At 61.3% G+C, this 222,279-nt stretch carries 238 protein-coding genes, 8 tRNA genes, 1 other RNA gene and 3 pseudogenes (1 of these 250 only partly in view); 125 read left to right on the top strand and 125 right to left on the bottom strand.

Features of this window, described 5'->3' with window-relative positions:
* From CWE17_RS09115 to CWE17_RS09100, 4 genes are all read left to right on the top strand, one after another.
* Positions 1-890, top strand: the 3' portion of a protein-coding gene (locus tag CWE17_RS09115; RefSeq protein ID WP_131456406.1) for a glucosidase. It extends 1,768 nt beyond the left edge of the window; the window shows 890 of its 2,658 coding nt (coding positions 1,769-2,658); the start codon falls outside the window, past its left edge; the stop codon is at positions 888-890.
* Positions 891-992: 102 nt separating this feature from the next.
* A complete protein-coding gene (locus tag CWE17_RS09110) occupies positions 993-2,594 on the top strand; it encodes a GMC family oxidoreductase (protein ID WP_131456404.1) in 1,602 nt (533 codons plus the stop codon).
* Positions 2,591-3,445 carry a DMT family transporter gene (locus CWE17_RS09105; protein ID WP_131456402.1) on the top strand — a complete coding sequence of 285 codons (855 nt, stop codon included), beginning with the start codon at positions 2,591-2,593 and terminating at the stop codon, positions 3,443-3,445. The genes CWE17_RS09110 and CWE17_RS09105 overlap by 4 nt, the downstream gene beginning before the upstream one ends.
* 5 nt (positions 3,446-3,450) lie before the next feature.
* Complete coding sequence (locus tag CWE17_RS09100; RefSeq protein ID WP_131456400.1) at positions 3,451-4,398, top strand: VOC family protein; 948 nt, start codon at positions 3,451-3,453, stop codon at positions 4,396-4,398.
* A 2-nt stretch (positions 4,399-4,400) separates the two neighbouring features.
* Here the strand turns inward: CWE17_RS09100 and CWE17_RS09095 are convergent, their stop codons facing one another.
* Positions 4,401-4,892, bottom strand: a complete 492-nt coding sequence (locus CWE17_RS09095) for a DoxX family protein (RefSeq protein ID WP_131456398.1) — start codon at positions 4,890-4,892, stop codon at positions 4,401-4,403.
* Positions 4,893-5,057: 165 nt separating this feature from the next.
* Here CWE17_RS09095 and CWE17_RS09090 point away from each other — a divergent pair, with 165 nt between their 5' ends.
* Positions 5,058-5,834, top strand: a complete 777-nt coding sequence (locus CWE17_RS09090; RefSeq protein WP_131456564.1) for an SDR family NAD(P)-dependent oxidoreductase — start codon at positions 5,058-5,060, stop codon at positions 5,832-5,834.
* Here CWE17_RS09090 and pyrC read toward each other — a convergent pair.
* Both pyrC and CWE17_RS09080 read right to left on the bottom strand, forming a co-directional pair.
* Positions 5,831-6,919, bottom strand: coding sequence for a dihydroorotase (gene pyrC / locus CWE17_RS09085; protein WP_131456396.1), 1,089 nt, complete (start codon positions 6,917-6,919; stop codon positions 5,831-5,833). The two genes, CWE17_RS09090 and pyrC, sit on opposite strands and share 4 nt — an antisense overlap.
* Before the next feature lie 10 nt (positions 6,920-6,929).
* Positions 6,930-8,579 carry a SulP family inorganic anion transporter gene (locus CWE17_RS09080; protein WP_131456394.1) on the bottom strand — a complete coding sequence of 550 codons (1,650 nt, stop codon included), beginning with the start codon at positions 8,577-8,579 and terminating at the stop codon, positions 6,930-6,932.
* A 126-nt stretch (positions 8,580-8,705) separates the two neighbouring features.
* Between CWE17_RS09080 and CWE17_RS09075 the strand changes: the two genes are divergently transcribed.
* The 7 genes from CWE17_RS09075 to CWE17_RS09045 all read left to right on the top strand — a co-directional run bounded on the left by CWE17_RS09075 (position 8,706) and on the right by CWE17_RS09045 (position 15,942).
* The gene (locus CWE17_RS09075) at positions 8,706-9,821 is read left to right on the top strand and encodes a calcium/sodium antiporter (protein WP_131456392.1); all 1,116 of its coding nucleotides are present in this window, start codon (positions 8,706-8,708) and stop codon (positions 9,819-9,821) included.
* A gap of 114 nt (positions 9,822-9,935) precedes the next feature.
* A complete protein-coding gene (locus tag CWE17_RS09070; RefSeq protein ID WP_131456390.1) occupies positions 9,936-10,436 on the top strand; it encodes a DUF2231 domain-containing protein in 501 nt (166 codons plus the stop codon).
* Positions 10,433-11,068 (top strand): DUF2231 domain-containing protein, encoded by a 636-nt coding sequence (locus tag CWE17_RS09065; protein ID WP_131456388.1) that lies wholly within the window; start codon positions 10,433-10,435, stop codon positions 11,066-11,068. The genes CWE17_RS09070 and CWE17_RS09065 overlap by 4 nt, the downstream gene beginning before the upstream one ends.
* The gene (locus CWE17_RS09060; RefSeq protein ID WP_131456386.1) at positions 11,065-12,012 is read left to right on the top strand and encodes a cytochrome c oxidase subunit II; all 948 of its coding nucleotides are present in this window, start codon (positions 11,065-11,067) and stop codon (positions 12,010-12,012) included. Before CWE17_RS09065 ends, CWE17_RS09060 begins: the two co-directional genes overlap by 4 nt.
* A gap of 5 nt (positions 12,013-12,017) precedes the next feature.
* A complete protein-coding gene (locus CWE17_RS09055) occupies positions 12,018-13,706 on the top strand; it encodes a cbb3-type cytochrome c oxidase subunit I (RefSeq protein WP_131456384.1) in 1,689 nt (562 codons plus the stop codon).
* 5 nt (positions 13,707-13,711) lie between these two features.
* Entirely contained in the window at positions 13,712-14,317 is a 606-nt protein-coding gene (locus CWE17_RS09050) for a heme-copper oxidase subunit III (RefSeq protein WP_131456382.1), read from the top strand.
* A 104-nt stretch (positions 14,318-14,421) separates the two neighbouring features.
* Positions 14,422-15,942 carry a GMC oxidoreductase gene (locus CWE17_RS09045; protein WP_131456380.1) on the top strand — a complete coding sequence of 507 codons (1,521 nt, stop codon included), beginning with the start codon at positions 14,422-14,424 and terminating at the stop codon, positions 15,940-15,942.
* Here CWE17_RS09045 and CWE17_RS09040 read toward each other — a convergent pair.
* The 9 genes from CWE17_RS09040 to CWE17_RS09000 form a co-directional block, all read right to left on the bottom strand.
* A complete protein-coding gene (locus CWE17_RS09040) occupies positions 15,924-16,391 on the bottom strand; it encodes a hypothetical protein (RefSeq protein ID WP_131456378.1) in 468 nt (155 codons plus the stop codon). The genes CWE17_RS09045 and CWE17_RS09040 overlap by 19 nt on opposite strands.
* A gap of 86 nt (positions 16,392-16,477) precedes the next feature.
* Positions 16,478-17,137: a hypothetical protein gene (locus CWE17_RS09035; protein ID WP_131456376.1), complete on the bottom strand. Its 660-nt coding sequence runs from the start codon at positions 17,135-17,137 to the stop codon at positions 16,478-16,480.
* On the bottom strand, positions 17,109-17,468 hold the full coding sequence (locus CWE17_RS09030) for a hypothetical protein (protein WP_131456562.1): 360 nt from the start codon (positions 17,466-17,468) through the stop codon (positions 17,109-17,111). The genes CWE17_RS09035 and CWE17_RS09030 overlap by 29 nt, the downstream gene beginning before the upstream one ends.
* Positions 17,465-17,827: a hypothetical protein gene (locus CWE17_RS09025; protein WP_131456374.1), complete on the bottom strand. Its 363-nt coding sequence runs from the start codon at positions 17,825-17,827 to the stop codon at positions 17,465-17,467. The genes CWE17_RS09030 and CWE17_RS09025 overlap by 4 nt, the downstream gene beginning before the upstream one ends.
* Positions 17,827-18,357 carry a MotA/TolQ/ExbB proton channel family protein gene (locus CWE17_RS09020; protein ID WP_240789345.1) on the bottom strand — a complete coding sequence of 177 codons (531 nt, stop codon included), beginning with the start codon at positions 18,355-18,357 and terminating at the stop codon, positions 17,827-17,829. The genes CWE17_RS09025 and CWE17_RS09020 overlap by 1 nt, the downstream gene beginning before the upstream one ends.
* 10 nt (positions 18,358-18,367) lie before the next feature.
* Complete coding sequence (locus tag CWE17_RS09015; protein WP_131456372.1) at positions 18,368-19,201, bottom strand: sulfite exporter TauE/SafE family protein; 834 nt, start codon at positions 19,199-19,201, stop codon at positions 18,368-18,370.
* Positions 19,198-19,725 carry a rhodanese-like domain-containing protein gene (locus tag CWE17_RS09010; protein WP_131456371.1) on the bottom strand — a complete coding sequence of 176 codons (528 nt, stop codon included), beginning with the start codon at positions 19,723-19,725 and terminating at the stop codon, positions 19,198-19,200. Before CWE17_RS09010 ends, CWE17_RS09015 begins: the two co-directional genes overlap by 4 nt.
* A 75-nt stretch (positions 19,726-19,800) precedes the next feature.
* Positions 19,801-20,913: a rhodanese-like domain-containing protein gene (locus CWE17_RS09005; RefSeq protein ID WP_131456369.1), complete on the bottom strand. Its 1,113-nt coding sequence runs from the start codon at positions 20,911-20,913 to the stop codon at positions 19,801-19,803.
* Between the two features lie 47 nt (positions 20,914-20,960).
* Positions 20,961-21,584 carry a class I SAM-dependent methyltransferase gene (locus CWE17_RS09000; RefSeq protein WP_240789344.1) on the bottom strand — a complete coding sequence of 208 codons (624 nt, stop codon included), beginning with the start codon at positions 21,582-21,584 and terminating at the stop codon, positions 20,961-20,963.
* Positions 21,585-21,611: 27 nt separating this feature from the next.
* On the opposite strand from CWE17_RS09000, the gene CWE17_RS08995 reads away from it, so the two are divergent.
* Positions 21,612-21,974: a metalloregulator ArsR/SmtB family transcription factor gene (locus CWE17_RS08995; RefSeq protein ID WP_240789343.1), complete on the top strand. Its 363-nt coding sequence runs from the start codon at positions 21,612-21,614 to the stop codon at positions 21,972-21,974.
* A gap of 11 nt (positions 21,975-21,985) precedes the next feature.
* Here the strand turns inward: CWE17_RS08995 and gorA are convergent, their stop codons facing one another.
* Entirely contained in the window at positions 21,986-23,347 is a 1,362-nt protein-coding gene (gene gorA / locus CWE17_RS08990; protein WP_131456367.1) for a glutathione-disulfide reductase, read from the bottom strand.
* 169 nt (positions 23,348-23,516) lie between these two features.
* Here gorA and CWE17_RS08985 point away from each other — a divergent pair, with 169 nt between their 5' ends.
* The gene (locus tag CWE17_RS08985) at positions 23,517-23,753 is read left to right on the top strand and encodes a hypothetical protein (RefSeq protein ID WP_131456365.1); all 237 of its coding nucleotides are present in this window, start codon (positions 23,517-23,519) and stop codon (positions 23,751-23,753) included.
* Positions 23,754-23,768: 15 nt separating this feature from the next.
* On the opposite strand, the gene CWE17_RS08980 is transcribed toward CWE17_RS08985, so the two are convergent.
* Positions 23,769-24,287, bottom strand: a complete 519-nt coding sequence (locus tag CWE17_RS08980; RefSeq protein WP_131456363.1) for a phycocyanin subunit beta — start codon at positions 24,285-24,287, stop codon at positions 23,769-23,771.
* A gap of 93 nt (positions 24,288-24,380) precedes the next feature.
* Between CWE17_RS08980 and CWE17_RS08975 the strand changes: the two genes are divergently transcribed.
* Positions 24,381-24,941 (top strand): DUF2808 domain-containing protein, encoded by a 561-nt coding sequence (locus tag CWE17_RS08975; protein WP_131456361.1) that lies wholly within the window; start codon positions 24,381-24,383, stop codon positions 24,939-24,941.
* Between the two features lie 91 nt (positions 24,942-25,032).
* Complete coding sequence (locus tag CWE17_RS08970; protein ID WP_131456359.1) at positions 25,033-25,683, top strand: ParB-like protein; 651 nt, start codon at positions 25,033-25,035, stop codon at positions 25,681-25,683.
* On the opposite strand, the gene infA is transcribed toward CWE17_RS08970, so the two are convergent.
* Positions 25,680-25,949 carry a translation initiation factor IF-1 gene (infA, locus tag CWE17_RS08965; protein ID WP_006041809.1) on the bottom strand — a complete coding sequence of 90 codons (270 nt, stop codon included), beginning with the start codon at positions 25,947-25,949 and terminating at the stop codon, positions 25,680-25,682. The genes CWE17_RS08970 and infA overlap by 4 nt on opposite strands.
* Positions 25,950-26,172: 223 nt before the next feature.
* On the opposite strand from infA, the gene CWE17_RS08960 reads away from it, so the two are divergent.
* Positions 26,173-26,421, top strand: a complete 249-nt coding sequence (locus tag CWE17_RS08960; protein ID WP_131456357.1) for a Nif11-like leader peptide family natural product precursor — start codon at positions 26,173-26,175, stop codon at positions 26,419-26,421.
* Complete coding sequence (locus CWE17_RS08955; protein ID WP_240789356.1) at positions 26,418-27,056, top strand: pseudouridine synthase; 639 nt, start codon at positions 26,418-26,420, stop codon at positions 27,054-27,056. The genes CWE17_RS08960 and CWE17_RS08955 overlap by 4 nt, the downstream gene beginning before the upstream one ends.
* Here CWE17_RS08955 and CWE17_RS08950 read toward each other — a convergent pair.
* From CWE17_RS08950 to CWE17_RS08930, 5 genes are all read right to left on the bottom strand, one after another.
* Positions 27,025-27,804, bottom strand: coding sequence for a methyltransferase domain-containing protein (locus CWE17_RS08950; protein WP_131456353.1), 780 nt, complete (start codon positions 27,802-27,804; stop codon positions 27,025-27,027). The two genes, CWE17_RS08955 and CWE17_RS08950, sit on opposite strands and share 32 nt — an antisense overlap.
* Before the next feature lie 37 nt (positions 27,805-27,841).
* On the bottom strand, positions 27,842-28,057 hold the full coding sequence (locus CWE17_RS08945) for a hypothetical protein (RefSeq protein WP_131456352.1): 216 nt from the start codon (positions 28,055-28,057) through the stop codon (positions 27,842-27,844).
* A 78-nt stretch (positions 28,058-28,135) separates the two neighbouring features.
* Positions 28,136-29,098 carry an NAD(P)H-binding protein gene (locus tag CWE17_RS08940; protein WP_131456350.1) on the bottom strand — a complete coding sequence of 321 codons (963 nt, stop codon included), beginning with the start codon at positions 29,096-29,098 and terminating at the stop codon, positions 28,136-28,138.
* A gap of 55 nt (positions 29,099-29,153) precedes the next feature.
* A complete protein-coding gene (petM, locus tag CWE17_RS08935; protein ID WP_007100308.1) occupies positions 29,154-29,252 on the bottom strand; it encodes a cytochrome b6-f complex subunit PetM in 99 nt (32 codons plus the stop codon).
* 26 nt (positions 29,253-29,278) lie between these two features.
* Entirely contained in the window at positions 29,279-30,478 is a 1,200-nt protein-coding gene (locus CWE17_RS08930; RefSeq protein WP_240789341.1) for a N2,N2-dimethylguanosine tRNA methyltransferase, read from the bottom strand.
* Between CWE17_RS08930 and CWE17_RS08925 the strand changes: the two genes are divergently transcribed.
* Positions 30,461-31,477 carry an alpha/beta fold hydrolase gene (locus tag CWE17_RS08925; protein ID WP_131456346.1) on the top strand — a complete coding sequence of 339 codons (1,017 nt, stop codon included), beginning with the start codon at positions 30,461-30,463 and terminating at the stop codon, positions 31,475-31,477. The genes CWE17_RS08930 and CWE17_RS08925 overlap by 18 nt on opposite strands.
* The gene (ilvN, locus tag CWE17_RS08920; RefSeq protein WP_131456344.1) at positions 31,474-32,004 is read left to right on the top strand and encodes an acetolactate synthase small subunit; all 531 of its coding nucleotides are present in this window, start codon (positions 31,474-31,476) and stop codon (positions 32,002-32,004) included. Before CWE17_RS08925 ends, ilvN begins: the two co-directional genes overlap by 4 nt.
* 5 nt (positions 32,005-32,009) lie before the next feature.
* On the opposite strand, the gene CWE17_RS08915 is transcribed toward ilvN, so the two are convergent.
* Complete coding sequence (locus CWE17_RS08915) at positions 32,010-32,693, bottom strand: peptidylprolyl isomerase (RefSeq protein ID WP_131456342.1); 684 nt, start codon at positions 32,691-32,693, stop codon at positions 32,010-32,012.
* Between the two features lie 11 nt (positions 32,694-32,704).
* Positions 32,705-33,241 (bottom strand): photosystem I assembly protein Ycf4, encoded by a 537-nt coding sequence (locus CWE17_RS08910; protein ID WP_131456340.1) that lies wholly within the window; start codon positions 33,239-33,241, stop codon positions 32,705-32,707.
* Between the two features lie 160 nt (positions 33,242-33,401).
* Here CWE17_RS08910 and psbD point away from each other — a divergent pair, with 160 nt between their 5' ends.
* The 6 genes and pseudogenes from psbD to CWE17_RS08880 all read left to right on the top strand — a co-directional run.
* Positions 33,402-34,457 carry a photosystem II D2 protein (photosystem q(a) protein) gene (psbD, locus tag CWE17_RS08905; protein ID WP_007100314.1) on the top strand — a complete coding sequence of 352 codons (1,056 nt, stop codon included), beginning with the start codon at positions 33,402-33,404 and terminating at the stop codon, positions 34,455-34,457.
* Positions 34,441-35,829, top strand: coding sequence for a photosystem II reaction center protein CP43 (gene psbC, locus CWE17_RS08900; RefSeq protein WP_007100315.1), 1,389 nt, complete (start codon positions 34,441-34,443; stop codon positions 35,827-35,829). Before psbD ends, psbC begins: the two co-directional genes overlap by 17 nt.
* 235 nt (positions 35,830-36,064) lie before the next feature.
* Entirely contained in the window at positions 36,065-39,577 is a 3,513-nt protein-coding gene (locus CWE17_RS08895; protein WP_131456338.1) for an autotransporter domain-containing protein, read from the top strand.
* A 117-nt stretch (positions 39,578-39,694) separates the two neighbouring features.
* The gene (locus CWE17_RS08890; protein WP_131456336.1) at positions 39,695-40,816 is read left to right on the top strand and encodes an AAA family ATPase; all 1,122 of its coding nucleotides are present in this window, start codon (positions 39,695-39,697) and stop codon (positions 40,814-40,816) included.
* A 229-nt stretch (positions 40,817-41,045) separates the two neighbouring features.
* Entirely contained in the window at positions 41,046-41,669 is a 624-nt protein-coding gene (locus tag CWE17_RS08885; protein ID WP_240789340.1) for a hypothetical protein, read from the top strand.
* 33 nt (positions 41,670-41,702) lie between these two features.
* Positions 41,703-41,900 (top strand): annotated as a pseudogene (locus tag CWE17_RS08880) (photosystem II D2 protein (photosystem q(a) protein)); the annotation flags it as partial.
* 19 nt (positions 41,901-41,919) lie between these two features.
* Here CWE17_RS08880 and CWE17_RS08875 read toward each other — a convergent pair.
* The 6 genes and pseudogenes from CWE17_RS08875 to CWE17_RS08850 all read right to left on the bottom strand — a co-directional run.
* Positions 41,920-42,090: pseudogene (locus tag CWE17_RS08875) on the bottom strand (Maf family protein); the annotation flags it as partial.
* Between the two features lie 94 nt (positions 42,091-42,184).
* Positions 42,185-44,350 carry an ATP-binding cassette domain-containing protein gene (locus tag CWE17_RS08870; protein WP_131456334.1) on the bottom strand — a complete coding sequence of 722 codons (2,166 nt, stop codon included), beginning with the start codon at positions 44,348-44,350 and terminating at the stop codon, positions 42,185-42,187.
* Between the two features lie 7 nt (positions 44,351-44,357).
* Positions 44,358-46,475, bottom strand: coding sequence for a cysteine peptidase family C39 domain-containing protein (locus CWE17_RS08865; protein ID WP_131456332.1), 2,118 nt, complete (start codon positions 46,473-46,475; stop codon positions 44,358-44,360).
* Between the two features lie 10 nt (positions 46,476-46,485).
* Positions 46,486-47,841: a hypothetical protein gene (locus tag CWE17_RS08860; protein ID WP_131456330.1), complete on the bottom strand. Its 1,356-nt coding sequence runs from the start codon at positions 47,839-47,841 to the stop codon at positions 46,486-46,488.
* 1 nt (position 47,842) lies between these two features.
* Positions 47,843-49,393 carry a TolC family protein gene (locus CWE17_RS08855; RefSeq protein WP_131456328.1) on the bottom strand — a complete coding sequence of 517 codons (1,551 nt, stop codon included), beginning with the start codon at positions 49,391-49,393 and terminating at the stop codon, positions 47,843-47,845.
* Positions 49,394-49,450: 57 nt separating this feature from the next.
* The gene (locus CWE17_RS08850) at positions 49,451-50,602 is read right to left on the bottom strand and encodes a DUF4145 domain-containing protein (protein ID WP_131456326.1); all 1,152 of its coding nucleotides are present in this window, start codon (positions 50,600-50,602) and stop codon (positions 49,451-49,453) included.
* A gap of 582 nt (positions 50,603-51,184) precedes the next feature.
* Between CWE17_RS08850 and CWE17_RS08845 the strand changes: the two genes are divergently transcribed.
* From CWE17_RS08845 to CWE17_RS08835, 3 genes are read left to right on the top strand one after another with little or no spacing between them, the layout of a single operon-like run.
* Positions 51,185-51,406, top strand: a complete 222-nt coding sequence (locus tag CWE17_RS08845; protein WP_240789339.1) for a hypothetical protein — start codon at positions 51,185-51,187, stop codon at positions 51,404-51,406.
* A 10-nt stretch (positions 51,407-51,416) separates the two neighbouring features.
* Complete coding sequence (locus tag CWE17_RS08840) at positions 51,417-52,277, top strand: MlaD family protein (RefSeq protein ID WP_131456324.1); 861 nt, start codon at positions 51,417-51,419, stop codon at positions 52,275-52,277.
* Between the two features lie 32 nt (positions 52,278-52,309).
* Positions 52,310-53,071: a YcgJ family protein gene (locus CWE17_RS08835; protein WP_131456323.1), complete on the top strand. Its 762-nt coding sequence runs from the start codon at positions 52,310-52,312 to the stop codon at positions 53,069-53,071.
* A gap of 221 nt (positions 53,072-53,292) precedes the next feature.
* Here the strand turns inward: CWE17_RS08835 and CWE17_RS08830 are convergent, their stop codons facing one another.
* Together CWE17_RS08830 and CWE17_RS08825 are read right to left on the bottom strand one after the other, a co-directional pair.
* Positions 53,293-53,553 carry a hypothetical protein gene (locus CWE17_RS08830; protein WP_131456321.1) on the bottom strand — a complete coding sequence of 87 codons (261 nt, stop codon included), beginning with the start codon at positions 53,551-53,553 and terminating at the stop codon, positions 53,293-53,295.
* A 31-nt stretch (positions 53,554-53,584) separates the two neighbouring features.
* Positions 53,585-54,196, bottom strand: coding sequence for a nucleoside triphosphate pyrophosphatase (locus tag CWE17_RS08825; protein WP_131456319.1), 612 nt, complete (start codon positions 54,194-54,196; stop codon positions 53,585-53,587).
* A gap of 83 nt (positions 54,197-54,279) precedes the next feature.
* On the opposite strand from CWE17_RS08825, the gene CWE17_RS08820 reads away from it, so the two are divergent.
* The 10 genes from CWE17_RS08820 to CWE17_RS08780 are packed head-to-tail and all read left to right on the top strand — an operon-like array spanning position 54,280 to position 60,710.
* On the top strand, positions 54,280-54,660 hold the full coding sequence (locus tag CWE17_RS08820) for an Npun_F0494 family protein (RefSeq protein ID WP_131456552.1): 381 nt from the start codon (positions 54,280-54,282) through the stop codon (positions 54,658-54,660).
* A gap of 20 nt (positions 54,661-54,680) precedes the next feature.
* Entirely contained in the window at positions 54,681-54,926 is a 246-nt protein-coding gene (locus tag CWE17_RS08815) for an AbrB/MazE/SpoVT family DNA-binding domain-containing protein (protein ID WP_131456317.1), read from the top strand.
* Positions 54,923-55,324 carry a type II toxin-antitoxin system death-on-curing family toxin gene (locus tag CWE17_RS08810; RefSeq protein ID WP_161971428.1) on the top strand — a complete coding sequence of 134 codons (402 nt, stop codon included), beginning with the start codon at positions 54,923-54,925 and terminating at the stop codon, positions 55,322-55,324. The genes CWE17_RS08815 and CWE17_RS08810 overlap by 4 nt, the downstream gene beginning before the upstream one ends.
* On the top strand, positions 55,321-56,814 hold the full coding sequence (locus CWE17_RS08805) for a cobyric acid synthase (protein WP_131456313.1): 1,494 nt from the start codon (positions 55,321-55,323) through the stop codon (positions 56,812-56,814). The genes CWE17_RS08810 and CWE17_RS08805 overlap by 4 nt, the downstream gene beginning before the upstream one ends.
* The gene (locus CWE17_RS08800; RefSeq protein WP_131456310.1) at positions 56,811-57,053 is read left to right on the top strand and encodes a 2Fe-2S iron-sulfur cluster-binding protein; all 243 of its coding nucleotides are present in this window, start codon (positions 56,811-56,813) and stop codon (positions 57,051-57,053) included. Before CWE17_RS08805 ends, CWE17_RS08800 begins: the two co-directional genes overlap by 4 nt.
* Positions 57,047-58,243, top strand: a complete 1,197-nt coding sequence (locus tag CWE17_RS08795) for a chloride channel protein (protein WP_131456308.1) — start codon at positions 57,047-57,049, stop codon at positions 58,241-58,243. The genes CWE17_RS08800 and CWE17_RS08795 overlap by 7 nt, the downstream gene beginning before the upstream one ends.
* Complete coding sequence (locus CWE17_RS08790; RefSeq protein ID WP_131456306.1) at positions 58,243-59,115, top strand: DMT family transporter; 873 nt, start codon at positions 58,243-58,245, stop codon at positions 59,113-59,115. Before CWE17_RS08795 ends, CWE17_RS08790 begins: the two co-directional genes overlap by 1 nt.
* A gap of 33 nt (positions 59,116-59,148) precedes the next feature.
* The gene (locus CWE17_RS12440; RefSeq protein WP_255417772.1) at positions 59,149-59,277 is read left to right on the top strand and encodes a hypothetical protein; all 129 of its coding nucleotides are present in this window, start codon (positions 59,149-59,151) and stop codon (positions 59,275-59,277) included.
* The gene (locus CWE17_RS08785) at positions 59,274-60,035 is read left to right on the top strand and encodes an MBL fold metallo-hydrolase (RefSeq protein ID WP_131456304.1); all 762 of its coding nucleotides are present in this window, start codon (positions 59,274-59,276) and stop codon (positions 60,033-60,035) included. Before CWE17_RS12440 ends, CWE17_RS08785 begins: the two co-directional genes overlap by 4 nt.
* A 24-nt stretch (positions 60,036-60,059) precedes the next feature.
* Entirely contained in the window at positions 60,060-60,710 is a 651-nt protein-coding gene (locus tag CWE17_RS08780) for a secondary thiamine-phosphate synthase enzyme YjbQ (protein ID WP_131456302.1), read from the top strand.
* A 34-nt stretch (positions 60,711-60,744) separates the two neighbouring features.
* Here the strand turns inward: CWE17_RS08780 and CWE17_RS08775 are convergent, their stop codons facing one another.
* Complete coding sequence (locus CWE17_RS08775) at positions 60,745-60,993, bottom strand: hypothetical protein (RefSeq protein WP_131456300.1); 249 nt, start codon at positions 60,991-60,993, stop codon at positions 60,745-60,747.
* A 206-nt stretch (positions 60,994-61,199) separates the two neighbouring features.
* Positions 61,200-61,268: transfer RNA gene (locus tag CWE17_RS08770), tRNA-Ser, on the bottom strand.
* Positions 61,269-61,417: 149 nt separating this feature from the next.
* Here CWE17_RS08770 and CWE17_RS08765 point away from each other — a divergent pair.
* Together CWE17_RS08765 and CWE17_RS08755 are read left to right on the top strand one after the other, a co-directional pair.
* Positions 61,418-62,722 carry a site-specific integrase gene (locus CWE17_RS08765; protein WP_131456298.1) on the top strand — a complete coding sequence of 435 codons (1,305 nt, stop codon included), beginning with the start codon at positions 61,418-61,420 and terminating at the stop codon, positions 62,720-62,722.
* A gap of 1,099 nt (positions 62,723-63,821) precedes the next feature.
* Entirely contained in the window at positions 63,822-65,795 is a 1,974-nt protein-coding gene (locus tag CWE17_RS08755; RefSeq protein ID WP_131456294.1) for a DUF3854 domain-containing protein, read from the top strand.
* 764 nt (positions 65,796-66,559) lie between these two features.
* On the opposite strand, the gene CWE17_RS12535 is transcribed toward CWE17_RS08755, so the two are convergent.
* Complete coding sequence (locus CWE17_RS12535) at positions 66,560-66,760, bottom strand: hypothetical protein (protein ID WP_370318299.1); 201 nt, start codon at positions 66,758-66,760, stop codon at positions 66,560-66,562.
* Between the two features lie 243 nt (positions 66,761-67,003).
* Positions 67,004-67,204, bottom strand: a complete 201-nt coding sequence (locus CWE17_RS12530) for a helix-turn-helix domain-containing protein (RefSeq protein ID WP_161971427.1) — start codon at positions 67,202-67,204, stop codon at positions 67,004-67,006.
* Between the two features lie 73 nt (positions 67,205-67,277).
* Here CWE17_RS12530 and CWE17_RS08740 point away from each other — a divergent pair, with 73 nt between their 5' ends.
* Together CWE17_RS08740 and CWE17_RS08735 are read left to right on the top strand one after the other, a co-directional pair.
* Positions 67,278-68,297: a phage major capsid protein gene (locus tag CWE17_RS08740; protein WP_131456289.1), complete on the top strand. Its 1,020-nt coding sequence runs from the start codon at positions 67,278-67,280 to the stop codon at positions 68,295-68,297.
* Between the two features lie 103 nt (positions 68,298-68,400).
* Positions 68,401-68,613: a hypothetical protein gene (locus CWE17_RS08735; protein WP_131456288.1), complete on the top strand. Its 213-nt coding sequence runs from the start codon at positions 68,401-68,403 to the stop codon at positions 68,611-68,613.
* A gap of 322 nt (positions 68,614-68,935) precedes the next feature.
* On the opposite strand, the gene CWE17_RS08730 is transcribed toward CWE17_RS08735, so the two are convergent.
* The 6 genes from CWE17_RS08730 to ftsH all read right to left on the bottom strand — a co-directional run bounded on the left by CWE17_RS08730 (position 68,936) and on the right by ftsH (position 74,307).
* Positions 68,936-70,039, bottom strand: a complete 1,104-nt coding sequence (locus tag CWE17_RS08730) for a carbamoyl-phosphate synthase (RefSeq protein WP_240789355.1) — start codon at positions 70,037-70,039, stop codon at positions 68,936-68,938.
* Between the two features lie 74 nt (positions 70,040-70,113).
* A complete protein-coding gene (locus CWE17_RS08725) occupies positions 70,114-70,401 on the bottom strand; it encodes a hypothetical protein (protein WP_131456286.1) in 288 nt (95 codons plus the stop codon).
* A gap of 157 nt (positions 70,402-70,558) precedes the next feature.
* Positions 70,559-70,631 (bottom strand) — tRNA-Ala (locus CWE17_RS08720).
* 92 nt (positions 70,632-70,723) lie between these two features.
* Positions 70,724-71,347, bottom strand: coding sequence for a transcriptional repressor LexA (gene lexA / locus CWE17_RS08715; RefSeq protein WP_131456284.1), 624 nt, complete (start codon positions 71,345-71,347; stop codon positions 70,724-70,726).
* Between the two features lie 70 nt (positions 71,348-71,417).
* Complete coding sequence (argF, locus tag CWE17_RS08710) at positions 71,418-72,374, bottom strand: ornithine carbamoyltransferase (RefSeq protein ID WP_131456282.1); 957 nt, start codon at positions 72,372-72,374, stop codon at positions 71,418-71,420.
* 52 nt (positions 72,375-72,426) lie between these two features.
* Positions 72,427-74,307, bottom strand: coding sequence for an ATP-dependent zinc metalloprotease FtsH (ftsH, locus tag CWE17_RS08705; protein WP_131456280.1), 1,881 nt, complete (start codon positions 74,305-74,307; stop codon positions 72,427-72,429).
* An 84-nt stretch (positions 74,308-74,391) separates the two neighbouring features.
* Here ftsH and CWE17_RS08700 point away from each other — a divergent pair, with 84 nt between their 5' ends.
* Entirely contained in the window at positions 74,392-75,135 is a 744-nt protein-coding gene (locus CWE17_RS08700; RefSeq protein WP_131456278.1) for a potassium channel family protein, read from the top strand.
* On the opposite strand, the gene ribD is transcribed toward CWE17_RS08700, so the two are convergent.
* From ribD to CWE17_RS08665, 7 genes are all read right to left on the bottom strand, one after another.
* Positions 75,122-76,249, bottom strand: a complete 1,128-nt coding sequence (gene ribD, locus CWE17_RS08695; RefSeq protein WP_131456277.1) for a bifunctional diaminohydroxyphosphoribosylaminopyrimidine deaminase/5-amino-6-(5-phosphoribosylamino)uracil reductase RibD — start codon at positions 76,247-76,249, stop codon at positions 75,122-75,124. The genes CWE17_RS08700 and ribD overlap by 14 nt on opposite strands.
* The gene (locus tag CWE17_RS08690; protein ID WP_185191039.1) at positions 76,246-76,746 is read right to left on the bottom strand and encodes a DUF3122 domain-containing protein; all 501 of its coding nucleotides are present in this window, start codon (positions 76,744-76,746) and stop codon (positions 76,246-76,248) included. The genes ribD and CWE17_RS08690 overlap by 4 nt, the downstream gene beginning before the upstream one ends.
* A gap of 39 nt (positions 76,747-76,785) precedes the next feature.
* Complete coding sequence (locus tag CWE17_RS08685) at positions 76,786-79,284, bottom strand: GH116 family glycosyl hydrolase (protein ID WP_131456275.1); 2,499 nt, start codon at positions 79,282-79,284, stop codon at positions 76,786-76,788.
* Between the two features lie 56 nt (positions 79,285-79,340).
* Positions 79,341-79,601: a DUF3764 family protein gene (locus CWE17_RS08680; protein WP_131456548.1), complete on the bottom strand. Its 261-nt coding sequence runs from the start codon at positions 79,599-79,601 to the stop codon at positions 79,341-79,343.
* A 62-nt stretch (positions 79,602-79,663) separates the two neighbouring features.
* A complete protein-coding gene (locus CWE17_RS08675; RefSeq protein ID WP_131456273.1) occupies positions 79,664-79,930 on the bottom strand; it encodes a hypothetical protein in 267 nt (88 codons plus the stop codon).
* A gap of 4 nt (positions 79,931-79,934) precedes the next feature.
* On the bottom strand, positions 79,935-80,204 hold the full coding sequence (locus CWE17_RS08670; protein ID WP_131456271.1) for a hypothetical protein: 270 nt from the start codon (positions 80,202-80,204) through the stop codon (positions 79,935-79,937).
* 14 nt (positions 80,205-80,218) lie between these two features.
* A complete protein-coding gene (locus tag CWE17_RS08665) occupies positions 80,219-81,256 on the bottom strand; it encodes a sulfotransferase (protein ID WP_240789338.1) in 1,038 nt (345 codons plus the stop codon).
* A 134-nt stretch (positions 81,257-81,390) separates the two neighbouring features.
* Here CWE17_RS08665 and CWE17_RS08660 point away from each other — a divergent pair, with 134 nt between their 5' ends.
* From CWE17_RS08660 to CWE17_RS08650, 4 genes are read left to right on the top strand one after another with little or no spacing between them, the layout of a single operon-like run.
* Positions 81,391-82,395, top strand: coding sequence for an AraC family transcriptional regulator (locus CWE17_RS08660; RefSeq protein ID WP_131456268.1), 1,005 nt, complete (start codon positions 81,391-81,393; stop codon positions 82,393-82,395).
* A 13-nt stretch (positions 82,396-82,408) separates the two neighbouring features.
* Positions 82,409-83,692, top strand: a complete 1,284-nt coding sequence (cbiE, locus tag CWE17_RS08655) for a precorrin-6y C5,15-methyltransferase (decarboxylating) subunit CbiE (protein ID WP_131456266.1) — start codon at positions 82,409-82,411, stop codon at positions 83,690-83,692.
* Positions 83,689-83,850, top strand: a complete 162-nt coding sequence (locus CWE17_RS12135; protein ID WP_162604294.1) for a hypothetical protein — start codon at positions 83,689-83,691, stop codon at positions 83,848-83,850. The genes cbiE and CWE17_RS12135 overlap by 4 nt, the downstream gene beginning before the upstream one ends.
* 3 nt (positions 83,851-83,853) lie before the next feature.
* Positions 83,854-85,287, top strand: coding sequence for a DUF4114 domain-containing protein (locus tag CWE17_RS08650; protein WP_131456264.1), 1,434 nt, complete (start codon positions 83,854-83,856; stop codon positions 85,285-85,287).
* Here CWE17_RS08650 and CWE17_RS08645 read toward each other — a convergent pair.
* The 4 genes from CWE17_RS08645 to pheS all read right to left on the bottom strand — a co-directional run bounded on the left by CWE17_RS08645 (position 85,267) and on the right by pheS (position 88,418).
* Positions 85,267-85,749 (bottom strand): DUF192 domain-containing protein, encoded by a 483-nt coding sequence (locus CWE17_RS08645; RefSeq protein WP_131456263.1) that lies wholly within the window; start codon positions 85,747-85,749, stop codon positions 85,267-85,269. The genes CWE17_RS08650 and CWE17_RS08645 overlap by 21 nt on opposite strands.
* Before the next feature lie 2 nt (positions 85,750-85,751).
* Complete coding sequence (locus CWE17_RS08640; protein ID WP_370318296.1) at positions 85,752-86,438, bottom strand: winged helix-turn-helix domain-containing protein; 687 nt, start codon at positions 86,436-86,438, stop codon at positions 85,752-85,754.
* Positions 86,435-87,343 (bottom strand): NAD(+) kinase, encoded by a 909-nt coding sequence (locus CWE17_RS08635; RefSeq protein WP_131456544.1) that lies wholly within the window; start codon positions 87,341-87,343, stop codon positions 86,435-86,437. The genes CWE17_RS08640 and CWE17_RS08635 overlap by 4 nt, the downstream gene beginning before the upstream one ends.
* Before the next feature lie 67 nt (positions 87,344-87,410).
* Positions 87,411-88,418: a phenylalanine--tRNA ligase subunit alpha gene (gene pheS, locus CWE17_RS08630; RefSeq protein ID WP_131456261.1), complete on the bottom strand. Its 1,008-nt coding sequence runs from the start codon at positions 88,416-88,418 to the stop codon at positions 87,411-87,413.
* Between the two features lie 71 nt (positions 88,419-88,489).
* Here pheS and surE point away from each other — a divergent pair, with 71 nt between their 5' ends.
* Positions 88,490-89,299: a 5'/3'-nucleotidase SurE gene (surE, locus tag CWE17_RS08625; protein ID WP_131456259.1), complete on the top strand. Its 810-nt coding sequence runs from the start codon at positions 88,490-88,492 to the stop codon at positions 89,297-89,299.
* Here surE and CWE17_RS08620 read toward each other — a convergent pair.
* On the bottom strand, positions 89,284-89,859 hold the full coding sequence (locus tag CWE17_RS08620; RefSeq protein ID WP_131456257.1) for a DUF3611 family protein: 576 nt from the start codon (positions 89,857-89,859) through the stop codon (positions 89,284-89,286). The two genes, surE and CWE17_RS08620, sit on opposite strands and share 16 nt — an antisense overlap.
* Positions 89,860-89,920: 61 nt before the next feature.
* Between CWE17_RS08620 and CWE17_RS08615 the strand changes: the two genes are divergently transcribed.
* From CWE17_RS08615 to CWE17_RS08595, 6 genes are all read left to right on the top strand, one after another.
* On the top strand, positions 89,921-90,847 hold the full coding sequence (locus CWE17_RS08615) for a bifunctional riboflavin kinase/FAD synthetase (protein ID WP_131456255.1): 927 nt from the start codon (positions 89,921-89,923) through the stop codon (positions 90,845-90,847).
* Between the two features lie 137 nt (positions 90,848-90,984).
* Complete coding sequence (locus tag CWE17_RS08610) at positions 90,985-92,031, top strand: thiamine phosphate synthase (protein WP_131456254.1); 1,047 nt, start codon at positions 90,985-90,987, stop codon at positions 92,029-92,031.
* Between the two features lie 11 nt (positions 92,032-92,042).
* A complete protein-coding gene (gene thiS / locus CWE17_RS08605; protein WP_131456252.1) occupies positions 92,043-92,258 on the top strand; it encodes a sulfur carrier protein ThiS in 216 nt (71 codons plus the stop codon).
* 33 nt (positions 92,259-92,291) lie between these two features.
* Positions 92,292-93,269 (top strand): DUF1517 domain-containing protein, encoded by a 978-nt coding sequence (locus CWE17_RS08600; RefSeq protein WP_131456250.1) that lies wholly within the window; start codon positions 92,292-92,294, stop codon positions 93,267-93,269.
* Between the two features lie 94 nt (positions 93,270-93,363).
* Positions 93,364-93,531, top strand: a complete 168-nt coding sequence (locus tag CWE17_RS12250) for a hypothetical protein (protein WP_161567588.1) — start codon at positions 93,364-93,366, stop codon at positions 93,529-93,531.
* A 66-nt stretch (positions 93,532-93,597) separates the two neighbouring features.
* Positions 93,598-93,777 (top strand): hypothetical protein, encoded by a 180-nt coding sequence (locus CWE17_RS08595; protein WP_131456249.1) that lies wholly within the window; start codon positions 93,598-93,600, stop codon positions 93,775-93,777.
* On the opposite strand, the gene larB is transcribed toward CWE17_RS08595, so the two are convergent.
* From larB to era, 6 genes are all read right to left on the bottom strand, one after another.
* Positions 93,766-94,434 (bottom strand): nickel pincer cofactor biosynthesis protein LarB, encoded by a 669-nt coding sequence (larB, locus tag CWE17_RS08590; protein WP_131456247.1) that lies wholly within the window; start codon positions 94,432-94,434, stop codon positions 93,766-93,768. The genes CWE17_RS08595 and larB overlap by 12 nt on opposite strands.
* A complete protein-coding gene (locus CWE17_RS08585) occupies positions 94,431-94,775 on the bottom strand; it encodes a TIGR03792 family protein (RefSeq protein WP_131456542.1) in 345 nt (114 codons plus the stop codon). The genes larB and CWE17_RS08585 overlap by 4 nt, the downstream gene beginning before the upstream one ends.
* Positions 94,776-94,885: 110 nt before the next feature.
* The gene (gene ispF / locus CWE17_RS08580; protein ID WP_131456245.1) at positions 94,886-95,371 is read right to left on the bottom strand and encodes a 2-C-methyl-D-erythritol 2,4-cyclodiphosphate synthase; all 486 of its coding nucleotides are present in this window, start codon (positions 95,369-95,371) and stop codon (positions 94,886-94,888) included.
* 41 nt (positions 95,372-95,412) lie between these two features.
* The gene (gene trmD / locus CWE17_RS08575; RefSeq protein ID WP_131456243.1) at positions 95,413-96,111 is read right to left on the bottom strand and encodes a tRNA (guanosine(37)-N1)-methyltransferase TrmD; all 699 of its coding nucleotides are present in this window, start codon (positions 96,109-96,111) and stop codon (positions 95,413-95,415) included.
* A gap of 5 nt (positions 96,112-96,116) precedes the next feature.
* Positions 96,117-96,587 carry a phycobiliprotein lyase gene (locus tag CWE17_RS08570; RefSeq protein WP_131456241.1) on the bottom strand — a complete coding sequence of 157 codons (471 nt, stop codon included), beginning with the start codon at positions 96,585-96,587 and terminating at the stop codon, positions 96,117-96,119.
* A gap of 36 nt (positions 96,588-96,623) precedes the next feature.
* Positions 96,624-97,550, bottom strand: a complete 927-nt coding sequence (gene era / locus CWE17_RS08565) for a GTPase Era (protein WP_131456239.1) — start codon at positions 97,548-97,550, stop codon at positions 96,624-96,626.
* Between the two features lie 64 nt (positions 97,551-97,614).
* Here era and CWE17_RS08560 point away from each other — a divergent pair, with 64 nt between their 5' ends.
* Entirely contained in the window at positions 97,615-98,136 is a 522-nt protein-coding gene (locus CWE17_RS08560; protein WP_131456237.1) for a hypothetical protein, read from the top strand.
* A 61-nt stretch (positions 98,137-98,197) separates the two neighbouring features.
* Here the strand turns inward: CWE17_RS08560 and CWE17_RS08555 are convergent, their stop codons facing one another.
* The 5 genes from CWE17_RS08555 to CWE17_RS08535 all read right to left on the bottom strand — a co-directional run bounded on the left by CWE17_RS08555 (position 98,198) and on the right by CWE17_RS08535 (position 104,212).
* Entirely contained in the window at positions 98,198-98,932 is a 735-nt protein-coding gene (locus CWE17_RS08555; protein ID WP_131456235.1) for a Bax inhibitor-1 family protein, read from the bottom strand.
* Between the two features lie 75 nt (positions 98,933-99,007).
* Positions 99,008-100,018, bottom strand: coding sequence for a PhoH family protein (locus CWE17_RS08550; RefSeq protein WP_131456233.1), 1,011 nt, complete (start codon positions 100,016-100,018; stop codon positions 99,008-99,010).
* An 8-nt stretch (positions 100,019-100,026) separates the two neighbouring features.
* A complete protein-coding gene (rpsP, locus tag CWE17_RS08545; RefSeq protein ID WP_131456231.1) occupies positions 100,027-100,464 on the bottom strand; it encodes a 30S ribosomal protein S16 in 438 nt (145 codons plus the stop codon).
* A gap of 78 nt (positions 100,465-100,542) precedes the next feature.
* Positions 100,543-102,033: a signal recognition particle protein gene (ffh, locus tag CWE17_RS08540; RefSeq protein WP_131456229.1), complete on the bottom strand. Its 1,491-nt coding sequence runs from the start codon at positions 102,031-102,033 to the stop codon at positions 100,543-100,545.
* A gap of 61 nt (positions 102,034-102,094) precedes the next feature.
* Positions 102,095-104,212 carry an ARC6/PARC6 family protein gene (locus CWE17_RS08535; protein WP_131456227.1) on the bottom strand — a complete coding sequence of 706 codons (2,118 nt, stop codon included), beginning with the start codon at positions 104,210-104,212 and terminating at the stop codon, positions 102,095-102,097.
* Between the two features lie 46 nt (positions 104,213-104,258).
* On the opposite strand from CWE17_RS08535, the gene pdhA reads away from it, so the two are divergent.
* Entirely contained in the window at positions 104,259-105,350 is a 1,092-nt protein-coding gene (pdhA, locus tag CWE17_RS08530; RefSeq protein ID WP_131456226.1) for a pyruvate dehydrogenase (acetyl-transferring) E1 component subunit alpha, read from the top strand.
* Between the two features lie 23 nt (positions 105,351-105,373).
* Here the strand turns inward: pdhA and CWE17_RS08525 are convergent, their stop codons facing one another.
* The gene (locus CWE17_RS08525) at positions 105,374-106,312 is read right to left on the bottom strand and encodes an RpoD/SigA family RNA polymerase sigma factor (RefSeq protein WP_131456224.1); all 939 of its coding nucleotides are present in this window, start codon (positions 106,310-106,312) and stop codon (positions 105,374-105,376) included.
* Between the two features lie 167 nt (positions 106,313-106,479).
* Positions 106,480-108,012: an NAD(P)H-hydrate dehydratase gene (locus tag CWE17_RS08520; protein ID WP_240789337.1), complete on the bottom strand. Its 1,533-nt coding sequence runs from the start codon at positions 108,010-108,012 to the stop codon at positions 106,480-106,482.
* Between the two features lie 99 nt (positions 108,013-108,111).
* On the opposite strand from CWE17_RS08520, the gene mnmA reads away from it, so the two are divergent.
* Positions 108,112-109,278 (top strand): tRNA 2-thiouridine(34) synthase MnmA, encoded by a 1,167-nt coding sequence (gene mnmA, locus CWE17_RS08515; protein WP_131456220.1) that lies wholly within the window; start codon positions 108,112-108,114, stop codon positions 109,276-109,278.
* Here the strand turns inward: mnmA and CWE17_RS08510 are convergent.
* Positions 109,199-110,725 (bottom strand): apolipoprotein N-acyltransferase, encoded by a 1,527-nt coding sequence (locus CWE17_RS08510; RefSeq protein ID WP_131456540.1) that lies wholly within the window; start codon positions 110,723-110,725, stop codon positions 109,199-109,201. The two genes, mnmA and CWE17_RS08510, sit on opposite strands and share 80 nt — an antisense overlap.
* A gap of 55 nt (positions 110,726-110,780) precedes the next feature.
* On the opposite strand from CWE17_RS08510, the gene CWE17_RS08505 reads away from it, so the two are divergent.
* The 3 genes from CWE17_RS08505 to CWE17_RS08495 all read left to right on the top strand — a co-directional run bounded on the left by CWE17_RS08505 (position 110,781) and on the right by CWE17_RS08495 (position 112,412).
* Positions 110,781-111,110, top strand: a complete 330-nt coding sequence (locus tag CWE17_RS08505) for a phasin family protein (protein ID WP_131456218.1) — start codon at positions 110,781-110,783, stop codon at positions 111,108-111,110.
* Between the two features lie 38 nt (positions 111,111-111,148).
* Positions 111,149-111,748, top strand: a complete 600-nt coding sequence (locus CWE17_RS08500) for an FKBP-type peptidyl-prolyl cis-trans isomerase (RefSeq protein ID WP_131456216.1) — start codon at positions 111,149-111,151, stop codon at positions 111,746-111,748.
* Between the two features lie 64 nt (positions 111,749-111,812).
* Positions 111,813-112,412, top strand: a complete 600-nt coding sequence (locus tag CWE17_RS08495; protein WP_131456214.1) for a superoxide dismutase — start codon at positions 111,813-111,815, stop codon at positions 112,410-112,412.
* Positions 112,413-112,490: 78 nt separating this feature from the next.
* Here the strand turns inward: CWE17_RS08495 and trpC are convergent, their stop codons facing one another.
* The 5 genes from trpC to CWE17_RS08470 all read right to left on the bottom strand — a co-directional run bounded on the left by trpC (position 112,491) and on the right by CWE17_RS08470 (position 116,061).
* Positions 112,491-113,375: an indole-3-glycerol phosphate synthase TrpC gene (gene trpC / locus CWE17_RS08490; RefSeq protein WP_131456212.1), complete on the bottom strand. Its 885-nt coding sequence runs from the start codon at positions 113,373-113,375 to the stop codon at positions 112,491-112,493.
* A 3-nt stretch (positions 113,376-113,378) separates the two neighbouring features.
* On the bottom strand, positions 113,379-114,821 hold the full coding sequence (lpdA, locus tag CWE17_RS08485) for a dihydrolipoyl dehydrogenase (RefSeq protein WP_131456209.1): 1,443 nt from the start codon (positions 114,819-114,821) through the stop codon (positions 113,379-113,381).
* The gene (locus tag CWE17_RS08480) at positions 114,818-115,672 is read right to left on the bottom strand and encodes an RNA methyltransferase (RefSeq protein ID WP_131456207.1); all 855 of its coding nucleotides are present in this window, start codon (positions 115,670-115,672) and stop codon (positions 114,818-114,820) included. The genes lpdA and CWE17_RS08480 overlap by 4 nt, the downstream gene beginning before the upstream one ends.
* 26 nt (positions 115,673-115,698) lie before the next feature.
* On the bottom strand, positions 115,699-115,947 hold the full coding sequence (locus tag CWE17_RS08475; protein WP_131456205.1) for a hypothetical protein: 249 nt from the start codon (positions 115,945-115,947) through the stop codon (positions 115,699-115,701).
* A 30-nt stretch (positions 115,948-115,977) separates the two neighbouring features.
* Positions 115,978-116,061: transfer RNA gene (locus tag CWE17_RS08470), tRNA-Leu, on the bottom strand.
* Between the two features lie 157 nt (positions 116,062-116,218).
* On the opposite strand from CWE17_RS08470, the gene murA reads away from it, so the two are divergent.
* The 5 genes from murA to CWE17_RS08445 all read left to right on the top strand — a co-directional run bounded on the left by murA (position 116,219) and on the right by CWE17_RS08445 (position 120,629).
* A complete protein-coding gene (gene murA / locus CWE17_RS08465) occupies positions 116,219-117,517 on the top strand; it encodes a UDP-N-acetylglucosamine 1-carboxyvinyltransferase (RefSeq protein WP_131456203.1) in 1,299 nt (432 codons plus the stop codon).
* A gap of 41 nt (positions 117,518-117,558) precedes the next feature.
* Positions 117,559-117,640: transfer RNA gene (locus CWE17_RS08460), tRNA-Leu, on the top strand.
* Between the two features lie 8 nt (positions 117,641-117,648).
* On the top strand, positions 117,649-118,833 hold the full coding sequence (locus CWE17_RS08455; protein WP_131456536.1) for an aspartate aminotransferase family protein: 1,185 nt from the start codon (positions 117,649-117,651) through the stop codon (positions 118,831-118,833).
* Positions 118,830-120,050 (top strand): dihydrofolate synthase, encoded by a 1,221-nt coding sequence (locus CWE17_RS08450; RefSeq protein ID WP_240789336.1) that lies wholly within the window; start codon positions 118,830-118,832, stop codon positions 120,048-120,050. Before CWE17_RS08455 ends, CWE17_RS08450 begins: the two co-directional genes overlap by 4 nt.
* Before the next feature lie 24 nt (positions 120,051-120,074).
* On the top strand, positions 120,075-120,629 hold the full coding sequence (locus tag CWE17_RS08445; protein WP_131456200.1) for a pentapeptide repeat-containing protein: 555 nt from the start codon (positions 120,075-120,077) through the stop codon (positions 120,627-120,629).
* Positions 120,630-120,669: 40 nt separating this feature from the next.
* Here CWE17_RS08445 and CWE17_RS08440 read toward each other — a convergent pair whose 3' ends face one another.
* From CWE17_RS08440 to CWE17_RS08430, 3 genes are read right to left on the bottom strand one after another with little or no spacing between them, the layout of a single operon-like run.
* On the bottom strand, positions 120,670-122,010 hold the full coding sequence (locus tag CWE17_RS08440) for an FAD-binding oxidoreductase (protein ID WP_131456198.1): 1,341 nt from the start codon (positions 122,008-122,010) through the stop codon (positions 120,670-120,672).
* Positions 122,011-122,034: 24 nt separating this feature from the next.
* Entirely contained in the window at positions 122,035-123,330 is a 1,296-nt protein-coding gene (locus CWE17_RS08435) for an amidohydrolase family protein (protein WP_240789335.1), read from the bottom strand.
* On the bottom strand, positions 123,327-123,701 hold the full coding sequence (locus CWE17_RS08430; RefSeq protein ID WP_131456196.1) for a DUF4359 domain-containing protein: 375 nt from the start codon (positions 123,699-123,701) through the stop codon (positions 123,327-123,329). The genes CWE17_RS08435 and CWE17_RS08430 overlap by 4 nt, the downstream gene beginning before the upstream one ends.
* Positions 123,702-123,813: 112 nt before the next feature.
* On the opposite strand from CWE17_RS08430, the gene CWE17_RS08425 reads away from it, so the two are divergent.
* A tRNA-His gene (locus CWE17_RS08425) sits at positions 123,814-123,886 on the top strand.
* 44 nt (positions 123,887-123,930) lie between these two features.
* On the opposite strand, the gene CWE17_RS08420 is transcribed toward CWE17_RS08425, so the two are convergent.
* Together CWE17_RS08420 and CWE17_RS08415 are read right to left on the bottom strand one after the other, a co-directional pair.
* Positions 123,931-125,007 carry a DUF1611 domain-containing protein gene (locus CWE17_RS08420; protein WP_131456194.1) on the bottom strand — a complete coding sequence of 359 codons (1,077 nt, stop codon included), beginning with the start codon at positions 125,005-125,007 and terminating at the stop codon, positions 123,931-123,933.
* Positions 125,007-126,107: a dipeptide epimerase gene (locus CWE17_RS08415; RefSeq protein WP_131456192.1), complete on the bottom strand. Its 1,101-nt coding sequence runs from the start codon at positions 126,105-126,107 to the stop codon at positions 125,007-125,009. The genes CWE17_RS08420 and CWE17_RS08415 overlap by 1 nt, the downstream gene beginning before the upstream one ends.
* Positions 126,108-126,279: 172 nt before the next feature.
* On the opposite strand from CWE17_RS08415, the gene miaB reads away from it, so the two are divergent.
* From miaB to ftsZ, 5 genes are all read left to right on the top strand, one after another.
* Positions 126,280-127,590: a tRNA (N6-isopentenyl adenosine(37)-C2)-methylthiotransferase MiaB gene (miaB, locus tag CWE17_RS08410; protein ID WP_240789354.1), complete on the top strand. Its 1,311-nt coding sequence runs from the start codon at positions 126,280-126,282 to the stop codon at positions 127,588-127,590.
* Between the two features lie 36 nt (positions 127,591-127,626).
* The gene (locus CWE17_RS08405) at positions 127,627-128,688 is read left to right on the top strand and encodes a D-alanine--D-alanine ligase family protein (RefSeq protein ID WP_131456188.1); all 1,062 of its coding nucleotides are present in this window, start codon (positions 127,627-127,629) and stop codon (positions 128,686-128,688) included.
* 33 nt (positions 128,689-128,721) lie between these two features.
* A complete protein-coding gene (locus CWE17_RS08400) occupies positions 128,722-129,132 on the top strand; it encodes a hypothetical protein (RefSeq protein ID WP_131456186.1) in 411 nt (136 codons plus the stop codon).
* Positions 129,129-129,974, top strand: a complete 846-nt coding sequence (locus CWE17_RS08395; RefSeq protein WP_240789334.1) for a cell division protein FtsQ/DivIB — start codon at positions 129,129-129,131, stop codon at positions 129,972-129,974. The genes CWE17_RS08400 and CWE17_RS08395 overlap by 4 nt, the downstream gene beginning before the upstream one ends.
* 74 nt (positions 129,975-130,048) lie before the next feature.
* The gene (ftsZ, locus tag CWE17_RS08390; protein WP_131456184.1) at positions 130,049-131,200 is read left to right on the top strand and encodes a cell division protein FtsZ; all 1,152 of its coding nucleotides are present in this window, start codon (positions 130,049-130,051) and stop codon (positions 131,198-131,200) included.
* A gap of 32 nt (positions 131,201-131,232) precedes the next feature.
* Here the strand turns inward: ftsZ and ffs are convergent.
* Positions 131,233-131,329: signal recognition particle sRNA small type (ffs, locus tag CWE17_RS08385), an RNA gene on the bottom strand.
* Positions 131,330-131,372: 43 nt separating this feature from the next.
* On the opposite strand from ffs, the gene panB reads away from it, so the two are divergent.
* A complete protein-coding gene (gene panB / locus CWE17_RS08380; protein ID WP_131456181.1) occupies positions 131,373-132,191 on the top strand; it encodes a 3-methyl-2-oxobutanoate hydroxymethyltransferase in 819 nt (272 codons plus the stop codon).
* Here panB and hemW read toward each other — a convergent pair.
* A complete protein-coding gene (hemW, locus tag CWE17_RS08375) occupies positions 132,112-133,356 on the bottom strand; it encodes a radical SAM family heme chaperone HemW (protein ID WP_131456179.1) in 1,245 nt (414 codons plus the stop codon). The genes panB and hemW overlap by 80 nt on opposite strands.
* Before the next feature lie 71 nt (positions 133,357-133,427).
* On the opposite strand from hemW, the gene CWE17_RS08370 reads away from it, so the two are divergent.
* From CWE17_RS08370 to cbiB, 5 genes are all read left to right on the top strand, one after another.
* Positions 133,428-134,585, top strand: a complete 1,158-nt coding sequence (locus tag CWE17_RS08370; RefSeq protein ID WP_131456177.1) for a PIN/TRAM domain-containing protein — start codon at positions 133,428-133,430, stop codon at positions 134,583-134,585.
* A 30-nt stretch (positions 134,586-134,615) separates the two neighbouring features.
* Positions 134,616-135,290, top strand: a complete 675-nt coding sequence (locus CWE17_RS08365; protein ID WP_131456175.1) for an ATP-dependent Clp protease proteolytic subunit — start codon at positions 134,616-134,618, stop codon at positions 135,288-135,290.
* A gap of 80 nt (positions 135,291-135,370) precedes the next feature.
* Positions 135,371-135,973 carry an ATP-dependent Clp protease proteolytic subunit gene (locus CWE17_RS08360; protein WP_131456173.1) on the top strand — a complete coding sequence of 201 codons (603 nt, stop codon included), beginning with the start codon at positions 135,371-135,373 and terminating at the stop codon, positions 135,971-135,973.
* A 55-nt stretch (positions 135,974-136,028) separates the two neighbouring features.
* A complete protein-coding gene (gene ilvC / locus CWE17_RS08355; RefSeq protein ID WP_131456171.1) occupies positions 136,029-137,024 on the top strand; it encodes a ketol-acid reductoisomerase in 996 nt (331 codons plus the stop codon).
* Positions 137,025-137,051: 27 nt separating this feature from the next.
* A complete protein-coding gene (gene cbiB, locus CWE17_RS08350) occupies positions 137,052-138,053 on the top strand; it encodes an adenosylcobinamide-phosphate synthase CbiB (protein WP_131456169.1) in 1,002 nt (333 codons plus the stop codon).
* On the opposite strand, the gene CWE17_RS08345 is transcribed toward cbiB, so the two are convergent.
* Both CWE17_RS08345 and CWE17_RS08340 read right to left on the bottom strand, forming a co-directional pair.
* Positions 138,047-138,769, bottom strand: a complete 723-nt coding sequence (locus CWE17_RS08345; RefSeq protein ID WP_236629715.1) for a sugar transferase — start codon at positions 138,767-138,769, stop codon at positions 138,047-138,049. The two genes, cbiB and CWE17_RS08345, sit on opposite strands and share 7 nt — an antisense overlap.
* Before the next feature lie 26 nt (positions 138,770-138,795).
* Positions 138,796-140,034 carry a glycosyltransferase gene (locus CWE17_RS08340; RefSeq protein ID WP_131456165.1) on the bottom strand — a complete coding sequence of 413 codons (1,239 nt, stop codon included), beginning with the start codon at positions 140,032-140,034 and terminating at the stop codon, positions 138,796-138,798.
* A 76-nt stretch (positions 140,035-140,110) separates the two neighbouring features.
* Here CWE17_RS08340 and CWE17_RS08335 point away from each other — a divergent pair, with 76 nt between their 5' ends.
* The gene (locus tag CWE17_RS08335) at positions 140,111-140,368 is read left to right on the top strand and encodes a hypothetical protein (protein ID WP_185189932.1); all 258 of its coding nucleotides are present in this window, start codon (positions 140,111-140,113) and stop codon (positions 140,366-140,368) included.
* A 25-nt stretch (positions 140,369-140,393) separates the two neighbouring features.
* Here CWE17_RS08335 and CWE17_RS08330 read toward each other — a convergent pair.
* The 7 genes from CWE17_RS08330 to hisF all read right to left on the bottom strand — a co-directional run bounded on the left by CWE17_RS08330 (position 140,394) and on the right by hisF (position 145,446).
* Positions 140,394-140,480: transfer RNA gene (locus tag CWE17_RS08330), tRNA-Ser, on the bottom strand.
* 20 nt (positions 140,481-140,500) lie between these two features.
* Positions 140,501-142,303: a ComEC/Rec2 family competence protein gene (locus tag CWE17_RS08325; protein WP_131456163.1), complete on the bottom strand. Its 1,803-nt coding sequence runs from the start codon at positions 142,301-142,303 to the stop codon at positions 140,501-140,503.
* Between the two features lie 36 nt (positions 142,304-142,339).
* Positions 142,340-143,212: a glycine--tRNA ligase subunit alpha gene (glyQ, locus tag CWE17_RS08320; protein WP_131456161.1), complete on the bottom strand. Its 873-nt coding sequence runs from the start codon at positions 143,210-143,212 to the stop codon at positions 142,340-142,342.
* Between the two features lie 45 nt (positions 143,213-143,257).
* The gene (locus CWE17_RS08315; protein WP_131456159.1) at positions 143,258-143,608 is read right to left on the bottom strand and encodes a hypothetical protein; all 351 of its coding nucleotides are present in this window, start codon (positions 143,606-143,608) and stop codon (positions 143,258-143,260) included.
* Positions 143,609-143,694: 86 nt separating this feature from the next.
* Entirely contained in the window at positions 143,695-144,396 is a 702-nt protein-coding gene (gene ubiE, locus CWE17_RS08310) for a bifunctional demethylmenaquinone methyltransferase/2-methoxy-6-polyprenyl-1,4-benzoquinol methylase UbiE (RefSeq protein WP_131456157.1), read from the bottom strand.
* 11 nt (positions 144,397-144,407) lie between these two features.
* Complete coding sequence (locus CWE17_RS08305; protein ID WP_240789333.1) at positions 144,408-144,626, bottom strand: hypothetical protein; 219 nt, start codon at positions 144,624-144,626, stop codon at positions 144,408-144,410.
* A gap of 40 nt (positions 144,627-144,666) precedes the next feature.
* A complete protein-coding gene (hisF, locus tag CWE17_RS08300; RefSeq protein WP_131456155.1) occupies positions 144,667-145,446 on the bottom strand; it encodes an imidazole glycerol phosphate synthase subunit HisF in 780 nt (259 codons plus the stop codon).
* Between the two features lie 67 nt (positions 145,447-145,513).
* Between hisF and CWE17_RS08295 the strand changes: the two genes are divergently transcribed.
* Genes CWE17_RS08295 through CWE17_RS08285 form a run of 3 tightly spaced genes read left to right on the top strand, consistent with a single transcriptional unit; the run spans position 145,514 to position 148,730 of the window.
* On the top strand, positions 145,514-145,735 hold the full coding sequence (locus CWE17_RS08295; RefSeq protein ID WP_131456153.1) for a DUF2862 domain-containing protein: 222 nt from the start codon (positions 145,514-145,516) through the stop codon (positions 145,733-145,735).
* Between the two features lie 11 nt (positions 145,736-145,746).
* Entirely contained in the window at positions 145,747-146,700 is a 954-nt protein-coding gene (gene chlG, locus CWE17_RS08290) for a chlorophyll synthase ChlG (RefSeq protein WP_131456151.1), read from the top strand.
* Entirely contained in the window at positions 146,697-148,730 is a 2,034-nt protein-coding gene (locus tag CWE17_RS08285) for a transglycosylase domain-containing protein (protein ID WP_131456149.1), read from the top strand. Before chlG ends, CWE17_RS08285 begins: the two co-directional genes overlap by 4 nt.
* On the opposite strand, the gene CWE17_RS08280 is transcribed toward CWE17_RS08285, so the two are convergent.
* Positions 148,708-150,087 carry a 16S rRNA (cytosine(967)-C(5))-methyltransferase gene (locus CWE17_RS08280; protein WP_131456147.1) on the bottom strand — a complete coding sequence of 460 codons (1,380 nt, stop codon included), beginning with the start codon at positions 150,085-150,087 and terminating at the stop codon, positions 148,708-148,710. The genes CWE17_RS08285 and CWE17_RS08280 overlap by 23 nt on opposite strands.
* Positions 150,088-150,094: 7 nt before the next feature.
* Positions 150,095-150,472: an MGMT family protein gene (locus CWE17_RS08275; RefSeq protein WP_131456145.1), complete on the bottom strand. Its 378-nt coding sequence runs from the start codon at positions 150,470-150,472 to the stop codon at positions 150,095-150,097.
* On the opposite strand from CWE17_RS08275, the gene trmH reads away from it, so the two are divergent.
* Positions 150,471-151,160: a tRNA (guanosine(18)-2'-O)-methyltransferase TrmH gene (gene trmH, locus CWE17_RS08270; RefSeq protein WP_131456143.1), complete on the top strand. Its 690-nt coding sequence runs from the start codon at positions 150,471-150,473 to the stop codon at positions 151,158-151,160. The genes CWE17_RS08275 and trmH overlap by 2 nt on opposite strands.
* 15 nt (positions 151,161-151,175) lie before the next feature.
* Here the strand turns inward: trmH and CWE17_RS08265 are convergent, their stop codons facing one another.
* Both CWE17_RS08265 and CWE17_RS08260 read right to left on the bottom strand, forming a co-directional pair.
* A complete protein-coding gene (locus CWE17_RS08265; protein ID WP_131456141.1) occupies positions 151,176-151,436 on the bottom strand; it encodes a hypothetical protein in 261 nt (86 codons plus the stop codon).
* A 20-nt stretch (positions 151,437-151,456) separates the two neighbouring features.
* Positions 151,457-152,275 (bottom strand): ABC transporter permease, encoded by an 819-nt coding sequence (locus CWE17_RS08260; RefSeq protein ID WP_131456526.1) that lies wholly within the window; start codon positions 152,273-152,275, stop codon positions 151,457-151,459.
* 124 nt (positions 152,276-152,399) lie between these two features.
* On the opposite strand from CWE17_RS08260, the gene CWE17_RS08255 reads away from it, so the two are divergent.
* The gene (locus CWE17_RS08255) at positions 152,400-153,896 is read left to right on the top strand and encodes a cell wall metabolism sensor histidine kinase WalK (protein WP_131456139.1); all 1,497 of its coding nucleotides are present in this window, start codon (positions 152,400-152,402) and stop codon (positions 153,894-153,896) included.
* Positions 153,893-154,267, top strand: coding sequence for a hypothetical protein (locus tag CWE17_RS08250; RefSeq protein ID WP_131456137.1), 375 nt, complete (start codon positions 153,893-153,895; stop codon positions 154,265-154,267). The genes CWE17_RS08255 and CWE17_RS08250 overlap by 4 nt, the downstream gene beginning before the upstream one ends.
* Here CWE17_RS08250 and CWE17_RS08245 read toward each other — a convergent pair.
* The 4 genes from CWE17_RS08245 to CWE17_RS08230 are packed head-to-tail and all read right to left on the bottom strand — an operon-like array spanning position 154,235 to position 156,202.
* Complete coding sequence (locus tag CWE17_RS08245; RefSeq protein WP_131456135.1) at positions 154,235-154,810, bottom strand: prepilin-type N-terminal cleavage/methylation domain-containing protein; 576 nt, start codon at positions 154,808-154,810, stop codon at positions 154,235-154,237. The genes CWE17_RS08250 and CWE17_RS08245 overlap by 33 nt on opposite strands.
* Complete coding sequence (locus CWE17_RS08240) at positions 154,810-155,328, bottom strand: GspH/FimT family pseudopilin (protein ID WP_131456133.1); 519 nt, start codon at positions 155,326-155,328, stop codon at positions 154,810-154,812. The genes CWE17_RS08245 and CWE17_RS08240 overlap by 1 nt, the downstream gene beginning before the upstream one ends.
* Positions 155,325-155,720, bottom strand: a complete 396-nt coding sequence (locus CWE17_RS08235; RefSeq protein WP_131456131.1) for a type II secretion system protein — start codon at positions 155,718-155,720, stop codon at positions 155,325-155,327. Before CWE17_RS08235 ends, CWE17_RS08240 begins: the two co-directional genes overlap by 4 nt.
* Positions 155,717-156,202, bottom strand: coding sequence for a hypothetical protein (locus CWE17_RS08230; RefSeq protein ID WP_131456129.1), 486 nt, complete (start codon positions 156,200-156,202; stop codon positions 155,717-155,719). Before CWE17_RS08230 ends, CWE17_RS08235 begins: the two co-directional genes overlap by 4 nt.
* Positions 156,203-156,271: 69 nt before the next feature.
* On the opposite strand from CWE17_RS08230, the gene CWE17_RS08225 reads away from it, so the two are divergent.
* Positions 156,272-156,985, top strand: a complete 714-nt coding sequence (locus CWE17_RS08225; RefSeq protein WP_131456127.1) for a response regulator transcription factor — start codon at positions 156,272-156,274, stop codon at positions 156,983-156,985.
* 3 nt (positions 156,986-156,988) lie between these two features.
* Here the strand turns inward: CWE17_RS08225 and CWE17_RS08220 are convergent, their stop codons facing one another.
* Positions 156,989-158,278 (bottom strand): HAMP domain-containing sensor histidine kinase, encoded by a 1,290-nt coding sequence (locus CWE17_RS08220; RefSeq protein ID WP_131456126.1) that lies wholly within the window; start codon positions 158,276-158,278, stop codon positions 156,989-156,991.
* Between the two features lie 131 nt (positions 158,279-158,409).
* Between CWE17_RS08220 and CWE17_RS12470 the strand changes: the two genes are divergently transcribed.
* The 5 genes from CWE17_RS12470 (at position 158,410) to CWE17_RS08195 (ending at position 162,914) form a co-directional block, all read left to right on the top strand.
* Positions 158,410-158,925 carry a type IV pilin protein gene (locus CWE17_RS12470; RefSeq protein WP_305000498.1) on the top strand — a complete coding sequence of 172 codons (516 nt, stop codon included), beginning with the start codon at positions 158,410-158,412 and terminating at the stop codon, positions 158,923-158,925.
* A gap of 81 nt (positions 158,926-159,006) precedes the next feature.
* Positions 159,007-160,542, top strand: coding sequence for a hypothetical protein (locus tag CWE17_RS08210; RefSeq protein WP_131456124.1), 1,536 nt, complete (start codon positions 159,007-159,009; stop codon positions 160,540-160,542).
* Positions 160,539-161,132: a Tfp pilus assembly protein FimT/FimU gene (locus CWE17_RS08205; RefSeq protein WP_131456122.1), complete on the top strand. Its 594-nt coding sequence runs from the start codon at positions 160,539-160,541 to the stop codon at positions 161,130-161,132. The genes CWE17_RS08210 and CWE17_RS08205 overlap by 4 nt, the downstream gene beginning before the upstream one ends.
* Before the next feature lie 13 nt (positions 161,133-161,145).
* Positions 161,146-162,249 carry a calcium-binding protein gene (locus CWE17_RS08200; protein WP_161971425.1) on the top strand — a complete coding sequence of 368 codons (1,104 nt, stop codon included), beginning with the start codon at positions 161,146-161,148 and terminating at the stop codon, positions 162,247-162,249.
* 209 nt (positions 162,250-162,458) lie between these two features.
* Entirely contained in the window at positions 162,459-162,914 is a 456-nt protein-coding gene (locus CWE17_RS08195) for a hypothetical protein (RefSeq protein WP_131456118.1), read from the top strand.
* A gap of 14 nt (positions 162,915-162,928) precedes the next feature.
* Here CWE17_RS08195 and lepA read toward each other — a convergent pair whose 3' ends face one another.
* Entirely contained in the window at positions 162,929-164,746 is a 1,818-nt protein-coding gene (gene lepA, locus CWE17_RS08190) for a translation elongation factor 4 (protein ID WP_131456116.1), read from the bottom strand.
* 48 nt (positions 164,747-164,794) lie between these two features.
* Positions 164,795-166,285, bottom strand: a complete 1,491-nt coding sequence (locus tag CWE17_RS08185) for a malate:quinone oxidoreductase (protein ID WP_131456114.1) — start codon at positions 166,283-166,285, stop codon at positions 164,795-164,797.
* A gap of 98 nt (positions 166,286-166,383) precedes the next feature.
* Here CWE17_RS08185 and CWE17_RS08180 point away from each other — a divergent pair, with 98 nt between their 5' ends.
* Entirely contained in the window at positions 166,384-166,629 is a 246-nt protein-coding gene (locus CWE17_RS08180; RefSeq protein WP_007098450.1) for a NifU family protein, read from the top strand.
* A gap of 50 nt (positions 166,630-166,679) precedes the next feature.
* Positions 166,680-166,919: a gamma-glutamylcyclotransferase gene (locus CWE17_RS08175; protein WP_240789331.1), complete on the top strand. Its 240-nt coding sequence runs from the start codon at positions 166,680-166,682 to the stop codon at positions 166,917-166,919.
* On the opposite strand, the gene CWE17_RS08170 is transcribed toward CWE17_RS08175, so the two are convergent.
* From CWE17_RS08170 to CWE17_RS12525, 3 genes and pseudogenes are all read right to left on the bottom strand, one after another.
* Positions 166,904-167,611 (bottom strand): DUF4079 domain-containing protein, encoded by a 708-nt coding sequence (locus tag CWE17_RS08170; protein WP_131456110.1) that lies wholly within the window; start codon positions 167,609-167,611, stop codon positions 166,904-166,906. The genes CWE17_RS08175 and CWE17_RS08170 overlap by 16 nt on opposite strands.
* 24 nt (positions 167,612-167,635) lie before the next feature.
* Entirely contained in the window at positions 167,636-168,577 is a 942-nt protein-coding gene (gene rimK, locus CWE17_RS08165; protein ID WP_370318298.1) for a 30S ribosomal protein S6--L-glutamate ligase, read from the bottom strand.
* A 57-nt stretch (positions 168,578-168,634) separates the two neighbouring features.
* Positions 168,635-169,027: pseudogene (locus CWE17_RS12525) on the bottom strand (ATP-dependent zinc protease); the annotation flags it as partial.
* A gap of 88 nt (positions 169,028-169,115) precedes the next feature.
* Here CWE17_RS12525 and CWE17_RS08160 point away from each other — a divergent pair.
* Together CWE17_RS08160 and CWE17_RS08155 are read left to right on the top strand one after the other, a co-directional pair.
* Positions 169,116-170,294 carry an aminotransferase class V-fold PLP-dependent enzyme gene (locus tag CWE17_RS08160; RefSeq protein WP_131456108.1) on the top strand — a complete coding sequence of 393 codons (1,179 nt, stop codon included), beginning with the start codon at positions 169,116-169,118 and terminating at the stop codon, positions 170,292-170,294.
* A gap of 18 nt (positions 170,295-170,312) precedes the next feature.
* The gene (locus tag CWE17_RS08155; RefSeq protein WP_240789329.1) at positions 170,313-171,200 is read left to right on the top strand and encodes a sulfite exporter TauE/SafE family protein; all 888 of its coding nucleotides are present in this window, start codon (positions 170,313-170,315) and stop codon (positions 171,198-171,200) included.
* A gap of 29 nt (positions 171,201-171,229) precedes the next feature.
* Here the strand turns inward: CWE17_RS08155 and CWE17_RS08150 are convergent, their stop codons facing one another.
* The 3 genes from CWE17_RS08150 to yidD are packed head-to-tail and all read right to left on the bottom strand — an operon-like array spanning position 171,230 to position 173,336.
* The gene (locus tag CWE17_RS08150; RefSeq protein WP_131456106.1) at positions 171,230-172,741 is read right to left on the bottom strand and encodes a UDP-N-acetylmuramoyl-L-alanyl-D-glutamate--2,6-diaminopimelate ligase; all 1,512 of its coding nucleotides are present in this window, start codon (positions 172,739-172,741) and stop codon (positions 171,230-171,232) included.
* Positions 172,742-172,768: 27 nt separating this feature from the next.
* A complete protein-coding gene (locus CWE17_RS08145; RefSeq protein ID WP_131456104.1) occupies positions 172,769-173,089 on the bottom strand; it encodes a glutaredoxin family protein in 321 nt (106 codons plus the stop codon).
* On the bottom strand, positions 173,070-173,336 hold the full coding sequence (gene yidD / locus CWE17_RS08140) for a membrane protein insertion efficiency factor YidD (protein WP_131456102.1): 267 nt from the start codon (positions 173,334-173,336) through the stop codon (positions 173,070-173,072). Before yidD ends, CWE17_RS08145 begins: the two co-directional genes overlap by 20 nt.
* 74 nt (positions 173,337-173,410) lie before the next feature.
* Here yidD and rpsD point away from each other — a divergent pair, with 74 nt between their 5' ends.
* The 6 genes from rpsD (at position 173,411) to cysK (ending at position 179,477) form a co-directional block, all read left to right on the top strand.
* Positions 173,411-174,019, top strand: coding sequence for a 30S ribosomal protein S4 (rpsD, locus tag CWE17_RS08135; RefSeq protein ID WP_131456100.1), 609 nt, complete (start codon positions 173,411-173,413; stop codon positions 174,017-174,019).
* Between the two features lie 139 nt (positions 174,020-174,158).
* A complete protein-coding gene (locus CWE17_RS12075) occupies positions 174,159-174,527 on the top strand; it encodes a hypothetical protein (RefSeq protein WP_161971424.1) in 369 nt (122 codons plus the stop codon).
* Complete coding sequence (locus CWE17_RS08125) at positions 174,475-175,599, top strand: fatty acid desaturase (protein WP_240789328.1); 1,125 nt, start codon at positions 174,475-174,477, stop codon at positions 175,597-175,599. The genes CWE17_RS12075 and CWE17_RS08125 overlap by 53 nt, the downstream gene beginning before the upstream one ends.
* A 109-nt stretch (positions 175,600-175,708) precedes the next feature.
* Entirely contained in the window at positions 175,709-176,866 is a 1,158-nt protein-coding gene (locus CWE17_RS08120; RefSeq protein WP_131456096.1) for a PLP-dependent aspartate aminotransferase family protein, read from the top strand.
* Complete coding sequence (locus tag CWE17_RS08115; RefSeq protein ID WP_131456094.1) at positions 176,863-178,389, top strand: PLP-dependent transferase; 1,527 nt, start codon at positions 176,863-176,865, stop codon at positions 178,387-178,389. The genes CWE17_RS08120 and CWE17_RS08115 overlap by 4 nt, the downstream gene beginning before the upstream one ends.
* A gap of 98 nt (positions 178,390-178,487) precedes the next feature.
* Positions 178,488-179,477, top strand: coding sequence for a cysteine synthase A (gene cysK, locus CWE17_RS08110; protein WP_131456092.1), 990 nt, complete (start codon positions 178,488-178,490; stop codon positions 179,475-179,477).
* An 18-nt stretch (positions 179,478-179,495) separates the two neighbouring features.
* Here cysK and queA read toward each other — a convergent pair whose 3' ends face one another.
* The 6 genes from queA to lipB all read right to left on the bottom strand — a co-directional run bounded on the left by queA (position 179,496) and on the right by lipB (position 187,159).
* Positions 179,496-180,611, bottom strand: a complete 1,116-nt coding sequence (gene queA, locus CWE17_RS08105; protein ID WP_131456090.1) for a tRNA preQ1(34) S-adenosylmethionine ribosyltransferase-isomerase QueA — start codon at positions 180,609-180,611, stop codon at positions 179,496-179,498.
* Positions 180,612-180,640: 29 nt separating this feature from the next.
* Positions 180,641-182,518, bottom strand: coding sequence for an APC family permease (locus CWE17_RS08100; RefSeq protein ID WP_240789327.1), 1,878 nt, complete (start codon positions 182,516-182,518; stop codon positions 180,641-180,643).
* 65 nt (positions 182,519-182,583) lie between these two features.
* Positions 182,584-183,897: a dihydrolipoamide acetyltransferase family protein gene (locus CWE17_RS08095; protein WP_370318295.1), complete on the bottom strand. Its 1,314-nt coding sequence runs from the start codon at positions 183,895-183,897 to the stop codon at positions 182,584-182,586.
* An 89-nt stretch (positions 183,898-183,986) separates the two neighbouring features.
* Positions 183,987-184,430 (bottom strand): YlqD family protein, encoded by a 444-nt coding sequence (locus tag CWE17_RS08090; RefSeq protein ID WP_131456087.1) that lies wholly within the window; start codon positions 184,428-184,430, stop codon positions 183,987-183,989.
* Between the two features lie 66 nt (positions 184,431-184,496).
* Entirely contained in the window at positions 184,497-186,485 is a 1,989-nt protein-coding gene (locus tag CWE17_RS08085) for an AMP-binding protein (RefSeq protein ID WP_206338370.1), read from the bottom strand.
* A 20-nt stretch (positions 186,486-186,505) separates the two neighbouring features.
* A complete protein-coding gene (gene lipB / locus CWE17_RS08080) occupies positions 186,506-187,159 on the bottom strand; it encodes a lipoyl(octanoyl) transferase LipB (protein WP_240789353.1) in 654 nt (217 codons plus the stop codon).
* A gap of 57 nt (positions 187,160-187,216) precedes the next feature.
* Between lipB and hpf the strand changes: the two genes are divergently transcribed.
* From hpf to CWE17_RS08055, 5 genes are read left to right on the top strand one after another with little or no spacing between them, the layout of a single operon-like run.
* Complete coding sequence (hpf, locus tag CWE17_RS08075) at positions 187,217-187,804, top strand: ribosome hibernation-promoting factor, HPF/YfiA family (RefSeq protein WP_131456083.1); 588 nt, start codon at positions 187,217-187,219, stop codon at positions 187,802-187,804.
* A 37-nt stretch (positions 187,805-187,841) separates the two neighbouring features.
* Positions 187,842-188,552 carry a 2-deoxyribose-5-phosphate aldolase gene (locus tag CWE17_RS08070; RefSeq protein WP_131456081.1) on the top strand — a complete coding sequence of 237 codons (711 nt, stop codon included), beginning with the start codon at positions 187,842-187,844 and terminating at the stop codon, positions 188,550-188,552.
* Positions 188,542-189,327: a DNA repair protein RecO gene (locus CWE17_RS08065; protein WP_131456079.1), complete on the top strand. Its 786-nt coding sequence runs from the start codon at positions 188,542-188,544 to the stop codon at positions 189,325-189,327. Before CWE17_RS08070 ends, CWE17_RS08065 begins: the two co-directional genes overlap by 11 nt.
* 19 nt (positions 189,328-189,346) lie before the next feature.
* Complete coding sequence (locus CWE17_RS08060) at positions 189,347-190,726, top strand: MFS transporter (RefSeq protein ID WP_131456077.1); 1,380 nt, start codon at positions 189,347-189,349, stop codon at positions 190,724-190,726.
* 30 nt (positions 190,727-190,756) lie between these two features.
* Complete coding sequence (locus tag CWE17_RS08055; RefSeq protein ID WP_131456075.1) at positions 190,757-191,929, top strand: glycosyltransferase family 4 protein; 1,173 nt, start codon at positions 190,757-190,759, stop codon at positions 191,927-191,929.
* Positions 191,930-191,944: 15 nt separating this feature from the next.
* Here the strand turns inward: CWE17_RS08055 and proC are convergent, their stop codons facing one another.
* From proC to der, 6 genes are read right to left on the bottom strand one after another with little or no spacing between them, the layout of a single operon-like run.
* Positions 191,945-192,727: a pyrroline-5-carboxylate reductase gene (gene proC, locus CWE17_RS08050; RefSeq protein ID WP_240789352.1), complete on the bottom strand. Its 783-nt coding sequence runs from the start codon at positions 192,725-192,727 to the stop codon at positions 191,945-191,947.
* Positions 192,728-192,779: 52 nt separating this feature from the next.
* Positions 192,780-193,358 (bottom strand): cell division protein SepF, encoded by a 579-nt coding sequence (locus CWE17_RS08045; RefSeq protein WP_131456071.1) that lies wholly within the window; start codon positions 193,356-193,358, stop codon positions 192,780-192,782.
* 56 nt (positions 193,359-193,414) lie between these two features.
* Complete coding sequence (locus tag CWE17_RS08040) at positions 193,415-194,080, bottom strand: YggS family pyridoxal phosphate-dependent enzyme (RefSeq protein WP_131456069.1); 666 nt, start codon at positions 194,078-194,080, stop codon at positions 193,415-193,417.
* Between the two features lie 26 nt (positions 194,081-194,106).
* Positions 194,107-194,373 (bottom strand): PipX family protein, encoded by a 267-nt coding sequence (locus CWE17_RS08035; RefSeq protein WP_131456067.1) that lies wholly within the window; start codon positions 194,371-194,373, stop codon positions 194,107-194,109.
* 16 nt (positions 194,374-194,389) lie between these two features.
* Positions 194,390-195,304, bottom strand: coding sequence for a CbiQ family ECF transporter T component (locus tag CWE17_RS08030; protein ID WP_131456065.1), 915 nt, complete (start codon positions 195,302-195,304; stop codon positions 194,390-194,392).
* Between the two features lie 3 nt (positions 195,305-195,307).
* Positions 195,308-196,675 carry a ribosome biogenesis GTPase Der gene (gene der / locus CWE17_RS08025; RefSeq protein WP_131456063.1) on the bottom strand — a complete coding sequence of 456 codons (1,368 nt, stop codon included), beginning with the start codon at positions 196,673-196,675 and terminating at the stop codon, positions 195,308-195,310.
* 147 nt (positions 196,676-196,822) lie between these two features.
* Here der and CWE17_RS08020 point away from each other — a divergent pair, with 147 nt between their 5' ends.
* Positions 196,823-197,206 carry a L,D-transpeptidase gene (locus CWE17_RS08020; RefSeq protein ID WP_131456061.1) on the top strand — a complete coding sequence of 128 codons (384 nt, stop codon included), beginning with the start codon at positions 196,823-196,825 and terminating at the stop codon, positions 197,204-197,206.
* 23 nt (positions 197,207-197,229) lie between these two features.
* Here CWE17_RS08020 and CWE17_RS08015 read toward each other — a convergent pair whose 3' ends face one another.
* On the bottom strand, positions 197,230-197,715 hold the full coding sequence (locus tag CWE17_RS08015) for a DUF1823 family protein (RefSeq protein ID WP_240789326.1): 486 nt from the start codon (positions 197,713-197,715) through the stop codon (positions 197,230-197,232).
* Between the two features lie 52 nt (positions 197,716-197,767).
* On the opposite strand from CWE17_RS08015, the gene CWE17_RS08010 reads away from it, so the two are divergent.
* The 3 genes from CWE17_RS08010 to CWE17_RS08000 are packed head-to-tail and all read left to right on the top strand — an operon-like array spanning position 197,768 to position 201,446.
* Positions 197,768-198,340, top strand: coding sequence for a hypothetical protein (locus CWE17_RS08010; protein WP_131456052.1), 573 nt, complete (start codon positions 197,768-197,770; stop codon positions 198,338-198,340).
* A gap of 31 nt (positions 198,341-198,371) precedes the next feature.
* Positions 198,372-199,409 (top strand): tRNA dihydrouridine synthase DusB, encoded by a 1,038-nt coding sequence (gene dusB, locus CWE17_RS08005; protein ID WP_131456051.1) that lies wholly within the window; start codon positions 198,372-198,374, stop codon positions 199,407-199,409.
* Between the two features lie 6 nt (positions 199,410-199,415).
* Positions 199,416-201,446, top strand: coding sequence for a glycosyltransferase (locus CWE17_RS08000; protein ID WP_131456048.1), 2,031 nt, complete (start codon positions 199,416-199,418; stop codon positions 201,444-201,446).
* Here the strand turns inward: CWE17_RS08000 and CWE17_RS07995 are convergent.
* Together CWE17_RS07995 and cobI are read right to left on the bottom strand one after the other, a co-directional pair.
* Positions 201,415-202,038 (bottom strand): DUF4079 domain-containing protein, encoded by a 624-nt coding sequence (locus CWE17_RS07995; RefSeq protein WP_131456513.1) that lies wholly within the window; start codon positions 202,036-202,038, stop codon positions 201,415-201,417. The two genes, CWE17_RS08000 and CWE17_RS07995, sit on opposite strands and share 32 nt — an antisense overlap.
* Before the next feature lie 85 nt (positions 202,039-202,123).
* Positions 202,124-202,897: a precorrin-2 C(20)-methyltransferase gene (gene cobI / locus CWE17_RS07990; RefSeq protein ID WP_240789325.1), complete on the bottom strand. Its 774-nt coding sequence runs from the start codon at positions 202,895-202,897 to the stop codon at positions 202,124-202,126.
* 130 nt (positions 202,898-203,027) lie between these two features.
* On the opposite strand from cobI, the gene CWE17_RS07985 reads away from it, so the two are divergent.
* On the top strand, positions 203,028-203,612 hold the full coding sequence (locus tag CWE17_RS07985) for an acireductone dioxygenase (protein ID WP_131456509.1): 585 nt from the start codon (positions 203,028-203,030) through the stop codon (positions 203,610-203,612).
* Between the two features lie 7 nt (positions 203,613-203,619).
* Here the strand turns inward: CWE17_RS07985 and CWE17_RS07980 are convergent, their stop codons facing one another.
* The 3 genes from CWE17_RS07980 to aroQ are packed head-to-tail and all read right to left on the bottom strand — an operon-like array spanning position 203,620 to position 205,033.
* Complete coding sequence (locus tag CWE17_RS07980) at positions 203,620-203,877, bottom strand: hypothetical protein (protein ID WP_131456046.1); 258 nt, start codon at positions 203,875-203,877, stop codon at positions 203,620-203,622.
* 60 nt (positions 203,878-203,937) lie between these two features.
* Positions 203,938-204,627, bottom strand: a complete 690-nt coding sequence (locus CWE17_RS07975) for a tRNA-(ms[2]io[6]A)-hydroxylase (RefSeq protein WP_240789323.1) — start codon at positions 204,625-204,627, stop codon at positions 203,938-203,940.
* A complete protein-coding gene (aroQ, locus tag CWE17_RS07970) occupies positions 204,584-205,033 on the bottom strand; it encodes a type II 3-dehydroquinate dehydratase (RefSeq protein ID WP_131456045.1) in 450 nt (149 codons plus the stop codon). The genes CWE17_RS07975 and aroQ overlap by 44 nt, the downstream gene beginning before the upstream one ends.
* An 80-nt stretch (positions 205,034-205,113) precedes the next feature.
* On the opposite strand from aroQ, the gene CWE17_RS07965 reads away from it, so the two are divergent.
* The 8 genes from CWE17_RS07965 to CWE17_RS07930 all read left to right on the top strand — a co-directional run bounded on the left by CWE17_RS07965 (position 205,114) and on the right by CWE17_RS07930 (position 212,750).
* Positions 205,114-205,195, top strand: a tRNA-Tyr gene (locus CWE17_RS07965).
* Between the two features lie 10 nt (positions 205,196-205,205).
* Positions 205,206-205,277: transfer RNA gene (locus CWE17_RS07960), tRNA-Thr, on the top strand.
* A gap of 30 nt (positions 205,278-205,307) precedes the next feature.
* Complete coding sequence (locus tag CWE17_RS07955) at positions 205,308-206,180, top strand: LysR substrate-binding domain-containing protein (protein ID WP_131456042.1); 873 nt, start codon at positions 205,308-205,310, stop codon at positions 206,178-206,180.
* Positions 206,181-206,237: 57 nt separating this feature from the next.
* Positions 206,238-206,828: a response regulator gene (locus CWE17_RS07950; protein WP_240789322.1), complete on the top strand. Its 591-nt coding sequence runs from the start codon at positions 206,238-206,240 to the stop codon at positions 206,826-206,828.
* On the top strand, positions 206,825-208,891 hold the full coding sequence (locus CWE17_RS07945) for an ATP-binding protein (protein WP_131456041.1): 2,067 nt from the start codon (positions 206,825-206,827) through the stop codon (positions 208,889-208,891). Before CWE17_RS07950 ends, CWE17_RS07945 begins: the two co-directional genes overlap by 4 nt.
* A 111-nt stretch (positions 208,892-209,002) precedes the next feature.
* A complete protein-coding gene (locus tag CWE17_RS07940; protein ID WP_131456039.1) occupies positions 209,003-209,542 on the top strand; it encodes a hypothetical protein in 540 nt (179 codons plus the stop codon).
* Positions 209,543-209,655: 113 nt separating this feature from the next.
* Positions 209,656-211,179 (top strand): glycerol kinase GlpK, encoded by a 1,524-nt coding sequence (gene glpK / locus CWE17_RS07935; protein WP_131456037.1) that lies wholly within the window; start codon positions 209,656-209,658, stop codon positions 211,177-211,179.
* Complete coding sequence (locus CWE17_RS07930; protein WP_131456035.1) at positions 211,176-212,750, top strand: glycerol-3-phosphate dehydrogenase/oxidase; 1,575 nt, start codon at positions 211,176-211,178, stop codon at positions 212,748-212,750. Before glpK ends, CWE17_RS07930 begins: the two co-directional genes overlap by 4 nt.
* 16 nt (positions 212,751-212,766) lie before the next feature.
* On the opposite strand, the gene CWE17_RS07925 is transcribed toward CWE17_RS07930, so the two are convergent.
* On the bottom strand, positions 212,767-214,437 hold the full coding sequence (locus tag CWE17_RS07925) for an alpha-amylase family protein (RefSeq protein ID WP_131456033.1): 1,671 nt from the start codon (positions 214,435-214,437) through the stop codon (positions 212,767-212,769).
* A gap of 113 nt (positions 214,438-214,550) precedes the next feature.
* Between CWE17_RS07925 and CWE17_RS07920 the strand changes: the two genes are divergently transcribed.
* Both CWE17_RS07920 and CWE17_RS07915 read left to right on the top strand, forming a co-directional pair.
* Positions 214,551-215,951, top strand: coding sequence for an aldehyde dehydrogenase family protein (locus CWE17_RS07920; protein ID WP_131456031.1), 1,401 nt, complete (start codon positions 214,551-214,553; stop codon positions 215,949-215,951).
* 57 nt (positions 215,952-216,008) lie between these two features.
* A complete protein-coding gene (locus CWE17_RS07915) occupies positions 216,009-217,022 on the top strand; it encodes a LysM peptidoglycan-binding domain-containing protein (RefSeq protein WP_131456029.1) in 1,014 nt (337 codons plus the stop codon).
* 2 nt (positions 217,023-217,024) lie between these two features.
* On the opposite strand, the gene CWE17_RS07910 is transcribed toward CWE17_RS07915, so the two are convergent.
* Together CWE17_RS07910 and CWE17_RS07905 are read right to left on the bottom strand one after the other, a co-directional pair.
* The gene (locus CWE17_RS07910; RefSeq protein ID WP_131456027.1) at positions 217,025-218,509 is read right to left on the bottom strand and encodes an ATP-dependent DNA helicase RecQ; all 1,485 of its coding nucleotides are present in this window, start codon (positions 218,507-218,509) and stop codon (positions 217,025-217,027) included.
* A 42-nt stretch (positions 218,510-218,551) separates the two neighbouring features.
* Positions 218,552-219,592, bottom strand: coding sequence for a hypothetical protein (locus tag CWE17_RS07905; RefSeq protein WP_131456025.1), 1,041 nt, complete (start codon positions 219,590-219,592; stop codon positions 218,552-218,554).
* A 116-nt stretch (positions 219,593-219,708) separates the two neighbouring features.
* On the opposite strand from CWE17_RS07905, the gene CWE17_RS07900 reads away from it, so the two are divergent.
* From CWE17_RS07900 to mtnC, 4 genes are all read left to right on the top strand, one after another.
* Entirely contained in the window at positions 219,709-219,918 is a 210-nt protein-coding gene (locus tag CWE17_RS07900) for a photosystem I reaction center subunit IV (protein ID WP_131456023.1), read from the top strand.
* A gap of 5 nt (positions 219,919-219,923) precedes the next feature.
* Positions 219,924-220,793, top strand: coding sequence for a DNA-formamidopyrimidine glycosylase (locus CWE17_RS07895; RefSeq protein ID WP_131456021.1), 870 nt, complete (start codon positions 219,924-219,926; stop codon positions 220,791-220,793).
* 69 nt (positions 220,794-220,862) lie between these two features.
* Entirely contained in the window at positions 220,863-221,480 is a 618-nt protein-coding gene (mtnB, locus tag CWE17_RS07890) for a methylthioribulose 1-phosphate dehydratase (RefSeq protein ID WP_131456019.1), read from the top strand.
* Positions 221,474-222,214: an acireductone synthase gene (gene mtnC / locus CWE17_RS07885; protein WP_370318294.1), complete on the top strand. Its 741-nt coding sequence runs from the start codon at positions 221,474-221,476 to the stop codon at positions 222,212-222,214. The genes mtnB and mtnC overlap by 7 nt, the downstream gene beginning before the upstream one ends.
* Positions 222,215-222,279: the final 65 nt, after the last annotated feature.

Raw genomic sequence — 222,279 nt, 5'->3', positions numbered from 1 at the left:
CCGATCGTTTCATCGACGACTTCTGCGGGCTTTGCTTCGCGCTCAATAGCCCAGGCGTCCGCGGGTTTGTGAACTGGGATGAACAGGATGGCTTCTACTACGACATCCTCAAACGCCCCGATGGATCAAGCGACTATCTGCGCACCCGCTCACTCGCAGGTCTGATTCCACTCCTAGGAATCGCCAGCTTTGATGCCGACCAGGTGGCACGCATTCCCAACCTGGATGTGCGCCGCACCATCTCGGAGGTAGCCAGGGAACGGGGGGCACCGTTTGATCACATCAACCATTTGGGGTCATGGCACCGCGACCGCGTGCTCTACTCCCTCGTGCCGCCATCCCGACTGCGTCGCATCCTGACGCGGGTCTTCGACGAGAACGAATTCCTTTCGCCCTATGGGATTCGAAGTCTCTCCAAGGTCTATGAGACATCTCCTTACAGCTACGTGGAGGGCAGTGACTCAGCCACCATCAGCTACAGCCCCGCGGATAGTCCGGTTGCCATGTTTGGCGGCAACTCCAACTGGCGTGGACCAATCTGGATGCCGATCAACTTCCTTCTGATTGAAGCGCTTCAGAAATACGGGCACTTCTTTGGCGATGATTTTCTGATCGAGTTCCCCACTGGTTCAGGCCAGCAGATGAATCTGTGGCAGATCTCGCTTGAACTGCAGAAACGTCTGGTCGGAATCTTCCGTCGAGACCCTGAGGGACGTCGGGCCTTCAATGGTGATGTAGACCTGTTCCAGAAGGACCCACTGTGGAGGGATCTGTTCCTCTTCAACGAATACTTCCATGGCTGCAATGGGTCTGGCGTAGGCGCCAGCCATCAGACCGGATGGACAGCTGTAGTAGCCAAGATGCTGACGCAATTGAAGCGCTGGAACTGAAGGGAACGACTCCGGGCGTGGAGACGTTGTCATCAACACATCATTGCTGACGGCACAGACATCACTTCCTAGCGTTGCAAAAGGAATGTGGTTGTGACTTCGATGGACCTGTGCACTCGAGCCGCACAGCGCACAACACCCGTGGAACCCCAGGGGGAAGCGTTCGATGTGGTGATCATTGGAAGTGGTGCGGGAGGCGGAACGCTGGCGAGGGCACTGGCCGATTCAGGCCTGTCGATTTTGATTCTTGAGCGGGGGGGCTGGCTGCCGCGCGAACCCCAGAACTGGGATCCAGTGGAGGTCTTCCAGAAGAATCGCTACGTCAGTCAAGACATCTGGAAAGATCAACACGGAACGGCTTTTCAGCCCGGTAGCCATTACTTCGTTGGTGGCGCATCCAAAATGTATGGAGCCGCGCACTTCCGCCTGCGGGAACGAGACTTCGAGTCGGTCATGCATGTCGACGGAGAGTCACCGGAGTGGCCACTGAAATATGACGTGTTTGAGCCCTACTACCGAAAGGCCGAAGAGTGGTATCACGTGCACGGACTGCGCGGTGAAGACCCCTTCGAACCGCCGGCATCATCGCCCTATCCCTACGCGCCAATCAGCCATGAGCCACGCATGCAGAAGCTGGTGGATGACTTGCGTTCCGCCGGGCTACACCCCTTCCATCAACCAACAGGTGTTGCTCTGAATGAGAGTGATCCAGCCTTCAGTGCCTGCGTCCGCTGCAACCGCTGTGATGCATTCCCTTGTCTGGTTCATGCCAAGGGAGATGGTGAAGTGATGGGCGTTCGCCCTGCACTTGATCACGACAACGTGTTCCTACTCACCGATGCCGAGGTGGTGCGGCTTCAGACGGATGAGAAAGGACATGAAGTGAGCGAAGTCGTGGTCAAACACGATGGCCAGGAACGACGATTCAAGGGTTCCATCGTTGTGGTGTCGGCCGGTGCCGCCAACAGCGCACGACTTCTGCTGATGTCAGCGAACGACGCTCATCCCCGCGGTCTCGCCAATCGCTCCGACCAGGTGGGACGCAATTACATGTATCACAACTGCAAGGCCGTCGTTGCTCTTGCCCATGAACCCAATCCCACGGTGTTCCAGAAGACGGTGGCGATCAACGACTGGTATTTCGGCGATAACGACTTTGATTTCCCGATGGGTCATGTACAAATGACCGGCAAGACCAATGGGGCGATGATGAAGGGATACAAGCCACGGCTCACAGCCCTCGCTCCAACCTGGAGCATGGACAAACTCGCTGAGCATTCGCTTGATTTCTGGATGCAGACGGAAGATCTGCCACGACCCGATAACCGTGTCACCGTGGATCGGAACGGTCAGATCACCCTGTCGTATACGGCCACCAATAACCGGGCATCCGAGGAGCTGATCCATCGACTCGAAGGCTTGCTCGACAAGCTCTATTTGCAGAATCACCTTGCAGAACGCCAGGTCTACTTCGCTTCCGCCATGGAACTTGCCGCCGTTGGCCATCAGTGCGGCACCTGCCGTTTCGGAACCGATCCCACCACTTCAGTTCTGGACTTGAACTGCAAGGCCCATGATCTCGACAATCTCTACGTGGTGGACACAAGCTTCTTCCCCAGCAGCTCGGCAGTGAACCCTTCGCTCACCACAATTGCCAATGCGATCCGAGTGGGCGAACACCTTGTTGAGCGGCTGAAACCATGAGCCAGAAACACTCTCTCTGGCTGGGATCGGTCTTTATCGTTCTGGCCTTTCTTGCCAACACTGCCCAGAGCGTATTCGGCAAATATGTTGATTCATACCTGAGTGTGCAGGCATTCACATTTGGCACCTTTCTGGTTGCTTTTACACTGGTTTTACTACTGACAGCTTTGCGCCAATTCAAGGACTTACCAACCCGTAAAGGTGGCTATCATCTTTTGCGCGGTATCACCGGAATTGCAGGATTCACTCTCTTCATTGCAGCCGCTCAATTAACCTCACTAGTAGACACCAATGTATTGGTCAACACAACACCGATCTTCATTCCAATCCTGGCATTGATCTTTCTACGTCAACGCATTAGCTGGCAGATCTGGCTTGCCATTGTGATTGGCTTTGCCGGCATGGTGGTCGTGGTTCGGCCTGATGCCAACATCCTTTCCAACCCAGGCAACCTAGTAGCACTTGCAGCAGGCTTTGTTACCGCCATTGAATTTCTTGCAGTCAATAAACTCGACGAAAGCGAATCCCCTCTCACACAATTATTCTACTTTTTACTCTTCGGAGTTGTCGTATCTGGCGGCCTAGCCATTGGCCACTTCCAGGCAACTCCTCCCTGGGTTCTCTGCATGATGGTAGCAACCGGACTCTGCCTCCTGGCCTTCCAATTCTTACTAATCAAGGCCTACCTCTATGCAAAGCCTCATGAAATAGGTGCCTTTCAGTACAGCTCAGTCGTCTTTGCAGCCATCTTCGGGATTGCTCTCTTTCGCGAAAGCATCAGCCTAGAAAGTGTTATCGGCGCAGTCATGATCTGCGCTGGTGGCATTGTCAGCATCTCAGGGAGGCATTGACTGTCATGGCCATTCAACGGGTCCTTGGCTTACTACAGAACGCAGCACAGCCCAACGAACTAGCGAATTGGTATGTCGACAACCTTGGCTTTGAAGTCACTGGTCGTGATTCGTTAGAGGGGGAATGGACCCTGCAACTGTTTGGCGACATCGCGAAGGCCGGAATTGAACGCGTTGTACTTGAAATCGGCGACGAGCAACTTCAAATCTGGGGATGGCCAGGGGTGAAGGATCCAACACCTTACCCCGAGTGCTGGGGAGGAAATGATCACTGGTTCCAGCACATCTGTCTGGTGAGTGATGACCTGCAAGGGATCTACTCTCGCTTACTCGATCAGGGCATCAACCCGATTTCAACTCAGCCCCAATGCCTTCCAGAATGGAACAGCGCCGCTGCAGGCATCTGGGCTGCGAAATTCAAAGATCCTGCCGGCCACCCTCTAGAACTGCTGCAGTTCCCCGCAGATAAAGGAGACAGCCGTTGGCGTGAGAAAAGCCGCAATAACGGGCTTCCGAAGGGTATTGACCACTCAGCGATCAGCATCGCCAGCACGGAAACCAGTCTGCGTTTCTATCGCAACATGCTGGGCCTCGAAATCAAAGGAGAAAGTCTTAATCATGGGTCTGAACAGGACGCCATGGATGGATTGCAGGGCACCAGGGTGGCCATCACTGGAATCGGGTCAGGGCCGCATTGTATGGGAGTTGAGTTTCTCCACTACATCGCACCGAGCGGAGGTCGAGATCGTCAACATCCGAACTGGAGTGATGCCTGTGATCGAAAACTATTGATGCAAGCTGAAGCCATCACTGCCTTGCATGAACTGGTCATCAATAGTGAATTAGGGAGCGATTGCAGCCCTCTTGTGAGCTTGCCTGCCGAGGCTTTCGCTGCTCAGCTTGGCTTCACTGTGCGTGATCCCGATGGCCATAGCCTGGTGATCGTGGGTTGAAATCAACCGAAGATCACCTGCAGGCGGGGCGCAACCAAAACAAGATCAAGGCTCAATGGTCCACCACCTGAGGCCATCAGAACTGCACACATCACCACATACATGGCAGCTTTCTCCCAGCTGGGGGGCTCACCAACACCCATGGGTCCGGCATAGTCACCTTCAGGGATCTGGAACGGATCTGGCGCGATAAAGGGGAAACCACTGCGGATCTCAAGCACAACGGCATAGAGCATCGACACAGCGATCGCCGCGGCCGCAAGGGGTGTTAGCAGACCCATGATCAGAGCAACGCCACCGGCCCACATCGAGAATGCCGACAGAAAGCAAAGCCAGGCCGGAGTCTTCATAGCTGCGGCCCAGGTGTTGAGATTTCGCAGCTTCGGCCAACCATGGCGAATGAACACCACACCGGTGAATAGACGCAACAGCACCAAGCTGAGTCCTGCCAATCCGGCTGGGGAGGTGGGGACCAATAGGGCGATCGGATCCATGCCAGGAAACCTGTGATACCCGGACAGTAGAAACAATCACCCTTGCCGTCAGGAAGACCAATGACTCGATGAGCAGGAGATGACAAGAACACAGCCGGATCGACGAAAACCAGCTAACTAAGAAGGGCTCGATCCCTTTGTTTTATGGCTCAGGTTCCCCAGGCGATGACCTCCCTGTCTCTGCAAGACAAAGTGATCGTCGTCACCGGTGGCAACTCCGGAATCGGTAAGGCAATCGTCGAAACGGTCGGGAGCCTGGGCGCGAAGGTGGTCATCGATTACCGCTCGCATCCCGAACGCACGGAAGAGCTCATCGAAGAGATCGGCGAGCTCGGTGGGAAGGCGATTGGTGTGCAGGCAGACGTGGGCAAGCTTGAAGACCTTCAATCCCTTGTCGACACTGCAGTGAAGACCTTTGGACGCATTGATGTCATGGTCAATAACGCCGGTATCGAGACACGTACATCCATTCTCGACACCACACCTGAAGACTTTGACAAGGTGATGAACGTCAACCTTCGGGGCGTCTTCTTCGCCACCCAATACGCCGCCAAGCAGATGATTGCTCAGGGTACGGGTGGTCGCATCATCAACATTTCTTCGGTGCATGAAGACTGGCCGATGCCCAACAACACCCCCTATTGCGTTGCCAAGGGGGGCGTGCGCATGCTCACCCGCACGGCCGGTGTGGAACTCGCCGGCAAGGGCGTCACGATCGTGAACGTCGGCCCTGGTGCCGTTGCCACACCGATCAACGATTCCACCATGAACAATCCTGAGCTTCTGGCCAAGCTCGATGCAGCCATCCCCATGGGCCGAATGGCCCAACCAGAGGAGATCGCCTCTGTGGTGGCCTTCCTTGCCAGCAACGGCGCCAGCTACATGACCGCCACCAGCCTGTTCGCCGACGGCGGCATCATGATGAGCAGTCCTGGGCTCTAACCATCCACCGCGACACGCCAAGCCAAGGTCTCCCCGGCATGGAACAAACGCGGCGCTTCCGCTGAATCGAGGGCATCCGCCCTGTCATCCGACAGCGTCAGGCTCTGGGGTACCACCTGGGGCTGGCGCACCAGGGTGACCGTTTCGCTGTTGAGAGGCAGGCGATAGAAACGGGGCCCATGCTCACTGGCAAAGCCTTCCAAGCGATCCAACGCCCCTTCCTGCTCAAAGATCGCGGCGTAGCTCTCCAGGGCGTGGGCCGCATTGAAGATGCCCGCGCAGCCACAGCTGGTTTCCTTGGCGGAGCGGGCGTGGGGAGCGGAATCCGTGCCCAGAAAGAAACAGGGCTCACCACCGGTGGCCGCTGCCACGAGGGCACGACGATGGCGCTCCCGCTTCACGACTGGCAGGCAATAGAAATCGGTGCGCAATCCACCCTCAAACATCGCGTTGCGATTGAGATGCAGATGGTGAGGGGTGATCGTGGCCGCCAGGGTTTGTTCCCCTGATTGGTGCGCAGCGCGGACATAGTCCACAGCTTGTTCGGTGGTGATGTGCTCCAGCACCACCCGCAGAGAAGGAAACCTCCGGCGCAACGGCACCAGATGCCGTTCGATAAACACAGCCTCCCGATCAAACACATCCACCTCTGGATCAGTGACTTCGCCATGGATCAAGAGGGGCAGATCGATCGCCTGCATCGTCTCGAGCACTGGCGTGATGGCGTCTAGATCCCTGACCCCGGCAGCAGAATTGGTGGTGGCATTGGCGGGATAAAGCTTCACCGCCGTGAAGACTCCAGCCTCGAAACCCTGCTTCAGATCCTGAGGGTCGGTGGAATCGGTGAGATAGGCCGTCATCAGGGGCGTGAACGACAGACCTGGTGGCAACACCGCCAGGATGCGCTCGCGGTACGCAACAGCGGCCTTCGTGGTCGTCACCGGGGGCCTGAGGTTGGGCATCACGATGGCCCGGGCGAAAAGACGCGCTGTCGATGGCAGCACCGCCTCCAACATGGCCCCATCCCTCAGATGCACATGCCAATCGTCGGGGCGACGCAGGACGATGCGGGATGGGATATCCATGGGCGAGGGATCAAACGGGAAGACCAGCCACCGCGGAGTGGAGGGCCTGCAAACGATCCTCGCTGATGCACTCCCCGGGAATCTGCTCAATCAGCTTCAGCTTCTCCAGACGGGTGCGGGCCGCACCAGGAAGCACCACCAGATGCACCCGACGGCCCACCTCAAGGGCCTCCTTGATCGCGTTTTCAAGTGCCAAAGAGGCGGTCACACCCAAATGGGTGACTTCCCGCAGGTCGAACACCACCGCGTCGCAATTGGCGATGGCGTTGTGTTCACGGGCAATTGTCTTGGCAACCCCGAAAATCATCGGACCAGCGAGCTGAAAGAGCAGCACGCGGCCAGCGGCCTTGTCGAGAAGCTGCTGCTCCTCAGGAGCAAGCTCCACATCATCATCAGCGGTGCTGATCGTTTTCACCCGCTTCGACTGCAGGGCGCTCATGCGGTCGATCGTGAGCACGTTGGCCACAAACACTCCGATTCCCACCGCAGCAATCAAATCGACCAACACGGTCAACGCGATCACGCCATAGGTGATCAGGGCCGCCTTCAGAGACAGGTGATGGGCGCGGCGCAGGAAATCCCAGTCGATGATGTCGAGACCCACCTTGAGGGCAATGCCCGCCAGCACGGCCAGAGGGATCGTCGACACCAAGGGGGCTGCCAGCAGGATCACCAGCATCAGGATCACGGCCCTGACAACACCGGAAAGGGCGGAGCGGCCACCAGCCTGAATATTCACGACGGTGCCCATGGTGGCGCCAGCACCAGGCAATCCACCGAACAGACCAGAGGCAATGTTGGCGAGGCCTTGACCCACCAGCTCCTTATCGGAATTGTGCTCGGTGCGGGTGAGGCTGTCCGCCACCACCGAGGTGAGCAGAGCATCGATGCAGCCGAGCATGCCCAGCACGGCGGCATCGATCACCATCAGCCGAATCTGGCCTGCTGAAAATGTGGGCAGGTGCAGGGTGGGAAACTGAGCCTGGAATTCGGGAATGGTGCGCAGATCCGCCGACGCAAACAATGTGACCGACAGGATCGTTCCCACCACCAGAGCCAGGAGCTGGGGGGGGCAGATCTTCTTCAGCCGGCTGGGGGTCAACCACAGAATCGCCACGGTGATCAGGGCCAGGGCCAACTCGTAAGGCCGAACCCCAGAGAGCAGCTGCGGCAACTGAGTCAGCGTGCCGACCACTCCCCCCTTGGGGCTGACCTGCCCCAGGAAGGGTGCCAACTGAAGGATCACGAGAATGATGCCGATCCCGGACATGAAGCCGGAGATCACCGTGTAAGGCATCTGGGTGACGTAACGACCCAGGCGGAACACCCCGAAGAGGATTTGGAACAGGCCGGCCAGGATCACCACCGTGAAGGCCATCGCCAGGGCGGTCTCCTTATCGGGAGCTGTGGCCGTAAAGCTGAGGATCACCGAGGTGAACACCACCGTCATCGGACCGGTGGGTTCGGAAATCAGGGTGGGCGTCCCACCGAACAGGGCGGCGACCAGTCCAATGATCACTGCGGCCCAGAGTCCAGCCGCGGCACCGGCACCTGAGGCCACACCGAAGGCAAGGGCCATGGGCAAGGCGATCACGGCGGCGGTGACGCCACCGAAGGCGTCACCCCGGAGATTCCGGGTGCTGATGTGATTCAGAAGCACCTTGAAAAAGAGGGTGAGGGTGAGGTCGCGAAATGCTAGGTGTCTGGTTTGAGGGCAGACCTGTCGGACGATCAGGATTCGTCATCACCCTCAAGAGCAGACTTAATCCTCTCCCTCAGCGTCGCGATGCCCCCCTTCCTGATTGCCGCCCTGGAAGTGCTAGTCGGAATCGCCCTGCTGTTTGGAGGCGGCGAACTGTTCGTCCAGGGCTCCGTCACCCTGGCTCTGATTCTGGGGATTCCCCAGTTGGTGATCGGCCTGACGGTGGTCGCCCTTGGCACCAGTGCGCCGGAATTGTTTGTGAGCGTTGGCTCCGCCCTTCAAGGCTCCGCCGATCTGGCGGTCAGCAACGTGGTAGGCAGCAACATTTTCAATGTGATGGTGGTGCTTGGCAGCAGCGCCCTCGTGCTGCCTCTGCGGGTGGAGAGTCGTCTCGTGCGCAGGGATGTTCCCCTGCTGCTGGCAATCTCAGCCGCCGTCTGGGGCATGGCCTCGGCAGGCCGGGTCACCTGGCAGGCAGGAGTAGCCCTGCTGGTCGCCTTAGCAATCAACACGGTTTGGGAGATCCGCACGGCTCGGGAAGAGCCTGATGGCATGGAGGAAGCCGAGCCGGAGATCGATCCGAGCTCGGCCGATCAGGGGCTCTGGGGGGCGCTGCTGCGCCTGGCCGCAGGCATTGTGCTGCTGGGTTTCGGCTCCAACGTGCTGGTGAAGGGAGCCAGCGCTGCCGCTGGCTTCCTCGGGGTGAGCGAGGCCGTGATTGGACTCACGATTGTGTCGGCGGGCACCTCGATGCCGGAACTGATCACCTCCCTGGTGGCGGCGATCCGGGGGCGGACCGATCTGGCCATCGGCAACGTGGTGGGAAGCAACCTGCTCAACCAGCTGCTGGTGCTCAGCTGCGCAGCTCTCGCTTCCGGGGCCCATGGCCTGCATGTCGACCCGATGCTGATCGAGCGTGATCTGCCGGTGATGGTGCTGACGACCTTGGCCTGCATGCCCATCTTCTGGACCAAAGGGAGGATCACCCGACTGGAAGGAGGAATCCTCCTTGGCCTTTACATCTTTTATGTGATTGACCAGGTGCTGCCCCGCACCCTGCCGAGCTGGCAAGACGAATTTCGACTGGCGATGCTCTGCCTTGTGCTGCCTGCCGTGCTGGTGCTTATCGCCCTCCAGGCGATCCTCTACTGGCGCCAGCTTCGCTATCGCCGAGACAGCATCGACAGTGAGCAGTCGTGACAGGGATCACCTGCTTCGGTGATCAAACACACATAAGGCATTCGCAATCCGACAAGGAGGGATGACTCCTGAGCAGAGGCTGATCATCCTTGAAAGGCAACGCGCGGCTTGCTGATGCTCGAGCTGCTCCCACCTCTCAACGACAAGAATCTGCCCTGGCTCGATGTGATCCACCCGATCGTGGTTCACTTCGTGATCGCGATGGCCCTGATCACGGTCGTCTTCGACCTGCTCGGGGTGATCACCCGGCGGAGAAACCTGTTTGAAGTCAGCTTTTGGAATCTGGTGGTCGCCACCGTCGCCATCTTCGTGGCGATCATCTTTGGTCAGATCGAAGCAGGTCTGGCCAATCCCTACGGAGCTGCCCGCGATCTGCTGAATTACCACAGCACGATCGGCTGGTCGCTGGCTGGGGTGCTCGGCCTTTTGACCGGTTGGCGTTACGTCGTTCGGCAGAAGGATCCCACCGTTCTTCCGGCGGGTTTCCTCGTGATTGACGGAGTCCTGGCCGTGCTGGTGTTCTGCCAGGTGTATCTGGGCGACATGCTCGTGTGGGTCTACGGACTCCACACCGTTCCGGTGGTTGAGGCCGTGCGCAGCGGGGTGATCTCATGAGCCCTCTCTTCAGCGAACTCTTCACAACGATCTCTTCGCCGATCAATGAGATCGTCGATCAGTTAGGAGCCAACGATCTCCCCTACATCTTTCCGGTGCATCCGAATCTGGTGCACTTCACCATCGGCCTGTTTGCGATCGGCATCGCCTTCGACTTCGCTGGTGCCTTTTATCCACTTGAGAAGCGGGTGTTCCGCTACCTCGCCCTGCCGGTCACGCGGGTCGGTTTCCACGATGTGGGCTGGTACAACCTGCTGGCCTGCAGCCTGATCAGTTTCTTCACCGTGGGCGCCGGTTTCTACGAGATGTTGCTCGCGGTTCCCCTGCCAGGAGTGCGCAGCGTGATCGGCCAGAACGCCATCGACACCATGCTGTGGCATGCGGTAGGTGGCGTGGCTCTGCTCCTGATGATCGTTGCCATGACGATCTGGCGCGGCTACCAGCGTTTCGTCTGGCGCAAAGACTACGGACGTCAGGTGAGCTGGCTCTATCTGGCCTGCGGAAGTCTGATCCTGGTGCTGATGGGCGTCCACGGGAGCCTTGGCGCCTGGCTCGCCAGCGAATTCGGGGTGCATATCACCGCCGACCAACTCTTGGCGGCAGGTGCTGATCTACGCGAGGTACTGCCATGACGACCAGCACACCCAAGGGGCGTGGCGGACTGCCAGTCCGTCTCGTGGCAGTGATCCTGATCTGCACGTTGATCGATGCTCTGCTCAGCTATCAGGTTTCCCGCTGGGCCTATGGCTGGTTACCTGTTCCGGCCTCGACTGCAGCTCCTTATGTGGATGGGCTGTTCAGCCTTGAGGTGGGGATTGGCAGCTTCATCTTCATCGGTTGCGTGGGTTTCATCCTCTGGTCGGTCATTGTCAACAGGGCCGAAAAATATGACGAAAGCGATGGCCTACCGATCGAGGGCAACACGCGCCTAGAGATCACTTGGACCGTGATCCCTTTCGTGATCGTGATGGCACTCGCCTTCTATTCGATCGATGTGAATGAGAAGCTCGCGGCTCTCGGCCCCAAAGTGAAATACGACGTGGAAGGTGGCCTCGGTCCGGAAACATCCCTTGTGGTCGATCCCCACAAGGACTATGGCCCCATCCAGGTGATCGCCCGTCAGTGGAGCTGGGAGTTCATCTACCCGAACGGCGTTCGCAGTTCCGAACTGCATCTGCCGATCAATCAGAGAGCCAACTTCGAGCTCAGCAGCCTGGATGTGATCCACGGCTTCTTCATTCCCGCCTTCCGCCTCAAGCAGGACATCGTTCCAGGCAGTGTGATTTCTTACAGCATCACGCCGACCCGTGAGGGACGTTACCGGCTCCGCGATTCACAGTTCAGCGGTGCCTATTTCTCGCACAACCAGACCGATGTGATCGTCGACAGCGAGGACGACTTCGAATCCTGGCTCTCCACCAGCTCCGCCCAGCCTCTGGTGGCTGGTTTGAGCCCGGGCACAGAGCTTTATGCCCAGCGACTGGCCCAAGGAGACCGGGGCTGGGCAACGGTTCCCCCAGCTCCACCACCGATGGTCAATGACCCCGGCAACCCCAACGCGCCTCACGACGCCTGAGAACCATGACCACCACAAAGTACGACCCCCGTGTTCTGAAGGCGCCCCATCCAGTGCCGGGAGCTCCTGACAACTGGAAGCGGTTCTTTACGTTCAATACAGACGCCAAAGTGATCGGGCTCCAGTACATGGGCCTGTCGCTGTTCTTCCTGCTGGTTGGCGGCCTGTTGGCGATGGTGATGCGCGGCGAGCTGATCACACCACCATCGGATCTTGTAGACCCAACCGTTTACAACGGTCTCTACACGATGCACGGAACAGTGATGCTGTTCCTGTTTCTCTTTCCGGTTCTCAACGGTTTCAACAATCTGTTGATCCCCACGATGATCGGAGCACCAGACATGGCATTCCCGAAGGTGAATGCTGCGGCCTTCTGGCTCGTGCCAGTGTTTGCCGTTGTGCTTTTAGCAAGCTTTTTCGTTCCAGGCGGTCCAGCATCTGCCGGCTGGTGGTCTTATCCACCAATCAGCATTCAGAACCCACTAGGGCATCTCATTAACGGCGAGTTCCTGTGGATCCTGGCGGTGGCCCTTTCCGGAATCTCCTCAATCATGGGCGCGATTAATTTCGTGACCACAATCATCCGCATGCGGGCTCCAGGCATGGGTTTTTTCCGCATGCCTGTGTTTGTTTGGACCGCATGGGCCGCCCAGACCCTGCAGCTTGTCGGTCTGCCCGCTCTGACCGGCGGCGCAATCATGCTCCTGTTTGATCTGAGCTTCGGCACCAGCTTCTTCCGCCCTGAAGGTGGCGGTGATCCAGTGCTCTATCAGCACTTTTTCTGGTTCTATTCGCACCCTGCCGTTTATGTGATGGTTCTGCCGGTGTTCGGAATTTTCTCCGAGCTGATCACGGTCTATTCACGCAAGCCTTTGTTCGGCTACAAGTTCGTGGCGATCGCCTCATTCATCATCACTTTTCTGGGCTTGATTGTGTGGGTGCATCACATGTTCTATTCAGGAACTCCTCAGTGGATGCGCAATCTCTTCATGGTGACCACGATGTTGATCGCCGTCCCTACAGGAGTTAAGGTCTTCGCCTGGCTTGGCACCCTCTGGGGCGGCAAGATCCGACTCACCACTCCGATGCTATTCGTGCTGGGGGGCCTGGTGAATTTCATCCTCGGCGGGATCACCGGCATCATGCTTGGCACCGCACCGATTGATATCCATGTGGGCAATACCTATTTCGTGGTAGCCCACTTCCACTACATCATCTTCAACACCATTGGGTTCGGCATCTTCGCTGGTATCTATCACTGGTTCCCCAAGTTCACCGGCAGGATGTATTACGAAGGCTTGGGCAAGGTGCACTTCACCCTGACCTTTATTGGTGCCACCCTCAACTGGCTGCCCCTGCACTGGGCAGGACTCTATGGAATGCCCCGCCGGGTGGCCTCCTACGACCCGGAGTTCGCTCTCTGGAATGTGATCGCCAGCATCGGGGCCTTCATGCTTGGCGTGGCCTCGATTCCCTTCATCCTCAACATCGTGAGCTCCTGGGCCCGCGGTGCCAAGGCATCCGCCAATCCTTGGAATGCCATCGGTCTTGAGTGGCTTTTGCCTTCGCCACCTCCGGCCGAAAACTTCGAAGACGATGTGCCCACCGTCATCAGTGAGCCCTATGGCTACGGCCTGGGCAAACCCCTCGTGCAGGACGAGGACTACTACATCCGCCGCGCCCAGGAGGCCTGAAGATCATGACCACCGCCAATCCAGATCTACCGCTTAATCACCAGCCAGGCCACATCAAGCATGACGGCCACAATCTCACTGGTTTCATCATCTTTCTCTGCTCAGAAAGCATCATTTTTCTGGCCTTCTTCAGCGGCTTTGCCCTGTTGAAACTGACGGCACCGGAATGGTTGCCCGAGGGAGTGGAGGGACTGGAAACCAAACTGCCATTGATCAACACGATCATCCTGGTGAGCTCCAGCTTCGTGGCCTACTTCGCGGAGCGCTGTCTGCATAAAGAAAACCTCTGGGGATTCCGGGGTTTCTGGCTGCTGACCATGGCCATGGGCAGCTACTTCGTATATGGGCAGTACGTGGAATGGTCAGAACTTCCCTTCAGCCTGAGCAGCGGTGTGTTCGGCGGAACCTTTTATCTGCTCACTGGATTCCACGGATTGCATGTGATCACAGGCATTCTGCTGATGGGTCTGATGCTCGCCCGCTCCTTCCGACCCAACAACTATGCGAAGGGGGAGATGGGAGTCACATCCGTGAGCCTCTTCTGGCACTTCGTGGATGTCATCTGGATCATCCTCTACCTCTTGATCTACGTCTGGCAGCGCAGCAGCTGATTCCGCGACGCATTCCCGTCTCGACAGCCCCTGCTCTGGCCAGCCCCTGATCTCGACAGCCCCTGCTCTGGCTAGCCCCTGATCTCCACAGCCATCACTCAGCCATGATCATCGACGATCGCCATTACGACTTCATCGTCATCGGCAGCGGCGCCGGTGGCGGAACCCTGGCCGGAGCTCTGACCCGCCTGGGCCACACGGTGCTGGTGCTGGAGCGTGGCGGAGCCATGGCGCTCGAAGACCAGAACGTTGCCGATGTGGATCTGTTCCGCAAGGACCGTTACCACCCGAGGAATGAACGTTGGTTTGGGCCGGATGGTGATCCCTTCGCCCCTCAGACCACCTATGCCCTGGGCGGCAACACCAAGATCTGGGGGGCAGCACTCGAGCGGATGCGCGAGAAAGACTTCGGCGAACTCCCACTGCAGGAAGGGGTCTCTGCGGCATGGCCTTTCGATTACAACGCCCTCGCGCCTTACTACGACAAAGCTGAGGCGCTGTATCGGGTGCATGGCAAGGCCGGCATCGACCCGACCGAACCCAACCGCTCGGGCCCCTACGCCCATGCCCCGAAACCGCTGATTCCATTCCTTGAGCCCCTGCGCGAAGGACTGCGACGGCAGGGATGCCAGCCCTACGACCTTCCCCTGAGCTGGTCCGAAGATCGGGAGGATCCCAGTGGCGATGCTGAGCTCTTCGGTCTCAATGAGGCGGACAGCACCAAGCTCGAAGTGCGCAACCAGGCCAAGGTCACGCGCCTGCATGTGAATCCAAGCGGCCGAGCCGTGAAAGGCGTCGAAGCAGAGGTGGCCGGAGAGAGGTGGCTGTTCAGCGCTGACATCGTGGTGCTGGCCGCCGGTGCGATCAACTCCTCCGCGATCCTGCTGCGCTCGGCCAACCACCACCACCCTCGCGGTCTGAGCAATGGTTCCGATCAGGTGGGGCGCAACCTGATGAATCTGCAGCTCACCTCAATCCTGCAGCTGGCTGCGGAACCCAACAGCGGACGCTATGCGCGCTCCCTAGGCATCAACGACTACTACTGGGGAGACAAAAACGTCAGCTTCCCCCTCGGACACATCCAGAGCGCAGGTGGCGTGCTTCAGGATGCGCTGTTCGCCGAATCCCCACCGGTGCTGTCTTTGGTGAGCAAACTGCTCCCCGATTTCGGCCTGGAAAGGCTCGCTTCGCGCTCGGTGGCCTGGTGGGCCATGACCGAGGTTCTGCCGGATCCCCACAACAAGGTGTGGCTGAACAACGACCAGATCAGGATCAACTACCTGCATAACAACCGTGAGGCCCACGATCGGCTGGTGTACCGCTGGATCGATACGCTGAAGGCGGTGGAGAGCGATCCGATCACTCGCGTGGTGAGCACAGCGCCGACTCACCCCCGCGGGGAAGCACCACTCAGCGTGGTGGGCTACGCCTGCGGAACCTGCCGCATGGGAGAAGACCCCGCCGCCTCCGTGGTCGATGCCGACGGCCGCAGCCATGAACTCGACAACCTCTATCTCGGCGACACCAGTGTCTTCCCGAGTTGCCCCAGCGTTGGACCAGGCCTAACCACCATCGCCCTGGCCTTGAGGTTGGCGGACACCCTGCATCAAAGGGTGAGCAGGTAAGCGCGCATGCTGCCGATGGCTCCGGCCCGCTCTGGCTCCACCACCAGGGCACCGGCAAGCAAACCTGCGGCAACAACAGCATTGGGAAGCCATCGGGAGGCCAGACGCGCCTCGAGCTCCGAGTTGACCTCCGCCTCGGGATAAAGGCTGAGCACAGCCATCACTTCCCCATCGTCCATGAACTGACGCACCAAAGGGGTGAGCAGAGAATCCGGGAGAAACCCCTGCTCACGCTGAAACTGATGCTGAACGGCGTGAAAGAACTCGTGCCGTGCCACTTCCGCGAGGGAACGCCCGCGTTGCGAGGCCACCTTGGGGCAAAGACTGACCTGCTGGCTGACGGGATCGAAACTCCCAGCCCCGTTCTCAAAGATCTGACAGGCCACACCGCCCTCCTGCACGCGAAATCCGGCAAAGGAGGCCAGCAGCACCAGCAGAAATAGGGGCATGAATGAAGAAGTTAAAGGGGGTTAACAAATCCTTAACCCCTTCATTCTTAAGGGTCTCACCCGGTTCCCTCTGTGCGCAATTAGACCTAATTCAGGGTCTGCCGCGCGATCCAGACCCCCTGATCGTCCGCTCGCAACTGGAATTGAGCCGATAACGACGTCATCGTCAACTTGTGAAGTTGTTTTGCGCTGCGTCCGCCAAGGGCCTTCAACGGGAGTCGACGGATCTGAGCACCCTCCGGAACAGGACCAAACACCTCGGGCCAAACCGGCACCGGCACTGCTTCGCCCCAGAGTCGGCTGATTGTCTCTGGAGAGAGCGACTCAGGGCCTTCGAACGCAGTGGCAACGGCAGGAGTCGAGCGGGCGATGACTGCTTGACCGTTCGCTGCTTTTGAGCTGGCTGCTTTGGAGTTAGCGGCTTTGCCGTTTGCAGCCCTCCCCCCACAGTCATCCTTCGCTTCAGGCTGCTCGGTGGTCTTGAGCAGCTCTGGCGGTGGAGGCGGCAGGGTGGCGCTAAGGCTGAGCACCGAGGCGGCCACCAGTGGTTCCTTGCGATTGATGCGACGGCTCAAGCGCACGAGCTGAGGCGTGTTGTCGATCACCGCAGGCTCCGGCGGCGAGGCCTCGGCCCCACGGCCACGCCAGCTGCCAAGGCCGATGAGCAGGGCATGAATGAGCACCGCAATCGCGAGGGGAAGCGCCAGGGGCAACGCCTCAGGAGCGCGGCGTCGGAGGAAGTTCAAGGTCCACATGAAGGGGGCTGGAATCAAGACGGGGAAGCAGGTCCTGCACCACACCCCAGGGGACCTGGGGAGCGACCACAAGGCGGATCCTGGTGGAGGGGGAGAGGCGGCGGGTCCGCGCCAGAAGCCCGGGGAGGGCCGCAGAGGCAATCGGCTGATTCCACAACCGAAGAGACCCATCCGCAGACAGATGGAGGCTCACCACGCCCCGACGGGCCGGCAACTGTTGCTGCCATTGAGGAAGCAGCAACAGGGCCGTTGCCAACAAACAGAGGCAGAGGCTTGAGCCGCTGAGGGCCAGCAACCAGTGAGCCGAAGCGGGATCCCTCATGGCTGCCATGCCCCTTCAGGACGGTCAATCCGTACGGGACGATTGCTCTGCGCTCGAAGCCAGCGAAGATCCCCCGCCACATCAGCTGCGGTGCGGGCGCTGGAAGGCATTAGCACCACAACGGAAGGCTTCGGGCTCGACTGGCGAAGCGAGCGGGACAGGACCGCAGCAGACACCGCATCACCGTTGAGATACCAACTGCCAGTTGCGGAGCGGACCACCAACCATTGGCGGGTCGCCGGCGTGGGCTGCCCTTCAGCGAAGGTGTCGAGCCGTGGAGAGGAGAGCAGACCAGGAAGCACAGCCAGCAAGGTGCTGAGGCTGAGCACTGCAACGCAAGTGGCGAGCAGGAACGGCATCAGACAAGCTGCGCGCGTCGCAGCAAACAGGCCTCTTCGAAGCGGCCGATAACCGCCTGGCGCTGCATCCGGGTGAGCCGTTGCACGAGCAGGGCGACCAAAGCAATCAGCAGACCCAGCACGGTCCCCGACAGAACCTGGCCATAGGCAGCGAGCAGATCAGCACTGCGGGCGGGGAGCACCAAGTCGGGGCCTAGGGCTTGGAGCAGCCGCATGAGGCCCACCACCGTGGTCAGAAGACCAAGGAGAGGACCCAGCACCAGGGCGAGATCCAGGAGCGGATCCCAACGGGACAGGGAGCGCTCCAGGCGACGCACCAGCAGGTCCTGGTGGAGAGACTGCTGAGATGGACGACAACTGTCGAGCTCGGCGAGCCATCCATCCAGCCGCTGATCCTGCCGTTGACGCCATTGCCACCAGAACAGAATCCGGTCAACCGCCACGGCCACCACGGCGATCGAAAGCAACAACAGGGGCACAATCAAAAGACCTGCCTGGCGGAGGGAGTCAGCGCTCAGCACAACTGCCATCAGGTCCCAATCATGCAGACCCTAGAGAGGGCCACTGAACGGTGCTGTTGCTCACTTGCTTGACAGGGGCGTTGTGTCGACGCAACCCCTCCCATCCCGTGAGTAGTGCCGCAGCGACCAACAGAACGGCAAAGCCGATGCGGAGCTGGCGATCCTTGAGATGGGGAGCGAGGGCCTGACCGACCAGCCCCCCCGCAGCACCGCCGATCAAGAGGGGGATCACGAGGGGCAAGCGTTCGGCAGGCCAGTGCCCCAGGGCACCGAGGGCAACCAGGCTGTTGAGGGCGATCAGCACCAGACTGGTGCCGCTCGCCAGCTGCATCGGTAGGCCTGCCAGCAAGACGAGAGCGGGCACGATCGCAAAGCCGCCACCCACGCCAGCGATGCCGGTCAGCAAGCCCACCAACACCCCCTGCAGCATCAGCGCCGGTGCACGCACCGTGGCAGCGGCAACAGCAGGCTCGTGATCCGCACGATCCGATCGCTTCTGGCGACTCAGCATCAGCCAGGCCGCCAGCAGGGCCGCGACGGCAAACACCGCCAGCTGCACGGGCTCGGCAATCCAGCCGGCCTTCACCATCGTGCCTCCGATCCAGGCCCCCACAAGGGCGGGAACCCCCAGGAGCAGGGCCGGACGGGGCGCGACCAGGCGACGGCGCAGGTAGGGCAGCAGGTTGGCGATCGCCAGCAGGGTCACCACCAGCAGCGAGAGAGGAACCGCATCGCGGGTGGACAGACCGGCTCCTGTAACCAGGATCGGCAACAGCAGAATCGAGCCGCCGGCACCGAGAACCGCGAGCAGAAAGCCGATGACGCCGCCGCCGAAGAGCAGCAACGCGATCATCGGCGCACCTGATTCCAGGGCATGGCAGCCAGCAGTCGGGCCATCCCGCAGAAACCGCTGATGCCAGCGAAAATCAAGCCTGCACCGACAAAGCCACTCAGCCAAATCCAGCCCGGTGCCACCAGCACCGAGAGGAGCACGCCAGCGAGCACCAGGCCACCCGCCACAATCTGCACCTGACGCATCAGGGGCAGGGGAGCCCCCTTCCGCTTCTCCACAGGAAGGCCGGCCTGCTGCCAGGCCAACATGCCGCCCTCCAGATCCGCGAGGCCTTCGCCGAACCCCTTGGCGCGAAGAGCCGCCATCCCCCGCTCACTGCGGGCACCGCTCTGGCACACCAGCACCACGGGAGCGGAGGGGAGCGGAACGTCCGTGAGCTGGGCCAGGGGCACATTGCGGCTACCGGCGATATGGCCACCGACGTATTCCATCGGTTCACGTACGTCGATCACGCTGACGCGGCCTTGACGCAAACGGTCCTGCAATTCGTGGGGACTGAGACGCAACGGAGTGGTGCTGGTCATGGCGGAAGGAATGGAGTGAAGGGGAAGGGGAAGAGAACGCGATGAATCGAAACGGGCACGCAGGACCGTTCCCGCTCAGATGCTGAGGGGTTCGGGCATGGGTAGACCCTTGCGATACCAGTCCTGAAGACCGCCGCGCAGGTTGGCGACCCTCTTGAAACCGGCCTTGATCAACTGCTGGGTGGCCAGGGCGGAACGGCTGCCGGCATGGCAGAACACCACGGTGGGAGCCTCCGGATCGAGCCGATCGAGATGCTCCACCAGCTCGGGCAGGGGGATGTTGCGACTGCCGGGCAGCGCCCCATCGGGACCATGGGCTTCATCGGCGTTGCGGACGTCGAGAATCGTGAGCTCGGTGAGATGGTCGGCGACCCACTCCGGCTCCAGCTCCGGCAGGCCGGCGTAGCTGCGCTTCAAGGGCGCCCATTCGGGTTGGTCCGGCCCATCGCCCTGGGGGCGGCCACTGCGCAGATTCGCCGGCAGAGCCTGGGCGATGCGATGGGGGTGAGGAAGCTTGAGTGAGTCCATGTGAATCACGAAATCCCGCTCATCGGCCCCACCACCCAAACGGGCGTTGAGAGCACGCTCCTCAGCCACGCTGGTCACCTGACGACCGCTGTAGTCGTGGCCTGGATACAGGAGGCACTGGTCGGGCAGGGAGAGGATCTGCTCGGTGATCGAGCGGTAGAGCGTGCGCGCATCTCCCTGCTGAAAGTCGCAGCGGCCGCAGCCCCTGATCAGGAGAGCGTCTCCGGTGAAGGCCGCACTGAGATCATCGAGCACATAGGTGAGACAACCGTCGGTATGTCCTGGAGTGGCACGCACCTCCAGGGCCCGAGCACCGAAGGCGACCCGATCGCCATGGCCCAGCGGAAGGGTGACATGGACAGCCCGAGCAACCGTGGCCAGGCCGATGTCTGAACCCGTGGCCTCATGCATCAACCAACTGCCCGTGACATGGTCGGCGTGGGCATGGGTATCCAGGCAGGCGACAAGGTGAACGCCAAGCTCTCGCAGGAGAGCCAGATCACGCTCATGGCGCTCGAACACCGGGTCGATCAGCACACCCTTGGTCGAGGGCACATCCACCAAGAGGTAGGTGAAGGTGCCGGTCTCTGCATCGAACAACTGGCGCAGAAGCAGCGAGGTCCCTCCAGCGGCGCTGAGGAGCAGCGGAGCAGCAACCATGACAACCTCAAATTGCTGTTATGAGCTTACACGCATAACAGCATTGATCAAATTTTCCGGCCTCGCAGCTGCACAACAGCGCTCTCTCCCTGGTGATAACGCCCTTCCCTGATCAAGCGGCGACGCTCCCGCAGGATCTCGAGCCGCAGTCCAGACAACTCACGCTCCAGCTGATCGGGTTCCACCAGCAAGTCCAGCGATGGGGGACCACCGCTTGCAAGCCCCAGCTGCCTTGGGGTGTAAGCCTCCAGCAACAACACACCGCCAGGGCGCAGCGCGCAGACCGAGGCCGCCAGCACCTGTGCTCGCAGGGGTGGCGGCAGATGCATCCAGATCGCAACCACAAGATCCACGCTCCCCGGCTCAGGCCGCCAGTCGGCAAGGTCACCTTGCTGGGTCATCAGGGACAGCCCCCTGGACTCCGCCAGGGCCTGAGCTTTGGCGAGCCCCACAGCACTCAAATCCTGAGCTGTCACGTGATGACCGAGCGCCGCCAGGTGCACGGCGTTACGCCCCTCACCTTCTGCCAGGCAAAACGCATCCCCTACCGGAAGCTCCGCGGCCTGTTCGCGCAGGAAGTCGTTGGGCTGGTCGCCATAGGCAAACCCCTCCTCCCGGTAGCGCTGATCCCAATACAAGACATCCATGGAGCCGTAGCGATCCAACTGCATAATGCCTGTATCGGCATAGGAGGGAGGATGGCGGGCAAGACAGGGGCTGCGGAGGGCTGCACCATCAGCCAGCTCTCCCCGGAGATGGTGGAGGAGCTCAGTGGCTTTTTCCGGTTGCTCGGCGAACCGGCGCGGCTGCGTTTGATGTGCGAGATCCGCAATGGCAGCAATGATGTCGCCACGCTGATGGAGCGCACGGGCTTCAGCCAGTCGCACCTCAGTCGCCAACTCGGACAACTGCAGAAAGCCGGGCTCGTGCAGGTGGAGCGGGATGGGAACCGCTCTCTGTATACCGCCACCGATCCGGTGGTCGAAGCCATCTGCCAGCTGGCGCAGGAGCGGCTGATGACCCACCTGCGCCGGCGTCTCGACAACCTCGGAGCCGCCTGAGCCGCCCCAGCTCAGGCCATCGTGACGAATTCCTCCGAGATCGTGGGGTGCAGCGCCATCGTTCGATCGAAATCGGCCTTAGTGGCGCCCATGCCAACGGCGATCGCGGCCATCTGAATGATCTCGGCCGCATGCTCACCCACCATGTGGCAACCCAGCACCCGATCAGTCGAACGTTCCACAACGAGCTTGAGGAGACAACGAGGCCCCCGCTGAGGCAAGGCCTGCGCCATGGAGCGGAACCGAGCCCGATGGACCACGACAGCCTCACGGCCATATCGCTCAACCGCCTGCTCCTCACTCAGCCCCACCGTGGCCAACTCCGGCTGACTGAAGACTGCACTAGCCACTAGCTCATGGTTGACCTGCCGAGGGGCCTGACCGAAGACGCTGTCGGCATAGGCGCGCCCTTCATCCACCGCCACTGGCGTGAGACAGATCCGATCGGTCACATCGCCGACGGCATCAATCCCGGGAACATTGGTGGCCTGCTGGGCATCGACCGGAATGCGATGACCTTCGACCGCCACCCCAGCAGCCTCCAAATTGAGGCCATCAAGGAAGGGACGCCGACCGGTGGCCAGCAACACACCACCGCAGGAGAACGTTTCGCCCGACTGACTGAGGACCTCAAGGGCGCCGGGGGCTCCGCTGATGGCCGCCGGACTGTGGCAGAAGCGCAGATCGATGCCTTTCTCCTCCATCCCTTCCTGCACCACCGCCGAGAGCTCGCGATCGAAGCCGCGCAGCAAGTGGTCGCCACGCACCAGCTGGGTCACCTGCGCCCCTAAGCCACTGAGAATGCAAGCGAATTCACAGGCGATGAAACCGGCACCGACCACCACCACATGGCTGGGGAAGCCTTCCTGCAGAAACATGTCATCGCTCACCCAAGCCAACTCAGCACCGGGAATCTCCGGGCGATGGGGACGACCTCCGACGGCGATCAAGACCCGCCCAGCCTGCAGGACCTGATGCGCTTCGGCTCCGGGCATCGCCGAGACGGCAATGTGATTCGCATCCTGAAAGCGCCCCCAACCCGAAACGAGTGTGACCCCGGCCTTCTCGAGCAAGCCGATGTGAAGCGTGTTCAGTCGATCCACCTCCCGGCGCACATTGGCCAGCAACTGCGCCGAACTGAAACGCGCACCAGCGATCTCCACCCCGTAGGCAGGAGCTTCATCGAGCTGCTCTCGCACCCTGGATCCGTAGACCAGGAGCTTCTTGGGCACGCAGCCGCGAATCACACAGGTCCCGCCGACCCGATCCCCCTCCACGATGGCGACCCGAGCACCATGGCGGGCGGCCCGCTTTGCAGCAGCGAGGCCCCCCGAGCCAGCGCCAAGAACCACGAGGTCAAAGGAGGTCTGCATCGGCTACGGAAGACAGAACATTGAGGTGCATCGTCATTGTGATGGCCCTGGCCATGCACCTTGGCCATCAAGCCGTTCTTCCTTCAAACAATCAGATCCGTCGAGGTGCGCCGGAACACAGCCCAAAAGTAAAGAGCTCGTTATCTTGAGGGAAAGGAAGTTTTTACCCATGACCCGTCGCCAACGTTCTCAGCCACCGGATCCCGCCCTCGCCCCAGAGGTGCGACGTGAGTTGACCATGATCATCACCAGCGACGACATGGGCGCCCAACTCAAGCGGCTGGCCCGGGAGGGTCGGCGCGACGACTGCATTGCGCTGATGCAGGAGCTCGGCGACTGGCAAAGCCGCACAAAAAAAGGGAGCAAGGAGCCCATTCTCTGGATCCCCTCACTCCCAAGCGATTGACCTCACGGTCGCTGATCAGGCGACAGCAGCGGCGGCGCGGTCGAAGTAGGTGCCGATTTCGGACATCAGAGCGGAGCAGTCACCAGCGGTGATGCCGTTCTTGTCGTTGGCGATGGAGATGGCAGCGTCCTTCATCTTGCGGACACCTTCAGCCACGGAAGCGCCGGGGACGCCCAGAGCCAGATAGGTCTCACGCAGGCCGTTGAGGCAACGATCTTCCAGGACGGAAGCGTCGCCGGTGAAGGCTGCGTAGGTGACGTAGCGGAGGATGATCTCCATGTCGCGCAGGCAAGCGGCCATGCGGCGGTGGGTGTAAGCGTTGCCGCCGGGGGCGATCAGAGCGGGCTGCTGAGCGAACAGTTCGCGGGCAGCGTTGGTGACGATGGCGGAAGCGTTGGAGGTGATGCGGTTCACAGCATCCATGCGCTTGTTGCTGTCAGCAACCATGGCAGCCAGAGCATCGATCTGGCCGGCGTTGATGAATTCGCCGCGGGCGTCAGCCTGGGCAACAACCTTGGTGAAGGCGTCGAACATGGGGATCGGAGAGGGTAACGGTCCTTCCGGTCAAATTAGGCAGGCAGAACGCGCGAGTGCGACCCAGAATCAGCGGCGTCTGATCGCTTTCCCATGCGGCGTTTGCGTGCCGGCCTCACGGCCACGATCACAGGCTCCCTCCTTGCGACAGCCTCCCTCCTTGCGATCGCCCCTGCGGCTCCAGCCCTGGAGGTGGATGAGCAGACCAGTTTCGTGGCGGTGCCCACCAAGGCCAAATTGATCAATTACCGCTGGTATGCCTTCGAGGGAGGTGCGGTGATGTACGTGGTGATGGAACTGCCGCCGGGAGCGCAGGCGGGCCTTGGGGGGATCAGCCTGGAGCAAATCCGCGGCGTTCGACCCGCGTTTTATTACGGAGCGATTCAACCCACCGCCTTCCTAGGAACCCCCCGGCGCCAGGGAGCTGCCGTGCCGGTGTCTGCCAGCTTCAGCAACGAGGCCCGTTCAGTCGCGATCAGCTTTCCCGATCCCGTGCCAGCTGGATCAACCGTGACCGTGGCCTTCAAGCTCGGTGTGAACCCCCCCGCGGATCTGTATGTGTATTCGATCTCAGCCACACCCTGGGGGCCCAATCCCATTGAGCAGGATGTGGGAGTGGTGCAGATGAGCATCTTGGACAACGGCGGAATCTGAGGCCTGACCGCTGGCGCAACCCAAGGCTGGGGCGTGATCAAAGTCTCCGGAATCTTCGCCATAGTGAGCCAATTCTCTTCAGGTCGAGACCCTGCACCTCCATCGCTACGAACCAATTCCCGATCCCAGCGACGGCTTCCAGCTGTTTGAAGTTGCTGTTGCTGCACTGCAGCCGACTCAGATGTGCATCGGCATGGCTGAAATCCGCAGCCGGCAATTGGATTTCAGCGAGGAGAGCCACGAGGAGCGTCGTCGATACCTCCGCAGCAAACCGGTGCCACTGGTGCGCAACGGCGCGGGCGATCTCTGGATGGTGGATCGACATCACCGACTGCGGGCCCTACTCGAACTGGACAGCCGCGTGACCACCTATGGGTATGTGATCGCCGAGGTGGAGAGCCACGATCGCAGTGACGTGCTGAGGGAACTACAACGACGCGGCTGGCTCTATCTCCATGACGGACGAGGGAAGGGGCCGTGCCCTCCGGAACAGCTGCCCTCGAGCCTGCTGGACCTTGAGGATGACCCTTACCGGAGCCTGGTCTGGAAGCTCAAGAAAGAAGGAATCCTGCGACCCCAGCCACTGATCCCGTATCACGAATTCCGCTGGGGGGCCTGGCTTCGTAGCCGCCCCTTACCGCCGTTTCATTCAGGGTTCCTTGATCCTGCGTTACCGGCTGCCAGGCGCTTGGCACGATCGGCAGCCGCCTCCCATCTGGCCGGCTGGAAAGGGGAGGCTTAGCGGCGGCGGGGGCCGCCGGGGCGATTTCCGCCCGGACGGCCACCGGGAGCACCTGCATTGCGCTCGCGATAGGTGATTCGGCCGCGGGTCAGGTCATAGGGGCTGATCTCGACCAGCACCTTGTCACCTGCCAGCAGTTTGATGCGGAATTTGGTGAGCTTGCCTGCAGCACGGCAGAGGCACTGATGACCGGCGGGTTGCTCCAGGGTGACGAGGTAGAAGCCATTCCCCTGCTCTTTTTCAATCACACCCGAGGTTTCGATCATTCGGCAGTGCCAGAACGCAATGGTGAAACCAGTTTAGGTGGCCGCCTGCAACCCCCGAAACAAGCCATCCCCACTAGGGTCATCGACCACGGTGCGCCATACGGTGATTCTCCCCCCCTTGACCCTTGATTTGGGCCTCCTGTTGATTTCCATCGGGATTGTGAATCTCTGGCGGGCTCGCCAAAGCTCTACGTAACCTGCGGTCAACACGTCTTCCCCTGCTGTGTCTGAATCCGCTCTGGTCGCTTTTGCGTCACTCGTGCAGTCCGATTCCCAGGTGCGCGAACAGGTCCGTGAGGCTGCCACTCCCAAGCACGTGGTCGATCTGGCCAGCGAGAAGGGTCATGAATTCACCCAGGCCACGCTCATGAAGATGCAGGCCGACAAGATGAAGCATCTGCACGACGACCACCTCAACGGTGCGACCAGCTGGGGCGAAGCCCTGCTGCTCTGCTTCGGCGGCCACAGCTGACAGGCACGATCACCACCCTGCTGCTGCACAAGCCCTACGGGGTTCTGAGCCAGTTCACCCCAGAACCTGGCAGCCGTTGGGGCTGCCTCGCTGATCTTGTGCCAGTGCCTGATGTCTACGCTGCCGGCCGACTCGATGCCGACAGCGAGGGGCTGCTGCTGCTGACCGCCGAGGGGCGGTTGCAGCAGCGACTCACCGATCCGCGCTTCGGCCACTGGCGCACCTACTGGGTGCAGGTTGATGGTGAAGCCGACCCAGACCAACTGCAGCGCCTACGCAGCGGTGTTCTTGTGCAGGGCCGTCAGACCCTGCCGGCCAAGGCCGAGATGCTGGCTAACGAGCGGCTCAGCAACTGGCCGGAACGGGATCCACCGATACGTGTGCGACGTTCGCTGCCCACCTGCTGGCTCGAGATCAGCCTGCGGGAGGGGCGAAACCGTCAGGTGAGGCGCATGACTGCAGCCGTGGGACTTCCCACCCTGCGGCTGATCCGCTCCGCCATCGACCTGATGGACGGCCAGCCGCCCCTCAGTTTGGAGGGCCTGGAACCAGGCCAATGGCGCTCGCTGACCAGCAGCGAACAACAGCGGCTGCAGGCCCTACTCAGGCGGCCGGCAGCACGCCGACGAGGGTGACCGCTCGAAATTCAATGCCCTCCACCACACGCCAGGGCTGTTCCGAACGCTCGGCATACCGCACCTGCTCAAACCCGAGGGCGGTGAAGTCATCAAGGAAGGCCTGCTCCTCCCAGGCGCCACTGATGCAACCACTCCAAAGCTCTGGATCCTGCTGAAGAGCCAGAGGCACGGGGCGATCACACACGATGTCGCTGATCGCGACGCGACCACCAGCCCGCAGCACCCGGCGGATATTGGCCAGCAGCCGCCGCCGCGAGGAGGGATTCACCAAATTGAGCACGCAGTTGCTCAACACCACATCCACACTGGCGTCTGCCACCAGGGCCCTCCCCTCGGCATCCACAGCATCCAGGGCCTCAATCGCCCCCTCGAGAAACTGCACGTTGGCAAACCCGATCCGCTCCGCCACCACAGGCAAGGCCGATCGCGAGAGCGCCAGCATGTCTTGATTGCGATCCACACCGATCACGCAGCCGGAGGCCCCCACCACTTGGGCGCAAATGAAGGCGTTCTTACCGCTGCCGCTGCCAAGGTCGAGAACGGTATCGCCGGCCTGCACCCAACGGGTGGGGTCCCCGCAGCCGTAATCACGCTCCACCACATCTCTGGGGATCACCTGCAGGAGAGCTGGATCAAAGGAGACGGGAGTGCAGAGGCAGGCCTCACGCTCTGAAGCAGCGGCGCCGTAACGCTCTTGAACAGCATCAGTTTGATCAAGGCCGGCAGGGCCGCAGCAGGACGTCATGCAATCGATCGCGCGAATCAAACCATTGTGGCGAGATTCAGCCGAGGGCCTGCTGCAGCTCCCGCACGGTCTGCCACTGACCGTAGTAGTAGTTGGCTGTGGCCCGCCGGTCGCCATCCTCAAGACCATCGAAGGCATCGAATCCGAGGCTGCGCCAGAGCTCATGACCACAGGCCCGGGTGAGCTCCTGCTCCGCCTCGCTGCAGAGATTGTCCAGCCGACGCTGGAGGTTCTTCACTTGCGCGACGGACATGGGTGGCGACGGGGATCAGACCACCCTAACGCCTCACTAGTACAAACCAACCCCTCGCGCTGCGTGGGTGGCGTCAGCTCAGAACGGCAGCTTTTTCTTGGCGTCCTTATCGAGATCCTTCTCCATGTCGCGCAAGCGCTTGAGGATGGTGGTGTAGTACTCGCGGATGTAGTCCTCCAGGGTGGTGGCGTCCGCTGGGTCGAGACCGAAAGCGCCATAGGTGGCCTCCATCGGTGCATCGAGGCTCTCTCCACCACCGGTGACCTCGGCAAAGGCGAGACGCTCAGCCACGTTCACGGCGGGTTCGAAGAAATTGCAAACCCCGCGCATCAGATCAAGCAGGACGGGAGGAACGCGGAACACCCGGGCTGATTTGCCCGAGGCCTGCTCACAGAGCTGCACCACTTCACCGGTATTCCAGGCCTTCGGGCCCACCACGGGATAGCTGGCTCGGATCGTCTCTGGCCGCTCAAGGGCAGCGACCGCAAAACGGGCCATGTCTTGCGTGTTCATGTAAGCGATCGCCGTGGGGCTGCCACTCACCCAAACCGTCTGACTCTCAAGCACCGGAATGGCGAACTGACTGATCACCCCCTGCATGAAGGCAGCGCCCTGGAGGATCGTGTAATCGAAATCCGACTCACGCAGCAGCTGCTCAGTGCAGTGCTTGATGTCCATCAAGGGCACCTGCCGGAACTGGGGGGCTGCCAGCAGCGAGAGGAACACAAACCGCTTGACGCCGGCCTTCTCGCAGGCCCTCAGCAGATTGAGTTTGCCGTCCCAATCGGTCTCGTAAACACTGCGGGGATCGGACGGGCGGCTGGTGGCTGCGTCGATCACAGCATCGACGCCCTCCAGGGCGTAATCGAGGCTTGCGGGCTCGAGCAAATCACCTCGGGTGAGCTCGCAACCCCATTCCTGAAGGAATGCGGCCTTGCGGGGTGCCCGCACCATGCAGCGCACTTGATGGCCGGCTTCTAGAGCACGGCTGGCAATCTGCCGACCGAGCGTGCCGGTTCCTCCAACCACCAGAACCTGCATGGGGTCCGTCATTGCAAGGAAGGAGCCTAAAGCGGCCACCTCGCCTGCGTGGGGATCAGTCCTTCTGGAGCTTCAGGAGGAGAGCACCACCGGCCAGTCCGACAGGGATCAGCACCCAGAAGATCGCGGCAGTCCCAAAAATCTCCGAGGCCATGGCGGGCAAGCAAAAGCAGCCCCTATTTAACGATCCTCAAGGTCCAGATTGCGGCAACATTGCAACAAGCGCTCGTACGGAGCATCCGTGCGCACCTGACCAGCCATCACGGCACTCCCGAACGCGTTGAATCCCTGGGCCCGCAACGTTGTCACCAGGTCGAGCTGAGAGGGGGGGCCAGGCAGACGCAGACGCTGGGCCAATTCCGCGGTGGGCCAGACCGTGGGCGGCAGGCCTGGATCGGCACTGAGACGCTCGAGCAGACGCCTGGTGGCGGGGGCGACGCTGGCTGGCATCTCCTCCCCAAGCCGACGGAGGTCCTGCAGAAAGGATTGGTTCTGCAACGGCCCCAGCCAGAGCGGACCGCTGACGGCCCAGCGTCCCCCAGCGTTCGAGCAAGCACAGGGGGGCCAGCCCTGCAGGCGCAGCAGGGGCTGAATCGCCTGGGCACCACAGGCATCGCAACGGGCCAGTAGACCGAGCTGGTGCTCCTCCTTCGGCTGCATGTGTTGCCGCAGGCGGATCGCCAGCCGGAAGGTGCGCCCTTCGCTGAAGGCCAGCAGGGGCTGCAGTCCACGGCCAAGCAGCCAGGCTTCCCGAGCCAGGGCAGCGAACTGCAGGCGCAAGGCGATCTCCCAGCTGGCCGGATGCACCCGCGCTGCGGCACCAAAACGACGCACCGCCGCCGGACGGTCATGGCCCGTGGGGGATCGACCGTCGGTGCTTGCCAGCAGCAGCACCCCCTCGAAGGCGAGCGCCTGCACACTCGCCTGCAGCAGGGCATTGGGGCAACCAAAGGCATCGAGATCGATCAGATCGAAATAGCGCTGATCGAGATAGGCCTGACGAAGCAGCACCTCGGCTGGCAACCGGCGGAGCTGAACACGCTCCCCGAAGGCGGTCAAGGGAGCGAGATTGCGCTGCAGCAGCGGCCCACGCTCCCCATCGGCATCATTGACCCAGAGCTCGGGCAGCAACGGGGCCTCATCGGCGCAAGCCTCCAGCCCCCAGCGCAGGGCGCGGATGCCACAGCCAGCCATGAGATCGAGCCAACGCTGGGGGCGCTGCGCCCCGCCCTGACGCAAGCCAGCGGCAATCAGCACCGAGAGATCGCGAGAAGGACGGGAATCCGGCCGAAAAAACCCCTCTCCCAGCTCCAGGACGGCAGCGCCTTCGCGATAGTGAGAACAATCCTGTTGCAGGGGTTTGTGGAGGCAACCACCCACCAGATTGCTCCGACGCGGGACGGGCTCCCAGCAGCGACGCCTGCGGACTGGGGCGATGGCGCCGAGTGGCATTGGCAGGGGTTTCGTTCCCACTGGCGGGTGCTGGGGCCGGAATCAGGTCGACCTCTGCTGCTCCTGCATGGTTTCGGTGCAAGCAGCGACCATTGGCGTCACAACGCCGAGCCGCTTGCCGCTGCCGGATACCGCGTGTATGGGCTCGACCTGATTGGCTTCGGACGCTCCGAACAGCCAGGACATCAGCGCCAGCGACCCCTCGACAACCGTCTCTGGGCCAGGCAGGTGAGTGCCTTTCTCGAGCAGGTGGCGCAGGTCCCCCAACGGGGAACGGCGGTGCTTGTGGGCAATTCCCTCGGTGGGCTCACGGCCCTCACCACTGCTGTGTTCAGGCCCGATCTGGTGGCAGCAGTGGCAGCGGCCCCGCTCCCGGATCCAGCCCTCATGCAACCAATCCCCCTGCGCCAGCCAAGGCGCTGGCGGCGCCTGCGCAGACCGCTGGTGGTGCTTGCCATGCGCCTGCTCCCCCTGGAGCTGCTGCTGCCTGTGATCAGCCGCACCGCCCTGCTGCGGATCGGGCTGCAGGGGGCCTATCGGCGCTCGATCCGTCACGACCGGGACCTTCAGCAACTCATTGCCCAACCGGCGCGACGGGCGACGGCCGCCAGGGCCCTACGGGCCATGAGCATTGGCATGGCCCTGCGTCCCAGGGGCGCCACGGCACCTGCCCTTTTGGAGCGGCTGAGCCAGACCAGCACCGCCCCGCCGCTGCTGCTGCTCTGGGGCCGCCAGGACCGCTTCGTGCCAGTGCTCATCGGCGAACGGCTGCAGCGGGAGCACCCCTGGCTGGAACTCGCGGTGCTTGAAAACAGCGGTCACTGCCCCCATGACGAGTCACCGGATGCCTTCCACGGCATGGTGCTGGGCTGGCTGGACCGTAATTTGGAATGCAACGATCCACTGGGAACTGTTCGAGGGGCATGAAGCACACCCTGTCCGTGCTGGTGGAAGACGAATCCGGCGCCCTGAGCCGCATCGCCGGCCTCTTCGCCAGACGCGGTTTCAACATCGATAGCCTCGCCGTCGGGCCGGCGGAGTCGGACGGCCGCTCCAGGTTGACCATGGTGGTGGAGGGTGATGAACACACCCTCCAGCAGATGACCAAGCAGCTCGACAAGCTGGTGAACGTGCTGCAGGTGCTGGACCTCTCCCAGATCCCTGCGGTGGAAAGGGAACTGATGCTTCTGAAGGTGTCGGCCCCTGCGGCTCAGCGCAGCGCGATCTTTGATCTGGTGCAGGTGTTCCGGGCCAAGGTGGTGGATGTGGCCGATGAGGCGCTCACCCTTGAGGTGGTGGGGGATCCAGGCAAGCTTGTCGCCCTCGAACGCCTGATGGCCCCCTACGGCATCCTCGAGATCGCCCGCACGGGCAAGGTGGCCCTGGAGCGGGCCTCCGGAGTGAATACAGAACTGCTGAAGGCGGCCATCACCGGAGGGCGAGTGCCGGCCTGAGCGGATCAGGGAGTGATCAACTCGGCCTTGATGATCTTGTCGTCTTGCTGGATCGCATCCACCACGTCAAGGCCTTGGGTCACCCGGCCAAACACGGCATAACGGCCATCGAGCTCAGGCAGGGGGCGCAAGGCGATATAGAACTGAGCACTGGCTGAATCCGGTGCCTGGGAACGAGCCATGGCCAGAGCGCCCCGGTCGTGGGCGAGCTCGATCTGGAGCAGATCGCTGGGATTGCTGGTGACACGGCCGTAACGGGGCTGATCCTCTCCGCGAAACTTCACTTCGAGGGGAATGAAACGAGCCTGGCCAGAGGCGGGATCGATGAAGCTGCCGGTGCCGTAGCTGCCTTTGGGAGTTTTGGGATCACTGGAGGCGGGGTCGCCCCCCTGCACCACAAAGGGAACGGGCTCGCGCACGACACGGTGAAACACGGTGCCGTTGTAGACGCCACGCTTGACCAGATCGACAAAGTTACCGGCGGTGACGGGGGCAGCATCACCATTCACCTCCAGGGTGATGGCACCGCGGCTTGTGGTCATCTTCACCATCGCCTTACCGGTCAGGCAGGGACTGGTGGACTGGGCACAGCCAGCAGGCACAGAGGCGGTGGTGGAACGGGCACAACTGGCGAGCAGGGGCACGCAGACGAGCAGGGCCAGGGCGGAACGCCAGAGCTGACGAGGCATCAACAACACGATCAGAGTCCTTCGAGATTCACACCAAGAAACCTGGCCAATTCGGCGCCTTCCTGCTCCAGCTGGGCCAGGGGAAGGGGTTCACCAACCCGGGTGAGCGGCATGTCGCGACGCCCCTGCACACGCAAGGAAACGCGCCTGCGCGTGTTGAAACCATCGCGCACCTCCACCTTCACCGCCTTGACATCCTTGAGCGGGATCTCGACGCTGATCGGCTTGCGGAATCCCCGACGGGAGATCGTCACCACACCGGCACCTTTGTCGAAACGGTTGGTGCCGGCGCCCACGTCAATGGCAATCACCGCCCAGAGGTAGGTGGCCAGTAGTGCAGCCGCAATGCTGTAGAGCCCCATCACCAAACCCTGGGGAACGAAGATCAGAGCGGCGGGGTGACCGAGGGGCAGCAGGTCTCGACCCAGGTAGCTCGAGAGCGATGCCAGCAAAAAGCCGGCACCACCGATGCTGACCATGAGTGCCACAAGCACATTGGAGAGGCGGCGGGAACCCACCACCGGTTGTTCGAGAAGATCGGCCGCCATCGAAGCCCTGAAGAGGCGACCATTGTGGCCTCCAACGGGATGGAGAAGCGTTTCAATACAACGGATTTCAGCTCTACAACTTCAGCCTCGCGGACCGCTCCGAGATTGTTAAGGTCGCCTGGTATCCCACAGCCTGCGGCTTTCCGCACCGTTCACCCTCATGACGATCGCTGTAGGACGCGCGCCACAGCGGGGATGGTTCGACGTCCTCGATGACTGGCTCAAGCGCGACCGCTTCGTTTTTGTCGGCTGGTCCGGCATCCTGCTCTTCCCCACGGCCTATCTGGCCATCGGTGGTTGGCTCACCGGCACCACCTTTGTCACCTCCTGGTACACCCACGGCATCGCCTCCTCGTACCTGGAAGGTTGCAACTTCCTCACCGCTGCTGTGTCCACCCCCGCTGATGCGATGGGTCACAGCCTCCTGCTGCTCTGGGGCCCTGAGGCCCAGGGTGACTTCGTGCGCTGGTGTCAGCTCGGCGGCCTTTGGGCCTTCGTGGCTCTCCACGGTGCCTTCGCGCTGATCGGCTTCATGCTCCGTCAGTTCGAGATCGCTCGTCTCGTTGGCATCCGCCCTTACAACGCCATCGCCTTCTCCGGCCCGATTGCGGTGTTCGTCAGCGTCTTCCTGATGTACCCCCTCGGCCAGAGCAGCTGGTTCTTCGCTCCCTCCTTCGGTGTGGCAGCGATCTTCCGCTTCCTGCTCTTCCTTCAGGGCTTCCACAACTGGACCCTGAACCCCTTCCACATGATGGGCGTGGCTGGCATCCTCGGCGGTGCTCTGCTCTGTGCCATCCACGGCGCCACCGTGGAGAACACCCTGTTTGAGGACGGCGAGCAGTCGAACACCTTCAAGGCGTTCGAACCGACCCAGGAAGAAGAGACCTATTCGATGGTCACTGCCAACCGCTTCTGGAGCCAGATCTTCGGGATCGCTTTCTCCAACAAGCGCTGGCTGCACTTCTTCATGCTGTTTGTGCCTGTGATGGGCCTGTGGACCAGCTCCATCGGCATCATCGGCCTGGCCCTCAACCTGCGCGCCTACGACTTCGTGTCGCAGGAGATCCGCGCTGCAGAAGATCCCGAATTCGAGACCTTCTACACCAAGAACATCCTTCTCAATGAAGGTCTGCGTGCCTGGATGGCACCGGCTGACCAGCCGCACGAAAACTTCGTCTTCCCTGAAGAGGTTCTGCCCCGTGGAAACGCCCTTTGATGCTGGTCTTGTCGCCACTGGCGGCAAAGACCTCGACTCCACCGGCTATGCCTGGTGGGCCGGCAATGCCCGTCTGATCAACCTGTCCGGCCGTCTGCTCGGTGCCCACGTGGCCCACGCAGGTCTGATGGTGTTCTGGGCCGGCGCCATGATGCTGTTCGAGGTGAGCCACTTCACCTTCGACAAGCCCATGTATGAACAGGGTCTGATCCTGTTCCCCCACGTCGCCACCCTGGGTTACGGCGTGGGTCCTGGCGGTGAGGTCACCGATCTCTACCCCTTCTTCGTGGTGGGTGTGCTCCACCTGATCAGCTCCGCCGTGCTCGGCCTTGGCGGTCTGTACCACGCCCTGCGCGGTCCTGAGATTCTGGAGAACTACTCCACCTTCTTCTCCCAGGACTGGCGCGACAAGAACCAGATGACCAACATCATTGGCTACCACCTGATCTTGCTTGGGGTCGGTGCGCTGCTGCTGGTGTTCAAGGCGATGTTCTTCGGTGGCGTCTATGACACCTGGGCCCCCGGCGGTGGTGACGTTCGTCTGATCACCAACCCCACCCTGGATCCTGGGGTGATCTTCGGTTATCTGTTCCGCGCCCCCTTCGGCGGAGAAGGCTGGATCATCGGTGTGAACTCGATGGAAGACATCATCGGTGGCCACATCTGGTTGGGTCTAACCCTGATCTTCGGTGGCATCTGGCACGTGATCACCAAGCCCTTCGGCTGGGTGCGCCGCGCCTTCATCTGGAACGGTGAGGCCTACCTGAGCTACAGCCTCGGCGCCCTGAGCTTCATGAGCTTCATCGCCTCGGCCTACATCTGGTTCAACAACACCGCCTATCCCTCGGAGTTCTACGGCCCCACCAACGCCGAAGCCTCCCAGGCCCAGAGCTTCACCTTCCTGGTGCGTGACCAACGCCTCGGCGCCAACATCGGTTCCGCCATGGGCCCCACCGGCCTTGGTAAATACCTGATGCGCTCACCCACCGGTGAAATCATCTTCGGCGGTGAAACCATGCGCTTCTGGGACTTCCGTGGTCCTTGGCTGGAGCCCCTGCGTGGCCCCAACGGTCTGAGCCTCGACAAGCTGCAGAACGACATCCAGCCCTGGCAGGTGCGTCGTGCCGCTGAGTACATGACCCACGCTCCCAACGCGTCGATCAACTCCGTGGGCGGCATCATCACCGAGCCCAACTCGGTGAACTTCGTGAACATCCGCCAATGGTTGGCTGCGACCCAGTTCGTGCTCGCCTTCTTCTTCCTGGTGGGTCACCTCTGGCATGCGGGCCGCGCCCGTGCTGCTGCTGCCGGTTTTGAAAAAGGCATCGACCGTCAGGCCGAGCCCACGCTGGCTATGCCCGACCTCGACTGATCCCCGGATTCATCTCCAACGATCGTCATTCAGCCCCTGCCGCAAGGTAGGGGTTTTTTATTGGATAGGCGTACATCATTGCGGACAAAACTAATCCACAAGAAAACGATCACATGCATGGATCGCAAGTGAACAACCCAGCCAGCGAATGCAATGCGATCTCAGGCCGCGACCAAAGAGACTAGCGCAGCACAAGAAAAACTCTCTAAGGTATTCATGACCCCCCCCAAAGACAATGCCGAGCAAGCAGTTGAAAAAACTCGCTAAAGCCAGCCAAATATATTCAACATTTAACGAGGCAAGCTGCAAAGGATTATTCGCTTTACTTTCATCCGCTTCGATCATCGCTACCGCAGCCAGCACGAGTCCGGGAGGAGCAGCGCAAGGGATACCAGCCCCCAAATATTGCGGCGAAATCAAGTCCGAAAATCAATACTCAAGCATAAATGGGGTCTTTTTCAATGTTAATAACAATAAGCCATTCAATCTAAGCCTACCCTCCAGCCCGTCCTTCACATTAAGCTCCCCCCCAAAACCATTCACGATCCAACTCTACAACCCCAATTTTGACTTTTCGACAAGCAAAAAAGTCAACCAATGGACGATATTCAACAAAATACCCACAAACCAATGCTTAGCCCTATCTCCCTACCCTGTAGAGATTTCAGCCAAGATTAATTCAATCAAAAATGGAGCAGGAGGAGAAATCAATTTTCCAATAACCGGAACAGGAGGCATAGAAGTCAATCTACCTGACGGAACGCTTCTGATGAGCGGAACAAACACCTATAGCGGAATAACTCTTGTCACTGCTGGATCACTTGACGTGACAGGAACCCTTGATGACAAGACAAGTGTCATCGTAAAACCAGGAGCAAAGTACATCGTCTCCAATTCAGACACAATTCAATCTCTTTCTGGTGGAGGAGACATAGAAATCACATCGGGCACAACCTTAACCGTCTCAACCAAAAATTCTTTCTCCACACAAAACAACTACGAGATCCATTCATTAACCGGTGGTGGTAATTTCAACTATGAAATGAAAGGATCAAGTCCCGAAATACTAAGAGTTCTTGGCGACACCAACCTGGGCTCACTAAATGTTATCGGAGAAGAGCTAACCCTGCAAGGATTCAACAGATTGGACCAAGCCAGTGTCTCCGAAGGACGACTGCAACTAGGGAAGAGCGGAGAGAAAGCAAGCATTATCAACGGCACACTGGGCATCTCAAAGGGATCAGTATACGCAAAGAGCTCAATTAACGCGAATTCAATTAAAGCCGACAATAATTCAAAATTGATTTTCCCAGAAGAACAAAAAAGCAACGGTCAATTGCCACCCGCCACTATCTACAAATCCTCCGCAAAGACATTACTTATTGACGCGACATCCTCGTTAATCATCGCCAGACCGGAAACTATTTCCATTTCCGACAATGGATCAATAGCAGGAACAGTAACCGGAAAAGAAAATACCTTACCCAATTCCAATACCCCCACCTATTTTGACTACTACGGCGGGTACAATGAGCCCGTGACTTTCACGAGCACGACCACCAATCCAAGAAAGCTAAAGTTTGAAAGCACCTCAAGAGTTGATCTCAATTCAGTTCATGGTGGCTTAAGCAAACGCAAAGCGTCTGATCCCGACGTCGTCATCGATAGACCAGTCGCAATCAATACCGATCAATTTTCAGTGGCTAGAATTGATTTCGATACCACTGCAAAAACTGGTAACGGCATCATCAAGATCACCAGCAGAGGCGTTGTTTCAGGCGTAGGCACCATCCAGGGGGATGTCATTAATGAGGGATACGTCTCCCCTGGCAACTCCATCGGCACACTCACCATCGATGGTGATTACTACCAAGGCCTCACCAATCCCAACGCTAGTCTGAATATTGAAGTTAACGGATCAGATTCTGACCTGTTGAAAATCACTGGGAATAAACGACTAGTTCTCCTCGGTGGCAAGCTGAACATCAGCTCCTATCAAGGTGCACCCATCTCCGCCAACAAGATCTATACCGCTATTGACGTTACCGGTGCCGATTCAACTGGAGGCGAAATCGGCCTGACAACCAGTCTTAATGTTATTGGCTCATCTGGTTTCACCTTCACGCGTGAAACAGATCCACTATTTGCCCAGCTCGATCCCAACTACTACGCCACCTGCACCAGTTCTGATCTAAATGTTCGGAAGAACTGTACGAGGCTTCAATTCGCCTGGGTAAAAAATGATCCCACAACCAGTCAACCACTAAATCCGAATACCACCAAGCTGCCCGGAAAGGAAACCATTGCCAACGTCAAGAAGACTGGTGGGGCAATTACAACAGCTTCATCCGGCAATCCCAACTCCAACACCAACACCTGCATCAGCAACGGTGGTTCTGCATCAACTTGTCAGCAGCAGAACAAGCCCGGCACAGGGGCTTCTGGCAACAACAACAACACAGTGGCTACTGCCAAGAAACTCGATGCAGGCTGGGCTTCGGTCAGTGCAGCTGTCACATCTGGTGTAACGGGTGGCAAGGCAATCGGCACAACCGGCTACACCACCAATCAAACCAGTGCAGCGCTCGTCACGCCTGACTTCGTCAATGTAATTTCCGCACTTTTTGCCGTTCCCACCCGTCAGCAGCTCAACCAGGCCCTGCACTCGATCACAGCTGAGCCCTACGCCTCCATGCAGTCGGTGGCTCTCGAGGCGATTGAGCAACTCGGTAAAAACTCCCTCGCCCTCACGGATCGCGCTGTTCCGCTCACCCACACCGCATCCTTCTGCAAGCTCGACGACGGCACACTCATCCCCGCAGACTCTCCAAATCGACCCGACACCTGTGACGAGCGCACCAAAACCGTCGGCAGCCGCTGGAGTCTCCTCCTTGATGGCACCAACACCGAGGCCAGCCTTGATGGCACAAACGATCTTGCCTCGCTCGATTACAACGTCTTCTCCACCATCTACGGCCTCCAATACGCCTTCTCCCCCGAGTGGAGTGCTGGTGCTGCCTTTGGTTATGGACAAGCACGCCTCTACAACTACGAATACGCCAATACACACATCAATTCCGACACCTATTCCGGTTCCATCTGGGGCATCTACAGGCCCTCACCCGATTGGAAGTTCTCCGGCCTACTCGGCTACATGAATCTCCAGTACGACTCCAACCGCAACATGGCCTTTGGGGGCCTCAATCGCACCGCAGAAGCCAACTGGGATGGCAATGGTTATCTCGCATCCCTTGAGGCCCAATACAACTGGGCGCTCAATGGCAACAACAACGATCCCGACGCCATTCGCCTCAAGCCACGCACCTTCCTCTCCTACGCCAACCACCAGCAGGGCTCATTCTCCGAATCAGGCGCCAAGTCACTCAACCTCGCCGTTGACTCCCACACCGCCGACTCCCTCCTTTGGGGGATTGGCTTCACATTGGAAACTCCAATCAAGCTCAGCTCAACCAATCGACTCATCCCAAGACTCACCGTCGGCTACGAGTACGACTTCATGGGTGATGCCAATGAGGAGCATCAACTCAATGCCTCCTTCTCCGAACTACCAGCACTCGGTTCCGTTGATGTCCTCGGACAGAACCGCGGTGCTAACGCACTCGATGTTGGCCTCTCCATCGAAATTGAAACCTCCGATTCCGTCTCCCTCTATGCAGGCGTCAACGGTGGCTTCTGGAGCAACGGCACCGAAGTCTCCTACGGAGGTGGCCTTAAGTACTCCTGGTGACGACCATCCGCAACGATCGTCATTTCACCCTCGCCGCAAGGCGGGGGTTTTTGTTGGACCGATGAACCCAGAGGAGTTCATTCTGATCAGAATCAAACTTCGCGACCGGCTGAACCGATGATTCACCGCCTCGCCGTGAGCGGCTATCGCTCCCTGCAGAACGTTGTTGTGCCCTTCGGGCAACTGACACTGGTGACCGGCGCCAACGGCAGTGGAAAATCGAACCTCTACCGGGCCCTGCGCTTACTCACAGCTGCAGCTCGAGGAACGATGGTGGGAGCGTTGGCCCAGGAGGGAGGCCTGCCAGCGGTGATGTGGGCAGGGCCGGAGCGCCTCAGCCGGGCGATGCGAGAAGGCGAGCAGCCCATTCAAGGAGGTCCGCGCCAACAGGCGGTGCGGCTACGGCTGGGGTTTGCGGCCGAGCCCTTCTCCTATGCCGTGGAACTGGGCTACCCACAGGAACGCCAGAGCGCCTTTGCCCTTGATCCCCAGCTCAAAGGGGAATGGATCTGGGCGGGCGAGGCATTCCACCCCAGGGCTCTGCTCAGCAGCTCAGGGCCTCAACACCATCCCGATCAATCACTGTTTCAACGCGGTTGTGATCCTGATCAACAACCGGAGGTGATGCTGCTGCGTGAGCAGATCCTCAGTTGGCGCTTTTACGACAGCTTCCGCACCGACCCCGGTGCACCGGCCCGGCAGCCGCGGGTGGGCACCCGTTGCTTTGCCCTCAGCGGCGATGGCAGTGATCTACCAGCCGCGGTGCAGACAATTCTTGAAAACGGAGATGGCAACGGTCTGCAACAGGCGATGGATGATGCCTTTCCGGGCTGTCATCTCAGTGTGCAAAACGATGGCGGATTGTTTCGCCTGCATGTGCATCAGCCAGGGCTACTGCGGCCGCTGGAGGCAGCAGAACTCTCCGATGGAACGCTGCGCTATCTGTTACTCACCGTGGCACTGTTCAGCCCGCGGCTGCCACCCCTGTTGGTGTTGAACGAACCGGAGAGCAGCCTGCACCCAGAGCTCTTGAAGCCTTTAGCCCGATTGATTCAGGCAGCAGCCGAACGCACCCAGGTGTGGGTGATCGCCCATGCCCCACCGCTGATCGACGTCCTGGCCGAACAGCCCCACTGCCGTCATCTGCACCTGGAGCGGGAGCTGGGGGCCACCCAGGTGCAAGCACAAACAACCCTGGAGCGCGGTAGCTGGCGCTGGCCGGCGTCGAACAACGTGTGAATGCCTAAGGCGAAGGGAGAGATCGTTTGGTGAGGCGGAAAGCTTGTAGCGCGGCGTCCGGTGCCGTCACAACAAGCTCCAGTGATGACTATTGCAGTGGCATGCGCTTGCACTGGCGGGGAACGCACAGGATGATTCAACAATGTCGATGCCATCCATGGGTCTTCAGCTGCCGATAGCGGATGGCATGGCGATGCCCAACCCACCGCGGATCGCTTTTCAGTCTTAGATGACGTCCCTCAGGTTCTCGGGGCAGGAAACCCTCCTGCTCGCCGAACGCGACGGTGAACGCTGCGCCGGTCCTGTGCTGATGGCAGGGTTTGTGGTGGGTTTTGGGGTCATCGAACTCTCGACCAGTGTGCTCAGCCAAACCAGTCGCTTCAGTTTGGAGTTGCTTGTTCTGCTGGTGCTTCAGCTGATCGGGCCCATTCTCGTGAGCGTGCTGGCCATGGCCCTGCTGCTGCCCCGCTGGCTGGAGCGCGTGGTGAAGCAAGGGCAGAAAGCCTGGCGTCAATCCGTGCCGGCTGCAGGGTTGGTGGGTCTGTTGCTGATGCTGCTGTTTTTCGTTGGCGCCATTGTTGGCGGGGTGCTCGTCACACCGCGGGCTGATCTGTTCCGGGAAACAACAGAGTTGCTCTCTGGCATCAGACTCCGTGACCTGCTGCGCACCCTGGTGCGCAGTGGTGTGTTCCTGAGTTGCATCTGCGCCTGGTGTCAGTGGCGGGCATCGACCGCGCTCAGAAGCGGTCGCAGCGAGGCACTGATTGTCAGCAATCTCTTGGTGGAGGGGCTGATGCTGGCCCTCGCTCTCAAACTGGTTTGGGTGTTGTTGTTCAACACCCTTGTCCGCTGAATCGTTCTCTGATGCCCACGACCGCACCAGCACACCCACGCTGATGCGATGGGTCACTGCCTGCTTCTTCTCTGGGGCCCTGAGGCCCAAGGCGACTTCGTTCGCTGGTGTCAGCTCGGCGGCCTCTGGGCCTTCGTGGCACTCCACGGCGCCTTCGCGCATATCGGCTTCATGCTCCCTCAGTTCGAAATTGCTCGTCTGGTGGACATCGGCCCTTACAAAGCCATCGCTTCTCCTGTGACGGCAAGCGCTCAGCCACTGCAGCGGCCTTGGCCTGCGCAAGCTTTTGCACAAATTGCGCAGGACTGGGATCAGTGATGGCCTCTTGATCCACACCGCTCACCTGCACGCGTTGAGGAATGGCCGCTAACTCAAGCAGGCGCCGGCACGCCGGTGAAGCCGAAGCCAACAGCAAGGTCATGGCCTCTTGTGCCTAGAGCTCAGCAATAGTCAAAACGAAAGACCTGTAAACACCGAAGGGTGCTCAGCTGCCTACGGCACTCAATGAGGGGAAGTTATTTGGAATAAGTGGCCAGAAAGTCAGCGAAAGCATCGTGAGACAGTGGGGCAAGGGTTCCTTCACAGATCTGCCATTGCTGAGAGCAGCTTTCGACCTCTGCCGTGGTGGTCGGAATCATCACAGTCGTCGAAGGCAAAGCAGTCACCAACGCAAGTAGATGGGCATGGTCCTGCGAAGGAATGGCACTGAGGAATTCGTCGAGAAGCAGAATTGGCGGAGGATTCAATAAAGACCTGGCCAAGAGAAGCTTGACTTTATCGGCGACAGAAAACGAAGAACCTGCTGCAATGAACGCATTGAAACCTTGAGGAAGACTCAAAAAGACATCAGAGATCCCGAGCATCAAGAAGATGTCCTGCAACTGCTTCTCTGAATCAAGGGCGACCGGTCCGAGTACATCAGCAATACGAAGCCCTACAAGGGAAGGATTTGTAGGGACATAATGAATTTGGCTACGGACAGATTGAATAGAAGAACTTTGAAGAGGAATAGAGTCAAGATAAATGATTCCCTCAGAGGGAGACACCAAGCCATTGATCAAACGGAGAAGCGAGGATTTTCCAGAGGACTTCTTGCCAAGAACAGCAATTTTTTGGCCAATCTGAACATCAAGATCAATCCGCTTTATAATGGGTTTCCGCAGATCGGCAGGATGGAACGTGACGGAATCAAATTTGATGCGCCCCTCTAGACGCTGTTGCGGTAATCCTGAACTCCAGCCCTGCTCAACTGGGGCGCCCAAGATACGAAGCGCTCTACGCCAAAGAGCAGCAACAACCCCAAAAGGAGCAACGATATTAGCAGTAGCGTCAACAATGGCCCGAGAAAAAGCTAAAAAAGAAGCATAAAACGCAAGAAATGAACCGATCAAGGCTGGCTCATTTAAGAGAGTGGGATTAGCCAGAATCTGCAAAGTAGTAACCACTAACAACAGAATGGTTCCAACTGTGCCGTAGTAATCAAGAATTAACTTAATGAGCTGTTCAGAGTAATTAACAAGCCGAAACAAAACAGCAATGCGCCTGAACCCCTCATTCCAGTCCTTAAAGAGAGACAGCTCAGCACCAAGCCCTCGGATCGCAAGAGCTTCAGTAGAAATTTGGGAACTCAGCTGGTTGAGATCAGACTTGACGTCGTAAACTTGATAATACAAAAAGATGGTACGCCGAGCCAAAAGCAAAACAGCAACAAGAACTGGCAGAGTAAAAGCAACAATAATACAGGCCAATAAAGGGTTATAAATAAACATCAGAATCAAGAAGTTGACCGAAAAAACAGCAGTCAATAACGCGGTGAGTGTTCTGGAAGAAAGTAGCATCCTTAGCTTTGTAATCGCATCAACAGCAACGTAAAGTTCGCCGACGGAAAAATCCTGAATGGCGAGCCGAGGAACCTTGAGAAAACGCTCCATAACAGAAACCTCGATCGTCCGCGTCCCAATTGTGAGCATACGAAGAGAAAAAAGCCCTTGAACATAACTAGCAAAAACCGACAGAGCGAGAATGAGCAACATGGCAAACAGACTTTGAAGCAGAAGCCAATAATCACCATTGGGCAAAACATTAGAAACAAGAAAACTCGTAAGAAGAGGAATCGCCAGCCCACAGCTCATAACAAGTAGTGAGGCAAAAAAGATAAAGGCTAAAGTAGCAATGTTGCGCTTATAGGCAAAGGCCAAAAGACCAGAACTGGACACCTGACGATCAGCCAGGGTGAAAGGAACTTCAATAGCAGAAGGCTTAAAAGCAGGAAAATGACTCGGGTTCGTGATCAGAATTTTCCGACCATTTTTAAAAGTTAAAAGACAATTGTGAGGCGTACCCTGCAGCAACAGATACGGCCGACCTGTTGATTCACATGTCAAAACCAGAAGGGGATAATCGCCACGCGCTGGTATAGGAGGAACGGAAACATGACGAAAATAGATATTGCTCTTGCGCAAAACCAAGGAAATTGATTGGCTATCAACACAAAGTTGCCTAGGCTTCAATTCAAGCAGTCGAAATATATAACCAACAAGCAGTTGCAGGTCTGAACATTTATCATAGCCCTGGGAAGAAGGCTGAAACGAATAAATCTCGGAATCAAGCCTGGCAAGATACTCAGCGTCGGCTTGACCAGGCTGCAATTGAAAATTAGGCGTGGAGGAAGAAGGAGTCATATTCTGATCATGCAATAGTCAAAAGGTCGCTCATAGAAAGAACACGATCGACGTGGACCTGATGTGCTGGCCGGCAAAAAGTGGAAATCACGGTAATGGAATGCTTCCGGCAAAACTGGTAGATGGAAAGCTCAACTGACGCATCAAGTTTGGAAACATCAAAATCAAGAATCAGAATTGATGGCTGAGCAATTAAGGCGCGGGCTATGGAAAATTGAAACTTCTCACTAACAGACAAGTAACTAGCTGGGTTAATTAATTGAGATTGATAAGCATCTTTGTAGCGATTCACAAATTCATCCAGGCCAACAGCTTCACACACCGGAACTAGCTGATCAGAAACCACAAAGCTTCGATTTAGAAAGATGTTATTTTCAATTGAATCATCAAGAAAAGGTATTTCAGAGCCAACAAGAACAATTTCTTTCCTCAGCGAATGCGTGGGATAGGTGTTGATGTCGACGCCACCCAAGCTGATCAGTCCGCTCGAAGGCTGGATCAAGCCAGAGATGAGATGGAACAATGCTCTGACGAAATCCTGCTGGCTTGACTCAATAAGAAGGTGCTGGCCTGATGAAACAGAGAGACCTAAACCCGTAAAGACAGGTGGATCGAGATCTGAAGTCGCAAAGGAGACGTCAATAAGTTCAAGATCTCGCGATTCAGACAGAGAAACAGGGGTACGTTTATTTAAATTGAGGCTTCGATCAAAGACATCAATTGAGGAATCAATGGCAGCTTGCTGCAAATCCCTGTAAGACATTAATAAACCAATCAATTGTTGCCAAGCCGAAGAGATCGAAGGTATGGCATCCAAAGAGACATTTACTCGGCTTTGAATAAAAAGAAAGGCCAACAGCGTTCCAAGCGAGACTATTCCCTGGATAACAAGTGTTCCACCAATGCATAACACAAGAACTACCGTGAGGAACACGCTGGCACTAGAAATGACATCGCGAAAATTATTTTTGATGAACACACTTTGCTGGATATTGACTATGTTGTAGAAGTGCTTATGCCATTGATTTGTTGCAGCAAACTCTGCTGATATGGATTTATACTCTTCAACATTTTGAAGAATCGCGTACAGAGCAGAATTCATATGCGACTGCTCTCTTTGCAAGGTGTTCAACTCATTGGAAGTAGCCATGGTTGTGAGGTATCCAGAATAGATATTCAGGAATGAACCAAACAACAGCACAAGTGACAATGGGAATGATATGAAAGCAGAAAGAACAACTAATAACAAACCAAATACAAGGTTCAAAACTGGACCGAGGAGCGCAAATGCAATCGAGTAGGTGAGGAGATAAGGAGCCATCATCCGATAGGCGATGGATCCACTTGGCCGTTCCGAGAAATACAGCGGCTCTTTTGTCATGACATATTGATAAACATCTCGCGCCAGAACACGAATGAGCACAAAGTTAAGCCGTCGTATGACCAGGTCAACGAGAAGGCGTATCGACACAGCAACAATAAGTGAGATAAAGGCAATCCAAACGATTGGAATCGCAAATGAATAAAACTTGTTTTCTAGAAACTGATCAACAAATTGAGATGTGCATGCTGCAATTAAAATAACTGGAACTACTGAAGTAATCGTAAGAGACACAAGCAAAATCAACTCTGACTTGACTTTTGCAGCAAGTGAATAGAGAGGAGTCCAAATGGAAACTGGCACACCTCCAGCTACAAAGTCAGGACCTAAGGACAGTGCGAGTATCGACTCAATGGAAAGATCTTCGATAACGGTATTAAGTAACCCTTGAGTTGGTGAATACACCAAAGCAGTGTCATGCTGACATTCAAGTAATGTATAGAATTTGCCATTACCTTCACTCACAATCGCTGGAAGCTTCCGTTGATTCAATAGTTGCGATGAGAGTGAGTCGTCATTGTCACAACGAATCCATTGGCCAATCAGGCCACACTGCTGGATAGCTATTAAAAGCTTATCTGTGGTTGTACCGGATTGAGTGGTTCCAGTGAGCTTGCGAAGCCGAGCAATAGATAAGTGCTTGTCAAAACAAGCCAAAGCAATCCCTAATGCAACAGCCCCTGATTCATTAGGCGATGTTTGCAATAATCTGGGGAGTGAATACTTCGTAGCGGGGGTTTTCATGGAACTATGACTAACTCGAAGAGTTGGATTGAATCATTGGTGGACTCTCACCAATAACCTGCTTCAGCCAAGGGATAAGAAGACTAATGGGACGTATTCTTTGGGTCGTGATCTGCAGGTTAAGCCGATCCCCTTCCCGAACCGGATAAGGAACTTTTCCCTGCGAAGACCAAACAAACCCGGCTTTGTTTGGATCAGACTGATCAGAAGATTGTTGAAGCTTAATTTTAACGAGTACAGGCCGCTTTAACTGGCCGAAAATTTCGTTTGCAACTCCAGGATCTCCCAACTGATTCACGATCTCTATTTCGTTTTGAGGTAGCAAACTGGAGGATTCAACAACGCCATAAAAACCACCATATTGTGCACGACTCATACCAACTGGAGTCAGTAAAGCTTTCATTTCAGGCATGACACGCTGAACAGATGCGTCACCGACATAGCCTGGGATAACAACTCCATGGTTCAAACTCTTATGATTGACATTGGCCCTCAAAATAGAAGCATTGACTTTCACCTCCGTAAGATGGGGTGCAATCACATCTGCAACACTTAAATTATCAGTGCTGAAAATCAGGTTACTGCCAATATAGTTTTGAAGAGCCTTTAGCAATGCCGTTAGAGACTCTTGGCTTGAAACATCCAACTGAATCAGCTTTGATTGATTGGACTCCAGCTCATCCTGCAAGGAGATGATTTCATTCTCAATACCTACCACAATAGACTCTTGGTCCAATAATCTGGCTTCACTCGCGTAACCTTTGTCGTTGAGCTTTCGAATAGCCAACAAAAACTTATTTTCAGTTCCCAGCTGCTTTTGCATTAAGGCAATTTTTCTACGGATTTTTTTATCGATATAAGTGAGTTCTCTTTTAGATGCTTCGTTGCTCTTAAGATCTAACTTTGCATCCAAGATTGTCGCCCTCAAAGAAGCCTTGGCGCTATCGGAGTCAATCATTGACAGGAGTGATTTATTCGGGATTATTTTTGTTGATGCAACAATAAGTGGAGAGCTAGCTTCCTTATTTCCAAGGTTGAGAGCATAGGTTGCTAATGCTAATAGCTCTTCACTACTGAGCTCTTTATTGGAAGAGCCAAAATCATAAAGTGCACGGGATTGATCATTCTGATGTTGCGGTTGATCGGTGAAATGAACAACAGTTCCTGAAGCCTGGCTTAAAAATAGTTTGCTTTGATTGGTTGGCATCAAGATGGCAACACCATTGGCATAAATAGGAACCTTGGCTAGGCAACTCCAAAGCACACCTCCAACGCTGATCGAAATACAAGCAGCAGCGGCTAATTTGACCGGTACAGCAAGTAAACGGACAGTCTTATCATCAGGAGTAGCTTGGGAATTAGTCATATCAGAACACTGCCCCCATATCCCTTGAACTAACTTTGAGCGAGCTCAATCCATCGATAATGGCTTGCTTATAAGCCGAAGGCCATTGGCCGGAATAGCGATAGAGCTTGGCAATGGAATCGAAGTAACTCACCCTTGTCTTAGAAAGAATCAAAGCGGCTCTTCCATACATTTCTGTCGCTTGAACAACAGTTGTTACGCTGCCAATTCCTGCGGAGTAGCGTTCTGATGCAATATCAACAGAAAGAGAAGCGATCTTGAGGCCTTGTACAGCTTTAGCAAGCGCAGCCTTGGCTGTTAGGTACTCGCCATAACTACCGCGGATCTGACGACCAACTCGATCCCTATGAAAATTGGCAGCGAGCAAATCTGCTTTCGCTTGGTCTTTAAATGCATTGGATGAAGCAAGATAACTTCCGCCATCAAATGGAGTCCAAGTCAAGCCAAGTCCAATGGATAAATCAGTTGCTTGAACAAATCCTCGATCCTGGCTCGAGCTATTGGCAATATCGGCACCAAATAATCCATCAGAATAGTTGCCATATCCATTGACAGATAGACTCAAAACTGGCAAGTACTTGTTCAACATGGTTTGAGCCTGCCAGTCCGCAGCTTTTGAATCAGATAATGCCAACTGGATCTCTTCTCGAAGTCGCAGACCTTCTTCAATCGTTTCTTCTAAAGACAGAGACCATTCCTCACTATGAATCTGCTGTTGAGATGGGAGTGCTGAACTTCCGGGAGGCATCCCTGTTAAGACTGCCAACTCAGATGCAAGCTCGATTTGCAAGGCAACGAGCGAAAGCAATTCATTGAGTTGATTGAGTAAAAGTGTTTTCTGCTGAGCAACATCACCAAGACTAATGATCCCGCCATTAAACTGACCAAGGATAGCTTCAAGCTCAAATCTATTTTTTTTGTAGATCGACGAGTAAGTATTGATTAGATTCTGATTTTCAACAAGCTTGGCATAAACCATTTGCGCTTCTAAAACCAGACTTCTGCATAAGATGCTTAGGAGTAATTCCTGAGATTGCAGCAAGCTGATGGATCGATTGATCGAGGAATAGCGGACTGGATCAAGGAAATTCCACTTCAAGCGCGCAGCAACAAAAGCTTCATTCACATTTGTAAAATTAGCGTATTCAAAATCTTTATAATTATCGTCACTCTGAATATATGTTGACATCTGCTTGCCAAGGATTGGGTTTTCAGATGTTCTAGAGAATTTCAACGTAGGATTCCATTTTCTCTTTTCTGCTGCAACCCTGGATTTTTTAGCCTGAACCAGTGCTAACGCCTTGGCAATCTGGGGATTATTGATAATTGTTTTACGGATAACGTCTTCTAAACTGATCCTGACTGATTGATTGAGCAGCTGCTCAGATTCAGCAAGAATAGCTTGCAGATTCTCACCCTGTTGCAGCAAATAATCTTGAGAGGATACCCCTTGGCGCAGAAATTCACTAGCGGCAACTTGACTGTGAGCTGTTAGCGCCACAGTTCCTATTAAACCGAACGAAGCAGCAAAGCCAAGGCAGGACAAAGGCATCCTTAGCTGACATTGAAATTAACTTTTAAAGTCTAGCGGGGATAAAATATTTTGCAATTAATGGTGCTTATTGGATACCTTTAAACTTTTTTCGGATATGGCCTGGCTGGATGTGGTGATCCACGGATACTCAGCAAGTGTGCGCCGCAATGCACCCAGAGCCAGAACAATGTCCTGTTGTTCGACCGTGCAAACTCGTCCGCTATTGCGCGGATGACACTGCCAATTTCCAAAAATCCGAACCATGTGCATGTTGCCAACCAGCCACATGTCGGCACCAGTTTGGCGGATAGCCGCAATTCCCGTATTCAGATTCATGATGTCCTCAATCGCCCCCTCCTCCTCTGGTTGACGTCCTGTTGCTTCTTGAACAGAGGCCAGAACAAGTCTTTCCAACAAACGTCGAGAAAGCATGCCAAGACTAATTGGGGATATTTCATCAGCATCTAAAACTTTAATCAACTCAGACAAATCACTATCAATTCGATATTTGCTAAAAGTAGAATCTGCCTGCATTCCCAGTAACAGCTGGCGAAGCTCATCTAAACCATGCAGATCAGGAGGCAAGTCAACCACCATACTGTGTGGATCCCTGCGATGAATTGCTTCATCAATTGTGTGACCTAATTGCCGCAAATAGTCATCATTTTGATCAAAAATAATCAGCCGGTGCAGATCTGGAAGATGCCGAAAAGCGTCTTTACAGCACTTGAGTAAATCAGGGTAATGGATCATTTTTTCAATCTCTTCACTGTCTCTGCCAAGCAATGGTATGGCAACAACATTGACAGGTATTCCTTGAATTGGAAGAATTGCAAGTAAGGAAAAAAGACGGTTCAATGGCGTCCAAGGTGTTAAGCCGTCTTTTGACTCGATTTCACTGCCACCAATAACTGCGAGCCTCTTAAAGTGACTAGTGCCAGTTGATTGGTTCTGAATTTCAGGAGCAGCACTTAAGTCAGCACTCACCCAGCTATTGACGAGACTGCCATTGAGATCAATGGCTCGATTGATTTGGTCTAGATGCAAGCCATAGCTTTGTTGAATATGATCCAACTGGGAGCCCTTAACAGGAACTCCTCTTGGGTTGGCTTGTGTTTCAACTCCTAGGAGATCAACATCAATGCCTAGGTCACTGAACTCACCAACGCGAAGCTCAATCGAACGATTACCAGAACTTGTTTCCAGGTCAAAAGCGTTGATCAGCATTGAATTGAGTGCCTTTCTTAATTAGTAGCAGTACATTCATCCGTTGTCTACAAACTTCTATATCCGCCAAGAAACCAGCTGCAAAGTGAATTTGCTGAGTTTTAGGCCAACACAAGGAAGCAGATAGACTTTATACTAGACTTATGTTTCCTAAAATATTTAAGGGAGGACCGTAAAGCCCTCCCCTAGTGACAGTTGTTGCAGGCCTCAATGGGCCAAATAGCAGATGCTACCAACGCGCCGGATGGAGAACAATGCAATGAAACTCCACCAGCAACTGTCACTTTCTTATTATGCCCAGAAGCAATATTCGATGGTTGATCCATAAGGTTTTTTTTAGTTTTTATTTTTTCTTCTTCTTCTCTCCCTTCCATTCATGTTTTTGCCAGACCTCTATTCATCCAAGAACTCATTAGTTGGACTGAGCCGAAGCCACCAGCAACCTCATGTCCTCTGGTCCCTAAGGTTCCCCCATGCTGACTTGCGATCCCCACTCCTTGGCACGCGCAGCTGAGGCCCTGCCCTGCTTGGCGCTGCAGCACCGGTGGTGCGTGACTCTCTCCAAGGCGTGAGTCGCAACGGTTGCTCTCTGGCATCAGACTCCGTGACCTGCTGCGCACCCTGGTGCGCAGTGGTGTGTTCCTGAGTTGCATCTGCGCCTGGTGTCAGTGGCGGGCATCGACCGCGCTCAGAAGCGGTCGCAGCGAGGCACTGATTGTCAGCAATCTCTTGGTGGAAGGGCTGATGCTGGCCCTCGCTCTCAAACTGGCTTGGGTGTTGCTGTTCAACACCCTGATCTCATGATGCGTTGAGAATGAACTCGATCGAACCGTCCCACCCCCGCGAACGTTGGTTGTTTCTGGGATCCGGTGCCTTGTTGCTGGTTGCCGTGCTCTTCGGGCTCGCCCGTGAGCAGCGATGGGGCACCCGGTTCGTGAACGTTTATCTACTCGCGAGCGACATCAATGGTCTGCACTCCGGTGAAGAGGTGCGCATCTCCGGTTTTCCCGTGGGTCAAGTGGGTGGGTTAGAGCTCAAACCTGATGCACGCGTGCGAGTGCAATTGCGGATTGAGCAGAGCAAAGCCCGGCTGATCGGCCCCAACAGCAGCGCAAGGCTGGCCCAAGAGGGCCTCGTTGGAGATCGCTTCATCGACATCACTCCTGATCCTCAACGTGTTGGTGATGCACAGGCTCTTGATGGCAAAACCATCGCCTACGCAGAGCCCCTCAACCTCGCCGATGCCCTCGAAGACCTCGCTGTCACGCAGCAGCAACTCCAGGCCACCTTGCGCAACACCACCTCGCTGACTGCCAAGAACGGCGACATCAACACCACGCTCGCTGATCTGCGCAACACCCTGAAAAACACCAACACGCTCACCGCCACAATCGAACGAGAAGCCGCCGAGACCGCACCCGTGGTGCGCCGCTCCCTCGACAACGTGAGCGCCGAGATCAGCCAAGTGAGCCAGGAGGCGCGTGTCGCGGAGAAGGAAGCGCAGCTGTTGCTGGAGGAGTCGCGGCCTCTGATCACCAGCACACTCCAAGACGTGCGCGAACTAGCGCAGACAAGCCGGCGATTGCTCAACAGCCTGCTGGGTGTGATCGGTCCGCTGTTGGAACCTGCCGACGGTCCAAGCAGTGCCACTCCCTCATCAACAAACGACAACTAGCGCCCTAACTTCAGTCATCTCTTATTCGTTTGATGGGACTGTCTCTGTCAGGCACTAGCACCGGCCTGCTCGCCGCAACAGCACTGATCAGCACAACCCTGGCAGGCCTGCCTGCCTCTGCCCAGAGCAAGGGCATCACGTATCCCAAAGCCGGGGTGGTGTGCGACCAGGTGGGTCAAACCTGCTACGACAGCTATGGCCCATCAATCGCGATCACCAAGATCTACTTCGGCCAGTACGCGGCGGATCGTCTCCGCCAGAACCGCCGTGGATCCACCAACAACGACTTCCGCCTCAGCTCCGGCCAGGCTTGCAGCATCCAAAAGCGCACCTGTTGGGATGACGGCTGGGGCGAGAAGAATGTGGCGCGAGGTTTGACCAAACAGCTTTTTAGTAGCAATCAGAGTGCCAGCAACGCCGGCTCCAGCAGTGGCAATCGACAGGTGTCGACCGACACGGGCTACTGCAGCCTCAGCCAAGGTGGGCGACGGGTGTTCGATGGCCCCTGTCTGCTCAAGCAGGTGTCGAAGGGTGATCGCAACCGCTACAAGATTCAGCTCCAGAACGGCACGACCTACGTGTTCAAAGACAACGGCAGCGGTAACTACGCCATCACCGATTCCTTCGGTGGCAGCTGGCCGGTGACCTTCGTCGACCATGGCAACACCGGTGTGTTCCGTTTTGCCAACTACAAACTGGTGGCCACACAGAACAGCGGCAGCTCGAATCAGGAAGCCGCCGGTGCTGCCTTAGGCGCTGCAGTTGGCAACCTGCTGAACAATCTGTTCAAGTAAGTGCGCTGAGCTCCAAGTCATCGGCCAACACCACCCCGTGCTGCTCAAAACTGCGCAGCACGCGCAGGATCGGCTGGCAGCAGTCCGCCGATCCAACAGCGCTTCCAACGGTGGGGAGCCAGCACGGCAGCACCGGAACGATGTCTGCACTCTGCTGACAATGCCCCCTGCCGTCAGCGACGAACGCGGATCTGAAAACGACTGCTGGGCGCTCAGCGTGGTCAGAAGCTCAGATCCAACACGCTGTAGGCCTGTGGATGCTTCTGCTGAGCGCTGTCATTGCCCTGATCTGCAGAGGGCGACGGGCCCTGACTGAGGCGCGCGGATGAGCGATTGAAATGGGCTTGCTCCGCCTGGATGCCTTGATCAAGGGAGGCGTCACTGCTGGCAGATAAGACAAGGGGCTCCATGGCGGAAGCCTGAGGGGGAAGGCCAGCGAGCAGCAAAGAAGCGCTGACAACAACGAAGCTGAAACGGGTCATGGCCAGGGTGTGAGGAGGGCCACCCTTTCAATTAGCTACGGCCGAAAAAAAATGGCAATGGTGCCAACCAACGCCGCAGCAACGGCAGGCTCAGGCCGATCACATTGGAGTAGCAGCCATCCAACCGCTCCACGCAGCTGCCACCTCGGCCTTCCAGTGCAAACCCCCCAGCACACTGCAACGGCTCACCTGTGTCGACGTAAGCGGCAATCTCTGCATCGGTGAGAGGGGAAAACAACACCCGGGTGGTGACGCAGACACATCGTTGTTGGCTGCCTGCTGCAGCGGCAGGGCCCGGCAGCAGGCAGTGGCCGGTGTGCAACTCGCCCCAATGGCCGCGCATGCGCTGCCAACGGGCCATCGCCTCGTCGGCATCGGCAGGCTTCCCAAACACCTCCCCATCGACGGAGAGCACGGAATCACAGCCGAGCACAGCCGAGATCGGATCACCAGCGTCGCCAGAAGCCTCCAGCTGGCTGTGCACCGCCTCAGCCTTAGCTTTCGCCAGCAACTGCACCAGCTGGGCTGGATCAGCGTGATGGATCTCGTCTTCATCCACGCCACTCACCTGCACCCGATGGGGGATCGCCGCCTGTTCAAGCAGACGCCGACGGGCTGGAGACGCGGAAGCAAGCAGGAGCACGGGCCAGCAATCACTCGGCTCAGTCTGAACTGATCGCTCCCAAGGGCTTGAGATCCGAGAATGAACTCCAGCGTGTCTTGGCCGTGATCACCCCCTCATCCCCACTGCTCAGCCAACGCGCGCTCCAACGGGCTCGGCAGGCGATGGGCTGCCTGCCCTTCACATGGCGTTTTTATCAGGTTCTCGAGGAGGAAGCGCTCAGCAGCACGGGGCTGGTGGCCCGGCCGGATTGGGGGGAACTCTGCTGCCAGCCCTTAGCAGCCAGTCGCATTGAAGATCACTTCATCTGGCTGATTCAGCTGGGGGTCCTGCGGAGAGAAGTGGATGGCCAGGGACTCACCGAACGGGTCCGACTCACGCCGATGGGCCGCGATTGCCTAGCCGCCTGGCCGGAGGCCATCCCAAGAGCTTCCCTACCTCAGCGGCTGCATCACTGGCTGAGGCGACACCGACCGAGGCTGTGACGAAAGCAAGTAGCATCTTTATGCTACTGATCGGAGTGATGGGAACAGAAGTCACCTTGCGGCAGGCCGGCGGATCGCTAAGTGCCACGATCCCGGCTGAAATGGCACGCCGGTTTCATCTGTCGCCCGGAGACCGGGTGCAGGCGATCGAAACGGAACAGGGGATCCTGCTCTCGCCCTTTGATCCAGCGGTCGAGGAAGCCCTGGCGCTGGCCAGTGCAGCTGCACGCCAATTTCAGCCAGCCCTGCGAGAGCTGGCCCGTTGAGCAACACAGCGGAACCCCGCTGGGTCCCTAGCGTTGCCGTGCAGGCCATCCACCGGCAGCAAACGCTGGAGCACGGAGGGCTGCAGGGCATCAGAAGCCAGGCCGCCCTGGATGCCGCACTCGCCAGGCCACAGCAACGCTGGAGCTACGGGGAGCTGAGCACCATTCCGCAACTGGCAGCGGCCCACGCGGAAGCCATCGTGCGAGCCCACCCGTTTGTGGATGGCAACAAGCGCAGCGGTTTCCTTGTGGCTGTGGTGTTTCTCGGTCTGAACGGGTTCAGCTTTCAGGGCAGCAATGAGAGCGTGGTGTTAATGATTCAGCGATTGGCAGCTGATGACCTGCCCTGGGAGGAGCTTGAGGCGTGGTTTGCAGGCAACAGCGTGCTCGCACCATGACCATCCCACCCGCCCTGATGGTGCTGGGAACCAGCAGCGGTGCCGGCAAGTCGTTGATGACGGCTGCCCTCTGCCGGGTGTTGTGGCGCCGCGGTGAAACACCGCTGCCCTTCAAGGGGCAGAACATGAGCAACAACGCCTGGGTGGATCAGGCCGGCGGCGAGATGGCCTACTCCCAGGCCCTGCAAGCCTGGGCGGCAGGGCTCGAACCCCAGTGCGCCATGAACCCGGTGCTGCTCAAACCCCAGGGCGACAGCACCAGCGAGGTGATCCACCTAGGCCAATCAGTAGGCAGCTGCCGCGCCGAGCACTATTACCGCGACTGGTTTCGCCCCGGCTGGGCCGCGATCCGCAACGGCTTAAACGAGCTGCAGGCGGCCTACCCCGAGGGGCGGCTGGTGTTAGAAGGCGCCGGCAGCCCCGTCGAGGTGAACCTGCAACCGCGCGACCTCACCAACCTGCGCCTGGCCCAATACCTGCGCGCCCGCTGCATCCTGGTGGCCGACATTGAGCGCGGCGGTGTGTTCGCACAGCTGGTCGGCACCCTGGCATTACTCCGGCCGGTGGAGCGTCCGTTGATCCGAGGCCTGCTGATCAATCGCTTCCGGGGCCGGCGTGAACTCTTCGATGAAGGGCGCCGCTGGCTGGAGGCCAACACGGGCATTCCGGTGCTGGGGGTGATGCCCTGGCTGGATGAACTGTTCCCGCCGGAAGACTCGCTTGATCTGTTGGAGCGCCGGGGCCGCAAACGCGGCGCCGAACTGGAGATCGCGGTGCTCAAGCTGCCCTCCCTCAGCAACTTCTCCGATCTCGATCCGCTCGAAGCCGAACCCACGGTTCAGCTGCGTTGGGTAGCCCCCGGCGAGGAGCTGGGCAACCCCGATGCCGTCGTGGTGCCCGGCAGCAAGCAAACCCTGCGCGATCTCGATGCTCTGCAGGTCAGCACCCTTGGCACGCAAGTGCAGGCCTACGCCGCAGCCGGCGGGGCGGTGTTCGGAATCTGCGGCGGCATGCAAGTGCTGGGCCGCGAGCTCCACGACCCGGAGGGTCTGGAGGGCGCCAGCAACGGTGCGGACAGTGCTCCAGGACTGAACCTGCTGCCCTTGCGCACCGTCTTCGGCGGCAACAAAGCGCTGCGCCAACGCAGCAGCCAGGCACTCTGGCCGCTCTTGGACGCCAGCCGCACACTCTCGATTGAAGGCTTCGAGCTGCACCGCGGCAGCACCACCGCCGTGGAACCCTGCCAATCCCTTTGCAGCGATCAGGAGCTGGGCTGGGTGGATGGCTCCGTGGCCGGCACCTATCTGCACGGAGTGTTTGAAAGCGGGCCGTGGCGCAGGCGCTGGCTCAATCAGCTGCGCACGCGCAAAGGGTTGCCGTTACTGAGCGAACAGCAACCCCACCACAGTCGTCAACGCGAAGCACTGCTCGATCGCCTCGCCGATGCCTTCGAGCAGCACGTGAACCTGGAGCCGTTGCTGAAGCCATGAACCAAGAGGTGTTGATCCACTGGCCCAATGGACAGACCAGCCGCTGCACCCCTGGAGCGGATTGGCTGCAAGCAGCGCGCGATGCCGGCTTTTCGATCCCCACAGGCTGCCTCGGCGGCAGCTGCGGCGCCTGCGAACTGGACGTGAACGGCAACACAATCCGAGCCTGCATCGCCAGCGTTCCTGCGGCAGCATCGGGGCAACTCACGGTGGAGCTGGCCACCGATCCCCATTGGTAAGCAAGGCCACCTCCCACTCCCTGCTGCTGGGCAGCTTGCGCTCCCTGGGCGCCGGGGCTGCAGGCGGCGCCCTTGCTGCCCTCGTGGTGCTGATCACCCTGAGGTTGCAGGGACAAATCTGGGGCGAAGCCGTGCTTCGGGGGCAACCCAGTCAGCTGCCCCTGGCCTGGTGTCTTCTCTGGGCTGGAGGGATCGGCCTGCTGATCGCCCTGCTGCAACGGCGACAAGCAGGCAGCCGTTTGCCCGAGATGCATGAAACCCTGAGCGAACTGCGCCACCCCAGTGGCCTGCAGACCCGCCATGGCGCCAGACAGTTGCTCGGTGGTGCCCTCGCCCTGATCGGAGGCGGTGCCCTTGGGCCGGAGGCTTTGATGACGCGATTGGTGGCGGTGGCAAGCCATCGCATTTGGCGCGGCGCTGATCGGAATCTGATTGCCGCGGCCATGGCCGGCAGCCTTGGCCTGTTTCGCTCGCCGCTGGTGGGTGGAGCCGCCTTAGCGGGACGCCATTGGCAGCTGCTCTGGCGTTGGCTCCCCGCCACCCTCGGCGGAATCGCCGGATTTGTGATCTTCGATGGCCTCAGCGATCTGGGCGGTGGCCTGCAGGGTGTGCCCTACGGCTGGCCCCAGGATCAGGAACAAAGCCTAAGTGCCCTGCTTGCCGCAGGGCTCGCCGGGGCGGTGGGCACCCTCTGTGGACTGCTCCTGAAGCACTGGCGTCAGTGGCTGAACAAGCTGGATCTCACCGGGCGCTGCTGGTGGAGTCCGGTGGTGACCGGGCTGGTGCTGGGGCTCTGCCTTTGGGGCCTACCCCTGGCCCCTTTCTCTGGAGAGGTGCAACTGAAGCCTTTGGTGCTGGGGCAATGGCAGCTCAGCCCACTGCTACTGATCGCCTCCGGACTGGTGAAGTTGCTGCTGGTGGGTGGCTGCTTGGAGACCGGCTGGCGAGGGGGGCAGTTCTTTCCGGTGATCCTGGCCAGCAGCGCGATCGGCATTGGCTTCCATGAATGGCTGCCATGGATTGGTGGCATTGAGAGCTGGAGCTCAGGAGTGGTGGGTGGGAGCTTGTCGGTGCTGCTGGGATCCCCTCTGCTGGCACTGCTGCTGGGCCTCACCCTGCTCCAGGGCCATGGGGCCGGTGCCCTAGTGATCGGCCTGCTGGTGGGCCAGATGCTGCAGAACAACCACTGATGGGATTGCTCGCAGGGCTGATCGCCGCGCTGGCCTGGACCCTGGCGAGCAGTCTCTGGCGCGGGCTGACCACCTCACTCTCGGCACTGCAGCTCAACGGGCTCAAAAACGGGATCGCCACACTGCTGCTGTTGCCGGTGCTGCTGACCCTGCCCTGGATGCAGGACAAGCAAGGGTTGATCGTGCTGCTGCTCAGCGGTGGCGTGGGCATCGCCCTTGGCGACAGTTTTTATCTGGCGGCCCTACGCCGCCTCGGCACCCGCCGCACCCTCACGGTCGATGCCCTCTCACCGATTGCTGCAGCAGTTGGTGGTGTCGTCGCCTTGGGCGAGCAGATTTCCGCCCTTGCTTGGTTGGGTGCTGCCCTGGTCACGCTCTCAGTGCTGCTGATCGCCAATCAAAACCCGCCCGATGCCACGGGCCAGGCCGACCGCTCGCAAGCGAGCCAACGGCTCGGGCTGCTCTGCGCCATCGCTGCCGTGCTCTGCGGGGTGAGCGGAGCGGCCCTGTCTCGCAGCGTGCTGATCTCAAGCGATCTGAGCCCATTGCAGAGTGCTGCGACCCGTCTGCTGGGAGGCCTGCTGCTGCTGCTCCCCTGGTTACGCATCGGGCCAATCATCCCGCGTCCGCGCCCCAAACAGATCCGCTGGCCTCGGGTGCTGCTTGCCACCTTGCTGGGCACCAATCTGGGGATCCTGCTGCAGCAGGTGGTGCTGCAACGCCTGCCCCTGGGGGTGGGGGTGACGCTGCTGGGCACCTCTCCGGTGATGGCCTTGTTGGTCTCCAGACTGGAGGGCGACCATCCCAGTAGCGCCGGGGTGATCGCATCGTTGTTGGCCGTCTCTGGCGTCGCCCTCGCCGTTCTGAGCTGAACCCTCTACGGTCGTGCCACTCAGCACTCCCCTATGAACGCCCGCCGCTGGTTGCTGCTGATCGGTGCGATCGGCGCCCTGATTGCGATGGTCGCCTGGATCGGGGAGATCGATCTGGGCATGGATGAATCCCTCCAACCCCCTGCTGTGCAGCAACCATGAGCGATCAGGCCACCTATTTCGGAGCCAATGGCTGGCTGCTGGAGATCAGCGGCCTACGGGTGCTGGTGGATCCTTGGCTGAAAGGCGATCTGGTCTTCCCTCCAGGACCTTGGCTGCTTAAGGGTGAACTTCCCCAGGAGATCACAGTCCCGGAAAGGCTCGATCTGCTGCTGCTCACCCAGGGCCTGGCGGACCACGCCCACCCCGACACGTTGCAATGGCTGCCGAAGACCCTTCCAGTCGTGGCATCGCCAGCGGCAGCTCGGGTCGCCCAGCGACTCGGCTTCAGCTCCATCACCAGCCTGCGACCAGGCGAGCACACGCGTGTTGGAGAGCTCACCGTGCAAGCGACTGCAGGGGCGGCAGTGCCCACCGTGGAGAACGGCTACCTACTCGATTGGCCCGAGGGGTCGCTGTACCTCGAACCCCACGGCGTACTCGACCCCAAGCTGCCGAAACGATCGATCGACACAGTGATCACTCCGGTCGTGGACTTGGGTCTGCCGCTGCTGGGTGACTTCATCACCGGTGCGAAGGTGCTGCCCGAACTCATGCAGCGATTCCAGCCCGAGCGCGTGCTGGCCAGCACCACCGGCGGCGACGTGCGCTTCAGCGGTCTGATCAGCAGCCTGCTGCAAGGGGGCGAGGGACCCCGTGAAGTGCCGGAGGGGTCTGAGACTTACCCCGTGGTGGTGCCGACTCCAGGCATCGCGATTCCACTCACGCGCTCAGCGGCGGAACAATCAGCGCCTGAGTAAAACGAAACTGAGCTTCCCCCCGCCATGGCCATGCAACAGGTGCTGGAACAGCTCGAGTTCGAAACCCAAGGCCAGGGATTCACGCGCCTCGATCCGCATCTGAATCAATGGCTGGCGGCCAGCGGCATCGACACCGGGGTTTTGCACCTCACCTGCCTCCACACCAGCTGCAGCCTAACGATCAATGAAAACGCCGACCCGCGAGTACTCGTAGACCTAGCAGCCTGGATGGAGGCGGTGGTTCCCCAGGACGGCCATGGCCCAGTGACAGCGAACGGCCAACGCCATCGCTACCGCCATGACGATGAAGGCCGTGATGACATGCCCGCCCACATCCGCACCGCACTCACGGCCCAGACCATGACCCTGTCGGTGCAAGGCGGCCGACTGCTGTTGGGGATCTGGCAAGCGGTCTACCTCTGGGAGCATCGCGCCATGCCTCACCGACGTCGGATTGCCTGCCATCTGGTGGGAGAAAGAACGACAGAACGAACAGTCCCTGCCAGCGAAGCCAGCCAAGCCAATCTTTTGCAACGCCGTAATGGCCGCAAACTCAATGAGGTCGTGCTGTCGCGTCATCAACCCGATGCCTGGGCCGAGGATGGCGGCATTGAAACGGATGTCGATCTTCTGATCGATCGTCTCCACGAGATCGCCGAGGCGCCGCCGGAATAATTGGTCAATGCAAACCAGGACTGATCAGGAAGGCTTAGCCCCACTGAGCGGGCAAGCTAACGCGATAGATCACATCATCAGCGGGCTTCCACTGAACAAGATGCAGAGGATCAATCTTGTTGCGATCGAGACAATCCCAAATATCACGGCCACTCAATGCTGCCATCGACCAATGATCACCTTCACTTTTCATTTTCTTTCTATTCTCATCCTTCCATTCCGTCCAATCAACCTCTGGATAAAAAGAGACTGACTCGCTAAGGATGACGACGGTGAAAATCATGAGCCAACGCAACCCTAGAGCCTGTTTACTTTAAGGAATAGACCGACAGGAGAGATCCCACGGGGCCAGATCTCAGCCAGAAACCTGCCTGCAAACCCATGGCGCCCAAGGGGGCCTCTTGGCCATCAATAGCGACACAAACGATCGACCTGGCCTCTCGCCTCAGGTCTTGCGCTCGTTGGGAATACCACTTGGTGAATACCTAGTGGAGCCAAGGAGACTCGAACTCCTGACCCCCTGCATGCCATGCAGGTCAACCGACCTTCCAACATCCCTTGCGAAGACTCGCAAAACCCAGACACCGCAAGGGATCTGCTTAGCCAAGCGATGAGACCTGCAATAGCCAGCTATGGCCTGTTTGCTCTATTTTGCTCTAGGTTTTGCTCTAACGATGACCACCTGCATAACGCAGGCCTGAGCCCCGATGCCCAAAAAACACGCCAAACCGTGGGAAACCGAGCTACGGAATCAGATACGCCGCGAGCACGGTGCTGGCTGGACCCTTTACCCGCAGAGCAAGGGCACAAAGCTGACTCGTAGTTACGAAGACGGCACCAGACAATCGGTGATGCTGCCCGTTGAGTGGAGCCTTAAAAACGCCACGGTTTTGGCCAATGAGGTGGGCGTCTTGGTCGCCCGCATGAGGGAGCAGGGGCTAGGGCTGCGGGATGCATTCAGCCGCAACCAACAAATTCGAGCGACCGTCACCGCTCAAGGCGTAATAGTTGGTGCCATTGATTGGCAGGCGTTGGGTGATGCCTTCTTAGAGACCCGCAGCGACAACCGTGGCACGACAAGGGGTGAAACCAAAAGTCGCATCAACAAGGCCATTGCGCTGCTGACTGCTGCCAAGGGCAGGCCAACTGACGGCGCTTCACTGATGAAGGCGTACGCCCGTAGCCACTTCCACGATTGCCCTGCAGGTGGCGAGGGTCGCAAACGTGGCCTGGGTGATGTCGCCGCCTTCCTTTCTTGGGTGGTGGAGAAGCAGGGTGCACCTGCGCGTTGGTTGCCCCTTAAAGGCGACGACCGTGAGGCGCTGATTGGCGCGGCAGATAACGGCGATGACGCACTCACACCGCCTGTAAAGCCCGAGCAATTAGCCGCCCTCTTGGATGCCCTTGAGGCTGATGGGAGGCCTGAGCTACGCCTTGCTGTAGCCCTTGTGGGCTGCTTTGGATTACGCCCTGCTGAGCTTGCTGCGCTGACTGTTGAAGACGGCAAGTTGTACGTGGGAAGTCAGGTCAAGCGCAACGCCCGCAGCATGAAAAAGCCGGCCACAAAACGCCGTGTGATTGCCCTTGAGCTTGATGGCCGCGGCGACGGTGCCCAAGCACTGCAGCTCTACGACAGTGGACTGGTGAAGCTGCCCAAGTCCATCCGTACGGCTATCGCATCAGGTCATTTCAAAAAGGTTGGCGATGCCTTCCGACAGCTACTTGATCGTTATCCGTTTTGGCAATCAATGGTTGCTGCGACGCCCGGACTAGTGCCTTACAGCCTTCGTCATGGTTATGCGTGGAGAGCGCATAAGGCTTACGACCGACCACTCTCTCCCCGCGATGCAGCCGCATTGATGGGGCACAAACCTGGAACACATCTCAAATACTACGGACGCTGGACGGACGAGCAGGGGCTAGAGGATGCGGTGGCCAGATTGATGGTGCCAATTACTTCTCACACGCCTCTAGGACGCCAGATGAAATTGGGAAGGCCAACTGCAAACTGAATCAACCGAAAGATTACGACCAGACACCTGCAAGGCAAGCTGTGTTCAATCTGGATCAAGCCACCGTCGCCAAGCAACAACTAGCTAGTCTTTGCAACCGTTCTACCCCCCTAAGGACGACCAGGACCCCCTCGATACCGTCAGCGACAGCCAGCCGTAGCGGCAATGCTGCGTGGGCGTTCACCATCTCTCTCGTGACTGAACACTGGCTTCCAACAACGCAAGCAGCACAGGCATTGGGGCGATCAGCCTCCTTCTTAAAGCGTCTGCGAGACACGCACGGCGGGTTCCTTGAGGCTGGTCGTCATTACGCCATGGCACCCAGCAGCAATGCGGCGATCACTTGGAACGTCTCCTTGATCCGAGAAGCCCTCAACAAACGTGCATCCAACATTCGCAAGGAGTCTGGCAATGACCTCTGATTTGCACACCGAGAATCTTCGTTCTTCTATTCGCTGCCTTCAATATAAGGCAGACGAGGTTGACATAATCGAGCATCTTTATGCCGATGGCCAATACCCAAGAGCAGTCTGGTAACTTGATTCAATTCGCCTTGAAGCAGGGCGCATTATCCGCGAAACCGAGCAGCTCATACTGGAAGCTCAAGCGAGAATGCTCGCAGAAGAATATTGAATCAAGGGGGCGGGCAATTCTCGCCCTTCGTTGACATCATCAATTCATGCTTCAAAATGAACTCATGAGTCGATTCTGTTCGCATGAAATTCAAGCCACGTAGCAAATTCCCGCGCGCTGTTGCCACATACCTGAGCAATGATCTGCTCAGCAAAGTTGACGCCTTCTGCGATTCTCACGACTGCAGCCGGTCAGAGGCCATTCGCCTGCTGATTCAAAACGGCCTTGCTGCAATGCTTCTGGACGACGCATAAAAAAGGCCGCTCCTGCTACAGAACGACCCCTTTCGCACGTATTCCCTTTGAACTCTAGCAATGTTTTCCGTTATCGACATCGAGCAACGGCTCGCTCTGTCTTGCGCTGAACACATCGAAAAAATCATTGACGGCGACGCACGCTGCGATCGACTATCCAGCTCTCGCGTTGATCAGCTCCTGCTTACTCGTGAGCGACTGAGGACGGCGCGATGAAATGGCGCGAACATCCCCCGGCTCTTGATAGTTGGGAGGTCGAGGAGATTGACCCACAGCACCGGGACGAGTGGATCAGTGGTTCAGGTATCAGCCAAGAAATCACGGAACTGAATCTGCAGTCTCTCACTGGGCAAGAAGCGATTGAAACCATCACATCCAAACGCCTGGAATCAGCGGGTGGTCACGGGCAGCAATACGTCACAAGCGAAGTTGGCAAGGTTCTCAGCCGTTATGAGCACCTAGACGCTGGTGGCTGGTGGTGCAGTGCCACAGGCGACTCAGGCTGCCTGAAGCCAAACACACCACGCAAGAACGACAAAGGCGAGCTGATCAAATACGAGAACCCGTTGGGTGTTCCCTGTGGTGTCTTCCAGCTCCAGATGCCAGATGAGAACTACTGGGCAGACCGTCAGCGGAATTGCAGCGAAACCATCGTCATCACAGAAGGTGCAAAGAAAGCAGCGGCGCTCCTTACGTGTGGCATCCCTGCCGTTGCTGTTGCAGGCATCTGGAATGGCACGCCAAAAGACGATCGTGACCAACACTGCCTGCACCCATACCTGAAGCGGTGGGCACAACATCGCATCGTCATCTGTTTTGACTACAGCGAGAAAGCACGCGGCAGAAGAGATGTCAGCAATGCAGCCTTACGGCTTGCACATCAGCTCTATGCCAACGGATCGCCATGGGTTGGCACCGCCCACTGCAAGGGGCCGGAAAAGGGCATTGATGATCTCTTGGTTGCGCAAGGCCATGAAGCCGTTCATTCACTGATCGCTTCTGCGCAGAAGGTTGACGTTCAACGCGAGCTGGAGGACCGGAAGAAACCAGAGCTGATCAGGCAAGCAGCTAATGCCTACCTTGACTGCGATGACGAGGCAGAGCGAGCCGCTATTAGGTCTGAATTTTGCACCACTCAACGCATCAGCAATAGGGATTTCAGTTCGGTCGTCAATGAGCGGCTCGCTCTGCGGCATCCACAGCGAAAATTGGAGTCAAGACCGCTGACACCCGATGAGCTTGATGCTGAGCCGGTTGACGAGGCCCGAACGTTCTTTGATCAGCTTTTGACCGAACGATGGTCAACCCTGATCGGAGGGAACAGAGGCAGCACCAAGACCATCCTCACGTTGCAACTGATGGTGGCGTTGATGAAGCAGCGCAGCCCAGACGTGATCGGCTTGCGACCTGAAGCAACGGGGTTGCGTGTTTTGTACGTGTGCTCAGATGCAATGGCTGAACGCATCAAGAGCTATTTGATTGAAATGGGTTACTGGAACGATCTTGAAGTTCGCAATGGCATCAGGATCTGGGGCAACTCGCAAACACAGCGCAAGTGGACCATCGGTGACCTTGATGGCTTGCAGCAGCAGATGGAGGCGTTCAACCCAAACGTAGTCGTCATTGATTCGCTGAAGGGAGCCCTTGGGCCGGCGCTTGAAGACATCTCAAGACCGATCATTCGGCACCACATGGATGCAGTGCACGACATCGTTCTGCGCAGTGCTGCATTGCTGTGGATACACCACGCCAACAAATCAGGAACCATCGCTGACAACGAGGCACTTCAGGAGGCACCAGATATCGTTTACCTGCTTGAGAAAGATCAGAACGAACTGGTCAACCTGAAGCCGATCAAGTGCCGTGGCGGTCAAGGCATTCGTCGTCAGTACAAACTGCAGGGTGATTTCCTGTGGCCAGAGCCAACGGAGCAGACGAAAACTTCCGACGTCAGCAAAGTCAATAGGGACGTCATGGAATACGTCAGGAAGCAAAACCAGCACGGCATCAAACCAAGCATCAAGACCGTGATTGAAGGGCTGCCTCACCACTCACCTGAAGCGGTTAAGTCCTGCATCAAGCGGCTCAGGGGCAAGCAGTGGCTGCTTTCAACACGAGATCCAAGCGACCTGAGATCCTGCTTGTTGGGAGTGTCTCAAAAGTTTTACCCCCCCCCTCCCCCCTGAAAAAAAGGCATGGCCCATAAAAAATGGCCCATAAATTTTGGATGTGGGCCATTAGCGTCATGAGTTATGGGCCACGCAAGATCGCAGTGTGGGACTGCTATTTCCCTTGTTATGGGCTGTGTGTAGTGGTGTGTTTTTTGGGGAGGGAGGGAGGTATCAGACTTTTGCTGTCATCTGATCAGCAGCCAGCAGCAGCTCCTTCGGGATACGCCTCAGGTCACCGGCAACATATGATTCCCAGCAACCGCCCTGTTCGCCGATGATCAGGACAGGGTTCACCCTTTGCCCGCCGCCTGTCAGATAACCATCATTTGGGCATGACAAGACCACATCGAATCGCCGTCACCGCATTTCTGTCGGCTTTATTTGTGCCGTCGATGTTCCTCCTGCCCGTTTGGTGCGTTAGGAGCGAAGCCATGAGGTCGTTGCTCTGGGATCTGAGTTACAGCACGTCTCCATTCGTCACGACCTTGGTGACTTGGGCCATCCCATTGATCGTGTTTGCCGTTCTCTGCGCATTGTTTGCATGGGTTATCGCAAAGATTTGGCGCTGAAAACCATTGCGGGTCCTTGCTGAGAATTGGGCCGTGGAGGTTGTCGGGCCGCTTCTCATCGCCAGAGCCAGACATTTTTAGCTATTAACCCTGCCGATCTCTTGCCGCAAATCGATTAGTTCTGCTGATCATTAGTGGGGAATTGGGCATTTTAGCCCCGATTAACGGATCTCGCCGCACTAAAAAAGGGGCCGTAGGGCCCCGTCGAAGTCACGCAGAATGGGCCTTCTCAAGCAGGCTTGCAATTAAGTTGGACAAACTTCGGCCTTCGTAATCAGCGCGAGTCTGCAAGTCTCGATGCAGCTTCCAAGACAGAGTGGCGGTGACGCGGGTCGGCCTGCGAAAAGCAGGGATTTCGGTTGCGGCGGGAGGGGATGACACGCCGCTGGGGCGTGCATAGAACGTAGTCATCAGTTCATCACGAGTGGACTGGTCAGGGGTCGGCTGTTGACGCAGCGCGGCCCCACCCCAACCTAGACCGCCTGCGCGCTGCTTCTGCTGCATCGGTGGACACCATCCTGTTGACTGCCCTGCCGCCAATAGCGCCTTGCCTGCGGGGACATCAGCGAGTCGTTCTGGGGGTCTGGGCGCTGCGGCACGTCATCATCGGGCCTGTGACGATTCAGGGGATGGGATTGCATGTCTGATTTTCAGTTAAATCGATTCTCGCAAATATGTTGCAATCTTGCAGGATTCGATGATTCGATCAAGGTTGAATCGCAGCGGACCACGATCAGTAAAGCGGAAATAGTGCTCATTTGGTCGAAGGATGCCAGCTCTCATCCAGCGAGTGATTGTGCTTCGATGCACGCGCAAAGCTGAGGCAAGATCCTTTTGAGATAAGTGGTGCGACATGTTGCGACATCGAGTCTTGCACGCATTCTGTAATCTCGCGACAATAAGTGCAACATAGGGCGACATAACTCAGATGAAACGCACTCCTGAAAGGCCACGCGAATATCGCATCACGCGACTGATTGATGCTCTGACTGATGCGCATCAAAGTGGTCATCAGTTTGAGATGGGCCTGAGTGAAAGGATCGGTCGTCAGCTCAATCAAAAGCCGCTTTGCGGTAAATCTGAACGAGCGGCATTCATTCCCACCAAAAGTCTGGCCCGCGACCTGCAAACAACGCCTGCTTCTTCGGGCGGAAATCTGATTGCGGATTCTGTCGCTGCTGTCGCTGCGGCAACACGCCCGCAACTCGTTCTTGAAGAGATCGGCGCTGAACGCATCGAAATCGCTGGTGAAAGCATTGCATTACCCCGCTGGAATGGCGGAACAGGCGGATGGATTGCCGAAGGTGCCGAATCGCCACAACTTGCCACCACAGTCAGCTCGGTAGAACTGCACCCGCGTGGTGCTGCCGCTCGCATCTCGATCAGTCGAAAGCTGCGTGTTCAAGGGGAGGATATCGAGGCGCAGATTCAGGCCGAGTTATCTCGGGCAGTGCGAAACGTAGTTGAGGGTGGCCTGATCGCTGGGACAGGCACTAACGGTGAGCCCCTCGGATTGCTCAATACCACCGGCCGCCAGACAACAACCTTTTCAGGTGCCACCCCAACCTTTGCTGAATTGCTGGGGATGGTGGAGCTGATGGTTGACGCCGATCACCGAATCGAAGATGCTGCTTTTCTGCTGCACCCCTCGGATCTTGCGGCTTTGCTTAATGCCGAAAAAGCATCAAATAGTGGCCAGATGGTCGCCGATTACGTGGCTGGGCGTTATCGCATCGCCGGCATTCCGATCGCCAGCTCATCGCATGTGACCGAAGGCTCGCACGTTCTCTGCCTCCCGAATGCGATCAAGCTTGGATTCTTCGGTTCGCCAATTGTGACCGCTGATCCCTACAGGAATCTGACGGCGGGTGCCGTTGAGGTCGTGGTGATCAACTTCGTCGACGTGGGAGTTCAGGATGCAAGTTCGCTGGTCATCGGGTCTGCGTGACGGTCGATCACGTGAATCTGATGACTTCGGCGGTGATCTTCCATGGCCGAGACAGGGGCGTCATCACTGGACACGGCGGCGCCCCGCCCCATTACCTAATGCCATGAACACGCTCAAACCAACACCACAAGACAATCAAGGTTTCATCACTCCCGAAGCTTGCGCAAAGCTCTGGAAATTCTCACGCGACGAAATTGATCAATTTGCTGATGCCATCGTGGGTCGTCGTGCTGAGTCAAGACTGCGGGCGGATGGCACTTTTTCATTCGACTTCGCGAACAAGGTTGCTGAAAAAATTATCGCCAAGCGCAAATGAAATACCCGCCTTTTGACCGTCGTTATTTGGAGTGGTTACAGGAATTCAACGGACGTCGCCCGCAGGGTTGGCTTGATCCGTGGGTTGAACGCGATGGGCTAGATGTGCCCGCACTGCAACCGCTTGAGGATGAGAGCACGGGTGCAATGAGCAAGATCAAACGGTGGTTTGTGAACTAAAAATCCCGCCAATCAAACGCAACAATGATTCAGTTATTGGAGGCTAAATGAAGGCTCTTGGTGGTCTATTGAAGAAATAAAAAGCCCCTGCGGTGGCAGGGGCTTTGGGTGGTTAGGCTGCAGCCTGGGAAATACGTTGCGAGTTAGGGCAAGGAAACGGTGCGTGCCAATTGCAGTAAATATCGGACAATACCAGTAATCGCAACAATATCCCCCCATTCTTCTATATCCCCCCATTCTTTATTCTCCAAATATTCTAATATTCTCCCATTCCCGTAAGTTGCAGTAATATTCTCCCATTCTTCTAAGGCGAAGGCGTAGCATCCTAGCCGAGGGCAATCGTGCACCCGCACATCCCTGTTGGAAGGTGTAGCTGTAAGCGCCTGAATGACGGGCGTCACAGAAGGGTTCTTCTTCTGTGGTGAGTGGTAGCCATTGGATCCAAAGCGATATTTGATGTCTGCCGAAACCCTGGTATCAAATGCTTGGTCGTAGGAGAGGTTGGCGCCAACAGTTAGTCCATTCGCTAGGTTATAAGCAAGCCTGCCGCTAACGCCTGAGCCGTCAGCAGCTCCAAGGTCGCCATGTTGGTAGTAATAACCAACAGATGCCCGTAAATCAGGTGTGATGCTGTAACCAACATCAAGCCCATAGGTATCCAGTGCCCCGCCTTGATAAAACCAGTTTAGTTGTTGCTCCGTATCGCCAACAGGAAGTAAGGCATAGGCATTGAGGTTCCAGTCATTGGAAACAGCTTCTGCATTGACTGCGACCTGCTGGAAGAAAACTGTTTTTTCGGTGCCAAAAGTTGGAATGCCTGTGTCAGTAGGACCCGTTGCCATCGGGCGGGTGTCATAGCCAGCATTCACGCCAAACATCCAACTGCGGTCAGCATTCAGCCAGCGATACCCCAAGCGGGAAGAGGTGGAGATGGTGGTGCCAGCAACGGTGGTGTTGATGATGCTGCTGTAGTTGTCGTAATCAGCGAAGTTGACGTTTGCCAGTGCATCAAGGAAGAAGACACTGTTCTCACCAACCACCAAAGGCAAGAAGCCGCCAATGCCCGCTTGGTTGGGAGTGCCAGCGGCTTGGGTCTGCCCTTGGAAGCCAACGCGTGGCTTGATGACGTCTTTGAGGCTGATGCTCATTACCCCAAGGTCGTCTGCGCTGCCTTCCTGCGCGTTAAGGGGTAGGGGCGTAATGGCAGCCGTAGCAGCGAGAAGACCGACAAACAGGCATCTTAGCATCAGTCGGAGGCCTTTGGTGCGCCAACTATTCCCTAAACCACAGCGGATTGCAACTTCAATCAAACTCAATGTCATTAGTCAGCGCCATACATCTCGCCCACCAGCTCGTCCAGCACCGACAGAGCCTCAAGGTCAGCCAAGGCCTTCTGCGCCTGAGCCACCATCGCCCGCCCGTGTGGAGCGCATTCAGCAACGAGAGCAGCGCCCTCTGAGGCGTCTACCTTCACGCGCTCAATGCAGGCCCTGATGCGCTCGCTCATGCGCGTGATGCCTTCCGTCTCAGAGGCCATGGCAGGGGTGATGCAGGTCAGCAGCAGGCGTTTGATCGCAGCGTGGGCCGACTCGGGGCTGAGGTGCGTCATCTGTGAGGGCTTGCGGGGGACCGCTGGACTCGGCGCGTAACGAAGCTAGGCGACTGTTCTGGGCCAGAGCTTCTGTTTAGAGCAAAAACGCATGAAGCCAGGCAACCTTGCTCTAACTTTTGCTCTATCTGGGATGTCCCACTTGGTGAATACCTAGTGGAGCCAAGGAGACTCGAACTCCTGACCCCCTGCATGCCATGCAGGTGCTCTACCAGCTGAGCTATGGCCCCAAAAACGTCGGTTGAGCCCTTGGGCCTGTGCCGTCGTCGTGTCGAAGCTTACACCGCCGCAGGCCAGATCCCGGGGCCCAGATGCGCGATGCTCAGACTTGGCGCCAGACCGCCATGAGCTTGCCCTGCACTTGCACCTGATCGGCTGGCAGCTCAATCGGCTCATAGGCGGCATTCGCCGCCTCGAGACGCACCGTGCCGCCATCACGATGAAAATGCTTGAGGGTGGTGCCGCTACCAGGCACCAAGGCGCTCACGATCGTCCCCTGCCGCAACCTGCCGGGATCGGTCACGGGCTCCATCAGCACGACATCACCGTCGGCGATGTGCGCCTCGACCATCGAATCGCCATTCACCGTGAGGGCAAACAGCCCGCGGGTTTCCAGCAGCGGCGCCAGGTCGAGTCGCTCCTGCACATCATCGAAGGTTTCCACTAACCCACCGGCCGCCACGGCCCCCAGCACCGGAATACCGGAGGCAATGCCTCCGAGCAGTTGCAGTGTGCGCGCCTGACCCTCCTGCCAGGTGATCCATCCCTTCTGCTGCAAATGACGCAGGCGACTCTGCACAGGAGCGGGAGATCGCAACCCCATGGCCTGCATCATCTGGCGAATGGAGGGGCTGTGATGGTGACTGCCGATGTAATCAGCGAGCCAGTCGTAAAGCTCCTGCTGAGCAGATGTGAGCGGCTCGGGGGATCCAGCGGGCACCGGCAAGACAAATGGTCGTCAATACATTTGTACCGGTGCCCTGATGGTTTGACAAGCCCCTCGAGGGATCAAGGGCTCAGAGGCCGCCCATCAAAGCCACCAGCAACGCTTGCTGCGCATGCAGGCGATTTTCCGCCTGATCAAAGATGCGGCTCGCCTCACCCTCCATCACCCCAGCGCTGATCTCTTCACCGCGGTGAGCAGGCAAGCAATGAAGCACGATCGCGCGGGCATCCGCCTCCGCCAGCAGGTCTTCATTGAGACAGAAGCCCTGGAAGGCGCGCTCCCGTTCCGCCTGTTCTTGTTCCTGCCCCATGGACGCCCACACATCGGTGTAAAGCGCCTGAGCTCCGCGCACCGCAGCGACGGGATCGCTGGTGACGCTGATCTCCGCACCATCCACCGCCAGCGCCCTGGCCTGGTCAAGCACACCAGGCAGCGGCTCGAATCCCTCAGGGCAACCGATCCGGACGTTCACGCCCAGGAGCGCACCACAGAGCATCAGGGAATGGGCCACATTGTTGCCATCGCCCACATAGGCGAGGGTCTGTCCTTTCAGATCGCCAAAGGCTTCCTGCATGGTGAGGAAATCCGCCAGGGCTTGGCAGGGATGCTCCAGATCGGTGAGCGCATTGATCACCGGAATCGAAGCCCAATAGGCGTAATCCACCAACTCCTGCTGAGCGAAGGTGCGGATCGCCAGCACATCGCAGAAGCGGCTGAGCACCCGCGCCGTGTCTTCCAACGGTTCGCCACGGCCCAGCTGCGTCACCTGGGGATTGAGATCCACGGTCTGGCCGCCAAGGCGGGCCATCGCCACTTGAAAACTCACCCGAGTGCGGGTGGAGGCCTTGGTGAAGATCAGCCCCAGCACCCGGTTGCCTAGGTCAATACGACGGTCACCAGTCTTGAGCTGAAGAGCGAGCTGAAGAAGGGCTGCGGCCTGCTCGGCCGTCGCATCGGCCGACGAGAGGAAGTCACGGCCGCTCAGGGGCGAGAGAACAGAGGCGACACCCTGAGCGGAGGCAACCATGACTGGGTTTCAAAGGAGCTTTATCGGGGATCAGAGCCCCTTTCGTCAAGTGTCAGGCGCTAGCCGCAGCGGATTCAGGCAACACGCTGGCGGCCAGCATCTCCTTGAGCTCGTCGCCCTCGATCACCTCTTTTTCGAGGATCTTCTGGGCAATGGTCTCGAGCAGGGCCATGTTCTGGCGCAGGATCGCCAGGGCGGTGTCGTGGGCGTTGTCCACGAGGGCCCGCACTTCCTTATCGATGGCCTGGGCGGTGGCATCACTCACCGTGCGGCGTGGATTGTTGCCGCCGCCGAGGAAGCGACCACCACCCTGCTTGTCGTAGGCCAGTGGGCCGAGGGTGTCACTCATGCCGTAGGTGCCGACCATTTGTTCGGCAATGTCGGTGGCGCGCTGCAGATCGTTGGCTGCACCCGTGGTGATCTTGCCGAAGACGATTTCCTCTGCGGAACGCCCTCCCAGCAGAGTGGCGATCTGGCCCTCGAGATCTTCGCGGGAATTGAGGAAGCGCTCTTCGGTCGGGAGCTGCAGGGTGTAGCCCAGGGCGCTCATCCCGCGGGGCACGATCGAGATCTTGGCCACTTTGCTGCCTCCAGGCATCAGGTGACCGACGATCGCGTGACCCACTTCGTGATACGCCACCACCTTCTTCTCATCGGCCTGAAGCACACGGCTCTTCTTCTCAAGGCCGGCCACCACGCGCTCGATCGCCTCGCCGAGATCCTCCTGCTCCACCTTGGTGCGCTTGGCACGGGCCGCGAGCAGCGCCGCCTCATTTACCAGGTTGGCAAGGTCAGCGCCGGCAAAACCACTGGTGGCCTGGGCAATGCCATCGAGATCCACCCCATCAGCGAGCTTCACTTTTTTGGCGTAAATCTCAAGAATCGTCTTGCGTCCAGACAGATCCGGACGATCCACCAAGACCTGCCGATCGAAGCGACCAGGACGCAGCAGGGCGGCATCGAGCACTTCGGGCTGGTTCGTGGCCGCCAGCACGATCACGGGCTTGTCTTTGGAGGCAAAGCCATCCATTTCAGTGAGCAGCTGGTTGAGGGTCTGCTCGCGTTCGTCATTACCGCCGACCACACCCATCGAACCGGAACGGCTCTTACCGATGGCATCGAGCTCGTCGATGAAGATGATGCAGGGCGCGTTTTTCTTGGCCTGCTCGAACAGATCGCGGACCCGGGCGGCACCGGCACCCACGAACAGCTCGACGAATTCCGAGCCACTGATGATGAAGAAGGGAACACCTGCTTCACCGGCGACAGCCTTGGATAGAAGGGTCTTGCCGGTACCCGGAGGACCCACCAACAGCACACCCTTGGGAATGCGAGCGCCGATCTCGGCGTAACGCTCTGGAGTCTTGAGGAAATCAACGATCTCGGTCAGTTCGTCCTTGGCCTCATCAACACCAGCCACATCGTTGAAGGTCACCCGGGATTGCTCATCGGGCACATACACCTTGGCCTTGCTCTTGGTGAAGTTCAGGGCACCTTGGGCACCACCGCCACCCATGGAACGGCGGGCGAAGAACTGAAGCACCAGGATGAAGATCAGCGGTGGGACCACCCAGCTGAGGATCGTGGTGAAGATATTGGGCTTCTTGGGTGGAGCGGCTGCGAACTCGACCCCGTTGCTCTCCAGGCGCTGGGGCAGATCCATGTCGAAGATCGGCGTGGTGGCCAGCACTGCCGGAGCACCCTCCTCGGGGTTGGCCAACTCGTAGCGGATCTGATCCTGGGTGATGAACGCGCGTTTCACGGCACCGTCATTCACCTGATCAATGAACAGGGAGTACGGCACGCGGGGCACCTGCATACCGGGATTAGGAATGAAGCTGCTGAACAGCAACAGCACCCCAAAACCGATCAACACAAGGTTGATGATCCCGAAGCGCCGGTTGGGTCGGTTGTCGTCCTCGCGGATCGGCATGAGACAGGTTCCGTCTAGGGCACCAAACTAAGGCCGTCATTTCATGCCTGGTCGCCCTGAGAGGGGGGAGAACCGAACGAGACGATGCCTTCAGCTCGAGCCCTGAGACGTCGGGAACTGATCTATGAGCTGCTGCTCAGCCTCTGTTTACTCGTGCTGGTGAGCTTCGCCTTTCCGCAGCTGTCATGGCTGGGCACGATCGGCTATTCGCTGATCGCCTTGCTGCTCACCCAGCTGGTGATGATTCGCAAGCCGCGTCTGAGTCGTTGGGATCGGCTTTACCGCCTGCTCGGGGTGATTGCCCTTGCCGCCCAGTGGATCTGGGTGATCACCCCTTTGCGGATGGTGAACACAGGCGTACCGCTGGTGCTCAGCTGGAGCTTGCTGGTGGGCTGGAGCGTGGTGCGCCTCGTCGACCGCCTCTCCCAGGAGAAGCGCGTCACCGCCGGGATGTTGATGGGTGCCGCTGCTGGCTATCTGCTGCTGGGGCTGACCTCAGGCCTGGTGATGAGTGCGGTCGAAACGATCCAGCCAGGCAGCTTTGAGCCCCTGGATCTACCGACTGACTCGTCCCTTGGTGGTGATCTGAGCGTGCTGATGACACCCGGCATCTTCGCCAAGATCAATTACTTCGCCTTCGTGTGCCTCACGACCGTGGGCTTCGGTGATATCAACCCGATGCTGCCCCTCTCGCGAATGCTTTCGGTCACCACCAGCATCGCGGGCCCCCTCTATCTCGCAGTGGTGATGGGGGTGCTGATCAGTCGCTACACCGGCGATGTGGAGGAACGGGACGAGAGCTCAGAGAACGACCTCAGCGATCTGTAGGAAGCAGCGCCTGGAGTAGCCAGTCATCCACCAGGGAGCTGTGGCGAATCTGCTGAAGGGACATCACCTGATCCATCGCCGTGAAACCCAGCTCACCGAGGGGGGTGCAGGCCGCCGCGCCACCCATCAACTTGGGGGCAACAACCACCGCCAGCTCCTGCACGCAGCCCTGCTGCAACGCAGCAGCGGCCAGGGCAGGGCCGCACTCCCAGAGCACCCGGTTGCAGCCACGGCCCGCCAACACCTCCAGGAGTTGTTGAGGCTCGCAGTGTTGCAAGGCCGTGAGCGTCACGCCTGCCACGCCAAGGGCATCCAGCCGTTGGGCGCGCTCGCGGTCGGCTCCGTCGCTAGCGACTCCATGGGCCACCAGGGTGGGAGCGACGGATTGATCCCAAAGCTGGGCCTGATCGGGCAAATCAAGACTGCGGCTCAGCACCACCCGCAGCGGTTCGGGGCTGCGCAAGCCCCGGCTGGTGAGCAGGGGGTCGTCAGCGCGCACGGTGCCGCCCCCCACAATCACGGCATCACACTGGGCCCGCAAACGATGCACCCAGCTGCGTGCGCTGGGACCACTGATCCACTGGCTGGCGCCATTGGGCAAGGCCGTGCGGCCATCGAGGCTCATGGCCCACTTGAGAAGGCCCCAGGGCCGACCAGTGCGCACGCGGTGCACGAAGGCCCGGTTCTGGTGGGCAGCGTCGGCCTCCAACACTCCAGAGAGCACCTCCACTCCGGCATCGCGCAGCCGTTGCAAACCTCCGCCGGCAACACGAGGATCGGGATCGGTCAGCGCCACCACCACCCGAGCGATCCCTGCCTGGATGACGGCGTCGCTGCAAGGAGGGGTACGGCCGTGATGGCAGCAGGGCTCGAGGGTGACCACCAGCGTGCCGCCCTTCGCACGCACTCCGGCCTGGGCCAAGGCCCCCACTTCGGCATGGGGTTCACCAGCCCGGGCATGAAACCCCTCCCCCACCAGCGTGCCGGAGGCATCGAGCACCACGGCGCCCACCAGGGGATTGGGGCTGGTGTGGCCATCGGCCAAGGCCGCCAGCTGCAAGGCCCGGCGCATCCAGGGAATCCAGCGCTGATCAGAGTCAGCGACGGCCCTCATGACCCAAGAGGCTCCGTCTGCACCTCACGCCATTCACCCACCACATAGGGGGGGACGGGCATTTCGGTGAACACACCGGGAAGGAACAAACGCAGCGGGCGGTTGTTGCTGAGATCGTTGAGCAGGGGATCGAGGGCGAACTCAGCTGCCGCCTCCCGGCCATCACTGGCCAGAACAGGATTCTCAAGGGTGATGTCGTCGAGCTGCCACTCCTTCACACCGGCCTGCACGAGCAGGGGGGCGGGATGCTCGAGGCGCAATTTGCCGGGATAACCCACAATCCGCAGCACCACAGGATTGCCAGGGGTTCCGGTGCGATAGGCCACCGCCTGCCAGCTCTGGTAATCGAGATCGCGCAGGCTTTCGAGGCTGCGCAGCATTGGTGCCCCGTTCTCATCCTGGTGTTCGTGCACCTGCGCGATCGCCACCCCAGGGGTGACGAGCAGCAGCAACACAGCAGCCAACAGTGAAACCAGTAAACGGCGCAGCAGATGCATCAGACCCGGGGGTGCTGCTGCCATCATCGGTGCTGAACTTCAGGACCGATGGGCACCAGGAATCTGCTGCCAATCGGTATGGGTCGCCCACAGGCCCCAGATCGCCATCGCCCGCAGGTAATGGCAGGCGCGGAAGGTGTTCACCGCCGTGATCGCCTCTGGGGTTCTGAACTGCAACCCTCCCGCATAGACCTGGTTCACCACCGCTGAGGTGATCGCCAGGGCCGTGCTGGTGTCACCCATCAAGCGGTAATAGCTGGCAATGCCGAAGTTGATGCCTGTCCACACCTCCAAGGGGTGGGTGCCATTGGGATCCAGGGGTGTGCCATCGCGGCGCAGGCCATTGGCCACCCCGAGGCTGCCGCCCTGGAACTTCTCAAAGCAGCTCTCCTTCACGGCCTTGAGCGTGCTGCGGCTGTTGGCCTCACTCACCACCGGCTCCAGCCCCAGCAGGCGCGCATAGAAATCACCACAGAGCTGATCGGCCATCACCACCGGCGTGCCGCTCTCGGCATCAATGTCGTAATACTCGCCATTCCAGAGCAAACGATCGAAGTTGCTGCGCGACTGCTCAAGCCAACCGCTGAACTCACGCTGCTCCGACGACGTATCCACACCGGTTGCGAGCTGCAAGGTCTGGCCAATCGCCAGGGCCGCCTCTAAGGCCGCAATCCAGAGCGCACCGCAGTAAGCACTCACCCCTTGGAGCGGCCAGTCATCGAAGGTTTGATCCGGCGCACCACCGTTATCAGGCAGACCGTCGTTGTTGGCATCAAACGTTTTCAGATAGCGCAGCGCTTCCACCGCCGATGGCCAGCACTCGGCCAGAAAGTTGATGTCTTCACCGCTCGGGGCCAACTTGAACGTGCGCCATACCTGCAGCACGTAATCGCTAGCCAGGTCTTTCCAGAGATTGCAATCCTGATAGGCGGTGTAGTTGGTCGCATCCCACGGACATTCATTCGGTGCCCCCAAATCGTGGGGGGTCGCCCCTTTCACCTTGCGGTCAGCCTCCACCCGGCCCTTGCCCTGGGTGAAATACCAGCCGATCGGCCGCTGGGTGGCATCCGCCGCTGGAATCGCCCGAGCAAAACTGCGCAGCACCGCCTTATCGAGTTCTGGCCAGAGCTGCAGCAGCGCTAGAGAGCCATACAGACGCACATCGAGACTTTCGTACCAGGCGTAATCGAGGCACTCGAGCACTCCGAAACGACCGTGGGGATCCTCAGGCGTTGCCGAACTCCAGAGGCTTCCGCCACTGCAGAGGTCATAAAGCTCGTTGAACAGAGCCATACGCAAGGGCTCCGGCAGATCGCTGCGCTCCAGCACCGGCTGCTGCCAGGCCTCGATCTGCTGCTTCCACTGCGACCAATCCCGCAGCGCTTCAGCAGCCACCGCCGCCGCCTGGTTGCCTTCAGCGCCAAAGAAATCGGTGTAGCGGCGCAGGGCACTGCTTCCTGTCGCAAAGGCTGTGACCGGCAGATCCCAGCTGATCACCACCGGAATCTCGATGCTTTGGCCCGGCGCCAACTGACACTGCACCGCGAGGGCCGCGCTGACCGGATCGTTCTGTCCGCTGCGGCGATCGTTGTTGCTCTCGGGAATGGTGCCGTCGGCACTGAAATGGCTCCAAAGCTCATTGCCATCGCCGTGGGGATTCCAGCGACTGCAACGCTGAATCGTCACCCCTGGCTGATCAGACGTGGCAATACACCATTGCCCCTCACCTTCGGCGATCGGAGTGGAGACGTTGCCCTCCAGCACGACTCCTTTCAGGTCGCCGTCATCGACCCAACGGTTGCGCTGCCCATCGGTGATGCCGATCGCCGGTGCGTAGTTGTGCTCAGGGCTGCCGTCGTCCCGGAAGTGCACCTCAGCTGAAGCATCGGTGTTGGTAAACCAACCGGTGGTGTTGCGCCAGCTCAACAACAACGACAGATCCAACGGCTTGGTGGTGGGGTTGCGCAAGGTCCACACGAACACAGCCACCGGGTAGCTGGTGCGCTGATAATCCCCCGGCACGATGGGGCTGAAGGCTTCGCAGCGCACCTCGGCGTCATACACGCCCTCGTAACTGGTCCAGCTCAGGGGGTAGCGGGCGGCATAGGTCCCGGTGCTGCGCTCGGGCGTGCTGGCGGGATACCAATCCCACGCCGCTAGGGGCTCACCGCCACCAACACGGGAAGCATCTGCCTCCGGTTTGACTGCCAGCGCATGGGCCCTCGTGCTGCTGCCATTGCTTTCAAACAGGGCGAACTGGCAATCGGGCAGCACACCGAACCAGTGTTCTCCGCCATCGAGGTGCCAGAGGTTGATCGTTCCATCGGATGCCCGGCCGATGCAACCAGCACCAAAGCCCCCCAAGGGCATGCCGTGGTTGGGGCCATCGTCGAGGTTGCTGGCGTAGCGGACCGTGTAGGGGTTGGTCCAGCCCAGGCCAAACGGCCGGCTCCAGCTCGCCTGGGGCGGCTGCCAACGCTTGGCTTGCTTGCGACGGCCCAGCAGCGAACGCAGAGCAGAGAGTCCGAGCGGGGCCATGGAGAGGCAGAAAGTCGCCCCAGCCTGCCAGAGCTGAGGCGACAAGCCAGAGGGGCTCAGATGAACACTTGGCTCACCGTGCTCTCCAGAACATGGCCCGAGGAAGCGACCAGCTCAGCGTGATCACTGATAAACGCTTCCATCACCCCGGGCTCGGCCTGCATCACAGCACAAACCTTGGTGGGATCCTCTTTGCTCACGCCCCGATACAAGGAGGTAATGCCAGCCGCTGCCTGCAATGGCTTCGAGGCGTCATAGGTCGCCACCCATTCAGCAAAGCTCTTGTTAATCGTGAACGTGAGCACGTGGGTTTCGATCATCAGCGAATGCCTGAGCGCATGAAGCGCACGGAAGTTATCACTGATTGTCAGAAGGCCGGTCAGAAGCCATCGTTCACCTCTGAGCCAGCGGTGGTTTCCGCATCGAGCAAAGCATCGAAGGTCACCGCCGTGCGCACCAGAGCCTGATAGCGCTGCAGAACTCGGCGATTGCGATCCAACCAGCGGGCGGCATCCGCAGGGGCCTCCCCACTCAAGCTGGTGCTGATGCCGGCAGGTCCCTCGGCATCCATCAGTTCAAGATCCGACTGCTGCGCAATCAGCGCCAGCAGGAGCTCATGCAAGCGTTCACGACGATCCCTTGCCATGCGCTCAGTCCTGGGGATGACGACAGTTCAGTCTTTCGTAGTCAGCTCGAAGCTCCCGGTAGCCGCTGGTCTGTCGCGTCAACATCTGGCTGGCCTGCTCCGCCCGCGCTGGATTCTTCCCTGAGGCCTGGGACTCCGCAATCAGGGCGCGGTTGCGCGCCATCGAGGCCCCCATGGACTGCATCAATCGGCGGATCTGCGTGCAGTCGTTGAAAGCAAGCGCCGGCGACCCTGCCGCGAGGGCAAACAGCAGTGGGGCCAAAAACAGACGCATCGCGTCGGAGCCGATCAACAGGGCGTCAACGTACCTCCAAGCAGTGCCTGCAGGTGTTGCTCGGCCGCAGGGTCCAGCTGCACGGGCTGGGCCCGGTAGCTTCGGGCCTGCTCAACCCGCTGGGCAATCGCCGGGCCCGCTGTTGACCAGTCGCCAAGGCGAAGGTCTCCGTAAAGCTGCTCCAGCGTCTGCAGTGGTGCTGTGATCAGATCGTTGTAGGCGATCTCCACGAGGTGGCCCTCAGGAATCAGTGAGCGATGGGCTTCAAAAGCCTCCAGCAATTGCTCGTGAGCCCAGACGGTCTCCTCCACCTGGCGGATGACATCCGGTGGCGATTGCAGTCCCACCAGATCGGCAAGCAACTGCTTCACCTGCACCAAGGAACGGATCGAGTCGATCGGCTCCCTCCGCAACAGCACGAAACGAGCACGCGGGAACAGGCGCAGCAACATTGGCACCCGGGCCATGTGGGCGGAATTCTTGATCACCATATGGCTCTTGCCCGCACCGTCGTGCAGCCAGGTGAGACGGGTAAACCACAACAGCGTCGACGCCAACGACCGTCCCTCCGCAAGCACGCTATGGCGAAAGTGACGGAGATAATCGCGAGGGAATGCCATCCCCGCCATGTTCGTGTCCATGGTTAGGCGAGCGAGGCCAATCTCATCCTCCTGAGGATCATCGGCAGACCAAGGCACAGCATCAATCGGGCGGTGCGCACTCATCAGCTTCTTAAGCAATGGTCGGATCAGCGGCTTAAGCAGCAGCGCCACCTGGGGAGCAATGGTGAGGCTGTTGCGGGCAGTCGCTGCCGCTGGATCAGCAGCCAACAACTGATGCAGATACGTGGTGGCACTGCGCCAGTGACCGACCACGATCACCGGATCATCCGGGCAGTCAACACCGCGCCATCGAATGCAAAGCCAGAGGTCCTGACACCAGGCCAGGGGCTCCACCAGCAGACCGCTGCAACTGAGAGCCAACGCCAGCGGCAGCCGCCGTCGCTCAAGACGACCGCGGCGTAAAGCCTGCAAGAGGGTGGAGGGACGCAAAAACCCGGCAGCTACAAGGCGATCCAGGCTTCTGGCTCTCAGCATTGTGAGAAATCGTCCATCGCGCAACATTCCTAACGAACATGGCCGGTAACTTGCAATCAATGCATTAGTTGGAATTGACGGGGGCGCTAGTGCAAACCAGTTCCTTTCCTTGCCTGGCGTCCCCCGGCCCGAAAGCGTCTGCCCTGAGTTGGAGCACACCGTTCCGAAGCGCCACCGAACTCACCCAATCACTCGCTCGCCTCGGCAAAGACTTCAACGCCCTCCAGCTCAGTCAGGGCCAGCTGCAGGGCCGCATCTCGGTGGTCCACCTGCTGGGTATCAGCCTGCTGGAGATCCAGACCAACCAGCTGTTACTGCTCAACGGTGAGAGGGGAGACGACTGCACGGCTTTCGCTCTGGAGTCGAGTAACACCATCGACGACCACAAGGTTCATGGCAAACCCATCAATCCCAACTCCCTCCATGGGTTCAAAAGTGGATTGAATGAATCGTTCTTCTCGCTCACCGCTGGCTCAACCTCCTACATGGTGGTGACCTCAACCACGCGCTTCCATCGCTACCTGATGCACTGCGGCCAGGAGCACTTGGTGGAGCTCCTGGGGCGGTGCAATGGCGTCACGCTGAATCAAGACCACCACCGGGCCCTCTGCCGGATCATCGCGACCCTGTTCAACGCCCCCACAACAACAGCAGCCGATCGCCAGCTGAACAGCTCATTGCTGCAAACCTGCCTGCTCAATGGCCTGGTCGAATCACAAGCTGATGAGTACGTCACCCATCAGCCAAAGGCACGTCATGATCTGATTCGGGAACTCGTGCATTGGGGCTTCCAGAACGGCCACCAACCCCTGAACCTCGATGATGTGAGCCGTGCGCTCTACACCTCGCGCCGCACGCTGATCATGGGGTCCAAAGAGAGCACCGGCATGGGTCCGATGGAGCTGCTGCGATCGATCCGCCTCGAGCAGGTGAACTGGATGCTGCGCTCTCCAGCCACACGAGCGGCAACGAAGCTTCATTCCATCAGCGAGGTCGCTCAACACTTTGGCTTCCGCAGCCGCGGAAACTTTGCGGCCATCTACCGCCAGCATTTTGAGGAGTCACCACGGGACACTCTTCTGGCGGCCGCCTGATCACAATGACCTCATGATCGAGGTCATTGGCACCGATGCCGGCGCACCCACCACCCTGGCGGCGCCGCAGCAGCAACTGCTTCGTGAAGCTGCGTTGATCGCCGCACCCCGGCGTCTGCACCCAGCACTCACCCGTTGGCTGGGGAGTGAGCACGACGCGGAGTTGATCGCGAGCGATGCGCCGCTCAGCCTCTGCGACACCCTGCAGCAGCAATCGAACCAAGTCTGTTCTGTCGTACTGGCCAGTGGCGATCCGCTCTGGTTCGGCATCGGCCGCACCCTGATCGAACGTCTGGGGCCGACGCAGCTTCGTTTCCATCCAGCCCCGTCATCCCTCCAACTGGCCTTCGCCCGACTTGGGCGTCCCTGGCAGGACGCCCAGTGGCTCAGCCTGCATGGGCGTGACCCGATGGCGCTAACGCAGCGACTTCAGCAACGACCCAAGGCCTTGGCGGTCCTGACCGACCCCAGTCGCGGGGGCGTCGATGAGGTGAGAGGAGTCCTGCACAGCAGCGGCTTGGAAGCGGCCTATGCGCTCTGGCTGTTCGAAGCACTGGGGCACCCCGAGGAGCGTGTGCGCCAGCTCGACCCCACGGATCTCACCCCCTCTGATCTCCATCCTCTGCACTTGGTGGTGTTGCTGGCGCGCGAGGCTCCTGCCCCGGAGCCAGAGGCCTTACCCCTCTTTGGCCTAGATGACGGCGTGTTCCTGCAACACGACGACCGCCCTGGGCTGATGACCAAACGGGAAGTGCGCATCCAGCTGCTGGCCGAGCTGGAGCTGCCAGCGACAGGGGTGCTTTGGGACCTTGGAGCCGGCACCGGCAGTGTTGGCCTGGAGGCGCTGCGCTTACAGCCAGGCCTCCAGCTCTTAGCGATCGAACGGCGGGGGGGCGGGGCGCACCTGATCAAAGCCAATGCCGAGCGCCTGGGGGTGCAAGCAGCGGCCGTGCTGGAAGCTGATGCCCTGTCCATCATCCAGAGCGGCGATGGTTCCGGCGCTGACCTTCCGGAGAGCTTGCAACGCCCCGACCGGGTGCTAGTTGGTGGTGGAGGCAAGGATCGTGCCGCCCTACTCAATGCAGTGCTGCAGCGACTGAACCCCGGCGGCGTGGTCGTGATCCCCCTGGCCACCCTCGAAGCCCTGGCGGATCTGCGACCACTCCTGGAGCGCGCAGGCCTGAAGGTGAGGGTGAGTCAGCACCAAGCCTGGCGTGGTCAGCCCCTGAGCGATGGCACCCGGCTGGCGCCGATGAATCCTGTGCTGGTGCTCAAAGGCAGCCTTCCAGGGCCTTGAGCAGCAGAATCGAAGCCAAGCCCGCAGCGATCGCCATGCCTCTCCAGAAAGACCGTCAGGTGTCCCCCCTGCGCATGAAGATCACCCTGTTGATCGCTGGCTTCGGGCCGCTGCTGGCCATCGGCCTGTTTCTGCAATCCAAAGGCTTCTTCGGCTGAGCGATGGCCACCACCTACGCCTATTTCGTCGACAACCTCAAGGCCACTCTTGAGGCGGGTGCGATCCCCACGGATGTGGTGCCGATCGGAGAGCTCAGCCCCGGGGCGCGCGCTGATCTGATCAAGGACGGGCGGGTGGTCGGCATGTCGTGCGCACTGAAGGATCGCCAGTACAAGGGACGGAACCTCTGGCCCCTGATCGCGAGCCTGCTGCCCACCAGCATCACGGATGGCAACCGCCAGCAGGTGGCGCAATCGATTCTCAGCGCTGTGCTCACCTACCCGGACGAATTTCTCAGCCGCTCGGAAACGCTGCCTAATGGGCAAGGCGGCTCCAGCATCTGGGCCCAGGATTTTGAATTTGCGCCCGGAGGTCTCAGCCAGGAGGAGGTGGATCAGGTGTATGCCGGCGTGATCGCCGTGCTCTGGGCCGGTCGGCAGGTGCTGGGCGACGCAGCCAGGATCATCCCGGTTCCCTCCAGCAGCCTGTTCAAGAACCTGGGCAACCCCGACATTGCCACTCTGCTGAGCAGCTCCGGCCTGCTCGCCCCCCTGCAATTAACCAACCTTCCCCTCACCAACACCCAGAAGGGAGCCAATGGCCAGTGGAACGTGCTCTCGGTAATGCACCACAACGGCCTGATCGATGGCTTCCTCGGCCAGCAATACAGCATCAACAACCCGGATGCGCTGCCAGGGTCGATCTCCACCGACACCCGTGCGTTCGATGGCCAGGACAACCTGCCCTACGCCATCCTCTCCTCGATTCAGCAGCTGCAGTCCACCACCCTCGAGGGCCCGCCCTGGAGCAGTCACTACGACGGGGCCATGCCCTTCCAGGCCGGGGTGTATTTCCCGGATACGATCCCGGCGACCTTCAACCCCGCGAAGGAACTCATCCCCCAGCAGGATGGCCTGATCAGCAGCGCGATCGCCACCCTGCAGGTCACGCCAGACGATGTGCTCCTCGACCTGCGCAGCCTCGATCCCTTGCAACGACTCACCGTGAATGTGGGCGCAAGTCGCGAGGCGGATTTTCAGTCTCGGGTGGGGTTCTATGTGGTCCAGGATGCGGAAGGCACTGTCGTCGATCCCGTCAGCGGCGCCCTGATTCGCCCTGGCGATGCCGGCTATCAACAGGCTGCCCTCTCCCCCCGCAACAGCGTGACGCCGCTGCAAGGACTGGAGGCCGAAGACGATGGCTCCAGCGACCGGCAGGGCACCCTGCAGGGAGGAGCGCTGATCGCCCCGGTAGTGGAAGTGCTGGAACCTGGCATGGAGGCGATCTACTTCGCCTTCGACGCCGCCAATCCCGATGGGTTCAACCATTTCAGGCGCCTTGGCAGCAACCGGATCGGAATGGAGGATCTGCCCGGCGGTGGCGATCAGGACTTCAACGACCTGACGATGACGTTCTCATTCTTCGACGTGCGTTGAGGCGGATCTGCGTGGCGCCACTACCGGAGCGATCGACTCGATCCGCACCGGCAGACCGACCTGGACCCCCAACCGGATCGCCTCACCAGCGCCGAGCTCGATCACCCCATCGGCGAAATCCGCCCGCCCATTGCCATCCGCATCCGCCCAGTAGGACGGGCAAGGTTGCGCCCGACAGATGGGCACGTTGCTCTGAATCGCCAGCACCCGACCGCGACGCACAAACACCATGTCGAGCGGGGCGATGGTGTTGAACATCCAGAAGCGCAGGGGCTGAGACGGCACGAACGGGAACCACATGCCCCGCAAGGGGGGCAGGGCCGGGCGCTGCATCAGACCGAGGCGCTGCTCCTGGGGTTCATCAGCCACCTCGAGCAGCACACAGGCATCGCGGCGATCGGCCACGCACCAGCGTGCCTCGAGGGGCAGCTGCTGCGGTGGAAGCGGAGGAGCACCCTCCACGCTCAGGGGCGCTCCATCTGAGGCATGCCGTCATTAAGGCAGTAGCCGCGGCCGCGGATCGTATGGATCAGTCGCTTTTCACCACCCTCTTCAAGCTTCTGGCGCAGATAGCGCACATACACCTCGATCACGTTGCTCGCCGTGCCCTGATCGTCGTTCCAGACCTCTCTCAAAATCTGCTCGCGGCTGAGCACCTCGCCGCGGTGGGCCAGCAACAGCAACAGCAGCGAATACTCCCGCGCTGTGAGCGCCACAGGTCGACGGCCACGGCGCACCTGACGACAGGTCGGCTCCACGGTCAGATCAGCCACCTGGAGCAGGGTGGGCTGGTGACCGTTGCGCTCCTGAATCCGCAGATGCAGGCGCAGTCGCTGCAGAAGATCACTGGTGCCCAGCGAGGAAAGCCAGAAGTCGTCCGCCCCTGCGGAGAGGCAAATTTCGCGGGCCTCCACGCTGTCGTTCTCTACATCAAGGAGAATCGGCATCGATCCAAACCGGGAGCGCAGATCAGCAACGCGAGCCGACTGATCGGAAGCCAACACAGCCGCCAGAGGAGATTCGCCATCGGCTGGAAGCGCGGCGGCCATCCCAGCCGACCAGTCGAGGGGGCGATAGCCAGACGCCTCGAGTCGGGCCGCCAGGGCCACAGCCCCCTCTCCAACCAACAACACCGGAGCGTTCATCGTCATGGCCGATCGGGCTTGGCGACATGGGGCAACCCCCATCCCAGTTTGTTGCGCAGCACCTGAAAAAACTCATGGTCTGACAGGCGCACAAAGCGCACCGGATGCTCGCTGCGACGGATCAGCACCCGATCTTCCGGCCACACATAGCAACCGGCACTGCCGTCCACCACCATCATCAAGCGCTCTGGGGTGGCGGGAAACACGGTGACCGGCTCGCGGTCACTGAACACAAGGGCGCGGGATGCCAGGGAATGGGGGGCAATGGGAGTCAACTGCAGCACCGGGCAGTCGGGTGTGATCACAGGCCCCCCTGCGCTGAGGGCATAGGCCGTCGAGCCTGTGGGCGTCGAAAGAATCACCCCATCGGCGGAGATGTCCACCGGCGCGTGGCGCCCGATCGCGATCTCGAAGTGACACATGCTCGTGAGCGGCTCGCGGTGCAGCGCCATCTCGTTAAGGCAGAGGGCCTCCCAGCGACGCTGCTCACCGCGCATCACACTCACCACCAAACTGGCGCGCTCCTCGATCGTCCATTGCTCGGTGAGCACCTGTTCCAGGGCCCGGTCGAGATCATCGAGATAGGCCTCTGCCAGGAAGCCGAGGTGGCCGGTGTTGATCGTGAGAATCGGCACGCCCACAGGGGCGGTTTGGCGAGCCGCCGAAAGCACAGTGCCGTCACCGCCCAGCACGATCGCCAGGGCCATGCTCGGCTCAAAGCCCTCAGGCACACAAGCGTTGTAGCCCAGCAGGCGCAGATGCTGATCAGGGTTGGCAAAGCCGACCATGCCGCCGGAGCTGCTGGCACGCACCACCTCATGGCCGCAGCGCTCCAGCCTGGCCTGGATGGTCTGGGCCGTCTCAACGGCCAATGGCTTGCCGTCATTCACGATCAGTCCGACCCGGGGCACCGACCGCATCCACGCAACAGCTCCGCCACTTTATGAGAAGTGGAGCCTCCCTGGCTTAAGCCAGGGCTCAGAACTGCTCGAGGAAACGCAAATCGCTCGTGTAAAGCCGGCGGATGTCATCGATGCCGTGGCGCACCATGCAGAAGCGCTCCACACCCAAGCCAGCCGCAAAGCCGCTGTATCGCTCCGGGTCGAGCCCCAGACCCTCCAGCACAGCCGGATCGACCATGCCGCAGCCCATCACCTCGAGCCAGCGCCCCCTCCACTGCACATCCACCTCAGCGGAAGGCTCTGTAAACGGGAAATAACTGGCACGAAAGCGCACCGGCAGATCCCCAAAAAAGGCCTTCAGAAACGCCATCACCGTGCCGCGCAGGTGGCTGAAGTCCAGCCCTTCATCGATCGCCAGCACTTCCACCTGGTGGAACACCGGAGAATGGGTGGCGTCGACGGCATCGCGGCGATACACCCGACCAGGGGCAACGATCCGCACCGGCGGTGGATTCTGCTCGAGGTGGCGAATCTGCACCGGTGAGGTGTGGGTCCGCAGCAGCAGGTTGTCGCTCAGATAGAAGGTGTCCTGCATGTCCCGGGCCGGATGGTCCGGGGGAATGTTGAGGGCGGTGAAGTTGTAATGATCACTCTCCACCTCGGGGCCCTCAGCCACCTGGTAACCGAGGCCGCAGAACAGATCGACGATCTCTTCACTGGTGGTGATCAAGGGATGGCGATGGCCAGCGGGGATGCCACTGGGAGGAGCCGTCACATCGAGGGTTTCCGCCGCAATGCGTGCCTCCAGAGCTTCGCTTTTCACAGCCTGGAGCCGTTGACTGAGCAGCTCCTGCACCTGGGTTTTCAGCACATTGGCCCGCTGGCCCACCAAGGGACGCTCATCACCTGGAAGCTTGCCCATGGCGCCGAGCACACCCGAGAGGCGCCCTTTCTTCCCGAGTAGGCCCACCCTCAGCTGCTCGAGCGCCTCGGCATCGGCGGCGGCGGCAATCGCCTCGGCGGCTTCAGCTTCCAGGGCCTCCAACTGATCGGTGAGCTGCTGGAGTGACACGGTGGCGCTCACGGCATCGGATTCTCGGCGACTGACTGTAGGCAGCCATCACGCTTAGGTTCCCCCCAGAGCCATCGGATGCCATGTCCCCGCTGCGGATTCTGATCAGCAATGACGACGGCGTCTTCGCCGCCGGTATCCGGGCCCTGGCCGCCGCCGCCGCCAGCCGCGGCCACCAGGTGACGGTGGTCTGCCCTGATCAGGAGCGCTCTGCCACAGGGCATGGCCTCACCCTGCAGACGCCAATCCGAGCGGAGCGGGCCGATGAGCTGTTTGATCACGGCATTACCGCCTGGGCCTGCAGCGGCACTCCAGCCGACTGCCTGAAGCTGGCCCTGTTCGAGCTGATGGATCAAAAACCAGATCTTGTGCTGTCGGGAATCAATCACGGCCCCAACCTGGGTACCGATGTGTTCTGCTCCGGCACCGTGGCCGCCGCGATGGAGGGCACCTTGGAGGGACTGCCGGCGATGGCCATCAGCAGCGCCTGCTTCCAGTGGCGCAACTTCGAGGGCGCCGGTGAGCTGGCCGTGGACATCGCCGAAGCGGCCCTGGCCGACGGCTGGCCGGAGAACCTGCTGCTCAACCTCAACATCCCTCCCTGCCGGCCAGAGACGATGGGCCCACTGCGTTGGACCCGCCTCTCGATTCGCCGCTACGACGAGCAATTCAGCCCCCGCGTCGATCCCCGCGGCCGCACCTACTACTGGCTGGCAGGGGAGGTGGTCGAGGACCTGGAGTCCGGCGGCGATGGTCCACGGGACTGGCCCACCGATGTGGCCCAGATTCAGGCCCACGCCCCTTCTCTCACTCCGATCCAGCCAGAACTGTTCTGGCGCGGATCCCTCAGTGGTCTGCCGGAGCTGCGGCTGGGCGGTCAATTGGTCCGATAAATCCTCTGCAGCAGCCAGAGGGAGAAGATCAGCCCGAGGGTGTGGGCAAACAACACCTGGGTGTTGCTCAGCACTGAAAGCATCTCGATCGAGGTGATCGGGTAACCCACCAGGCTCCGGGCACTGGTGCCTCCCACCGGTGACCCGAAGAAGCCCGGTGCCTGCAGAGAAGCCTGCACGAACAGGCTTCCAGCCAAAGACTGATAGCCAACGGCTGCGAGCACGAGCCCCAGCAAATCCGCGAGAAGACCACGCTTGAGCAGGCGGCTGGCCTCACCGCGACTCGGCCTGGCGTTGCTGCCCAAGGCACGCCCGAGACGCACGATCAACCAACCCTGCCAGAGGCTGTAAAGCAGCACAAAGAACGAGAGTGTGGTGAGCGACAGGCCAGGGCCGAGGCCAAGGGCACGCTCTGAGTTCCGAGCCAGGCTGCCGCCGATGTTGTTGAACAGCAGCACACCCACCACCACCACCCCAAGGGCGGTCTGAATCCAGAAGCGGATCCATGCCATCCGGCGCACCCCAAGGGCCAGCTGCTGGAAGTCGAGGCGATCGGCCATGCGCGGATGAACGGCGTTCGTCCAAACTTGCCACTAACCAACGCCGGATGCACGGCTGCCCTTGATTCCCCTCTGCTCACCTCAGCAGGCCCGCAGGCCGACGGCCCTGGCCCTCGGCAGTTTTGATGGTCTCCATGCCGGACATCGGCGCGTGATCGAAGCGATCACGCGCGAGCCGCTCGGGGGTATCCCCAGCGTCGTGAGCTTCTGGCCCCACCCTCGGGAGGTGCTTCATGGCGAGCCGCGGCTGCGCCTTGATCTCCCGTCGGAAAAACTGAACCTGCTCGAACCGCTAGGGATCGAACAGCTGGTGCTCGTTCCCTTTGACCAGCAGCTGGCTCAGCTGAGTGCCGAGACCTTCGTGCACACCGTGTTGCTCGAGGCTCTCCAGGCGCGCCACATCGCTGTGGGAGCCAACTTCCGCTTTGGCCGTGGCCGCAGTGGTGACACCAACACCCTGCGCCTGCTCTGCGAGCAAGCCAACGTGAAAGTGAGCGTGCTGCCGATCCTGGAGGACGACGGCGGACGCATGAGCAGCAGTCGAATCCGAAACGCCCTCAGTGAGGGAGACCTGAACGCTGCGACCCAGCTGCTCGGGCGCCCTTACCGCTTCAGCGGTCGGGTCGTACGCGGACGGGGCCTTGGGCGCGAACTGGGCTGGCCCACGGCCAACCTCCAGGTGGATGGCCGCAAATTCCTCCCCGGACTGGGGGTCTATGCAGCCTGGGCGATCGTCGGCGACCAAGATCAACCCCTGCCAGCGGTGATGAACCTGGGCCCGCAACCCACCGTGGATCCCACCTCTCCCTCAGCGGTCGAGGTGCATCTGCTCGATACCCAAATGGAGCTGGAAGGCCGCGAAATCACCGTGGAGCCGGTGACACGTCTCAGAGGTCAGGAACGCTTTGCAGGACTGGAAGCCCTGAGCGCCCAGATCGGCCGCGATGCCCAGCAGGCACGGATGCTGCTTCAGACACCGGTGGGGTAAGCGTTCGTCAGCCCCCAGACGATGAACACGCCAATTCCACCCAGCAGAACGATCCCCCAGACCAGCACGTGCATCGTGCTCTCGGATCCACCGTTGTCCATGGCCGCTTGGGAGCATGCGATCCTGCCAAGACTGCCATGGAATCGATGGTTGTCGCCCCCCTCCGCGACCTGCGTGTGGCTCGGCTGATCGACGCCAATCTCGACCGAGCCCGCGAGGGACTGCGGGTTGTTGAGGATTGGTGCCGCTTCGGCCTCGATCGCCAAGACCTAGTGGTCACCCTCAAGGACTGGCGGCAGCAGCTGGGAGCACTGCATCACGACAGCTACAAACAGGCCCGCTCCACAGCCACGGATACGGGCGCCGGCCTGAGCCATCCCGCCCAACAGCAACGCACAGAGACCCAGGCGGTTGTGGCCGCCAACTGCGCCAGAGTGCAGGAGGCTTTACGGGTGCTTGAAGAATTCGCGCGGGAAACCCACGCTGAATTGGCCCACTCCGCCGCATCGATCCGCTACGGCCTCTATGACCTGGAGATGACGATTCAGCGGGCTGGGCGACGCCAGCAGCGTCTGAGCCAACTGCAAACCAGCCACCTGTACCTGATCACGTCACCGGTTGAAGGCCTGGTTCAGCAGGTGGAAGCCGCCCTCCAGGCGGGAGTGACGCTCGTGCAATACCGGGCCAAGGAAGGCCATGACCGCACACGCCTGGAGGAGGCGCGAGCGCTGGCTGCGCTCTGCCGGCGGCATCAGGCCCTGTTCATCGTCAACGACCGCATCGATCTAGCCCTACTGGTTGATGCCGATGGCGTGCATCTCGGTCAAGACGATCTCCCCACCTCTGAAGCCCGGAGCCTGATCGGTGAAGAGCGACTGCTCGGTCGCAGCACCCATCAGCTGGATCAACTGCTGCGAGCGCAGCAGGAAGGTTGCGACTACGTCGGGGTCGGCCCCGTTTTCGAAACCGCCACCAAACCAGATCGCAGCGCCCGAGGCCTGGATTGGGTGCGAGAGGCCAGTCGCCACGCCACGATCCCCTGGTACGCCATCGGCGGCATCGATGCCGATCGCATCGCACCGGTCCGAGAAGCCGGTGCCACCCGCGTGGCGGTGGTGCGAGCGATCATGGAAGCGACCGACCCCCTGGTTGCCAGCCGCGAGCTGCTGGCAACCCTCGGCTGATTCCCCTCCCCATGGCGACACTCCAACTGCAGGTGAATGGCGAACGCCGCGAACTTTCACCAGCTCCGCAGCATCTCGCGGAAGCCATCGAGCAACTGGGGCATCACCCCCGGCTGGTGGTGGTGGAGTTCAACGGGCTGATCCTGACCCCTGATCTCTGGGAGGACCAGCCGATTCAGAACGGTGACAGCCTGGAGATCGTCACCATCGTGGGCGGTGGTTCCTAGAGTCGTTGCACCGAAGAGTCCAGTCTGCAACGCATGCCGATTCCCCGGAGCCAACCTCTTCCGAACCGCTCCCTGAAGAGGCTGCTGAACCGCTGCCTCTCGGCACTCCTGGTGCCAGCACTCCTGATCGGCCTGCTGGTGATCCAACCGCAAGCCAGTGAGGCCGCAAGCGGTGGCCGGATCGGAGGCGGCAGTTTCCGCGCTCCCTCCATGCCCCGCAGCGGTGGCTACAGCCGCAGCTATGGCGGTGGCTACAACCGCGGCTACGGCGGTGGAATCGGCTTCCCGTTCATCATCCCGATCTTCGGTTTCGGCGGAGGTGGCCTGTTCGGCTTCCTGATCCTGATGGCGATTGTGGGGGTGCTGGTGAATGCTTTCCGTGGGGCTGGCAGTGGTGGCGGCGGCAACAACGCCCTGGCTGGAGAGCGCTACGGCGGCGGAGCCATCAGCGCCGGCCCGGTGACCATGATCCAGATGCAGATCGGACTGCTCGCCAGCGCCAAGGCCCTGCAGAACGACCTGCGCCAGCTGGCAGCCTCCGCCGATACCAGCACCCCCAGTGGCCTCCAACGGGTGCTGCAGGAAACCACCCTCGCCCTGTTGCGCCAACCAGACCTCTGGGTCTACGCGAATGTCGAAACCGGCAACGTGCCATTCAACGCCGCGGAAGCCACGTTCAATCGCCTCTCGATGACGGAACGCAGCAAACTGCGCGCTGAACTCACCAGCAACGTCAACGGCCAGAGCAGCACCTCCTCCGAGCAAGACCGTGGCGATGCCGATGCCACCAATGACTACATCGCCGTCACCGTCTTAGTGGCCAGCCGTCGGCCGGTCACGCTGAAACAAGTCGAGACCGGTGAAGGGCTTCGGGAAGCCCTGCGCATCCTCGGATCCACCGCTTCGAGCGACCTGATCGCCCTTGAAGTGATCTGGCAGCCCGACGGAGCCGGAGACGTGCTCAGCGCCGACGAGCTCGTGACGGCATACCCGAACCTGCAGCATCTCTGAGCGAAGCTTCAGAAAATCTTCCGCTCCAAAGGTTGAGCTCTCCGAGGCAATCAAGCTCTTGCTGCCTAGCTTGAGTTGATTAAGAACTCCCTCCTTGGCACCCACTTCTCGCCCCGATCCCCGTGCCATGCAATGGCAGAACAACGGAGAGCTTGATCAGGGTGATCTGTTTGAGCTGGTTCGTCACCTCAGGGATGTGGAGTCGCCGACCCACAGCAATGAACTTTGGCGTCTGGGCAGTAAGTACGACAAAGCCGACTGATCCCATCACCCCCCCCTTGCCGGCGGGGGAAGCCTGACGCATCGTTTGGCCAGCACTGTCTGACGCATGGCTAGCAGACCCATTCAGTGGGTGAACTCACCCGTCCTGATGGAAGCGATGCTGCGTTACGAACAGGGCCTGTTGCCCCGTTCCATGCAGCTCTGGGTGGAGCAGATGTTTGAACTGGATGGCTCTGAGAACACCAGTGGCCTGCTGCCCTCCTCCTTCGACGCCTCAGTCGACTGACGCCTGCAGGATGCGCAACGCAGCCATCGCAGCGCCATAGCCGTTGTCGATGTTGACGACTGCGAGTCCAGGGGCGCAGCTGGCCAGCATGCCGTCTAAGGCCGCCCGGCCTCCAGCACTGACGCCGTAGCCGACCGACACGGGCACACCGATGACCGGCTGGGGCATCAACCCAGCCAGCACGGTGGGTAGAGCACCCTCCATGCCGGCGCAGGCGATCAGCACTCTCGAGGAGCGCAACAATGGCAAACGCTCCAGGAGACGGTGCAGACCCGCGACTCCCACATCGAGCATCAGAGAGGCAGCCACTCCATGGAACTCCAAGGCCAGCTGCGCTTCCTTGGCCACCGGAAGATCACTGGTGCCGCCACTCAGGATCGTAACTGGCGCCTCAGACGCGTTCTCGTCAAGGGGACGGTGACCGCAGCTGAGGCAGCGGGCCTGATCGTGCCATTGCAGACGGAGATCAGGCAGCAACGCCGCCACATCAGCGGCCTTGGCAGCATCCACGCGTGTCACAAGCGCCGCTTCGCCGCGGCCGTGGAACGACTCCAGAATCGCCGCGATCTGCTCAGCCGTCTTGTGCTCCCCCCAGATCGCCTCGCTGATGCCTAAGCGACGGCGACGATCCCAGTCGAGATGAGCTGTCAAGGTCATTGCGGCAGCAGTTCGCCTTCAAAGACCAGCGGGAATGGATTGCCCTGACGCTGCCCTGTGCCCTCACGGGCTAGCTGCTCAAAGCGCTGTTGCACAGCCTCCACCTCCTGTTCTGGAATCGCTTTCCAGGCTTCCCTGCTGCTCCAGCGGATGAGCAGGGTGCCTTCCTCGGCCTCGGGATCCCAGAGCAGATCACGCCCCAGAAACCCCTCTTGGTGGGCAAGCCAAGGTTCCCAGCTGCCCTGCTCCGCCTCCAGCCAAGCTTGCCGGGCGGCCTCCGGCACCTTCACCTTGAGATGCTCGATCACCGCAGCGTCGTCGCCACCCTGCGGATCAGCCATCGCGGCGAAACGCGCCTGGGCAGGGGAGCTGAACAGCACAGCCAAGAACAGGGCAAGGCTCAAAACCTTACGCAGCAATCCTGAAAAGCGGCGGGTCAGTGAGTGGCGGGTCACAGGGACTGGAGCAGCGCGACCGCCTGAGCGGAGATTCCCTCTTCCCGCCCCTCAGGGCCGAGCTTCTCGTTGGTGGTGGCCTTCACCCCCACCTGCTCAGGTTCGATGCCGATGCGCGTGGCAATGGCACAGCGCATCGCCTCAATGTGAGGTTTGAGCTTGGGGCGCTCAGCGACCACCACCGAATCGAGATTCAGCACCTGCCAACCGCGCTCCCTGACAAGAGCCACGACCTGCTCCAGCAGCACCAGGCTGTCGGCCCCCTTCCAGCGGGGATCATCCGGGGGGAAGTATTTGCCGATATCCCCCAGGGAGAGGGCACCGAGCAGGGCATCCATGATGGCGTGCACCAGCACATCGGCATCGCTATGCCCGTCTAGGCCGAGGCCATCGGGATGGTGCAGTCGCTGACCGCCCAAAATCAGTGGCCGCCCTGGCACGAGACGGTGGATGTCGTAGCCGTTGCCGATGCGGAGCTGCATAGGGCCTAGGTCAAGGCGTCCATTCTTGATGACCGACAGCCCTACTGCTGTTGCTGCCAGCGGGTGAAGAGGTCTGGCCTGCGCTCCGCGGTTCGCTGCTCGCGCTGCTGCTGCCGCCAGTGTTCGATCGCGCCATGATCGCCACTGCGCAACACATCGGGCACGGACAGACCGCGGAACTCTGCGGGGCGGGTGTAGTGAGGATGCTCGAGCAACAGATCGCTATGGCTTTCCTCCACGAGCGAATGGGCCGTGCCGACGGTGCCTGGGAGGAGACGCACCACCCCGTTGATGATCGTCATCGCCGGCAGCTCACCACCTGTCAGCACAAAATCCCCCAACGACACCTCCTCATCCGCCAGAGGTCTGATCCGTTCATCAAAACCCTCGTAGTGCCCGCAGAGCAGCACGAGCTGATCGCAATCGTCAGCCCAGCGCTGCAGATCCGACTGGCCAAGGGGCGTCCCCTGCGGTGTCATCAGCAACACGCGACGCCGGGGCAGCACCGGAATCGCCTCCACGGCGGCATAGACCGGCTCCGGCTTGAGCACCATGCCAGCGCCACCGCCATAGGGCTCATCGTCAACCTTGCGATAGCGATCGGTGGCGTAATCGCGAGGATTGTGAAGGTGCAGCTCGGCAATGCCGGCAGCGAAGGCTCGACCGATCACACCCAGCTCTTCGAGAGGAGCGAAGGCATGGGGAGCCAGGCTCACCACATCCAGGCGGAACGCAGCCATTGCGATCAGGAGCCTGGAGCCGTGACCCGGCGGATCTCCGAGCAGAAACTGGCCTGCCTCGGCGTCCCGTCCCGATCCATCAGGGTGGTGCTGCGTAGGCGCAGATTCGCCTTGGTGAACCAGATCCGTTCGCGCAGGCTGGCGCCAGCCTCAGCGGGCAGGGTCAGCTCCAGACAGCCATCACCGTGCAGTTGCCACTGGCCACTCTGATCGCCCTGGCTTGCCTGCAGAACCAAGGCACCGTCTGCGGCAAAACGCATTGAAGCCAGCTGACGTCCCTCACCGTTCCTCACCTCCAGGCTGGGGCCAGCGTCAGACGCCCCCTCCACGCACTCCATCACCAGCTCCCCACGCTCACTGCTGTGCCAGTCCTCGGAACCATCGAGCTGGAACACGCTGCGCAGACTCATCCAGCGCCCGTCGCAAAGTTGCAGGAACGCGCCGAGATCAGTGGGCGGGAAGGGGAGGTCGGTCATCCGCCTATCTTCTCAGCCCTGGTCCCCCAGCCGTCTTCACTCCTCGGCATAGCCCAATTCCGCAAGCCGGGCGGGCTTACTTCGCCAATCGGGCACCACCTTCACGAACAGCTCCAGATAAACAGGACCATCGATCAGGGTCTGCATCTGCAGGCGGGCGCCCTGACCAATCGTTTTGAGCATCGCCCCCCCTTTGCCGATCAGGATCCCCTTCTGGCTCTTGCGTTCCACCAGCACGGTGGCGAGCACGGCGGTGCGGGGCTTGCCCTTGCCCTTCGAGGGCATGTCCTCCACCCGGTCGATCTGCACCGCCACGCTGTGGGGCACCTCTTCACGGGTGTGGGTCAGCACCTGCTCGCGAATCAGTTCTGCCATCAGCAACCGCTCCGGCTGATCGCTCACCATGTCAGGGGGGTACAACTGCGGCCCTTCCGGCATCAGCGCGCTCACCGCCGTCACCAGCTCCGTGCAGCCCTGGCCATCGAGGGCAGAGCAATGGTGCACCGGCCAATGGCTGCCGTCGAGCAACTCCCGATAGGCCGCGTCCGCCTCCGGCTTCCTGGCGGGAGGCACCAGATCCCATTTGTTGAGCACCACCTGCACGGGCAGGCGCTGCTGACGCAGCAAATTGACGATGAAGGCATCACCGCCGCCAGGAGCTTCGCAGGCCTCCAGAAGCAGCAACACCTGATCCACCTCACCGATGGCCGCGCGCGCGCTTTGCACCAACCGCTCCCCCAGCAGGTGATGGGGTTTATGGATCCCAGGAGTATCCACCAAAATCAGCTGGGCCTCCGGGGTGGTGAGGATCGCCCGCAGCCGGTTGCGTGTCGTTTGCGCCACCGGTGATGTGATCGCCACCTTGTCGCCCACGAGCTGATTCACCAAGGTCGACTTGCCCACATTGGGCCGACCGATTAAGGCCACAAAACCGGAGCGGTAGGGCTGTGAGGAAGCTTCCATGCCTTCAGCATCGCCTCTGGGCCCACCACCTGCCCATAGGCTGAGCACGAGGACGACAGCAGTCATGAGCACGCTTGAACCCACCTTTCAGCAGGCGATGGAAATCGCCGCCAGCTGGTTGCAGCAATGGGATGGGGAGGAAATCAGTGATGAAGTGATGGCCGATCGTGTGGCTGAGCTGGTCGCCAGTCGCGATGGCGCCCGCGGCTTCTTCGTGGTGAGCCTTGCCGGCGACAGTGTCCTGATGGACCGGCTGCCGGAACCACTCGTCATCAAGCTGCGGGAAGCGGGCGATGGCGTGGTGGATCTCACCGCCCGCAACCTGGCCATGAGCGCGGCGATGGTAGTCCACCACCGCAACAACGGCGATGAGCAGCAGGCCGCTGGCTCGGAGCGGGTCAACGCCCGGTGCTGCGAATTGCTGCGCCAGCTGGATCCCCACCAAGTCAAAGAGCGTCTTGAGACCCTGCTGGAGGCGGCCCATCACAGCCGAGGTGACGACCTGGCCTTCCTTGAGCGCTGGGGCTATGACGACCGGCAGAAACAGGCGATCGGTGACTCCGTCGAAGCCGTGGCCGATCGCTAGCCAACAAAAAACCCCGACTGAGAAGCCGGGGTGAACGCACTGATCGAGGAGGTCACCGTGTTCAATCGCGGCGGCCGCCTCCTTGCAGGGCAAGGATCAGACGGAGCACAAAGATGAACAGGTTGATGTAGGTGAGATACATCCCCAGGGCACCGGCCAGGAACTGATCATCCCGGTAGGTGCGGGGCATCGTGTAGAAATCCACGAAGGCCATGCCCACGAAGAGCACGGTGCCGAAACCAGCAATCGCCAGGTTGGTGGCCGCAAAGATGCCGGGCACAAAGAAGCCGGCGATGAAGATGCCCACCATCGCGATCAGCAGACCGATCAGGCCGAGGCCAACCACAGCGCTGAGGGCTTGACCAACGCTGTCGCTCATCCGACGGCCCGCGATCGAGGCCACCACGAAGGTGAGGCCGGTCGCGAGGGCTGCAATGCCAATCGAGGCAGCACCAGCAACGGCGATGGCCTGCACCACCAGGCCGGTGAGGGTGAAGCCGGTGAGCAAACTGAAGGTGGCCATCAGCGGCAGGGCTGTGCCGTTGTTGGCCTTGTTCGCGGCGTTCTGGGCCACGAAGAAGAGGATGAACCAGGGGATGATCGCGATCAGCGACAGGGTGTTGAAGGCGCCGTAACCGATCGAAGCCATCGTGGCCATGCCGCCCAGTACGCCACCGGCGGTGAGCACCATGCCACCCCCCACGTAGGGGAGGGCTTTATTGACGACATTGGGCCCCACCAAAGCGCTGGACTGCGCCTGACGGATGGCTTCCTGGAAATTGCTGCTGGCAGGCATGGTGCCCCAGATCACTGGAAACACTCTGGCAGGGCTGATCAGATTGTGGTCAGATCCCAGGTGCGGATCTCCCCATCAGCGCTCACCGGGGTGAGCCGCTGATCGCGTCGACTTCCGTCGATCGTCACGCCGGGCATAGGCCTCCACCACACGTTGCACCAAGGGGTGGCGCACCACATCGGCTGCTGTGAGTTTGCACACCGCCACACCCTCTACACCCTCCAGCACCTGTGAGGCCTCCACCAGACCGCTCATCTGCCCGGGCGGCAGATCCACCTGGGTGATGTCACCCGTCACCACCATGCGGGAACGCTCCCCCAAACGGGTGAGCACCATGCGCATCTGGGCCGGTGTGGTGTTCTGCGCTTCATCGAGGATCACGAAGGATTCGGCCAGGGTGCGACCGCGCATGTAGGCCAGCGGAGCGACTTCAATCACCCCCTTCTCCAGGAGGGCCGTGGTTTTCTCAGGACCCATCAGGGTGTGGAGCGCGTCATAGAGGGGACGGAGATAAGGATCCACCTTCTGTTGCAGATCCCCTGGCAGAAAACCGAGACGCTCGCCTGCCTCAACGGCGGGCCGAGTGAGGATCAGACGCTCGACCTTGCGCTCCGTGAGCATGCGCACGGCCAGCACCGTGGCCAGGAAGGTCTTACCGGTCCCTGCCGGACCCAAGGCGAAGGTGAGGTCATGGCGTTCCATCGCCTCCACATAAGCCTTCTGGCGCAGAGTGCGGGGCCGCAGCAACTGACCTCGCTGGGAGCGAGCCAGCACCTGCTGCCCCATGGCCTGATGGTCCTGATGGCGGCCGGTATCGAGGGCCTGCAGAGCGGTCTGGAGATCCACAGGAGAGACGCTCTGCCCCTCCTGCCAGAAGGCGCGCAGCAGCTCCACCACCGCCGCGGCCCGCTCCAACTGACTGGGTCGACCACTGATTTCAAGTTGAAGACCCCGCATCACCAGAGAGACCCCTGTGAGGGCCTCCAGCTGACGCAGGGACTGTTCCGAGGGCCCTGCAAGAGCGAGGGCTGCTTCGGGATGGGGAAGATCAAAGACGAAGCGACCCGGCGCGGCAGCTTCGGTCATGGCGTGGATCAGGCCTCGGCGGTCTCGTCCGCAGCGGCTTCATCACCGGCGGGAGCCTCGGCTTCAGCGGCAGCAGCTTCAGCGGCAGCCTTGGCCTCAGCCTCAGCAGCGGCCTTGGCTTCCGCCGCTTCCTTGGCAGCCTGCTTAGCAGCAGCTTCCCGAGCAGCAGCTTGCTTGGCCTTGCCCACGATTTCGGCGGGACGGACAGTCTTTTCGATCAGGCCACCCTTCTCGAGGAGGGATCGCACTGCATCGGTGGGCTGAGCTCCCTGGCTGAGACGGGCGCGCAAACCCTCTGTGTCCAGACGGGTTTCCTTGGTGCGGGGGTTGTAGAAGCCCAGCTCCTGGAGAGGGCGTCCGTCACGGCGTGACGTGCTGTTGCAGGCCACGAGGCGGAAGCTCGCTTCCCGCTTCTTACCGAACCGCTTCAGGCGGAGCTTGATCATCGTGGCGCTGCTTCTGAGGGTGGAACTCGGCGCTGACTCTGAGTCGCGCGCCAAACAGCCACCATACCCTGCGACGGGTCAGAGCTCCCCAAAACCCTTCTTCTTCTTGGCCGGGCGCTGCCGCTTCGGAGCACCACCACGACCACCGCGACCCGGACCGCCCATGCCGGGCATCCCGGGCATGCCACCCATACCCGGCATCCCGGGGAATCCGCCCATCCCAGGCATCCCACCACCCATACCCGGCATCCCGGGCATTCCAGGCATCCCACCACCACGGGTCATCTGCTGCATGAAGCCCCGCATCTTCTGGAAATCGGCCAGCACCTTGTCCACATCCGCCGGCTGATAGCCACAGCCGCCGGCAATGCGGCGACGACGGGAGGGCTGGGCGGCCAGGAGCTCAGGCTGCGTCCGTTCCGCAGGTGTCATCGAGCCGATCATCGCTTCGATCTTCTTGAGCTGCTGCTCGCCTTGTTTGAGCATGCCGTCGTCAAGCTTGTTCATGCCCGGGATCATCTTCATCAAGCCTCCGAGGGAGCCCATCCGCTTGATCAGGCGCATCTGCTGAAGGAAGTCGGAGAAGTCAAACGACGCCTCCTGCAACTTCTTCTGCATCTTCTCCACATCGGCGAGCTCCACCTCCTTCTGGGCTTTCTCCACCAGGGTCAGAACATCCCCCATGCCGAGGATGCGGCTCGCCATCCGCTCGGGATGGAAAGGCTGCAGGGCCTCGACCTTCTCGCCAGTGCCGATGAACTTGATCGGCTGACCACTCACCTTGCGGATCGAGAGCGCTGCACCACCGCGGGAATCGCCATCGAGCTTGGTCAGCACCGCCCCGGTAATGCCCACCTGCTCATGGAATGCGCGGGTGAGCTCGGCCGCTTCCTGGCCGATCATCGAATCCACCACCAACAGCACCTCATCGGGCTGCACCGCAGAACGGATCCGCACCATCTCCTCCATCATCGAGGTGTCGATCTGGAGCCGGCCCGCCGTATCGACGAGCAGGGTGTCGTATCCCTCCTCCTTGGCCTTGGCTAAGCCAGCAGCGGCGATGGCCTCCGGCTTGGCTTCTGCTCCGAGGCTGAACACATCAACATCGATCTGAGCACCAAGGGTCTTGAGCTGCTCGATCGCCGCGGGGCGATACACGTCTGCCCCGACCATCAAGGCCCGCCGTCCCTGATCTTTGAGGTGCAGGGCGAGCTTTGCGGTCGCGGTGGTCTTACCGGCACCCTGCAGACCAGCCATCAGCACCACGGTGGGCGCCTGCTCAGCCTTGGCAAGGGGTGCATTGCCACCACCCATCACCTCCACCAGCTGATCGTGCACCACCTGGATGAACTTTTGATCGGGGCTGACCCCGCGCACCACCTCAGCCCCCACCGCCTTCTCACGGACTTCCGCGACGAAGTCCTTGACCACTGGGAGGCTCACGTCAGCCTCGAGCAAGGCCCGACGCACGTCTTTTAGAGCCCCATCAACGTTGGTCTCGGAAATCTTGTCCTGCCCCCTCAGCCCCTTGACCGCGTCTTCAAAGCGGGCTGACAGCTCGTCAAACATGGAGGGGCTTCCAACAGGGCTTAGTTCCTGATCGTAAAAAGCCGCCTCCTCAGCCCGGTCTTCAGCCGGGGATATAGGCGTGGAGACGCCAGGTGTCGCCGTCTCGGCCCAGGATGTAGGTAATCGGCAGGGTGGTCGCAGCCGTGCGTTCGATCACCTTGCCTGCAGCATCAACGCGCTGATCGGAATAAGCGACGCGGGCCCTGAGTTCGATCCGCTGCGGCGTGCGGCTGACCAGCTCGAGGGAGGTAATCGAAGCCTCCACCGTCTGCCTTTCGCCAGCGGCTGCATCGACACTGCGCTCCTGCTGCACCTGCGACACAAGCCCATCGCGGGCGACCGCGTCGAGTTGAACATCCGCCACAGTCCCGCCGCCAAGAACAGTCGCCTTGCGATTGAGCCACGTCTGCAAAAGGGCCTGCAGCTGGGTTTCGCTAGGGGCATCGGCGTTCAGCGGCTGGAACGGTTGAGAGCCTTGGCTGCCCTGTTCAGGCCGCAGGGCCGCCTTCGGCTTCCCAGGGGTTGGCTCGGCTTTGTTCTGCTCTGTTGGCGGCTGCCCTTCGGGCTTGAGACGGCTGGGCTCCGCCTCACGACGCAGGCCAATCAGGCTGAGCGCTGCCACGACGGCCACCACAACCGCGAATATCCCGGACGCGAGCAGCGCCGGACGGCTGGGACGGGGCAGTTGATCCAACCGCTCACGCCAGCTCAATCCAGCAGCAGACTCCTCAGACCCTGAATTCTCTCCTGAAGCCAGACCCATGGAGGCTGGCGAAGCTGGTTGTCCGGGCCAAGGGGCGGAATCGGCTAACGGGTCTCCAGCCGAAGGAATCTCCAGGGGCAGCGTGCCATCCGGATCGAGACCAAAGGCTGGGGTCGAGTCAAACCCAGCAGGGCGCTGCCTCCCCTCGATCCGCTCGAGACGCTCCACGAAGGCCTGCACATCCCGGTCGGCGAACCAGGCTTCGAGGTCAATGGCCTCGGCATCCACGTCCCGGTATCCCGGCAACACATCGCGCCCCAGCCAGGAGCGGCAGTAATCGCAGAGGGCCGCCAGATCGTCTCCGGGATGGCGCTGCAACCATTGCTGCAATTCAGCGTCGGTGCTGGCCTGGAAATGCCCCTGGGCATGCTCCACATCGCCGAGCAGCAGGTCAAGACAGCCCTGCAGCGGACGGGTGTCCAACCCTTCGAGGGCCAGGTCACGAAGCCGTTGGCGCGCCTGATCGAGTCGCTCGGGCTTGCGACGGGAGAAACCAGCAGCCGTCAGCGCCATGACCCCAAGGAATGCCGCATCAGCGGAGCCCTGGGCCTGCCAGCGCTCAAACAGATCCACCTGTTCCTGCACCGTCAGAAAGCGGCGGATTTGCTGGAAGAACAGCTCAAACTCCCCCTGGGGCATGCCCGACTCAGGGCTTGTTTCAGATCCTTGATCCAGAACGGCCTGAAGATCTCCTTCCAGTCCGCCACGCCTCTCCACAAAGCGCTCGAGCAGTTCAAGTCCTTCGCGCCTTGCCATCTGTTCAGCCAGGTCACGACTGAGCAAATCCAAGATCCGGTAAGGGGTGAGCTGATCTCGCTCCTGCTCAAGAATGCGACGAAGTTCGGGCAGCTTTCCAACACGCTGAAGAAGCTGAAGCCCCTCGCCTAGAAGCACGGCAGCCGACTCGTAGCGCCGCCGCTCCTGATCCTGCTCAGCAGCAGCGCGACAGGCCAGGCCGGCCAGCAAGGCCAGATCAGCCTCCCGGCCACTTCCTAAGGCCGGGGCCTGCGGCGGCTGCAGAGCCTGGCGGGCCAGCTGGAAGGTCTCGTGGGGAGCATTGGCCTCCAACAGCAGGATCAGACCTGCCACCTCACGGCTGGAGGGAAGGTCAAGACCAGCCGTATCTCCGGGATGATCACGACCCAGCTCCATCAGGGTCGCCTCATAGTCTCGGCGACGGGAAGGATCGGTGAGCAAATCAGCCGAGAGCCGCAGGAGTTGCGCCCGCTGCTGCAGGGCCTCATGGGTGAACCCCTGATCAGGGGCACGATCGATTCTTAGCTGCAGCGTGCGCAGGATGACATCAGCCTCGGCCGATGGGCTGACGCCTAGCAGGCGGAAATGATCGATCGGCAAGTCCAACTGCGATGCAGCCATTGGCAGCAGACTGTAGGCAGTGTCAGGGTTTTTGCCCATTCCCTGTGGGCTGACCCTTAAAGTTACTCATCACGAAAGGCCTGGGATGAGCCAAAACATCGCAATGGATAGCGCTCTCTCCGGCGCCAGCGCCTCCATGGCGGGCCCCCATGCCGAAAGGCTTTCATCGCTTGTGACGGCCCAGCGGGCCACGGTGGATCGGGAGACAGGACTTGCCCTCTACCGGGACATGACCCTGGGGCGACGGTTTGAGGACAAGTGCGCCGAGATGTACTACCGGGGCAAGATGTTTGGCTTCGTGCACCTCTACAACGGGCAGGAAGCGGTGAGCACCGGAGTCATCGGTGCCATGAAGCGCCAGCACGACTGGTTCTGCAGCACCTATCGCGATCACGTGCACGCCCTCAGCGCTGGAGTCCCGGCCAGGGAGGTCATGAGTGAGCTGTTCGGGAAAGAAACCGGCTGCAGCAAGGGCCGGGGGGGCTCCATGCACCTGTTTTCCAAGGAGCATCACCTGCTTGGTGGTTATGCCTTCATCGGTGAGGGGATTCCGGTTGCCCTGGGCTCCGCCTTCACGAGCCGCTACAAGCGCGACGCCCTTGGTGATGCCTCAAGCAATGCGGTGACAGCGGCCTTCTTCGGGGACGGCACCTGCAACAACGGCCAGTTCTTTGAATGCCTGAACATGGCCCAGCTTTGGAAGCTGCCCATCATCTTCGTGGTGGAAAACAACAAGTGGGCGATTGGCATGGCCCATGACCGCGCCACCAGTGACCCAGAGATCTGGCGCAAGGCCGGCGCTTTCGGCATGGCCGGTGAAGAGGTGGATGGCATGGATGTTCTGGCCGTGCGCGCTGCCACCCAAAGGGCTCTGGAGCGCGCCCGTGCTGGTGAAGGCCCCACCGTGCTCGAGTGCCTCACCTACCGCTTCCGTGGCCATTCCCTCGCCGACCCCGACGAGCTAAGGGCAGAGGAAGAGAAGCAATTCTGGGCCCAACGCGACCCGCTCAAGGCTCTGGAGCGAGATCTGGTGGGTGCAGGCTTAGCCAGCAGCGAGGATCTACGCGCGATCGAAAAAGAAATCGACGCTGAAGTGCAGGATTGCGTTGACTTCGCCCTCGCAGCTCCAGAACCCGATGGTTCGGAACTGACCCGTTACATCTGGGCCGAAGACTGATCAGGAAGTGACCAGCAACTGATTCAGATGCTCGGCATCCTGCGGGTGAGATTGCGCAGCTTGCGTAGGGCCTTGAGCTCCACCTGACGCACCCGCTCCCGAGACACCTCCATTAGACGGCCGATCTCGGCAAGGGTGTGGCGCTCATTGCCATTCAAACCGAAACGCAAAGCGAGGACGTGCTGCTCCTGCTCACTGAGGTGGGTGAGCCAACGGCCGAGCTGTTCGTGATGAATCGATTGCTCCACCTTGTCGAGCGGCTCATCGGAATTGCTGTCAGCAATGAGATCGCCAAGAAAGCTGCGTCCCTCCTCCCCATTCACGGGAGCATCAAGACTGCTGGTGGTCAGGGCCTGACGCAGCAACGAGTCAAGCTCGTCCATCGGCATCTCCATCGCCTCGGCGATCTCCATGCGACTCGGCATCGCCCCAAGCTTGTGAGCGAGATCGAGGGTCACCTTGCGGATCGTGGTGAGCCGCTCACTCAGGTGAACGGGCAGGCGAATCGTGCGGGATTGACAAGCAATCGCCCGGGTCATGCTCTGACGAATCCACCAAAAGGCATAGGTGGAGAATTTGTAACCACGGGTGGGGTCGAATTTTTCAACAGCTCGCTCTAAGCCAAGAGAACCCTCTTGAATCAGGTCAAGCAACTCCAAACCTTTTCCCTGATATTTCTTTGCAACACTGACAACCAAGCGAAGATTCGCTTTCATCATGCGCTCCTTGGCGCGCTTGCCGACACGAATCATCCGGCGATCCTGAGCACTGTGCGATTCAGAATCCGCCGGCACAGTTCCATCTTCGGTGAGACGCATCATCGCTTGCACCTGATTACCAAGCTCAATCTCCTCAGCAGGAGTCAGCAAAGGAATACGGCCAATTGTTGCGAGATACCAACTGATTGGATCACTGCTGCGTCGCTTTTGAGTCTCAGCAAGACCCGCTGCGAGGGATGCCATTGCGTCTCCGCAAGAAGTGCGTGAAGAGACTTTCCTATGAAAACCAGAAGCAGTGATGTGTTTTCAGCAACCCTTCAGATTCATGAAAGGAAAACGACACAAATGCCTGCTCAAGGGAGCCAATCCAATGGCGCGATGAACGCGCATGCAGCTTTTGCATCAACCACTTACTGCGATTGCAGCTGACGAATCAGGCGCGCCAGGCTGGCCGCCACATCCCCGGCAGCACTCGAACCACGGCAGCGCGCTGCGGCCGTCGCATGCATCAATGCAGCAGCAGCCAACGGTTCCGCCTGCCACTCCATGACCGGTCCCTGAGCCGCCCAGCCTGCGGCGAGGCCGGCCAGCACATCACCCAGGCCGGTGCGGGCCACATGGGCATCCGTCTCAACAAGCTGGCGAACACTGCCATCGGGTGCAGCGATCACGCTGTGGGCACCCTTCAGCAGCACCACAGCACCGGAACACGCGGCTGCCTCCTTGGCAGCCAGCAGCGGGTTGGCCAGATCGATCTGAGGGAACAGTCGACGGAATTCCCCGGCATGGGGCGTGATCCAAGTCACTGCGCGACGCCGCTGCAGCCAGCGCCAGCCCTGATCCGAAAGGGCCAACTGATTGAGGGCATCGGCATCGAGAACCAGCACACCGGGGAACGCAAGCAAGGGAGCTGCCGCCCGATCCCAGGGGCTGCAGGCTGAGCCAAGACCAGGTCCGATCAGCAAGGCATCCAAACGTCCGATGTCCTGACGAGCGAGGGCATCAGCCCAGGCCATGCCACCATCCGCCGCGCTGCCACAATCCGCCTGGCCAGCAACAGCCGCTGTACTGGGAACAGCCGTGGCCACCACCACCTCAGGGACCTGCTGCCAAAGGGATGGCGCGATCGACTCCGGCACGATCGCCTGCACACTGCCAGCACCGCTGGCTAGTGCACCCCGCAAGGCGAGCAGAGCCGCCCCTCGGTATCGATCGCTGCCCGCCACCAGCAACACTCGCCCCCGCTCGTATTTCATGGCCCTTCGTGATGGCTGAGGCCAGGAGAGAGCGTTCAAATCACTGGGCATCAGTCCAAGGCATTCCGCCGAGGAGCCATCGGGCAGCAGACGGTTGGGAATGCCGGCATCCAGCCGATGGAGTGTCCCCACATGGGCAAGGGCCGAGTCCTGCACCAGCCCCTTCTTGATCAGCGCGACCGTCAGGGTCGCCATGGCCACCGCCGCATCCCCCGAATGGGGGATGCCCGTGTCTCCATCCAGGCCAGCGGGCACGTCCAGGCTCACCAGGCGTCCGGGTCGATACTGCTCGCGCTCACGGAACAGAACCGCCAGGGTTTCCGGCAACGGCCGATGCTGACCAAGCCCGAAGAGCGCCTCGATCCAAAGCATCGGGTCCGACGGGTCTGGATCCGCCTCAAGCACAGGCAGCCCAAGCCAGCGGGCATGGCTCCAGTGCTGTTCGGTGAGGGGCTGTCGAATCGGCAGGGGCGCCCAAAGGCGAACCGCTACGCCGGCCTGAGCCAACTCTCTGGCCACCACCAAACCATCACCGCCGTTATGGCCCGGCCCCACGAGCACGAGCACACCCTCACGCAGGAGTTCTGGGCGGGCAAGAAACCAGGCGGCCATCGCCAAGCCCACCTTCTCCATCAACGCCGCAACAGGGAGGCCGCTGGCGAGCCACTCCCGCTCGAGGGTGGTCATCCGCTCCGAACTCACCAACCAGTGATCAGCGTCGGGTGAGGGCCAGGACACGAACAGGCAGCCGGGACCTCACTATGGAGAGATCAGACACAACCGCCCATGGGTTCAGCTCCGGCCACCGATGCAGGGCAACAGGCCCTCGCACGCCTGCGCCTCTGGCCTGGTGAGCACCGCGTCGCGGTTGGTCTCTCGGGCGGGGTCGACAGCTCCCTGACCGCTGCACTCCTGGTGGAGGCCGGATGGCAGGTGGAGGGGCTCACCCTCTGGTTGATGAGCGGCAAGGGCGCCTGCTGCGCCGAGGGGCTGGTGGATGCGGCAGGCATCTGCGAGCAGCTCGAGATTCCGCATCATGTGGTCGATTTCCGAGAGCATTTCAAGGAGCAGATCGTGACCTTCCTGGTGGAGGGTTATGGCAACGGCGTCACACCACTCCCCTGTTCCCGCTGCAATCGTGAGGTGAAATTCGGCCCGATGCTCCGCTGGGCGCAGGACGAGCGCAGCATTTCCAGGATCGCCACAGGCCATTACGCCCGCATCCGCCATGGTGATCAGAGCGACAACGGCCGCCACCAGTTGCTGCGAGGCCTCGACAGCCAAAAAGATCAGAGTTATTTCCTCTACGACCTGCCGCAGGAGGCCCTGGGCCGCCTGGTGTTCCCCCTTGGAGAGCTGACCAAGGGCGACACGCGGGCCGAAGCAGAACGCCATGGTCTACGCACCGCCAAAAAAGCGGAGAGCCAGGACCTTTGCCTGGCGGATCACCACGGCTCCATGCGCGCGTTTCTCGATGCTTACCTGCCTCCCCGCCAGGGGGAGATCGTGCTGCGCGATGGCACCGTTGTGGGGCAGCACGACGGCATCGAGCATTTCACCATTGGCCAGCGCAAGGGTCTGGGGGTGGCCTGGAGCGAGCCACTGCACGTGGTGCGCCTTGATCCAGCCATGAACAGAGTGGTGGTCGCCCCCCGTGCGGACGCCGGGGAAACGGGCTGCAGCGTCGGCGCTGTGAACTGGGTCTCAATCCCAGCCCCTGCCATCGGCGAGGGCCTCACGGTGGAGGTGCAGGTGCGGTACCGCAGCCAGCCGGTGCCCGCCCAACTGGAGGTGATTGAACCGACCGCTGAGGATGCAGCCGCCGATCGCCCCCAACGGGTTCGCCTGCGCTTTGAGGAGCCGCAGTTCTCGATCACCCCCGGCCAGGCGGCGGTGTTCTACGCGGGGGAGCGGGTGCTGGGGGGCGGCCTGATCCAGCAAAACGCCGCCTGAGCACAGCGAGCGCCGCCAACAGGGTGATCAGCCCCAGGGGCCCCTCCCCCCAGCGCACATACCCCGTGCCTCCCTGCTGGGGATGCAGCTCAGCAAGGGCAAGCCCGGAGACACCCGGTCGAAGCAGCCACTGGGTTTGACCATTGGCCGAAACGGTGGCGGTTGGCCCGGTGTTCGCGGCACTAAGCAGAGGCCTGGCGGTCTCGAGACTGCGCAATTGCGCGAGTGCCAGGAATTGATGCTGCAGCAGCACGGGATAGGGGTCGAGGTTGGCGATGGTGAGCAGCCACTGGGCTCCCTCCGCCACCGCCCTGGCGATCGCCGCGCCGTTGCTGAGTTCGTAACAGATGGCCACAGCGGCCGGTGGCCCTGACCACCGCCAAAAGCGTGAGGGCGGGCCGGGCTCCACACCACCCACCGCGGACAGACCGGCTCCAAGCCCTGGCCAGTCGGGCAGCCATTCACCGAGGGGCACCAGCCTGTGCTTGTCGATGGCGGCACTGGGCTGCTCTGCACCCGTTGGAATCAGCAGCAACGCGCTGCGCTGACGCCCCTGCCGCCAGCGGAAACCACCGCTGAGCAGGGGCAGGGGAGCTGGACTGCGCAGACGGGCATCGAGGGGCAGGGTTCCCTCAGGAGCGACGAACCAATCGGCCCCCTGCAGGGCAGCCTGCTCAAGAGCCGATTCCAGGCCGGCGGCCTGACGGGCCTGCTGCTCAGGCTGAAACTTCTCTCGGGTCGGAATCGCTGGCTGCCAGAGGGCCACTCGCCAACCCAGAACAGGCTCAGGGCCAGAAGCAAGAAGACGTCCACCTAGGCCATGGGCCAGCAGCAACACCAGGAGCCCAGCCGCCAACCAGAGGCGCCAGCCCTGCATCCGCAACTGCACCAAGCGCACACCCCGCCAAAGCCACCAGCCCATCAGCAACAACAGGGCCGCCAGCCCTCCGGCACCAATCCAGCGGGCCAAACCAGCAAACCAGGGATCCGCCGGCAACAGCGAACCCCCCACGCCGATCCAAAACAGAGGGGTACGGGAAAGGGCGGTCTCCATCAGGCCCCACACCCCGGCCAGCAACAGAGCGGAGCCGAAGCGACTGCTGTCGATCCAGGTCGCCAGGGCCGCCCAGACCCCCAGCAACAGAGCGGCGACAGCAGCGCAAAAGCCCCAGATCAACAGGGCCAACGGCAGGCTCAGGGGAGCCGGGACCCCGATCCAGGTGAGCGGATGCAAAGCCAGCAGCCAGCGATGACTCACCAGCACAGCCACCGCTGCCCAGAGCGCTGCCGCTGCAGGACGACGCTGAGCCGACCAGAGCAGCGCCAGTGCTGGGATCATCCACAGGGGTCCACCAAGCCACCAGCCCCCCGGCAAGCCAAGCGTCAGACCAGCCAGCAGGCCACCCAGCCCTCCCTGCACCAGGGCCAAGGATCGGTCATTGCCCATGGTCAGCGGCGAAGCGCGAAGCCATCCTGATGGCAGGACCGGATCGGGATCAGCCATGGAGACCGCCAACCCCCTTCAGCAGCTGCTACTGCGAGGCCTGGGCACCACCACGCTTGTGGCGGATCGACTTCGCTATGTGACCCAGGAATGGGTGAGCAGCGGTCGGCTGGATCCCTCCCACGCCAGTGCACTGGTGGACGATGTGCTCAAGGCCCTCAGGGGGGAAACCCCTGAACTGGAGCAGCAGATGGGACGCAATCTCGAGCGCAATCGCGACAACCTGCTGCAGGACCTCGGCCTAGCCAGCCAGAGGGAACTTGATGAACTGCGCGGCCGGATTGACCGTCTTGAGCAACAGTTGCGTCAGCGTGAACGCCAGGAGTGAACCTGCAACAATCAGCTCCTCCCCGCCAATCCAGCTCCGTGCGCGACATTCTGATCAGCTCTGCCGTCTGCGTGGCCTGCCTGATGGTGGCGCTTGTCAGCCAGATCGTGGCCCCATCCACCATCGCCCCTGCCATGGCCGCCACTGCTCCTGCCCTGGAGAAGAGCGCGCCCTCAGCCGCGGCAACCGCACCCATGGAGCTGGATCCTGAGGATCCCAACCCCACACTTTTTGCCATGGCAGCCGACTCCAACCAGGCCGATGCCTCCGCCCTGGGCGGACCAATGAGCGTCGAAAAACCGCAAATCACCGCCAGCGGCCTTCGCATCACCGACCTCGTGGTCGGAACCGGTGCCGAAGCCAGCGCCGGACAAACCGTTGTTGTGAACTACCGCGGCACGCTTGAGAACGGCAAGGAATTCGACAGCAGCTACAACCGCGGACCGTTCAGCTTCCCCCTTGGCGCTGGTCGCGTGATCAAAGGCTGGGATGAAGGCGTGGCCGGCATGAAAGTCGGCGGCAAGCGCAAGCTCGTGATTCCCCCCGATCTCGGCTATGGCAGCCGTGGTGCAGGCGGCATCATTCCCCCCAATGCCACCCTCATCTTTGAAGTGGAACTGCTGGAGGTGAAGGGCTGAGGCTCCGGAGCACGTCTATGGCGGCAGGGCTGTCGTTAGGATCCCGCCGCCGAACGTCATCCCCATGGCCCATACCCTTCCCCAGCTGCCCTACGCCCTGGATGCCCTGGAGCCGCACATCTCCCGCTCCACCCTGGAATTCCACCACGGCAAGCACCACAACGCCTACGTCACCAACCTGAACAAGGCGATTGAGGGAACGGACCTCGACAACAAGAGCCTCGAGGAGGTCATCACCGCAGTGGCCGGTGATGCCAGCAAGGCGGGTGTGTTCAACAACGCTGCTCAGGTCTGGAACCACAGCTTCTACTGGCAGTGCATGAAGCCAGGTGGCGGCGGCCAACCCAGTGGTGCACTGCTCGACAAGATCAACGCTGACTTCGGCAGCTACGAGGCTTTCGTTGAACAGTTCAAGACTGCCGGCGCAACCCAATTCGGCAGCGGCTGGGCCTGGCTGGTGCTCGATAACGGCACCCTGAAGATCACCAAAACCGCTAACGCCGACCTGCCCCTGGCCCATGGCCAGAAGGCTCTGCTCACCATGGATGTGTGGGAGCACGCCTACTACCTCGACTACCAGAACCGTCGCCCTGACTACATCACCACCTACCTCGACAAGCTGGTGAACTGGGACTTCGTGGCTGCCAACCTGGCGGCTGGTTGATCGCTTAGCAGCCCGTTCGTTGCTCTTCAGCAAAGCCCCCGCAACGCGGGGGCTTTTTTTGGTGGCTCAGCAGGACGTTTAGCCCGCAATCAAGGTGCGCAATCCGGCTTCCACATCCGGCTGGCGCATCAGCGCTTCGCCCACCAACACAGCCCCTGCACCAGCGGCCTGAACCCGATCCAGATCGGCGCGACTGAACAGACCCGATTCGCTCACGAGCAGAACCTGCTGCTCCTGAAGTCGCTCCCCGAACTGGGCCGTGAGCGTTTCTGTCGTGGCCAGGTCCGTCTCGAAGCTGGTGAGATCTCGATTATTGATGCCGATGAGAGGGAAGCCCCCCAGGCTGAGCACCCGCTCCAGCTCGTCAACGTCGTGAACCTCCACGAGCACCGTGAGCCCAAGGCTGGAGGCCACCTTGCGCAAGTAAGTGAGATCCTGATCGCTCAGAATGGCCGCGATCAGCAAAGCGGCATCGGCACCTGCTGCCCTGGCCTGATACAGCTGGTATGGGCTGAGGATGAACTCCTTGCAGAGCAGGGGCAGATCCACGGCGTCGCGAACCTCCACCAGCACCTCAAAACCTCCCTGGAAGAAGGTTTTGTCCGTGAGTACCGACAGGCAGCTCGCGCCACCGGCTGCATAGGCACGGGCGATCGCCACAGGGTCAAAGTCCTCCCTGATCACTCCCTTGCTAGGGCTGGCCTTCTTGACTTCTGCAATCACTGCTGGAAGCACTGGCGCAGCACGCAGGGCCGCAAGAAAGTCGCGGGGTGGCGGCAGCTTGGCCACCTTGCTCTTCAACTGATCCAAAGGCATCCGCTGGCGGGCTGCCTCAATCTCCCGGTCTTTCTCCCAAACAATCTTCTCGAGGATGTGGCGGGGTTCCTCCTCGGCGTGGGGGATGGCGTATTCCAGGTGAGCCACCTGGATCCGCGGATTCGGGGGACGGCGCCGGATTTCCATTGCTCAGGCCCCCAAAGCTGCAGCAGCCTGCTTGTAGGCCACTTCCACCACCTCGCTGAGGGTTGGGTGGGTGTGCACCTCGGTGACCAGTTGCCGCACGCTCTGACGACGGGCGACGGCATTGGCGACCTCCTGAATCAGATCAGCCGCATGCAATCCATAAATGTGAGCACCGAGCACCTCACCGCTGGCTTTGTTGAACAGCAGCTTCATCAGGCCGTCACTCTCGAGTTCAGCGAGAGCCTTGGAGTTGGCCTTGAAGTAACTGCGCACCACGCCAAGCTCAAACCCCTGGTCCGCGGCCAGCTGTTTGGCATCCACCTCACTCAGACCCACCGAACTGATCTCCGGATGGGTGAAGGTGGCGGCTGGGATGCTGCGGTAATCAATCTGTCGGGAATGGCCAAGGATGTTGTCCACGGCCACGGTGCCCTGGGCTGCTGCCGTGTGGGCCAGCATCAACTTGCCGGTCACATCGCCGACAGCCCAGAGATGGGGAACGGGCTGGCCATTCACCAGCACGCGCATGCTGTCGTCAATCAGAACGAAGCCTCGATGGGTCTCAACGCCAAGGGCCTCGAGGTTGAGCCCCTTGCTGCTTGGCACCCGGCCCGTGGCCACGAGGACTGCATCCACCTCCAGGGTCTCCACCGGCTCACGGGTCTGCATATCCACCAACTCAATCTGCACCGGTGCACCAGGCTTGATGGATTGAGCCAACACGCCTGAGCGGGCATCGATGTCACGACCATCGATCAGCTTGCGGGCAGCGAGCTTGGCGATATCGGGATCAAAGGTGGGCATCACCCGATCCAACGCTTCGATCATCGTGACCTCACAACCGAGGGCGGTGTAGACGTCGGCAAATTCGAGGCCGATGTAGCCGCTACCGATGATCGCGATCCAGCGGGGCAGCCATTCCAGATTCACCGCCTCATCACTGGTAAACACGCTGCGGCCATCGGTTTCGATGCCTGGCGGCACAAATGGATCGGAGCCCGTGGCCAGAATCACATCGCGGGCCGTGAGCACCCGATCAACACCATTGATTTCACGCACGCCCACCCGCTGACTGCCCTCCAGGCGGCCCTTACCGCGGATGATCGTGACCCCAGAACGCTCGAGAGTCTTGGTGAGGTTGCTACGGATGGTCGCCACGAGCTGGTTGGCGTGATCCGCAATCTTCTGGCGCTCGAAACGCACCGGTGCCGCATGAATTCCGAAACCAGCGAGGTGCTCTGCATCCGCCAGTTCGCGTACGCGACCGCTGGCCGCAAGGAGCGCCTTCGACGGCACACAGCCACGGTTCACGCAGGTGCCGCCCATGTCGCGGGATTCGATGATCGCCGTGCGCAGCCCATGCTCGGCTGCATGCTTGGCGGCATCAAAGCCGCCGTAGCCGGCGCCGATCACGATGACATCAAAGTCGAAACTGGCGTCGCTCACCCGGTCAGCTGCGTTGGAGCGGTCATTGTCGCCCGTCGGCGTTCCAACAGGAGTGGAACGGCGGCCGACGCCACGTTCAACGACTCCACCTTTGCACTGTGGGGAAGGGTGACGCCATGGCTGCAGCAGGCCAGCAGCTCGCCATGAAGCCCGCCCCCCTCATTCCCCAGCACCAGCGCCGTGGGTCGTGTCCAGTCCAGCTCCCAGTAGGGAACCACGGAACAATCGACACGAGCGCCGGGCACGAGGGTGGCGACGACCTGAACGCCCCTGTCCCGCAAGCCCTGGAGTTTCTCAGCCAAGGTGCGCACCCCTGAGTCCTCCCCAGGCCCGAAGCGCTCCACTGGCAATCGGAGAATGGAACCCGCGGAACTCCGCACCACCTTGGTACCGAACGGATCCGCGCCCGAAGCCTGCCAAACCACCTCCACCTCCGCCGCCAGGGCTGTACGCAGCAGCGTTCCGAGGTTGCCTGGGTCCTGGAGGCGATCCAGAGCAAGCACAAACTCGGGCTTGGCCGGGGGTTGAGGCAACGCCGAGAGCGGAAGCAGACAAGCCACCCCGTCGGGATGCACCGTGGATAAGGAGGCCTGCAACACCGTCTCACTCACCTGGTGCACACGCAGGGCTGATGACCACCCCTCCAGCAGCTGGGGATGACGGCTGATCCAGTCGGGAGTGGCCACCAGTTCGGTCACATGAACGGCCGCTTCAGCCCCCTGCAACTCCTGCACGCCATGGGTGCCCTCCAGCAAGAGCAACCCCTCGCGTTCCCGTCCTGCACGGGCTGCGAGCGCCCGAAGGCGCGCAACCAACGGATTACGCCGGCTGGTGATCAGCGGACTCTCCATCGCACGAGCGACCGGATCGTGGGCGCTCAGAACGACTCGTGCTTGCGCACCTTCATGCCGTCATGGAGGCTGAGCTCCTGACCCTGTAGGTCAATGCCCTTCACAGCTGCGATCTCACCCTTGATGCCTTCGGCGGACAGATTTTCAACCAGCTTCTTGATCACCTGATCTTCAACAGCGTTTTGATCAATCGAATCAGGCGTCAAAAACTCCAAGAACTTGCCAACTTTGGCTGCCACCACCTCTGAGGAGTTGGAGATCTTCAGGACAATCATGCTTTGGGTTGGGCAACCCTTTCAAAATAGTGCGGATGGGGAGACTTGAACTCCCACGACATTGCTGCCACTAGTACCTGAAACTAGCGCGTCTACCAATTCCGCCACATCCGCGGGCGTGTGTCGCGCAGGCGACGTGATCGAACATACGGCATCGACCTCCCTCTCATCAGAAGGCTCACACCGCATGCGATCCAGTTTGCGGGCCGGCCGTCTAGACGGTCTCAAACACCCTTGCCAACATGGGGCGTCTCCTTAAGGTCTTCAAGCTATGCCGGCTGCGGCGCCCGTGTCTCAGGAGATTCTCAAGCCGCACCTGGAGATCCAAGGAGGACGCCCCCTCAAGGGTGAGTTGCGCGTGAGTGGCGCCAAGAATTCAGCCCTTGTTTTGATGACTGCCGCCTTGCTTTGCAGCGAGCCTGTCGTCCTCAAGAACGTTCCGCAACTGACCGACATCGATGGAATGTCGGAGATTCTTGAAGCCCTGGGTGTGCGTGTTCAGCGCGACGGCGAGACCGTGGAGATTCACGCCGAACAGCTTCTGCACGGCGAACCTCCCTATGAACTCGTCAATGGTCTTCGGGCCAGCTTCTTTGCGATCGGCTCCATCCTTGGCCGCCTTGGGAGTGCCCGAGTGCCCCTGCCCGGTGGTTGCCGCATCGGTGCCCGCCCTGTTGTGGAACATATCCGTGGCCTCAAGGCCCTCGGAGCCGTTGTGAATGTGGAGCATGGCGTGGTCTCCGCTGCCGTCCCCGGCCGCAGCCGTCGCCTCAAAGGTGACTCGATCGTTCTTGACTGCCCGAGCGTCGGAGCCACCGAGACGATCCTGATGGCCGCCGTTCTGGCCGAAGGCACCAGCGTGATTGAAAACGCGGCTCAAGAGCCGGAAGTGCAAGACCTGGCCAACATGCTCAACGCCATGGGTGCTCGGATCAGCGGCGCCGGCGGTCCCACCATCACTATTGAGGGCGTCACTGAGTTGCACGGCTGCACCTATTCGGTGATCCCCGACAGGATTGAAGCCGGCACTTTCCTGCTCGCTGCAGCGATCACTCGCTCCACCCTCAGGGTTGCCCCCGTGGTCCCTGAGCACCTCAGCGCTGTGCTCCAAAAGCTTCGTGATTGTGGCTGCCAGCTCGACATTGACGAGGAGGGCATCACCATCACCCCAGGCGAGATCCAGGGTGTCGATCTCACAACGCAACCCTTCCCCGGATTCCCAACCGACCTGCAGGCGCCGTTCATGGCCCTGCTGACAACCGCCCGCGGCACCAGTGTGATCACCGAAAAGATCTACGAAAACCGCATGCAACACGTGGCCGAACTGCAGCGCATGGGTGCCTCGATCCGCTTGCAAGGCAACACCGCCGTGGTGGAAGGGGTGCCTCAGCTCACCGCTGCACCGGTGACCGGCAGCGATCTCCGGGCCGCCGCTGCGATGGTGCTGGCTGGTCTGGCAGCCCGCGGCACCAGCCAGGTGTCAGGGCTCAACCATCTCGATCGTGGCTACGACACCATCGAGGCCAAGCTCTGCGCCACAGGCGCCCAGCTGCAACGCCGCGAAGACTGATCGGTACGGATCAGAGGGCGCTCGCATAACATCAGCGGCAGGGGAGCGTGCCGGAATTGGTAGACGGACTCGACTCAAAATCGAGCGCCTTCGGGCATGTGGGTTCAAGTCCCACCGCTCCCACTGCTGTGATGGGCACCTACGGACGCTTCCCGATCACCCTTGTGCGTGGTCAGGGTTGCTGGGTGCGCGATCACCGCGGCCGGCGTTATCTCGATGCAGTGGCTGGCATCGCCACCTGCACCCTGGGTCACAGCGACCCGGCGATGCGCAGGGCTCTGTCCCAGCAGCTAAGGCGGTTGCAGCATGTCTCGAATCTCTATCGGATTCAAGAGCAGGAAGATCTGGCCCGTTGGCTGGTGGATCACAGCTGTGCTGACAGCGTCTTCTTCTGCAATTCAGGCGCTGAAGCCAATGAAGCGGCCATCAAGCTGGCCCGCAAACACGGTCACACCGTCCGCGGCATCGATCGCCCCGTGATCCTCACAGCCCAATCGAGCTTTCACGGGCGCACCCTGGCAGCGGTCAGCGCCACGGGACAGCCCCGGTATCACGCGGGCTTTGAACCCATGGTGGAAGGCTTCGAGACCTTCCCATACAACGACCTCCACGGTTTCGAGGCTCTGCTCAACCGGATGGAGGCCAATGGTCCGCGTGTGGCAGCAGTTCTGCTCGAACCGCTCCAGGGCGAAGGCGGTGTCAATCCCGGCACAGTCGACTTCTTCCGTGCCGTCAGGGAGCACTGCAGCCAGCGCAAGATCCTGCTGATCCTCGATGAGGTGCAAACGGGCATGGGTCGAACCGGTTGTCTCTGGGGCTACGAGCAGCTGGGCATCGAACCGGATGCCTTCACGCTGGCCAAGGGCCTTGGCGGTGGACATGCGATCGGGGCCCTGCTGGTGCAGCAGCACGCCGACCATTTCAAGCCAGGTGACCACGCCAGCACATTCGGGGGCAATCCTTTTGCCTGTCGCGCCGGACTCACCGTGGCCAGGGAGCTCCAACGTCGTCACCTACTGGCCAATGTCGATGCCAGAGCCGAGCAGCTGCGAACGGGTCTACAAACCTTGGTAGCGCGTCATCCCGACCAACTCAGCGGCGTACGGGGCTGGGGGCTCTTGCAGGGTCTCGTGCTGCGGGAGGAGGGATCGTTCCAAGCAGCCGACGTCGTGAAAGCAGCCCTTGATCAGGGGTTACTGCTGGTGGCGGCCGGTCCACAGGTGGTGCGGATGGTGCCACCGCTGGTGATCAATCGCCGCGAGGTGACGAGTTTGATTCGCCGCCTTGCTGCCGCTCTGGAGAGCCTGCAGGCGTGAATTTCAACGATCTGCTCTCGCCGTTTGATCAGCGGGGCATGGATCTCTCCCTGGCGCGGATGAACCGTGCGTTGAAGCAGCTGGGATCCCCCACCGAAAGCATCCCCGCGGTGCAGGTGGTGGGCACCAACGGCAAGGGCTCCATTGCCACGCTGATTCACAGCGCTCTCACGGCGGCCGGCATCCACTCCGGTCTCACCACGTCTCCCCATCTGATCGACTGGTGCGAACGCATCCGCGTGGATGGGCAGACCATCCGGCCTGAAACCCTGCGCCAACGACTGATCGAGCTTCAGCCGCTGGCGCGCCAGGAAAACCTCACGCCTTTCGAGCTGCTCATCACCGCGGCCCTGATTCACTTCCAAGCCGAATCCGTTCAATGGCTCGTGCTGGAAGCTGGCCTGGGCGGACGCCTTGATGCGACCACGGCCCACCCGAATCGCCCCCTGGTGGCGGTGGCCTCGATCGGCCTCGATCACTGTGAGCATCTGGGGGTGACGCTGACGGCGGTGGCGGGAGAGAAAGCGGCCGTCATCCAAGCCGGTGCCACGGTGATCACCGCCCCCCAGGCAGCCGAGGTGAACGCCGTGCTCGCCCGCCGCTGCGATCAGGTGGGAGCCCAACTGATTCAAGTCAGCCCCCTGGGTGCCGACTGGCAGCTGGGGCTGGATGGCATCTGGCAACGGGACAACGGCGCTGTGGCGCTGGAGGTGCTGCAGCAGATCGCCGCCCGAGGCTGGCCGGTGGATGCGGCCAGCATTCGCCACGGCTTCGCCGCGGCCCGATGGCCAGGACGTCTTCAACCACTGCTCTGGCGCCAGCGACAGGTTCTGGTGGATGGCGCCCATAATCCGCCAGCGGCCGAGCGACTCGCAGGGGAGCGCGCCCATTGGAGCGGTCAGAGTCTGGGTTTGAACTGGATTCTGGGCATCCAGAGCCACAAGGAGGCTCCAGCGATGCTTCGCAGCCTGCTGCAACCCCAGGACCGCGCTTGGATCGTGCCGGTGAACGGCCACCGCAGTTGGAGCGCCGAGGCCCTCAAGGCCTCCTGCCCAGAACTCGCAACCCAGCTGCGAGAGGCCGACGGCCGCGAGCCAGTGGAAACCGCCCTGGAGCAGCTGGAACAGGCGGGATGGCCGCAGGCGCGCCCGGTGATTGCCGGATCGCTCTATCTGCTGGGGGATCTGCTCGGGCGCGGCCTTCTCCGGGCAGAGTGAAGACCCTGCCGCCGCGCGCCCGTCATGCCAAACCTTTTGCTGTCGCTACGCCGCTGGCTGAACCACTTCCTGATCAGCGCACTCCTGATCGGCCTGGCCGTTGGCCCCATCGAAGCAGTCCAGGCGTTGGACACCAGTTCTGGAGTGGGCCTTCAGGACAAGGCACTGTTTCAGGCGCGGGTGGATTACACCCTCACCAATCAAAGCGGCCATGACTTCCATGGTCAGGACCTGAGGAACACATCGTTTGCCGGCGCCGTGGGCCGAGGCGCCGATTTCAGCGCTGCCGATCTGCACGGAGCCATCTTCACCCAGGGGGCCTTCGCTGATGCTGATTTCAGGGGCGCCGATCTGTCCGATGCCCTAATGGACCGGGCTGATTTCACGGGCACCGACCTGCGCGAGGCGCTGCTGAGCGGCGTGATTGCATCCGGGAGCAGCTTCGCCGGGGCCCGCATCGAAGGGGCAGATTTCAGCGATGCCCTGCTGGATCGTGATGATGTGCGCCGCTTATGCCAAGACGCAGAGGGCGTCCACCCCGGCACTGGCGTGGCCACCCGCGACAGTCTTGGCTGTTAAAGCAAAGCAGCTGTTAAGGCAGACCAGCTGTTAAGGCCAATCAGCCCGTCCAGCCCCTCAGCTTTCCTGGGTTGAGCAATCCCTTGGGATCAAACCGAGCCTTGGCCGCCACCTGGTCACCGTCAATGACCCCCAGCCCCCCGTCCTCCACCGTGAGCACATGGGGGTTAAACAACACTGCGCCGAGGGAACGGCACTGCGCCATCAAGCGCTCCAGAGCCTCAACGCCGCGCCAACGCACCAGTGGCAGGGCGGCCAGGCGGGCCCCACCCCAATGGCGCACCCCCTCGAGATGCCAAAGCAGATCATCCCCCCAGTCGACCCGCAAGGCCTCGATCAGAGCCTGTTCTGGCTGGGGAAGCAGCATCTGCAGATAGGTCCAACCGGGCTCTGCGCTTCGGCAGTGCAGCGTGGTGTGGTTCCAGCTCAGCTCCCGCAGACCGTTGCCGCGGTGGGCGGCCTCCGCTCCGATTCGCACGATGATGGCGTTTGAGCGGGCGGCAAGACGCTCAAGCGTGGCAACACCATCAGGTGCCACCAGCAGCAGCAAGCGATGACGGCCACCCGCCGGGCCACTCCAAGGGGGCAGCCGATCGACAATCGATCGATCGAGCAGGGTGCAGAGATGCAGCTCAAGGGCGGAGCGCTGACAGAGCGTGGCCAACTGCAAGGCATCTCCCCAGTCATCACAGTCGATGCTCACTTCCTGCCACGGCACCCTCGGCGCCGTGGCCAGCTGCAGAGCCGTGAGGATTCCGTTGGTTCCGTAGGCGTGATTGAGAGCTTCTGCATCGGCCCCGTCAAGCCGCAGCAACCGTGGTTCCGGCTCCAGGGTCACCAGCTCAAGGCCGAGCAGATGACCCGGATCCCTGAGAAATCCCCAGCGCACCGAACCGATACCGCCGGATCCCCCGGCGATGAAGCCACCCACGCTGGCGCTGCGCCAGGTGCTCGGCAGCAAGCGGAGCTGACGACCGTGGGCACCCAGAGACTGATCCAACTCCTTGAGCAGACAACCGCTCTCCACCTCCACCACGCCGCTATCGGCCTCGATGGCGCGCACACGATTCAGGGCTGTCATCACCATCACCACCCCTCCCTCGAGAGGCACGCATTGGCCGTAATTCCCCGTCCCCGCTCCCCTAAGGGTGAGCGGCACCTGATGGCGTGCACAGACAGCAGCCACCGCCATCACGGCAGCAACGCTCTCAGGTCGCACCACCAGATCGGCACGGCAGCTCCTCAGCCGCTCGAGCAGCACCGGTGAATAGTCGAAGGCATCACGGGAGAATCGCTCCAGATCAGCGGGATCACGCCAAACGCTCAGCTGCTCCAGCCCGGTGAGCTCCTCGAGCAATCCCTCCAGAACTCTCGGTTCCATGGCCTTGGCCCGCGGTCGCTGCGCTCAGTGTTGCAACTCTGCGTGACCCGGGAACGGGTCCAGCCATTCGCCGTTGATCAACACGCGCCGACGGGGCGGCTCCGACAGCGCCTCAGACCAACTGGACGCCTCGAGAAGCATCAGATCCGCCGGTGCTCCAGGCCGCAAAACACCATCCCAGATGAGCCCCATCAACCGGGCTGCTTCGCTGCTGAAGGGTTCCAGTCCAAGCTTTTCCCAAGGAGCCAGATGCGCCTTGAACAAGCTGGCAGCCATTAAGGCCAGCGGATCGAGGTTGCCGCCAGGGAACCAGCAGTCCTGAATGTTGTCGCCTCCCACCGCAACACGCACACCGGCACGCTGGAGCTGACGGATCGGTGCCAGGGGCTGGCGATAGGGCGTGCTGTCTCGCTGACGGCCCAACAGCCAACCGTTGGTCAGGGGCAGGGCCACCACCTGAAGCTGATGCTCCGCCATCCGATCCGCGAGCCGTCGCAGCGGTTCAGCCCTAAGCAACGCGAGGCTGCTGGCATGGCTGCAGGTGACCGGCACAGACAGCGACAGACCGTGCATGCTTCGCAGCAGCTGTCCCACACCAGCGGCGGGATAGGCATCGGCCTCATCGATATGCAGATCCACCCCGCAGCCGAGCTCCTCCGCGAGCTCCAGCAAGCGACGCAGGGCAGCGCGCATGTCCCGGCCAGGGCAAGGCGATGGAATCACCCCACCGAGCAAGCCGCCCCGGGAGGCGATCCAGGCCGCCAGGCGCTGCCCATCGGAGCTTGACCAGTGCTCCACCGGTAACAGGGCCACCAGCTGCAAATCGATGCGATCACGCCAGTGCTGGCGCAGATCCAGCAGGGCCTCCCAACTGCAAACGGCACCGGGCCCGAGGCTGTCGATATGACTGCGGATCGCTCTGACGCCATGGCGGCAGGCCAAACGCAAAGCCCGTTCACCGCGGGCATGCACCAGCTCGGCCGTGCGGGTCTGGTGCTCCCGCAAATTGGCCGCCATCGCACCGTCGTAGGTGCCGCTGAGATTGGGATACTCCGACCAGCTGAAGGCTTTGTCGAGATGGGCATGGGGCTCCACCAGGCGCGGCAGCACCATGCCATCAGGCGGCGAATGCTCGGCGCTGATCGGCCGCAGTGCCGTGAGCACACCCCCCTGCCAAGCCAGCTCCACGGCCACCAATCCTTCAGCGCTCGAGCGAGGCCTCGCCTGCTCCGGAAGCTGAAGCAGCAGATCGGGCACCCAGGCCCTGATCGTTCCACCTGCGCCACCCTGCTGAACTATGGAGCTGAAGGAACGGTTCACTCCAGCCGCCCCCCATCAGCACGGCTGCTGAGGGTGATGAAATGACCGGCCAGGCCGAGGGTGGTGATCGTGTATCCAGGCAATCGCAGCGACGGGAGCAGATCCTGACCGCCCACCCTGGTGGTGAACACGCTGGCCACACCAAGATTGAGACGCTGCGTGAAACGGCCAGCCAGGGTTTCCAGGCCGGCACGCTGATCAGCCACCAGACGGGGACAATCTCGGATCCAGAGGCGTAGCACCATGGGCAACCCCTGGCGGTCGCACAGCTCCTCGGTGGCGAGTCGCACCAGCTGAGCACCGGCGTGCTGCTTGTAATCGCCCATCGAGGGGTTGGTCACCACCAGGGCACTGCCGGCAGCAAGAACCATCACCCCGCAGGCCAGCTGTGCCTGACTAAACCCCCTTCTCTTGCTCGAGAGGGGCTGAGGGGAGTCGGGCGACAGAGTGCTGTAGGCAAGTTGGTAGATTCTTACCGACGCGGCGGGCGTCGCCAAGTGGTTAAGGCAGCGGCTTGTGGCGCCGCTATTCGGGGGTTCGAATCCCCTCGCTCGCCCTTTTCAAACAGATGAGAGCTTCGGCACTCCTTGTCCCCCTGGCTCAGGGCGCCAACAAGGCATCGAGCAGCAGGTCGGCGCCATGGCAGCCAGCAACCATGCGGAGGGGATCCGCACAGGGCAGGTTCAGCTCAGCGGCGATCGCGTCCACGGCTTGTTGCGCCTCCGCCGGCTCAAGGCGTGCCGTGTTCAGCGCCAGCGCCCGCACCTTGGCAGGCGGCGCCGCTTGAACAGGGCGAGCAATCGCAGCGAGACCTTCGCAGAGCTGCACCAGCTCCGCCAGCGGGGGCAAGGGCACCTCGGGAAGCCGCTCGATCGTGCCCTGTCCGGCCCGATGCACCATCAGCAACGCCGTGGGCTGACTCCCCCGCAGCAGGGGCAGCGTGGCCGTGGACCCCGGATGGCAAAGGGAGCCCTGCCCCTCCACCAACACCATCCCTTCCACCGGCAGGCCTTCCGCCCCCTGCAGGACAGCGGCCTCCACCGCCCCAGCGGCGTAATCCACTCGCACGGCATCCAGCGGCACACCGGACCCACTGATCAGGATCCCCGCCTGACCTGTCCCGATAAACGCACTCGGCAGGCCACGACGTTCGGCCGCGGCCTGCAGGGCAAGACAAGCGCTCATCTTGCCAACCGCCATGTCGGTGCCCACCGCCAGCACACGTTGCTGGGGAAGGGCTGCTGCCCTGGCCTGGGCCACCACAAGACCAGGGGGTTCGCAGCGCAGATCCCAGATCCAGCAATCGGGCCGGCAGGCCGCTTTGAGCTCGGGATCGTCTGCCAAGCGGGTGTGCAGGCCACTGGCCAGGCTGAGGCCAGCCCGTAGGGCCGCCAGAGCATCGGCCCGCACCGGCTCCGGCAAGCGCCCCCCCGAGGGAGCCAGACCCACCACCGCCACAGCAGGACCGTAGGGGAGAGCCGACTGGAGATCTGCCACCACCGGCACGGCGCGCGGAATCCCTGTGACTGCCTCGAGGTCTGCCCCTGCATGAGCCGGGTCAATCACAGCCACGATCGGGCCGCGACGGTGCCGAAGCATCGCCAGGCCGGTCTTGCCGGTGAGTGAATCCAGCCCGCCGTGCTGGAGAAGCACCACGGGATGGTCAGCGCGAAGCATCAGAGCCTCACCTCCTGCCAATCAATCCCGAGGCCGAGGGTCCTGGGCACTCCCAGGCGGTCCGCACTGATGGGCAACCCCGTGAAGGGATCATCGACAAGATTGAGATGACTGTCTAAATCCGGCCAACGAATCAAGGGCAACAGCTGGGCGGCGGCTCCATTGAGCAAGGTGCTGTCGGAATAGCAACCCACCATCAGCGCCAGATTGAGGCGATGGGCGACCAGGGCCATGAGCAGCGCCTCACTCAAGCCTCCGGTTTTGAGCAACTTGAGGTTGACCCCATCGACATGGGGGGCAAGCCGAAGCAGATCATTCAGATCCCAGCAACTTTCATCCGCCACGAGAGGCAGCGGACAATCGGGCTTCAACCTTGCAAAGGCAAGGCGGTCCTCCTCTGGATCGACCTGAGCCGGCAGGGGTTGCTCCAGCAGCACCACCCCATGGCCTTGGAGGTCGCTGAGCATCCGCCGGGCCTGGTCCAGCGTCCAGCCTCCATTGGCATCCACCTGCAGCTCCAAGGGCTCTTGCCGGCGTTGTCCTTCCCGCTCGATCGCCTCTGCCACGGCCTCCAGCAGGGCCCGATCGTGGTCGAGACCATCCGGGCTGCCGAGCTTCAATTTGATCCGTGAAGCCGGCAGCAGCTGCCACCAGCGCTGAAGTCGCTCAAGCACCCGGTCCACCGAGGCCAAGCCGAGGGTGACACTGGTGGCGACAGAGCACGTCTCGACGGGCCTCTCGGCCGGCAGGGCCAGCAGTCGCCAGAGGGGCTGGCCAAGTCGCTTGCCCCACCAGTCCCAAAGGGCGAGGTCGATGGCGCACCGAGCCGGGGGGGAAAGGGGAGCGATCCGATCCGCGATTGCCCCGCGATCGGCAGGATCCAGGGAGTCCAACAGAGGCAGCACCGACTCCAACTCGGCCTGAAGGGCATCGATGGCGTAGTGGCGATGGCCGGTGTCGAAACCACCGGTTTCCCCCAGACCGATGCAGCCCTCTGCCTCCAGCTGCAGCAACAGATGCTCCACTGACGCGGTCGTGCCCCGACTGATCGCCAGAGGCACAGCCTTGGAGAGGGGGAATCGCCGCAGGGCCCAGCCCATCCCATCAAATGCACCGATCCTCAAACTGGCACAGCACCGTCGTGTCCGACACTGATGGGAGCAAAGCCCACACCGGTTCACCGGAACGCCGTCCGCCTTGACCGTCTCCGCCTCCCCCATCAGCAGCCCCACGCAACGGGGCAGCTACTGGATCACCACTTTCGGCTGCCAGATGAACAAGGCCGATTCCGAGCGGATGGCGGGCATCCTCGAGTCGATGGGCTACAGGGAGGCCAGCGCAGAGCTTGAAGCCGATCTGGTGCTTTACAACACCTGCACGATTCGAGACAACGCCGAGCAGAAGGTTTACAGCTATCTAGGCCGGCAGGCCCAACGCAAACGCAGCAATCCCAATCTCACCCTGGTCGTCGCTGGCTGCGTGGCCCAGCAGGAGGGTGAGTCGCTGCTCCGCCGCGTGCCCGAACTCGACCTGGTGATGGGCCCCCAACATGCCAACCGCCTGGAAACGCTCCTCCAACAGGTGGACAGCGGCCAGCAGGTGGTGGCCACCGAAGAGCACCACATCCTCGAAGACATCACCACCGCCCGCCGTGACAGCACGATCTGCGGTTGGGTGAACGTGATCTACGGCTGCAACGAACGCTGCACTTACTGCGTGGTGCCTTCGGTGCGCGGTAAGGAGCAATCACGGCTCCCGGAGGCGATCCGACTCGAGATGGAGGGACTGGCAGCCCAGGGCTTCAAGGAAATCACGCTGCTGGGGCAAAACATCGATGCCTACGGAAGGGATCTACCCGGGATCACCAGCGAGGGCCGTCGCCAACACACCCTCACGGACCTACTCCACCAGGTGCATGACGTGAAGGGCATCGAGCGTCTGCGCTTCGCTACCAGCCATCCCCGCTATTTCACCGAGCGGCTGATCGATGCCTGTGCGGATCTGCCCAAGGTGTGCGAACACTTCCATATCCCATTCCAAAGCGGCGACAACGATGTCCTGCGTGCCATGGCGCGCGGCTACACGGTGGAGCGCTATCGACGCATCATTGACCGGATCCGGGAGCGGATGCCGGATGCAGCGATCAGTGCCGATGTGATTGTCGCCTTCCCTGGAGAGACCGACGCCCAATACCGGCGCACTCTCGATTTAGTCGAAGCGATCGGCTTCGATCAGGTGAATACGGCGGCCTATTCACCGAGGCCGAACACGCCGGCGGCCGACTGGGACAACCAACTTGCCGAAGACGTGAAGGTGGCTCGTCTGCAGGAACTGAACGCCCTCGTGGAGCGCACGGCACGCGAGCGCAATGACCGGTATGCCGGCCGGATCGAGGAGGTGCTGGCTGAGGGCATCAATCCCAAGGACACCAGCCAGCTGATGGGACGGACTCGGACCAACCGGCTCACCTTTTTCAGTGGACGGTCTGAGGATGGCCGCAGCTTCCAACCCGGAGACACCGTGAAGGTCCGCATTGACGCGGTGCGCTCCTTCTCCCTCAGTGGCACCCCTGTCAGCGGCTGATACCTTTGGCGCTCCCGCCCGCCTAGGCACCTCTCCATGCCCAGCTCTTCAGTTCGCGTCGGCGTGGTGTTCGGTGGTGCCTCAGGAGAGCACGCGGTCTCGATCCGGTCGGCCAGCACCGTGATCACCGCCCTGCGCAGCGCTGCAAACCGAGAGCGTTTCGAGGTCACGCCGTTTTATATCGATCTGGAGGGCCGCTGGTGGCCGGAAGCTATTGCTGAGGCGGTGCTCGCCAGCGGCCAAGCGGCAGAGAACAGTGATCTTCCCGATCCCTTACCCCCGCAAGGGTTTGGTGGCCTGCCATCCGGCGCTGCGTCCATCGACGTCTGGTACCCGGTGCTGCATGGTCCGAATGGTGAAGATGGCACCGTGCAGGGGCTCTTCACGCTGATGGGCAAGCCCTTCGTGGGGGCTGGCGTGCTCGGGTCTGCTGTGGGGATGGACAAGCTGGCCATGAAGGCGGCCTTCGCTGCCGCCGGACTCGCCCAGGTGCCCTATGTGGGTCTCAATGCTGAGCAACTCACCAAGCCCGAAGAGCGTTCCAAGCTCCTGGAGCGCATTGAGACAGAGCTCGGCTATCCCTGTTTTGTGAAACCGGCCAACCTCGGCTCCTCGGTAGGCATCAGCAAAGCGCGCACACGTCAGGAGCTGAACGAAGGCCTCGATCTCGCCGCTGAACTCGACCAGCGCATCGTGGTCGAGAAGGGAGTCAAGGCTCGAGAGCTGGAATGTGCCGTGATCGGTGTCAAAACACTCGAGGCCTCGGTGGTGGGTGAAATCCGCTTTGACGCCGACTGGTACGACTACACGACCAAATACAGCGACGGCCTCAGCCACACCCTGATTCCCGCCCCGATTGCATCCCATCACTCCGATCAAGTGCGCCAGATGGCCCTTGCGGCCTGCCGCGCTCTCTGCGTGAGCGGGATGGCCCGCGTTGATTTTTTCTACGACGACCATCAAGACCAGCTTTGGATCAATGAAATCAACACGCTTCCAGGTTTCACCTCCCTGAGCATGTACCCCATGCTCTGGAACGCCAGCGGGCTACCCCTGGAAACACTGGTGGCACGACTGGTGGAGAACGCGCGAGAATGAGCGCCTGGAGAAAGGCTGGGCTCTGAACTGGCGATGATTCACGGATTGCTCTGGTTTCCGCTTCTTCTCGTCTTTGTGCTGCTAGCAGCCCTGGGCTGGCTGGAGCGCCGTCGCCAATCGCTGTTCCGCAGCTGGGCTGAAGGCGCGGAACTAGCCAAACTCGATGGCTGCGGCGCCGCCCGCGTCAAGGATGGTGAACTGCACTGGAGCAGTTTTTCAGCCGGAAAGTTTGAAGAGCAAGGACGCTTTGCAATCAAGACCCTGGAAATGGTCGAACTGATGGCCCTTGCCTCAGGAGAAGCGCCGCTGGCCCATGAATCCCAGGGCCGTTGTCGCTTGCGCCTGATCGGTGGAGGGCAGCAGATGGATGTGCCCTTCTCGGATGCGGAGCGAGCCCGCCGCTGGATGGGCCAGTTGATGGCCACGGCCCGCTGCGACCTGTGAGCCGTCGCCGTGCAGCCTCAAAATCAGCCTCGCGGACCACTGAAGCGCCGCTCCCCCCTGGAGTCGAGCGCCGTCGTCGCCTGCGTCGCGAGCGCCGTCAAGATCGCTTGATCCAGCTCTGGCGGCTGCTGTGGTTCAGCGCAGCCGCCAGTGGCCTTGGCTGGGTGCTCCTCACCCAAGGATGGACCCTGCGCAGCCCCCAACAGCTGCAGGTCCGCGGCAGCGAACGCCTGGGGGTGGAAGCCGTAAGCCAAGCGGCTGGCCTGCGCTTCCCCCAGCCCCTCCTTGGCCTGGATCCCCATGCGATGGAGCAGACCCTGATGCGGGAGCTGCCCGTGCAATCAGCCGCCGTGCGGCGGCGCCTGCTGCCTCCAAGACTCGATGTGGAACTCGACGACCGTCGACCAATGGCAGCGGCCAGTCGCACCGGACCCCGCGGAGTCGAGCGGGGAATGGTTGATCGGCGAGGCCAGTGGATGCCGGCGACGATGGCCGCCCGCGGAGACAAACCAGAAACGAGCATTGAAATCAAGGGCTGGATCCCTAGCCAGAGAGACGCCATCGCACTGCTGCTCGAGAACCGTGCGCAGCTGGGCGGGACACTCCAGCGGGTCCTGATCAGTCCTGAGGGGGGAATCAGTCTTCAGGTGACCGGGCTTGGGCTGGTGCATCTCGGCTCCGATCCAGGCCTGATGCAGCAACAGATGGTCACGATGGCCCAGCTGAGCCGAAGTCTTCCCGCCCAGCTGAGGCAACAGCAGGGCAGCAGCCTTGATCTGAGTGATCCGAGCCGTCCGGAGCTGCAGCTGAACAAGAAAGCACCCACAGACAGCAAACCCTGACGCTTTGTTGCTGGGCGAGGCATCACGCCCCAGGCTGACCAAAATTTGCAGCGGATGCGAACCGCAGGGACATAATGCACCCACAGCTCAACGGTTCGGCCTTAACGATGGAGATGATGGGCACACATCAGTCCCCCAGCCCCGAGAGCACCGGGATTCTTCCGAGTCAGTCCGCCCGCATTGAAGTCATCGGCGTTGGCGGTGGTGGCAGCAATGCTGTGAATCGAATGATTCAGAGCGATCTCGAGGGGGTCTCCTATCGGGTTCTCAATACCGATGCCCAAGCCCTCCTGCAGTCGGCAGCAGACCACCGGGTTCAGCTTGGACAGACGCTGACCCGTGGCCTTGGTGCCGGTGGCAATCCCAGCATCGGCCAGAAGGCGGCCGAGGAATCCAGGGCTGACCTTCAGCAGGCTCTTCAAGGTGCCGATCTGGTATTCATCGCCGCCGGCATGGGCGGTGGCACCGGTACCGGTGCTGCTCCCGTGGTCGCGGAGGTCGCGAAGGAGAGCGGCGCCCTCACCGTTGGCATCGTCACCAAACCCTTCGGTTTCGAAGGTCGTCGAAGGATGCGCCAGGCCGATGAAGGCATTGCCCGTCTGGCGGAGCACGTCGACACCCTGATCGTGATTCCCAACGACCGTCTCAGGGATGCCATCGCCGGTGCCCCTCTGCAGGAAGCATTCCGCAGTGCTGACGACGTGCTGCGGATGGGTGTGAAGGGCATTAGCGACATCATCACCTGCCCCGGCCTGGTCAATGTGGACTTCGCCGATGTGCGTTCAGTGATGACTGAAGCTGGCACCGCCCTGCTCGGCATCGGCGTGGGTTCCGGACGCTCCCGCGCCATTGAGGCTGCTCAGACCGCGATCAACAGCCCCCTCCTGGAGGCTGCTCGCATCGATGGCGCCAAGGGTTGTGTGATCAACATCAGCGGTGGTCGCGACATGACCCTCGAAGACATGACCACTGCCTCAGAGGTGATCTACGACGTGGTGGATCCCGAAGCCAACATCATTGTGGGTGCGGTCGTGGACGAGCGTCTCGAAGGAGAAATCCACGTCACCGTGATCGCCACGGGGTTTGAGAACGGTCAGCCTTACCGCAGTGAGCGACGGGCTAGCACGAATGCAACGCCCTCGTTCAGCCCAGCCCCTGAGGCCGGCGCCAGCATCCCTGAATTTCTGCGTCAGCGTCAGCTCAAGCGCGATGGGGAGATCGGCTGAGGAGTTCCTCCTCCAATCTCCACTTGGAAGGGGGTGACCCGGAGTCCACGCCTGCCCTGAGCATCCCGTGTGGCTGCTCCCTTCCGGTCCTGACCAGGTTTGGGCGTCCGAACCGCATGGGTCCGAGTCGTTGCGATGCTAGCAATGGACCTCCGCTGGCCTGGAGAGGCAGATGCGCCCATCTGACCTGATCCGTTTCAAACAGACCGGTCAACCGATCACTGTGCTGACCGCCTGGGATGGGTTGTCAGCAGCCCTGGTGCAGGCCGCTGGTGCCGACCTTGTGCTGGTCGGAGATTCCTTGGCAATGGTGGTACTCGGCCATGCCACCACCCTGCCGGTCAGCCTGGAGCAGATGCTGCATCACTGCCAGGCGGTCTGCAGAGGGCTGAGCGGCCCGCTGGAGCAACAGCCACTGGTGATCTGCGATCTGCCCTTTCTCAGCTACCAATGCGGTGAGGATCAAGCCGTTGCGGCAGCCGGACTTTTACTCAAAGACTCCGGTGCCGCCGCCGTGAAGCTGGAGGGGGCTGAACCGGAGGTGGTGGCGGTGATCGATCGCCTCGTCCGCATGGGGATCCCTGTGATGGGGCATCTGGGGCTGACCCCTCAGGCGGTGCATCGTCTGGGCTACCGCCAACAGGCGCAGGATCCCCGTAGCCAGGAGAAACTGCTGCGTCAGGCCCAGGCGCTTGAGAGTGCGGGCTGTTTCTCCCTGGTGCTGGAGCATGTGCCGACGGAGCTGGCCGCCAAGGTCCAGGCGATGCTGACGATTCCTGTGATCGGCATCGGAGCCGGCGCGTCCTGCGATGGACAGGTACGGGTGACCGCCGATCTGCTCGGCCTGACCCCTGTGCAGCCCCCCTTCAGCCCTGCCCTCATCCCTGGTCGTCAGCTCATGGTTGATGCCCTCAAGGGTTGGGTGGAACAGCAACGCCAGAGGGCAGCGCCTCCCACCAGCGCACCACTTCAAGAAGCACCTGATTGCTGAGGGCCATTCCCTCCGGATCGCTGAGGCGCCAGCGCCTACCGCAACGCTGAATCAGTCCAGACGCTTCCGCCTGGGTCCAGCGATGCTCCAGATCGGGAAGATGTCGGCGGCAAAGGGAAGGATCCCAGCCACTGGCGCAGGCGCTCGCCCAGAGATCCACACCTTCGCGGCGCCTCAGTCCCACGAGCAAACGGTCATCCAGGGGAAGCCGCTCCGCCAAGGCGGCTTGCAGGGAAGGGTCGAGGGTTTGCCGTTGCGTTGCGATCCAGAGCCCATAGGCCTCGCGGGTGCGCGGCCTTGCCAGCCGCTGCCCCCAGGGGGCACTGGTGGCCCCGAGGCCAAACCCCCACCAACCGGCGCCGCTCCAATACACCCGGTTGTGCCTGGAGGCGTGACCGGGTCTGGCGTAGTTGGAAATCTCATACCGACAGAACCCCGCCTGCTGGAGGCGCTCAGTGGTGCGTTCCATCACAGCGACCGCTTCGTCCTCCTCGGGGAGGTCCAGCTCACCCCGTTGCTGCCGCCAGGCGAACACGGTGCCGGGCTCAACGGATAGGTCATAGATCGACAGATGGGGAGCACCCACCTGAAGGGCTTCGTGCAACTGCTCTTCCCATCCGGAGCGCGTCTGACCGGGCAGATTCCGAATCAGGTCAAGGCTCCAGCTCCAGAGACGACCATCGATCTCGGCCGCCCGCAACCAGTCGCAGGCCTGCAGCAGATCCAGCCGGCGGTGCCGTCGACCCAGCGCGGTCAGCACCCCATCGTCGAAGCTCTGACCACCGAGGCTCACACGATTGACTCCGGCATCGAGCAATGCCCCCAGAGCGGCCTGATCAAAGCTGGCCGGATCCATCTCCAGGGTGATTTCCGCCCCCTGCTGCACCCCGAAGCGGTCCTCCAATCGATGGAGCAGGGTCTCGATCTGTGCTGGTGTCAGCAAGGATGGGGTCCCGCCCCCGATGTACACGGTGCTCAAGGGCGGGCCTGGGGGCGCCAGGGCGATCTCCTCATGGAGCAGCGCCAGATAGGCCTCGATCGAAGCCCGACCGGGCCCGGCGGCAGCATCCACGCGATCCCCCAGTGGAACCACCGCGAAATCGCAGTAGTAACAACGCCTGTGGCAGAAGGGAATATGGAGATAGGCGCTACGGGGTGCGGACATCTGCCCGGGCCAAGCGGCGGAAGATGGTGCATGCTGCCTGCAACTGGAGTGAGCAGCCACGACCTGAACCCATGGTGGAAGCGCTCATCCTGCTTGTGTTTCTGATCTCAGGTGCCTCAGCCGGCTGGATGGGCGTGCATCTGTTGCCTCAGGATCTGTTCAACGACACCACCAATGTCGAAGGTGTGCGCTGGGTGCTCACCGGCTTTGGCGCATTCATTGGTCTGATTGCTGGCCTGGTTTTTCGCCGGCTGCGTCAACAGCTGATGCGCCAAGTGCGCACCATGCCAACGGATCTGCTGGTCAGCCGAGCCGTGGGCCTGATTCTTGGGCTGCTAGTGGCCAACCTCCTCCTCGCCCCGATCCTGTTGCTGCCCCTCGCCGGTGCCGTGTCACTGGTGAAGCCGCTAGCGGCGGTGCTGAGCAATGTCTTCTTCGGAGTGCTGGGCTACAACCTCGCTGAAGTGCATGGCCGCACGCTCCTGCGCTTGTTCAACCCGTCGTCGACGGAGGCGCTGCTGGTGGCCGATGGGGTGCTGACTCCGGCCAGCGCCAAGATCCTCGACACCAGCGTGATCATTGATGGACGCATTCGCGGGCTCCTGGCCTGCGGATTGCTCGAGGGCCAGGTGATCGTGGCCCAGACGGTGATTGATGAGATGCAGCAGCTGGCCGACTCCGCCAATGCGGAGAAGCGGGCCCGTGGCCGGCGCGGGCTCAAGTTGCTGACAGATCTTCGCGAAACCTACGGTCGCCGACTGGTGATCAACACCACCCGCTACGACGGAGCTGGCACCGACGACCGCCTTCTGCAGCTGAGCGCCGATACCGGCGGCACCCTGGTGACGGCTGATTTCAACCTCGCCCAAGTGGCTCAGGTGCAGGAGCTGAAGGTGATGAACCTCAGTGAGCTGGTGATCGCCCTGCGTCCAGAGGTTCAGCCTGGCGATGAACTTCTGCTCAAGATCGTGCGCCAGGGCAAGGAAAACAATCAGGGCGTTGGCTACCTCGACGACGGCACCATGGTGGTCGTGGAAGGAGCTGGCACCGCGATCGGTGACCGCCTACCCGTGGTCGTGACCGGTGCCCTACAGAACCCAAGCGGGCGGATGGTGTTTGCCCGCCTCGAGAAAGAATCTGCTGTCCCACGCTCAGCCAAGGCCAACCGCCCCCCACGAGGAAACAGTGGAAGCAAAGGAAATGAGCGGCCTCCGGCCAACCCCCGCTAGGCTCCCGAGACGCCAGGGGATGTGCAGAGGATGACCACGTCAGCGCCCTACTACGGGGATTCCACGGTGCTGCGGACTCCGCCACCGGATCTGCCGTCGCTGATGCTCAAGGAGAGGATCGTCTATCTCGGTCTTCCGCTGTTCTCCGACGATGACACCAAGCGTCAGCTCGGTCTTGATGTGACCGAACTGATCATTGCTCAGCTCCTTTACCTGGAGTTCGACAACCCTGACAAGCCGATTTACTTCTATATCAACTCCACAGGCACCAGTTGGTACACAGGGGACGCGATTGGCTTCGAGACGGAAGCCTTCGCGATCTGCGACACCCTTCGCTACGTCAAGCCCCCCGTGCACACGATCTGCATTGGCCAGGCCATGGGTACGGCCGCGGTAATCCTCTCCGCCGGCACCAAAGGACAGCGTGCCGCCCTGCCCCATTCCTCGATCGTGCTGCACCAGCCGCGCAGCGGCGCCCGCGGCCAGGCCACGGACATTCAGATCCGTGCCAAGGAAGTGCTCCACAACAAGCGGGCGATGCTCGAAATCCTTTCAGAGAACACGGGACGCAGCGTTGAGCAGCTCTCCAAGGATTCCGACAGGATGAGTTATCTGACACCGGAACAGGCCGTGGAGTACGGCTTGATTGACCGGGTGCTCAGCAGTCGAAAGGACCTGCCCACCAGTCCTCCGGCCTCTCTCTGACCAGCTGACCCGACCTGAAGCCGGAATCGCTTCAACATCAAAGCTCACACCGCCCAGCCCCTCTCACTTCTGCTCGAGCCATGCCGATCGGTACCCCCAGCGTTCCCTACCGCCTCCCCGGCAGCCAGATGGAGCGCTGGGTCGACATCTACACCCGCCTAGGCGTGGAGCGGATTCTTTTCCTGGGCCAGGAAGTGAATGACGGCATCGCCAACAGCCTGGTGGCCCAGATGCTGTATCTGGATTCCGAAGACAGCAGCAAGCCCATCTACCTGTACATCAACTCCCCAGGTGGATCCGTGACCGCCGGTCTGGCGATCTACGACACCATGCAATACGTCAAGAGCGACGTGGTGACCATTTGTGTGGGCCTGGCCGCCTCGATGGGTGCCTTTTTGCTGACGGCAGGCACCAAAGGCAAGCGCCTGGCCTTGCCCCACAGCCGCATCATGATTCACCAGCCCCTTGGCGGCACCGCCCAGCGGCAGGCAAGCGACATCGAAATCGAAGCCAACGAGATCCTGCGCATCAAGGAGATGCTTAACCGTTCGATGGCCGACATGACCGGTCAGAGCTTCGAGAAGATCGAGAAGGACACGGACCGCGACTACTTCCTGAGCGCTGAGGAAGCCAAGGATTACGGCCTCATCGATCGGGTAATCGCCCACCCCAACGACGCCTGAGCGTTCAGGCGTTTGCGTAAGCTCAGGCGTTATTCCGTTCAAGAATTCCGCCCGGATGGCCCAGCTCTTCTACGACTCCGATGCTGATCTCTCGCTGCTTAGCGGCAAGACGGTGGCCATCGTCGGCTATGGCTCCCAAGGCCATGCCCACGCCCTGAACCTCAAGGACAGCGGCGTCAACGTCGTGGTGGGCCTTTATGAGGGCAGCCGCTCCGCCGAGAAGGCGAAGGCGGATGGCCTGGAAGTGCTGAGCGTGGCCGATGCGGCCGCCAAGGCTGACTGGATCATGGTGCTGCTGCCCGATGAATTCCAGAAAGACGTCTATGACAAGGAGATCGCGCCACACCTGAGCGCCGGCAAGGTGCTGAGCTTCGCCCACGGATTCAACATCCGCTTCGGCCTGATCAAGCCCCCCGCCGATGTGGATGTGGTGATGATCGCCCCGAAAGGCCCTGGTCACACCGTGCGCTGGGAATACCAGAACGGTCAGGGCGTTCCCGCCCTGTTCGCGATCGAGCAAGACGCCTCCGGCAACGCCCGTGGGCTGGCGATGGCCTACGCGAAAGGCATCGGTGGCACCCGCGCCGGCATCCTCGAAACCAACTTCAAGGAGGAGACCGAAACCGATCTCTTCGGTGAGCAGGCCGTGCTTTGCGGTGGCCTCTCTGAGCTAGTGAAGGCCGGCTTTGAAACCTTGGTGGAAGCTGGTTATCAGCCCGAGCTCGCCTATTTCGAGTGCCTCCACGAAGTGAAGCTGATCGTGGACCTGATGGTGAAGGGTGGCCTGACCGCCATGCGCGACTCCATCTCCAACACTGCGGAATACGGCGACTACGTGAGTGGCCCGCGCCTGATCACCGCCGATACCAAGGCAGAGATGAAGCGGATCCTCTCCGACATTCAAGACGGCACCTTTGCCCGCAACTTTGTGGCCGAGTGCGAAGCCGGCAAGCCTGAAATGAAGAAGATCCGCGACCGCGATGCCGAGCATCCGATCGAAAAGGTGGGCAAGGGCCTGCGCTCCATGTTCAGCTGGCTGAAGGCCGCCTGATCAGGGGCCATTCACCCTTTTCTCCTGGTGATCGCCGCCGCAGGTCTCGACCTGCTGGTTGGAGATCCCCGCTGGTGTCCCCATCCGGTGATCTGGATGGGGCGCTTGATCACAATCCTGCGAGCAGGGGTTGAACGCCTGGCTGGCGATCGACCCTGGGCCCTGAGGGCGGGCGGCACACTGATCACCATGCTGCTGGTGGGCGCTAGTGCCGGATGCGGCTGGTGCATCGAAAGAGCGGCCCAACCAACGCTGTCCCCGCTGTTCTCAGCCTCGGGAACGGTCCTTCTGGTGATCGGTTTGGCCAGTGCCTTGGCCGCGCGCAGCCTGCGGTCCAGCGTGTTGGCAGTCCTCAAGGCGCTTCCAAGTTCAGATGGCGGTGACCTGTCATCGGCACGCCAACGACTGAGCTGGATCGTTGGACGCCAGACGGATGGCCTGCAAGAACCGGAGATCCTGCGAGCCGCGGCGGAAACCGCCAGTGAAAACGCAGTGGACGGAATCTTCGCGCCCCTGTTTTGGATGTTGGTCGGTGCTGGCCTCTGGCAAATCGGCTGGCAAGAAGGTCCCGGTCCGCTCTGCCTGGCCTGGGCCTTCAAGGCCAGCAGCACCCTTGATTCGATGCTGGGTTATCGAACCGGAAGGCTTCGCTGGCTAGGGACCGCTGGAGCGAGGCTCGACGATTGGCTCACCTGGCTGCCCTGCCGCCTGGTGATGGTGAGCCTGCCCCTGATCTGTCGCCCTTGGAGCACTTGGCTACGGCTGGTGCGTGCCGCTGAACGGGATGGCCGCCCTGATCCATCACCGAATGCAGGACGCTCCCAGGCGATCTATGCCCACTGCGCTGGTGTTCGCCTCGGCGGCAGGAATCGCTATGGCGACCGCTGGGTGAACAAACCAGTCCTCGCAGGTGGCATGCCCGATGTCAATCAGAGCGCCGTGCACAGAATCCTGAACCTCAGTCTTGCCCTTGAAGGGGCATGGCTTCTGGTCGCTCTCATGATCAGCCGTCTGGCCGTCGCTCAGTAAGCGCCCCGATCCATCGGGAGCAGGAGCACGCCGAAGGTGCGCAGGATGATCGCCAAGTCAAGAAGGAACGAGCGACCACGGGCGTAGGCCAGATCCAGCCGCACACGCTTGGCGTAGCTGAGGTTGTTGCGTCCACTCACCTGCCAGAGCCCAGTGAGGCCAGGGCGCACAGCGAGGACCTCATCCATGTAGGGCCCATAACGCTCAATCTCCTTATCAACGATCGGCCGAGGGCCGACCACACTCATCTCCCCCCTCAACACGTTGAGGAACTGAGGAAGCTCATCCAGACTCGAGCGACGCAGGAAACGTCCGATCGGGGTGATGCGGGGGTCCTGACGCAGCTTGAAGTCCCGCTCAAATTCGGCGCGCATCGTTGCTGATTCAGCCAGCACCCTGGCGAGCACCTGATCGGCATCGGCACGCATGGTGCGGAATTTGATGCAACCGAAATGCCGATAGCCGCGCCCAACACGCCGCTGCACGTAGAACACCGGACCGGGAGAACTCAGCTTCACCAGCACGGCCAAAACAAGAAGTACCGGAGCACCGAGACTGAGCACAGTCAGGGCAAACACCACATCGCCGCTGCGCTTGAGTGTGCGACCGAAGCCACTCTGCTGACGCACGAGCAGGCCAGCCGGCAGGGTGGAAGGTGGAGCGGCAAGCAATCGCAGATGTCGACGGCTGGCCTGACGACGCAGGGTGCTAACCATTTCGTTTCCCACGCGTCTCATTCCACTCAATCGCAACGCCCGAGCTCCGGCAGCCCACCAGGGTCACTCGCCGCAACGGCACAGGCCTTCCGATGGGCCAGCCAGAGGCGGTCGACAAGCGTCTCAAAGCGGGACGCAAACGCCTCCGGACGGAAACGCTCGGCCCACAGGCGAAGGGACTCAGGGGCAAGCTCCTGCCAGAGGCGCCGCTCTTCAAACCAGCGCACTGCCTCAGCAACAGCGGCCGGAGTTTGCTCAGAAAACAGCACGCCAGTCGGGGCGGACACCCCGGCCGCCGCACAGCGGACACTGTCAAGCAAGCCGCCCCGTCCAAGAGCGATCACAGGCGCACCGGCCGCCATCGCCTCCACTGGGGCAATGCCGAAATCTTCGAGGCCGGCATACACAAAAGCCCGGCAGGTTCCCATCAGCCTCTCGACCTGATCCTGGGGACATCGTCCAAGGATCTGAACGGATGGTCCCGCCAATCGCTCCAGGGCAGGGCGCTCTGGCCCGTCTCCAACCACGAGGAGTGGCAACCCAAGGCGATTAAAGGCCTCCACCACCACATCCACCCGCTTGTAGGGCACGAGACGGCAGACGCAGAGATAGACGTCAGAGCGTGGGAGGTCCCAGCGGAAGCGCTCCACCTGCACCGGCGGATGCAGAACCTGAGCCTCGCGCCCCCAGAACTGTTGAATCCTCCGGGCCGTGAACCTGGAGTTGGCCAGAAGATGATCCACCCGCTGCGCACTGAGCTGATCCCACTGGCGCAGTGCATGCAGCTGCCAGCGGATGAGTGATCCGAAGCCACGACGCACCAGGGCAGAGCGACGCAGATAGGCGTGCATCTGATCCCAGGCGTAACGCACGGGAGTGTGCACGTAGCTGATGTGAAGCTGATCGGGGGCCGTAAGAACTCCCTTGGCCACCAGATGGCTACTGCTGATCACGAGGGGGTAATCGGAGAGATCGATCTGCTCGATCGCCAGAGGCAGGAGGGGCAGATACTGCTGCACATGGGAGGTGCCCCAGGGCAGCGCCTGAATCGGGCTGGTCAGAATGCGACGCCCCTGCCAGCGGCTCCCAGGGCGACCGCTTTCTCCATCCACGAGTGCCGCAAGATCAGGCCTGATGCCCCGGGTAGCGAGATGGTCATCGATGGCCGCCACCACCTGCTCAGCACCACCCACCGAGCGAGGGGTAAACCAGTCGTGCACCAGAGCAATGCGACCGGGCAGATGTGGCAATGCCTCGCCTGGCATCAAAAGGGGGGCTCAGATTCATCACGAAGTCTCTCAGCAGGTTGCGCCTGTCGAGCGCCCTCTCGAAGCTGGATCCATGTCCACGACGAACATGGCGATCCACGCCCTGCTGGAGGAGTCGCTGAGCGAACCTTCGATTGGAGAGACCAGCTGCTTCCGATGGCATGCCACCCCTGTTGGCATTGCCGCCCTCTGGAACAAAAGTCAGTCACCGCTCACGCCTCCCTTTGAGGATGCGATGAAAGAAGGCTTGCAGGTGGGCTTGGATCTCAGCCGTGAGGAACGGGAATTTCACCAGGTGAGCCAGGGCTTGGTGCTGTTATTTCACTCCTGATCCATCGACCAAGCCGGATGAAAAACGGAGAGGGTGGGATTCGAACCCACGAGGGTGTGACCCCTACACGATTTCGAGTCGTGCGCATTCAACCGGACTCTGCCACCTCTCCAAACGCCGATTAGGCGCACCTCACTTTAGGGGGCGACCCGTTGCCTGCCTCAGGTTCACACGGCGGCGACCGGCCTGAAGCAACAGCAGCCCCTGTCCCGCCATCTGTTCTGGAGCCTGCAGTTCCAGCCCCGCACTCGCCAGTCGCTGGCCTGGAGCTAAAGGCGGCTGCCCCTGATGTTCCGCCAGCACCGTGCGCGCGAGAGCACGCCAGCAATGCAAAGCATCGCTGGCCACAGGATCGAGCAACGCAACCCAATCAAGACGACGATGGCCATGGGCCTCAACGAGACGGCGGGCCAGGGCACAGCTCCGCCGATCCCCATGACTGCTCACGAGAGCGGCCCGCCCCTGATGACGCGCCAGCAGCCAATGGCGCCCCCACTGCTCCACCACCACCAGCCCATCGGCAAGCTGCACCATCGCCTGGATCAGCACCGCCAGCAGCAACAACGGCAGGGTTCGCAAGCGAAGACCACACCAGTGTTGAAGCAACCAAGGCAGCAGTCCCAGCACCAACAGCAGCACCACCCAGGGCTGAGGACGACCGGTCAGCAGCTGAGCAAAAGGCCACTGGCTGATCCAAGTCACCATGGCGATCAGCAGCGCCGCCAGATGCTTCACGGGCCAGATCAACCAGGGCAGAAGCAGCAGGGTGCCCCCCTCGGGGAGGACGAGCACCACGAGGGCCAGGGCCATGGACGCCAGGGTGAGGGGAGCCAGGAGAGGCGCAGCCAGCAGATTCGCCACCAACGCATACAAGGGCGTCGAACCGAAGTGCAGCAGCTGAAGCGGCAGGGTCCAGAGCAAGGCCGCCAACGGCACCGAAAGAGCGGTGGAGAGCCATGGGCCGAAGCGATGCGGCCATCGGGCCGCCAACCAGAGCTCCAGTGGCCGGGCGGTGATCACCAGACCGGCCGTGGCAGCAGCACTCAACTGAAACCCGATCGAGTGCAACCAGGCCGGGTGGATCAACAACATCAGCACAAGACTGAACACCAGCACCCCCAACGGTCGACTGCGCTGCCCGCCCTCGCGAATCAATAGCGCCACCGAACCCATCAACACCGCTCGCACCACGGAGGGCTGGGCACCAGCCAGGGCCAGAAACAGCCCCATCGCTCCGGCACCGCTGCTCAGTCGCAATGCCGCCGGCCAGGATCGGGCCAGAGCAAGGGTGGTTCCAAGCAGGACCGACAGATGAAAGCCTGAAGCCGCCAGGGCGTGGGAGAGGCCAGCGACCCGAAAGCCATCGCGCAGCTCGGCGGAGAGTTGCACCTGGGCACTGCCGAGCACCAACGCCGCCAGCAGACCGCCTCGATCCGGACCGGCCGCATCCCGAAATTGAGCGGCAATCCGTCGCCGGGCATCGGCCAGGGGGGTCCAGTCCTGCCCGGTGACCTCCAGCGCCTTGGTGCGGAACTGACTCCAGGCCCCATGGGCCGCCAGTCGTTGAGCCGGTGCACTCAGCAGGGGATGGGCCGCAGGTGCCGGTGCTCGCAAACGCCCCCTGGCACGGATCCAGGCACCCGCTCTCAATCCCTCCCGGCAGGGGCGCCACTGCAGTTCGGTGCGCCCCGGTCGGCGTTGGCCATTGATCCGATGCACCTGCACAAGCGCCCGACAGGCCCCATCACGCAGGGGACCATCAACCAGCACGCGACCCTCAAGCCAAAGCATCGCGGCCTGAGACTTGGTGCTAATCAACGCTGCTGGATCCTGGGGCCCAGGGTTGGGTGCGGAGGCCCACAGCAAGCGCAACGACAGCAGAGCCATCAGCACAAACAGCAGCAGGATCCGCGCTTTCGGCAGACGGGCGGGCATCGCTCAGGGACAAGGCTTCCCTGAGCATTCCCCCGGCTAAGGCTGTTTCAGGAGAGGGAAACCAAGCGCCTCACGCTCCGCCAGCCAGGCCTCCGCGACTTTGCGGGCCAGATTGCGGATGCGGGCGATGGTGGCGGTGCGCTCGGTCACGGAGATCACTCCCCGGGCCTCAAGCAAGTTGAAGGTGTGGCTGCACTTCAGAACGAAGTCAAGAGCCGGTGCAGGCAGAGCCTTCTCGATCAGTGCCGCGGCCTCAGCTTCATAGATCGCGAACAACTGCTTGAGTCGCTCAGGATCGGAAGCTTCGAAATTGAAGTGGCACTGTCCCTTTTCGAAGGGAAGCCAGATATCGCCATAGCTGCGCTCTGCGTTCCAACTCAGATCCCAGATGCTCTCGACATCCTGGAGATACATGGCCAGGCGCTCCAGGCCGTAGGTGATTTCAATCGACACCGGACGACAGTCGATGCCTCCGCACTGCTGGAAATAGGTGAACTGCGTCACCTCCATGCCATCCAGCCAAACTTCCCAGCCCACGCCCCAGGCCCCAAGGGTGGGCGACTCCCAGTTGTCTTCCACGAAACGAATGTCGTGCTCGGCCGCCTTGATCCCCAAGGCCTCAAGGGAGGCCAGGTAGGTCTCCTGAATGCCATCGGGTGATGGCTTGATCAGCACTTGGTATTGGAAATAGTGCTGTGCCCGGTTGGGATTGTCTCCGTAGCGCCCATCGGTGGGTCTGCGGCAGGGTTCGGGATACGCCACCGCCCAGGGTTCCGGCCCGATCGCTCGCAACACCGTGTGCGGACTCATGGTGCCGGCGCCTTTTTCGGTGTCGTAGGGCTGCAGCAGCAGACACCCCTGGTCGGCCCAGAAACGATTGAGGGTGCTGATGATGTCCTGGAAGTGCATCCGCTGGCGGCCGATCGCACGCCATTCTCCAGCCGAAGGGTCCCCCTACCGGCTCAGGGAGAAGCAGCGATGCAAGTGGGCGATGGCGTGATGCCGATGGGGATTGCTGCGACTCGGACTCATCATTCCCAACCAGAAGCTGCCATCCCCCTGGAAGACGAGCACAGGCTTGGCGGATGCTTTGCCGTGGGAATCCAGCAGCGACATGCAGAGCTTTTCTGCCACTTCCATGCCCTTCGGCCGAGCTCGCAGGCGACGCAGCACCGGATCCACCTGCGAGAACGAGACGAAGGTGGCGCGCTGGGAGTCGGTCACCAGGATCATCCCGTCAAGCCACTGCACCTCAAGGAGCAGGTCCTCGATCGAGGAGAGCAGAGAGGGGAGAGGGAACGCCACGGCCAAGCACCGTTTTCTTAATCATTTCTTTCTAAACCCATCACCGCCCTGGTCGCAAGCGACACAGCGTGAGACGAGATGGATGGTCATTTTTTCAGCAGCAACAGACCCATCTGCCCCCCGGCGAGGGGGCGATGGTGGGCTTCAAGGAAGCCTGCGGCCAAGGCCATCTGCTCCTGAGCCGGGCCAGTGGCAAAACGTTGGAGACTGGCCTCTAAGTAGGCGTATTGATCACGCAAGCCCGCCATCGCAGCGGCTGGCACCACCAGCCTGCGCAAGTAAGCCCGCTGAAAAGCTTCCGCAGCACTGCCGGACGGTTGCCGGTTGAAATCCAGCACGGCAGCCCGCGCCCCGGGCTTCAGCACCCGTTGCAGCTCTCGCAGCCCCGCGGCGGGATCTTCCAAATTGCGTAACCCGTAGGCCATCACCGCTCCATCCAGAGCCGCGGAGGGGAGGCCTGTCGCGAGGGCATCTCCCTGTTGCCATCGGACAGGCAACCAGGGCTCTCGGGATGCCCGCTCCTGGGCCCGCCGCAAGGGGGCGGCCGCCGCATCGAGGCCCAGAACCTCACCCCCCGGACGTAGACGGCGGGCTAGCGCCAGGGCCAGATCCCCTGTGCCGCAGCAAAGATCAAGCCAGCGCTCGCCCGGACGGGGCTGCAACCAGACCAGCATCTGCCGCTTCCAATGGCGATGCAGGCCAAGACTGAGCAGGTCGTTCAGGCGGTCGTAACGGGGCGCAACAGCGTTGAAGAGCTGCTCAACGGCGGCGGGATCTCCGGGTTTCAAAGGGACCGTTCTCAGAGCGGCAGGCCGTTCAATGTCATCACCATGACCGTCGCGAGGCCCACGGCCGCAGAACAGACCATGCATCCAGCCAGCATGAGCGAAAACTCCTGCTGATCAACAGCCGTCTGCATCAATTGCAAGGCCCAAGCCACCAAGGCGATAACTGCAAGCACTGCAGCCAAGCCAACCGGCAGAGCCCAGGCGCGTTCGACCAGGGGCAGACCAGCCACCGCAGCCTTTCACATAACTTCATTGATCCTAAGGAGCTGATCAGGCCTGCGCGGGCCGGATCGGCAGACCCCGACGCAACAGATCCGCCTTGATGGCCTCCACGGTCAGCACCCCGTCATGGAGCAGCGAAGCCAACAGGGCGGCCGAGGCCTGCCCCCCCGCTGGCCCCTGATCGAGCGCGGCTGCGATGTGATCCAGGCATCCCGCCCCTCCTGAGGCGATCACAGGCACGGGCACCGCCTGGGCAACGGCCCGCGTGAGCGCAAGGTCGTAGCCCGCCTGGGTGCCATCGCCATCCATAGAGGTGAGCAGGATTTCCCCCGCACCAAGCTCCGCCACCCGACGCGCCCACTCCACGGCATCCAGACCGGTGTTCTCACGTCCCCCCTTGACGTACACATCCCAGCCGCCGCCATCCCTGGCCCGGGCATCGATCGCCACCACGATGCACTGACAGCCGAACCGTTCGGCGCCCCTGGCCACCAGCTCAGGCTCACGCACGGCTGAGGAATTGAGGCTCACCTTGTCGGCCCCCGCCCGCAGAAGCTCGGTGATCCCCTCCACGGAACGAATCCCACCTCCAACGGTGAAGGGAATCGTCACCGCTTCAGCGGTGCGACGCACCAGATCCACCAGGGTGCCGCGCCCTTGATGACTGGCGGCGATGTCGAGAAATACCAGTTCATCAGCCCCGGCCTGGCTGTAGCGGCAAGCCAGCTCCACCGGATCACCGGCATCGCGCAGCCCCACAAAATTCACGCCCTTGACGACACGACCGTCAGCGACATCCAGGCAGGGAATCAGGCGAAGGGCAACCATCAAGCATTTGGCGAAGATCGGGGGCGCAGCTGTTAGGGTGACGCCCACTTTCCAAGCCTTGCAGGCCATGTCACAGCAGGCGGCAGTCACCATCGACATCGGCTCCAAGGTGCGGGTCACGCGAGTGCGCGATCGCATTCCGGCAAGCCTCGTGGAGCTTCTCAAGAAGGACGCCACTGGCACCGTGACCGATTTCCGGACCACCGATGGCAAAGGGATCGGTGTAGTGGTGGAGCTCAGCAATGGCGCCACCTGCTGGTTCTTCGATGACGAAATCGCCCCCGCCTGAGGCTCAGGCCCATGAGTGACGCCCGTCAACTGCTTGGCATGAAAGGTGCCAGCGGCACCACCAACATTTGGAAGCTGCGCCTGCAGCTGATGAAGCCGGTCACCTGGATCCCCCTGATTTGGGGTGTGGTCTGCGGTGCCGCCGCCAGCGGCAATTACCTGTGGCGTTGGGATCACTTTCTGGCGGCCTTGGCCTGCATGGTGATGAGCGGTCCGCTCCTGGCGGGCTTCACCCAGACGATCAACGACTACTACGACCGGGAGATCGACGCGATCAACGAGCCCTACCGGCCGATCCCCTCCGGTGCGATTCCGCTCGGTCAGGTCAAGCTTCAGATCTGGGTGCTGCTGTTGGCAGGACTGGCTGTGGCCTGGGCCCTGGACCTCTGGGCAGGACATCAGACCCCCGTGGTGCTGCTACTGGCACTCGGCGGCTCTTTCGTGAGTTACATCTATTCCGCTCCACCCCTAAAGCTGAAGCAGAACGGCTGGCTCGGGAACTATGCCCTTGGGGCCAGTTACATCGCCCTCCCCTGGTGGGCTGGCCAAGCCCTGTTTGGACAGCTCACCTGGGCAACGGCCATCCTCACGCTTGCTTACAGCCTTGCCGGTCTTGGCATCGCCGTTGTGAACGACTTCAAGAGCGTCGAAGGCGATAAGGCCCTAGGCCTTCAATCGCTACCGGTGGTGTTTGGTCTTGAGAAAGCCAGCTGGATCAGCGCAGGAATGATCGATGTGTTCCAGCTGCTGATGGTTGCCGTTCTCATCGCCATCGGACAGCATTTCGCTGCTGTGTTGCTCGTGCTCTTGATCGTGCCCCAGATCACTTTCCAGGACATCTGGCTGCTGCGAGACCCCGTCGCCTTTGATGTGAAATATCAGGCCAGTGCCCAGCCGTTTCTGGTGCTCGGCATGCTTGTGACTGCTCTAGCTGTCGGTCACAGCTCCTTGACCCAGGTGATGTGAAGCGCACCCGCCGTCACTGGCTGATCCTGGCTGCCACAGCTGGAGGTGTGGGGATTGGCGTGGCCATGGGCCAGGCCGCGATCACTCAGGCCCTGGATGCCACCCTCCCCGACGCCAGGGGCATCGCTCGCTTCAACCGCCCCGGCACCATCACCCTGCTCTCCAGCGATGGGCAGGTGATTCAAAAGCTGGGCCCGGCAACGCGAGAGAAGATCGAGCCGGGGCAGATGCCTGAACTGGTGAAGCAGGCGTTCGTGGCCGCGGAGGATCGCCGTTTCTATGAGCACGACGGCGTTGACCTCTGGGGCATCAGCCGCGCCGTGGTCACCAACCTCCGCCAAAGGGCGGTGCGTGAAGGCGCCAGCACGATCACTCAACAGCTGGCCCGCACCGTTTTCCTCAGCCAAGACCGCACCATCACCCGCAAGCTGAAGGAGGCAGCCCTCGCTTACAAGCTTGAGCGGCAGCTCAGCAAAGAGCAGATCCTTGAGCAATACCTCAATTACGTCTATCTCGGCTCCAGTGCCTACGGCGTCTCCGATGCCGCCTGGGTGTATTTCTCCAAGACGCCTGATCAGCTCACCCTGTCGGAAGCGGCCCTGATCGCCGGCCTGCCACCGGCCCCCTCGATCTACTCCCCCCTAGTGAATCCAGAGCTGGCCCTGGAAAGGCGCTCCATCGTGCTGGAGAGGATGCAACAAGCGGGCTTCATCAATGCCGCGCAGGCCGAGGAAGCGCGTCGCAGTCCCCTGAACCTCAAACCAGCGACCCCCAAATATTTCAACAGTGCCGCCCCTTACTTCACCAGCTGGGTGGCGCAGCAGCTGCCGCGAATCCTCAGCCCCGAGCAGCTCGAGGTGGGCGGCCTGAAGATCCGCACCAGCCTCAACCTCAACTGGCAGAGGGATGCCCAGAAGGTGGTGCGTGAATTCGCCCCCAACGGCACCGAGGGCTCGATCGTGTCGATCGAACCGGGCACTGGCCTGGTGAGGGTGATGGTGGGCGGAAAAGACTTCAACACGAGTCAGTTCAACCGGGCGACCCAGGCCCTGCGTTCCCCTGGATCCACCTTCAAGCTGTTCCCTTATGCAGCGGCGATCAACGCGGGCGTCAAGCCAGAAGACATCTTCAATGACGCCCCTCGCTGCTGGAGGGGCTATTGCCCCAAGAACTTCGGCAATAAATATTTCGGTCCGATCTCCCTGGCCGATGCCCTCAAGAATTCCCTGAACACGGTTGCCGTGCAGTTGCAGGACAAGGTGGGGTTCGATCCGATCATCGCCATGGCCAACAACCTGGGGATCGGCACCACGCGCCCCTTGGGCAAGTACTACCCGATGGCAATCGGTGCCTACGAGCAAACGATCCTCGACATGACCGCCGCCTATGCGGCAGTGGCCAATCGCGGGGTCTATGTGAAACCGAGTGCGTTTGAAGAGATCCGCGGACCCGGCGGGGAGGTGCTCTGGAGTCGTCGGGTGGATGGCGATCGGGGCAGACGCGCCGTCGACAGCGACGTGGCCGACGCCATGAACTGGATGCTGCAGCGGGTGGTGGAGGGGGGCACCGGGGTTGCCGCCAAACTCAACGACCGTCCGGTGGCCGGCAAGACCGGCACCTCAGAGGGGGCCCGGGACCTGTGGTTCATTGGCTCCATTCCCCAACTCACCACCGCCGTCTGGTTCGGCTTCGATAACAACGCCGACACCAAAAGCAACAGCGGCGAAGCGGCCTGGGCCTGGAACCAGCTCATGACCAAGATCAAGGAGCAGTTCCCGGTGCAGAACTTCCCCCCTAAGCCTGAGCTGAAGCGCACCTTCAAGAAACCCGGCAGTGAAGCGAAAAAGCCTGGCCAGAACCAGGAGGCTCCCTTCCGGGGCTATGAATACAACCCCGATCCAACGATCTGGGCACCCGAGTCCACAGACCCCAACCAACCCGCTGCCCCTCAGGCCCCACCACCGCGCTACATCGCCCCGCCCGGCGGCCCACCGGTAGATGAGAACTTCAGGCCTCTGCCGGTGCAGTGATGGTCTCGTTGGGTAGACCCGACGTGGTGATCACAGCGGCATAGAACCCGTCTCCCCCGGTTGGATCAGGCCAGCGCTGCTCCTCGGAGATCAGACGTAGAGACGGTTGGGCCTTGAGAAGGGTCGCAATCTGCCGATGGTTTTCCGCCGGATGGATCGTGCAGGTGGCGTATACCAAGCGACCACCCGGAGCGAGCAGGGGCACCATGGCCTCCAAGAGACGGGCCTGAAGAGGGAGCAACCCAGCCACGCTCTCAGGCGTCACCCGCCAACGGGCATCGGCATGGCGAGCAAGGGTGCCCAGGCCAGAGCAAGGGGCATCGAGCAGGATTCGCTGAAACGCTCCTCGCCATTGGGGGCGATCCTGCAGCAAGTCGCCAGCATCAGCCGCCAGGGCATTCACGCAGCCCAGACCCAATCGACCGGCATTGGCTGCAACCCGCTGCAGGCGACCAGCGGAGCGATCCACGGCCCACACCTCACCGCAATCGCCCATCAGCTCCGCCAGATGGGTGGCCTTTCCACCGGGGGCGGCGCAGGCATCCAGCACCCGATCGCCAGGCTGGGGCTCCAGCAGGGGCGCCACCCACTGGGCGGCACGGTCCTGCACACACCACTGCCCCTCCTCAAACCCCGGCCACTGGCGCAGATCACCACCGGATCCGAGCACCTGCAATCCATCGGGGCAACCCTCGATCGAGCGGGTCTCGAGGCCGGCAGCGCTCAGGGCTGCCGAGACAGCTTCTGGGGTGCTGCGCAGCCGATTGATGCGCAGGTCAAGGGGCGGCACCTGATTGCAGGCGCGGGCCACCAGCTCCGCCTGCTCGGCCCCGCACCAATGCAGCAATTCCCCTGCAAACCAGTCCGGCAGGGAGTGCAGCAGAGCGAGCTGACCTGCGGGATCGGAGGGCAGCGGCAATGACTCCCCCGCCTCATGGGCCCGCAAGGCGGAACGGAGAAGGCCATTCACCACCGGCGCCAGTCGCCCCAGCCCATGGCGTTTCGCCAGCTCCACCGTGGTGTTCACCGCCGCCGCCGCCGGGATCCGCTCCATCTGCAGCAATTGATAGAGACCCAGATGCAACAGCCAGCGCAGACGGGGCGGCTGCTTGAGGGCCGGCACCTTGCCAAGCCGATCAAGCCAGGCATCCAGCCAGCGACGCCGCCGGATCGCGCCATAGGCCAATTCCGTGGCCAGGCCGCGGTCAGCCGCGGAGACCGACTGTCCGCGTAGGACCCGCTCTAGGGCGACGTCGGCATAGGCCCCAGCCGCCACAGCCTCCAGCACCTCCCAAGCCAGACGGCGCGGGGCAAGGCCCACCGCAGGGGTGCTGATGGCGGACTCAGGCACGGGCATCGGCAGCTCAAACCTCACGCGTCGCGGAACACTCCAGAGCTAGCGCCCCGGCAAAACAGGCAGGATCGGGTGTCCAGAGGAAGCGCCGCAGGGGCAGACGCCCCTCCCCATCCACAGGGATGCCCTCAGCGATCAACAGCTCCCGCTGCATCCAGTCGGATCCCTCACGGCTGGGGCTCATCGCAATGCGCCCCTGGGCATTAACGACCCGATGCCAGGGGATCTGGGAGGGCAGAGGCAGGCGCCGCAAGGCCCAGCCCACCTGGCGTGCACAGCCATAGGCGCCGATCCAATCGGCCACCTGGCCATAGGTGACCAAGCGGCCCCGGGGGATCTGGGACACGGCATCCCATACCCTCGAATCAAAGGACGTGCTCGCTGTCATGCCCCTTCTCCCCCGCCGGTTCGAGAGGCTCCGCTCCGTGCTCAACCAGCGGATGGCCGATCTGACCGTGCTGGTGGAGCATGTGGAGAAGCCCCACAATCTCTCAGCCATTCTGCGCAGCTGTGATGCCGTCGGTGTGCTCGAGGCCCATGCCGTAAGCCTCAGCGGCAGACCGCGCACGTTCAACAGCACCGCCCAGGGCAGCCAGCGCTGGGTACCCCTCTGCGATCACCCCGACGTGACAACGGCCGTGCAGCACCTGAAGGCGCAGGGTTTCAAGTTGTATGGCACCAACCTGGGCGTGGATGCCCGCGATTACCGCGACTGCGATTTCACGGGCCCCTGTGCCTTCGTGCTGGGCGCCGAGAAATGGGGACTCAGTGAAACCGCAACCGGCCTGATGGACCAGGCGGTATTCATCCCGATGCGAGGGATGGTGCAGTCGCTGAATGTGTCAGTGGCCACGGCCACGCTGCTGTTTGAAGCGCTGCGACAACGACAGGCAGCGGGGCTAGCGCCGAGTCGCGGGGAGGGGATCCCTGAAGACCGATACGACGACCTGCTCTTTGAATGGGCCTATCCCCAGGTGGCCCGGTGGTGCCGCGAGCAGGGGCGGGCCTACCCGGCGTTAAGCGAGGAAGGAGAGATCCTCGAGGACCTCCCACGCACCGCACGATTGCGCTGTTGAAGCAAGAGCAGCCAATCAGAACGGAATCAGAACATCCTTGCCGGCCTTGGGTCGCTCGATCACCGGGGTTCCGCGTCGCGCCGCCGGAAGCCGAAGCGCGAACACGAGCACCAGGGTCTCCAGGAGCAGGTTGCGACCAATGAACAACACCACCAGGGCCAGGGCGATCGCCAGCATCTGCTCGAGCAGACCGATCACATCATCCGGATTCGACCGACCTGAAAACCACAGGTAGGTCATCAGCGATAGGAAGATCAGCGTGGCCCACCAGGGCATGGCAGCAACTGCGGATTTCTTCAGTCTGCCGCGTCTCGTCCGCTGCTGCTCACCCAAGCTTCAAGCCCCTCCCCGAGGAAGGAGAGCCCGAGCACCAGCACAAACATCGCCAGGCCGGGGTAGAGGGCCGTCCACCAGATCCCGGTAGGCACTGCCGCCAGGGCCAGATTCAGATCACTGCCCCACTCCGGCACTGTTTCCGGCAATCCGAGGCCGAGAAACCCCAGCCCCCCCAACACCAGCACCGCATCGGCGGCATTGAGGGTGAGCAGCACCGGCACTGAGGTGATCACATTGCGGAGCAGATAACGGCGCAGAATCCACACCGGTCCGGCCCCGAGGGATTTGGCCGCCTCCACGAACAGCTCGGCCTTCACCTGGGCGGTTTGATTGCGCACCACGCGGAAATACTGAGGCACATACACAACGCAGAGGGCAGCAGCGGCATTGGGAATCCCGCGGCCGAGCAGGAAGGCCAGCACCACAGACAGCAGCAGCACCGGCAGGGTGTAGAGGGTGTCCATCAGCAGCACCAGCAAGCGATCGACACCACCGCCCAGGTAGCCGCTCACCATGCCCAGGGGCACGCCGATCACGAGGGCCAGAGCCACGGCCAGCAACACCACCTGCAAGGCAACACCGCTGCCCTGCAAGGTGCGAACGCACACGTCGCGGCCTAGACGATCGGTCCCGCACCAGTGCTGCCAGGAGGGGGCGGCATAGATGGGATTGTCGAGGCCGGCATTCGGATCAGGCAACACCCCGGCCGCCAGCAGCAATGGGGTGAGCAGGGCCACAGCGATGTAAACCGCCACGATCACCAATCCCCAGCGGGCCATCCGGGCCGAGAGGCTGGGGCGGGAAAGGCCCAGGGGGGAGAAACCGAAGCTCAAGGGCCGCCGGGGGGGTCGTGCTGGGGAGATTCTCGCTGCAGAGGAAGGCTCGGGCGATGAAGATGAAGGCATGAGCACCCACACCCCCTGGCGCGAACGCCTGCTCGGCAGCCTGATGGGCCAGCTGCAACTGGCCACGTATCTGGCGGTGTTCCTCGGCTTCACCGGCGCCAGCACCGCCGGGCTCTGGCTGAGTCAGCGCAGCCAGTTCCTCAGCGGCGAGGCGGAACTTACAGCTAGCGCCAGCTCACTGGAAACCTGCCTATTGGCCCACAACCTGCTGACAGCGCGTGAGGGGGAAGCGGCCAGCCAAGTCCACGAAGCGAAAGCCCGCGAGATCCGCCAGGAGCTGCGCGATCACTCAAGCGTGCGCACCACCCTCTGGATCGAGCAATCCGATGGCCAACTGCTCCTGCCGACGGCAGGGCATCTCCCCAACGATCCAGCGATGCTGCACTTGGCCATGGCCGCGAATCCCCAACGCCAGGAGGGAAGCACCCGAGCGATCAGTGTGGGCGGTCAGGACTATGTGACCCTGCTGCATCGCCAGTACCCATCGGGATTGCGGCTCTGGAGCTCTGCTGAGATCACCAGCGTGCAGCGAGCCCAGGGGGAATTTCTCAACTGGATGATCGTGATCTGGGGCAGCTGTCTGGTGCTTTCCCTCGCCGTGGTGAGCCATCTGGTGCGCAGGATCATCAGGCCTCTGCAACAGCTGAGTGACACCTCCGCCCAACTCACGGCCGACACCCTCACCACTGAAGCGGTGGAGATCGCCAATGCCCCGGTGGAAGTGACCCAACTGGCCCGTACCTACAACGACCTGGTGGAGCGACTGGCGGAATCGTGGAATCATCAGCGCCAATTTGTGAGTGCCGTCAGTCACGAATTGCGCACGCCGCTCACGATCGTTCAGGGATATCTGCATCGCACCCTGAAACGCGGAAGCAACCTCGATGGCGTGCAACGCCAGGGGCTCGGCGTCGCCGAGGAGGAAAGCCTGAGGATGGGACGCCTGATTAATGATCTGCTTGATCTCTCCCGAGGGGATTCCGGCCAGCTGCAGGTGAGCTGCAAACCGGTGTCGATGGCCGACACGCTGCAGGAAGCCATCAACCTGGCGCGCACCACCACCGAACGGGAGATTCAACTGGAACTGCCGGATGGCAACGAAGGAGCTTCCCTGGTGGCCCTGGCCGATGGCGACCGACTGCGACAGGTGCTGCTCGATCTGATCGAAAACGCCGACAAATACTCACCAGAGCAGGCCGTGATTCGCGTGCGCCTGCGCCGCGCTGGCACCAAGGCCTGCGTCGAAGTGGAAGACGACGGCATCGGCATTCCCGCCGATGAGCTTGAGCATGTCTTCGAGCGCTTCCGGCGGGCCAGTAATTCCTCCCAACGCAGTGGCACAGGCCTAGGGCTCTCCATCGTCAAACTGCTGGTGGAAGCGATGGAAGGTGAGGTGAGCGTTCGCAGCGAGCTTGGCCGTGGCAGTTGCTTTGTGGTGCAGTTGCCGCTCGCGGACCCAGCCCAATCCATCGACGCAGAGACATCCAAGCCATGATCAGCTACTTATTCGTGGCCTCCCTGCTGATTCCGGTCAACCTCTGGGCCGCAATCACGCCCCATTTGCACAGCGACCTGTCGATGCGCATCCTGCACGCCGTTTCGGTGCTGGTGCTGCTGCCACTGCTGCGATCCCTGTGGCTCGATCGCCGTCAGACGCTGCCAGCGCTGTCGGTTTTACTCGCTGTCTTCCTGCTGGTGATGGCAACGGTGAACAGCTGGATCGCATTCATGGGGATGGGCGTGGACTTCGGATGGATCGACCATCTGTTCCTGGCGCTTGGTGCCCTCAGTGTGGAGGCCTACTACTTTCTGGAGCCCCAGGCCTCGAATCCGCTACAGCGCCGCCGTGGTCCGTACGCGGCCTGACGGAGAGAGGGCTTGCTCCAACGTCAGATGCAGCACCGGCAGCGCTGGATCACGGCGAGCAATCAGCCCCGCCTCTGCCCCCTCAGGCAAGCTATCGAGCAGCACCCGATTCTGAAAACGGCTCTCCAGGCTGGGCAGACCATCGAGGCTGTAAGCAGGGCCGCAGCGCATCAGCACCTGGCCACGCCAGATCGAGGAGGGAGCTGAGCCAACGCTGTAGACGATGGCGCGACCTCGGCCGTCAGGGTCAGCGGGATCCGTGGCGATCGCCAGCACCGGGCGGCGCCCCGCCAAGCCACAGGGCCACTGCGCTGATGGGTAGGGATCCAGATCCACCCCATGGGCCATGGCGAGTTCGGCACGGAGCAGCGCCAGGGTGCGCTGCTGCTGGGAACGGGCCTGGAGGCGTGCCGCCATCGCGGCACCGAGCCTGAGGTCACCAAGCAGCAACTGCAGCAGCACGCCAAAGAGCAAGCTGCCCAGGCTGGCGGCCATTAGCAGCTCCACCAGGGTGAAGCCATCACAGCGATCAGGGCGGGGCATCAACTGGTCCTCCCCTTCGGCAGACAGTGGCTGCTGCTCAGGCCAGCGGCAGGATCCTGCTGGTAGCGGCCCTGCCGCATCACGCCCAGGGGGAGACTCACCACCAGGCAAGGGCGAACGGTGCTGCCTGGGGCGGACAGCACCGCCATCCCCCCGTCCAGCACCAGACCGTTGACACTGAAACGCAGGGGGTCGGGAAGGTTGGTGTCGAGACGGACCACCCCGCGGGAGAGGGGTTCCTCGAGGGCGAGGCCAGCCCCACGACAGGGCGACAGATCAGCGGAGGCCGGCGGTTGCCAACCCGCCTCGGTGAGGGAGAGGGCACAGGCCTTCCCGTCGCGCTCCGCCGATCGCCGGGCTTGCTCCAGGCCCACGGCCAAGCGACGCATGGCACCATCCAATTCGGCGCGAGCGCGATCCTGGCCGGCATGCACCAGACCGATCGAGGCGAGGATCCCCAACACGGCAATCGCCACCAGCAGGTCCACCAGGCTGAAGCCGCCATCACGCTGGCTCATGGCTCCAACTCCTGGGCGTGGAGCGCACAGGTGCCGCTCCCGGCGGGGGTGAGCAACTGGCGACGGCTGAGATCGGTGGGGAGATGCTGCAGGCTGAGCCAGACACCACCGGTGGGAAGGTCTGGCTCCAGGCTGCGCTTGAACGGCTCCGGCAGGGGCTGCGCCAACGCCAGCTGATCCGCCATGGTGGCGGCGTCAAAGCGACAGGCCCCCGCATACTCCTGGACCAACCAACGGCGGCCAGCCAGCAGGTGGGTGTTGAGCAACTCCAGCTCGCCCTGCTGCTGTTGCCCCTCCAGGGCAGACCGGGCGGCCAGGCTCCAGGTCTGTAGAGCAGCTCCGCTGCTACCAGTGAGGATCACCGCCGCCACCAACACTTCCGGCAGGGTCATGACGCCGGCTCCGACACGGGCAGGCGCTGCAAACCCTCCTGCAAACGCCACTGTCCCTGGGCACGATCCAAACGGAAACGCGCAGCAGCCGGTTCAGCCTCCAGGGCCAGGCTGAGGGTCGCACCATTCCCGTCAGGCTCCCAGGCGATCAGACGCCAGGTAGGCGTTCCGGTGTGAACGGCTCCACTGCGGAGCCGTTCGAGTGAAGCCTCTGCGCAGAGAGACGTCAGTCCCTCCCACTGGGACGAAGGCCAGGCGAGCAAGCAAGCATCGCCAGGCTCCGATGCCCTTTGCAGAAAGGTCATGGCAGCAGCCCGCAACTGGTCCTCGCGCTGGTGGAGTTGCAGCTGCAAGCGCCCACGGCTGCGGGCCTGAAGCGCGAGGGTGTGCAGAGAGGCGCTGCCGATCAGCAACACAATTGAGGTGCTGATCGCCAGGGGCAACACGAAGCCATTGGCCGGCGGTCGAACGCGAAGACGCATGGATGAACAAGCAACTCCCTAACCATTCCCCCCCAGGGCCGATACGCTGCCGCCAGAGCACGAAAGGCCTTGAGCGACCAGGAATCAGCGCCGTTGCTGCTGGTGGATGACGACCCTGAACTGCTGCAGTTGCTCTTTGATGAGCTGCAGGGCGCCGGCCATCGGTGTGTGGGGGTGAACAACGGTCAGGACGCACTCATGCACTTGCGCCGTGGCCATTTCGCGCTGGTGGTGCTGGATTGGACGCTGCCGGACTTCAGTGGCGTGGAGATCTGCCGCCGGCTGCGCAGCAGCGGCAACACCACGCCGGTGCTGATGGTGACGGCACGGGATGCCCTCGAAGAGCGGGTGGCGGCACTGGATGCCGGTGCCGATGACTACCTCACGAAACCCTTTGAACTGGACGAACTCCAGGCCCGCGTGCGCGCCCAGCTGCGGCGGCGGGACTACACCAGCGGCCAGGAGGCTCCGGCACGGCTGGAGCTGGGCGACCTCAGCATCGATCTAATCCTGCGGCGGGTGCTGCGGGCGGAGCAGGAGATCAACCTCTCGCAGCGGGAATTCGATCTGCTGGTCTGCCTCGTGAAGCACCCCGAACAGGTGCTGGAACGCGAGCAGATTCTCGAGCTGGTGTGGGGCAAGCCCTTCGTGGGTGATCCCAACACCTTGGATGTGTATATGGGCTATCTGCGCCGCAAGCTCGAGAAGCCCGGCCTCGCGCAGCTGCTGCACACCGTGCGCGGAGTGGGCTTCATGGCCCGACTGGGGGAGGTGAAGGCCTGAGGTTCAAACCGGAAAGCACAGCTGCAGATCGGCACCTCCTCCGGCCTGATCAGCGATGCGCAACTCTGCCCCCATCGCCTGACTGAGCTCCTGCACCATCGCCAGACCGATGCCGCTCCCGCGGGTGCCGGCGGAACTGCTGCCGCGGGCAAACCTCTCCAGCACGTGGGCCCGCTCAGCCGCGGGAATCCCGGGGCCGCTGTCGCTGACATGCAGCACCACAGCATGGTGATGGCCCGTTGGCGAACAACGCTCGGAACAACGAAGCAGCACGGGGCCCTGGCTGTAACGGAGAGCGTTATCAGTCAGAGCGGCCAGACACTGCTGGAGGCGCTCCCGGTCGGCATGAATCGTGGGAAGCGACCGCTCAGGGAGAGGTCCGAGCCGGAGCCGTTCAGGAGCTGTGGGCCGCAAGCGCTCAAAGGCCTCAAGCAGCTGTTGCTCGCCATCAAGAGCTTCGATCGACAGTTGAAGACGGCCGGAATCCGTGCGGGCTAACTCGAGCAGAACACTGATCAGCTCAGCCATGCGGGAGGCTTCCGCTTGGATCTGCTGCAGCGACTGATGCAAGGCATCAGGATGCGCCTGCCGCAACAGGCGCTGACTGCGGCCGGAGATCAGCGTGATCGGCGTGCGTAGTTCATGGGCGACGCCATCCACAAACCGGCGCTCCCGTTGCCAAGCCGCCGCCAGCCGTTGCTGGAGATTGTTGAAGGCTTCAGCGATGGCCTGCAGTTCCTGGGGCTGACGGCTGGGATCGAGCAGGTGCTCACCAAGGGTGTCGGCCTCGAGAGCCTGGAGCTCCTGATCGAGATCATTGAGGGGGAGCACTAGCCCCCGCTTCAACACCGGCCGCAAGAGCAGGGAGGTGAACAGGATGGAGGCACCAGCGGCGGCCACCAGCAGCATTTGTGAGAACTGCTGCTGCTGCAGGGAGTCCGTTACGTCTTGGCGCAGCTCAAGAAGACGGAGCTCATTGTTCGGCAAACGCAAACTGGAGCGGCTGAGCAACCACTGCTGGCCGGAAGGGCCTGGTTGGAGCGTGGGCGACTGCAACTCACCATCAGCGAGCACACGCGCTTCCAGTCCCAGAGAGCGGAGTGGGCCGGCATCCAAGGCACCTGAGGACGCCTGCTGCAGTAGGGATGCCGCCAGCTTCAGGTGCTGTTGTTTGCGTTGGAGATCCGCCAAGGCCGCATTCACCACCAGCAGCAGCACATAGCCCGCAATTACCGAGAGCACGGCAGTGGACTGAAGCCAACCGCGCAGTGATGGCAGAACGGTGCGCCGCAACAACTGAGTGCAACCCTAAGAACCTTCTTAGGAAGCTTTAGCCGTTCATTCCTGTACGAACCATGAAAAAAGGAGATGGTTGATTCGTGAGCACGAGACGTGCCAGTTCACCTATCACCATCAGACCAGCCATGACCACACTCAACAGCCGGCTGCAGCTGGCACTGCTCAACCGTAAGAAATCCCGCAATCTGCTCGAGAAGGGCTTCACCTTGGTGGAGCTGATGATCGTGATTGCCATTGTCGGCGTTCTTTCTGCAGTTGCCCTCCCAAATCTTTTGAGCAACAGAGATCGCGCTGCCGCCCAAGCTGAAATTGGGTCAATGATGTCTTTTGCCAAACAATGTTCATCAAACATGCTTAGCGAAAACCCTGTTCAAATTAAAAACATCCCTGCCGACATAAAAGCAAGCCCAGATATGCCCACTACGCCGGGTTGCTTTGTGAATGGCACAGGTGTAACGTCAACAACATTTAAGAATAAAACGGCTTTCCCAAACGCAGCTAATATTATTGGAATGGTTTGCGGTCAAGACGTCAATGGGGCGGATGTAGTTGCGGACGGCTCAGCTGATGCAACTTGCACGCTTACAGTTCATGATGGGACTACGCAAGATGTAGGCCTGATCGTCGGCGAATGGAGCTGAAGTCATACACTTATTCAAAATAGTTTCTACGCCAGGGAAGCATCAGTTTTCCTGGCGTAGTCCTTAAAGAGGCACAGCTCCATGATACTCCTCCTCAGAACGTATCAAAACAAAACTGGAGGCAAACAAAGCGAGGGCTTTGCTCTTCTTTTTGTCCTCGCTGTTGGCCTGATTGTCACCGTCGGCGGCTTTGCCATGATCGCCCGCAGCTTTGGTGGATTGTTCGGCTCAATCCGTTCAGAACACACACGCCAGGCGCGCGAAGCCGCCGAATCAGGCCTCGCTCAAACCATTGAGGAACTGAATCGCAAATACAACTACCTTTTAATCAACTGCTATTCGGAGAGTGCGGGGGCTTTTGCATCCACCACTTCACCAGTGGCGAACTCCTGCAGCAAAACAGGCAGCTGGAACTCGCCAAGCCTTCCTTCAGCCATCTGCAAGGGTTCACGGACAACTGGAAGCTATCCAAACCTAAGCAAAACGATTGATCAGCCCAAGAGCCGATACCGCATCAATCACTTTGCCTTTAAAGGCACCAGCTTTTATGGCGGAACAGGAAGCCTGCGCATCACAGGCGAGCGCCTGAACTCTGCAGGAGATCGCATTCTCGCCACAGCCGCCATTGAACAAACCTTCAACATCATTCCCAAACCCTGCCCGATCGGGAGTGGCTTCCCGGGCCTACTTGGAATGCAATCCATTGACCTCGGCGGCAATGACGTAACGGGGATAACCTCCGGGAATGTGTTCTGCATCAGCTGCACTGTTGAGGATCCAATCCGTGACGATGGCACCTACACCCGCGATGAACTGGAAGATGCCGTGGGAGCCAATAAAAACAGCGACGTCGACGGACAGATCTACATTGGTGAATTACATGTCCCTCTCACAAAAACATTCCCCAGCGAGCTCGAGACCTTCGTCACCAAACAATCAATCAATACAGAACTAACAATTACAGCAGGCGAAACAGCAACAACTGCAGGAAATCCAAATTCGAGTGGGATCTGCGCAACCGATTCCAACACACCACCGATCACCCACTGCATGATCGATGCCATCGACCTCACGGGGCAAGGAGGCAATAAAAAACTCGTCGTTGATACATCGAATGGCCCCGTTCGCCTTTACATCAGCGGCAATGTTGAAGCAGGTGGCCAATCAGGCATCGAGCATGTCTGGGATCAATCAGGGGATCCACCCTCGGCACGCCTGGCACTATTCGGCAATCCCCTCAGCAGTGACCCACGCTGCGAAATAGACCCAACATTCCACAACCAGACTGTCAAGATTGCTGGCATCGGAACACCCACCAAAGGCAATCTCTTTGCCTATTTCCCCTGTGGTTCTGCTGGAATCAATGGAGGTGCGAATAAATGTCCGAAGCCTCCAACGAGTGATTGCGACCCAGATGCCATCGGTGCCGATATCAAAGGGGCTGTTTGGGCCAAAACCTGGGATGGCTCCAACTCCAACAATGCACAACTGGATGTTCCCGCTGACATGGCATCACAGCTGGTGGAATATTTCGGAACGGATTACGGCATCAGTGTTCGCCGTTACGTTACACAAGGTGTGAGTGACTGGCGTGGCTTCCAGGGAGTGGCGCAATGAACTCCCTGACAACGAAGCTTCAAAGAGGTGAGGCATGGGGATTCACTCTCACCGAACTCCTGATTGTTGTCAGCCTCATTGGAATCCTGGCAGGTATCAGCCTGAGCACACTGAACAACAACCGCCGAGATGAGCGACTCAAAGCAGCGCTCCGAGAAACCAGCGTTTGGCTTGATGGCGTGCGATCCCTGGCCATCCGTCAGGACATGGCCTGCCAAATCCAAATCAACAACAGCCTCAAACGTCTACGGATTCACTCAACGCAAACCAGTGATCCCTGCCAAAGCACAGCGCTTGCCGATCACCTGATCCAACCACAGCTGCGTTCGGGAGACACTTTTGTTTTGTGCAGCAAGCAACTCACAGCATCTCAAGACCCCACACAAACGAGCATCACCTGTGACACAAGCGACGCCAGCACGACACAAACCACCTTCACCCCAAGAGGAACGACCACGGCCACGGTGCTGATCAAAGCGACGTTGCGCAACGCAGATCAAGGCCGTTGCATCGCTCTCGTAGCCCCATTGGGGCTGGTCCGTTCGGGACGCATCATCAATGGAACCTGTGATCTCACAACCGCCTTCTAAACAGACGCAGGGATTGACCCTGCCGGAGCTGCTGATCGCCGCTGCAGTTGGCCTACTCACGGCCAGTGCAGCAGGGGAACTGCTGATCAGCCAACTGCGAAGCAGCGAACGCGCAGAAGCGCTGGAACGCCAACGCAGTGACTGGAACCGAACCGCCTCATTTCTTGAGGCTGAAATTGCGCTCTCTCAACGCGTCTTTGACGATCCAAGCAAGATCACCATCCCAGCAAACTGCGCCATCAGCGAAACCGAGTTCAGACTCGGACTCGATCAATCCAGGGCGCTCGATCCTGTGATCTTCGGAGTTAAAGCATCCGGAACCGGCTGGCTTAGCAGCCATTCGCTTATCCGATGTGGGCCATCCTTTGACAGCCTTGGCAGACCCATTTCTGCCGCACCACTGTCAGTCGCAGTTCTGCTCGACGGCTTGGACGGAAATCAACCTGGCAATGGTTTCACCGCTACAGCCAGTGCGGATAAGAACAAGGCATCGTTCTCGATTGCACTCCTGGGGCATGCCACCAATCGCACCTATCGACAATCTGATTCCGCACGAACACGCATCAACCCCTATCAATCACGGCCGAGCGAAAACAAACTCTGTGTTGCCGACAATTACATCCGTCTGGAAGGGACAGAGGGTGACGACACCCTCGAAATGGGAATCGGCGAAGTGCTTCAGGGAGAAGATATTTTGATCTGCGGACGTGGAGGAAATGACACAATTACTGGTTCTGATCAAGCCAATGACATTCTTGAAGCCAGCGGGTCTGGCAATGTCAACATGACCGGTATGAGTGGCGATGATGTCCTCCGTGGCGCCGCAGGGAACGACACCCTCAGCGGAGGAGAGGGTGACGACGAATTAATCGGAGGTGATGGCGATGACTTCCTGAATGGTGGACCAGGGAACAACCGTTACCTGCCTGGGCTAGGCAACGACACCATCCAGGGATCCAGTGGACTGGACATCGTCTTCTACCCCGGCAACCAAAGCAGCTACACCCTCAATGGATGCAGCCAAGCAAGCTGCAGCATCAGTGGCGCCAGTGGAACCGATGTGTTGACCAATGTTGAAACGATCATCTTTGATGATGGCAGGGTCGACTTGCCCTAGCGACTCTTAGCAAACTCTCAGTTTCCTAAGACAACAATCATCTTTTGCTGGAGCTCAACTCAAATACAAGTCACCCCCTGAACGTAAGCTTCTTTTAGAGAAGCGAGGAGTCATCAAGATTGGCTCACCTAAAGCCTGCCACCAACAAGCAACGATCTCAGACCAGTGGTTTCAGCCTGGTGGAAGCGCTTGTGAGCTCGATGATTCTGATGACCGTCACCAGCCAGTCCCTCTCGCTGATGACGGACTCAATGCAGGCATACAGCAAAGCGCGACTTCGGGATGCGCTGTATGCCGCTGTTCACAACAATCTTGAAGAAGTACGGCATGAGCTCAGCGACTGGAAAGCCGCTCAAAGCAATGACGGTCAACTGATTTACGCTCCACCCAGCGACTCTTGCTCGGACAACACACTGGGAAGCGACTTAATTTCGGAGAAAAATGCTGAGGGCAAACTCATCGATGGCAACATTGATCTCAGCAATATCCCCATTTCAAAACGAGGGATTTCGATCAACCGGACAACAACCACGCTCGCAAACTCAAGCAGCAATCCAGGAAACGAGAACATTATCATTGTTGAATACACCTCTTCACCCGGTAGCCTGATTCCAATCAAGCAAAAGGCACATCTACTTGTAACCGCTCAGGGCTGGTGCTCCTGAGAGCAGAGGAGACCTCAACCTCCACCATCATTCAGCTTCAACACCGCCATAAAGGCCTCCTGAGGCACATCCACCTTGCCCATCGCCTTCATCCGCTTCTTGCCCTTGGCCTGCTTCTTCAGCAGTTTCTTCTTCCGGGAAATATCACCGCCGTAGCACTTGGCCAGCACATCCTTACGGATCGCGCTGATGCTGGTGGAGGCAATGATGCGGCTACCAATCGAAGCCTGAATGGGGATCTTGAACTGCTGACGGGGGATCAATTCCTTCAGTTTCTCCACCAGGGCCTTGCCCACGTTGTACGCCTTATCCCGGTGCACAATCGTGGTGAGGGGATCAGCCCGCTCGCCATTGATCAGCACATCCAGGCGCACCAGTTCGTTCTTGCGATAGCCGATCAGCTGGTATTCCATCGACGCATAGCCCTGGGTACGCGTCTTCATCTGATCGAAGAAATCGGTCACCACTTCTGCCAGCGGTAATTCATAGATCAGCGTTACCCGATCGGTGGTGATGTATTTCATGTCGAGATACTCACCGCGCCGTTCCTGGCACAGGCCCATCAGCGCACCGTTGTAATCATTCGGCGCATAGATCTCCATCTTCACGTAGGGCTCTTCAATCGATTCGCGCTTCTGCGGGTCTGGAAGGGTGGCGGGGTTATCCACCATCACTTCCGTTCCGTCGATCATGTTCACCTTGTAGATCACTGACGGTGCAGTGACGATCAGATCGAGGTCGTACTCCCGCTCCAGCCGCTCCTGCACGATTTCCATGTGCAGCAAGCCCAGGAAGCCGCAACGGAACCCGAAGCCCATCGCACTGCTGGTTTCCGGTTCGAACTGCAGCGCCGCATCGGAGAGCTGCAGCTTGTTGAGCGCTTCGCGCAGATCCGGATACTGGTCGGCCTCCGTGGGGAACAGGCCGCAGAACACCATCGGCTTGGCCTCGGTGTAACCAGGCAAGGCCTCGTCTGCCGGGGCATTGAGCAGGGTGATCGTGTCGCCCACGCGGGCATCGGCCACGGCCTTGATCGAGGCCGCCAGGTAACCCACCTCGCCGGCATGGAGCTCCTCCACCTTCTTCTGATCCGGCGCCATGATCCCGATCTCATCGAGCTCATAGGTCTTCTTGCTGGCCATCAGCAGCACCTTGTCTTTGCAGCTGATCCGGCCGCTCATCACCCGGAAATACACAATCACCCCCCGGTAGGGGTCGTAATAGGAATCAAAGATCAGTGCCTTGGTGGGCTCCTCCACCGCATCCTTCGGCGCCGGCACCCGGTCCACCACCGCCTGCAGAATTTCGGGAACACCCAACCCTGTTTTGGCCGAGCAGGCAATGGCCTTGCTGCAGTCAAGGCCGATGATCGCCTCCACCTCTTCCTTGATGCGATCGGGGTCGGCACCGGGCAGATCGATCTTGTTGAGAACAGGAATGATCTCGAGGTCGTTCTCCAGTGCCAGGTACACATTGGCCAGGGTCTGGGCTTCCACCCCCTGGCTGGCATCCACAACGAGCAGCGCCCCTTCGCAGGCCTGCAACGAGCGACTCACCTCATAGGAGAAGTCCACGTGCCCCGGGGTGTCGATCAGGTTGAGCACGTATTGCTCACCGTCGGCTGCGGTGTAGTTCATCCGCGCCGCCTGAAGCTTGATCGTGATCCCCCGTTCCCGCTCCAGTTCCATGTTGTCGAGGAACTGATCCTGCATGTCGCGGCTGGCCACCGTGCCCGTGTCCTGCAGCAGCCGATCGGCCAGGGTCGACTTGCCGTGGTCGATATGGGCAATGATGCAGAAGTTGCGGATCCGTGAGACGGGGGCGTCGGTCATGCGGTTGGCGGAATCCCGGCTCGGGCTTGTGTCATCAGTGAAGCGATCCTAGGGAGCAGCCACCAGCCCCAGAAGCGCATCACTGCGCTCCCGGGTGCGGGCTAACAGCGCCGGATCGGCATTGATGTCCTGCCCATAACTGGGGATCAGTCGCTGCAGGCGTTCACGCCAGGCCGCCGTGGTCAACTCTTTCGAGAAGCAGCGCTCCAGCACCTCCAGCATGATTTTGACGGAGGTGCTGGCCCCCGGTGAGGCCCCCAGCAAGGCCGCCAGGGAACCATCGGCAGAGGCCACCACCTCAGTGCCCAGCTGCAGGCGCCCGCCCTCGGGCGTGCGTTTGATGATCTGCACCCGCTGGCCAGCCACCGAGAGCGTCCAGTCCTGGTCGCGGGCTTCAGGCAAGAAGGCGCGTAGGGCCTCCATCCGATCGGCCTCGCTCTGACGCAGCTGATTGATCAGATACTTCACCAGAGGAAGGTTGTTGACCCCCACCTGAAGCATCGGCAGCAGATTGCCAGGCCGCATTGACATCGGCAGATCCAGCAGCGAGCCCGTCTTGAGGAACTTGCTGCTGAAACCCGCATAGGGACCGAACAGCAGCGAGCGCTTGCCATCGATCCAGCGGGTATCGAGGTGGGGCACCGACATCGGCGGCGCACCCACCTTCGCCTTGCCGTACACCTTGGCGTGGTGGCGCTCCACAAGCGATGGCTCACCGCACACCAGCCACTGACCACTCACCGGGAAACCGGCATAGGCATCGGCTTCAGGGATGCCGCTGCTCTGCAGCAGAGGCAGGGCTCCCCCGCCGGCACCCAGGAACACAAAGGGGGTCTCCACCTGGCGAGCACCCGAGGGTCCGCGCAGAGTCAAGACCCAGTCACGTTCGGAAGCCACGCCAAGCCTGTGGCCGCGGTTGAGATCGGTGACCGTGGTGCCGAACATCACATCCAGCGCACCAGCGTTTTGCAAAGGAGCCAACAAGGCCCGGGTGAGGGTGCCGAAATCCACATCCATCCCTCGCTCGATGCGCGTCGCGGCCAGGGGCTGATCGCGCCCACGCCCTTCCATCACCAGGGGCATCCAGGCTGCGATCTGCTGCGGATCAGTGGTCCAATCCATCGCCGCAAAGGCGGGCAAAGCGCTCAGCTGCCGGTGGCGTTGCTGCAGAAAGGCCACATCCTCGGCACCCCACACCAGGCTGAGATGGGGCACCCGATGCAGAAACACCTCTGGCTTCAGCAGGCCCTGTTCAGCAAGCGAGGCCCAAAACTCCAGGCTCGATTCGAACGCGGCATTGATCGATAGGGCCTTAGCCGTCGCCACCGTGCCATCGGCCTGCAGCGGGGTGTAATTGAGCTCACAGTTGGCCGCATGGCCGGTGCCTGCATTGTTCACCGCAGCACTACTTTCCAGAGCTGGCGCCTCAAGACGCTCCACCAGGAGCAGGCGCAACTCAGGGTCTAGGGCATGCAGCAAAGACGCCAAGGTGGCGCTCATGATTCCCGCGCCCACCAACACAACGTCGTAGCGGTTCACAAAAGAGACAAAACGGAGTGTGATGCCCAAAGGCTATGGAGCCGGTGCCCTTCGCGCCTGCCTACGATCGTGTTCTCTTCCGACTCCGTTCATTTGCCATGAGCACCGAAACCCTGCCGCTCACCAGTGAGAACGTGGAGAAGGTGCTCGATGAGCTGCGCCCCTTCCTAATGGCCGACGGCGGCAACGTGGAGGTGGTGGAGATCGATGGCCCCGTGGTGAAGGTGCGTCTGCAGGGAGCCTGCGGCAGCTGCCCCAGCAGCACCATGACCCTGAAGATGGGCATCGAGCGCAAGATGCGTGAAGCGATCCCCGAGGTGAGCGAAGTGGTGCAGGTGCTCTGAACCTGCTTTTCGTTTACGGCAGCCTTCGCGCCAACGGCCCTGCACACCACTTGCTTGGGGGTGCAGCCGCTGAAGCACCTGGGCGGCTCAGCGCTTCAGAGCTTGTGAACCATGGGGACTATCCGATGCTGCAACCCGGCATCGGGTCCGTGGATGGGGAGGTGTATCGCGTCAGCAATGCCCTCTGGCCCCTGCTCGATGCCTGGGAAGAAGCCCCTCAGGTCTATGAGCGGGTCCAACGCCAGCTCGATGACGGTCGCTGGGTATGGGTGTATCAGAGGCCCGGCTGAGCCGGCGGCGGGCAGGTGCGCGCCTCAAAATTGCAGCGATAGATCGTTGGTTTCTGCCAGCTCAGGGGAATCTCGAGAAGGTCCCGGGTACCAGTGAGACCTTGCATCAAAAACAGCACCGCCGCAAGCACGCTGGCGCTCACATGCAGACGCCGGAGGCGGATGTCGCGCAGGATCTCGGGCCGGGCGCCAAGGGAGAACAGCATGAGTCCAGTGACAGCAACACCAGCCCAGTAGTGCGACTGCCAGAAGGCTCCATCCAGGGGGTTATCGGATAAACGCCACACCTCCGGCTGGGCGCCGAGCCCCAGCACACCGGCCCAGGTGATCAGGGCAAAGACCAGGCGCAACCCCGGTGCCTTCGAGAACCAGAGGGCCACCAGGCTCACCAGCGTGCCGACCAGCACCAACACCAACTGCATCGCCCGCGGGGTCCCCCCCGCGAACGCCGCCAGAGGCGCCTTGGTGGCAATCACGACCGTGAGCGCGATCAGCACGATCACCACCACGCCGGCCGACAACCAGCGACCCAGATCACTGTGGTCGCGCCCCACCGTGGCGGGGAGTTTCGTCTTCTGCAGGCGCCGCTGCCGGGTCTGCAGCGCCAGGCGAATCACCATGCCAATCAAGGGATAGATCAGCACCACCGCCAGGAACGGATGCAGGATCCAGAGCCAGTCAACGGATGCCACGCCCGGGACGCAGTTCAGGCCCCCTCAGGCTAAGGCGGAATGCACGGGACGCACCCAGCCGAGCTTGCGCTCCAGCTCCTGAATCATCCGCCCCGCCAGGTCTTTCCCCGTGGCGGTTTCGATGCCCTCCAACCCCGGGCTGGAATTCACCTCCAGCAGCAGGGGGCCGCGTTCCGAACGGATGATGTCGACACCGGCCACATCGAGGCCCATGGCACGGCTGGCCGCGATCGCCAGACGTCGCTCGTTCTGCAGCACCCGCACCGCCCGGGCCTTACCGCCCTGGTGCAGGTTGGCGCGATAGTCGCCCAGGGCCGCGGTGCGCTCGATGGCCGCCACCACCTTGCCGCCCATCACAAAACAGCGGAGATCCTTGCCGCCGGCTTCCTTGATGAATTCCTGCACCAAAAGGTTGGCGTTGATGCTTTTCATCGCATTAATCACGCTCTCGGCTGCCTTCTGGGTTTCAGCCAGCACCACGCCGCGCCCCTGGGCACCCTCGAGCAACTTCACGATCAGAGGAGCCCCACCCACCATCGTGATCAGATCTTTCGTATCGAGCGGGGAACTGGCAAAGCCAGTCACCGGCACATTCAGGCCATGGCGCACAAACAGTTGCGATGCCAGCAGCTTGTCGCGCGAGCAGCTGATCGCTTCCGCCGTATTGAGCGTCTGCAGGCCCATGGCCTGGAACTGACGGGTCACCGCACAGCCATAAAACGTGACGCTCGGGCGGATGCGCGGGATCACCGCATCGAAACGCTCCAACACATCGCGGCCCCGGTAATGCATCTCCGGGCTCTGGGCATCGAGGCGCATGTAGCAGTGCTTGATCGCCAGAAACTCCATGCGATGGCCGCGCTCCTCCCCCGCCTCCATCAAACGGCGATTGCTGTAAAGGTCGGGATCGGTGGCGAGCAGAGCGATGCGTAGCCCCTTGCGCTCCACCCGGTGATGGGCATACATCGCCTCCACCTGGGCCTGGTCGTACTGCACCAGGTGATGGCTGCCCTCCGGATCCACCAGCACCCGGCCCACCATCGCTTCACGGCCGAGCAGCATCCGGTACCCCATGGCATCACGATTCGTGAGCGTGAGCTCGATCGGCCAGCTCTGATCACCAAGTTGCAGGGTCTCGCGAATCACATAGCGGGCCTCCACCAGACCGCTGGTGTTCTTCACCCCGCGCTGCTGGAGCACCGGTGCCTCATGGCGCACCACCACCGATCGATCGTTTTGAAGGGGATGCACCTCAAAACTGATCCACTCCTTCCCCTCCCGTTGAAACGGCGTGATGTTGAAGGCATGCAGAGACGAGGTCGCGGCACCGGAATCCACGCGGGCCTTGATCGCCGCTAGCCCGAGGCCTGACAGACCGCACCACTCCTCACTACCAACGATCACCTTGGCGTTCATCGCCATCAGTGCGAAAAACCTCAATCTGATCCCACTGCCAGGGCGCTGATCCAGCGATGATCCAGTTCATACGCTGACGCCTGGAGCGATGCGCAACCACTGCCCCGCCCTCGCCAACAAGACCTACTTCAACTACGGCGGCCAGGGCCCGTTGCCCACACCATCGCTGGAGGCCATCACCAGCTCATGGCAGCAGATTCAAGAACTGGGGCCCTTCACCACCGATGTCTGGCCGTTCATCGGCCGTGAAGTCAACAGCACCAGGGCCCTGCTGGCCGGACTGTGCGGCGTCGCCCCCCATCGCTTGGCCCTGAGCGAGAACGTCACCAGTGGCTGTGTGCTGCCGCTCTGGGGCCTGCCCCTGCAGCCTGGAGAGCGCATCCTGATTGGCGACTGTGAGCACCCTGGAGTGGTGGCCGCCTGCCAAGAGCTGGCGCGGCGTCGGCAACTCCAGGTCGACACCCTGCCGGTGAAACAGCTCCGCGGCGGTGGCGACCAACAGGCGCGAACCGATGCCGACGTGCTCAGTGCCCTCACGGCCAACTTGCATGCGAACACCCGGCTTGTGGTGCTCTCCCACCTGCTTTGGAACACAGGGCAACTGATGCCGATCGCAGCGGTGGCCATGCAGCTCAGCCAGCATCCCAGCCATCCCTACCTGCTGGTGGATGCGGCCCAGAGCTTTGGGCAGATCCCAGTCGCCGAAGCCGCTGCTGCCTCCGACATCTACGCCTTCACAGGCCACAAATGGGCCTGCGGTCCCGAGGGTCTGGGTGGCGTAGCGCTCTCGGAGCGCGTGCTGGCGGAGGCCAGTCCCACCCTGATCGGTTGGCGGAGTCTCAAGGATGAAAGCAGGGCCATCGCCGGGGATCCGGATCCTTTTCACCACGACAGTCGTCGCTTCGAGGTGGCGACGAGCTGCATACCGCTCATGGCAGGCCTCCGCACCTCGCTGGAACTGCTCGAGCGAGAGGGGAGTGCGGAGCAGCGGTTGGCACGGATTCAGGCGCTAAGCAAAAAGCTCTGGCAGCAACTGACGGCACTGTCAGGGGTCTCCCCCCTGCTTGAGGGTCCTCCCCCGGCCGGGTTGGTGAGCTTCCAGCTCGCCGGGACCACCCCTCCAGCCACGACCGTTGAAACCCTTGGCGCCAAAGGGATCTGGATCCGCGATCTGGCCGATCCCACCTGCCTGCGGGCCTGCACCCATGTCGCCACAAGCGAAACCGAGGTCGACCAGCTCATTCGCCAAATTGGCACCATTTCGTAACGCAACTAGCACGCAAACGTGTCACATAGCGTTATCGTGGCCCTTGCGACGCTGCCATCCCTTGTGAATGGTTCAGGCTTGGATGTGCTGCAAGCGTTTCTCACCCAGCCCCTGCCCTGGCTGGCCCTGCTGCTTGCCCTCAGCGCCGCCTTCCTGATGGGGTTCGCCCGCAGCGGCCTCGGCACCGGCGGCTTTGTGGTGTCGCCACTGATGGTGTTCGCCCTCGGCCCCAGCGATGGTCTAGCCGTCGTGGCCGTGCTGATGTTGCCGGCGGCGCTGCTCGGTGTGTGGCAGCACCGCGGCGAAGGCGAGCGACGCCTGTTACAGCCCCTCGTGCTCGGCATGGTGCTGGGCACGGCCCTGGGCGGACTGGCGCTCTGGGCTCTGGTGTCGGGCGGCGATCTCAACATCGTCCATCGCCGCATGGAGGTGCTGGTGGCCCTGCTCTCGCTGCTTTATGTGGCCCTGGTGGCGGGTCGCAACGTCATCGCCCGCGCCGGTGGTGGCGGTGGACCGGCCGGCCCCACCGGCCTGGTGCTGGTGGGATCGGGGGTGGGCATCAGCCAGACCGTGGCCAATTCCGGCTCACCACTGCTCACGGTGTTTTTTCTTCGCCATCAGGTTCCACGCAGTCGCTTCGTGGCAGCACAACTGATCGCACTGCTGGTGCAGAACCTTCTCAAGTTGATTCCCCTGATCAGCCTCGGCATCCTCCATCTCGGCAACGCCGGCAGTGCCCTGCTGCTGATCCCGGTCACAGTGATCGGAAATCTGAGCGGCCAGCGCTTTTATCGCGGTGCAAGCGAGCGGTTGTTCTTCCTCTGCTATCAGGTGCTGCTCCTGATCGGCTTTGCCGTGAGCGTGGCCCTGATTGCAGGACGCAGCAGGATCCTGGGCCTGCTCTAGGGCTGCGGGCAGCCCTAAGAATCAGCCGATCAACAGCTCAGGCGAGAGCGCAGCGCCTTCTCCGCCTCCTCACGGTCATCGAAATGCACTTTCTCAGTGCCCAGGATCTGATAGTCCTCATGACCTTTTCCAGCAATCAACACCAGATCCCCCGGTGCCGCCGAAGCAACCGCCCCGGCGATCGCTGCAGCCCGGTCCACCGCCACTACAGGCTCACATCCAACCGGCAGGCCCGCCACCACATCGTTGAGGATCTGCTGGGGGTCCTCGGTGCGTGGGTTATCGGATGTGACCACAACCCGATCCGCCAGCTGGGCGGCAATGGCAGCCATCTGAGGCCGCTTGCCCCGATCGCGGTCGCCCCCACAGCCGAACACGCAGACCAAACGCCCCTGCACAAAAGGACGGCAGGCCTCCAGGGCGTTCTTGAGGCCATCAGGGGTATGGGCGTAATCGACCAGCACGGCAGGTAGCTGATCGGCAGCCGCTGACGGCACTACCACCCGCTCCATGCGCCCCGGCACGCCACGGAAGCTGCTGATGCCCTGCAGCAGCATGGGCAAAGGAAGGCCCTGTTGCTGCAACACACCAACGGCCTGCAACAGGTTCATCAGGTTGAACCGCCCCACCAGCGGCGACTGGAACATTCCCTCTCCCCTGGGTGTCAGCAGGCGCCCCTCCACACCGCTGGAACGCATCACCAGATCGGTCATGGTCAACTCAACGTCCTGATCGGGTTCGAGGGAACTGCGCCAGCAGCGCTCACCCAACCGCTCGGCCAACTGTCGGCCCCAGGGGTCGTCAACGTTCACCACAGCCCGAGCACCCTCATCCAGCAACAGAGGGGCCGCGAACAGGCGTGCCTTGGCCTCGAAATAGGCCTCCATCGATGGGTGGTAGTCGAGGTGGTCCTGGGTGAGGTTGGTGAACACAGCCCCTGCGAAGCGGCACCCAGCCACCCGCTGCTGCTCCAGGGCGTGGGAGCTCACTTCCATCGCCGCCACCTGGCTGCCACCAGCCACCGCCTCCGCCAGCTGGGCCTGAAGACGATCGGCAAAGGCCGTGGTGTGGGTGGCCGTGATGCTGTGCCCAGGCCAGCGGTTCACCAGCGTGCCGAACAAAGCGGCGGGTCGCCCGGCCTCCAGGCTCAAGTGCTCGATCAGATGGGTGGTGGTGGTCTTGCCGTTCGTGCCCGTCACTCCGATCAAGGTCATGCGACTGGAGGGGTGCTGCCAGAACGCCGCGGCCAATTCACCGATCCAGGTTGCTACCGGCTCGGGCACCACCAGCACAGGATCGTTCTCCCCCGGCGGTTGAGCAGCAGCAGCAGCCGGGCCAATCACCGCAGCCACGGCACCATCGGCGAGGGCCTTAGGCCAGAAATTGCCGCCATCCACCCGAACCCCAGGCAAGCCAAGAAACAGGCTGCCCGCGCCAACACAGCGGGAATCGCAGGTAATCGCCTGAATCGGCGCATTGGCCAGTGACTCCGGCCAGGTCAGGCCGACAGCTCGCAGGAGCGAATGCAGCGTCTGAGACATCGCCGACCCGAAAACGATGGGGCCGTTCTAATCCGATCCAAGCGCCTTGGAGCAGGCCCGTTGCAACCAGTTCAACAGGCCCTCGTCACTCAGTCGCGGGGACACCCGCGGTAGCTCCAGCTGTCTCCCAATGATGACCAGGGTGAGCACAGGCACCTCCAGGTCGAATCGGGCTCGAAGTTCAGGGGAGCAATCCGGAGCATCGATATCCACCACCTCCAACGACAGAGGCGGTTGCAAGGCGGACAGATCAAGCGCGCGCAAACGCTCCTCCAGCCCCTGGCACAAACAACAGCCCTTGCGGCTGAAGAGAATGAGTGTTTGGTGCTCAGTCGGGGACAGGGTCACAACCACAAGGGGTGAAGGGATGGCAGCGGCTGAGCCGGCGCAAGGTCAGCCATCCGCCTCGCCAGGGACCATGGCGCTGGATCGCCTCCAACCCATAGGCGCTGCAACTGGGAATGAAGCGGCAGCGGGGCCCGAGCAACGGCGAGAACCAGCGGCGATAGAAACCGATCAGGGCCAGCATCAGGCCAGCAAGGAGTTGGTTGCAGAGGGCTGGAATGCCGCCAGATAGAGTGTTCGATTCGCGCATGCGGAGCCGCGGTCTGGGCCTTGTGTCCAGCATGACGGTTGAGCGGCGCGAATGGTCCCAACAACTCCTTCCCTATGTCTCGATACCGCGGCCCTCGCCTGAGGATCACGCGGCGCTTGGGAGACCTTCCCGGTCTCACCCGGAAGGCCGCAAAGCGGTCCTATCCCCCCGGTCAGCACGGCCAAGCCCGTCGCAAGCGCTCTGAATACGCGATCCGTCTCGAAGAGAAGCAAAAGCTTCGCTTCAACTACGGCGTCTCCGAGCGTCAGCTCGTGCGCTACGTGAAGAAAGCGCGCGCCCAGGAGGGTTCCACTGGAACCAACCTGCTGAAACTGCTCGAGAACCGTCTCGACAATGTCTGCTTCCGCCTCGGCTTCGGCCCCACCGTTCCCGGTGCCCGTCAGCTGGTGAACCATGGGCACGTGACCGTGAACGGTCGCGTCACCGACATCGCCAGCTATCAGTGCAAGCCCGGCGACGTGATCGCCATCCGCGAGCGCAAGTGCAGCAAGCAACTGGCTGAGGGCAACCTGGAGTTCCCTGGCCTGGCCAACGTGCCTCCGCACCTGGAGCTCGACAAGCCCAAGCTCAGCGCCAAGGTGGTGGGCCGCTGCGAGCGCGAATGGGTCGCGCTCGAAATCAACGAACTGCTGGTGGTGGAGTACTACTCCAGAAAGGTCTGACCTTCAGTTACACCGCATGGCTTTTGGGGCAATCCCGAGAGCCTGGTCAAACTCTTGCCCACACGATCGATGGCGGGCAGGAGTTTTTTTTTGGCCCGATGCAAAGCAGTCACTCAGCGATTTTTAAAGACTGCTCCAAATGGTTGACCTGTTGTTCCAAGGTCGCTTCACGGCGTTGCAACTCGAGCTCTCGCTCATGAGTTTGCTCATCCATCTGCGCGCGACCACCATTCATCATCTCCGAGTAGGTCAGTGCTCTCGGCTTTCCAGGGAGCGGAGAGGGGTCAACCATTGGCAAAATCCACTAGAGTCAGATCAAATACTGGCGAAACCTCGAAATCTCGCCGCCATACTGAATTTATTTGTACCACTGCTTCCAGCATTCGGCATCACCACTCCTCAAAAAGCAGCCGAACAACTCGCGTCCATACCACTAATCAACGAAAGCAATCCCCTTGACCAGCGCCGCCACCAAAACCCTGTCGAAAACCCCGCCGAGGCGCATTGACTTAAACATCAAGCCATACATGAGCAGCGACGACAGAATTGCCACCTGGCAGATCATCAGCACGATCGCCCCCTTAACCTTATGCTGCATTGCGATTGCCAATGTTACCGAAAAGCTAACAATACCATCACTCATATTAACACCCATTCTTTTCATTTTTATCATTCTTTTTTTAAGCAGAAGCTTTTCGCTGATGCATGACTGCGGCCATCACAGCTTGTTCAAGGCCAAGGCCTCCAATCGCGTTGCCGCTTTCCTTCTCAGCATTATTCACGCTATGCCCCATCACCCTTGGTCAAGGGGTCACGCATTTCACCACAAACACAATGGCAACTGGAATCGATACAGAGGTCCATCGGCTTTAACGACGCTCCGCGAATACGAGAACAAGAGCAAACACTCTCAGTTTGCTTATAAAATACTTCGTCACCCCTTAACCCTCTTGCCTGGAGGCTTTTACTATTTGGTGATCAAGCCAAGAGTTGCATTGCTTCTGGGATTTCTCGAATTAATTGCAAAGGGGGCTATCCATGGATACCGTGAATTGTCTAGCGGTAAAGCATTTAACCCTTTTACGTTTATCGACAAACACAAATCAAGCTTTTTCTACACCAGAGAGGAGGTTTACGACACGACCGCCAACACCATTTGCGTCTCATTGGCCTGGTGGTGGATCGGAAGCGCAATCGGACATTGGCACTTTTGGATCCTCTACACCTCAATCATGAGCACCAGCGCAGCAATCATGATCGCTGTGTTCTTTGTCCAACACAACTTCCCAGGATCGTATGCGAGTGGCGAAGACAATTGGAGTTACTTCAAAGGCGCCGTCGATGGCTCATCATTTTTAATCATGCCTCCTGTTCTCAATTGGTTCACCGCTGATATCGCTTACCACCACGTGCATCACCTCTCCGAAAGAATACCAAATTATCGCTTGCGCATGTGCCATCAAGACGAACAAAACAACTTTGACAGCGTTAAGCGACTACGACTTGATCAAGTCTGGGAGTGTTTTTCATTGATCCTTTGGGACAACGAAGCCTTTCAGCTTGTTTCAACGAAACAATAATTCCCACATCTTGCGCATATTGCCCTGCGGAAGCGCGAATAGATAAGTCTTGATTCTTACTGAGAAAAACAACAATCTCCTAAACTCAACAGCCGATCGAATCCCCCCCTTGCAGCATCCCGCGACAGCACCCGCTGATGCCACCCGGGCCATCCATCACGGTGAGAGCTACGCGGCCGAGACCGGCACGGTGATGCCGCCGATCTACGCCACCTCAACCTTCGCCCACGGCAACCCTGGCGGGTTCGACTACACCCGCTCGGGGAACCCCAACTTCCGCATCCTCGAAGGCGTGCTCGCCTCCATTGAGCAGAGCGCCCACGCCACGGTGTTCGGTTCAGGCGTCAGCGCCATTACCGCCATCGCCTCCACCCTCAGCCAGGGGGATCTGGTGCTCTGCGAAGAGAACCTCTACGGCTGCACCGTGCGCTTGTTTGAACAGGTGTTCGCCAAATTCGGTGTGCGCACGGAATGGGTGGATTTCACTGATTCCCAAGCGCTCACAACGATTGATGAGCGCCAACCCGCCATGGTCTGGCTGGAGAGCCCTACCAATCCCCTTCTCAAAGTGATTGACCTGGAAGCGGTCTGCAGCGCAGCCCGCAGCGCAGGTGTGCCCGTTGTGGTCGACAACACCTTCGCCACAGCCTTGGTGCAGCGCCCTTTGCAGCTGGGTGCCACGCTCTCACTCACCAGCACCACCAAATACATCAACGGTCACTCCGATGCCTTAGGGGGTGCCGTGTGCACGGATGCCCCTGAATGGCATGGGCGCATGGTGTTTGCCCAGAAAGCCCTGGGCCTGATGCCATCCCCCTTCGACTGCTGGCTGATTACACGGGGCATCAAAACCCTGCCCCTGCGCCTTCGGCATCAGATGGCCAGTGCGGCGACGATCGCTGACCACCTGGCCATGCATCCGGCCGTGAACTGGGTGCGGTATCCCCATCGCAACGATCATCCCCAGCAAGCCGTGGCGCTCCGTCAGATGCGTGGCGGTGGAGCGATCGTGACCATCGGCATCCGAGCAACCCGTGAGCAGGCCTATGCCGTTTGCAAGGCTCTGCGCTGGTTCACCATGGCCGAAAGCCTTGGGGGCGTTGAAAGCCTGATCTGCCACCCCGCCACCATGACCCATGCCGCCGTGGCCGCCGACGTGAAGGAGAAGCTCGGGATCAGTGATGGGCTCGTGCGTCTCTCGATCGGCTGCGAAGATCCCGAGGATCTGATCGCCGATCTCGATCAGGCCCTCGCCCTGCTGTCATGAGCCCCCGCGATCTGCAGCGCAATCCCTGCTGGCAGGCCGCGGACCTGGGTCATCCGCTTCCCGATGCCACCCATGCCGTGTCGGTGGCATTGCCCCGCTGGAGGGATGTGGTGGCCTACGAAGACAACGATCCGAATTGCCGGTCGCAGTTGCGGGCGGTCTATCCCCGTTTCGGCTTCCACCCGCTGGTCTCAGAGCTAGCCAGGGCTGCCCTGGATGAGAACGGTGCCCCACCAACCAGCAGCGCCTGGCCCTATCCAACCCTCGCCGCGGCGGAGGCCGCGCTGGCGCACTGCCTCCGCGAGGCACCCGACGCTCACACAACGATCGCAACAGTGCGCGGACTGGCTTGCCTGATTGCCGACCCTGACAGCACTGCAGCAGCCAAGGCCTTCTGGCAGCACGCCGGCCTCGGGGCCTCCTCCCGATTGGCGGCCATCGCCCTTGGAAAGGAGAGCGCACCCTCCGACAGCGAAGCCAACGCAGCGCTCCAAGCCGTGATCAGCCGCCTGGCGGAGATGTATGGCTGCACCGCCGAGAACATCTCGCTGCATCCTTCTGGCATGGCAGCCCAACACGAAGCGCTGCGATTGGTGAACCACCTGCATCCAGGCCGCCCCTCTCTCCAGATCGGCTTCCCCTACGTGGATGTGCTCAAACAGCCCCAGGTGCTGTTCAACGGTGCCGAGCTGCTGATGGACAGCAGCCCCGCCGTGGTTGAGGCCGCCCTAGAGCGACTCAAACCGGCAGCACTGGTGGTGGAACTCCCCAGCAACCCGCTGCTGCAATGCGTTGACCTGCCAACGATCGCCAAGCTCGCCCACGCCCGCGCCATCCCTGTGATCGCTGACGACACGATTGGCTCCGGGCTCAACATCGACGCCCTTCCCCATGCCGACCTGGTGTTCAGTTCCCTCACCAAGAGCTTTGCCGGTCGGGGGGATGTGCTCGCGGGCAGCCTGATCGTGAGCCCCCACTCCATGTGGAGGCAGACCTTCCTCTCCAAGCGGTCATCCACTGAGGCTGGCATCCTGGCCGGCCTCGCTGCCGCTGATGCGATCCCCCTCGAGCAAGGCAGCCGCGATCTCAACCAGCGGTTACCCCAGCTCAATGCCAACACGCTTGCCCTGGCCGAACATCTCAAACAGCACCCGGCAGTGGAACGGGTCTTTCACCCGGCTGACTGCGCGAACTTCGCCGCCCTGATGCGACCCGATGCCGGGAACATCGGTTCCGCCCCTGGCCATGGCTGTTCCGTCCCTGGCCACGGTTGCCTGCTGTCGTTTGAGCTGAAGGGAGGCACCGAGAAAGCCCAGCGGGTCTACGACGCCCTCTCTGTGTGCAAAGGGCCGAGCCTCGGCACGGCCTTCACGCTCTGTTGCCCCTACGTGCTGCTCGCCCACTACGAGGAACTGCCCTGGGCTGCATCCTGCGGCGTGCCCTCCCATCTCCTGCGGGTGTCTGTTGGACTAGAGGACCCTGCAGAACTCTGGCAGCGCTTTAAACAGGCCCTGGAAGCTTGAAGCCCATCCACTCGGAATCTGAACAGGGGCTTAACAGCCGGCCTCATTCCGCCCTGAACTCCCTACATTGCCTTGATTGGGTTTCAGCAACTTTCCCCATGTCTCGCGTTTACGCCGATAACAGCCAGGCCATCGGCAACACTCCCCTGGTGCGCCTGAACCACGTCACCAAGGGCTGCAAGGCCACCGTGCTCGCCAAGGTTGAAGGCCGCAACCCCGCCTACAGCGTGAAGTGCCGCATCGGCGCGAACATGATCTGGGACGCCGAAAAGCGTGGCGTGCTCAGCGAAGGCAAGACCATCGTCGAGCCCACCTCTGGCAACACCGGCATCGCTCTGGCCTTCACGGCGGCAGCCCGCGGCTACAAGCTCATCCTCACGATGCCTGAGTCGATGTCCATCGAACGGCGTCGGGTCATGGCCGTTCTGGGTGCAGACATCATCCTCACCGAGGCCGCCAAGGGCATGGGTGGTGCCATTGCCAAGGCCAAGGAGATTGCCGAGAGCGACCCTGGCAAATATTTCATGCCTGGTCAGTTCGAGAACCCCGCCAACCCCGAGATTCACGAGAAAACCACTGGTCCAGAAATCTGGAACGACTGCGACGGCGCCATCGACGTCCTCGTGGCCGGCGTCGGCACCGGTGGCACGATCACCGGTGTATCGCGCTACATCAAGAATCAGGCTGGCAAGGCAATTGAATCGGTGGCCGTAGAGCCCAGCCACAGCCCTGTGATCACCCAGACCCTGAACGGCGATGAGGTGAAGCCCGGCCCCCACAAGATTCAGGGCATCGGTGCCGGCTTCATCCCCAAAAACCTCGACCTCTCGGTCGTCGACAAGGTGGAGCAGGTCACCAACGAAGAGTCCGTTGAGATGGCCCTGCGCCTCGCCAAGGAAGAAGGTCTGCTGGTGGGCATCTCCTGTGGTGCCGCAGCTGCTGCCGCGATCCGCCTGGCCCAGCAAGATGCCTACGCCGGCAAAACCATCGTCGTGGTACTGCCCGACCTGGCCGAGCGCTATCTCTCCTCGGTGCTCTTCGCTGATGTGCCCAGCGGCATCATCGAACAGCCCGCAGTGACCGCTTGATCAGCGCCTGAACGCCACTCAGTCTCCGGGGGCTGCTGCCTTCAGCACCGCCTCCGGAGCGATCCACATGGCATCGCCGTAGGAATAAAAGCGATAACGCTCCCCAATCGCGACTTCGTAGAGCTTGAGGAGACGCTCGCGACTGATTAGTGCGCTCACCAGCAAAAGCAGTGAGCTTTTCGGCAAATGGAAGTTGGTGAGCAGCCCCTGCACCACGGCAAAACGAAAGCCCGGCTGAATCACAAGATCCACAGGACCTTTTAAGGGCTGCAGCTGTCCCCCTGCCGCAGCCGCCGCCCCTTCCAGAGCTCGGACGCTGGTGGTCCCCACAGCAATCACCCGTCCACCCCGTGCTCGGCAAGCCTTCACCGCCTCCACCAAGTCGGCCGACACCTCGACCCATTCGCTGTGCAGCGTGAGCTCGCTCAGGTCTTCGGTCTCCACAGGCCGAAAGGTGCCCAGGCCCACGTGGAGCGTCACCGAGGCCAGCGCAATGCCCCGCTCCCGGATCGCTGCCAGCAACGGATCACTGAGATGCAGCCCCGCCGTGGGAGCCGCCACAGCCCCGGGTCGTGCGGCATAACGAGTCTGGTAACGGGCTTGATCCGCCTCGTCGTGCCGGGTGATGTATGGGGGCAGGGGCACCTCTCCATACCGCTCCAACAGGGCTTCGATCGCGATCGCGTCCTCGCAGCCGGCAGGGAATTGCACGATGCGACCGCCACTGGCCTCATCGCTGGCCAGCACCTGCAACGGCAAAGGCTCCTGCTCAAGACCCTCGAGCCACACCTGATCGCCAGGACGCAACTTCTTCGCAGGACGGGCCAGACACAGCCAGCGCCCCTCACCCCGCGGCTCTAGCACCAGCAGCTCCGCCATCCCTCCCCCGGAGCGACGCACCCGCAAGCGGGCCTTCAACACCCGCGTGTCATTCACCACCAGCAGATCACCGGGCTGGAGTTCGTGCTGCCAGTCCCACACCGTCTGATGACGCACCTGTTCGAGCGGAGCATCGATGGATGGCACCATCAGCAACCGCGCTGCATGCCGCGGCTCCACTGGCGACTGAGCAATCCGCTCTTCAGGCAACTGATAGTCGTAGGAACTGAGTTGGAGATCGCGGGGGTCAGACACAGGCACCGGCGCGGCAATGGCCAATCTGCCTAAGCGCGGGCAGGGTCCTGCATCGGCTCCTTCACGTAGTACCTCACGATCGAAAACACCCGACTGCCGTCGGCCGACAGGGCCCGGAACAGGTTCAGGCCTCGCTGATTCAGCAGTGTCATGTCGAGACGGTCGCGAGGAATCGCCACCGGCATCACAACGGTGGTGGTGCGGTCAGGGTGCTGCTGCTCCTCCTGTTCCACGTAGTCGCAGAAGGGATCGATCAGTGAACTAAAGGGGCTGTCGAGCAGCTTGAACTCAAGGGAGCCCGTCTGGGTGCCGGCCCAGCGATCCCACTCGGTACTGAGCCGACCGGGGTCCTCCTCTTCCGCGAGCACCATCACCGCTGTCACCGAGTCGGCAAAGGAGCAGGCATAACGCACGGCCTCAAAGCTCGGCATGGTGAGGCCTGCAATCCAAACAATGCAGTGATGCCCCGTGGGGGTGCTGCGCTCCGGGCAGCAGAGGGGTTCCATGCCGGCTCTTGGTGCGATGGCCGCATACACCTCCCGATAACGGCGACGGATCATCGCCAGCCCTGCCACGAGCAGGGGAATCGCAATGACAACCGTCCAGGCCCCCTCATCAAACTTGCTCACCACGATCACCAGCAGCACCAGGAAGGTGGCGAGGGCTCCCAAGGCATTCATCAGCATGCGGCCCTGCCAACCATCCCCCCTAAGCCGCCACCAGCGCCGCACCAATCCCAGCTGCGAGAGAGTAAAAGCCGTGAACACCCCGAGGGCATAGAGATTCACCGCCACGGTGGTGTCTCCCCTGCAGATCAGGATGATGAAGGCGGTGAAGGCCAACAGCACACCGATGCCGTTCTGATACACCAGCCGGTCTCCCAGCCAGCTCATCTGCCTCGGAAGGCAACGATCATCGGCAAGCATCGCCGCCAGCCGCGGGAAGCCGGCGAAGGCCGTATTGGCTGCCAGCACGAGAATGAGCAGGGTGGCGATCTGCAAGGCCCACAGCAAGGCACTGTTCTCGCCGAACACGCGGATGCCGATCTGGGCCAGCACGGTGACCTTGGGATCGGGGGCGATGCCATACATGAATCCCATGCCACTCACCGCGAGGAACATCAGGGAGAGCAACACCCCCATCACGAGGAGCGTCTTGCGAGCATTCGCCGGAGCAGGCTCCTTGAACACCTTCACGCCATTCGCAATGGCTTCGATCCCGGTCATGGCGGAACAACCAGAGCTGAAGGCCCGCAGGATCAGAAACAAACCGATGGGTTCAAGCGCCTGCACCGACGGGGGCGCATCCGGGGACCAGCCGTGGTGGAACGTGAGGTCCTTCAGACCCGCGATCGTCAGCAACACCACCATCAACACAAAGGCATAGGTAGGAATCGCAAACACCCGACCGGCCTCCTTCACCCCCCGCAAATTGGCCCAGCCCACCAGCACCAACAGCAGCAGTGACAGCGAGACCTCATGGGGAAGCAGAGATGGCGCCAGAGACGACAGCGCCTGGGTTCCCGCCATCAGACTCACTGCCGCCGTGAGCGTGTAATCGATCAGCAGGGCAGCTGCGGCAACGAGGCCCACATTGCGACCGAGATTGTCGCGAGCCACCACGTAAGAACCGCCACCATCGGGATAAGCGGCGATCGCCTGGCGATAAGAGAGCACCACAATCGCGATCAGGGCGATGATTGCCAGGGTGATCGGAACGGACAGCCCGAGGGCAGCACTACCGCCGAGGATCAAGACGCCCAGCGCTGCCTCCGTGGCGTAGGCCACCGACGAGAGCGCATCGGAGGAGAGGATGGGCAGGGCCTCAAAGTTGGGCAGCCGCTCGCCGACGGCGGCTGCACGGGGTAAAGGTCGACCGAAGAAACGGGACAGAAAACCTGTGGACACGACTTAGACCATTCGGTCCAAGCCTGCCAACGTTGTCCTGATCTGGCAGCTCCTGCCCTGATCGCTCAGATCGCGAGGCTTTCCGGCCTGGTCTCGATCAGTTCCGCGAGATCCTTCAGGAAGGCAGCGCCATCAGCGCCGTAGATCACGCGGTGGTCGGCCGTGAGGTTCACCTGCATCTGACGCTTAACGGAGATAGAACCGTCTTTGCCCGCCACCACAGTGGGGCGAGAAGCGGCAACCGCCAGGATCGCGCCGGTGCCTGGGGGAAGAATCGCATCGAAGCGATCGACGCCAAACATGCCCAGATTGGAGAGGGTGAAGGTGCCGGTGCTGTATTCCTCTGGCTGCAGCTGCTTGCTGCGGGAGCGCTTCACCAGGTCAGCCCACTGACGCGACATCTCATAGAGATCGGTGCGGTCGGCTTGGCGCAGCACGGGAGTGATCAATCCACCGTCTTCCATGGCCACCGCCACGGCCACATTCACATCAGCGGGATAGGCCATCCCTGCGGCGGTGGTAGCGGCATTCACCTGGGGGTGACGGGCCAGGGTCACCGCCACAGCCTTGGCCAGCAGGGCCGTCATCGTGACGCCCTTGGGCTTCACCTGCTTGTAGAAAGCGTCGAGCTTGTCGGTGGTGATGGTGTAACCCACACGGAAGCAGGGAACCGCCAGGCTGGCTTCCATGTTGCGATTCACCGCCGCCTGAAGCGTGTTGAAGGCAACGGTGTCGCCGGGGGCACCAAAGCTGTTGCCAGCCGGAGCGCTGGGGGCAGCAGCACCGGCACCGGCCACCACAGCGGCTGCCGTGCCTTCACCCACACGGGGAACACTCACGGGGCGACCAGCAGCCCGCTCCACATCTTCCGCCTGGATCCGGCCATTGGGTCCACTGCCGCGGAGACCAGCGAGATTCACGCCCATCTGGGCCGCCAACTTCTTGGCACGAGGACTGGCCACGAGACGACCGTTGCTGGCCACGGGCGCAGGGGCAGCAGCGACCGGTGTCGCGGGTGCCGCAGGAGCGGGGACAGCAGCAGCTGTGGGTGCTGCGGCAACAGGAGCCGGTGAAGAGGCCGCAGCAGCAGGCTGAGCTGGAGCAGCTGCTCCGCCACCGCCTGATCCTGCCTTGGCCTGAGCCTCGGCAATCTCGGCCTCGGTCTCCACGATCAAGCCGATGGTTTCACCAACAGGAGCGGTGCTCCCAGCTGGCATCAGCACCGCCGCCAGGTAACCCTCATTGAAGGATTCAACATCCATGTCGGCCTTGTCGGACTCAACCACGAGCACCGACTCTCCCCGTGCCACCTTGTCGCCGGGCTGTTTGAGCCACTCCACGATCTTGCCCTCCGTCATGGTGGAGCTGAGGGCAGGCATGAAGATGTCGTGGGTTGCCAAAACCGTCTCCAGGTGGGCTGAGTAGGGGGATTTTACGGGCCGACCAGACCGCTGAGCCCAAGAAGGGATCAGTCCTGTTCGATCGACTCGACCACCCCGTCCCGCACGACGACAGCCACCTGCATCTTGCTCACGAGGTTGTCGCCCACCTTGAGCTCGCAGAAGCTTTCGATCTGGCCCTGCTCAACGATTTGCTCCATCTCGAGCTCGCGCACCTGAGCCTGCTGCTGCAGCAGGTTGCGCTTCTGCTCCTCCAGTTCGGCCCGTTTGGCAGCCACCTGTTGCTGCACCTGCGCCACCTGATCCTGCACCCGGGGATCGAGGGGGTTGGCGCTCTGGCGACGGATCTCGTCCACCACCTGCTGCCCTTCCTGCTCCAACTGGGCCAGCTGCTGATCGGTGGTGGCAATCGCATTGCTCAACTCGCGCTCAGCCTCCTCCTTCCAGGCGGGAGTCACGACGGCACGAACGGTGATGGAACGCTTGATCGAGAGGCTGGTGCCGTCTGACATGGGAGCCATGAGGGAGCGCCAAGCGTCTCAGCCCAACGCCGGAAGGTCAAGACGGATGACCGCCCCTCAACGGCCGTAGATGGCCTCGATCGCCGCGCGATCCCTCTGACTGATGCGATCGCGGCGCTGCTTCAAGGTTTGGGTGAGTAAGCCATTCTCAATCGAGAACGGTTCCACCAGGGCTACCCCCGCCAACCGCTCATCGGCACGGGATCCGACCCGCTGCGCCAGCAATCGATTGAGTTCACCGCGCAGCAGGCGGCGCAGGCTTTCATCACAGGGCCGCCCTCCCAGCTCCTCGCCAAGGGCCAGCCCCTGATCGGAGGCCCAAGCCTGCATGGCCTCAACCTTGGGCACCACCAGGGCACCGAGCTGACGCTCGTCCTGACCCACCAGCATCACCTGCTCGATCAAGGGGCTGGCCACCAGCGCCTCCTCCAGGGGGCCTGGCTCGATGTTTTCTCCGCTGCTCAGCACGATCGTGTCCTTAGCCCGGCCTGTCAGCACCACCGAGCCGTCCGGCAACAACATGCCGAGATCACCAGTGTCAAACCAACCATCGGCATCCAGCACTTTGGCGGTGGCCTCTGGTTTGCCGAGATAGCCCTTCATCACCTGCGGGCCTCGCACCAGCACCAGACCGCGCTGGCGATATCCGAGGGGCTGACGGGTCTCGGGATCCACAATCCGGAATTGCGTCTCCGGCATCGGTAAGCCGGAACTACCGCGGATGTTGCGCCAGGGGCGACGACAGCTCACCACGGGGCTGGTTTCCGTGAGTCCATAACCCACCAGCAGTTCAATCCCTACAGCCTCAAAAAAGGCATCCACATGGGGAGCGATCGCTCCACCGCCGTTGATCGGGTAGCGCAGTTGACCGCCACTTAACTGAAGGCGCAGCTTTGGCCAGATCAACTGGGATGCCAAGGCATGGGCCGGCCAGCGGCGTGCCGCCTCGGCAGTGGCGCGCAGTCGATCGCGTTTGCGCTGCGGCTCCAACATCAGATTAAGGCTGCGGCGCCGGGCCAGTCCATAGGCGCTGCTATTCGCCAGGGCTGCCCGCAGCAGGCGCTGACGGGAAGCGGGGAAGGTTTTCAACACATCTTCAAAGCCCGCCTGCACGGCCTCCCACAGCCTCGGCACCGTGACCATCACCACCGGCTTCACCCGGGGCAGATCCTTCTTCAGCTGCTTGATCGTGGTGTAAGTCTGCGAGCAGGCACAGGAAAAAAAGAAATATTCCGCACTGCGCTCGTAGGCATGCCAGATGGGCAGCACACTCAGCACCGGGTCACCGGCTTCTGGCCTCGCAACGCAGGCAAGGCTGCGCATCTGATGCAGCAGGTTGCCGTGACTGAGGGGCACCCCCTTGGGCTGGCCGGTGGTCCCGCTGGTGTACAGGATCGTTGCGATCGTTGCGTCCGCGGTGGAACGGTCTCGGTCTGCCTCCGGATCAGGAGCGGTATGCCCTTCGCCCAGGGCAAGGAAGTGATCAAAGGCGAGCACCCCTTCCGCCGCCTCTCCCTCAAGTTGGAGCACAAAGCGAAGTCGCGCTCGCAACTGGGGCGGGAGGTCAAGGCGCCGCCAGAGGTCGGCGTTCTGAACCACCAAGGCCACCGCCCCGGAATCCTCAAGGATGTAACGGAGTTCCTCCACTGGTGCGGCAGCGCCGCGCACCGCATCAGTGGCCCCGGCCCGCATCAGCCCCTGATCCGCCACCAGCCAGCGGGGGCTGTTCTCCGCAAAGAGCCCCACCACGTTGCCGGCGCTGATGCCAAGCGCAGCGAACGCGCTCGCCGCCCGCGCGATTCGTTCGTCCAACTCGCCGTAACTGAAGCGCTCCGGATGAACAGCATGGGGAGCGTCAACCGCCAGCACCCGGCCGTGATGGTGAGCAAGCCAAGGCCAGATCTGATCCACCCGTCCGAGGGCCTGCACATGCTCCTGACGGGCCAGGGCTTGCTGCTCCCGCGCTGAAGGGCTCCAACTGGCTTGAGCGAATGACGACACGGCAGGGATCTGGGGTTGCCCAGGGCTATCACCCTGGGGCGCCATCGGCAATGGCAGCTTGAAATTCAAGGACTCAGCCATTCGAGGCCAAACCGCGCCGCCAGGGCCTGGCCCAAGAGGGGCTGCACCTCCTCCACTGTCAAGCCTGGAAGCCAGTCGCTCAGTCGCCCCACCGGACGACCGCTCAACCCGCAGGGCACGACGGCCTCAAAACCTTCGAGATCACAATTCACGTTGAGTGCGAGCCCGTGCTGGGTGATCCAGCGGCGGCAACCAACCCCAATCGCCGCCACCTTGGCGCCGTCCAACCAGACCCCGGTGAGGCCTTCGATCCGCTCACCTTGCAGCTCCAGAAGCTCCAGCACGTCGATCACCACCGCTTCCAACTCACGCAGGTACCAGTGCAGATCAGGCTGATGCCGGCGCAGATCCAGCACTGGATAGGCCACAAGCTGACCGGGCGCATGGTGCGTCACCTCCCCTCCCCGATCGATCCGATGCAGGGGCGCCGGAGGGTGCGAGGGATCAAAGCGCAGATGCTGCTCACTGGCACCACGGCCAAGGGTGTAGCAGAGGGGATGCTGCAGCAACCAAACAGCCTCGGGATGGGCCGCTCCCCGCTCCGCCAACAGCCGCTCCTGCCAGGAGCGCTGCCAGCTCCAGGCCTCTGAAAATGACACAGGCGAAGCGGGCTCAAAAAGAAATGCCGCAGCCTGCATTGCCCCCTGGTTTGGCGTCTCTAGGTTGCGGATATCGTCTGGCACCGGAGGGATGCCGTGAAGCTGCTGATCCATGGTCGCAATCTCGAACTGACCCCTGCTCTGCGCGACTACACCCAGTCAAAGCTGGAGCGGGCGGTGCAGCACTACAACGACATGGTCAAGGAAGCGGATGTGCATCTTTCCGTAGCCCGCAACCCGAGAGTTCCCCAGCAAACAGCGGAGGTGACCGTCTTCGCCAACGGCACCGTGATTCGCGCCCAGGAACGCAGCGAAAACCTCTACGCCAGCATTGATCTGGTTGCCAACAAACTCTGCCGACAACTGCGTCGGTTTAAGGAGCGCCACAGCGACCATCACCACAGCCATGGCCATCGCGCCAGCGAGACGCCCCCCACCGATGCGGTGACCAGTGAGGCACCCATCGATGGCTCGCTGCTCGACGGCAAGGAGGCCCAACTCCCTGAGCCCGGGGTGCGTCGCAAATACTTCGCCATGCCACCGATGCGCATGGAGGAAGCCCGCCATCAGCTCGATCTGATCGATCACGACTTCTACCTCTTTCGTGATGCGGAGAGCGGTGAGCTGCAGGTGATCTATCGCCGCAACCACGGTGGCTACGGCGTGATTCAGGCTCGGGACTGATTACGGGCTTCCAGCCCGGCTCCCGCGCCAGGATTCCATGCCACCAGTGCCGCTTCCGACCCGCCGGCAGGATCTGCCTGAACTGGCCCCCCTGATCCACCAGGCCCTGCTGGATCCCCACCTGACGCCCGAACAGCTGCAGGAGGGTTGTGACGCGGCGCGGCAACTTGGGATGGGTGGGCTCTGCACCAGCCTGCGTCATCTGCCGATGCTGCGGGAACGCCTTGGTGCCCCTGGTGCAACCCGACTGATCGCCACCATTGCCTTCCCCTTCGGTGGCCTCCCTAGCGAGCTGAAGCAGGCGGAAGCGGAATGGGCAGCAGAGCAAGGGGCAGACGCCCTGGATGTGGCCCCTGATCTGGCCGCATTAGCGACCGGGGATGGCAATCAGTTCGCAGAGGAGCTCGCCGCCCTGGGCGCGATCGGCCTTCCGATCACGGTGGTGCTCGACCTGAACCGCCTGGCTGACGATCGGCTGGAACTAGCGGTTGAAGCGGCCCTCGATGCCGGGGTCAGCGCCCTACAGAGTGGCCCTGGCTTCGGGCCAGGGGTCACACCAGCCCAGATCCAGCGCCTGCGAGGACTCTGCCGCGCGCGCTGCGGGATCAAAGCCGTGGGCGGTATTCAGCAGCTGGAGACCTGTGCGGCGCTGATCGAAGCCGGCGCAACAGCACTGGGCACGAGCCATGGCCCTCAGTTGCTTCAGGAGCTGCGCCGCCCCTCCTCAGGCGGCTCCCATGGGGACTGAGCGACGCCTCGAGGGTCTAGCGCTGAAGGTGGGCCCCCTCGGAGAACACGATCGACTGCTCACCCTGCTGAGTCGGGAATCGGGAGTGATCCGACTGGCTGTTCCCGGAGCCCGCAGGCCGCGCAGCAGCTTGGCCGCAGCGGTGCCCCTCACCCAACTGGAGTTGCAGGTGGTCGGCCAGCGAGGTCTCCCACGGATCCGGCAGTTGCGGGTGCAGCACAGCTTCAGCGCCGTCGGACAGCGGCTGGAAACCCTGGCCGGTGCCCAGGCGCTGGCGGAACTTTGCATCGCCCTGGTGGCCGGTGACGATCCGATGCCAGGACTGCTGGACATGGTGTTGCTGCATCTGGAGCGGCTGGAGCAGTGGAGTCGGCTCCAACCACCCCAACCGACCCTCGCCCTGGCCGGCACAGTGCAGGCCTGCGTGCATCTGCTCGCCCTCGGCGGCTATGGGCTGCCGCTCCAAAGCTGCTGCCGCAGTGGCTCCGCCCTGATACCACCCATTGGCCAGTGGGACTGGCGCTGCAGCCTGCTGGCGGAGGAAGGCTTTGCCATCGACCGCCAACCGGGGGCCGCGATTCAGCTCAACCCATCGGAACTGGCCCTCCTGCAGCGACTCCCCAGGGCCGAGCTCCCCCACCGACGCGATGGTGAGCTGATGGGACCAGTCGATGTCTGGCTACGCCTGCTCACGGTTGTGGAGTGCTGGATCAGGGCCCATCTGCCCCGGCCGGTCCGTTCCCTCGCCATGGTGCGGGAGGCTGGGCGATCATGACCCGGTCACGGCAGCCACTTTGAGCGGTCCATCTCTGAACACCCCGGAACCAGCCCTACCGACCGGGGGCAATCCAGAAGGGGGACGTGGTCTCCAGGCCGTTCTCAGGCTTGAGGATTTCCGCAAACTCTGGATCGGCCAAATCTTCTCCCAGCTGGCCGACAAGTTCTACATCGTGCTGATGGTCTTCTTGATCGATCAGCACCTGCTGCTGACGCAGCAGCAAAACGGGGTCCTGGCCGATGTCGCGTCCGACTACGGCTTCGATATCAGCACCCGCACCCAGGTGATCACGCTGCTGGCCACCGGAATCTTTGTCGCCAACACCATTCCCGCCATGGTGCTAGGAAGCGTGGCTGGGGTCTGGGTGGACCGCTGGCCCAAGCGTCGGGTGATGGTGGCCTCCAACGGCCTGCGGGCGCTCCTGGTGTTGCTCACACCGCTCTGTCTGATCCCCGGCCCCCAGATCCTCGGATTGCCCTGGGGTTACTGGGGACTCCTTGTGATGACCTTTCTGGAGTCAATCCTGACCCAGTTCTTCGCACCGGCGGAACAAGCCGCGATCACGCTGCTGGTGCCAGGAGAACACCTGCTCGCTGCCAACTCTCTTTACCAAACAACGAGCATGGGCGCCACGATCGTGGGCTTCGCCCTTGGGGAACCGATCCTTCGCGCCCTCAACCTGGCCTCGGAGCGGCTCGGTATTCCCGGTGGGGAATTCACCCTGCTGCCCTTTTGCTACGGCATGGCGGCCCTGAGCCTGCTGGCGATCCGGCGGGATGAGCCCCCCCGAACCAGCTCTGGACGCTCCGTCTGGCAGGAGATCGTCGAAGGGCTGCAGGTTCTCAGGCACTTTCCGACCGTGCGAAGCGCCATGGTGCATCTGGTGCTGCTCTACAGCCTGCTGGCGGCCCTCTATGTGCTGGCCCTCCAGCTCGCCGCCCTGATCACCAACCTCGGCCCCTCCGGCTTTGGCACTCTGCTGGCCATGAGTGGTCTGGGCATGGCCGTGGGGGCTGTATTAACCGCCCAACTCGGCCATCGCTTCAGCCGCCGCCGCCTGACGGCAGCCGGTCTGGGAACGATCACCTGGTCGCTGCTCCTGCTGAGCCAGTTCAAGGGCTCCCTGAGCGGGACCCTGGGCCTTTGCGGAATCCTCGGCGTAGGTGCTGCCCTCGTGGCGATTCCAGCCCAGACCACGATTCAGGAGGACACCCCTGAACACCAGCGGGGGCGCGTGTTCGGACTGCAGAACAATCTGATCAATATCGCCCTCAGTCTTCCGCTCGTGCTGGCGGGGACCCTGGTGAGCCGTGTGGGCCTCTCCCCGGTGCTGGGACTGCTAGCGATCCTCGCTCTGATTGCTGCACTAGTGGAGCGCCCCTGGAAGCGCTGCTAACTTTCTTGTTCAGCAGAGGGGAAGCAGCAGGTGGCGCATATCGCCTGGCTGGGCAAGAAATCACCGTTCTGCGGCAACGTCACTTACGGGCTGAGCACCACGGAAGCCCTGAAGGCCCGTGGCCATCAGACCAGCTTCATCCATTTCGACAACCCGGAGGCCCCGGCCAACCGAACCACCTCGCTTCTGGCGAACGATCCGGACGTCAGCCTGCCGTACCTCATCAAATCGCAGGTTTACACAATCCCTTCACCAGGGGCTCAAAGGGAATTACGCGAATCCCTAGAACGGCTTCAGCCCGATCTGGTCCACGCCAGTCTCACCCTCTCCCCCCTGGATTTCCGCCTCCCAGACCTCTGCCAGCAACTGGGAGTGCCTCTGGTCGCCACCTTTCACCCACCCTTCGATGCCGGCCTGCGCAACCTCACCGCTGGCACGCAACAACTGACCTACCAGCTGTATGCACCGGCCCTGGCCCGCTACGACAGGGTGATCGTGTTCTCCGATCTGCAGGCTGAAGTGCTGGCCCGACTCGGAGTTCGTGAAGAGCGGCTGGCCGTGATTCCCAATGGCGTCGACCCCCACTGCTGGGCCCCAGGGGATCCCAGCACGGTCAGCCCAGGGCAGCAGGCGGTGCGCGAACGACTGGGCGACGACCGGATTTTCCTCTACATGGGGCGGATCGCCACCGAAAAGAATGTCGAGGCCCTGCTCAAGGCCTGGCGGCTGGTCAATCCCCGTGGCTGCCGGTTGGTGGTCGTGGGAGACGGCCCCCTCCGAACCACCCTGCAAAACGCCCATGGCAATGGCAGCGTGACCTGGTGGGGTTACGAGTCAGACCTCAGCACCCGGGTTGCCCTGATGCAGGCAGCCGAAGTGTTCGTTCTCCCGAGCCTGGTGGAAGGCCTCTCGCTCGCCCTGCTGGAAGCGATGGCTTGCGGTTGTGCCTGCGTGGCCACAGACGCTGGTGCCGATGGGGAAGTGCTCAACGAAGGAGCAGGCATCGTGCTGAGCACCCAGGGGGTCACCACCCAGCTGCGCACCCTCCTACCAGTGCTACGCGACCAGGAGGTGCTCAGCGCCGAACTGGGCCGACGGGCCCGCGAGCGGGTTCTGGAGCGCTACACCCTCAGCCGCAATATCGAAGCGATCGAAGCCCTGTACGCCGAGCTACTCAGAACCCGCACCAGCCACGCTGCTTGATGACCGGCTGAACCATCAGCGCAGGTTTCGGCCGTGTTCAGACGCAGCCACAACCGCCTCGATCAGTGCGGAGCGAAGGCCTGCCTGCTCCAACTTACGGAGAGCGGCCATGGTGGTGCCACCAGGTGACGCCACCATGTCTTTGAGCTGGCCGGGATGCAGCTCCTGCTCCTTCAGCAAAGCGGCCGTACCGGCCAGCGTGCGATGGGCCAGGTGATGGGAGAGATCGCGGGGCAGGCCTGCGGCGACGGCGCCATCAGCCATCGCCTCCGCCACCATGGCCACATAGGCCGGACCGGACGAGGTGAGAGCCAAGAACGCATCCAAAAGCGACTCGCCCAGCTCAAGAACCTCACTGACCGGAGAAAAGAATGCCTTGACCCGCTGCTGATCCTCTGGAGTGAGCCCCTGCCCCCAGGCCAGACCAGTGAGGCCAGCCCCCACCAGACACGGGGTATTTGGAACCGCACGAACGCAGCGTCGTCCGGGGAAGGCCGCCTCAAGGCGCTCGAGGGGCACACCAGCCAGAACAGAAATCAGAATCGGGGACATCCCTTCCGGCACAGGCGGTGCAGAAGCCGCAACCCCATCAAGCTGATGGGGCTTGATCGCCAGCAGCTGGACATTGCACGTCCAAACCGAACGAGCCTCCGGATCCGCTGCAGCCAAAAGATGCACCCCCTTGGGCAAGGACGTCGCTAAGCGCTGGCAGGTTGACGCTTGTCCAACAACCGCGATCACATCGCCGGCCGCGACAACACCCTGCTCAAGCAGAGGCATCAGCAGAGCCTGGGCCATCCGACCCAGGCCGATCACCCCCAGAGAGTCAGGCACAGTGCTGAAGCAGGGCTCAAAGCGCAGCGGCAGTCGCACCGCCCCAGGCTGGGGCAGGAGCCACGCTGGCCTCAGCGGATGACTGCTCCACATCTCGGCTCACCACCGTGGGGGAGGAGGCCTCTTCGTGGCCGGCGTTGGTCACGCTCACGCAGCTTGGAGCGAACAGGAAGATGCTTTCACCGACCCGCTCCTGGTGGCCGTCGATGGCAAAGGTGCCCCCCGCCACAAAATCCACCGCACGCTGAGCCTGATCGGGTTCCATCATCGTGAGGTTGAGAATCACGGTTTTGCGCTCGCGCAGCGCCTGAATCGCCTTCGGCATCTCATCAAAGCTGCGGGGCTCCATGAGCATGACCTCAGCCGCCGCAGTGCTGATACCGGGCATCCCGATCACATTCGAGCTGCCGCCGAAAGGGGAGTCGCTACCGAAGGGATTGTCAGAACTGAGCGGTGCGAGAGCGCCACCGCTGGCATGGGTGGCACCGGAATCAGCCTCATGCTCTTCGCCGGTGTCGTAGTCGAGATCGTCATAGTCGCCATCGAGATAGTCATCACCGGCAACAACGGCGCGAAGGCGGGAAATCAGCGACACCTGGAGTCTGCGAAACCTTGACCCTGAATAGCGCTCCGTCGGAGCCGGAGCAAGCGTTAACCAGCAGATTGCTGCAAGGGCCGCGCACCGAACAGAGCTGAACCGAGCCGAACCCAGGTCGCTCCGGCCGTTACTGCGTCCTGCCAGTCACCGCTCATCCCCATGGAGCACTCATCAAGCCCCAGGTCATCCGCCAACCGCCGGCACTCCTGAAAGAGCGCCAATCGCTCCTGCGACTCCAGCCCCAGCGGGGCCATCGTCATCAGGCCGGTGATCCGTAGATGGGGAAGGCCTTGCAGCTCCTCCCAGGCAGCCCGAAGGTCCTCAGGGTCCCAGCCGCCCTTGCTCGGATCTGGGCGCAGCTTGACCTGAAGCATCAACTGGGGATGACGCTGCTCCTCCTCCGCGATCCGCGAGACCCTCCGGCACAGGGCCAAGGAATCAATCGAGTGAATGACGGGGAATGCCCTCACCACCTGACGCACCTTGTTGGCCTGCAGACGACCGATGAAATGCCAACGCAGATCCTGCAGGTCCCCTAAGGCCTCCTGCTTGGGCAGCGCCTCCTGAAGACGGCTTTCTGCAAAGTCCTGCTGCCCGAGTCCTGCAAGGAAACGGATCGGCTCCGCAGGATGGCCTTTACTGACCGCAAGCAGGCGGGCTGAAGGCGGCAAGGCTTCCCCGAGCTCTGCCCAACGCCTCGAAAGATCCGCTTCGATCATGGTCAAAACAGGCGCAGAGACCGCACTCAGATGAACGTCTGGTCGAACAGCTCCCGCCAGAGCTCCTGATCAGCGGCTCCATCGCGTCGGCTGCGTGCCAAGTTGAGCTCAGCGTGATGGCGCGCATCCTGGTAGGGGATCACCTCAAACTGAGCACCACGGGGCTGCAGCGTGACAAGGAAAAACATCCGCTGTGCATACAGCGTGGCGTAGATATCACGGCCCTCTCCCGCCGGCGCGACGCGATACAGCATGCCGAAGGTGGGGTGATTCAGATAGCGCTCGGCGCCCACAGATTCAAATCAGGAATCACAGTGCACCGTACTTCCCACGCAAACCAACCATCAGCAAGAGGACAATCGTTGCCAAAGAATTGAGAACAGCCGAGGCCGGAGTGGTCTTCGAAGCGGCGCGAAAATGCGAAGCCCGGTGCCATTGGCCGCCCCGGGCTAGCAGCGCATCCGCCCCCTGTTCGGCCCTCAGCAAGATGTTGGCGAGCAATCGCTCTCCAACAGAAAGAACAAGGCCGAAGGACGCTTTGAACCCGAGCCTGCGCAGGTTCACCGCACGACTGGCTAAGGCACGCATCAGATTCTGGAGCTCCTCCTGAACCAGCGGAAGGAAGCGCAGTGCGAGCAAGAGCTGAAAACTCAAGCGCTCCACCGGAACACCTAGACAAGCCAGAGGGGCGAGACCCCAGCTCAGCGCCCAGACCAAGTCTTCACTTGGGGTTGTCAGCAGCATCAAATTGACGCTGTGAATCACCGTGATGATGAGCGTGGCGCTGCTGAGGCCCAGCTCGGCGGAACGCCGATCAATCACAAGCGGACCAAGGCTGAGTGGACCAAGCCGGACAGGGCCCAGCCGCCAGATGTCCCAAGAGGGCACCTGCAGTGAGAGGCCGGGAAGTTCCTGGGGTGAGCGAAGGGGCCAAGAGGCAGCGGGATCACCAGTGGGCAGGAACGCAGCCAGCAGCCCCACGCCGCCGCCGAGCAGAGCAAGCAAGAGCAACGAACGCCACCAGAGCCTTGGCGGCAGACCACTCAGCAGCGTGAGCAGAAGCAGCAGACCCAGAAGGGAGAGCCGCCAGATCGGACCGGCCAGCACAGGGGTGAGCAAGAAAAGCAGCACCCAAGCGAACTTGAGGCGTGGATCAATCAGTCGCAGCCAGCTCTCACGGCCATCCACGTACTGCCCGATGGGGATCTGCCTCAGCCAGTCCATCGTTTAGTCCTGACGGTTCTGCTGGCGAGCCAAATCTCGCTCCGCATCCCGCTGCTGTTTACCCCGCCAGAACAGCTTCAAAGGAGTGCCATCGAAACCAAGCCCTTCGCGGATCTGGCGTTCCACATAGCGACGGTAGGTATCGCCAAACAGCTTGGGATCGTTCACGAACAAGGTGAAGCTCGGTGGACGGCTGGCCACCTGAGTGCCGTAATACAGCCGACCTTGACGACCTCCGCGGGTGGTCGGTGGACTGCGCCAGCTGAGGGCCTCCTTGAGCACTTCATTGACAACCGAAGTGCTGACCCGGCGCCGATGTTGCTCCACCGCGAGTGCCGCGAGCGCAAAGATGCTGTCCACCCGCTGGCCGGTCAGAGCGGAGGTGAACAACATGGGCGCCCAATCGAGGAAGTAGAGCTTGGCGCGCAGCTCCTTCTCCATCGCCGGCATGGTGTGGCTGTCCTTCTCGACCGCATCCCATTTGTTCACCACCACCACACAGGCGCGACCCTCCTCTTCGATTCGACCAGCGAGACGCTGATCCTGCTCGGTCACACCATCGAGAGCATCGATCACAAGCACGCAGACATCACTGCGTTCAATCGCCTTGAAACTGCGATTGATCCCAAAAAATTCAGGCCCATAGTTGACACTGCGCCGGCGGCGAATGCCCGCGGTGTCCACCAGCCGCCAGGGCATGCCCTGGCGCTCAAGCTGGGTATCAATTGTGTCGCGCGTGGTACCGCGAATCGGGCTCACGATCGCGCGCTGCTCGCCGCAAATGGAATTAAGCAGACTCGACTTACCCACATTGGGACGACCGACAATCGCCATCTGGATCGGTTCATCGTCCTCGCCCTCCTCCTCCTTGGGAGGAAGAAAGGTGAGCACCTGATCCAGAAGATCCCCGGTTCCTGCACCATGAATCGCGGAAATCGGGTGGGGCTCGCCCAGACCCAAACCCCAGAACTCAGCCGCCATGGCCAGCCCCTGATCGGGAGACTCGCACTTGTTGACCGCTAAGAGCGTGGGGCAGCGCTGGGTGCGCAACCATTCGGCGATCGCCTCATCAGCGGCTGTTACCCCCTGCTGCCCATCCACGATGACGACAGCCACACAAGCTTCGGCCATGGCCAGATTGGCCTGCTCGCGAATCTCCGGCAGAAACTCACTGTCATCGTCGAAAACGAGACCACCGGTATCAACCACCTTGAATTCACGATCCCCCCAATAGCCGTCCTGATAGGTGCGGTCGCGGGTGACTCCGGGCTCGTCATGGACGATCGCCTCGCGCGTGCGGCACAGGCGATTCACCAGCGTCGACTTGCCGACATTGGGACGCCCGATGATCGCGACAACCGGACGCGCCAAGACAGACAAGGGAAGGGACTTCCTTGACAGTACAGAGGCACCCCTCCAGGCACTCAAGGAGGAGGAATAGGAAATCTTTCTAAGAGAGACTAATGAGACCCAGTCGAGACCGCTAGCCCTTGGGCAGTGCAGCAAGCGTCACAAGCCATGCTCGAGCTCATTGCAACCCTCGTCGTCGACCTCTCCGACCAGCGACTCACCGTCTTGGACCGCAACCAGCAGGTTGTGCGCGTGATTCCCGTCAGCACCGGCAAAGCATCCACACCGACCCCGACCGGCGAGGCCTCTGTGCTCACGAAATACCGCTCTGTGACCATGCGAGGGCGGAACTATGTGGCCCCGGGCGTGCCCTACGCCATGTGCATCACCGCCAATGAACTGATCTGCATGCACGGAGCCCCCTGGCAGGAAGACGCCGGCCAGGCCTTTGGCGTACCCCGCAGCAATGGCTGCGTGCGCATGCCCACCCATCAGGCTCGCTGGTTGTTTGAGAACACCCCCAAAGGAACCAAGGTGATCATCCAAGTGTGAGCCCGGGGGCCCGCGCAGGGCCTTCAGCTCACCGGCGGGTCCCCGGGATGACCTCGCACCGGATCCTCAGGCGCTGGCAATAACTCCGGCACAGGCCCCTGCTCCGGCAAGGGATCACCCCGCCCCGCCAACCAGGCCAGCAACCAGTTGACCGCCGTGGCCCTCCGCGTACGCCGGGGGTAGAGGGCACCGATGCGGTACCCCTGAAAACCGAGCTGCTGTTTGAGCAGTTGCTTGTGCTCCGGCGGCACCGAACGGGTGAGCTGCACGGAGGCTGGTCGTGTGGCAATCACCTCCGGAGCCTGGGGGTAGGCCAGCCTCCAGGGCTCAGGAGTCTCAGGTCCTGCACACCAGGGCTCTCCTGGAGAGCGGGGTTGATAACCAAGCCTCTCCCAGACCAGCGTCGCCACAAAGCGATCGGATAGGCGGTCCTCCAGGATCCGTTCCAGTAGAGCCGCGCTGAGCGGCCAAGGTTGCGCCGTCATCAGACCAATCAGACCCGAAGCCATCGTTTCACGACAGCACCGAGCAACTCCTTAATCCTTCCATTACCTTCGACGGATGTATGTGTTTGACACGAGTCTCGATAGCGCGAGTCGGATCGACTCGGCTCAGTCCACGCACCGCCTGAGCTTCCGCCTGCCCGACAGCGTGCTTCGCAGGGCCCGCCGCGATCGCCGCAAGTTCCTACAGGGCCGTGAGGGCCTGGCCATGCCCTGGGACGCCGATGGCCGGGTGACCTTCACCTACTCAGTGGCATCAGAGCGGAGTCGTCCGGTCTATTGCGACCGTCGCGATCAGCCCCTGCCAGCTCGGCAACTGAGTCAGGTGCGAGCTGGATCTGCCGTGCGTCTCACCCTGAGGCAGGTGCGCAAAGGCGGGGGGCGTCCAGGCACCCGCCTGGAGGTGCTCAAAGTGCAGCTGCTGCACGTTGATGCCCCGCTACCAGGGGGTCCTGCAGCCCCCCACAGCATCCAGTCGTTTGATCTGCAGTTGCCGGTGGATCTTGCCCAGGAGGTGGAGCGTCTGGCCCAGGCAGAGGACTGGTCCACCACCGCCTGGCTGCGCAATGCAATTGAACAGCAGGTTGCCCGCAGTCGTGCGCGCTTGAGCAACCACGAGAACGCTGCTTGAAGGGCAGGATGGAGAGGTAGTTCAGCGATCGATGTCGCTTCCTGCCCCCCCGCGTTTTCAAAGCGACCTCACACTCCCCGGACTGGGTACGCCGCGGCGGCTGCGCTGCCGAGTTCTGCAATCACCCCTGGCCGGCGTCAGTGATCGGATCTTTCGAAGCCTGGTGCGGCGCTGGGCACCGGATGCACTCCTGTTCACGGAAATGGTCAACGCCACGAGCCTTGAACTTGGCCATGGCCGGCGCAAGGTCGAGGAACTGGCCGAGGAATCCGGGCCGATCGGCGTGCAGCTTTTCGATCACCGCCCGCAGGCCATGGCAGAGGCTGCCCGGCGTGCGGAAGCAGCGGGTGCCTTCCTGATCGACATCAATATGGGCTGCCCGGTGCGAAAAATCGCCCGCAAGGGCGGCGGCAGCGGCTTAATCCGCGATCAGGATCTGGCTTGTCGGATTGTTGAGACGGTCGCTGCCGCTGTGACCCTGCCGGTGACCGTGAAAACCCGTCTTGGCTGGTGCGGTGAAGACGGCAGTAGCGCCGCGGCCGTGGCCTGGTGCCGACGGCTGGAAGGCGCTGGTGCTCAGCTGCTCACCCTGCATGGCCGCACACGCGAACAGGGCTTCAAGGGGCAGGCCGACTGGCTTTCGATCGCAGCGGTGAAACAACACCTGGCGATTCCGGTCATCGCCAACGGCGATGTGAACAACCCGGACGATGCCCTCCGTTGCCTGGAGACCACTGGAGCGGATGGGGTGATGGTGGGGCGCGGCACGATGGGCGCGCCCTGGCTGGTCGGGCAGATCGATGCCGCCCTGGCTGGTCGGCCTATCCCCACGACTCCAGCCGCGGCCGATCGGCTGGCCATTGCGCGTGAACAGCTGCTGGCCCTTGTGGACTGCCGCGGCGATCACGGGCTCCTGATCGCCAGGAAACACATGAGCTGGACCTGCACCGGCTTCAGTGGAGCGCCCCAGCTCCGCCACGCCCTGATGCGTGCCCCGACGCCCGCTGACGCGATCGCTCTTCTCGATGCCGCAGGCCGGTCGCTGGCAACAGCCCCCCCCGGCTGCTGAAGCGCCGTGAACCTGCTGCCCCTCCTGGTTCTGCTTTGGCCCCTCTGGCTTCAACGTCGTCCAGAGCAGAGCTCTCCCCTCTGGGCTCGACGCAGTCTGATCCTGCTGATCACCCTGCTCACAGCCCGTTACCTGGTGTGGCGACTGAGCGCCAGCCTCAACCTCACCACAACCCTGAGCACCAGCCTCAGCCTGCTGCTCCTGCTGAGCGAAGGCTTGCTGCTACTCACAGGACTGGTGCCCCTCTGGCTGGCCTGGCGGTCATTCCCCGACCGCCGCAACGAGGTGGAGCAATGCGAACAGCGATGGAGAGCCAGTGGCTGGCGACCCTGGGTGGACATCCTTGTACCCACCAAAGGAGAACCACTCGCCGTCCTCGAACGGACCCTTGTGGGTTGCTGCAATCAGACCTACTCCAACAGCACCGTCTGGCTGCTGGATGACAGCGGACGCAAAGAGGTTCGGAAGCTTGCTGCTGAACTGGGCTGTCGCTATCTGCATCGCCCCCAGCGGAACGGCGCGAAGGCCGGCAACCTGAACCACGGTTTGCGCCATTGCAACGGCGAACTCGTGGCCGTGTTCGATGCCGATTTCATCCCACAATGCCACTTTCTTGAACGCTGCATCGGTTTTCTGATGGAACCGGGTGTCGCCCTGGTGCAGACACCGCAGAACTTCATCAATGCCGATCCTGTGATGCGCAATCTCGGAATGGAGCAGCGCCTACTTCCCGATGAAGAGAGTTTCTACCGCTGGATCGAACCGGTGCGTGACGGCTGGGATGCCGTGGTCTGCGCCGGCACCTCCTTTCTGGCACGTCGCGCCGCCCTTGATGCTGTTGGAGGCTTTGTTGAGCAGGCAATGTCGGAGGACTTTGTCACCGGAATCGCCCTGCGCCGCAGCGGATGGCGGTTGCTCTACCTGCAGGAGAAGCTGAGTGCTGGCCTGGCGGCAGAAACGATGGCCGACTTCGTGCGCCAGCGACAGCGCTGGGCTGCCGGGACGCTCCAGAGTTTGCGACTAGCGGATGGCCCGCTGGCGCCAGGACTAGGCCTCGGCCAGCGGATCGCCTACCTCGAGGGAGTGCTGCATTGGTGCAACAACCTGCCCCGGCTTGTGCTCATGCTGATGCCCTTGAGCTACGGGTTGCTCGGTGTGGTGCCAATCCTGCTGACCCCTGAGGCGATCATCTCTCTGCTACTGCCGCTCTGGGCGACGCTGCTTCTGAGCCTGGGCTGGCTCAATCGCGGCTCAAGGGCCGCCTTCCTGAGCGAACTGACCGGGTGGGTCTTGACGGTGCCGCTCACCCTCACCGTGATCAGCCGCATGCTCGGCCGTTTCCATGGTTTCCGGGTGACGCCGAAGCATCAACGGCGCGACCGGGGCAGCTGGAGCCTGGGCCTGGTGATGCCGCTGCTGGCGCTGCTATCGCTCAACCTCATCAACCTGGCGGGCCTCCTAACTCCTGAGACGGCCCTTGAGGGGATGACGACCCAGGGACAGCTCCTGGGCCTGTTGTGGGCCACCCTCAATACCCTGAGCCTGCTGGTCGCCCTTCGAGCCTGCTGGGATCCCGCCGCCTCCGATCCAGCCCCCTGGCAGCAGCTCTCGCTCTCAGCAGCCCTTGAGGACGCTGGAGGTCATCACCACCCCTGCCGGATCACAGCGATCAGCGAAAGCGGTGTGGAAGTACAGCTGCCTGGCCGCCCACCACCGATCGTTGCCAGTACCAAGCTTCGTTGGTCCGATGAGCTGCCAGCCCTCGGGGTTACGCCATGGGAGCCATCCACCAGCAGGAAACTGGCCGGTCAACTCGCCCTGCGCTGGCAGCCGCTCTCATCCCATGAACGCCGCAACCTCTGCCGCTGGCTGTTCACCCGTCCTGGCTGCTGGGTGGAGCGCCAGGCCGGCGGGGAATGGATCTCTTTGCTTGTGCTCTGCCAGCGAATCCTGCCCCCATGGCGCGGACCGGCACCGTTTCAACGCAGCCTGGTGCCGCAGAGAGTCAGCCCAGCAGCAGATCGCGAGTGCCGGTAATCGCCTGTGTAGCGAGGAGCAGAGCCACCAGCACATTGATCACTACGTGAAGTCGGCGCACCGCATCACGACGTCCGATTTCCTTTTGCAAAGCCACCGAGAGCAGAAGCATCCCTGCGAGCAACACACCACCCCAGTAATGGGACTGCCAGAAGGCCAATTGCAATGGGGAATCAGCGAGACGCTCCACCTCCGGCTGAGCCCCCAGCACCAACAAACCCAACCAGCAGGCGAAGGCCCAGAGCAAACGCCGCCCAGTCCGACCTGTGCGCAATAGCCCCCCATAGGCGGCTGCGACGCCGATGGAAGCAAGCAGGATTCCGGCTAAACGCGCTGCACGGTCGGCCGCCGCGGGCATTCCTTCAGCCCAGGCAGACGCCACATCGTGACCGAAGGCAATCAGCACCGCCAGCACAACAGCCCCCGTCAGCCAACGCCCATGGTCGGCATGCTCGATCGGCACCGTCGGTGGAATCGGATTGATCTGGAGCCGGCGCTCGCGAGCCAAGATTCCCAGGCGGATCGTCGCCCCCACCACCGGATACACAAACAGAATGATCAGGACGGGATGCAAGAGGGCGAGGCCTTGCATCGGGGTGAGGGTGGGAAGTGAAAGCTCTGACACCACGGAGCCGATCGCGACCAAGAACTGCACCTTCACCTTTAAGGCAGCACTTCTACGGCAGAACCGGCGGACTGGGAACGCCCTGCGATCTCTGCCGGATCAGAAGCTGGGAGAAATAAGGCCTTTTCTGGGCTGAGACAGCATCGGCCGTGATCACATGCTGATCGGGCCAGCCGACACGCTCAGCAAACAGGGCCTCGGCCAGCAGGCCCTGCTGCTCCAACAACGGCTGCACCCAGAGCCAACGATGGCCGAGCTTGAGCAGAGCCAACACCATCGCCTGCTGGCGCGCCTGCTCGAGTAGGGCGAGTAAATCGTCGGGGCGGTCTGGGCAGGGTCGAATCAGAAGAGCCTCCTGCTGAAAGGCCAGAGGCCAGGCTCCGGCCGCAGCAGCGGCCGCGACCGAGGACACCCCTGGAATCACCTGCAACGGGCATTCCGGATGGTGTTTTTGGAGTGCCAGCAACACATAACTCCCTGTTGCAAACAGAGAGACATCCCCTTCGCAGAGAAACACCACGCGCTGGCCCGCGGCCACCTCGGCAGCCAATGCATTGGCTGCCGCCAGCCAGGCCGCCCGCAACGGCTCGGCCTCCCGAACCATCGGAAACACCAAGGGCAGTTGCCGTTGCCCAGTCTCCAAAAAGTGCTCCACGATCGTGAGCGCCATCCCCGAGGCCGTGAGCGAAGCGACCGGGTAAGCCACAACATCCGCAGCCCTCAACGCTCGATAGCCAGCAAGGGTGAGAAGGTCTGGATCTCCAGGCCCCACCCCCAGGAGCACCACCCCTGGAGATGCGGCTGGCCTCTCACTTCGCAGGTCCACAGGATTCGAGAAGAGGCAAACGAATCGTCTCGTTCTAAGTCAGCCCGATCAGTCGTAAAGCAATGGCAGGCCAGCCGGTGGCGGCAGCCAGCCCCAGGCAAGATGGATGTCCCAGCAGCTTCAGGGAGCGATGAGTCATCTGCGCATCTTTCCCGCCCCAAGCCACATCCCCGGTGAGGGTCCAGGGAATCCCGATGATGACCTCTCGCCCCTGCCCAGCCTGGAAAGCAATGATCCAGGCACGATTCAGGCAGAACTCCTGGAACGTGGCATCCGTTTCGAGCGCTGGCCAGCACGCCAATCCCTGCCGTCAGGCGCTGACCAGGAGGCGATCCTCAAGGCCTATGCCCATGAGGTTGCTGCCGTGCAAAGCAGCGGTGGCTACGGCACGGTCGATGCCATCCGGATGACCCCTGAGCATCCCGATCGGGAAACGCTCCGCTCCAAGTTCCTGAATGAGCACACCCACGCTGAAGACGAAGTGCGCTTCTTTGTGGAAGGGCAGGGGCTGTTCTGCCTCCATCTGGGCCATGAGGTGGTCCAGGTGCTGTGCTGCGCCGATGACTGGATCGCCGTTCCTGCCGGCACCAAGCACTGGTTCGATATGGGGTCTGCTCCGTCCTTCTGCGCCATCCGGTTCTTCAATAATCCAGAGGGCTGGGTCGCCCAATTCACGGGTGACCCAATCGCCAGCCGCTACCCGCTCCTGAACTAAGGGAGCCTCAGGCAGCAAGCAGCAGCCGTGCATCCACCGGCGCCCGAAGCCTCTGCAGAACATCACCTCTGGCCCCTGATCCCGTGGCATCAGCCAACAGCAGGGCTGCCTCGAGGTCGGCGCATCGGCTGATCAGATCCCGAACCAGCGGATTGGCTTTCAGGCCATCCCACTGCTCCTCTGTCGTGCCGTTACGGAGGGCCTGCAGAGAGTCAGCCACAGCCGCTGCCACGGTTGTCTTCACCGTCACCGCTGGATCAGCCATCACGACACCCGCAAGAACTGGGTCAATCCTAAAACCGGCCACAGACAGTGGCGCGTCTCTTCAGGCTTCTTTTGGACTTTGCTTGCGGATTCCAACGGAGTGCATCCGCACATCCTCGGGGCGCTCGAGTTCGCCGGAGAGCACTTCCACCTCGGCGAAAGCCAACGCTTGCAACCTTGGAACAATCACGTCCCGCGGCCAGCGCTCCTCGCAGAGCACCCAATAGAGCCCGAAATGGCGTGCCTCGCTTTGCAGCAGCCCCGCATACAGATCACGAAGTTCCGGATCCGGGCTGTGCTGCGCCAGTAGGGCCATCCGTTCGTGGCTACGGGCTTCGATCAGGCCTGCCACCAGGAAGGAATCCAGCATCCGCTCCGGCTCACCACGACGCACATGCTTGGCAAGCTGGGCTCCGTAGCCCGGCGATGGCAGCGGCTCGAGGTAGCGACCGCGTGCCTTGAGAAGAGCCAACACTTGCTCGAAATGCTCCAGCTCCTCTCGCACCAAAGGGCTGAGCACCTCGCCGAGGCCCGGCTCGCAGAGATAGCGAAACATGAGCTGCACCGCGGAGCCGGCCGCCTTGCGTTCACAGTGGGCGTGATCGATCAGCACCTCCATCGGGCGGGCGATGGCCTGTTGCACCCAGAGGGCGCTGGTAGGAGCCGCCAGCCAGCGGATGCTGGCCACCGGTGTGACAGCAGCGGCCTCAGCCACGGGCAGAGGCAGCCCGCAGGTGCTGCAGTAGGCCATCCAGGGCCAGAACGTAACTCGCCGCCCCAAATCCACTCACGACGCCGACGGCACGATCCGCCAGATAGGAGTGATGCCGGAATGGCTCCCGGGCATGGGTGTTACTGAGATGCAGTTCTACATAGGGAATCGCCACCCCCAACAGCGCATCCCGCAGAGCCACGGAGGTGTGGGTGTAAGCACCGGCATTGATGAGAATTCCATCCATCTGGCCCATCGCCTGATGAATTCGCTCCACCAGGGCACCCTCGAAGTTGCTCTGGAAACACTCCAGCTGCACACCTTCGGCCTCGGCCCTCTGGATCAAACGCTGTTCGATCACGTCCAGGGTCTCAACTCCGTAGAGCCCAGGCTCTCGGCGCCCGAGCAGGTTGAGATTGGGGCCGTTGAGCAGCAGGAGGCGCATGGCCCGATGCGATGCATGTCGAGCTGATCGTATCGAGGGGTGATGGTCCCGCGGGCTGGTAAGTTCTTGCGGTGTGGTTCGGGTCGGTGCCCGAGTGGTTAATGGGGGCGGACTGTAAATCCGCTGGCTCTGCCTACGTTGGTTCAAATCCAACCCGGCCCACCTTCCACATGCCCTTGTAGCTCAGCGGTAGAGCACTCCCTTGGTAAGGGAGAGGTCACGAGTTCAAGTCTCGTCAAGGGCTTCCATCCAACGATGGCTCGGCACCAAAGCCATGGTTGATCTCGACTCCCTCGCTTGCCTCGATGGGCTGATCTGGTTGAGAACCGGTCGGGAAGTGGCTAGCCGCCTGAGTCTCGACCAATCGTCGGTGAGCCGTAGGCAGCGAACCTGCGCCAGCAGCTTCGGGATCACTCTGGAAAAGCATGATCAGGAGTGGGTCCTGACTGGTGATCAGACCCTGCTGAACATGGAGCGGGAGGTCCACCGGAGGGCCCGCCTGTCGGGACTGCATCCCCTCCGGCTGGAGGCAACCTACTGGACCCTGCCCCTGCTTTGCACACCCGAGCCCTGCGGTTGGATCGCCGGTCTCTCCAATCTGGTGGGGATGGAGCCCAACCTATCCCTACTGCGCCAAAGAATCTGCGATGCATGGATCTGCGGCCTGCCGGATCTCCCTGCCGCCGACGACCCCGAACTCTGTGCTGTGCACCTCTGCACCATGCCGCTGCATCTGCTGGTCAAAGCGGATCACCCACTGCTGAAGGAAGCAGACATCCACTTGAGCGATCTCCAGGCCTTCCCGAGCCTGGCTCTGCCGGATGGCGCCTATCCCGTGGTCGAACAAGAACTGAAAACGCTCGGCCTCTGGAACACTCCGGTGCACATGAGCCGTTATCGCCAGGATCGCTGGGAAGGGCGCAGCGCCAAGGATGTGCCCATCGTCTATGGCCACTGTCTCAGCCAGGCAGTCTCCGGTGAGGGGCTCGTTCCACTGCCTTACACACTGCCCTTTCAATCAGGCGAGACTCTGGTCACACGTCGTGAGCTGCGCGACGAACCTGCGATCACGGCGCTGATTCAGGAGCTGAAACAGCGACTGACTCAACTGAAGTGCCGCTTACCAGAGCTTGAGCTGGCATCCTGAGCGCAGTCGGTCCTCTACTGCCAGACGCCATCCAATGGCTACATCTGGAATGCCACGATGAAATCCAGCGGTTGCAGGCTTTTGCATTGCCTCGTAGTGGAAGACGAGCGCATCCTTCTTGATCTACTCGGATCGGTGGTCGAATCATTCAATGAAATCAACACCGTCTTCAAAGCGCAGACCGTCGCTGCCGCCGAAGCGATCAGCCGGGAGCACCAACTCGATCTCGCCCTCCTCGATCTTCAACTCCCCGATGGCGAGGGCAGCGCTCTCGGACGCGATCTCGTGGTGCGTCATGCAGGAATCCAGCTGATCGTTCTTTCCGGAGCTGCCGAACAGTTCGTCTGCCCGATTGACCTCCAGCCAGCCGTGAAAGCTGTGATCGACAAGGCCAACGCCTTTGCAAGCCTTCGCAACAGCCTGAACAGCATCCTGCAACCCGCCGAGCAGCAGCTGACGCGGCGGCAACAGGAGATCTACAACCTCATCGGGACTGGGCAGAGCACCAAGGAGATTGCTGAGCTGATCGGCTGCTCGGTTGCCACGGTGGAGACCCATCGCAAAGCAATTGCGAGCACCCTGGGCATGAGCGGTGCCGAGCTGATCCGCGTTGCCACTCTGTTCACGCAACGGCAAGGGATCCAATGACCCAGAAGAGACTGCGATCGCTTGCCAGCAAACTGACGCGTGCCACGGGGCTGCAGCTCATCCTCGTGGCGGGCTCTCTCAGCGTTCTCAGCTATTTCGTGGGTCGCGACAGCGGCATCCATCAGAGCGAAGCGCAACGCGCCAATCTCACAGCCGTACAGGTGTCGGAACGCCTGAGCAAAAAACTCAGTTACCCCACGATCATCAATGGCCTGAACGAAGCCGCCATCACCTCAGAGCCCGAACTTCTGCACAACTTCGACAAGCTGAGTCAGCGCTTCTGGCGACAACTGAAATCATTTCCTGTTGATTACATCAACTATGGCGCCACCGATGGCACCTTTCTAGGGATTGAGAAAAGCCAGGACAACCTTTACTACCACAACGAAGACAGCGCTCGCTTCGGAAGGGGCAAGATGCTCATCTTCAGCATGGGCGACGACGGCAAGCGCGATCAACACATCAGCGTCATTCCTGACATGACCACCTCCCATGAAGAGGCCTGGTATGTCGACACCGTCAAGGCAGGAAAACCTACCTGGAGTCGCATCTACGCATGGGAAGATCAGCCCAATACTTTCTCCATTTCCTACAACGCACCTGTCTACGACCAGAACAAGAGATTGATCGGCGTTGTGGGGGTTGACATGATCATCAACAAACTCAGCAGCTGGCTGAAAAACGCCTGGACCAACAACACTGGTCTAGCCCTGATTGTCGAAAGAAACGGTGATCTGGTCGCCAGCTCCCAACCCGAGCTCACCTTCATTCGCACTGCCTCTGAAACACGCCGGCGTAACCTCCGCGAACTGCCATCCCCACTAGCCAGCAAGCTGCGGGAGAAGTTTCAACCAGACGCGGAGAAGATCCAGCCCGGCCCGACCAGCCTTGTGCAGATCAACGGCAAACCTTTTCTAATCAAAGCCACGCCCTGGGGAGACCAGGAAGGGCTCGACTGGATGCTGCTGACAGGCATTGCTGCCACTCAAGAGGTGTCGACGCTGCAAAGCGGTCTACTGATCACCCTCTTGATAAGCCTGTCAGCTCTTGGCATCACACTTCTGATCAATCAGCGACTGATCCGTGGATTACTGACGCCGCTGACAGCGCTCAAACAGGCCAGCAAAGACACAGAAACGCAGATCGCAAGCATGAGCGATGAACCCCAGCCCCTCTCATTTCAATGCGACTTAGAGCTGGACAGCACCCGAGAGATCCAAGATCTCAACCAGGCGATTCAGGCGATGGTGATGGCTTTCAACCAACTCACCAGCCAATTACGCGAGAAAGAAACCCAGATTATTGATCTGTTTGCCCAGCAACGCGCCAAGGACGAAATAGCTCTCGCTCAGATGAGCAACAAACTGCGAGTCAGCCTGGAAGCGGCATCGATTGCCCACGAAATCAACCAGCCAATCAGCATTCTTCGGCTCACATCGGAGTACTTGCTGCAATCACTACCGCCCCAACCAATAAGCGATCACACCGATCAGCTCACTAGCCAGCTCACGCTCATCAACAACCAAACTCAACGCATTGCTGAAATCAGCGAGAAAATTCGCTCCCTATTGCGCAACACCAACAGTGAGCACAAGAGCGTTGACCTTAAGCAGGTGATCATGAGCAGCGTGCACTACATCAGCTCCAATAATCCTGATGTTGCCAGCTGGCTCAATATTGAATCCCTGGATGCGTTGCCGGATGGCACAGCATTCATTCAGGGTGATGCTACCCAGCTGCAGATCGCCCTGATCAATCTGATCAGGAATGCGATCGAAGCAATCGAGAGCCAAACCGACCCCCAAGCAGATCCCAGCATCAACATTCATCTGCATCGAGCCAATAAAACCTGGCAGATCGACGTGCTGGACAACGGTCCGGGCATCGCCGAAAAGCGCTTGATCGAACAGTCGCTGACCAGTACAAAGCCTGAGGGCAGCGGTCTGGGATTGTTCCTGGTGCGAAGTGCCATTGACAACCACGGCGGCGAGTTGCAGCTCCGCAACGCCAGCAGCGGTGGCCTGCTGGCCCAACTGATTTTTCCGATCGACCCACTGAGCTGAGCCCTACCCAGTACTGGGGATTGCCCCTGTGCAATCGCGGCCAGAGGATTGAGCGAGCGGCTGTGAAACCGGGGCGTGGTCAGTCTCGAAATGCTCAGCAGCCTGGATGGTTTGCTCTGGCTGCAAGCAGGAGAACCAGTCGGCACACTCCTGCGACAACATCAGACCAGCGTCAGCCGCAATCAGCGCAAATGCGCCAAAGCATTTCGACTCACGATCGAAAAGGAGCGTGGTCGTTGGCGAATTCAAGGAGATACAACGCTCCTGAACCTGGAGCGGCAAGTACACCAGCGGGCACGGCTGGATGGCAAAGGACGCTTACGGCTAGAGGCATGCCGATGGATGGATCACCTTCATGACGCATGCATACCCAAAGGCTGGCTTGCAGGTTCATCAAGACTGAATGAACCCATGCGCAGCCTGGAGCTTTTGCATGACCGAATTATCGACGCCTTGCTCTTGCCACTAGAGAATGATTTTGACCATGCGCCTTGGATCAACACCTTCCACCTGAGCAGCAAACTTTCACCAGCCGATGGTGACATTGCTCTATTGATGAGACCTGAAGTAGCCGCTCATCCTGCAAGTCGCGAATTAACGCACATGCTCGAAGCCTGCCTGAAGACCGTTTCGATGCAGGACCAGCTCTGACCAAAGACGCTCCTTCTCTGATCGGCATCAAACCGATGCGGCTGCGATTGAACGGGCCCACGAAACGACCGCTTTGCAGCGCTCTGCCTCGGCGCTAGCACTTGGAAAACGGCATGGCCATGGCAGACAAGCCGCTCCTTCTGGCCCTGGACCAGGGCACCAGCAGCTCCAGGGCCGCTCTCTTTGACTCCGAGGGCCACCTGATCGCCAGCGCCTCAGCCCCTCTGGCGATTCACTACCCAGCTGATGGCTGGGTGGAGCAGGATCCCAGGCTGATCTGGCAGAGCCAACTCCAGGCGATGGCCGATCTAGAGAAGGCCCTCAGCCCCGAGCAACGCAAGGCCGTGAGCTGCTGCGGCATCACCAACCAGCGGGAAACCACCGTGCTGTGGCAGCGCAACGACGGCGCCCCCTGCGGACCAGCCCTCGTCTGGCAGGACGGCCGCACCGCCGACCTATGCCGGCAATGGAAACAGCAGGGACTGGAGACGGAGTGGCGCCAACGCACCGGCCTGCTGCTCGATCCTTACTTCAGCGCCAGCAAGATCCGTTGGCTGATGCTGCATGAAGCGGCCGCCAATGCGGCCGCTTCTCGCCATGACCTGTGCTTCGGCACCGTGGAGAGCTGGTTGCTCTGGCATCTGAGCGGGGGCACGCGGCACTACTCCGATATGAGCAATGCCAGCCGCACTTTGCTGATGGATCTGGAGCAACGGCAGTGGGTGGACGCCTTCTGCGAGCAAGCCAGTCTGCCCCTTTCCGCATTACCGGAGCTGGTGCCCTGCCGCGGCAACTTTGGCGCGATCACCGAAGGTCTGCCCTTCGCTGGTGTGCCGATCAAGGCCCTGCTTGGCGATCAACAAGCCGCCACCCTCGGCCAGCTCTGCCTGGATCCCGGGGAAGCCAAGTGCACCTACGGCACCGGAGCCTTTCTTGTCGTGAACACCGGCTCAGTGATCCGCCGCTCGAATGCCGGCCTACTCACCACGCTGGGCTGGACCGATGCCGATGGCACTCCCACCTATTGCCTGGAGGGAAGCCTCTTCAATGCCGGCACCGTCGTGCAATGGCTGCGCGACGGCCTAGGGATCATCGATAGCGCCGAAGCGATCAATGCACTGGCTGCCCAGGTGGACTCCGCCGCCGGCGTGATGCTGGTTCCAGCCTTCACCGGCTGGGGCACCCCCCATTGGGACCCGGAAGCCAGGGGGCTGCTGATCGGCCTCACCCGAGACAGCGATCGGCGCCATATCGCCAGGGCCGCCCTCGAGGGGATCGCCCTATCGGTGGCCACCCTGGTGCATCTGGCAGAAACGGCCCTGGGGCAAGGGCTTGGCGAACTAGCCGTCGACGGGGGAGCGGCAGCCTCCGATCCACTTCTTCAGGCGCAGGCCGACAGCACGGGCCTGCGGGTGCGCCGACCGGCCAGCCTGGAGAGCACCGCCAGGGGGGTGGCCTTGCTGGCCGGTGTGGAGTGCGGCGCCGTGGGGGATCTTCGAGCCCTGCAGGTGCAGCGCATGGATGGAGCCAGCGTGTTCATGCCTCAAATCGATGGCCCGCAACGGAACCGCTGGCGTGAGCGTTGGGATGACGCCGTACTCCGCAGCCTGCACTGGAGCCAAGGAGGCCAGGCATGAACCAGTCCTTCGACCTTGTCGTGATCGGTGGCGGCGCCAGCGGTGCGAGCGTGGCCTATGAGGCCATACGCCGCGGCCTCAAGGTGGCCCTACTGGAGGCATCCGACCTCGGCGGTGGCACCAGCTGCCGCAGCACCAAATTGCTTCACGGTGGCGTGCGCTACCTGGAACTGGCCTTCAAAACAGCTGATCCCGCCCAGCTCCGCCTGGTGCGCGAAGCCTTACTTGAACGGGGCCATTGGTTGCGACAGGCGCCCTTTCTGGCTCATCGGCTCGAACTCGCCCTGCCCACCAGCAACCGGCTGGGCCAGGCCTACTACCGCGTTGGCCTTGGCCTCTACGACGCCCTTGCGGGGCGAACTGGCATTGGCTCCAGTCGCTGGCTGTCGTCGCAACAGCTGCGTGAGGCCCTCCCTGGGCTGCAACCAGAGCTGAACGGTGGTGTGGCCTACAGCGATGGACAGTTCGACGATGCCCGCCTCAATCTGCTTCTGGCCCTCACTGCCGAACAAGCCGGCGCCGAAATCCGCACCGGCTGCCGAGTCACCCAACTCGAGCGTGATGGCCAAGGTCGGATCTGCGCCGTCCTCAGCCTGGGGGACGATGGCCGCGAAGAACGCTGGCAGGCCCAGGTGGTGGTGAATGCCACCGGCATCCAGGCGGATGCCATTCGCCACATGGCCGATCCCGACCTGCCGCCTCGCATGCTCACGAGCCGAGGCGTGCATCTGGTGCTCGAAGCCGATCTCTGCCCGCAGGGCATCGGCCTACTGCTACCGGCCACCGATGACGGACGGGTTCTGTTCATGCTGCCGTTCTTCGGCCGCACCCTCGTCGGCACGACCGATACCCCCTGCCCTCTCGAGCAGGCCCAGACCCCTTCAACTGAAGAACACGCCTATCTGCTGTCGTATGTGCAGCGCTGGTTTCCCTGCCTCAGCGAGCTCAGGGTCAGCAGCAGTTGGGCTGGCGGCCGCCCCCTGTTGCGCCCCGCGGGAGCCAATCGCAGCAGCAGCCGCGTAGTTCGCGAACACGAGGTGGAAACGCTGAGCTGCGGCTTGGTGAGCGTGATGGGAGGCAAATGGACCACCTGCCGGCCCATGGCTCTCGACACCCTGGCGGCGGTGGAGAAACAGCTTGGGCAGTCGCTTCCCGAGCCCACTGCCCTGCCTTTGCTCGGTGCTGATGGCAGTCCGGAACGCACCCCGCAGCGCTTGTGCGAGCAACAGCAACAGCTGGAAGAGCTCCTACCGGACACCCCTCTGCGGCAGCGCCAGATCGCCCATCTTCAAGCCAACCATGGACTGGAAGCCCCCAAGCTTCTGGCCGGGTGGCCTGCGGCTGAGCGGCGGCCCCTGAGCGAAGTAATTCCAATTTGTCGAGGCGAATTGCGGCACGCGATCGAACGGGAACACGCCCGCACGGTCACCGATGTGCTGGCGCGCCGCTGCCGCCTGGCCATGGTGGATCAAGCGGACGCCGAGCGCCTAGTGCCTGAGGTGCAGTCATTGCTCGCAGACAGTCGCACCAACCGCAACCTTGCCGAACCCTCCATCGACCTCAGGCTCTAAAAGCACTCAGGCCCGGTCACAGGCCCTGCGGTTCGAGATCGTCACGCATCTCTTCCACCTCACCGATCAACCACCAACTGAAGCCGTGGGCCGGGAGGTAGACAAACCAGTTGGGCCCCGCTTCAGGGAACTCACAGCCCCAGAGCACCTCTCGCGTGCGCTGGCCCAGCCAGCGACTCAGATCCAGCCGGAAGGAGGCTCCAGCAGCAGAAAGATTGGCTGCGACGAGCACCGTCATCGACTCGCTGCAGCGGCTGTAGACGATCACCGCAGGGTGTGCGCAGTCGAGCAGGGTGAAATCACCACTGCGCAAGGCAGGCAACAGCCGTCGGCAGGTGAGCATCCGCCGATGCCAATTCAGCAGAGAACCTGGCAGTTGCTTTTGCACCTCCACATTCACCACCCGATAGTCGTATCCAGGAGCGGTGATCGGTGGCAGCACCAGCAGAGGATCCGGAGCGGTGGAAAATCCACCGTTGCGGGCAGGGGTCCAAGCCATCGGCGTTCGGTTGGGGTCACGATCCCTCAACCCGGGCCAGTCACCCATACCCAGCTCATCGCCGTAGTAGAGGCAAGGCATGCCTGGAAGGCTGTAGAGGAGTGCGTGCAGCACCCGGTTGGACCCAGGGTCACCATTGAGCAGGGGTGCCAAGCGTCGATTGATGCCCCAGTTGAGCCAATGCCCCTGCCCTTGATGCAGTCCTGTACGGATCGACTGGATCAGCTCCTCAGGCACCAGGTGTCCATCGCCAAGCCAAAGCTCATCGTGGTTACGCAGAGGCAGGGCCCAGCGACATCCGGGAACGGCCTGATGGGAGGCCTCGAGACAGAGGCGAAGATCCCGTGTGCTGCCACTGGCGATTGCGGCGAAGAGATGGGCTGTCAGCACGAAATTGAACGCCCCATGCAGCTCCTCATCGGCCAGATAGGGCGCCGCCTCATCCACTGGCTGAATCGCCTCAGCCAGTAAAAGCACATCACGGCCATGCCGCTCCACCCGCTGCCGCAACAGCTTCAAAAAGGCATGGGTCTGGGGTAAGCCCTCACAGCGGGATCCCTCCTGCTCAAACAGAAAGGGCACGGCATCGAGCCGGAAGCCATCCACCCCCCGCTCGATCCAAAAGTCCACCACCTCGAGCATCGCCTGCTGCACAAGGGGGTTCTCGTAGTTGAGGTCTGGCTGATGGCGGAGGAAGCGATGCAGGTAGTACTGCTCAGCCACCGGGTCCCATTCCCAGTTGGAGGCCTCGAAGTGTCGAAACAACACCGGCGCATCGGCGTAGCGCTGCGGGTCATCACTCCACACGTAGACCTCCCGCTCCGGGCTTCCCTTCGGTGCCCAGCGGGCGCGTTGGAACCAGGGATGCAGCGTGCTGGTGTGATTGAGCACCAGGTCGAGGATCACCTTGATCCCCTGGGAATGGGCTGCGGTGAGACAGCGATGGAAAGCGGCGAGATCTCCGAGGTCGGGGTGAATCTCCTTGAAATCGGTGATGTCGTAACCGCCGTCCTGCAGGGGTGATGGATAGATCGGTGTCAACCAGAGGGCATCCACACCCAACCAACGCAGATAAGGCAGCCGCGATGCGAGGCCCTGGAGATCGCCCGTGCCATCGCCGTTGCCGTCGGCGTAGCTACGCACGATCAGCTGATAGATCACAGCACCGCTCCACCAGGGCTGCTCCATGCCTCATCGCCGTCTCTCCTTCACTGGTAGTAGCGCTGGAGCGAGGCGTCACGCCAGCGCTGCCCACAGAACGGCAAGCAGGTTGCGAGCATGACGACAGTCCGTCCCCAGCCATGACCAGCTCAACCGTCCCGGTGAGCCAGGCCCTACCGGATCTGGCAGCCCTGCGCGCCCCAGTGCAGAGGGGCGACACCCGCGCTGAAGGCTGGCGACGCCGTCAGCTGCAGGCAGTCGCCACTCTGTTGGAGGAGCACGAAGACGAGATTCTTGCCGCCCTGCATCAAGACCTGGGCAAACCGGAGCTGGAGGGCATGGTCGAGATCCTGGCCCTGCGGCAGGAGCTGAAACTTTGCCGACGCCAGCTGCGCCGCTGGATGCGTCCTCGGCCCGTGCCCGTGCCCCTTGCGCAACGTCCGGGCAAAGCGGAGGTCATCCGAGAGCCGCTGGGCTGCGTGCTGATCATTGGCCCCTGGAATTATCCCTTCCATCTCACTCTGCAGCCGCTGATCAGTGCCCTCGCCGCTGGCAACACCGCTGTGGTTAAACCCTCCGAGCAGTCTCCGGCGACCTCATCCCTGATCGCTCGTTTACTTCCCAGCTATTTCCCTCAGGACGTGGTGCAGGTGGTGGAGGGTGAAGGGCCAGTCGCCGCCGCCCTCGTTGATCAGGGATACGACCACATCTTCTTCACTGGAAGTGGAGCCATTGGCGCCAGAGTGCTTGCTGGTGCGGCACCGCACCTCACCCCTGTGACGCTTGAGCTGGGGGGGAAAAGTCCGGCGGTGGTGCTTGAAGGAGCGGATCTGGCCGTGACTGCAAGACGGCTGATCTGGGGCAAGGGGCTGAATGCAGGGCAGACCTGCATCGCCCCCGACCATCTCTTGGTTCAAGCGAGCATTCGAGAGCCGCTACTGGCAGCTCTGGCCCAAGCCCGCCTCGAGCTTTATGGAGAGCAGCCGCTGCAATCCCCTGATCTGGCCCATCTCATCCATGGCCGCCACTTCCAACGACTCAATGCGCTGCTGGAGGGGGCTCGGCAGAGCGGACAGGTGCTGATCGGTGGTGAGAGCGACGCGGACACCCTGCGAATGGCACCAACAGTGATTCAGGTGGATCGCGATGACGATCCCCTGATGGAGGACGAACTCTTCGGCCCCCTGCTGCCCATGATCTGCGTGGACAACCTCGCGGAGGCGATCACAAGGATCCGTCGGCAGCCGAAACCGCTGGCGCTGTATCTGTTTGGAGGAGAGGCCCAAGACAGGGCCATGCTGCTTCAGGGCACCAGCTCTGGTGGGGTGTGTTTTAACGATGTGGTGATGCAGGTGGGTGTTCCCGAACTGCCCTTCGGAGGCGTAGGCGCTAGCGGAATGGGGGCCTATCACGGGGAAGCGGGATTCCGGACCTTTTCCCATGAACGGGCTGTGCTGAAGCGCTCCTTCGCGCTGGATGCACGACTGCGTTACCCGCCCTATGCCATCAGCCGAGGGCTGATCAAACGACTGCTCGGCTGATCCGGGACTGGCATCGCCGGCTGGGCACCTTATGGTTCGCCCAGCCGACCGAGACGCATGCGCCGCACCACCATTGCCGCCCTGGCCCTGGCGGTTCTGCTGCCGCTGCCGAGCTTCGCCGGCACTGTCACCGTCAAATCAGGCGACACCCTCTCCGACATTGCAGACCGTTACGGCATCTCCGTTGGCGCTCTGATGCGCATGAACGGGCTGCGGGATGCCAACCATGTGGAAGTGGGGCAGACGCTGCAAGTCCCAGGACCCCGCGTGGTTGCTGGATCTGGCCGCCACACCGTGCGCAGTGGTGACACGTTGAGCGGCATTGCCGATCGCTACCGCGTCAGCGAGAAGGCGCTGATCGCGCTCAACAACCTTCCCAGCGCAGACCACGTTGAACTTGGAGCAACCCTGAAGCTGCCGAGCAACGCTGTGTTGCCCAAGCCCAAACCGAAACAAGCCCCCAAACCCAAGCCTGTAGCGATCAAGGCCAATCCCAATGCCACGGCCCACACCGTGGCCAGCGGCCAAACGTTGACCCAGATCGCCAAGGCCTATGACGTGCCCGTGGCCACCCTCATTCAGCTCAACGACCTGACAGATCCCAACAAAGTGACCGTTGGCACAAAGCTGATGCTTCGCGGAACCACACCCAAACCCAATCTCAGCAAACAGACCGTCGAAGCCACACAACCTGCTCCAAAAGCCCAACCCACTCCGAAGAGTCAGACAACCAAAGCCGTCGAAACTGCGCGACCGGTTCAAACAGCCAAGCCCACTCAAACGGCCAAAGCCTCGCCGAAACCCACCAGCAAATCCGTGCAGCCCAAGGATGCCGACTGGCGAACCTATGGCCCGCTTCAGGTGGACTGGGCCAACTGGCAGTCGATGGGTGGCAGCGATGTAGCCCCCACGCTCAACTCCGATGGCAAGCCCCTCTACATCGCCGTCAATTGCGCCGCAAACAAGATCAATGTCACCGGAGCCGATGGATCCTGGAAAAGCTGGAGTGCACCCCAGAGTGGCTTTGAGGATGATCTGGTGAAAGACCGCTGCAAGAGCAGCAAAGGCTGAATTCAAGCCACAAAGCGCAGGGGCCAGGGCTGCCGCAGAAACCGGCGACCACTGTCCCTGAGGTACAGACGCTGGATGCCGTCATCGCTTTCCTGAATCAGCTCCTCCTGCACCAACCGTCTGGCCAGCCAGCCCCAACGCTGAGGCTCCTGCTCTGAAAGAGCCTCCGTGAGCGAGCGCAGGTCATGCCCCTGCCCCTGGTCCAATGCCTTCAACACCTCAACGGCCTGTTCTGACCAGTCGGCCAAGGAGCCCTTGCTGAGGCATCGATCACAGCGACCACAAGGCGGTGAGAGCTCACCGACCGCCAACAGCAACGCCTGTTGGCGGCAGTCCCCGCCCTCTGCCACCGCTTCCATGCGCCGAAGCTTTCGTTGCGCCTGCTCCAGACGCCAGCGTTCTTCAGGCGGGTAGTCAGAGCCGCTCTGCCGCCGCAACGAGGCCTGCATCGCCCACCCCAAGCTGGTGCGATCTCCTGGGGAAAAGAGCACCAAACACTGGGCCGGCAAACCATCACGCCCGGCTCGACCTGACTCCTGCAGATACCCCTCAGGAGTCGAGGGGAGGTCGAGGTGCAGGACGAGACCCACATCGGCGCGATCCACACCCATCCCAAAGGCCACTGTGGCCACCAGGACGGGACGATCCGCTTCAAGAAAATGATGGAGAGCCTGCTGGCGCGCCTCGACCTCGAGACCGGCGTGATACGAGATCGCTTCAATCCCCTCATCGCGGAGGCGAGCGGCCCAGCGCTCCACTGACCGTCGGGTACGCGCGTAGATCAAAGCGGCGCCACGGGCCTCTTGCAGGGCGGCGAGCACCTGGGGCAGGGGCTCTTTAGGGCGACGGCGCATGGTGTACACCAAGTTGTCCCGTCGCGCAGAACCAACCTGCACCAGGGGCCTCTGCAGGGCCAGCAAGCGCAGAATGTCAGCCCTGACCTGGGGCGCTGCCGTGGCGCTCAGGGCCACCACCGGCACACCCGGGCAGAGATCCCGAACCTCCCCAAGACGCCGATAGTCCGGTCGAAAGTCATGGCCCCAGGCGCTGATGCAGTGGGCCTCATCTACCGCAAGAGCCACCAAGCGCCCCTGCCTGGCGGAGTCAGCAACGACACGGCGCACCCAGTCGTGCTGGAGACGTTCAGGAGCGAGATAAAGCAGGCGCAGCCCACCGTCGGCAAGCATCTGCTGCATGCGACGGCGCGCTTCCGGATCCACGCCGGCATGGAGCGAAGCTGCAGCAATGCCGCGCGCCCGCAGCTGTCGCACCTGATCGTCCATCAGGGCCACAAGGGGAGAGATCACCAGGACCAGTCCGCCCCGAACAAGAGCGGGCAACTGGTAACACAGCGATTTGCCGCCGCCGGTGGGAAGCACCACAAGGGAATCGCGACCATCCAGGAGAGCCTCGATGACCGAACGTTGACCAGGACGGAACGCATCCCATCCGTAATGCTGCCTGAGCGATGCCAGCAGGGGATCCAAACAACACCACCGATGGCGGATTCAGCTTAGGCACCGCCAGATCTAGGGGATGACCGGTGGCTCCAGCTGGTCAGGCGACTCCTCCACCAGCTGCAAACGCACCCGCTTTCCTCCGGCCAGTTCGCCCAAGGAGACCCTCAGGGTGGCACCGCTGAGGCTCTGCAGAGCCGAAAGCACATCGCGCAGATAGGGCGTGCTGCTTCCACTCTCAACCCAGAGGCGCTCCTGCAGGCCACCGAGACGCCGCCAGGAGGTATGGAGCTTCAAAACGGCCGATTCCAGAGCCTGGGCCTGGCCCACCGCATCCGCAAGCAAACCAAGGGCGTCAAGCCGTTGCGCCTCCTGCATGGCCTTCTCCAGGTCGAGCTCGCCCTGCTGAAAAGCGCGAACGGCCACCCCTGATTCAGTCGCCTTATGAATCCAACGGGCCGTACTCGTAACGTCTTTGACACGGTCTAGTTCCGGTTCATCCCGCAGCGCCCGGCGCAAATCCTCCTGCTGAGGTTCCGGAAGCTTGGCCAGCTCCCTCACCAGGGGAGCCACCAGCTTGGGGGGCAGAAGATTCTCCTGAGTCCGCTGTCGGATCTCCTCCGGCAGCAACGGGCTGGTGGCCGCCGTGAACTCATCGGTCAGGCGCCTCACCTGCTTGCGAGTGATCTCTTGTCCCTCATTGGCCGCTTCTGAAATCATCAGCTGCACCTCGGGGGCCGCCTGAGCCGTTTCTAGAAAAGCCCGCTTGGAAAACTGATTGACGCTGTCCGCCTGCAGCAGTCCTCCACCCACCAGATCATCCGCTGATTCAGCCAGCTGAATCAGGCTGTAGGCACGGGTCTTACTGATCTCTCTCTCCCTTAACCACTGCAGAAAGCCAGCACCGCGCCCTTCGCCACCGCGCTTCTCGCGGTCGCGGACGGCCCGGAGAATGCGGCCACGCCAGATCTCTGTCTGGAGATCAAATCGATCGCAAACGGCCCAGGCTTGCTCCAGCTGAGCCAGAAATTCGAGCGTACTGAGATCGTCCCGTTCAGGATCAGGGAGATCGAGCTCCAGAGCCGGGGGATCAGGAATCTGGCTAGAGCTCACTGCAAACGAACAGACGGGGCTGGATGCTGCCATGGCGAACGACATTCTGTGACGCTCCATGCATCCACACGCCCATACGGCGATACGCTCGCCTTGCATCCCGACCCTCCGCAGCGATGGCGATCTCCCGCGGTGACAAGGTGCGCATCAAGCGCCCCGAGTCCTACTGGTTCAACGAAGTGGGCACCGTTGCCTCGATTGACACCTCTGGCATCCGCTATCCCGTCGTCGTTCGCTTCGAGAAGGTGAACTACAACGGCATCTCCGGCTCCGAAGGTGGAATCAACACCAACAACTTTGCAGAAGCCGAGCTCGAGCCCGCCTGAGGCCCTTGCCTGAACTGCCAGAGGTTGAGACGGTTCGCCGCGGACTGGCGAGTCGTCTCGAATCATTCGTTATTGAAAGTGTCGAGGTCTGCCGGGACCGTGCCATTGCGAGTCCTGGTGGACCCTCTTTGTTTGTTGAGGCCCTGCAGGGAACCCGTGTTGGAGCTTGGAAACGGCGGGGCAAGTACCTGATCGCCAACCTCCATGCCAGCACTCAGGAGCTCTCAACAGACGGCATAGCTGATGCCGGTCTCTGGGGTGTGCACCTCCGCATGACCGGACAGTTTCAGTGGCATCCAGAGCCATCATCCACTTGCCGACACACCCGTGTCCGCTTCTGGAATCCCGAGGGCCAAGAGCTCAGGTTCGTGGATCTTCGCAGTTTTGGAGAGATGTGGTGGGTACCGCCAGGTGAACCCGCCGAACACGTCATGACGGGCCTCAAGACCCTTGGGCCTGAGCCTTTTGACGATGCATTCAGCGCGGCTTACCTCAAGCAAAAGCTGAAAGGCTCAAGCCGATCGATCAAGGCAGCGTTGCTGGATCAAGCCGTGGTGGCGGGAGCCGGCAATATCTACGCCGACGAAAGCCTGTTCGCGTCAGGAATCGCGCCACAAACTCGTGCAGGGAGCCTGAGCCTGCAGCAATTACAACAACTGCGCGATGCCCTGGTGCAAGTGCTGGAGATCAGTATCGGGGTCGGCGGGACCACGTTCAGCGACTTCCGCGATCTTGAAGGCGTCAACGGCAACTACGGCGGCCAAGCATCGGTGTATCGGCGCACGGGTCAGAGTTGCAGTCGCTGCGGGGGCACGATTCAGCGCGAGAAACTTGCAGGACGCAGCACCCACTGGTGCCCTGGCTGTCAACACTGAGGTGCGCAGATGGTGCCATGTTGTGCATGGCTCCGCCCTCGACTAGGACTGGAAAGTACCCCCAAGCGGATGGCATTGAGAACGCCCCCACAGCAACTCGTGGACACCATTCATGCCCTTCATCAGCGGGGGTGGTGTGATGGCACCGGCGGAAATTTCAGTGTCGTCCTTGAGCACAGCCCACTCCGCCTTTTGATGGCACCAAGCGGTGTCGACAAGGGGCTCGTGCAGGCAGACCAACTGATTGAGGTGGACGCCCAAGGCACCGTGGTGAAGGGAGAGGGAAAGGCAAGCGCTGAAACGTTGTTGCACCTTCAGGTGATCCACGATTGCAACGCAGGATCAGTTCTCCACACCCATTCACCGGCAGCCACTCTTTTGTCCAAACATCACGCCGCATCTGGGTCACTCAGGCTCGAGGGCTGGGAGATGCTGAAAGGACTCGAAGGCATCGACACGCACGACACAAGTGTGTCGGTTCCGATCATTGCCAATGATCAAAATCTCAAGTCACTGAGCGCTACGGCTTCAAAGCATCTGCCTGGAAAAGCGCACGGACTGCTTGTCGCTGGTCACGGCCTATACGCCTGGGGGAAGACATTGAATGATGCACGTCGACATGTGGAGATCCTTGAGTTCCTGCTGGATTTGCACTGGCGCGAAAGCCTTCTGCTAGGGAGATGGTGATGACTGAATGCCTGTTGCTCGACATTGAAGGCACAACCTGCCCCGTGACATTTGTCGCAGACGTTCTCTTCCCGTATGCGCAAACACACCTTTCGTCTTTCCTTGCAGAGCATGGCGATGAGGTGATCATTCAAGACATTGCCATGGCAGCATGGCGGGAGTGGGAGCAAGATCGTGACAACACTGCACAAGCAATCCTGCAGGAGGCAAAAGCCTCAAATCTGCAAGAACGACAAGCACTGGAAAACTATTGGCAGCTATTGATTAAAACCGATCGGAAAGCCACATCCCTGAAAGATTTGCAAGGCCACCTTTGGGCAGAGGGATTCCAGAAGGGTGACATCAAGGCCGACCTTTACCCAGAAACAATCACTTCGCTCAAGCGCTGGACGAAAGAAGGTTTAAAGCTAGCGGTGTATTCATCAGGCAGCATCAAAGCGCAACAACTGCTCTATGCACACACGACTTCGGGAGATCTAAGGGAGCTATTTAGCGGTTGGTTTGACACCCACACAGGCAGCAAAAAAGAGACCACCAGCTACATGAAAATCGCCAATCAACTCAAAATCCCAGCCGCATCGATCACCTTCATCAGCGATAACGGCGTGGAATGTGATGCCGCCCATAAAGCGGGCATGCAAGTGTTGTTCAGCCTAAGGCCAGGCAATCCAGATCAAAACCCTCGCGGACATCGCGTGATCCACTCCCTTGAGCAAGTCGACGCGTTGATCTAAGACCTCACCGAACGGTAGCGCGTGGAGGAGTCTGCCAACAAAAAAGCCACCCTTACGGGTGGCTT

Source organism: Synechococcus sp. BS56D (assembly GCF_004332405.1).
GTDB lineage: Bacteria > Cyanobacteriota > Cyanobacteriia > PCC-6307 > Cyanobiaceae > Synechococcus_C.
This window is presented reverse-complemented; position numbering and strand designations above follow the sequence as displayed.

Excerpts from the sequence above, each read along its gene's own strand:
- CWE17_RS08915 (WP_131456342.1), bottom strand. The coding sequence starts at position 32,693 with ATGCCTCGTCAGCTCTGGCGTTCCGCCCTGGCCCTGCTCGTCTGCGTG.
- CWE17_RS08785 (WP_131456304.1), top strand. The coding sequence starts at position 59,274 with ATGAGCGATCAGGCCACCTATTTCGGAGCCAATGGCTGGCTGCTGGAG.
- cbiE (WP_131456266.1), top strand. The coding sequence starts at position 82,409 with ATGATCGAGGTCATTGGCACCGATGCCGGCGCACCCACCACCCTGGCG.
- CWE17_RS08835 (WP_131456323.1), top strand. The coding sequence starts at position 52,310 with ATGGGACTGTCTCTGTCAGGCACTAGCACCGGCCTGCTCGCCGCAACA.
- CWE17_RS08430 (WP_131456196.1), bottom strand. The coding sequence starts at position 123,701 with ATGGTTCTTGCTGCCGGCAGTGCCCTGGTGGTGACCAACCCCTCGATG.
- mtnB (WP_131456019.1), top strand. The coding sequence starts at position 220,863 with ATGGCATTGAGAACGCCCCCACAGCAACTCGTGGACACCATTCATGCC.
- CWE17_RS08370 (WP_131456177.1), top strand. The coding sequence starts at position 133,428 with ATGGTGGAAGCGCTCATCCTGCTTGTGTTTCTGATCTCAGGTGCCTCA.
- CWE17_RS07930 (WP_131456035.1), top strand. The coding sequence starts at position 211,176 with ATGAACCAGTCCTTCGACCTTGTCGTGATCGGTGGCGGCGCCAGCGGT.
- ftsH (WP_131456280.1), bottom strand. The coding sequence starts at position 74,307 with ATGCCGATCCGCGAGGACGACAACCGACCCAACCGGCGCTTCGGGATC.
- CWE17_RS08850 (WP_131456326.1), bottom strand. The coding sequence starts at position 50,602 with ATGCTGATCAACGCTTTTGACCTGGAAACAAGTTCTGGTAATCGTTCG.
- petM (WP_007100308.1), bottom strand. The coding sequence starts at position 29,252 with ATGGCCTCGGAGATTTTTGGGACTGCCGCGATCTTCTGGGTGCTGATC.
- rpsD (WP_131456100.1), top strand. The coding sequence starts at position 173,411 with ATGTCTCGATACCGCGGCCCTCGCCTGAGGATCACGCGGCGCTTGGGA.
- CWE17_RS08480 (WP_131456207.1), bottom strand. The coding sequence starts at position 115,672 with ATGGAGAGTCCGCTGATCACCAGCCGGCGTAATCCGTTGGTTGCGCGC.
- CWE17_RS08640 (WP_370318296.1), bottom strand. The coding sequence starts at position 86,438 with ATGACGATGAACGCTCCGGTGTTGTTGGTTGGAGAGGGGGCTGTGGCC.
- CWE17_RS09105 (WP_131456402.1), top strand. The coding sequence starts at position 2,591 with ATGAGCCAGAAACACTCTCTCTGGCTGGGATCGGTCTTTATCGTTCTG.
- CWE17_RS08910 (WP_131456340.1), bottom strand. The coding sequence starts at position 33,241 with ATGGCGGCCGATCTTCTCGAACAACCGGTGGTGGGTTCCCGCCGCCTC.
- CWE17_RS07915 (WP_131456029.1), top strand. The coding sequence starts at position 216,009 with ATGCGCCGCACCACCATTGCCGCCCTGGCCCTGGCGGTTCTGCTGCCG.
- CWE17_RS08440 (WP_131456198.1), bottom strand. The coding sequence starts at position 122,010 with ATGGAACCGAGAGTTCTGGAGGGATTGCTCGAGGAGCTCACCGGGCTG.
- CWE17_RS08240 (WP_131456133.1), bottom strand. The coding sequence starts at position 155,328 with ATGAGCCAGCGTGATGGCGGCTTCAGCCTGGTGGACCTGCTGGTGGCG.
- CWE17_RS09050 (WP_131456382.1), top strand. The coding sequence starts at position 13,712 with ATGACCACCGCCAATCCAGATCTACCGCTTAATCACCAGCCAGGCCAC.
- CWE17_RS08475 (WP_131456205.1), bottom strand. The coding sequence starts at position 115,947 with ATGATTGTCCTGAAGATCTCCAACTCCTCAGAGGTGGTGGCAGCCAAA.
- CWE17_RS08535 (WP_131456227.1), bottom strand. The coding sequence starts at position 104,212 with ATGGGCAAAAACCCTGACACTGCCTACAGTCTGCTGCCAATGGCTGCA.
- ispF (WP_131456245.1), bottom strand. The coding sequence starts at position 95,371 with ATGCAGCTCCGCATCGGCAACGGCTACGACATCCACCGTCTCGTGCCA.
- CWE17_RS08610 (WP_131456254.1), top strand. The coding sequence starts at position 90,985 with ATGGAATCGATGGTTGTCGCCCCCCTCCGCGACCTGCGTGTGGCTCGG.
- CWE17_RS09075 (WP_131456392.1), top strand. The coding sequence starts at position 8,706 with ATGCCCCCCTTCCTGATTGCCGCCCTGGAAGTGCTAGTCGGAATCGCC.
- CWE17_RS08325 (WP_131456163.1), bottom strand. The coding sequence starts at position 142,303 with ATGCCCGCCCGTCTGCCGAAAGCGCGGATCCTGCTGCTGTTTGTGCTG.
- CWE17_RS08090 (WP_131456087.1), bottom strand. The coding sequence starts at position 184,430 with ATGTCAGACGGCACCAGCCTCTCGATCAAGCGTTCCATCACCGTTCGT.
- proC (WP_240789352.1), bottom strand. The coding sequence starts at position 192,727 with ATGGCCCAGGCTCTGCTGATGCCTCTGCTTGAGCAGGGTGTTGTCGCG.
- CWE17_RS08210 (WP_131456124.1), top strand. The coding sequence starts at position 159,007 with ATGATACTCCTCCTCAGAACGTATCAAAACAAAACTGGAGGCAAACAA.
- CWE17_RS08595 (WP_131456249.1), top strand. The coding sequence starts at position 93,598 with ATGGCTAGCAGACCCATTCAGTGGGTGAACTCACCCGTCCTGATGGAA.
- CWE17_RS08805 (WP_131456313.1), top strand. The coding sequence starts at position 55,321 with ATGACCATCCCACCCGCCCTGATGGTGCTGGGAACCAGCAGCGGTGCC.
- CWE17_RS09070 (WP_131456390.1), top strand. The coding sequence starts at position 9,936 with ATGCTCGAGCTGCTCCCACCTCTCAACGACAAGAATCTGCCCTGGCTC.
- CWE17_RS09020 (WP_240789345.1), bottom strand. The coding sequence starts at position 18,357 with ATGGCAGTTGTGCTGAGCGCTGACTCCCTCCGCCAGGCAGGTCTTTTG.
- ilvN (WP_131456344.1), top strand. The coding sequence starts at position 31,474 with ATGAAGCACACCCTGTCCGTGCTGGTGGAAGACGAATCCGGCGCCCTG.
- CWE17_RS07945 (WP_131456041.1), top strand. The coding sequence starts at position 206,825 with ATGACCCAGAAGAGACTGCGATCGCTTGCCAGCAAACTGACGCGTGCC.
- psbD (WP_007100314.1), top strand. The coding sequence starts at position 33,402 with ATGACGATCGCTGTAGGACGCGCGCCACAGCGGGGATGGTTCGACGTC.
- CWE17_RS09095 (WP_131456398.1), bottom strand. The coding sequence starts at position 4,892 with ATGGATCCGATCGCCCTATTGGTCCCCACCTCCCCAGCCGGATTGGCA.
- rimK (WP_370318298.1), bottom strand. The coding sequence starts at position 168,577 with ATGTATGCCCATCACCGGGTGGAGCGCAAGGGGCTACGCATCGCTCTG.
- CWE17_RS07900 (WP_131456023.1), top strand. The coding sequence starts at position 219,709 with ATGGCGATCTCCCGCGGTGACAAGGTGCGCATCAAGCGCCCCGAGTCC.
- ftsZ (WP_131456184.1), top strand. The coding sequence starts at position 130,049 with ATGCACCCACAGCTCAACGGTTCGGCCTTAACGATGGAGATGATGGGC.
- chlG (WP_131456151.1), top strand. The coding sequence starts at position 145,747 with ATGAGTGACGCCCGTCAACTGCTTGGCATGAAAGGTGCCAGCGGCACC.
- CWE17_RS08345 (WP_236629715.1), bottom strand. The coding sequence starts at position 138,769 with ATGGTTAGCACCCTGCGTCGTCAGGCCAGCCGTCGACATCTGCGATTG.
- CWE17_RS08890 (WP_131456336.1), top strand. The coding sequence starts at position 39,695 with ATGATTCACCGCCTCGCCGTGAGCGGCTATCGCTCCCTGCAGAACGTT.
- CWE17_RS08740 (WP_131456289.1), top strand. The coding sequence starts at position 67,278 with ATGAAACGCACTCCTGAAAGGCCACGCGAATATCGCATCACGCGACTG.
- CWE17_RS08065 (WP_131456079.1), top strand. The coding sequence starts at position 188,542 with ATGGGGACTGAGCGACGCCTCGAGGGTCTAGCGCTGAAGGTGGGCCCC.
- CWE17_RS08555 (WP_131456235.1), bottom strand. The coding sequence starts at position 98,932 with ATGCCTGCCAGCAGCAATTTCCAGGAAGCCATCCGTCAGGCGCAGTCC.
- CWE17_RS08790 (WP_131456306.1), top strand. The coding sequence starts at position 58,243 with ATGGGATTGCTCGCAGGGCTGATCGCCGCGCTGGCCTGGACCCTGGCG.
- CWE17_RS07975 (WP_240789323.1), bottom strand. The coding sequence starts at position 204,627 with ATGGCCTACTGCAGCACCTGCGGGCTGCCTCTGCCCGTGGCTGAGGCC.
- CWE17_RS08950 (WP_131456353.1), bottom strand. The coding sequence starts at position 27,804 with ATGACGTCCTGCTGCGGCCCTGCCGGCCTTGATCAAACTGATGCTGTT.
- larB (WP_131456247.1), bottom strand. The coding sequence starts at position 94,434 with ATGACCTTGACAGCTCATCTCGACTGGGATCGTCGCCGTCGCTTAGGC.
- argF (WP_131456282.1), bottom strand. The coding sequence starts at position 72,374 with ATGGTTGCCTCCGCTCAGGGTGTCGCCTCTGTTCTCTCGCCCCTGAGC.
- CWE17_RS08690 (WP_185191039.1), bottom strand. The coding sequence starts at position 76,746 with ATGCATCTGCTGCGCCGTTTACTGGTTTCACTGTTGGCTGCTGTGTTG.
- CWE17_RS09040 (WP_131456378.1), bottom strand. The coding sequence starts at position 16,391 with ATGCCCCTATTTCTGCTGGTGCTGCTGGCCTCCTTTGCCGGATTTCGC.
- CWE17_RS07955 (WP_131456042.1), top strand. The coding sequence starts at position 205,308 with ATGGTTGATCTCGACTCCCTCGCTTGCCTCGATGGGCTGATCTGGTTG.
- glyQ (WP_131456161.1), bottom strand. The coding sequence starts at position 143,212 with ATGCACTTCCAGGACATCATCAGCACCCTCAATCGTTTCTGGGCCGAC.
- CWE17_RS08520 (WP_240789337.1), bottom strand. The coding sequence starts at position 108,012 with ATGACCACCCTCGAGCGGGAGTGGCTCGCCAGCGGCCTCCCTGTTGCG.
- aroQ (WP_131456045.1), bottom strand. The coding sequence starts at position 205,033 with ATGCGCCTCCTGCTGCTCAACGGCCCCAATCTCAACCTGCTCGGGCGC.
- CWE17_RS09045 (WP_131456380.1), top strand. The coding sequence starts at position 14,422 with ATGATCATCGACGATCGCCATTACGACTTCATCGTCATCGGCAGCGGC.
- CWE17_RS08230 (WP_131456129.1), bottom strand. The coding sequence starts at position 156,202 with ATGCGTCTTCGCGTTCGACCGCCGGCCAATGGCTTCGTGTTGCCCCTG.
- CWE17_RS09015 (WP_131456372.1), bottom strand. The coding sequence starts at position 19,201 with ATGATCGCGTTGCTGCTCTTCGGCGGCGGCGTCATCGGCTTTCTGCTC.
- CWE17_RS08865 (WP_131456332.1), bottom strand. The coding sequence starts at position 46,475 with ATGAAAACCCCCGCTACGAAGTATTCACTCCCCAGATTATTGCAAACA.
- CWE17_RS08275 (WP_131456145.1), bottom strand. The coding sequence starts at position 150,472 with ATGACAGCGAGCACGTCCTTTGATTCGAGGGTATGGGATGCCGTGTCC.
- CWE17_RS08160 (WP_131456108.1), top strand. The coding sequence starts at position 169,116 with ATGCGCAACCACTGCCCCGCCCTCGCCAACAAGACCTACTTCAACTAC.
- ribD (WP_131456277.1), bottom strand. The coding sequence starts at position 76,249 with ATGAGGGCCGTCGCTGACTCTGATCAGCGCTGGATTCCCTGGATGCGC.
- CWE17_RS08570 (WP_131456241.1), bottom strand. The coding sequence starts at position 96,587 with ATGACCGACCTCCCCTTCCCGCCCACTGATCTCGGCGCGTTCCTGCAA.
- CWE17_RS08040 (WP_131456069.1), bottom strand. The coding sequence starts at position 194,080 with ATGATCGAAGCGGATCTTTCGAGGCGTTGGGCAGAGCTCGGGGAAGCC.
- CWE17_RS09005 (WP_131456369.1), bottom strand. The coding sequence starts at position 20,913 with ATGGTTGCTGCTCCGCTGCTCCTCAGCGCCGCTGGAGGGACCTCGCTG.
- dusB (WP_131456051.1), top strand. The coding sequence starts at position 198,372 with ATGTCGCTTCCTGCCCCCCCGCGTTTTCAAAGCGACCTCACACTCCCC.
- lipB (WP_240789353.1), bottom strand. The coding sequence starts at position 187,159 with ATGCAGGCTGCGGCATTTCTTTTTGAGCCCGCTTCGCCTGTGTCATTT.
- gorA (WP_131456367.1), bottom strand. The coding sequence starts at position 23,347 with ATGCAGACCTCCTTTGACCTCGTGGTTCTTGGCGCTGGCTCGGGGGGC.
- CWE17_RS08070 (WP_131456081.1), top strand. The coding sequence starts at position 187,842 with ATGCCACCAGTGCCGCTTCCGACCCGCCGGCAGGATCTGCCTGAACTG.
- CWE17_RS08885 (WP_240789340.1), top strand. The coding sequence starts at position 41,046 with ATGACGTCCCTCAGGTTCTCGGGGCAGGAAACCCTCCTGCTCGCCGAA.
- CWE17_RS08295 (WP_131456153.1), top strand. The coding sequence starts at position 145,514 with ATGTCACAGCAGGCGGCAGTCACCATCGACATCGGCTCCAAGGTGCGG.
- CWE17_RS08115 (WP_131456094.1), top strand. The coding sequence starts at position 176,863 with ATGAGCCCCCGCGATCTGCAGCGCAATCCCTGCTGGCAGGCCGCGGAC.
- CWE17_RS08650 (WP_131456264.1), top strand. The coding sequence starts at position 83,854 with ATGGCCACCACCTACGCCTATTTCGTCGACAACCTCAAGGCCACTCTT.
- CWE17_RS08525 (WP_131456224.1), bottom strand. The coding sequence starts at position 106,312 with ATGGCATCCCTCGCAGCGGGTCTTGCTGAGACTCAAAAGCGACGCAGC.
- CWE17_RS08265 (WP_131456141.1), bottom strand. The coding sequence starts at position 151,436 with ATGCCCTGGTGGGCCACGCTGATCTTCCTATCGCTGATGACCTACCTG.
- yidD (WP_131456102.1), bottom strand. The coding sequence starts at position 173,336 with ATGCGCGAATCGAACACTCTATCTGGCGGCATTCCAGCCCTCTGCAAC.
- ffh (WP_131456229.1), bottom strand. The coding sequence starts at position 102,033 with ATGTTTGACGAGCTGTCAGCCCGCTTTGAAGACGCGGTCAAGGGGCTG.
- CWE17_RS08420 (WP_131456194.1), bottom strand. The coding sequence starts at position 125,007 with ATGCTTCGCGCTGACCATCCCGTGGTGCTTCTCCAGCACGGCGGGCTG.
- CWE17_RS07920 (WP_131456031.1), top strand. The coding sequence starts at position 214,551 with ATGACCAGCTCAACCGTCCCGGTGAGCCAGGCCCTACCGGATCTGGCA.
- surE (WP_131456259.1), top strand. The coding sequence starts at position 88,490 with ATGTCCCCGCTGCGGATTCTGATCAGCAATGACGACGGCGTCTTCGCC.
- CWE17_RS08860 (WP_131456330.1), bottom strand. The coding sequence starts at position 47,841 with ATGACTAATTCCCAAGCTACTCCTGATGATAAGACTGTCCGTTTACTT.
- CWE17_RS08010 (WP_131456052.1), top strand. The coding sequence starts at position 197,768 with ATGTATGTGTTTGACACGAGTCTCGATAGCGCGAGTCGGATCGACTCG.
- CWE17_RS08855 (WP_131456328.1), bottom strand. The coding sequence starts at position 49,393 with ATGCCTTTGTCCTGCCTTGGCTTTGCTGCTTCGTTCGGTTTAATAGGA.
- CWE17_RS09025 (WP_131456374.1), bottom strand. The coding sequence starts at position 17,827 with ATGCCGTTCCTGCTCGCCACTTGCGTTGCAGTGCTCAGCCTCAGCACC.
- CWE17_RS08895 (WP_131456338.1), top strand. The coding sequence starts at position 36,065 with ATGCCGAGCAAGCAGTTGAAAAAACTCGCTAAAGCCAGCCAAATATAT.
- CWE17_RS08550 (WP_131456233.1), bottom strand. The coding sequence starts at position 100,018 with ATGACCGAAGCTGCCGCGCCGGGTCGCTTCGTCTTTGATCTTCCCCAT.
- trmH (WP_131456143.1), top strand. The coding sequence starts at position 150,471 with ATGCCCCTTCTCCCCCGCCGGTTCGAGAGGCTCCGCTCCGTGCTCAAC.
- CWE17_RS09110 (WP_131456404.1), top strand. The coding sequence starts at position 993 with ATGGACCTGTGCACTCGAGCCGCACAGCGCACAACACCCGTGGAACCC.
- CWE17_RS08815 (WP_131456317.1), top strand. The coding sequence starts at position 54,681 with ATGCTACTGATCGGAGTGATGGGAACAGAAGTCACCTTGCGGCAGGCC.
- cysK (WP_131456092.1), top strand. The coding sequence starts at position 178,488 with ATGTCTCGCGTTTACGCCGATAACAGCCAGGCCATCGGCAACACTCCC.
- CWE17_RS12440 (WP_255417772.1), top strand. The coding sequence starts at position 59,149 with ATGAACGCCCGCCGCTGGTTGCTGCTGATCGGTGCGATCGGCGCCCTG.
- CWE17_RS08940 (WP_131456350.1), bottom strand. The coding sequence starts at position 29,098 with ATGCAGGTTCTGGTGGTTGGAGGAACCGGCACGCTCGGTCGGCAGATT.
- CWE17_RS08840 (WP_131456324.1), top strand. The coding sequence starts at position 51,417 with ATGAACTCGATCGAACCGTCCCACCCCCGCGAACGTTGGTTGTTTCTG.
- CWE17_RS08255 (WP_131456139.1), top strand. The coding sequence starts at position 152,400 with ATGAGCACCCACACCCCCTGGCGCGAACGCCTGCTCGGCAGCCTGATG.
- CWE17_RS08030 (WP_131456065.1), bottom strand. The coding sequence starts at position 195,304 with ATGGACTGGCTGAGGCAGATCCCCATCGGGCAGTACGTGGATGGCCGT.
- hemW (WP_131456179.1), bottom strand. The coding sequence starts at position 133,356 with ATGTCCGCACCCCGTAGCGCCTATCTCCATATTCCCTTCTGCCACAGG.
- CWE17_RS08455 (WP_131456536.1), top strand. The coding sequence starts at position 117,649 with ATGGGCACCTACGGACGCTTCCCGATCACCCTTGTGCGTGGTCAGGGT.
- CWE17_RS08445 (WP_131456200.1), top strand. The coding sequence starts at position 120,075 with ATGCCAAACCTTTTGCTGTCGCTACGCCGCTGGCTGAACCACTTCCTG.
- CWE17_RS08765 (WP_131456298.1), top strand. The coding sequence starts at position 61,418 with ATGCCCAAAAAACACGCCAAACCGTGGGAAACCGAGCTACGGAATCAG.
- CWE17_RS08335 (WP_185189932.1), top strand. The coding sequence starts at position 140,111 with ATGTCCACGACGAACATGGCGATCCACGCCCTGCTGGAGGAGTCGCTG.
- CWE17_RS07950 (WP_240789322.1), top strand. The coding sequence starts at position 206,238 with ATGAAATCCAGCGGTTGCAGGCTTTTGCATTGCCTCGTAGTGGAAGAC.
- CWE17_RS08600 (WP_131456250.1), top strand. The coding sequence starts at position 92,292 with ATGCCGATTCCCCGGAGCCAACCTCTTCCGAACCGCTCCCTGAAGAGG.
- pdhA (WP_131456226.1), top strand. The coding sequence starts at position 104,259 with ATGAGCCAAAACATCGCAATGGATAGCGCTCTCTCCGGCGCCAGCGCC.
- CWE17_RS08085 (WP_206338370.1), bottom strand. The coding sequence starts at position 186,485 with ATGGCGCCCCAGGGTGATAGCCCTGGGCAACCCCAGATCCCTGCCGTG.
- era (WP_131456239.1), bottom strand. The coding sequence starts at position 97,550 with ATGGAAGCTTCCTCACAGCCCTACCGCTCCGGTTTTGTGGCCTTAATC.
- CWE17_RS08685 (WP_131456275.1), bottom strand. The coding sequence starts at position 79,284 with ATGGCCCCGCTCGGACTCTCTGCTCTGCGTTCGCTGCTGGGCCGTCGC.
- CWE17_RS08260 (WP_131456526.1), bottom strand. The coding sequence starts at position 152,275 with ATGGCCCGCTGGGGATTGGTGATCGTGGCGGTTTACATCGCTGTGGCC.
- CWE17_RS08870 (WP_131456334.1), bottom strand. The coding sequence starts at position 44,350 with ATGACTCCTTCTTCCTCCACGCCTAATTTTCAATTGCAGCCTGGTCAA.
- CWE17_RS07980 (WP_131456046.1), bottom strand. The coding sequence starts at position 203,877 with ATGGCTGATCCAGCGGTGACGGTGAAGACAACCGTGGCAGCGGCTGTG.
- CWE17_RS08365 (WP_131456175.1), top strand. The coding sequence starts at position 134,616 with ATGACCACGTCAGCGCCCTACTACGGGGATTCCACGGTGCTGCGGACT.
- CWE17_RS09100 (WP_131456400.1), top strand. The coding sequence starts at position 3,451 with ATGGCCATTCAACGGGTCCTTGGCTTACTACAGAACGCAGCACAGCCC.
- CWE17_RS08250 (WP_131456137.1), top strand. The coding sequence starts at position 153,893 with ATGATCAGCTACTTATTCGTGGCCTCCCTGCTGATTCCGGTCAACCTC.
- mtnC (WP_370318294.1), top strand. The coding sequence starts at position 221,474 with ATGGTGATGACTGAATGCCTGTTGCTCGACATTGAAGGCACAACCTGC.
- CWE17_RS08205 (WP_131456122.1), top strand. The coding sequence starts at position 160,539 with ATGAACTCCCTGACAACGAAGCTTCAAAGAGGTGAGGCATGGGGATTC.
- CWE17_RS08280 (WP_131456147.1), bottom strand. The coding sequence starts at position 150,087 with ATGCCCGTGCCTGAGTCCGCCATCAGCACCCCTGCGGTGGGCCTTGCC.
- CWE17_RS08775 (WP_131456300.1), bottom strand. The coding sequence starts at position 60,993 with ATGATTTTCACCGTCGTCATCCTTAGCGAGTCAGTCTCTTTTTATCCA.
- CWE17_RS08245 (WP_131456135.1), bottom strand. The coding sequence starts at position 154,810 with ATGCCCCGCCCTGATCGCTGTGATGGCTTCACCCTGGTGGAGCTGCTA.
- murA (WP_131456203.1), top strand. The coding sequence starts at position 116,219 with ATGCCGGCTGCGGCGCCCGTGTCTCAGGAGATTCTCAAGCCGCACCTG.
- CWE17_RS09060 (WP_131456386.1), top strand. The coding sequence starts at position 11,065 with ATGACGACCAGCACACCCAAGGGGCGTGGCGGACTGCCAGTCCGTCTC.
- panB (WP_131456181.1), top strand. The coding sequence starts at position 131,373 with ATGCGCCCATCTGACCTGATCCGTTTCAAACAGACCGGTCAACCGATC.
- CWE17_RS08620 (WP_131456257.1), bottom strand. The coding sequence starts at position 89,859 with ATGGCCGATCGCCTCGACTTCCAGCAGCTGGCCCTTGGGGTGCGCCGG.
- CWE17_RS08800 (WP_131456310.1), top strand. The coding sequence starts at position 56,811 with ATGAACCAAGAGGTGTTGATCCACTGGCCCAATGGACAGACCAGCCGC.
- CWE17_RS08180 (WP_007098450.1), top strand. The coding sequence starts at position 166,384 with ATGAGCACCGAAACCCTGCCGCTCACCAGTGAGAACGTGGAGAAGGTG.
- glpK (WP_131456037.1), top strand. The coding sequence starts at position 209,656 with ATGGCCATGGCAGACAAGCCGCTCCTTCTGGCCCTGGACCAGGGCACC.
- CWE17_RS08235 (WP_131456131.1), bottom strand. The coding sequence starts at position 155,720 with ATGACCCTGCCGGAAGTGTTGGTGGCGGCGGTGATCCTCACTGGTAGC.
- trpC (WP_131456212.1), bottom strand. The coding sequence starts at position 113,375 with ATGGAAATCCGGCGCCGTCCCCCGAATCCGCGGATCCAGGTGGCTCAC.
- hisF (WP_131456155.1), bottom strand. The coding sequence starts at position 145,446 with ATGGTTGCCCTTCGCCTGATTCCCTGCCTGGATGTCGCTGACGGTCGT.
- CWE17_RS08980 (WP_131456363.1), bottom strand. The coding sequence starts at position 24,287 with ATGTTCGACGCCTTCACCAAGGTTGTTGCCCAGGCTGACGCCCGCGGC.
- CWE17_RS08510 (WP_131456540.1), bottom strand. The coding sequence starts at position 110,725 with ATGGGCAATGACCGATCCTTGGCCCTGGTGCAGGGAGGGCTGGGTGGC.
- CWE17_RS08780 (WP_131456302.1), top strand. The coding sequence starts at position 60,060 with ATGGCCATGCAACAGGTGCTGGAACAGCTCGAGTTCGAAACCCAAGGC.
- CWE17_RS08830 (WP_131456321.1), bottom strand. The coding sequence starts at position 53,553 with ATGACCCGTTTCAGCTTCGTTGTTGTCAGCGCTTCTTTGCTGCTCGCT.
- mnmA (WP_131456220.1), top strand. The coding sequence starts at position 108,112 with ATGGGTTCAGCTCCGGCCACCGATGCAGGGCAACAGGCCCTCGCACGC.
- CWE17_RS09090 (WP_131456564.1), top strand. The coding sequence starts at position 5,058 with ATGACCTCCCTGTCTCTGCAAGACAAAGTGATCGTCGTCACCGGTGGC.
- CWE17_RS08495 (WP_131456214.1), top strand. The coding sequence starts at position 111,813 with ATGGCCCATACCCTTCCCCAGCTGCCCTACGCCCTGGATGCCCTGGAG.
- CWE17_RS07995 (WP_131456513.1), bottom strand. The coding sequence starts at position 202,038 with ATGCAAGGCCTCGCCCTCTTGCATCCCGTCCTGATCATTCTGTTTGTG.
- thiS (WP_131456252.1), top strand. The coding sequence starts at position 92,043 with ATGGCGACACTCCAACTGCAGGTGAATGGCGAACGCCGCGAACTTTCA.
- rpsP (WP_131456231.1), bottom strand. The coding sequence starts at position 100,464 with ATGATCAAGCTCCGCCTGAAGCGGTTCGGTAAGAAGCGGGAAGCGAGC.
- CWE17_RS08150 (WP_131456106.1), bottom strand. The coding sequence starts at position 172,741 with ATGTCTCAGACGCTGCATTCGCTCCTGCGAGCTGTCGGCCTGACCTGG.
- CWE17_RS12535 (WP_370318299.1), bottom strand. The coding sequence starts at position 66,760 with ATGACTACGTTCTATGCACGCCCCAGCGGCGTGTCATCCCCTCCCGCC.
- CWE17_RS08400 (WP_131456186.1), top strand. The coding sequence starts at position 128,722 with ATGATTCACGGATTGCTCTGGTTTCCGCTTCTTCTCGTCTTTGTGCTG.
- CWE17_RS08755 (WP_131456294.1), top strand. The coding sequence starts at position 63,822 with ATGAAATGGCGCGAACATCCCCCGGCTCTTGATAGTTGGGAGGTCGAG.
- CWE17_RS08020 (WP_131456061.1), top strand. The coding sequence starts at position 196,823 with ATGCTCGAGCTCATTGCAACCCTCGTCGTCGACCTCTCCGACCAGCGA.
- CWE17_RS09055 (WP_131456384.1), top strand. The coding sequence starts at position 12,018 with ATGACCACCACAAAGTACGACCCCCGTGTTCTGAAGGCGCCCCATCCA.
- CWE17_RS08015 (WP_240789326.1), bottom strand. The coding sequence starts at position 197,715 with ATGGCTTCGGGTCTGATTGGTCTGATGACGGCGCAACCTTGGCCGCTC.
- CWE17_RS07925 (WP_131456033.1), bottom strand. The coding sequence starts at position 214,437 with ATGGAGCAGCCCTGGTGGAGCGGTGCTGTGATCTATCAGCTGATCGTG.
- CWE17_RS08670 (WP_131456271.1), bottom strand. The coding sequence starts at position 80,204 with ATGCGTCTGTTTTTGGCCCCACTGCTGTTTGCCCTCGCGGCAGGGTCG.
- CWE17_RS08505 (WP_131456218.1), top strand. The coding sequence starts at position 110,781 with ATGGAGACCGCCAACCCCCTTCAGCAGCTGCTACTGCGAGGCCTGGGC.
- CWE17_RS08725 (WP_131456286.1), bottom strand. The coding sequence starts at position 70,401 with ATGACGCACCTCAGCCCCGAGTCGGCCCACGCTGCGATCAAACGCCTG.
- CWE17_RS08560 (WP_131456237.1), top strand. The coding sequence starts at position 97,615 with ATGAGCACGCTTGAACCCACCTTTCAGCAGGCGATGGAAATCGCCGCC.
- CWE17_RS12530 (WP_161971427.1), bottom strand. The coding sequence starts at position 67,204 with ATGTCGCACCACTTATCTCAAAAGGATCTTGCCTCAGCTTTGCGCGTG.
- CWE17_RS08405 (WP_131456188.1), top strand. The coding sequence starts at position 127,627 with ATGCCCAGCTCTTCAGTTCGCGTCGGCGTGGTGTTCGGTGGTGCCTCA.
- CWE17_RS08340 (WP_131456165.1), bottom strand. The coding sequence starts at position 140,034 with ATGCCAGGCGAGGCATTGCCACATCTGCCCGGTCGCATTGCTCTGGTG.
- CWE17_RS08975 (WP_131456361.1), top strand. The coding sequence starts at position 24,381 with ATGCGGCGTTTGCGTGCCGGCCTCACGGCCACGATCACAGGCTCCCTC.
- CWE17_RS12075 (WP_161971424.1), top strand. The coding sequence starts at position 174,159 with ATGGTTGACCTGTTGTTCCAAGGTCGCTTCACGGCGTTGCAACTCGAG.
- CWE17_RS12470 (WP_305000498.1), top strand. The coding sequence starts at position 158,410 with ATGACCACACTCAACAGCCGGCTGCAGCTGGCACTGCTCAACCGTAAG.
- CWE17_RS07985 (WP_131456509.1), top strand. The coding sequence starts at position 203,028 with ATGAGTCATCTGCGCATCTTTCCCGCCCCAAGCCACATCCCCGGTGAG.
- CWE17_RS09010 (WP_131456371.1), bottom strand. The coding sequence starts at position 19,725 with ATGACCAGCACCACTCCGTTGCGTCTCAGTCCCCACGAATTGCAGGAC.
- CWE17_RS08945 (WP_131456352.1), bottom strand. The coding sequence starts at position 28,057 with ATGTCCGTCGCGCAAGTGAAGAACCTCCAGCGTCGGCTGGACAATCTC.
- trmD (WP_131456243.1), bottom strand. The coding sequence starts at position 96,111 with ATGGCTGCGTTCCGCCTGGATGTGGTGAGCCTGGCTCCCCATGCCTTC.
- pyrC (WP_131456396.1), bottom strand. The coding sequence starts at position 6,919 with ATGGATATCCCATCCCGCATCGTCCTGCGTCGCCCCGACGATTGGCAT.
- CWE17_RS08360 (WP_131456173.1), top strand. The coding sequence starts at position 135,371 with ATGCCGATCGGTACCCCCAGCGTTCCCTACCGCCTCCCCGGCAGCCAG.
- CWE17_RS09065 (WP_131456388.1), top strand. The coding sequence starts at position 10,433 with ATGAGCCCTCTCTTCAGCGAACTCTTCACAACGATCTCTTCGCCGATC.
- miaB (WP_240789354.1), top strand. The coding sequence starts at position 126,280 with ATGAACAAGGCCGATTCCGAGCGGATGGCGGGCATCCTCGAGTCGATG.
- CWE17_RS08730 (WP_240789355.1), bottom strand. The coding sequence starts at position 70,039 with ATGCTAAGATGCCTGTTTGTCGGTCTTCTCGCTGCTACGGCTGCCATT.
- lepA (WP_131456116.1), bottom strand. The coding sequence starts at position 164,746 with ATGACCGACGCCCCCGTCTCACGGATCCGCAACTTCTGCATCATTGCC.
- CWE17_RS08415 (WP_131456192.1), bottom strand. The coding sequence starts at position 126,107 with ATGGGCTGGGCCCTGCGGCGATTCCCCCTCTCCAAGGCTGTGCCTCTG.
- CWE17_RS08195 (WP_131456118.1), top strand. The coding sequence starts at position 162,459 with ATGACCGTCACCAGCCAGTCCCTCTCGCTGATGACGGACTCAATGCAG.
- CWE17_RS09030 (WP_131456562.1), bottom strand. The coding sequence starts at position 17,468 with ATGAGGGATCCCGCTTCGGCTCACTGGTTGCTGGCCCTCAGCGGCTCA.
- CWE17_RS08675 (WP_131456273.1), bottom strand. The coding sequence starts at position 79,930 with ATGGCAAGGGATCGTCGTGAACGCTTGCATGAGCTCCTGCTGGCGCTG.
- CWE17_RS08985 (WP_131456365.1), top strand. The coding sequence starts at position 23,517 with ATGACCCGTCGCCAACGTTCTCAGCCACCGGATCCCGCCCTCGCCCCA.
- CWE17_RS08700 (WP_131456278.1), top strand. The coding sequence starts at position 74,392 with ATGCCTTCAGCTCGAGCCCTGAGACGTCGGGAACTGATCTATGAGCTG.
- infA (WP_006041809.1), bottom strand. The coding sequence starts at position 25,949 with ATGATCGAAACCTCGGGTGTGATTGAAAAAGAGCAGGGGAATGGCTTC.
- CWE17_RS08095 (WP_370318295.1), bottom strand. The coding sequence starts at position 183,897 with ATGCCTGCCCTCAGCTCCACCATGACGGAGGGCAAGATCGTGGAGTGG.
- CWE17_RS08995 (WP_240789343.1), top strand. The coding sequence starts at position 21,612 with ATGGCGGGCAAGACAGGGGCTGCGGAGGGCTGCACCATCAGCCAGCTC.
- ilvC (WP_131456171.1), top strand. The coding sequence starts at position 136,029 with ATGGCCCAGCTCTTCTACGACTCCGATGCTGATCTCTCGCTGCTTAGC.
- CWE17_RS08585 (WP_131456542.1), bottom strand. The coding sequence starts at position 94,775 with ATGGCTGATCCGCAGGGTGGCGACGACGCTGCGGTGATCGAGCATCTC.
- CWE17_RS09000 (WP_240789344.1), bottom strand. The coding sequence starts at position 21,584 with ATGCAGTTGGATCGCTACGGCTCCATGGATGTCTTGTATTGGGATCAG.
- CWE17_RS08735 (WP_131456288.1), top strand. The coding sequence starts at position 68,401 with ATGAACACGCTCAAACCAACACCACAAGACAATCAAGGTTTCATCACT.